General features: G+C 62.7%; 166 protein-coding genes, 3 tRNA genes and 3 pseudogenes (2 of these 172 cut by a window edge). 84 read left to right on the forward strand and 88 right to left on the reverse strand.

All coding sequences use genetic code 11. The features are described from left to right. The 10 genes from OIS53_RS01970 to OIS53_RS02015 all read left to right on the forward strand — a co-directional run. A protein-coding gene (locus OIS53_RS01970) for an RICIN domain-containing protein (protein ID WP_264680713.1) crosses the window boundary here: on the forward strand, positions 1–2,367 show its 3' portion. The gene continues 252 nt to the left of window position 1, outside the view; 2,367 of the gene's 2,619 nt are visible here — the last part of the coding sequence; the start codon falls outside the window, past its left edge; the stop codon is at positions 2,365–2,367. A gap of 87 nt (positions 2,368–2,454) precedes the next feature. Continuing rightward, positions 2,455–4,818 (forward strand): DUF4832 domain-containing protein, encoded by a 2,364-nt coding sequence (locus OIS53_RS01975; RefSeq protein WP_264680714.1) that lies wholly within the window; start codon positions 2,455–2,457, stop codon positions 4,816–4,818. Positions 4,819–4,894: 76 nt separating this feature from the next. Further along, positions 4,895–6,811, forward strand: coding sequence for a T9SS type A sorting domain-containing protein (locus tag OIS53_RS01980; RefSeq protein WP_264680715.1), 1,917 nt, complete (start codon positions 4,895–4,897; stop codon positions 6,809–6,811). Positions 6,812–6,874: 63 nt separating this feature from the next. Further along, on the forward strand, positions 6,875–9,412 hold the full coding sequence (locus tag OIS53_RS01985; RefSeq protein ID WP_264680716.1) for a right-handed parallel beta-helix repeat-containing protein: 2,538 nt from the start codon (positions 6,875–6,877) through the stop codon (positions 9,410–9,412). A gap of 122 nt (positions 9,413–9,534) precedes the next feature. Next, positions 9,535–12,243 (forward strand): RICIN domain-containing protein, encoded by a 2,709-nt coding sequence (locus tag OIS53_RS01990; protein ID WP_264680717.1) that lies wholly within the window; start codon positions 9,535–9,537, stop codon positions 12,241–12,243. A gap of 101 nt (positions 12,244–12,344) precedes the next feature. Next, positions 12,345–14,387 (forward strand): Ig-like domain-containing protein, encoded by a 2,043-nt coding sequence (locus tag OIS53_RS01995; RefSeq protein ID WP_264680718.1) that lies wholly within the window; start codon positions 12,345–12,347, stop codon positions 14,385–14,387. 178 nt (positions 14,388–14,565) lie between these two features. Further along, entirely contained in the window at positions 14,566–16,896 is a 2,331-nt protein-coding gene (locus OIS53_RS02000; RefSeq protein ID WP_264680719.1) for an RICIN domain-containing protein, read from the forward strand. A 95-nt stretch (positions 16,897–16,991) separates the two neighbouring features. After that, positions 16,992–17,804: a polysaccharide lyase family 7 protein gene (locus OIS53_RS02005; RefSeq protein WP_264680720.1), complete on the forward strand. Its 813-nt coding sequence runs from the start codon at positions 16,992–16,994 to the stop codon at positions 17,802–17,804. A 25-nt stretch (positions 17,805–17,829) separates the two neighbouring features. After that, positions 17,830–21,297 (forward strand): PA14 domain-containing protein, encoded by a 3,468-nt coding sequence (locus tag OIS53_RS02010; RefSeq protein WP_264680721.1) that lies wholly within the window; start codon positions 17,830–17,832, stop codon positions 21,295–21,297. A 103-nt stretch (positions 21,298–21,400) separates the two neighbouring features. Beyond that, positions 21,401–23,575 carry a glycoside hydrolase family 55 protein gene (locus OIS53_RS02015; RefSeq protein WP_264680722.1) on the forward strand — a complete coding sequence of 725 codons (2,175 nt, stop codon included), beginning with the start codon at positions 21,401–21,403 and terminating at the stop codon, positions 23,573–23,575. A 29-nt stretch (positions 23,576–23,604) separates the two neighbouring features. Here the strand turns inward: OIS53_RS02015 and OIS53_RS02020 are convergent. Both OIS53_RS02020 and OIS53_RS02025 read right to left on the reverse strand, forming a co-directional pair. After that, positions 23,605–23,994: pseudogene (locus tag OIS53_RS02020) on the reverse strand (IS5 family transposase); the annotation flags it as partial. Further along, positions 23,988–24,365, reverse strand: coding sequence for a transposase (locus OIS53_RS02025; RefSeq protein ID WP_264680723.1), 378 nt, complete (start codon positions 24,363–24,365; stop codon positions 23,988–23,990). The pseudogene OIS53_RS02020 and the gene OIS53_RS02025, both read right to left, overlap by 7 nt. A 573-nt stretch (positions 24,366–24,938) precedes the next feature. Here OIS53_RS02025 and OIS53_RS02030 point away from each other — a divergent pair. The 4 genes from OIS53_RS02030 (at position 24,939) to OIS53_RS02045 (ending at position 35,721) form a co-directional block, all read left to right on the forward strand. After that, complete coding sequence (locus tag OIS53_RS02030; RefSeq protein ID WP_264680724.1) at positions 24,939–26,804, forward strand: T9SS type A sorting domain-containing protein; 1,866 nt, start codon at positions 24,939–24,941, stop codon at positions 26,802–26,804. Between the two features lie 105 nt (positions 26,805–26,909). After that, complete coding sequence (locus OIS53_RS02035; protein WP_264680725.1) at positions 26,910–29,459, forward strand: RICIN domain-containing protein; 2,550 nt, start codon at positions 26,910–26,912, stop codon at positions 29,457–29,459. 754 nt (positions 29,460–30,213) lie between these two features. Next, entirely contained in the window at positions 30,214–31,641 is a 1,428-nt protein-coding gene (locus OIS53_RS02040; RefSeq protein ID WP_264680726.1) for an RICIN domain-containing protein, read from the forward strand. Positions 31,642–32,112: 471 nt separating this feature from the next. Then, positions 32,113–35,721: a sugar-binding protein gene (locus tag OIS53_RS02045; RefSeq protein WP_264680727.1), complete on the forward strand. Its 3,609-nt coding sequence runs from the start codon at positions 32,113–32,115 to the stop codon at positions 35,719–35,721. 239 nt (positions 35,722–35,960) lie between these two features. Here the strand turns inward: OIS53_RS02045 and OIS53_RS02050 are convergent, their stop codons facing one another. The 3 genes from OIS53_RS02050 to OIS53_RS02060 all read right to left on the reverse strand — a co-directional run bounded on the left by OIS53_RS02050 (position 35,961) and on the right by OIS53_RS02060 (position 42,772). After that, the gene (locus OIS53_RS02050; protein WP_264680728.1) at positions 35,961–37,808 is read right to left on the reverse strand and encodes a beta-N-acetylhexosaminidase; all 1,848 of its coding nucleotides are present in this window, start codon (positions 37,806–37,808) and stop codon (positions 35,961–35,963) included. Between the two features lie 282 nt (positions 37,809–38,090). Then, entirely contained in the window at positions 38,091–39,683 is a 1,593-nt protein-coding gene (locus tag OIS53_RS02055; RefSeq protein ID WP_264680729.1) for a SusD/RagB family nutrient-binding outer membrane lipoprotein, read from the reverse strand. Positions 39,684–39,718: 35 nt separating this feature from the next. Further along, complete coding sequence (locus tag OIS53_RS02060) at positions 39,719–42,772, reverse strand: SusC/RagA family TonB-linked outer membrane protein (protein ID WP_264680730.1); 3,054 nt, start codon at positions 42,770–42,772, stop codon at positions 39,719–39,721. A 1,266-nt stretch (positions 42,773–44,038) separates the two neighbouring features. Here OIS53_RS02060 and OIS53_RS02065 point away from each other — a divergent pair. After that, positions 44,039–44,623, forward strand: a complete 585-nt coding sequence (locus OIS53_RS02065) for a BLUF domain-containing protein (RefSeq protein WP_264680731.1) — start codon at positions 44,039–44,041, stop codon at positions 44,621–44,623. 33 nt (positions 44,624–44,656) lie between these two features. Here the strand turns inward: OIS53_RS02065 and OIS53_RS02070 are convergent, their stop codons facing one another. Beyond that, on the reverse strand, positions 44,657–45,739 hold the full coding sequence (locus OIS53_RS02070; protein WP_264680732.1) for a PAS domain-containing sensor histidine kinase: 1,083 nt from the start codon (positions 45,737–45,739) through the stop codon (positions 44,657–44,659). Between the two features lie 249 nt (positions 45,740–45,988). Next, entirely contained in the window at positions 45,989–46,180 is a 192-nt protein-coding gene (locus OIS53_RS02075; RefSeq protein ID WP_264680733.1) for a cold-shock protein, read from the reverse strand. A 659-nt stretch (positions 46,181–46,839) separates the two neighbouring features. On the opposite strand from OIS53_RS02075, the gene OIS53_RS02080 reads away from it, so the two are divergent. From OIS53_RS02080 to OIS53_RS02120, 9 genes are all read left to right on the forward strand, one after another. Then, positions 46,840–47,538 (forward strand): hypothetical protein, encoded by a 699-nt coding sequence (locus OIS53_RS02080; RefSeq protein ID WP_264680734.1) that lies wholly within the window; start codon positions 46,840–46,842, stop codon positions 47,536–47,538. 496 nt (positions 47,539–48,034) lie between these two features. Next, positions 48,035–49,219 (forward strand): glutathionylspermidine synthase family protein, encoded by a 1,185-nt coding sequence (locus tag OIS53_RS02085; RefSeq protein WP_264680735.1) that lies wholly within the window; start codon positions 48,035–48,037, stop codon positions 49,217–49,219. Between the two features lie 425 nt (positions 49,220–49,644). After that, complete coding sequence (locus OIS53_RS02090) at positions 49,645–50,268, forward strand: curli production assembly/transport protein CsgE (RefSeq protein WP_264680736.1); 624 nt, start codon at positions 49,645–49,647, stop codon at positions 50,266–50,268. Positions 50,269–50,550: 282 nt separating this feature from the next. After that, positions 50,551–50,985 (forward strand): curli production assembly/transport component CsgF, encoded by a 435-nt coding sequence (locus OIS53_RS02095; RefSeq protein WP_264680737.1) that lies wholly within the window; start codon positions 50,551–50,553, stop codon positions 50,983–50,985. A 55-nt stretch (positions 50,986–51,040) separates the two neighbouring features. Then, on the forward strand, positions 51,041–52,474 hold the full coding sequence (locus OIS53_RS02100; protein WP_264680738.1) for a CsgG/HfaB family protein: 1,434 nt from the start codon (positions 51,041–51,043) through the stop codon (positions 52,472–52,474). A gap of 222 nt (positions 52,475–52,696) precedes the next feature. Then, positions 52,697–53,653, forward strand: coding sequence for a hypothetical protein (locus tag OIS53_RS02105; RefSeq protein WP_264680739.1), 957 nt, complete (start codon positions 52,697–52,699; stop codon positions 53,651–53,653). 89 nt (positions 53,654–53,742) lie between these two features. Continuing rightward, a complete protein-coding gene (locus OIS53_RS02110) occupies positions 53,743–54,348 on the forward strand; it encodes a hypothetical protein (protein ID WP_264680740.1) in 606 nt (201 codons plus the stop codon). A gap of 223 nt (positions 54,349–54,571) precedes the next feature. Then, complete coding sequence (locus tag OIS53_RS02115; protein ID WP_264680741.1) at positions 54,572–56,101, forward strand: carboxypeptidase-like regulatory domain-containing protein; 1,530 nt, start codon at positions 54,572–54,574, stop codon at positions 56,099–56,101. Between the two features lie 671 nt (positions 56,102–56,772). Continuing rightward, complete coding sequence (locus OIS53_RS02120) at positions 56,773–60,060, forward strand: T9SS type A sorting domain-containing protein (protein WP_264680742.1); 3,288 nt, start codon at positions 56,773–56,775, stop codon at positions 60,058–60,060. Between the two features lie 462 nt (positions 60,061–60,522). On the opposite strand, the gene OIS53_RS02125 is transcribed toward OIS53_RS02120, so the two are convergent. From OIS53_RS02125 to OIS53_RS02140, 4 genes are all read right to left on the reverse strand, one after another. Next, positions 60,523–60,849: a HesB/IscA family protein gene (locus tag OIS53_RS02125; RefSeq protein WP_264680743.1), complete on the reverse strand. Its 327-nt coding sequence runs from the start codon at positions 60,847–60,849 to the stop codon at positions 60,523–60,525. A gap of 94 nt (positions 60,850–60,943) precedes the next feature. Next, entirely contained in the window at positions 60,944–61,354 is a 411-nt protein-coding gene (locus OIS53_RS02130) for a hypothetical protein (RefSeq protein WP_264680744.1), read from the reverse strand. A gap of 85 nt (positions 61,355–61,439) precedes the next feature. Next, the gene (iscU, locus tag OIS53_RS02135) at positions 61,440–61,856 is read right to left on the reverse strand and encodes a Fe-S cluster assembly scaffold IscU (RefSeq protein WP_264680745.1); all 417 of its coding nucleotides are present in this window, start codon (positions 61,854–61,856) and stop codon (positions 61,440–61,442) included. Positions 61,857–61,954: 98 nt separating this feature from the next. Next, complete coding sequence (locus tag OIS53_RS02140) at positions 61,955–63,169, reverse strand: IscS subfamily cysteine desulfurase (RefSeq protein WP_264680746.1); 1,215 nt, start codon at positions 63,167–63,169, stop codon at positions 61,955–61,957. Between the two features lie 140 nt (positions 63,170–63,309). Between OIS53_RS02140 and mce the strand changes: the two genes are divergently transcribed. After that, the gene (gene mce, locus OIS53_RS02145; protein ID WP_264680747.1) at positions 63,310–63,726 is read left to right on the forward strand and encodes a methylmalonyl-CoA epimerase; all 417 of its coding nucleotides are present in this window, start codon (positions 63,310–63,312) and stop codon (positions 63,724–63,726) included. Positions 63,727–63,828: 102 nt separating this feature from the next. Beyond that, positions 63,829–64,407 carry an L-threonylcarbamoyladenylate synthase gene (locus OIS53_RS02150; RefSeq protein WP_264680748.1) on the forward strand — a complete coding sequence of 193 codons (579 nt, stop codon included), beginning with the start codon at positions 63,829–63,831 and terminating at the stop codon, positions 64,405–64,407. A gap of 9 nt (positions 64,408–64,416) precedes the next feature. On the opposite strand, the gene OIS53_RS02155 is transcribed toward OIS53_RS02150, so the two are convergent. After that, the gene (locus OIS53_RS02155) at positions 64,417–65,118 is read right to left on the reverse strand and encodes a DUF2306 domain-containing protein (protein WP_264680749.1); all 702 of its coding nucleotides are present in this window, start codon (positions 65,116–65,118) and stop codon (positions 64,417–64,419) included. Positions 65,119–65,436: 318 nt separating this feature from the next. On the opposite strand from OIS53_RS02155, the gene OIS53_RS02160 reads away from it, so the two are divergent. Continuing rightward, positions 65,437–66,861 carry a CCA tRNA nucleotidyltransferase gene (locus OIS53_RS02160; RefSeq protein ID WP_264680750.1) on the forward strand — a complete coding sequence of 475 codons (1,425 nt, stop codon included), beginning with the start codon at positions 65,437–65,439 and terminating at the stop codon, positions 66,859–66,861. A gap of 578 nt (positions 66,862–67,439) precedes the next feature. Here the strand turns inward: OIS53_RS02160 and OIS53_RS02165 are convergent. Together OIS53_RS02165 and OIS53_RS02170 are read right to left on the reverse strand one after the other, a co-directional pair. Next, on the reverse strand, positions 67,440–70,058 hold the full coding sequence (locus tag OIS53_RS02165) for a PspC domain-containing protein (RefSeq protein ID WP_264680751.1): 2,619 nt from the start codon (positions 70,056–70,058) through the stop codon (positions 67,440–67,442). A 48-nt stretch (positions 70,059–70,106) separates the two neighbouring features. After that, positions 70,107–70,472, reverse strand: coding sequence for a PadR family transcriptional regulator (locus tag OIS53_RS02170; RefSeq protein ID WP_264680752.1), 366 nt, complete (start codon positions 70,470–70,472; stop codon positions 70,107–70,109). A 656-nt stretch (positions 70,473–71,128) separates the two neighbouring features. On the opposite strand from OIS53_RS02170, the gene OIS53_RS02175 reads away from it, so the two are divergent. Next, positions 71,129–72,226: a putative type IX sorting system protein PorV2 gene (locus OIS53_RS02175; protein ID WP_264680753.1), complete on the forward strand. Its 1,098-nt coding sequence runs from the start codon at positions 71,129–71,131 to the stop codon at positions 72,224–72,226. A 72-nt stretch (positions 72,227–72,298) separates the two neighbouring features. Then, positions 72,299–76,873, forward strand: coding sequence for a putative type IX secretion system sortase PorU2 (gene porU2, locus OIS53_RS02180; RefSeq protein ID WP_264680754.1), 4,575 nt, complete (start codon positions 72,299–72,301; stop codon positions 76,871–76,873). 253 nt (positions 76,874–77,126) lie between these two features. Here the strand turns inward: porU2 and OIS53_RS02185 are convergent, their stop codons facing one another. The 3 genes from OIS53_RS02185 to OIS53_RS02195 all read right to left on the reverse strand — a co-directional run bounded on the left by OIS53_RS02185 (position 77,127) and on the right by OIS53_RS02195 (position 79,955). Next, a complete protein-coding gene (locus tag OIS53_RS02185) occupies positions 77,127–77,612 on the reverse strand; it encodes a dihydrofolate reductase (protein WP_264680755.1) in 486 nt (161 codons plus the stop codon). Positions 77,613–77,657: 45 nt separating this feature from the next. After that, positions 77,658–78,602: a methionyl-tRNA formyltransferase gene (fmt, locus tag OIS53_RS02190; protein WP_264680756.1), complete on the reverse strand. Its 945-nt coding sequence runs from the start codon at positions 78,600–78,602 to the stop codon at positions 77,658–77,660. Positions 78,603–78,713: 111 nt separating this feature from the next. After that, positions 78,714–79,955: an exo-beta-N-acetylmuramidase NamZ family protein gene (locus OIS53_RS02195; protein ID WP_264680757.1), complete on the reverse strand. Its 1,242-nt coding sequence runs from the start codon at positions 79,953–79,955 to the stop codon at positions 78,714–78,716. Positions 79,956–80,001: 46 nt separating this feature from the next. Between OIS53_RS02195 and OIS53_RS02200 the strand changes: the two genes are divergently transcribed. Both OIS53_RS02200 and OIS53_RS02205 read left to right on the forward strand, forming a co-directional pair. Next, on the forward strand, positions 80,002–81,216 hold the full coding sequence (locus OIS53_RS02200) for an ABC transporter permease (protein WP_264680758.1): 1,215 nt from the start codon (positions 80,002–80,004) through the stop codon (positions 81,214–81,216). 182 nt (positions 81,217–81,398) lie between these two features. Beyond that, entirely contained in the window at positions 81,399–84,446 is a 3,048-nt protein-coding gene (locus tag OIS53_RS02205; protein ID WP_264680759.1) for a T9SS-dependent choice-of-anchor J family protein, read from the forward strand. A gap of 119 nt (positions 84,447–84,565) precedes the next feature. On the opposite strand, the gene OIS53_RS02210 is transcribed toward OIS53_RS02205, so the two are convergent. Next, positions 84,566–85,243 (reverse strand): peptidoglycan DD-metalloendopeptidase family protein, encoded by a 678-nt coding sequence (locus OIS53_RS02210; protein ID WP_319805471.1) that lies wholly within the window; start codon positions 85,241–85,243, stop codon positions 84,566–84,568. A gap of 188 nt (positions 85,244–85,431) precedes the next feature. Here OIS53_RS02210 and OIS53_RS02215 point away from each other — a divergent pair, with 188 nt between their 5' ends. Continuing rightward, positions 85,432–86,544 carry a ferredoxin--NADP reductase gene (locus tag OIS53_RS02215; protein ID WP_264680761.1) on the forward strand — a complete coding sequence of 371 codons (1,113 nt, stop codon included), beginning with the start codon at positions 85,432–85,434 and terminating at the stop codon, positions 86,542–86,544. A 251-nt stretch (positions 86,545–86,795) separates the two neighbouring features. Further along, complete coding sequence (locus OIS53_RS02220; protein ID WP_264680762.1) at positions 86,796–88,556, forward strand: M3 family oligoendopeptidase; 1,761 nt, start codon at positions 86,796–86,798, stop codon at positions 88,554–88,556. A 132-nt stretch (positions 88,557–88,688) separates the two neighbouring features. Here the strand turns inward: OIS53_RS02220 and OIS53_RS02225 are convergent, their stop codons facing one another. The 8 genes from OIS53_RS02225 to OIS53_RS02260 all read right to left on the reverse strand — a co-directional run bounded on the left by OIS53_RS02225 (position 88,689) and on the right by OIS53_RS02260 (position 95,178). After that, positions 88,689–89,012: a hypothetical protein gene (locus tag OIS53_RS02225; protein WP_264680763.1), complete on the reverse strand. Its 324-nt coding sequence runs from the start codon at positions 89,010–89,012 to the stop codon at positions 88,689–88,691. Positions 89,013–89,690: 678 nt separating this feature from the next. Then, positions 89,691–90,248, reverse strand: coding sequence for a hypothetical protein (locus OIS53_RS02230; RefSeq protein ID WP_264680764.1), 558 nt, complete (start codon positions 90,246–90,248; stop codon positions 89,691–89,693). Positions 90,249–90,389: 141 nt separating this feature from the next. Next, entirely contained in the window at positions 90,390–91,277 is an 888-nt protein-coding gene (locus tag OIS53_RS02235) for an NAD-dependent epimerase/dehydratase family protein (RefSeq protein ID WP_264680765.1), read from the reverse strand. An 84-nt stretch (positions 91,278–91,361) separates the two neighbouring features. Continuing rightward, complete coding sequence (gene paaD, locus OIS53_RS02240; protein WP_264680766.1) at positions 91,362–91,847, reverse strand: 1,2-phenylacetyl-CoA epoxidase subunit PaaD; 486 nt, start codon at positions 91,845–91,847, stop codon at positions 91,362–91,364. Positions 91,848–91,935: 88 nt separating this feature from the next. Further along, positions 91,936–92,700 carry a 1,2-phenylacetyl-CoA epoxidase subunit PaaC gene (paaC, locus tag OIS53_RS02245; RefSeq protein WP_264680767.1) on the reverse strand — a complete coding sequence of 255 codons (765 nt, stop codon included), beginning with the start codon at positions 92,698–92,700 and terminating at the stop codon, positions 91,936–91,938. A gap of 75 nt (positions 92,701–92,775) precedes the next feature. Next, complete coding sequence (locus OIS53_RS02250) at positions 92,776–93,399, reverse strand: phenylacetic acid degradation b (protein WP_264680768.1); 624 nt, start codon at positions 93,397–93,399, stop codon at positions 92,776–92,778. 96 nt (positions 93,400–93,495) lie between these two features. Next, positions 93,496–94,485, reverse strand: a complete 990-nt coding sequence (gene paaA / locus OIS53_RS02255) for a 1,2-phenylacetyl-CoA epoxidase subunit PaaA (RefSeq protein WP_264680769.1) — start codon at positions 94,483–94,485, stop codon at positions 93,496–93,498. Between the two features lie 90 nt (positions 94,486–94,575). Next, a complete protein-coding gene (locus OIS53_RS02260) occupies positions 94,576–95,178 on the reverse strand; it encodes a TetR/AcrR family transcriptional regulator (RefSeq protein ID WP_264680770.1) in 603 nt (200 codons plus the stop codon). Between the two features lie 209 nt (positions 95,179–95,387). On the opposite strand from OIS53_RS02260, the gene thiL reads away from it, so the two are divergent. Continuing rightward, positions 95,388–96,422 carry a thiamine-phosphate kinase gene (gene thiL / locus OIS53_RS02265; protein WP_264680771.1) on the forward strand — a complete coding sequence of 345 codons (1,035 nt, stop codon included), beginning with the start codon at positions 95,388–95,390 and terminating at the stop codon, positions 96,420–96,422. A 177-nt stretch (positions 96,423–96,599) separates the two neighbouring features. Here thiL and OIS53_RS02270 read toward each other — a convergent pair whose 3' ends face one another. The 5 genes from OIS53_RS02270 to OIS53_RS02290 form a co-directional block, all read right to left on the reverse strand. Next, positions 96,600–96,974, reverse strand: coding sequence for a hypothetical protein (locus OIS53_RS02270; RefSeq protein ID WP_264680772.1), 375 nt, complete (start codon positions 96,972–96,974; stop codon positions 96,600–96,602). 173 nt (positions 96,975–97,147) lie between these two features. Then, positions 97,148–97,843, reverse strand: a complete 696-nt coding sequence (locus OIS53_RS02275; protein ID WP_264680773.1) for a zinc-dependent metalloprotease — start codon at positions 97,841–97,843, stop codon at positions 97,148–97,150. A gap of 436 nt (positions 97,844–98,279) precedes the next feature. Next, entirely contained in the window at positions 98,280–99,689 is a 1,410-nt protein-coding gene (gene rlmD / locus OIS53_RS02280; protein WP_413775173.1) for a 23S rRNA (uracil(1939)-C(5))-methyltransferase RlmD, read from the reverse strand. A 160-nt stretch (positions 99,690–99,849) separates the two neighbouring features. Further along, positions 99,850–103,956, reverse strand: a complete 4,107-nt coding sequence (locus OIS53_RS02285) for a T9SS type B sorting domain-containing protein (RefSeq protein ID WP_264680774.1) — start codon at positions 103,954–103,956, stop codon at positions 99,850–99,852. Between the two features lie 74 nt (positions 103,957–104,030). Continuing rightward, positions 104,031–106,289, reverse strand: coding sequence for a GEVED domain-containing protein (locus tag OIS53_RS02290; RefSeq protein WP_264680775.1), 2,259 nt, complete (start codon positions 106,287–106,289; stop codon positions 104,031–104,033). 183 nt (positions 106,290–106,472) lie between these two features. Here OIS53_RS02290 and OIS53_RS02295 point away from each other — a divergent pair, with 183 nt between their 5' ends. Next, positions 106,473–107,294, forward strand: a complete 822-nt coding sequence (locus OIS53_RS02295; RefSeq protein ID WP_264680776.1) for an SDR family oxidoreductase — start codon at positions 106,473–106,475, stop codon at positions 107,292–107,294. Between the two features lie 331 nt (positions 107,295–107,625). On the opposite strand, the gene OIS53_RS02300 is transcribed toward OIS53_RS02295, so the two are convergent. Then, positions 107,626–108,342, reverse strand: a complete 717-nt coding sequence (locus tag OIS53_RS02300; protein ID WP_264680777.1) for an SH3 domain-containing protein — start codon at positions 108,340–108,342, stop codon at positions 107,626–107,628. A gap of 78 nt (positions 108,343–108,420) precedes the next feature. On the opposite strand from OIS53_RS02300, the gene OIS53_RS02305 reads away from it, so the two are divergent. Beyond that, positions 108,421–108,493 (forward strand) — tRNA-Lys (locus OIS53_RS02305). A gap of 106 nt (positions 108,494–108,599) precedes the next feature. Here the strand turns inward: OIS53_RS02305 and OIS53_RS02310 are convergent. Then, complete coding sequence (locus OIS53_RS02310; protein ID WP_264680778.1) at positions 108,600–110,201, reverse strand: Na+/H+ antiporter; 1,602 nt, start codon at positions 110,199–110,201, stop codon at positions 108,600–108,602. A 458-nt stretch (positions 110,202–110,659) separates the two neighbouring features. Between OIS53_RS02310 and OIS53_RS02315 the strand changes: the two genes are divergently transcribed. Then, positions 110,660–110,732, forward strand: a tRNA-Lys gene (locus OIS53_RS02315). 115 nt (positions 110,733–110,847) lie between these two features. Here the strand turns inward: OIS53_RS02315 and OIS53_RS02320 are convergent. Further along, positions 110,848–112,470, reverse strand: a complete 1,623-nt coding sequence (locus tag OIS53_RS02320; protein ID WP_264680779.1) for a family 43 glycosylhydrolase — start codon at positions 112,468–112,470, stop codon at positions 110,848–110,850. Positions 112,471–113,076: 606 nt separating this feature from the next. Here OIS53_RS02320 and OIS53_RS02325 point away from each other — a divergent pair. Then, complete coding sequence (locus tag OIS53_RS02325; RefSeq protein ID WP_264680780.1) at positions 113,077–113,781, forward strand: PD-(D/E)XK nuclease-like domain-containing protein; 705 nt, start codon at positions 113,077–113,079, stop codon at positions 113,779–113,781. A gap of 243 nt (positions 113,782–114,024) precedes the next feature. Here the strand turns inward: OIS53_RS02325 and OIS53_RS02330 are convergent, their stop codons facing one another. Beyond that, on the reverse strand, positions 114,025–114,363 hold the full coding sequence (locus OIS53_RS02330; protein ID WP_264680781.1) for a hypothetical protein: 339 nt from the start codon (positions 114,361–114,363) through the stop codon (positions 114,025–114,027). Between the two features lie 221 nt (positions 114,364–114,584). Here OIS53_RS02330 and OIS53_RS02335 point away from each other — a divergent pair, with 221 nt between their 5' ends. Then, positions 114,585–115,385, forward strand: a complete 801-nt coding sequence (locus OIS53_RS02335) for an SDR family NAD(P)-dependent oxidoreductase (RefSeq protein WP_264680782.1) — start codon at positions 114,585–114,587, stop codon at positions 115,383–115,385. Positions 115,386–115,491: 106 nt separating this feature from the next. Here the strand turns inward: OIS53_RS02335 and OIS53_RS02340 are convergent, their stop codons facing one another. Both OIS53_RS02340 and OIS53_RS02345 read right to left on the reverse strand, forming a co-directional pair. Continuing rightward, a complete protein-coding gene (locus OIS53_RS02340; RefSeq protein WP_264680783.1) occupies positions 115,492–115,755 on the reverse strand; it encodes a hypothetical protein in 264 nt (87 codons plus the stop codon). Between the two features lie 151 nt (positions 115,756–115,906). After that, on the reverse strand, positions 115,907–116,908 hold the full coding sequence (locus OIS53_RS02345; protein ID WP_264680784.1) for an SDR family oxidoreductase: 1,002 nt from the start codon (positions 116,906–116,908) through the stop codon (positions 115,907–115,909). Positions 116,909–117,337: 429 nt separating this feature from the next. Here OIS53_RS02345 and OIS53_RS02350 point away from each other — a divergent pair, with 429 nt between their 5' ends. The 3 genes from OIS53_RS02350 (at position 117,338) to msrB (ending at position 119,979) form a co-directional block, all read left to right on the forward strand. Continuing rightward, positions 117,338–118,939 carry a protein adenylyltransferase SelO gene (locus OIS53_RS02350; protein WP_264680785.1) on the forward strand — a complete coding sequence of 534 codons (1,602 nt, stop codon included), beginning with the start codon at positions 117,338–117,340 and terminating at the stop codon, positions 118,937–118,939. Positions 118,940–119,134: 195 nt separating this feature from the next. Continuing rightward, positions 119,135–119,461, forward strand: coding sequence for a hypothetical protein (locus OIS53_RS02355; protein WP_264680786.1), 327 nt, complete (start codon positions 119,135–119,137; stop codon positions 119,459–119,461). 77 nt (positions 119,462–119,538) lie between these two features. Then, the gene (msrB, locus tag OIS53_RS02360) at positions 119,539–119,979 is read left to right on the forward strand and encodes a peptide-methionine (R)-S-oxide reductase MsrB (protein ID WP_264680787.1); all 441 of its coding nucleotides are present in this window, start codon (positions 119,539–119,541) and stop codon (positions 119,977–119,979) included. Positions 119,980–120,167: 188 nt separating this feature from the next. Here msrB and OIS53_RS02365 read toward each other — a convergent pair whose 3' ends face one another. Next, entirely contained in the window at positions 120,168–121,394 is a 1,227-nt protein-coding gene (locus tag OIS53_RS02365) for an MFS transporter (protein WP_264680788.1), read from the reverse strand. Positions 121,395–121,723: 329 nt separating this feature from the next. Here OIS53_RS02365 and OIS53_RS02370 point away from each other — a divergent pair. The 7 genes and pseudogenes from OIS53_RS02370 to OIS53_RS20430 all read left to right on the forward strand — a co-directional run. Further along, positions 121,724–123,388: pseudogene (locus OIS53_RS02370) on the forward strand (excinuclease ABC subunit UvrA); the annotation flags it as partial. Positions 123,389–123,437: 49 nt separating this feature from the next. Next, positions 123,438–124,115 carry an IS1595 family transposase gene (locus tag OIS53_RS02375; RefSeq protein ID WP_264680789.1) on the forward strand — a complete coding sequence of 226 codons (678 nt, stop codon included), beginning with the start codon at positions 123,438–123,440 and terminating at the stop codon, positions 124,113–124,115. 135 nt (positions 124,116–124,250) lie between these two features. Next, entirely contained in the window at positions 124,251–125,054 is an 804-nt protein-coding gene (locus tag OIS53_RS02380; RefSeq protein WP_319805473.1) for a hypothetical protein, read from the forward strand. 116 nt (positions 125,055–125,170) lie between these two features. Further along, the gene (locus OIS53_RS02385; protein ID WP_264680790.1) at positions 125,171–125,884 is read left to right on the forward strand and encodes a beta propeller repeat protein; all 714 of its coding nucleotides are present in this window, start codon (positions 125,171–125,173) and stop codon (positions 125,882–125,884) included. Positions 125,885–126,059: 175 nt separating this feature from the next. Beyond that, positions 126,060–126,668, forward strand: coding sequence for a class I SAM-dependent methyltransferase (locus OIS53_RS02390; RefSeq protein WP_264680791.1), 609 nt, complete (start codon positions 126,060–126,062; stop codon positions 126,666–126,668). A gap of 110 nt (positions 126,669–126,778) precedes the next feature. Beyond that, positions 126,779–127,240, forward strand: a pseudogene (locus tag OIS53_RS20425) (ATP-binding cassette domain-containing protein); the annotation flags it as partial. Between the two features lie 24 nt (positions 127,241–127,264). Further along, positions 127,265–127,765 (forward strand): TOBE domain-containing protein, encoded by a 501-nt coding sequence (locus OIS53_RS20430; RefSeq protein WP_413775187.1) that lies wholly within the window; start codon positions 127,265–127,267, stop codon positions 127,763–127,765. Between the two features lie 178 nt (positions 127,766–127,943). On the opposite strand, the gene OIS53_RS02400 is transcribed toward OIS53_RS20430, so the two are convergent. Together OIS53_RS02400 and OIS53_RS02405 are read right to left on the reverse strand one after the other, a co-directional pair. After that, positions 127,944–128,900 carry a T9SS type A sorting domain-containing protein gene (locus tag OIS53_RS02400; RefSeq protein WP_264680793.1) on the reverse strand — a complete coding sequence of 319 codons (957 nt, stop codon included), beginning with the start codon at positions 128,898–128,900 and terminating at the stop codon, positions 127,944–127,946. A gap of 334 nt (positions 128,901–129,234) precedes the next feature. Then, on the reverse strand, positions 129,235–130,158 hold the full coding sequence (locus OIS53_RS02405) for a T9SS type A sorting domain-containing protein (protein ID WP_264680794.1): 924 nt from the start codon (positions 130,156–130,158) through the stop codon (positions 129,235–129,237). Positions 130,159–130,806: 648 nt separating this feature from the next. On the opposite strand from OIS53_RS02405, the gene OIS53_RS02410 reads away from it, so the two are divergent. Further along, a complete protein-coding gene (locus OIS53_RS02410; protein ID WP_264680795.1) occupies positions 130,807–130,974 on the forward strand; it encodes a hypothetical protein in 168 nt (55 codons plus the stop codon). A 1,482-nt stretch (positions 130,975–132,456) separates the two neighbouring features. Here the strand turns inward: OIS53_RS02410 and OIS53_RS02415 are convergent. From OIS53_RS02415 to OIS53_RS02430, 4 genes are all read right to left on the reverse strand, one after another. Then, positions 132,457–134,235, reverse strand: a complete 1,779-nt coding sequence (locus tag OIS53_RS02415; protein ID WP_264680796.1) for an alpha-amylase family glycosyl hydrolase — start codon at positions 134,233–134,235, stop codon at positions 132,457–132,459. A 55-nt stretch (positions 134,236–134,290) separates the two neighbouring features. Further along, positions 134,291–135,022 (reverse strand): pullulanase X25 domain-containing protein, encoded by a 732-nt coding sequence (locus OIS53_RS02420; RefSeq protein WP_264680797.1) that lies wholly within the window; start codon positions 135,020–135,022, stop codon positions 134,291–134,293. A gap of 519 nt (positions 135,023–135,541) precedes the next feature. Then, entirely contained in the window at positions 135,542–135,727 is a 186-nt protein-coding gene (locus OIS53_RS02425; protein ID WP_264680798.1) for a hypothetical protein, read from the reverse strand. Between the two features lie 167 nt (positions 135,728–135,894). Next, positions 135,895–136,254: a hypothetical protein gene (locus OIS53_RS02430; protein WP_264680799.1), complete on the reverse strand. Its 360-nt coding sequence runs from the start codon at positions 136,252–136,254 to the stop codon at positions 135,895–135,897. 376 nt (positions 136,255–136,630) lie between these two features. Here OIS53_RS02430 and OIS53_RS02435 point away from each other — a divergent pair, with 376 nt between their 5' ends. Continuing rightward, positions 136,631–137,224: a TetR/AcrR family transcriptional regulator gene (locus OIS53_RS02435; RefSeq protein ID WP_264680800.1), complete on the forward strand. Its 594-nt coding sequence runs from the start codon at positions 136,631–136,633 to the stop codon at positions 137,222–137,224. 122 nt (positions 137,225–137,346) lie between these two features. Further along, a complete protein-coding gene (locus OIS53_RS02440; RefSeq protein WP_264680801.1) occupies positions 137,347–138,291 on the forward strand; it encodes an alpha/beta hydrolase in 945 nt (314 codons plus the stop codon). A 33-nt stretch (positions 138,292–138,324) separates the two neighbouring features. Here the strand turns inward: OIS53_RS02440 and OIS53_RS02445 are convergent, their stop codons facing one another. After that, positions 138,325–139,344, reverse strand: coding sequence for a J domain-containing protein (locus OIS53_RS02445; protein ID WP_264680802.1), 1,020 nt, complete (start codon positions 139,342–139,344; stop codon positions 138,325–138,327). 14 nt (positions 139,345–139,358) lie between these two features. Next, positions 139,359–140,258 carry a histone deacetylase family protein gene (locus OIS53_RS02450; protein ID WP_264680803.1) on the reverse strand — a complete coding sequence of 300 codons (900 nt, stop codon included), beginning with the start codon at positions 140,256–140,258 and terminating at the stop codon, positions 139,359–139,361. Positions 140,259–140,938: 680 nt separating this feature from the next. Between OIS53_RS02450 and OIS53_RS02455 the strand changes: the two genes are divergently transcribed. Further along, on the forward strand, positions 140,939–142,465 hold the full coding sequence (locus OIS53_RS02455; RefSeq protein WP_264680804.1) for a TROVE domain-containing protein: 1,527 nt from the start codon (positions 140,939–140,941) through the stop codon (positions 142,463–142,465). 1,187 nt (positions 142,466–143,652) lie between these two features. Continuing rightward, positions 143,653–145,053: an RtcB family protein gene (locus OIS53_RS02460; protein ID WP_264680805.1), complete on the forward strand. Its 1,401-nt coding sequence runs from the start codon at positions 143,653–143,655 to the stop codon at positions 145,051–145,053. A gap of 153 nt (positions 145,054–145,206) precedes the next feature. Here the strand turns inward: OIS53_RS02460 and OIS53_RS02465 are convergent, their stop codons facing one another. Further along, entirely contained in the window at positions 145,207–145,788 is a 582-nt protein-coding gene (locus OIS53_RS02465) for a DNA-3-methyladenine glycosylase I (RefSeq protein ID WP_264680806.1), read from the reverse strand. A 225-nt stretch (positions 145,789–146,013) separates the two neighbouring features. On the opposite strand from OIS53_RS02465, the gene OIS53_RS02470 reads away from it, so the two are divergent. Continuing rightward, the gene (locus tag OIS53_RS02470; RefSeq protein ID WP_319805474.1) at positions 146,014–147,444 is read left to right on the forward strand and encodes an RtcB family protein; all 1,431 of its coding nucleotides are present in this window, start codon (positions 146,014–146,016) and stop codon (positions 147,442–147,444) included. Between the two features lie 127 nt (positions 147,445–147,571). Here the strand turns inward: OIS53_RS02470 and OIS53_RS02475 are convergent, their stop codons facing one another. The 5 genes from OIS53_RS02475 to OIS53_RS02495 form a co-directional block, all read right to left on the reverse strand. Further along, positions 147,572–147,733 (reverse strand): hypothetical protein, encoded by a 162-nt coding sequence (locus OIS53_RS02475; RefSeq protein ID WP_264680807.1) that lies wholly within the window; start codon positions 147,731–147,733, stop codon positions 147,572–147,574. Between the two features lie 427 nt (positions 147,734–148,160). Further along, complete coding sequence (locus tag OIS53_RS02480) at positions 148,161–148,940, reverse strand: SDR family NAD(P)-dependent oxidoreductase (RefSeq protein WP_264680808.1); 780 nt, start codon at positions 148,938–148,940, stop codon at positions 148,161–148,163. A gap of 228 nt (positions 148,941–149,168) precedes the next feature. Then, the gene (locus OIS53_RS02485; protein WP_264680809.1) at positions 149,169–149,780 is read right to left on the reverse strand and encodes a TetR/AcrR family transcriptional regulator; all 612 of its coding nucleotides are present in this window, start codon (positions 149,778–149,780) and stop codon (positions 149,169–149,171) included. Positions 149,781–149,929: 149 nt separating this feature from the next. After that, complete coding sequence (locus tag OIS53_RS02490; RefSeq protein WP_264680810.1) at positions 149,930–150,460, reverse strand: MOSC domain-containing protein; 531 nt, start codon at positions 150,458–150,460, stop codon at positions 149,930–149,932. A gap of 46 nt (positions 150,461–150,506) precedes the next feature. Next, positions 150,507–150,986: a hypothetical protein gene (locus tag OIS53_RS02495; RefSeq protein WP_264680811.1), complete on the reverse strand. Its 480-nt coding sequence runs from the start codon at positions 150,984–150,986 to the stop codon at positions 150,507–150,509. A 423-nt stretch (positions 150,987–151,409) separates the two neighbouring features. Between OIS53_RS02495 and OIS53_RS02500 the strand changes: the two genes are divergently transcribed. Then, positions 151,410–152,126 carry a Dps family protein gene (locus OIS53_RS02500; RefSeq protein ID WP_264680812.1) on the forward strand — a complete coding sequence of 239 codons (717 nt, stop codon included), beginning with the start codon at positions 151,410–151,412 and terminating at the stop codon, positions 152,124–152,126. A 284-nt stretch (positions 152,127–152,410) separates the two neighbouring features. Continuing rightward, positions 152,411–152,492: transfer RNA gene (locus tag OIS53_RS02505), tRNA-Leu, on the forward strand. 144 nt (positions 152,493–152,636) lie between these two features. On the opposite strand, the gene OIS53_RS02510 is transcribed toward OIS53_RS02505, so the two are convergent. From OIS53_RS02510 to OIS53_RS02525, 4 genes are all read right to left on the reverse strand, one after another. Further along, entirely contained in the window at positions 152,637–154,304 is a 1,668-nt protein-coding gene (locus OIS53_RS02510; protein ID WP_264680813.1) for an NFACT RNA binding domain-containing protein, read from the reverse strand. A gap of 116 nt (positions 154,305–154,420) precedes the next feature. Continuing rightward, a complete protein-coding gene (locus OIS53_RS02515; protein WP_264680814.1) occupies positions 154,421–155,191 on the reverse strand; it encodes an MBL fold metallo-hydrolase in 771 nt (256 codons plus the stop codon). 108 nt (positions 155,192–155,299) lie between these two features. Next, positions 155,300–155,677, reverse strand: a complete 378-nt coding sequence (locus OIS53_RS02520) for a response regulator (protein ID WP_264680815.1) — start codon at positions 155,675–155,677, stop codon at positions 155,300–155,302. Between the two features lie 97 nt (positions 155,678–155,774). Further along, positions 155,775–159,929 carry a PAS domain S-box protein gene (locus OIS53_RS02525; protein WP_264680816.1) on the reverse strand — a complete coding sequence of 1,385 codons (4,155 nt, stop codon included), beginning with the start codon at positions 159,927–159,929 and terminating at the stop codon, positions 155,775–155,777. Between the two features lie 113 nt (positions 159,930–160,042). Between OIS53_RS02525 and OIS53_RS02530 the strand changes: the two genes are divergently transcribed. Together OIS53_RS02530 and miaA are read left to right on the forward strand one after the other, a co-directional pair. After that, positions 160,043–161,164, forward strand: a complete 1,122-nt coding sequence (locus OIS53_RS02530; protein ID WP_264680817.1) for a glycosyltransferase — start codon at positions 160,043–160,045, stop codon at positions 161,162–161,164. Between the two features lie 252 nt (positions 161,165–161,416). Beyond that, entirely contained in the window at positions 161,417–162,316 is a 900-nt protein-coding gene (gene miaA, locus OIS53_RS02535) for a tRNA (adenosine(37)-N6)-dimethylallyltransferase MiaA (protein WP_264680818.1), read from the forward strand. A gap of 225 nt (positions 162,317–162,541) precedes the next feature. Here miaA and OIS53_RS02540 read toward each other — a convergent pair whose 3' ends face one another. Then, entirely contained in the window at positions 162,542–163,144 is a 603-nt protein-coding gene (locus OIS53_RS02540) for a hypothetical protein (protein ID WP_264680819.1), read from the reverse strand. A 167-nt stretch (positions 163,145–163,311) separates the two neighbouring features. On the opposite strand from OIS53_RS02540, the gene OIS53_RS02545 reads away from it, so the two are divergent. Next, positions 163,312–165,441, forward strand: a complete 2,130-nt coding sequence (locus tag OIS53_RS02545) for a tetratricopeptide repeat protein (protein ID WP_264680820.1) — start codon at positions 163,312–163,314, stop codon at positions 165,439–165,441. 42 nt (positions 165,442–165,483) lie between these two features. Beyond that, positions 165,484–166,248, forward strand: a complete 765-nt coding sequence (locus OIS53_RS02550; RefSeq protein WP_264680821.1) for a LytR/AlgR family response regulator transcription factor — start codon at positions 165,484–165,486, stop codon at positions 166,246–166,248. Positions 166,249–166,359: 111 nt separating this feature from the next. Here the strand turns inward: OIS53_RS02550 and OIS53_RS02555 are convergent, their stop codons facing one another. The 3 genes from OIS53_RS02555 to OIS53_RS02565 all read right to left on the reverse strand — a co-directional run bounded on the left by OIS53_RS02555 (position 166,360) and on the right by OIS53_RS02565 (position 175,987). Beyond that, entirely contained in the window at positions 166,360–169,983 is a 3,624-nt protein-coding gene (locus tag OIS53_RS02555) for a malectin domain-containing carbohydrate-binding protein (RefSeq protein WP_264680822.1), read from the reverse strand. A 348-nt stretch (positions 169,984–170,331) separates the two neighbouring features. Beyond that, positions 170,332–172,392, reverse strand: coding sequence for a right-handed parallel beta-helix repeat-containing protein (locus OIS53_RS02560; protein WP_264680823.1), 2,061 nt, complete (start codon positions 172,390–172,392; stop codon positions 170,332–170,334). 241 nt (positions 172,393–172,633) lie between these two features. Beyond that, positions 172,634–175,987: an RICIN domain-containing protein gene (locus OIS53_RS02565; protein WP_264680824.1), complete on the reverse strand. Its 3,354-nt coding sequence runs from the start codon at positions 175,985–175,987 to the stop codon at positions 172,634–172,636. Positions 175,988–176,561: 574 nt separating this feature from the next. Between OIS53_RS02565 and OIS53_RS02570 the strand changes: the two genes are divergently transcribed. Further along, positions 176,562–176,771: a hypothetical protein gene (locus OIS53_RS02570; RefSeq protein WP_264680825.1), complete on the forward strand. Its 210-nt coding sequence runs from the start codon at positions 176,562–176,564 to the stop codon at positions 176,769–176,771. 105 nt (positions 176,772–176,876) lie between these two features. Here the strand turns inward: OIS53_RS02570 and pfkA are convergent, their stop codons facing one another. Next, entirely contained in the window at positions 176,877–177,848 is a 972-nt protein-coding gene (pfkA, locus tag OIS53_RS02575) for a 6-phosphofructokinase (RefSeq protein ID WP_264680826.1), read from the reverse strand. 260 nt (positions 177,849–178,108) lie between these two features. Between pfkA and OIS53_RS02580 the strand changes: the two genes are divergently transcribed. Further along, complete coding sequence (locus tag OIS53_RS02580) at positions 178,109–178,537, forward strand: tellurite resistance TerB family protein (RefSeq protein WP_264680827.1); 429 nt, start codon at positions 178,109–178,111, stop codon at positions 178,535–178,537. Between the two features lie 15 nt (positions 178,538–178,552). Here OIS53_RS02580 and OIS53_RS02585 read toward each other — a convergent pair whose 3' ends face one another. The 6 genes from OIS53_RS02585 to OIS53_RS02610 all read right to left on the reverse strand — a co-directional run bounded on the left by OIS53_RS02585 (position 178,553) and on the right by OIS53_RS02610 (position 182,555). After that, positions 178,553–178,990: an IS1 family transposase gene (locus tag OIS53_RS02585; RefSeq protein WP_264678687.1), complete on the reverse strand. Its 438-nt coding sequence runs from the start codon at positions 178,988–178,990 to the stop codon at positions 178,553–178,555. Further along, positions 178,974–179,285 (reverse strand): IS1/IS1595 family N-terminal zinc-binding domain-containing protein, encoded by a 312-nt coding sequence (locus OIS53_RS02590; RefSeq protein ID WP_264678688.1) that lies wholly within the window; start codon positions 179,283–179,285, stop codon positions 178,974–178,976. The genes OIS53_RS02585 and OIS53_RS02590 overlap by 17 nt, the downstream gene beginning before the upstream one ends. Positions 179,286–179,567: 282 nt before the next feature. Then, complete coding sequence (locus tag OIS53_RS02595) at positions 179,568–180,749, reverse strand: aspartate aminotransferase family protein (RefSeq protein WP_264680828.1); 1,182 nt, start codon at positions 180,747–180,749, stop codon at positions 179,568–179,570. A 172-nt stretch (positions 180,750–180,921) separates the two neighbouring features. Next, positions 180,922–181,419, reverse strand: coding sequence for a Spy/CpxP family protein refolding chaperone (locus OIS53_RS02600; protein WP_264680829.1), 498 nt, complete (start codon positions 181,417–181,419; stop codon positions 180,922–180,924). 33 nt (positions 181,420–181,452) lie between these two features. Then, positions 181,453–181,902 carry a hypothetical protein gene (locus OIS53_RS02605; RefSeq protein ID WP_264680830.1) on the reverse strand — a complete coding sequence of 150 codons (450 nt, stop codon included), beginning with the start codon at positions 181,900–181,902 and terminating at the stop codon, positions 181,453–181,455. 107 nt (positions 181,903–182,009) lie between these two features. After that, positions 182,010–182,555, reverse strand: coding sequence for an RNA polymerase sigma factor (locus OIS53_RS02610; RefSeq protein ID WP_264680831.1), 546 nt, complete (start codon positions 182,553–182,555; stop codon positions 182,010–182,012). A gap of 293 nt (positions 182,556–182,848) precedes the next feature. Here OIS53_RS02610 and OIS53_RS02615 point away from each other — a divergent pair, with 293 nt between their 5' ends. Continuing rightward, a complete protein-coding gene (locus tag OIS53_RS02615) occupies positions 182,849–183,349 on the forward strand; it encodes a DUF2628 domain-containing protein (RefSeq protein ID WP_264680832.1) in 501 nt (166 codons plus the stop codon). A gap of 34 nt (positions 183,350–183,383) precedes the next feature. Here OIS53_RS02615 and OIS53_RS02620 read toward each other — a convergent pair whose 3' ends face one another. Continuing rightward, positions 183,384–184,193 carry a DUF481 domain-containing protein gene (locus OIS53_RS02620; RefSeq protein ID WP_264680833.1) on the reverse strand — a complete coding sequence of 270 codons (810 nt, stop codon included), beginning with the start codon at positions 184,191–184,193 and terminating at the stop codon, positions 183,384–183,386. Between OIS53_RS02620 and OIS53_RS02625 the strand changes: the two genes are divergently transcribed. After that, entirely contained in the window at positions 184,192–184,731 is a 540-nt protein-coding gene (locus OIS53_RS02625; protein ID WP_264680834.1) for a hypothetical protein, read from the forward strand. The genes OIS53_RS02620 and OIS53_RS02625 overlap by 2 nt on opposite strands. 87 nt (positions 184,732–184,818) lie before the next feature. Here OIS53_RS02625 and OIS53_RS02630 read toward each other — a convergent pair whose 3' ends face one another. Beyond that, complete coding sequence (locus tag OIS53_RS02630) at positions 184,819–185,007, reverse strand: hypothetical protein (protein WP_264680835.1); 189 nt, start codon at positions 185,005–185,007, stop codon at positions 184,819–184,821. Positions 185,008–185,298: 291 nt separating this feature from the next. On the opposite strand from OIS53_RS02630, the gene OIS53_RS02635 reads away from it, so the two are divergent. After that, the gene (locus OIS53_RS02635; protein WP_264680836.1) at positions 185,299–185,919 is read left to right on the forward strand and encodes a hypothetical protein; all 621 of its coding nucleotides are present in this window, start codon (positions 185,299–185,301) and stop codon (positions 185,917–185,919) included. 209 nt (positions 185,920–186,128) lie between these two features. Here OIS53_RS02635 and OIS53_RS02640 read toward each other — a convergent pair whose 3' ends face one another. The 5 genes from OIS53_RS02640 to OIS53_RS02660 form a co-directional block, all read right to left on the reverse strand. Further along, the gene (locus tag OIS53_RS02640) at positions 186,129–187,085 is read right to left on the reverse strand and encodes a transketolase family protein (RefSeq protein WP_264680837.1); all 957 of its coding nucleotides are present in this window, start codon (positions 187,083–187,085) and stop codon (positions 186,129–186,131) included. A 162-nt stretch (positions 187,086–187,247) separates the two neighbouring features. Next, positions 187,248–188,666: a vWA domain-containing protein gene (locus OIS53_RS02645; protein ID WP_264680838.1), complete on the reverse strand. Its 1,419-nt coding sequence runs from the start codon at positions 188,664–188,666 to the stop codon at positions 187,248–187,250. 296 nt (positions 188,667–188,962) lie between these two features. Beyond that, positions 188,963–189,865 carry a transketolase gene (locus OIS53_RS02650; protein WP_264682296.1) on the reverse strand — a complete coding sequence of 301 codons (903 nt, stop codon included), beginning with the start codon at positions 189,863–189,865 and terminating at the stop codon, positions 188,963–188,965. Between the two features lie 336 nt (positions 189,866–190,201). Beyond that, complete coding sequence (bcp, locus tag OIS53_RS02655) at positions 190,202–190,651, reverse strand: thioredoxin-dependent thiol peroxidase (protein WP_264680839.1); 450 nt, start codon at positions 190,649–190,651, stop codon at positions 190,202–190,204. Positions 190,652–190,998: 347 nt separating this feature from the next. Then, a complete protein-coding gene (locus tag OIS53_RS02660) occupies positions 190,999–191,568 on the reverse strand; it encodes a lipocalin family protein (RefSeq protein ID WP_264680840.1) in 570 nt (189 codons plus the stop codon). A 320-nt stretch (positions 191,569–191,888) separates the two neighbouring features. On the opposite strand from OIS53_RS02660, the gene OIS53_RS02665 reads away from it, so the two are divergent. The 3 genes from OIS53_RS02665 to OIS53_RS02675 all read left to right on the forward strand — a co-directional run bounded on the left by OIS53_RS02665 (position 191,889) and on the right by OIS53_RS02675 (position 193,539). Then, positions 191,889–192,455, forward strand: coding sequence for an RNA polymerase sigma factor (locus OIS53_RS02665; RefSeq protein WP_264680841.1), 567 nt, complete (start codon positions 191,889–191,891; stop codon positions 192,453–192,455). Between the two features lie 3 nt (positions 192,456–192,458). After that, positions 192,459–192,749 (forward strand): hypothetical protein, encoded by a 291-nt coding sequence (locus OIS53_RS02670; RefSeq protein ID WP_264680842.1) that lies wholly within the window; start codon positions 192,459–192,461, stop codon positions 192,747–192,749. 97 nt (positions 192,750–192,846) lie between these two features. Then, complete coding sequence (locus tag OIS53_RS02675) at positions 192,847–193,539, forward strand: ClpP family protease (protein ID WP_264680843.1); 693 nt, start codon at positions 192,847–192,849, stop codon at positions 193,537–193,539. Between the two features lie 263 nt (positions 193,540–193,802). Here OIS53_RS02675 and OIS53_RS02680 read toward each other — a convergent pair whose 3' ends face one another. Further along, positions 193,803–195,800 carry a M23 family metallopeptidase gene (locus OIS53_RS02680; protein ID WP_264680844.1) on the reverse strand — a complete coding sequence of 666 codons (1,998 nt, stop codon included), beginning with the start codon at positions 195,798–195,800 and terminating at the stop codon, positions 193,803–193,805. Positions 195,801–196,056: 256 nt separating this feature from the next. Beyond that, positions 196,057–196,671 (reverse strand): fumarylacetoacetate hydrolase family protein, encoded by a 615-nt coding sequence (locus tag OIS53_RS02685; protein WP_264680845.1) that lies wholly within the window; start codon positions 196,669–196,671, stop codon positions 196,057–196,059. 416 nt (positions 196,672–197,087) lie between these two features. Between OIS53_RS02685 and OIS53_RS02690 the strand changes: the two genes are divergently transcribed. Further along, positions 197,088–197,885, forward strand: a complete 798-nt coding sequence (locus OIS53_RS02690; protein WP_264680846.1) for a M48 family metallopeptidase — start codon at positions 197,088–197,090, stop codon at positions 197,883–197,885. Positions 197,886–197,909: 24 nt separating this feature from the next. Next, complete coding sequence (locus OIS53_RS02695; protein ID WP_264680847.1) at positions 197,910–198,479, forward strand: hypothetical protein; 570 nt, start codon at positions 197,910–197,912, stop codon at positions 198,477–198,479. Between the two features lie 192 nt (positions 198,480–198,671). Here OIS53_RS02695 and OIS53_RS02700 read toward each other — a convergent pair whose 3' ends face one another. Together OIS53_RS02700 and OIS53_RS02705 are read right to left on the reverse strand one after the other, a co-directional pair. Further along, positions 198,672–199,382: an alpha/beta fold hydrolase gene (locus OIS53_RS02700; protein WP_264680848.1), complete on the reverse strand. Its 711-nt coding sequence runs from the start codon at positions 199,380–199,382 to the stop codon at positions 198,672–198,674. A gap of 142 nt (positions 199,383–199,524) precedes the next feature. Then, positions 199,525–200,910, reverse strand: coding sequence for a UDP-N-acetylmuramate--L-alanine ligase (locus OIS53_RS02705; protein WP_264680849.1), 1,386 nt, complete (start codon positions 200,908–200,910; stop codon positions 199,525–199,527). Between the two features lie 459 nt (positions 200,911–201,369). Here OIS53_RS02705 and dnaB point away from each other — a divergent pair, with 459 nt between their 5' ends. The 6 genes from dnaB to OIS53_RS02735 all read left to right on the forward strand — a co-directional run bounded on the left by dnaB (position 201,370) and on the right by OIS53_RS02735 (position 211,302). Continuing rightward, positions 201,370–203,931: a replicative DNA helicase gene (gene dnaB, locus OIS53_RS02710; RefSeq protein ID WP_264682298.1), complete on the forward strand. Its 2,562-nt coding sequence runs from the start codon at positions 201,370–201,372 to the stop codon at positions 203,929–203,931. 173 nt (positions 203,932–204,104) lie between these two features. Further along, positions 204,105–204,461: a winged helix-turn-helix domain-containing protein gene (locus OIS53_RS02715; protein WP_264680850.1), complete on the forward strand. Its 357-nt coding sequence runs from the start codon at positions 204,105–204,107 to the stop codon at positions 204,459–204,461. Between the two features lie 178 nt (positions 204,462–204,639). Continuing rightward, a complete protein-coding gene (locus tag OIS53_RS02720; RefSeq protein WP_264680851.1) occupies positions 204,640–207,222 on the forward strand; it encodes a TonB-dependent receptor in 2,583 nt (860 codons plus the stop codon). A gap of 198 nt (positions 207,223–207,420) precedes the next feature. Continuing rightward, positions 207,421–207,951, forward strand: a complete 531-nt coding sequence (locus OIS53_RS02725) for a (2Fe-2S)-binding protein (protein ID WP_264680852.1) — start codon at positions 207,421–207,423, stop codon at positions 207,949–207,951. An 88-nt stretch (positions 207,952–208,039) separates the two neighbouring features. Further along, positions 208,040–209,065, forward strand: coding sequence for an FAD binding domain-containing protein (locus tag OIS53_RS02730; protein ID WP_264680853.1), 1,026 nt, complete (start codon positions 208,040–208,042; stop codon positions 209,063–209,065). After that, entirely contained in the window at positions 209,065–211,302 is a 2,238-nt protein-coding gene (locus OIS53_RS02735) for a xanthine dehydrogenase family protein molybdopterin-binding subunit (protein WP_264680854.1), read from the forward strand. Before OIS53_RS02730 ends, OIS53_RS02735 begins: the two co-directional genes overlap by 1 nt. A gap of 99 nt (positions 211,303–211,401) precedes the next feature. On the opposite strand, the gene OIS53_RS02740 is transcribed toward OIS53_RS02735, so the two are convergent. Both OIS53_RS02740 and OIS53_RS02745 read right to left on the reverse strand, forming a co-directional pair. Then, positions 211,402–211,710: a hypothetical protein gene (locus tag OIS53_RS02740; protein WP_264680855.1), complete on the reverse strand. Its 309-nt coding sequence runs from the start codon at positions 211,708–211,710 to the stop codon at positions 211,402–211,404. A 7-nt stretch (positions 211,711–211,717) separates the two neighbouring features. Then, positions 211,718–211,957: a DUF433 domain-containing protein gene (locus OIS53_RS02745; protein WP_264680856.1), complete on the reverse strand. Its 240-nt coding sequence runs from the start codon at positions 211,955–211,957 to the stop codon at positions 211,718–211,720. 109 nt (positions 211,958–212,066) lie between these two features. On the opposite strand from OIS53_RS02745, the gene ygiD reads away from it, so the two are divergent. Both ygiD and OIS53_RS02755 read left to right on the forward strand, forming a co-directional pair. Then, positions 212,067–212,906, forward strand: coding sequence for a 4,5-DOPA-extradiol-dioxygenase (gene ygiD / locus OIS53_RS02750; RefSeq protein ID WP_264680857.1), 840 nt, complete (start codon positions 212,067–212,069; stop codon positions 212,904–212,906). Between the two features lie 24 nt (positions 212,907–212,930). Further along, a complete protein-coding gene (locus OIS53_RS02755; RefSeq protein WP_264680858.1) occupies positions 212,931–213,752 on the forward strand; it encodes an alpha/beta hydrolase in 822 nt (273 codons plus the stop codon). 109 nt (positions 213,753–213,861) lie between these two features. Here the strand turns inward: OIS53_RS02755 and OIS53_RS02760 are convergent, their stop codons facing one another. After that, positions 213,862–214,431: a hypothetical protein gene (locus tag OIS53_RS02760; RefSeq protein WP_264680859.1), complete on the reverse strand. Its 570-nt coding sequence runs from the start codon at positions 214,429–214,431 to the stop codon at positions 213,862–213,864. Positions 214,432–214,731: 300 nt separating this feature from the next. On the opposite strand from OIS53_RS02760, the gene OIS53_RS02765 reads away from it, so the two are divergent. Continuing rightward, a complete protein-coding gene (locus OIS53_RS02765) occupies positions 214,732–217,362 on the forward strand; it encodes an MGH1-like glycoside hydrolase domain-containing protein (protein WP_264680860.1) in 2,631 nt (876 codons plus the stop codon). A gap of 388 nt (positions 217,363–217,750) precedes the next feature. Here OIS53_RS02765 and OIS53_RS02770 read toward each other — a convergent pair whose 3' ends face one another. The 6 genes from OIS53_RS02770 to OIS53_RS02795 all read right to left on the reverse strand — a co-directional run bounded on the left by OIS53_RS02770 (position 217,751) and on the right by OIS53_RS02795 (position 226,721). Then, positions 217,751–218,203, reverse strand: a complete 453-nt coding sequence (locus tag OIS53_RS02770) for an ankyrin repeat domain-containing protein (RefSeq protein WP_264680861.1) — start codon at positions 218,201–218,203, stop codon at positions 217,751–217,753. 351 nt (positions 218,204–218,554) lie between these two features. Continuing rightward, positions 218,555–219,604, reverse strand: a complete 1,050-nt coding sequence (locus OIS53_RS02775) for a bile acid:sodium symporter family protein (protein ID WP_264680862.1) — start codon at positions 219,602–219,604, stop codon at positions 218,555–218,557. 327 nt (positions 219,605–219,931) lie between these two features. After that, on the reverse strand, positions 219,932–221,176 hold the full coding sequence (locus tag OIS53_RS02780; protein ID WP_264680863.1) for a PepSY-associated TM helix domain-containing protein: 1,245 nt from the start codon (positions 221,174–221,176) through the stop codon (positions 219,932–219,934). A 252-nt stretch (positions 221,177–221,428) separates the two neighbouring features. Continuing rightward, positions 221,429–224,005, reverse strand: a complete 2,577-nt coding sequence (locus OIS53_RS02785) for a TonB-dependent receptor (protein ID WP_264680864.1) — start codon at positions 224,003–224,005, stop codon at positions 221,429–221,431. A 694-nt stretch (positions 224,006–224,699) separates the two neighbouring features. Further along, entirely contained in the window at positions 224,700–225,758 is a 1,059-nt protein-coding gene (locus OIS53_RS02790) for an LLM class flavin-dependent oxidoreductase (RefSeq protein WP_264680865.1), read from the reverse strand. A gap of 306 nt (positions 225,759–226,064) precedes the next feature. Further along, positions 226,065–226,721 (reverse strand): CatB-related O-acetyltransferase, encoded by a 657-nt coding sequence (locus OIS53_RS02795; protein WP_264680866.1) that lies wholly within the window; start codon positions 226,719–226,721, stop codon positions 226,065–226,067. 72 nt (positions 226,722–226,793) lie between these two features. Here OIS53_RS02795 and OIS53_RS02800 point away from each other — a divergent pair, with 72 nt between their 5' ends. After that, a complete protein-coding gene (locus OIS53_RS02800) occupies positions 226,794–227,564 on the forward strand; it encodes a sulfite exporter TauE/SafE family protein (protein WP_264680867.1) in 771 nt (256 codons plus the stop codon). Between the two features lie 137 nt (positions 227,565–227,701). On the opposite strand, the gene OIS53_RS02805 is transcribed toward OIS53_RS02800, so the two are convergent. After that, a complete protein-coding gene (locus OIS53_RS02805; protein ID WP_264680868.1) occupies positions 227,702–228,211 on the reverse strand; it encodes a hypothetical protein in 510 nt (169 codons plus the stop codon). A 222-nt stretch (positions 228,212–228,433) separates the two neighbouring features. Between OIS53_RS02805 and OIS53_RS02810 the strand changes: the two genes are divergently transcribed. The 3 genes from OIS53_RS02810 to OIS53_RS02820 all read left to right on the forward strand — a co-directional run. Beyond that, positions 228,434–229,459: an SDR family NAD(P)-dependent oxidoreductase gene (locus OIS53_RS02810; protein ID WP_264680869.1), complete on the forward strand. Its 1,026-nt coding sequence runs from the start codon at positions 228,434–228,436 to the stop codon at positions 229,457–229,459. A gap of 259 nt (positions 229,460–229,718) precedes the next feature. Further along, on the forward strand, positions 229,719–230,480 hold the full coding sequence (locus tag OIS53_RS02815) for a prolipoprotein diacylglyceryl transferase (protein WP_264680870.1): 762 nt from the start codon (positions 229,719–229,721) through the stop codon (positions 230,478–230,480). 39 nt (positions 230,481–230,519) lie between these two features. After that, positions 230,520–230,686, forward strand: the 5' portion of a protein-coding gene (locus tag OIS53_RS02820) for a hypothetical protein (RefSeq protein WP_264680871.1). The gene runs 235 nt beyond the window's last position; the window shows 167 of its 402 coding nt (coding positions 1–167); the start codon lies at positions 230,520–230,522; its stop codon lies beyond the right edge, outside the window.

A 230,686-nucleotide genomic window follows, 5' to 3' on the forward strand; every position in this document is an offset into this window, starting at 1 on the left:
AACGACCCCGGTGCGTACCGCCGCGAATGGCGCGACTATGCCCGCCAAAAGGGCCTGAAGCTGCTGCTCACTTGCGGCGGCGATACTAGACAAGCCCTGACCGACCAGCTCGCCGAGTGGATGGAAGCGCCCGGCGTGGTGTGGGGCGTGGAAGGAGCCAACGAAACGTACGACCTGAATTTCGGCGAATTCCCCAACTCGTTTGAGCTGCAAAAGTTTATCTATGGCCTGGCCCAGCCCAAGGGGCTGAAGGTGCTCACGTGGACTGCTGCCGGCGCGGCGGCCACCTACCTGACCTGGCCTAACCCCGATGCGTACAGCACTCACGCCAATTTTCACGCCTACAGCTGGGACACCAGCTCCGACAACGGCAAGCAGATCATTCCGATCTGGCAGGACTTCTCCCTGAAGCGCGACGGGCACGGCGACGTGGGGGGCCTGTGGGCCATGGATAAGTGGACCGGCAACGCCAGCAAGCCCAAGGCCGTTACGGAGTGGGGCTTTTTCTACGAGCCGCAGGGTGATACGCCTATCGACAGTGAATTGTCGCGGGCTAAATACACGCTGCGCAATAGCTTCGAGCTGCTGAACGCTAAAGTAGATAAGACCTTCATTTACAGTCTGGTTGACGAAAACGACAAGTTTGGTATCGCCAACGGCGACGGCTCACTGAAGCAGTCGGGGCGGGCGCTGGCCAGTCTGTTTGCCTTGCTCCGGGACCCCGGCCACGCCAACGATAACACCGGCTCGCTGAATTATACCTTGACCACGGCCAGCGGCATTGGCACCGTGGACGACCGCCGCCACCAAACCAACGAGATTCACCAAACGCTGCTGCAAAAAAGCAACGGGCACTACATCCTAGCCTTGTGGGCCGACAAGCCCAGCCACATCGGCCAGACCGGCAGTGAGGCGGCCACGCTCAAGCTCAACGGCCTAACGGCCAGCGAGGTGAAAATTTACCTGCCCCTGACTAACGGCACCACCGCCGTGCAAACCCTGGGCGCGGGCACGAGCACCATCAACCTGTCGGGCAGTATTGCCATTCCTGACCACCCCATTCTGATTGACATTACGCCCAGCGGCACGACCAGCACCCCAACGCCCAGTGGCCAGCTACTGGCCAACGGCGTGTATACGCTCACTACCAAGCTGGTGCCCAGCAACGGCGGAGCCAGCCAGCGCCTGGACGTGGCCGGCGGCACCGACCAGAACGGCCAGCAGGTGGGCGTGTGGGACCAGAACAATCTGGCTCCGCAGAACTGGTACTTCGAGCACGCTGGGGGCAACGTGTATACCATCACGGCTCAGGTGGGTGCTAAAAACAAGCAGCTCGACGCCGACAACACCGGCGGCATCCGGAAAGGCTCAAAGGTGCAGCTCTATGGCTCGGGGCAGCGCTGGCTGGTGGAAAGCGCCGGCAATGGCTTCTTCTACCTCACGCCCGAAGCCGTAATGACCCAGAGCCCCAAGCTGCGCCTGGACGTGGTGGACGGCAAAAGCACGCGCGGCACCTATACCAACGTGCAGATCTGGACCCCCAACGACAGCGACGCCCAGAAGTGGAAGATTGAGCCTGCCGGACCGGCCAATGGCATCTACAACCTCACCGCCCGCCACTCGGGTAAGCGCCTGGACGTGGCCAGCTCCTCAACGGCTGATGGGGCAGCGGTGCGGCAGTGGAGACCCAACTCCAGCGACGCCCAGCGCTGGCAGCTCACCCACGTGCGCGACGGCTACTACACGCTGACGGCGCAGTGCTCGGGCAAGAACCTGGCCCTGGACACGAACCCGCAGACCAACGGAGGCTACTCGGACCTGACCACCAACGGCGTGCAGGTGTTTCAGTTCGGCAACAGCACCAGCGACAACCGCCTGTGGAAGGTGGAGGCAACCTCTGACGGCTACTTCAAGCTCACCAACAAAACGAGCGGCAAGGTGCTGGACGTGTACGGCGGGCCCAGTGCCACCGGTGACGGTGCTCCCGTCAAGTCGTGGGCGTACCTGGGCGGCAGCAACCAGCAGTGGAAGCTCGACCTTAGTGCCACCGCTACTGCGGCCAAAACCAGCACGGCCAGCCTGACGGCCGCCAGCCCCCTAGCCGCTGCGAGCCTGACGCCGACGCTCGACGCTTACCCCAACCCCAGCCTCGACGGCAAAGCCACGCTGCGCTTGCAGGCCACAGCAGCCCAGCGCGCCACGGTGCAGGTGTTCAACCAGCAGGGCCAGTTCGTGAGCCTGCTCACCGTGCCGCTGCAAGCCGGCCAGACCGAGTTCCGCTTGCCGGCGTCGCTGTCCAAGGGCACCTACTACCTGAAGACGCGCATCGACGGGCAGGCCCAAAGCTTCACCCTCAAGGTCGAGTAGCACGTTCTGCCTCGAAGCCCGACTGGCTGTGCCGGTCGGGCTTTTTTCCTTTTCCACCGGTTTCCCATCAGTTCAGTCAACTCAGCTATGAAAACACTGTTTCCTCTGCTGCTGCTCGGTAGCTTGGTAGGTACGAGCCTAGGGGCGCCCCCGGCCCAGGCCCAAATCACCACCAAAACCTACACGGCCGACAACACCAACTTCCCTAATCCTGAACGCGGGTTCGCCGTCTCCTATGACGTTGCCTGGCCAGCCAATACCCCTTGGGAATTTTGCTCGGACATCACCGACCCGGCTGCTTACACCTACACGGCTTGGACTCGTCCCTTGGTGGATGCCGACCTCCAGCGGTACCGCCAGCAGAACATGAGTGTGGTAATGGTGCGTTACCATATTGCCGAGTTCCGCTATACATCTATTTCTCCCGCGTTCCTCGACCGGCTGACCCAGGATTTCGCCGCCGCCCGCCGGGCGGGCATCAAGGTGATTCCTCGCTTCGTCTACAACTGGCCCAAAGGCGGCCCCGATGCTCCTGTAGACAAGGTGCTTGACCATTTGGAAGCGTTGCGGGGAGTGTTCAGCCAGAACGCAGACGTCATTGCCTCGCTGGAAGCTGGCTTTATTGGCTGCTGGGGAGAGTGGCACAACTCCAAATTTAACTTGCTGGGCAGTGGAGGCGTCAACAGCAATACCCGGGCGATAATCGAAAAGATAGCTAGCGTTCTGCCCACCTCCAGAATGTTTGCCGTTCGGTATCCAGGTCATAAAGCACAATACTTTGGAGGCAGCTGGAGTGAGCCTGTGGCGCCGGTTACCGCTGCGGAAGCGTTCAATGGCAGCATAAAGTCGAGGATGGGTGCCTACGACGATTGTTTGGTGTGCGGCGAGTTCAACTGGGACACATACTCCAACAACAAAGCGGCGTCGGACAAGATCAAGGCCTTTCTGCAGGAAGACAACAAGTATGTGGCGCAGGGCGGCGAGCCGGGCGGGATGGACAATCCCTCCTCACAAGACTTAGACGGGGACGGCTTTTCGGGCAGTCAGTACGCAGATTGTGCCCGCGTCGTGCCGCTCCTCAACCGCCTGCACTGGAGCACGATGAACTGGAACTACGGCGAGCGGATAGGGGGCAACGCTATTTCGTATACCACCTGGGAAAAGCAAGGCTGCCTTGAGGAAATCCAAAAGTGGCTGGGCTACCGGTTGCGGCTTACCCAGGCCGTGTTGCCAACCACCATGCAGGCCGGCGGTACCCTGGCCCTGAGCTTCGACGTGCACAACGACGGTTTTGCCAGCCCTTACAATCCGCGCGGGTTGGAACTCATTATCCGCAACAAGGCCACACTAGCCCATGCGGCAGTAATTCCGCTGTGCGATGGGCGGAGCAAACCTGCTAACCGGGCGTACGACCCGCGCTTCTGGCAATCGGGCACGACCACCACGGTGGCCATGAGTACGACGCTGCCGGCCTCTTTGCCGGCCGGAGATTACGAGGTACTGGTCCATCTGTTTGACCCCCTTTTATACGGGCGCCCCGAATTCTCCATCCGCCTGGCCAACCAGAACACGTGGGAAGCCGCCACCGGCTACAACAAGCTGGGCCATACGCTCACGGTGACGGCGCCCAGCACAGCCGGGCTAGCCAACGGCATCTACACATTAACGGCTCGTCACTCGGGCCGGCGCCTGGACGTGTCGGGTTCCTCGACAGCGGACGGGGCCAAGGTGCAGCAATACTGGCCCAATCCCAGCGACGCTCAGCGCTGGCAGCTCACGGCCGTGGGCCAGGAGGGCTACTACACGCTCACGGCCCAGTGCTCGGGCAAAAAACTGGCCCTGGACACCAACTCGCAGACCAACGGCGGCTTCTCGGACCTGACCAGCAACGGGGTGCAGGTGTTCCAGTTCGGTACTGATAACGCGGACAACCGGTTGTGGAAAGTGGAAACCACGGCCGAGGGCTTCTACACGCTGACCAATAAGGCAAGTGGCAAGTGCCTGGACGTGGCCGGCGGGCCGGGGGCAACCAGCGACGGCGTACGGGTGCTGTCCTGGGCCTACGTGGGCGGCACCAACCAGCAGTGGAAGCTCGAAGCCAGCCCCAGCCCCGCCGCTGCCAAAATCACCGCGGTCCGCACGAGCAACGTCCCCGGCAGTGTGACGCAGGCTGCTGCCGCGGCTACTCAGTCCCGTGAAGCCACCCCGCTGGACGCCTACCCCAACCCCAGCCTGGACGGCAAAGCCACGCTGCGCCTGGTGGCCCGGCAAGCCCAGCGAGCCACGGTGCAGGTCTACTCCGAGCAAGGCCGGCTGGTGAGCCTGCTCACCGTGCCCCTGCGGGAAGGGCAGACCGAGTTCCGCTTGCCGGCCAGCTTGCCGCCGGGCACTTACTACCTCAAGACTCGCCTCGACGGGCAAGCTCAGAGCTTCACCTTCAAAGTCGAGTAGCAGTAATGTGGTGAAGGCCCGCTTAGCTGGTTGCTCACCTGCCACGCTCCCTTACCAACCCCAAACCGGGATTTTTATGAAAACGACTTCTCGCATGTTGGCTCTCAGCCTGAGTAGCCTGCTCCTGAGCACTGTCGCTTGGGCCCAGGGTTCTACCTCCAGCGTCGGCTCCGATGGGTTCCTGCGCGTCAACGGGCAGAAGTTTTTTCCCGTGGGCTATTATTCCGGACCGTCACTGCAGGCTAAGGACCTGCCTGCCGCCACGCAGGCCATGCACGATGCGGGCTTTACGTGGTTTTATGCTTCAGGCAACGACCTAGCAAGCACTCAGGCCTTTTTGGAACAGGCTCAAACCCTCGGTTTGAAGGTGTCTTTGGCCGGCGCCGGCTACAACAACGAGGCTAACTACTCAGCCATCCTCACTGCGTTCAAAGACTATCCAGCCATATTTTCCTGGGAAGTGGCCGACGACGCAGGCTACATTCCCATCAAGTCGTTTCCGGCCCGCATCCGCCGCTACCACCAACTGGCCAAGGCCGCCGATCCAAATCGCCTCACCTTTATGACGGGCCTCAGCGGGCTGCTGAACAACGCCGATTCTACGCGCATTTACACCGGCATTGCTGATTACGCTGCCTTGCAGTGGTACCCTCTCTTCTACAAACCTGGCCGACGTGGCTATACTTACCAGGACCGCACCAGTTTCGACGCTATACGCCGCTGGTGTACGGCCGCCCAGCAGCAAGGCAAAGCTGGCACCATTATTTTGCAAACCTACTGGAAGTCAGACCAAGCCGATGACCCTAGCTACGAATCGCCGGCTGGCGAACAGTTGCGGGCGCAGTCGTACGCGGCCCTGCTAGCGGGGGCCAAAGGCGTTACTTATTACTCGTACTACGACGAGCGCAGCAATGGTCCCATCGACGTTAAACAGCCAGCCTTGTGGCGGGCCACGGCGGATTTTGCCGCCAAAATGAAAAGCACGCTGGCCGAGGTGGTGCTCAACGGTACACAAACTCTCTTGGCTGAACAAAGCAATACAGCTTACGTGCACGCTGCCTACTGGACTTATAACAACGAGCGGTATTTGGTAGTGGTAAATCTGAACACCAACAACGTACTCGACAACGGTCAGCGTACCGTGAGCTTCGCCACGGGCCTGGCCGGCACGATGACCGCCTTGTTCAATGACTATCCGGCCACGCTCAGCAAAACGGCCGCTGGCACGGTAAGCGGCACCATGCAGCCGCTAGAGGTGCAAGTGTACCGCATCACGCCCGCCCCGACCACCACGACATTTTACCGCCTGAAGAACCGTTGGCAAAACACGTATCTCTACGACAACGGCGACCGGGCCTCGTACTCGGCTACGGCATCGGGCGACACCTACCTGTGGGCTGTAGAGCAAGCAGACGGCTTTTCGCAATTCAGAAACAAGGCGACCGGCGACTACCTGCACGTGCAGACCGGCCAGGACTATGTGGAGTGTACGGCGGCCAACGCAGGCTGGTGGAGCAAGGACTGGGCTGTGGAGGACTACGCCGGGCACAAGATGCTACGCAACCGCTGGCAGGCCAACCAGTACGTGCATGTCGAACAACTCCGCGGCTACGCCCAGCACACTAGCATCAGTAAGGGCACGTGGAGCTCCCAATGGACGCTGGAAGCCGCCAGGACCAGCACCCGCTCAACGGACTTCGTAACCACTACTCCGACTTCAGCCACTGGAATAGCCTACATCTCGGCGACCCTGAGCGCCTACCCTAACCCCAGCCCGGATGGGCGAGCCACCTTGCGCCTGACGGCCCGGCAGGCACAGCGGGCCGTGGTGCAGGTCTACAATCAGCAGGGGCAGTTCGTGAGCCTGCTGACTGTGCCCCTGCGGGAAGGGCAGACCGAGTTCCGCTTGCCGGCCATGTTGCTCCAAGGCACCTACTACCTCACAACCCGCATTGACGGACAACCACGACAGTTTACGCTCAAAGTCGAGTGACCACGCGGATGCTAAGCTGCTGTGCGTGGCGCGGCTGTTCCCTTCACATTTCTCTTTTTGGCTATGAAACCCAACTTTCTCATTGTACCGGCCGTGGTTGGCTTGCTGGGCGCGTGCTTCTCGGCTGCCCCGGCCCAGGTGGCCCCGCGCGACCCGCAGGGCAACGTTATCCAAGTCAAGGACACGGACTATGCTATTCCGGCCGGGGCCGTGTTTGTCTCGACCTCGGGCAATGATGCCAACCCCGGCACCCAGGCTCAGCCCTACCGCACCGTGCGCAAAGCCATTGACAGCGCCCCGGCCGGAGCCACGGTGGTGTTGCGCGCGGGCGTGTACCTGGTACCCAATATCAACCTGGACCGGCGCGTGACCGTGCAGCCCTACCCGCACGAGCAGGTGTGGCTGACCGGCAGCGAGCCGGTGACCGGCTGGACCCAGGATGGCACCGGCTGGCGCCGCGACAACTGGACCGTGGAGCTACCCGCGCAGGGCACCGACTCGCCCGACATCGACCCGGCTTTTCCGCTGGCCGGCCGCCCCGATATGGTGTTCGTCAACGGCCGGGCCTTGCAGCAGGTGGGCAGCCGCGCCGAACTGGGCCCCGGCAAGTTCTTCGTGAGCTACGCCGACGACAAGCTCTACATCGGCGACAACCCCAGCGGCAACGTGGTGGAGGCTGCCACCCAGGAAAAAGCCTTTGGTATGTGGATGCGCAGCGCCACTGACGCGCCCACTGGCGGCAGCGTGTTCCGGGGCCTTGGCTTCGCGCACTTCTGGCGGCACGGCCTGGCCATTGCCGTGCCCCGCGTGCGGGTAGAAAACAGCAGCTTCGTGTGGAACGCCCAGGCCGGGGTGCAGCTCTTCCCCGAGAGCGGCAGCATCGGGCAGGGCAGCCGCGTGGGCGTGGCCCTGAACGCAGTGGTGCGCGGCAACACGTTCAGCTACAACGGTCAGGCCGGGTTATTCGGGGGCAAGGCCCACGGCCTGCGCTTCGAGAACAACCGCGTCACCCACAACAACGTGGAGCGTTTTGCTAAAGGCTGGAGCGCGGCCGGGGTCAAGCTCAGCGTGGCCGACAGCATGTACGTGCGCAACAACGTGTTCGAGGACAACTTTGCCCACGGCCTCTGGTTCGACACCGGGGCCAACAACTCGGTGGTGAGCGGCAACACCATTCGCAACAACCAGGGCGTGGGCATCTGGGTGGAAATTTCCAAAGGCGACCTGCTGGCCGGTAATCTGCTGGTGAACAACACCGACGATGGCATCCGGGTGCTGAACTCGGCCGATGTGCGGGTGTACAACAACACGTCGGTGGGCGACTACTCAGCCCTGCACATCTACGACTCGGGCCGCCAGCCTACCCAGGGTGAGCTAAACGACCAGGCCAACTTCGTCACCAAAGGGGTGGTGGTGAAAAACAACATCCTGGCCAACTCCACCATTACCAACGAAGGCAATGCCCTGCTCGACACGTGGTGGTACAGCTGGGGCGAGGCCGACGGCCGCCAGCCCATGCTCGCGGCCCTGGACTACACTGCCTACCTGCGCAGCACGGCCGCCCAGCCCCGCAACGTGGCCCGCATCGTGCTGCCACCCAACAAGCTCACCTTCTACCAGACCCTGGCCCAGCTCCAGGCCGGCACCAGCTACGAGGTCCACGGCCGGGCCCTGGACAATACGGCCCTGAGCAGCGTGTTTGTAGACCCCGGTGCCGGCAACTACCGCCTGCTGGCCGGCAGCGCCCTGCGAGGGGCCGGCGAGGCCCTGCCCGCCGACGTGGCCCGCGCCCTGGGCGTGGCGGCCGGCGTGCCCGTAGACCTGGGCGCCTACCCGCAGAGCAGTACTCCTCCGCCCGTGGCCTTGCAGGACGGGCAGGTGTATGAGCTGGCCCCGCAGTGCGCCCCTGGCCTGCGCCTGGACGTGCAGTACTCGGGCTCGGCCAACGGCACGCGCGTGTGGCTGCACACGGCCAACGGCTCGGCGGCCCAGCGCTGGCGGGCGGTGGCCGCCGGCAACGGGCAGTTTGAGCTGGAGCCCCTCTGCGCCCCCGGCCAGCGCCTGGACGTAGTGGATGGCGGCACCGGCGAGGGCAGCCTCGTGCAGCTCTGGCAGGACTACAGCAACCCCCAGCAGCAGTGGAGCGTGCAGGACCAGGGCGACGGCACGGTGGAGCTGGTGCCGCGCCACGCCCCCGCCCGGCGCCTGGACGTGCAGCGCTCGGGCACCACCGACGGCACGCTGGTGCAGCTCTACACCGACAACAACTCCGCCGCCCAGCGCTGGCAGCTGCTACCCGTGGCCGCCGCGGCCAGCGCCGATGCGGCAGTCAGCGCCGATGCGGCGGCACCCGCCACGCTGGACGCCTATCCCAACCCCTCGCCTGATGGGCGGGCCACGCTGCGCCTGACGGCTCAGCAGGCGCAGCGCGCGACGGTGCAGGTGTATAACCAGCAGGGGCAGTTGGTGAGCCTGCTCACGGTGCCGCTGCGGGAAGGGCCGACCGAGTTCCGCCTGCCGGCCATGCTGCCGCCGGGCACTTACTACCTCAAGACCCGCCTCGACGGCCAGCCCCGGCAGTTCACACTGAGGGTGGAGTAGCACTTACTGATCTGGTAGTCTCCCTGAGGCTACCAGATCATATGGCCATGCGCAATGAGGTGGGGCAGGACCCTGCGGCGGGCGCACAACTCATACGCGTTTTCTACCCCAAACATTCTGCTATGAAGCTTTTCTTTTTTACCGCCGGGGCCCTGGCTGCCGGGCTGCTAGCGCCGGCGCCTTGGGCGCAAGGCCAAATTGTGTCAGGGGCCTACTACTCGCTCAAGGCGCAACACACGGGCAAGGCCCTGGACGTGGCCCAAAGCTCGCAAGCCGACAGGGCCGATGTGCTCCAGTCGCCCTACCACGGCACAGTAAACCAGCAGTGGCAGTTCGTGGACGTGGGCGGCGGCTATTATAAGGTACTGGCCCGCCACTCCAGTAAAGCGCTGGACGTGAGCGGCGCCAGCTCGGCTGATGGCGCCAAAGTGTGGCAGTACGCCGACAACGGTACGGCTGCCCAGCGCTGGAAGCTAGAAGATGCCGGCAATGGCTACTACCGCCTCCGCGCTCAGTGCAGCGGTAAGGTGCTGGAAGTGGAAGGTGGCCGCACCGACAACGGCGCCCCCGTGCAGCAAGGCCCTGACCAAAGCTGCCCCGCCTCGGCTGCTGCCGCCCGCCGGGCTGCACCCCCAGCCGTTACATTGCCAGGCGTGGTAGCCTACCCCGTGCCGGCCCGCGACAACCTCACTGTAGCCATACCGGCCGGCAGTGAAGCCACCGTAAGCCTGCTCGATGGCGCTGGGCGCACCGTGCTAACGCGGCTAGTGCCGGCTGGAGCCACCTCGACGCGCGTGCCGGTAAGCCAGCTGCCGGCTGGAGCCTACAGCCTGCGCGTGCAGCGCGGCCGGCTGGCGCACCGCCAGCAGGTGCTGGTGGGAGAAGAGGTAGGCGGCTCCGGTCGGGCCGACGCTGGCGCCCCGGCTGCTGCCCCGGCCACTGCCGACGTGGTGGCCCCCAACGGCTGCTCCCAACTCTGGAAGATTGAGCCCGTGGACGGTTCTACCCCGCCTGCGGGCGGCACTCCCAGCGCCTGGACGGAGCGCATCCTGAACGCCAATGGCTCCATCAATTGGTCGGAATACGAAAACATAGCCGCCAACTACAACCGACCCAGCAGCATCGATTACCGCTACGGACCTAAATACAGCGACTTTCACGCTGCTTCCTCGCCTTCTATCCCGACCCTGCCCCAGCCCTACGCTAGCGGTATGTTCGGCGACGTGGCGGCCTACGGCAACAAGCCGGCTACCTGGGAGTGGTTTGCCATGAGCGGGCAATTGCTGTTCGCGCCCGAAGCCACTGCTCCGGCCGAGGCCCAGCGGGGAGCCGCCACCATGCGCAACGGCTCAGTGTACCTGACCCATGGCACACCGGAATACCTGTTTGACCTGCGCGCCCTCTGGACGCCCGATTTTGCCAACGGCTACAACAACATTCCCGAAGATGCCTTTGAGGAGCCGGCCTGGCAGGCGGCGCTGAGTGGAGCCAGCGGGCCGCCCGTGGCCACTGTGCGGGCCCACGGCCCCAACAACGTGACCGGCTACCTGCTATTTCAGAACGGACTGGTGGGCGCCACCGGCACCGGCAACGACGGCTACTTCCAGAGCGGTGGCCCGCTGCACCGCCCCTTTGTGCGGCTGGGGGCCGGCAAAGTGCCCACCGGTGGGGCCGTAACCCAGGGCAACGAGTGGCTGCTGGTCACGGTGTGGGACGCCGCCCAGCGCAAAGGCCAGCTGGCCGTTATTGCCATTAAGGGGCGCGTAGTGGCCCAGGAAACGCAGTACCACTGGGGCTTTCCGAACTGGCCCACGATTACGGGTATGAAGCTGCTCGGCTACGTGGACCTGCCCATGGCCGCGCCCACCTCCGTGTCGGCGGCCGGCGACTACAACAACGCCAGCTCCGGCCGCGGCAACCGCGAAAACGTAGGCTTCGACCTCAGCTCACAGCAGGAGCGCGACTACTGGTACAACTGGAACTACGGCTGCGGTGGCTTCTGCGGGGGCGAGTGGAAAAAGACCCCGCGCGCCGGCTACGCCATCGTGGCGTCGCGCAGTGAAAACAAGGTGGTGTTTGTCGATTTGCAGCCCTTGCTGAGCTACCACCGGCAGATGTATTTCACTTCCGCGGCCAACTACGACCAAACCAAGAACGAAGGCCCGGCCGACAACCAATGGCCCTATACCTTCGCCCAGGTGCCCCGGCAAATGCCCACCGTGGCCCAGACCCTGACCGTGCCCCAGCCCACGGCTGTAGCGGCCGGCACGGGCAGCACCACCGCCTACGAGCGCCGCGATGATGGCGTCATTTACGGCCAGGGCTACACCTTCCACGAAAACGCCTACGTGGCCTCGCTGGATGGCACCGTGCGCATGTATAAAGTCGGGGACCTTATCACGCCCGCTAGCGGCACCAGCAGCGTGGGGGCACCGTTCAAGACGTTCGCGGTAGGCAAGAATCCTACTCACATTGACTATGGCTTCCAGGGCGACGTGGGCAGCGACCTGTTCATCAGCTGCCGCGGCGACCGGGCCGTGTACTGGGCCTTGCACAACGGCACCGTGCGGGCCAGCCTCCAGGATGGCCGCCTGCAAGACCCGGTGCACGTGGCCGTGTCGCACTTCGGGCGCTACCAGTACGGCACGGGCATTCTGACGGTGCTAGACTACACGGGCAGGCAGGTGGTCAACTACCGCTACATGCGCGACCTGCCCGACTCGCCCAAGGTGCCGCTGGCTAACCCGCAAGCCAATCCATTCTTCGAGTTTGGCTACGCCACGCCCGTGCCCGGCTGGCCCTTCATGTACTCGCTCACCGAGGTGATTTAAGCGTGTGCGCCCAGTTTTGGCCCAGCAGCGCAGGCTGCTTTGTACTAGTCATCAGGCATACACCGCATAAAAAGCACAGCATGAAAAACCTGAGAGAACTTATGCTCTGGCTCCGACACTCCCTGAAGCAACTTGCTACAGCACGGGCTACCTACACCCTCAGTACTATCTGCGTAGCGGTTGGGACGCTGCTGGCCTGGCCCGCCGCGGCCCAGACTACGGGCTACAAAGCCCGCGAGAAAAAGCTGATTGAATTTGGCTGGGACATTCCTACGGCCGACTACGTGAAAAATAACATCGGCACGATGGAGAAACAGTCGTTTTTTGATGGACTGTGCTTTAACGTGAGCGAGGACCTGAGCTACTATCGGGCGTTTGAAAACAGGGCGTTGACGCCGGCCGATATGCAGCTGGGCACCCTCTCCCAAATCAACTGGAGCCGGTTCACGCACAACTTTATCACCCTGCTGGTGATGAGCAAAAACAACGCGCCCGCCTGGTACGACGACGCGCTGTGGAAACAAATCGTGGCCAACATGCGGCTGTTTTCCCAAGCTGCCAAAGCCGCCAAGTGCAAGGGGTTCATGCTCGACCCTGAGTTTTATTACTACAAGGAAACGCACAGCCCGTGGGTGTACAACACCACGCTGTATCCTGGCAAAACCTTCGCCGAGGTGGAGGCCAAAGTGTGGCAGCGGGGCCGCGAGTTTGTGGGCGCCTTGCAAGCCGAGCTACCGCAGGCCGACCTGCTGTTCACCATCTCGGTGAGCCTGTCGTGGGCGCAGTGCGAGGGCGACGTTTCCCGGCTTGCCGGCACGCAGTACGCCTTGCTGCCGGCGTTTACGGCCGGCATACTAGAGGCTGCGGGCACGGGAGTAACGCTCATTGATGGCCACGAAGGGGGCTACTACACCGACGAAACCCGCAAGTACACCGGCGCCTACGACTACGTGCGCAACCAGAGCGCCGGCGTGATGCCTGCCGACGTGCAGGCAAAGTACCGCGCCAACTTCCGTATGGGCGAGGCGCTATATGTGGAGCAGGTGTTTGATTCTGCCCGGCCTGCCGACTACAAGAAGAGCTGGTTTGAGCATAACGCATACAACGCCCTGCTGGTAACCGACCAGTACGTGTGGTGCTACAGCGAGCGGGGCGACGGCGGCGACTGGGCGCCCAACTCGATGAACTGGTGGACCATCCCGCCCCGCTACCTGCCCGCGGGCCTGACCGATGCCCTTACCTCGGCCCGGCGCAAGCTTAGCGCGGGGCAGGCGCTGGGCTTCGACATGGTGAAAACCACCGGGTACTGGGACGAAACGGTGGCCGCTACCTTTGAAACAACCCCGCAGATCAGCATCGTCAGCCCCGCCAACGATGCGCAGCTGCCGGCAAACCAGCCCCTGACCGTAACTACCAGCCTTGCTGCCTGTGCCGCCGTGAGCAAGGTCGAGTTCTACGTCAACTCGCGCCTGGCCGCCACCACCACGGCAGCTCCCCGCAGCCCCAGCCTGACTAACCTGGCGCCCGGTACCTACACAATCTTCGCGCGCGTATTCACTCCCGAGGGCAAGCACGTCACCTCCAACCCGGTAACCATCGACGTAGTTGACGCCTCAGCGGGCGTGACGTACTACCGCTTAAAAAACCGCTGGCTGGGCACGTATCTGTTTGACGACGGGGACAAAGCCAGCTACGCGGCCACCGCCAGCGGCGACGCTTACTTGTGGGCCGTGGAGCAGCCCGGCCGCTACACCCAGCTCAGGAACAAGGCCACGGGCGACTACCTGCACGTGGAGCACGGCCAGGACTACGTGGAGTGCACGCCCGTCAGTGCGGCCAATGCCGGCTGGTGGAGCAAAGACTGGACGGTGGAAGGGTACAGCGGCTATACGATGCTGAAGAACCGCTGGCAAGCAGCGCAGTACGTGCACGTGGAGCAGCGCAAGGGCTACGCCCAGCACACGCCCATCAGCAAGGGCACGTGGAGTTCACAGTGGCAGCTGGAGGCAGCCCCAAGCGCCAGCACGGCGGCGGCTCCGGCGCAGGCAGAGGCGGCCGCGGCGTCCCTTGCCCAGCACCTTGTCGCCGGGCACTTACTACCTCAAGACTCGCCTCGACGGCCAGCCCCGGCAATTCACGCTTAAAGTTGAATAACAATGAGCTGAGCCCAGGCTGGCGCATTCGGACGTCTGGGCCTGGCAGCAGCCTGCTGAACAGTACCAGCTTGCCAGCACCCCGGCCGAAATCAGCGGCCGGGTGCTGGCTTCTCGCTCCATTTTTCCACCCCCGACTTTTCCTTTCCTCAACACAACCTTGCATTCTATGACCTCATCAGTTCCGACCCGCGCTCCTGGCTTTGTGCTGCACGCCGGCTGGCTGTGCCTGCTGCTGTGGCTGAGCCTGACATTATTGCCTGCCCGCGCTCAAACCAATGGCACCTACTTTCTGCTCAATGCCAATGCCCAGGCCATCGACGTGCCCGGCTCCTCGGCGGCCGACGTGCAGTTGCAGCAGTACTGGCTTAACCGCAGCCCCGCCCAGCAATGGAGCCTGGGCAATGCCACGGCCACCGGCTACAAAGTGGTGCGCAGCCTTAGCTCCGGCAAGGTGCTGGACCTGAGCGCAACGGCCACCGGCGCCGGTATCATCCAGCGCGCGGCCAACAGCACGTTTGATGGGCAGCAGTGGCGGTTTGTGGACGTGGGCGAGGGGTATTACAAGCTGGAGAATAAGTCGAACGGCCTGGTGGTGAGTGTGCGCGGCGGCACCGACCCGGCCACGCAGAACCAGCTGGTTAGCCGGGCCTACGCCGGCACCAACGACCAAAAGTGGCGGCTTGAGCAGGTTATTAATACCAAGCCGACGGCCAACGGCACCTACTTCCTGACTACTGCCAGCGACATGGCCGTGGACGTGCCCGGCTCCTCGGCAGCCGACGTGCAGCTCCAGCAGTACTGGCTCAACCGCAGCCCCGCCCAGCAGTGGCGCCTGGCCGATGCCGCCAGCAGCGGCTACAAAACCCTGACCAACCAAAGCTCCGGCAAGGCCGCCGACCTGGGCACCAACGCCGCCGTGGTGCAGAAGCCGGCCAGCGCCTCGCGCGCCGGGCAGCAGTGGAAGCTTGTGGACGTGGGCGGCGGCTACTTTAAGCTGGAAAACAAGTCGAGCGGCCTCGTGCTCAGCGTTACCAGGGGCACCAACCCGGCCACCAAAGACAAGCTGATGGTGAAAACCTACACCGGCACCGCCGACCAGAAGTGGAAGCTGACCGCCGCCGGCACCTCTTCTCCACCGCCACCTTCCTCGCCGCCCCCGGCCGCTGGCACCGGCGGCTACACGGCGCGCACCAACTACGGGGCCCGGCTGGAGCCGCAGGACAAGATTCTGCTGGGCATCGGGCAGAGCAGCGACGGGGCGTTTCCGGCCTTTGTGAAGGCCATGAACGACGCGGCCGTGTATCCCAACTTCTACATGGACTACGTCTGGAACCTGTCCAGGGACACCACCGACATCCGCGTCAACCAGATTGGGGCCGCCGTGCGCCGCTCAAGCCAGTACTCCGACGCCAACCGCTACGTGGCCGTGCAGATTGGCCTGGCCCTGAACACCGAAAACCAGGAGCAGAACTACGGGGCCGTGGCCAGCGGGGCCCTGGACCATAAGCTGCAAGTAATGCTAGACTGGATTCGGCGCATGGACCGGCCCGTGCTGCTGCGCATCGGCTACGAGTTCAACGGCCACTGGAACAACTACACCGACCGGGAGCTGTACAAAAAGGCCTTCATCCATGTGGTGCAGATGATTCGGCGCCAGGGCCTGAGCAAGGTGGCTACGGTGTGGTGCGCCGCGGCCTATGAGCACAACACCGACTACATGCCCTACTACCCCGGCGACGAGTACGTGGACTGGTGGGGCCTGGACGTGTTTACCCTGGGCCACATGAGCCTGCCCATGACGGCCTCCTTCCTGGCCGATGCCCGGGCCCGCCGCAAGCCGGTCATCATCGGCGAGTCGGGGCTGAAGGGCGACGCCCTGCCGGCCAACGGCACGGCCGCCGCCGACGGGGCCGCGCTGTGGAAGCAGTGGTACGAGCTGTACTTCAACCTGATCAAGACCAACCCCAACATCAAGGCCATCAGCTACATCAACTACGATATGAAGCAGGTGTTCGGCTCGGACTGGCGCGACTCCCGCGTGGAAAATAATGCCACCATCACGGCCAACTTCCGCCGGGAGCTGAAGACCGGGCCCTTCGCCGGTACTCTCAACAAAAGCAGCTTCTTTGCCCTCTGCGACATTGCCGCTACGGCCCAGAGCGCCGCGGTTGCCGAGCCGGTCGCTGCGGCCGCGGCAACTGCTGCTGAGCCCACCGCCGCCAGTGCCACCGTAGCTCCCGAAGAGGCCGGGCGCCTAAGCGCCTATCCCAATCCCAGCCCGGATGGCCGGTCTACGCTGCGCCTACAGGCCCAGCAGCCCCAGCGGGCCACGGTGTACGTGCACGACAAGCACGGGCGACTGGTGAGCCTGCTCACCGTGCCCGTGCAGGCCGGCCAGACCGAGTTCAAGCTACTCGCAACTCTGCCCCAGGGCACCTACTACCTCAAAACCCGCCTCGACGGCCAGCCCCAGCAGTTCACGCTGAACGTGGAGTAGAGCCCACGCCCCGGCCTACCCACCGGCTAGGGGCGCCGGCCGACGCCGGGCGCCTTCTGCGACCAGCATCCTCCTGCTCATTTCCCTGCTTTTACATGAAACCACCAGCCAAACCCTTGCCCTTTGCGCCGCTGGTCCTGCTCGGCCTGCTCAGCGCCTGCTCCGAGCCGGGCGTAGCGCCCACCGCGCCGGGCCCGGCTGCTCCGGCCCGCAACGCCCCGGCCGCCACGGCGGCGTACCCGGCCCAGGTACTCAACCTGGCCAACTGGAAGCTGACCCTGCCCCTGGACCAGGACGGCAGCGGCGCCGCCGACGAAGTGCAGCAGCCGGCCCTGAACACGTTTGAGGACGCCAACCACTTTTTCAGCCGCCCGGCCGGCGACGCCGTGGTGTTCCGGGCCTATGCCGACGGAGCCACCACCAGCGGCTCGGGCTACCCCCGCTCCGAGCTGCGCGAGATGAAAAGCAACGGCACCCAGAAAGCCAGCTGGTCGTCGACGAGCGGCACGCATACGCTCGTCATCGACCAGGCCGTGACCCACCTGCCCGTAGCCAAGCCGCACATCGTGGTCGGGCAAATTCACGACGGCTCCGACGATGTACTTGTGTTTCGGCTGGAAGGGCAGAAGCTGTTCGTGGACATCAACGGCGACGACGGCCCCACGCTGACCAGCAGCTACCAGCTGGGCACGCGCTTCACGGTGAAGTTTGTGGTGAGCGGGGGCAAAACCAAGTGCTACTACAACAACACGCTGAAGTACACGCTCAGCAAGAAGTACAGCAAGGCCTACTTCAAGGCCGGGGCCTACGTGCAGTCCTCGTGCCGCGGCAGCAAAAAGGTGAGCGGGGAGGCCTGCTCCGCCTACGGCGAAGTGCAGATCTACGACGTGCGCGTGACCCACAACTAGCCCCGGACTTCTCACTGCCTTTCCTATGAAAGCCAACTTGCTCCCGGCAGTAGCGGGGCGCGGGCCGCTGCTGGCGGCCTTGCTGGCCCTGCCGCTGGCCTCCGCCGTCCGGGCCCAAACGCCCATCTCGTTTACCCTCGATAAGGCTTACACCACCAGCGCGGGCGTGTACCGGCCCGATGGCACGCTGGTGCGCACGCTCTGGCGCAAGGTGCCCTACACGGCCGGCGCCCACCAGGCCAGCTGGGACGGCCGCGACGACACCGGCACCGCCGTGGCCGCGGGCACTTACCAGGTAAAGGTGCTCACCCACAACCTGCGCTATGTGCCGGAGGGCCACATCGGCACCACGTCTGACCAGCAGAACAAGGCGGCCATGCACAACGCCTGGTTTCCGCCCTTCAGCCTGGCCCTCGACGGCAACACCGCCTATTATGTAAACGGCTACACCGAGGGCGGCAACAACCTGCACCGCTTTGACGTGCGCAGCCCCCACACCCAAACCGACGTGGGGCGCGTAGACCAGTTTACGGCCTTCGGGGCGGTGGCTACCGACGGCACCTGGCTGTACCTGGCCGACTACGACGGCGGCTACGGCGACGGCGCCAACCACACCTTCGTTATGGCGCTGAAAGCCAGCGACTATACCGAAGCCACCTTCGCCAACGGCCAGGAGCTGCGCCTGAACGGCAACCAGCCCAGCCAGCACTACCGCAGCGTCATCGACCTGGACCAGACCACAGGTGCCACCACGCACCCTACCGGCCTGGCCGTGCAGCGCACCGGCAACGTGCTGGCCGTGGCTCGCGGCGCCCTCAACGTGGTGCGCCTGTTCGATAAGCGGGGCGGCAACCTGCTCGGCACGATTACGGTGCCCAACCCCCGCGGCCTGGCCACGGCGCCCAACGGCGACTTGTGGGTGGCCACGGGTACCTCGGTGGTGCGCTACACCAACCTGGCGGGCGGCTCGCCCACGGTGGCCGCCACCATCGGCGGGCTTACCAACCCGCTGGCCGTAGCCGTGCACCCCACCAACAACGACGTGGTGCTGGTGGCCGACGGCGGCAGCAGCCAGCAGGTAAAGGCCTTTACCAGCACGGGCACCCCGCTCTGGACCTACGGCCAGGCCGGCGGCTACCAGACCAACGGCCCCGAGGTGCGCACCGACAAGTTCTGGTTTGACGTGAGCTGGGGTGCCAAGCCGGGCGCGGCGCTGGCCGTGCAGGCCGATGGCTCGTTTTGGGTGGGCGACGGCGGCAACCGGCGCACCCTGCACTTTTCGGCCAACCGTACCTACCTCGACCAGATTGCCTACGGCGGCGTAGACTACCGCGCCACGGTGGTGGACCTGAACAACCCCACGCGGGTGTTTCTGCGCCTGCTGGAGTACCAGGTCGATTACAGCAAGCCCATCGGGCAGTCGTGGACGCTGGTTAGGAACTGGGGCGCGGGCAACCTGGCGGCCGAGTACTTCGGCGACTTGTTCGGGCCTGAGCTGCGGGCGGTGCGCACCCTGCGCAACGGCCGCACCTACGGCTTTCTGCGCAACAAGGTGGTGGAGTTTACCGGCAGCCAGCTCCGCTTTACCGGCCTGACGGTGGACGGCAACAACGACTGGTTCAGCCCCGAGGGCAACCTCCACACCGCCAGCGCCGACCGGGCCCGCTGGACCACGCGCCGGCTCACCGGCTTCGGCAACAACAACAACCCGCAGTGGGAGGCCGCCACGGCGCTGGCCTCGGCCTCGGAGGGCAGCCGCGACCCATACCCGCGCTGCTGCAGCCTGGTGGGCATTCAGTCGCCGGTTACCAGCTCGGGCGTGCTGGTTTCGTTTGATAACTCCCTGAACAACGGCTGGCACCTGGGCGGGGTGAAAACCGGCGGCACCGACTGGCTCTGGAAGGCCAGCCCCACCGTAACCAGCAGCGTGCCGCTCGACGGGCTGGGCTCCTACAACATCGGCGACGGCGTGGAAACCGGTGGCAATAAGGTGGTGGCCAGTGGGCGCAACATCGTGTTCGGCTACCACGGCGAGTTCTACAACGGGGGCATGGCCAACCAGTTCATGCACTTCTACGACGACGGCCTGTTCGTGGGCCAGTTTGGGGGTGCCGATGGGGTAGGGGGCCTGTTGCCGGAGCTGGTGCAGGTGAACGGCGAAACCTACCTCTGGGTAAACGACCAAACCGGCCGCGGGCCGTTCCGCTGGCACCTGCAAGGCGCCAACGACATCCGGGAGCTAACCGGCAGCGGCCCCCTGGGCAGCCCCATTACGGTGGGTGCCCCCACGGCCTTGCGCACACCCGAAAACCCCACCGGCACCGCGGCCGGACTGGGCTACCAGTACTACCAGGGCCAGTGGACCGGCCTGCCCGACTTCTCCACCCTTACGCCGCTGGCCACCGGCACCACGAGCACCCCCGGCTTGTCGGTGCGCCAGCAGGACACAAACTACGCCCTGCGCTTTACGGGCTACGTGACCGTGCCCCAGGACGGCACCTACACCTTCTACACCGATTCCGACGACGGCTCGAAGCTCTACATCGGCTCGCAGCTGGTGGTGAGCAACGACGGCGCCCACGGCCCGCAGGAGCTGAGCGGCAGCATCGGCCTGCAAGCCGGCACCCACGCCCTGACGGTGACCTACTTCCAGGCCGGCGGCGGACAAACCCTGTCGGTAAGCTACCAGGGCCCCGGCGTGAGCAAGCAGACCATTCCGGCCAGCGCCTTGTCGTGGGGGCCCGGCAGCGGGGGCAGCACGACCGGCACGGGCTTACAGGCCACCTACTACAACAGCCCGGACCTGAGCGGCAGCGCCGTGCTCAGCCGGGTGGACGCGCAGGTGAATACGGACTGGGGCAGCGGCTCGCCCGGCACGGGCGTAACCGCGGACCGCTTCTCCGTGCGCTGGACGGGCCAGGTGCTGGCCCCGGTCAGCGGCACGTACACCTTCTCGACGGTTTCGGATGACGGGGTGCGGCTGTGGGTGAATGGCCAGCAGGTTATCAACAACTGGACAACCCACCCGCCCACCACCGACAACGCCCCCGGCATCAGCCTGACGGCCGGGCAGAAGGCGGATATCAAGCTCGAGTACTTCGAGAATACCGAGGGCGCCGTGTGCCGCTTGCAATGGGCCTATCCGGGCCAGGGCACCCAGGCTATTCCGCAAAGCCAGCTGTTTCCGGCGGCGGCGGGCACCCCCTCCAGCCGGCTGGCCAGCCGGGATGCCGGGGCCGCGCCGGCCTCGCTCACGGCCTACCCCAACCCCAGCCCCGAAGGCGACGCCACGCTCGTGCTGACGGCGGCGAGGGCCCAAACAGCCACCGTGCAGGTGCGTAACGCCCACGGCCGGCTGGTGCGCGTGTTTACCGTGCCCGTTCAGGCGGGCCCGACCGAGTTCCGCCTACCCGGTGCCCTGCCCAGGGGCACCTACTTCGTGCAAACCCGCCTCGACGGCCAGACCCGGCGCTTGGTTCTCCGGGTCGAGTAGGCTGACGCAGAAGCCGGCTGCCGGATGCGCCCTCGTTTCTATGGTCTTGCCCTTATCAACAACCTACAACCTAACCACTTACCAACTAACCTACAACCGCTCTATGCTGACACCTGCCTTTTTTTCTCCCGCGCGGCTAGCACTTGCCGCGGCCCTGCTGCTGGGCCGCGGCGCGGCCCGCGCCCAAGATAGTACGTTTCCGGCCGATGGCGGCGTTATCGACGTAACCAAGGCGCCCTACAATGCCAAGGGCGACGGCGTAACCGACGACACCCAGGCCATTCTGCGCGCCCTGGCCGACGAAAACATTGCCAACCAGCGCCGCATCGTGTACCTGCCCAAGGGCACCTACCTGGTGAGCGGGACGCTGCTGTGGCCCAAGGGCCTGAAAAGCGGCGACGACTACAAGCGCACCACCTTGCAGGGCGTCAACAAGGCCGGCACCATTATCCGGCTCAAAGACGGCGCCGCTGGCTTCGGCGACGCGGCCAGCCCCAAGCCCGTGGTTGATACCCAGCTCAACGCCGCCAACGGCTTTGAAAACACGATTTCGGACCTGACCGTGGACGTGGGCCGGCGCAACCCCGGCGCCACCGGCATCAAGTTCAACTCCAACAACGGCGGCGGGGTGTACAACGTGCGCATCAAGTCCTCGGACCCGGCCAAGGCCGGCGTAGCGGGCCTGAACCTGGGCTACCCCCGCAACGGGCAGCACCTGATTAAGAACGTGGCCGTGGATGGCTTCGACACCGGCATTATCACCGGCTCGGACAAGATTAACAGCGTGGTGCTGGAAAGCATTGACGTGCGCAACCAGCGGGTGTGCGGGGTTTACAACTACTTTCAGGCCGTGACCATCCGCGGCCTGCGCAGCACCAACGCCGTGCCGGCCGTGCGCAGCGGCGGCAACGCCATGAGCCTGCACCTGCTGGATGCCGTCATTACGGGCTCGGGCAATGCCAGCACGCGCACGGCCATCGAAATCTTCAACACCGACCCCGACCAGTACGGCGGCATCCGGGCCACCATGCAAACCTTTCTGCGCAACATTCAGGTGACGGGCTACCAGCACTCGGCCATCAGCTTCAACAAGGTGCGCTTTGGCGTGGATACCCTCGACGGCAACATCACGGAATACGTGTCGCACGGGGTGTACTCGCTGTTTCCCGGCAACGCCACCCGGTCGCTGGGCCTAGCCGTGCGCGAAACGCCCGCCGTGGCCTGGGGCACCCCCACCGATACCGCCGACTGGGTGCGGGTCCGGGGCTTTACCGGGGCCGCTATTCAGGCCGCCATCGACCGGGCCGGGGCCCAGACCGTGTACCTGCCCAACGGCACCTATACCGTTACCCAGCCCATTATCATTCGCGGCTCGGTGCGGCGCATCATCGGCCTGCGCGCCCTGCTGCAAGGAGCGGCCAGCCCCACTTTCCGGTTCGAGAACGGCACGGCTCCTGCCGTGGTGGTGCAGCACCTGAACTTCCCCAGCCTCGAACACGCCGCCAGCCGCACGCTGGTGGTCCGCAACAGCCAGATGGGCCTGTACAGCAACACCGGCCGCGGCGACATCTACGTGGAGGAGGTGATTGGCGGGCACTGGCGCGTGAGCAACCAGCGCCTCTGGGCCCGCATGGTTAACCTCGAAGACCAGTTCAGCGCCCAAACCAAGCTGGTCAACGACGGCGGCACGGTGTGGATTCTGGGGCTGAAAACCGAGCACCCCGGCGTGGCCGTGGAAACCACGGGCGGCGGCCGCACCGAAGTGCTGGGCGGCATGATTTACAACAACGGAGGGGCCAAAGCCACGCCGGCCTTCATCAACCGGGAGTCGACGGTGTCGCTGGCCGTTTCGGCCTACGGCGCCGGCAACGCCGTGTACCAGGACCTGGTGGTGGAAACCCGCAACGGCGTCACGGACACGCTCCGGCGGGCCGACGTGCCCCTGCGCGACTTGGCCGGCACGCTGCCCCTGTACGTGGGCGGGCCGGTGGGCACCACTACGGCCACGCAAAGCGCCGCCCCGGCCGCGGCTACCAGCCTGGCCGCTTACCCCAACCCCAGCGCCGGCCACCCCACCGTGGTGCTGACGGCCCGCCGGGCCCAGACGGCCGTGGTGGAAGTGCACAACGAGCGGGGCAAGCTCCTGGGCCAGCACCGTGTGGGGTTGCGCGCCGGCCGTACGGAGTGCCGCTTGCCCGGCATTCTGCCCCAGGGCATCTACTACCTCAAGGCCCGCATTGATGGGGAAAACCGGAGCTTCACGCTGCAAGTGGAGTAACTCGGCCAACTAGGGCATACGGACAATTGCTAGCACCAGCAGAGGGCGGCAAAGAAGTGGAGGAAGCCCAAGAAGCTGCAGGCGGTCTTGTCGTAGCGCGTGGCTAGGCGGCGAAAATCCTTGAGGCGGTTAAAAAACCGTTCGATCCGGTTGCGTTGGCGGTAGCGGGCCCGGTCAATAAGCCGGCAATACGTGCGGTTTTTCTTGCTGGGAATGACTACTTCGGCCCCCCGCTGCACTACCGCTTCGACAATGACATTGGTATCGTAGCCCTTGTCAGCTAGCACGAAGTGCACCGGCCCGACGGCGTCGAGCAGCTCCAAAGCCCGGCAGCAGTCGGCTTGCTGGCCGGGCCCGAGCAGCAGCGCGTGCGGCCGGCCCCGCTCGTCGACGGCCGCATGCACCTTGGTCGTCAGTCCGCCGCGGCTGCGCCCGAGGGCCTCGTCACCGGCGCGTTTTTTTTCACCTGCCCGCTGGCGCGCTGATGCGCCCGCAGGATGGTCGAGTCAAGTAGCACCGACTCGAGTTCCGGCACGCGCACGGCCGTGAACAAGCGCTGCCAGGTGCCTTTTTGCGCCCAGCGCAACGCCCGCTTGCGGATCGTGTCGTGCTTGCCAAAGTGCTCAGGCAGCACGCGCCACGTGCCGCCGTGGCGCATCACCCATAGCACCGCATTCAAAAACAAGCGGTTATCGGCCGCCGTGCGACCTACGTCGCCAGCCTTACCGGCCAGATGCGGCGCCAGCTTCGCCCACGCCGCTTCACTCAATTCATCTCCGGTCAGGCCCATGCACGCAAAGATAATTGTCCGTATGCCCTAGGGGCCGGGGCCGACCCGTGAATTCTGCCCCGGCTCGGGTGCGCCGCTTCGGCTGCTTCCGTAGGGCTTTACCTCGCGCCAGCCGCTCAGTCGCCGTATCGGTGCGCCGGGCGGCTGGCGTAATTATAGCCAGTAAGCAAGCTCCTGACGCGCTACAGTAGTGGCAGCGCACTATTATACAATCCGGTGGCGGCTGGCCTCCAATTAGTTGGAGGCAGGCTGTGCATAACTACGAAATAAAGTAAGTCAGGGCTCCTGGCGGCTGATTTCGTGGTAGGACCCTGCAACCAAAAAACTTGATTTTTCCTAGTGTTTACACGGCTACGTTGCGCTTTACCAGCAGCATCCGCTACAGCCTGCCCGGTGCGGGCTAGGCCCCGGCCCCCGGCTGCCCGTTCGGCTGGGGCAGCCCAGGGGCGCGTCGCTACTGGGGCCTGACGCGGCAGCAACGAACGCCAACTACTTCCAAGACAACACACTCCCTTTTCCACTACCAATCTTCCTCCCATGAGAAAAGCACTTTTACTTCTTGCTCTTACTGGTTTGGCGGCTTTACCCGCTCAGGCCCAGCGCGACCCGCTGCTATGGCCCTTCGACAAAACCTCTATCTGGAACATGCCCCTGCACAACAATGCGGTGTATGTGCCGGCGGGCTTGAAAGCCCCTACCAGTTGGGTGGTGACGGCCGAGGAAGACATTATCATTATGACCCCCAACGCCCCGGCCACGCCGGTTTACCAGAACTGGGCCGGCTGGGACCGAAGCAAGTCGCCCTGCGCCAGGGAAGGCAGCGTGCTGGCCACGGTTCCGATTCCGGCAAATTTCTTCGTCGACCGGGCAGAATGCTGCACGCCCAACAACTGCGCGGCCATTCTGACGAGCGACGGCAGCACCATCTGGCAGGGGCTGCCCTTTTACCGGTGCAGCGGCTCCAGCTACGCCACGGTCAACTACGCCAGTGGCACCTACAACTGGGACGGCGTGCGCAACACTCTGACCGGCGACGGCCGCAATGGCTCCCACGGGGCGTCGGCTATGTCGGCGCTGGGCGGCGTCATCCGGGTGGGGGAGCTGCGGCCCGGCCGCCGGATTCCGCACGCCCTGAAGCTGGTCATCGGGGCCATGTACCTGTACTACAACGCCCAGGACGCTACCAAAGGCTACCGCTGGCCCGCCTACGCCGCCGACTCATACGCGGCTTCAAACTACAAAGGCACCGTGCCGGCTCTGGAGATGGGGGCATTGCTGGCCCTGCCGCCGTCGGTGTCCATTGCCTCACTGAACCTGGAGTCGGAGCCCGGCCGCATCGTGGCCCAGGCCCTGCAAGAGTACGGGGCCTACGTGGTGGATGAGACCGGCGGCAGCGACGTGTTCCATATTGCTTTCGAAAGCGGGCCCGCCGGCAGTGCGGGCGAGGAGTTCCGGGCCAACTTCGGCTACTACCCCTGGCAGCAGGGCACGGGCACGCCCTGGGCCCGCGACATCATCAAGATTTTCACCAAGCTGAGCGTGGTGAGCAACAACGACGCCGGCACCATCGGCGGCGGCCCCACCACCGACTTCGCCAACCGCCGCGCCCCGATGGCCTGCGACTGTGGCACCCCCGGCACCGGCCTGGCCTGCCCGGCCAGCCTGGTTCTGAACGGCAGCTTCGAGCAGAACTCGCCTACCGCCACCCCGCCGGGCTGGACCAGCTACGGCGCCACGCCGGCCGCGGCCTACACCGAGAGCCACGGGGGCAGCGCCGCCGGCACCTACCACCTGACGCACTACAACGGGCAGTCCGGCACCTGGAGCGTGTTTACCTCGCAGGTAATCCGCAACCTGCCCAACGGCACCTACACCGTGCGGGCCAAGGCGCGCAAGTCGGGCAGCGGGTTTGCCTCGGCCTGGCTGGAGGCCAAGAACTATAGTACGAGCGGCAGCCGGGCCAGCGTGAACATCCCGACGGCAGCGGGCTACCAGACCCTGGAGCTGCCGGGCCTGCTCGTAACGAATGGCCAGCTGGAAGTTGGTTTGTGGACCGACGTGCGCAATGGCAGCAACTGGCCCTTCGTATACCTGGATGCCGTGGAGCTGGTAAGCACTGGCCCTGCCGCTCCCATCGCCGCCCGCTCAGGCGCAGCTACCACCAGCACACCAGGGGCTGGTGAGGCCGCGGCCGCCCTCAACGTCTTCCCCAATCCCAGCCTCGATGGGCGGGCCACCTTGCACCTGACGGCGCAGCAGGCCCAGCGGGCCACGGTGCAGGTGTATAACCAGCAGGGCCAGTTCGTCAGCCTGCTCACGGTGCCCCTGCGGGAAGGCCAGACCGAGTTTCGCCTGCCGGCCATGCTACCGCCGGGTACCTATTATCTGAAGGCCCGCCTCGACGGCCAGCCCCAGCAGTTTACGCTGAGGGTGGAATAAGGCCTCCGAAGGAGGTAGTCACTGGCTTATGTACCTGAGCTTCAGAGGCTGCGTGGTGCGGCGGTCTGTTTTCTTTTTTTTTTTTAACCTTCCAGCAGTTTTCATATGACGCGGTATTTCTGCTTACTCTGCCTGCTTCTGCTATGGCCCCTTGCTTGGGCGGCTCAGGCCCAGCCCGCCCCGCGCGACTTGCAGGGCAACATCCTGACCCTCAAAGACACCAACTACCCCGTGCCTGGCAGCGGAGCTTACTTCGTTTCGCCCCAGGGTTCCGACCAGAACCCCGGCACGCTGGCCCAGCCCTGGCGCAGCTTCACGCACGCTCTTACGGCGGCGCCCAGCGGGGCCACCATCGTGTTTCGGGCCGGCACCTACCGCCCCAGCCCCACACAAACCGACCGCAGCCGCATGGGGGCCGTCAATAAGCGCCTGACCTTGCAGCCCTACCCCCACGAGCAGGTGTGGGTGAAGGGCAGCGAGGAAGTAACGGGCTGGGTGGCCGATGGCACGGCCTGGCGCCACAACAACTGGCCCTACAGCTTCGGCAAAAACGCCGGCGACGAAAACCTGGAGCCCGGCTACCCCCAGGCCTTTCTGCGCGACATGGTGTTTGTGGATGGGCGGGCCCTCGCGCAGGTAACGCGGCGGCAGGACGTAACAGCCGGCACGTTTTACGTGGACCCGGCGGGCCGCGCTATCTACCTGGGCGACAACCCAGCGGGCAAAACCGTGGAGTCGGCCGCCATGGAGCGGGCCCTGTGGATGGGCTGGGGCTACACCGAGGCGGCCGGCACCGTGGTGCGGGGCCTGGGCTTCGCCCACTTCACCGAGCTGGCCATGGAGTTTGCCGCACCCAACATCGTGCTCGAAAACAACACCTTCGTGTGGAATGCCAGCATCGGGGCGCAGCTGCTGGGCAGCGCCCCCGGCAGCAACTCGCGGGCCGGCACCGCCCTCAACTGCATCGTCCGCGGCAATACGTTCAGCTACAACGGCCGCAAAGGGTTTGATGCCTCCATGGCCCACGGCCTGCTGCTGGAAGACAACACCTTCACGTACAACAATATTGAGCGCTTCAATGGGGGCTGGGATGCGGCCGGCCTGAAAATAACCGGCCTCGACGACATGGTGTTCCGGCGCAACCGGGTGGAAAACAACTACTCCATGGGGCTGTGGATGGATATTGGGGTGCGCCGGGCCCAGATTCTGCACAACACGGTACTGCGCAACGGCATCATTGGCATTTTCTTCGAGATTTCCGACGGAGCACTCATTGCCGGCAACCTGTGCGTAGGCAATGGCGAATCGGGCATTCAGATTTCCAACTCGGCCAACGCCCGCATCTACCACAACACCCTCGTCGACAACGGCCGCGCCCTGGTGATAAACGAAACCGAGCGGCCCGGCGCGGGCAAAACGGAGGAATACAGCGGCCAGGGCATTTTGCTGCCCAACTGGGTAACCCAGGGCAACGTGGCCAAAAACAACATTCTGGCCAACGGCGGCACCGTCCGCAACCTCCCTTCCTGGCAGGTACAGGACGTGCTCGACGTATTCAACTGGCCCCTGAACCCGGCCGACCCGCCCATGGTCACGGCCCTCGACTACAACCTCTACTACCGCACCAGCGCCACCCAGCCCACCGCCCTGGCCCGCTGGACCGAGGCCCGCACCGGCGACAATCGGGAGCTGCCTGGGCTGGCCGCGCTACGCCAGCGTGTGGGCGTGGAAGCCAACGGCCGCAGCCTGGACAACCAGCCCCTCACGGCCCTGTTTCTCGACCCGGCTGCTGGCAACTACCAGCTCAGCCCCAGCTCACCGGCGCGGGGCGCCGGCCAGGCCCTGCCGCAGGAGGTAGCCCAGGCCCTGGGCGTGCCGACTGGCGTGGCGGTAGATATAGGGGCCTACCCGCAGGCGGCCGCTCCCGTAGCCGATGGCGTGTACACGCTCACGGCCCGGCACTCGGGCAAGCGCCTGGACGTGTACGGCGCGGGGCGGGGCGACACGGTGCGCGTTATTCAGTGGGAAGCCACGGGCGGGCAAAATCAGCAGTGGCGCGTGCAGCACATGGGCCAGGGCTACTACCAGCTGACGGCGGTGCATTCGGGCAGGGCTCTGGACGTGGCGGGCTCTAACCCCAACGACGGCGCCAAGGTGCAGCAATATACCGCCAACAACACTGACGCCCAGCGCTGGAAGCTGGAAACCACCGCCGACGGCTTCTACCGCCTAATCAACAAGGCCAGCGGCAAGTGCCTGGACGTGGCGGGGGGCGCAAACGCAACGGCCAACGGCGTGCGGGTGCAGCAGTGGACCTACTACGGCAACCTCAACCAGCAGTGGCAGCTTCAGGCGGTGGCGGGCAGCCCCGTAACCAGCGCCGCATCGGCGGCCACTGCTCCGGCAGCTACGCTCAGCGTCTTCCCCAACCCCTCACCTGATGGGCAGGCCACCTTGCGCCTGACGGCCCAGCAGGCGCAGCGGGCCACGGTGCAAGTGTATAACCAACAGGGGCAGTTTGTGAGCCTGCTCACCGTGCCCCTGCGTGAGGGCCAGACCGAGTTCCGCCTGCCGGCCATGCTGCCGCCGGGCACCTACTACCTCAAAACCCGCCTCGACGGCCAAGCCCGGCAGTTTACGCTTAAAGTCGAGTAGCGCGTGCTGCGGGGCAGGAGCCGGTGAGCTTTTCCGACCCTGTTACTGGCGGGGTATAAGTGCGCTTTGCACCATTTCCGCTGGCTGCGCTGGCCTCAGGTGGGCGCCGGGCGTTGGGCAACCGGTGAGGCGCGTGGGTGCAGGTACCAGTCATCCCCTTATCGGTAAGCTGCCTCTCGACCGCAGCCGGCTGCCCGCCGGAGCCTGCCTTCTGCACCAACGTACGCCCCTACCGGCATTAGGCAAGAGCTATGCTTGCAGCATGGGTAGGACGCATCTGGAGTTGGTACACCAAAAAGCATCTTCTATGGCTCAGCCGTAGGGGATGCTTTTTTAATAACCTATGATGACTGAATCATTTTAGGTGATAGTATAATTTCAGGTAAAAATTAAATTTATGCCATGTATGTGTTATGTGCAAAAAACGATATGTAGTAGGTACTGTTTGCCACTGCTCCAATATATTGGAGCAAGCTTTGAAATAGTAGATAAAAGCTGACTTTCCGCAAAGGCACCTTGCCAGATGATAAATGGGTAGGAATAGGTATAGAGCAATAAATAACCATCTGCTGATCAGTTGACTAGAACAGGTGGCAGCCTGATAAGTAGGTGGGTAGGTTGGCCCGGCACAGTGGTTGTATTCCAGCTTATCAGAATCAGGCTCGTCGTTGTAAAATTCAAAAATGAGCTTCGTCCGCCTGATTCGTTAAGTCCCCTTTTCCACAACCTTCTTTTCCAACCTAACCCTTACCACGTGAAAGATTTTCTGCAACGGACTCTCCCGTCCCGAGGCCGCTGGCTGCGCACCTCGTACGCTACTGCGGTAGCCGCTCTGCTGTTTACCAGCTGCTCGAAACCAGAAGCGGAGCCGGCTGCTGTGCCGGACAACAGCACGGGTAGCAGCACGGCCATAGCCGGCGGCTTAGTTACCGATGGTGTGTATACGCTCACCACCAAGCTGGTGCCCAGCAACGGCGGGGCCAGCCAGCGCCTGGACGTGGCCGGCGGCACCGACCAGAACGGCCAGCAGGTGGGCGTGTGGGACCAGAACAACCTGGCCCCGCAGAGCTGGCGCTTTGTGCACCAGGGCGGCAACATCTACACCATCACCAGTCAGGTCGGGCAGAAAAACAAGGTGCTGGACGCCAATAACAGCGACGGCGGCATCAAGCAAGCCTCCCGCGTGTCAATTTACGCCTCCAGCCAGCGCTGGCTGCTGGAGGATGCCGGCAGCGGCTACTTCTTTCTCACGCCCGAAGCCGTGCGCAACCAGAGCCCCAAGCTGCGCCTGGACGTAGCGGGCGGCAAGTCTACGCGCGGTACCTACACCAACGTGCACATCTGGGCCGACAACGGCTGGGACGGGCAGAAGTGGAAGCTGGAAGCCGTAGCCGGCGGTGGCGGCACCACGCCCGGCACGGGTACGCCACCGCCCAGCACCGGCGCCGTGAGCGGCCCCCCGGCCGGCTCGGGCTCCTGGACCAAGACCTTCGAAGATAACTTCGACTTCTTTGACTCTAACAAGTGGACCAAGGCATGGCCCAGTGGCAACGGCAATGCGGCTTCGGCTACGTTCACCGGTAAGCGAATCGATACCTACTACCAGGCCGACGGTGCTCATATCTCAGTAGCCAACGGCAAGCTCTACATCAAGACGGAGCGCAAGGCGCAAGGAGGCCTGCAATTTACCTCCGGCGTAGTTACCACAGCCGGTACTCCCAATCCTTTCCTACAGAAGTTCGGCTACTTCGAAGTGCGCATGAAACCTGCTTCTTCGCCCGGCAATGACCCATGCTTCTGGGCTTTCCCGTTGAGTAAGCCTGCCGACAACACATACAAAGAGCTGGATTTTGCCGAATTTGGTGGCAAACGTGGGGCAGTGGCACTGACGTCGCACATGCCGTTTGTGAAGCCTGCCCCCACATTTTCAAAGCTAGGTACCTACACCGACACCTTCCGCACCTACGGCGTACTGTGGGAATCCGGCAAGGCTACACTGTACATCGACGGCGTACTCCAGGGTAGCATCTCCGGCAACATCGTAGACGAACAAGGGGTACTTATCCTTTCTGACGAGGTACGCAACGTGGGCGACCAAGACGGTTGGTTCGGCAACAGCAATAACTTCCAAGGCCCCATATTCACCGAGGTGGAGTGGGTGCGCGTGTGGCGCCGCAGCTAAACCAGATATCCGGGCCCGGTGTGCCACTCCGGCGGCGCACCGGGCCCTGGCTTGGAGCCAGGCTTGCTCGTTTCTGCCGCACGAGTCACTACGCAAAAATGGGCTTCCTGTAAAAGAGAAACCGGTCTACAAGCAAAAAAGAAGAAGCCGCCTTTCCTGCTTGGAGAGGCGGCTTTTTCTTTTTTCGGAGGCAGCTGATTGGGCGGCGGTATAAAGCGTGGCGGCACAAACCAGCCGAAGCGTAGTCAGAATTTTTTTCCTTACACTATGACAAGAAATAATTTACCAAATAAGATAAAATAAAAAATTATTTATATGTTTGTACATATTTATCCAAGCGCTGTCAATCTACGGGCGACGGGCCCCAGCTATTCGAGGACAGTGCTCTTCTCAGGACGGCGTTTTGCCTGCCTCTGCTGCCGCAAATCGGGGTTTTCCCATTCTATACGTTTCATTTTTAACCCGCTTTTCATGAAAGCACACGTCTACTTGCTTCAAGTTGGCTTCACCCTGTTAGTGCTATTAAGCCCGGCGATGCTGTGGGCCCAGCCCCCGGCCGGTAAGCAATGGCAGCTCACGTTCCGCGACGAGTTCGACGCCAGCACCATTGACGCGGCAAAGTGGAACACCTACTGGGGCCCGAAGGGAGCCGGCTGGCGCGAAACCTGGTCGTTGGAAACCAACGACGACGACAACGTGATTCTGGAGAATGGCATCTGCAAGCTGCGGGGCGGCAAGGAAAACGGCCAGTGGAAGTCGGGCATGCTGTCGTCGTACAACGGCTTCCAGCAGATGTACGGCTACTACGAAGCCCGCGTCAAGACGGCGCCCCGCACCGCGTATTCCAGCAGCTTCTGGATGTCGCCGCAGAGCTTCTGGCCCCCGGAGCTGGACATTATGGAGGCCTTCGCCAGTACCACGTTCATCACTAACCAGCACTGGAACGATGAAGTGACGGGCGCGCACGTCAGCGACGCTAAAAATATTACGGGCACCAACATGACCTCGGCCTTCCACATCGTGGGCATGGAGTGGGAGCCGGACTCGGTGCGGTGGTTTCTGGACGGGGTGAAAATCCGGACCATGAAAAACCACTCCTTCTACCCGATGTACCTGATTTTCAACATCCACATCGGTAACCGCAACGGGGGCTTCCCCGGCGTGCCCACCAACAGCGACTTCGCCGATTTCGAGATTGACTGGGTGCGCTGCTACAGCGGGCCGGTAACGGTGAGCGTGGCGAACCTGCGCGAGGGCAGCCACTACATCACCGGCGACTCACTGCTGCTCAAGGCCGCGGCGGCAACCCTTAACGGCCGCATTACCAAGGTGGAGTTCCTGGACAACAAAACCGTCCTGGGCGAGGCCACCGATACGGTAGCCGCCAGCCTGCTGTGGCGCAACCTGCCCACTGGCAAGCACGAAATCCGGGTGCGGGCCACCGACGACACGGGGGCCAGCAACATTTCGGCGCCGGTTACCATCTACGTGTCGCCGCTGCGGGAGCCGGCCGCGCCGGCTGGTGCGCTCAGCGGGCTGAGCTACCGCTACTACGAAGGCAGCTGGACCGCCCTGCCCAATTTCGCCTCCTTGCTGGCTGCCCAGCGGGGCCAGGTAGCCACTACCACGCTGGCCCCGCGCCAGCGCGACAATCAGTTTGCCTTCAAATACGAAGGCTACGTGGAAGTGCCCCAGGATGGCATGTACACCTTCTACACCCGCTCCGACGACGGCAGCCGCCTGCACATCGGCTCGGAGCTGGTAGTCGATAACGACGGCCTGCACGGCGCCCGGGAGCGGAGCGGGCAGATTCCGCTGAAGGCCGGCAAGCACGCCCTCACGGTGAGCTACTTCCAGGGCACCGGGGGGCGCGACCTGCTGGTGAGCTACGAAGGGCCTGGCATCAGCAAGCAGGCCCTGCCCGAGGCGGCCTTGTCGCACGTGCCGTTTGAAACCGAGCCGCCCACCGTGCCGGGCAGCTTGCAGGCCAGCCGGGTTACCAACCTGAGTTTGAGCATCGGGTGGCAGCCGGCCACCGACAATGTGGGCGTGGCCGGCTACGTGGTGTACCGCAACGACGTGCTGCACCAGTTTACCACGGGCACGTCCGTGGCGTTCAGCAAGCTGCCGGCCGCCACGGAGCAGCGCATCCGGGTGGTGGCCGTAGACGAAGCCGGCAACCTCTCGGAGCCGGCCCTGCTAACCGTGCCGACCCTACCCAACCCCGCGGTAAACTACCTGGCCGGGGCGCCAGCGCCCATGATTGACGGGGTGCCGGACACGGTATGGGCCAGCCAGCCTGCGCGGGAGCTGAACAACGTGACCCTGGGCAGGGTAAGCTCGGCGGCCGACCTGTCGGGCTCCTACAAAGCCCTGTGGGACGAGGAAAACCTGTACGTACTGGTGCAGGTCACCGACGACCTCAGGGACGGCACCCTGGCCGATGCCGTGTGGAAGGACGACGGCGTGGAAGTGTACCTCGACATGCAGAACGACAAGGCCGAGAGCTACGGCCCGAACGACTACCAGTACCAGACCCGCTGGAACGACACGACGCTGTACGAGGCCAAGCGCAACAACAAGCAGAATGTGAAATTTGCCCAGGCTGCCACGGCTGATGGCTACGCAGTGGAGTTTCGGTTTCCGTGGCGGACCCTGGGCCTGACCGAGCCGGCCCTGGCTGGGCTGCCGGGCGTGGTCCGGAATGGCACGCTTCTGGGCCTGGACGTGCACATCAGCGACGATGATGGCGCCACCCGCAAGGCCAAGAAAGCGTGGTTTGCCACCACCGATAACTCCTACCAGCGCCCCGATGCCTTCGGGACTGTGGAGCTGCACAACGGCCCGGCCATTGCGTACCGGGAGCCGGAAAACCCCGCCGATGCCCTGCCAGGCCTTTACTACCGCTACTACGAAACGCCCTACCTCACGGCCCTGCCCCGGTTCGATACGGTGGCGGTGGTCAAGGCCGGGGTTGTGGCCGGCTTCGACCTGTCGCCGAAGCGCCGCTCCGACCTGTTTGCCTTCCAGTACGACGGCTACGTGGACGTGCCGCAGGAGGGCATCTATACCTTCTACCTGGCCTCCGACGACGGCAGCAAGCTCTACATCGGCGATACGCAGGTAGTTGACAATGACAGCAGTCATAATGCCAGCCGGGAAAAGTCGGGCTCGATTGCTCTGAAAGCGGGCCGCCACCGCCTCACGGTGGCTTATTTCGACGGCAACTTCGACGAGACGCTGCATGTGCGCTGGGCCGGGCCCGGTATCACGAAGCAAGCTCTACCGGCCGCGGCCCTGTACCGCTCGCCCAAGCTGGTCAGCGGCCTGAACTACGCCTACTACGAAGGAGTCTGGCAGGTGCTGCCGCCTTTTGAAACGCTGCAACCCGTGAAAACCGGCGTGGCAGACAACCTTGACCTGAGCTTGCGCAACCGCCCCGACTACTTCGGCTTCACCTTTACGGGTTACGTGCGGGTGCCCACCGCCGGCCGGTACCGCTTCTACCTGAACTCCGACGACGGCTCCAAGCTCTTTATCCAGAACCGGGAAGTGGTCAGCTTCGATGGCCTGCACGGCCGCACCTGGGGCCCCGAACCCAGCGACACGATTACGCTGGCCGCCGGCTGGCATCCTCTCACAGTAACGTATTTCGAGCGAACCGGCTTGCAAGACCTGCTCCTGTACTTTGAAGGGCCCGGCCTGCCCAAGCAGCGGATTCCAAATGCCAGCTTGGCCCGCTACCCCCTGACCGAGCCCCTGACTCCGGCTCTGCTGCGGCCGGCGCCGGGCACGCCGGCTCCGCCGCAGCCCCAGCCTGAAGCAACTAGCCTCGTGCTATACCCCAACCCGCTACACCACAGCGAGGTAGTAGTACGCCTCACGACACCAGCCGAAGGACCAGCCGAAGTGCGCATCCTGGATGGCACGGGCCGCCTGGTGCTGAAGGAAACCTTTGCCACCCAAACCGGGCCGAATGACCTGCGCGTGAAAGCTGCCTCGCTGAGCAACGGCTTCTATCACGTGCTGGTGACCAGCGGCGGCAAATCGTTCCGCCAGCAGCTGTCGGTGGAGAAATGAGGTGAAGGGCTGGGGTGACCCAGCCACCCGAAAAGCTACTTCTATAACCCAAAGCCCCGGCACATGCCGGGGCTTTGGGTTGGAGGGGGGCAGCAGAGCCGCCGGTTCCATTGACGACACGAACGAAGGACGGCGCTGGCCTCCGGGAGCCGTTGGTTTAATTGCGCGCCCGCCGGATAAACCGAAAGGGCGGGCCGTGGACTGCACCAGCTGCCCGCTAAGCGCGGCAAGCGGCTTGGCTACTGCAGCAGCAGCTCGGCTGGCGGGCTTTTCCGGCCGTTGGGGGCTACGGTTACCGCGCGCACGAGGATGCGCCGGTTCAGGGGCACGGCAAAGGGCTTGGTGTACAGCTTGGTAGTTTCGTCGGGCAGTTGGCCATCCAGCGTGTACCGCAGCTGGGCGCCCGGCACCACGGAGCGCAGCGTAACCATTGCCGTACCGCCCTGCCTGACCACGCTGGCGCTGTCCAGGCCCAGGGGCTCCGGTACGCGGTAGTTGATGCGCTGCCGGTCGAGCCGGGGGAAGTGCTGGCTCATGCGCGGCACAAACCCCGCGTAGCTCTTGCGGGCCGCCGGCGTCCAGGCCACCTCCGAAACGGCCAGCAGGCGCGGAAACAGCATGTATTCCACCTTCTCGGGCGTCGTGATGTACTCGGTCCACAGGTTGGCCTGGGTACCCAAAATGTGCCGTTGCTGCTCGGGCGTCAGGTCTGGGGGCAGCGGGTTGTAGTTGTAGATTTTGTCGAGCGGCAGGTAGCAGCAGATCATCAGCGGCTCGTAGGGGCTGTGGGGCTGCGGGTTGTGGCCGAAATTGATGTAGAGGTGGGAGCTGGGCGACATCACCACGTCGTGGCCGCGGCGGGCGGCTTCGATGCCCTGCTTCTCGCCGCGCCAGCTCATCACGGCGGCACTCGGGGCAATGCCGCCGTCCATAATTTCGTCCCAGCCAATCAGCTTTTTGCCTTTGCTCTGCAAAAATTTCTCTATCCGGCGGTTAAACCAGCCCTGCACTTTTTCCACGTCGTCGAAGCCTTCGCGCCTCATAATCTCCTGCACGGCGGCGCTTTCCTTCCAGCGGGTTTTGGGGGCTTCGTCGCCGCCGATGTGGATGTACGTCCCCGGAAACAGCTGGCTGACTTCGGTCAGGACATCCTCGAAAAAGCGGAACGTGGGCTCCGTGGGGCACACAATGTCCTCGTTGACGCCCCACATGGTCCAGGTTTCGTAGGTGCCCGGCCGGCACGCCAGCTCCGGGTAGGCGGCCAGCACCGCCACCGAGTGTCCCGGCATCTCAATTTCCGGCACGATGGTCACGTACCGTTTCCGGGCATACGCCACCACGTCCCGGATTTGCTCCTGGGTGTAAAACCCGCCGTGGGGCGTGCCGTCGTACCGGAACTCGGCCGGACTTTTCAGGAGCTGCTGGGCGCCCAGCAGGGTTTCCTTGCGAAACGCACTTACCTGCGTCAGCCGCGGGTACTTCTTGATTTCAATGCGCCAGCCCTGGTCGTCGGTGAGGTGCCAGTGGAAGGTGTTGAGCTTATAAGCGGCCAGAAAGTCGATGTACTTCTTGACGAACTCCACCGGGAAGAAGTGGCGGCTGACGTCGAGCATGGCGCCCCGCCACTGAAACGCCGGCCGGTCGTTGATGCGCACCTGCGGCACGGCGGTGCTGCCGGCCGCGGCCCGCGGCGGCAGCAGCTGCACCAAGGTCTGGGAGCCGTAGAACAACCCCGCCCCGCCCGCCGCCGCAATGCGGATGCCGGTCTGGTCGACCACCAGCTGGTAACCCTCGGGCGGGAGCGTGCCCGCCTGGGTTTCCAGCCGGATGTGCGCGGCGGTCCGGTCCGTGGTCAGGCGGGCGGTTTTGCCCAGCCCCGCCAGCAGGCTTTGCAGCAAACCTGCTACGTTGCGCTCATCCTGGCTTCTAGCGTAGATGCTGACGGTGGCGGGCAGGGCGTAGGTTGCCGCGTAGGCCTTCACTTCCAGGGGCAGCGGCACCAGCCCCAGCGTGCTGGCCGGTATTTCCTTGGTTTGAGCCAAGCTCGGCTGGCTGCCCAGCAGCGCCACTACGAGCAGAGTGAACAAATTAAAAGCACGGTTGCGGGTGCCGGGCATAGGCGCAAGAATTACGAGAAGAAGTTAAACACACGCCCGCCACCGGACTAGCAAGTAAGTTGGGAACGAGGGCTAGAAACCAGTTCCTTTCCTTGTCAACTGTCGCGCATCAAGCGAGTGTGGGCTGGAGGTGGTTGACAATCAATAGAACCTCAGCTAGAGCTATAAGCTAGAACTAGAGCCCCCTCTCCCTTTTCGGAGAGGGGGTGGGGGGTGAGGCAACTAAGGCTAAGAAACCTACACGTCCACGGGCTACTTGTCCCACCATACCCGGCCGGTGAGGTTGTCGCCGCCGGGCACGGCGGCGCTGGCAGCCCGGAAGTTGTCGGGGTTGGTGGTGGTTTCGGAAGTGGGGTAGGGGAAGCGGCGCGGAATCTGGCCGTTGGTGGCATTGTTGGGGTACACCACGGGTGTGAGCTGCGGAAATCCGGTGCGGCGCCAGTTAGACCACGACTCGTAAAAGTCGAGCATGGTATTGGTCAGCACCCAGTACTGCGAGTTGATTTGCCGCAGGCCGTCGGCTGGGCGGTAGGGGTTGGCTGCCAGGTAGGCCGCCGCCGCCGATTCGCTGATGGCCAGCGTGGGGTCGTACTGGCTCAGGTAGGTCATGGCGGCCGTTACGCCGGCGGTGTAGTGCTGGGCCGCGCTGCCGCCCACGCCCCAGCGCTGGGCCGCATCGGCCAGCAGCAGCTCCGACTCGGCGTAGGTGAGCACGAAGGTGGGGCCGTCGCGCTTAATCAGGCCGGGGCTGGGCGACGAATACGCCGGAAACATGGTGAAGCTGGGGTCGTTGCTGATGTCGGTGGCGGGGCGGCCGCTCAGGTCCTTGCCGTTGGGCATGCCCTTCTGCGCGGCCGGGTCCGACACGGCCGCGCCGTTTTGGGTTTTGCTGCTGGGCGTCAGGTAAAGCTGGGTCACGGCCACTTTGCCCAGGCGCGGGTCGTTGGTGGACTTGAGGTAGTCGATAAAGGTTTTCGACCACTTCACGTAGTAGTTTTCCTGGCCCCCGTCGCCGAGCAGGATTTGGCTGTTGCGGTTCTGGGTGGCGCGGGCCCCGGCTACGTCGTGCAGCAAAAACGCGTTGTCGGCATTGCTCTGCATGGTTTTGCCCTGCACCTTGGCTACGTACGTCTTGGCGCGGTCGGGGTCCACTTTGGTCAGGCGCATGGCCAGGCGCAGCAGCAAGGTATTGCCCAGGCGGCGCCACTTCTCCACGTCGCCGCGGTAGAAGGCGTCGCCGGAGGGCTTGTCGGCGGCGGGGTCCAGGGCGTTGGTGGCCTCTTCCACTTCCTTCAGCAAGTCGGCGTAAATGGCTTCCTGCTTGTCGTATTTCGGGGTGATGACGCCCGTGTAGTACCCCCGGCCGGCCTCGGAGTAGGGCACGTCGCCGTACAAGTCGGTGAGGCGCTGCATAATCAGGGCCCGCGTGAGGCGGCCCATCTGGTGCAGGTTTTTGTACTGGTCTTTGCCGCGGGTCAGCTCCACCATGTCCGTAATGGGCTTCACCTGCTCGGCGTAGGCTCCGGCCGTGGTAGTGCCCCAGTAGGCGGCCGTGTAGGCTTCGTTCAGCAGGTATTTGTCGCCGGCCCAGTAGCTTACCACCGTGGCAAAGCCCTGGGTGAGGGTGGAGGAGTAAATCAGGTTGGCCCGCCAGGTATCGTAGGCAAAGTCGGTGCTGCCGGTGTAGGCCAGCTGGGCGGTGGTCAGCAGGTAGTTGGGGTTGAAGTTGCCCTGGCCGTAGGTAGACGGATTGGTGTTGATTTCCTCGAAGTCGTCGGTGCAGCTGCCCGCCAGCAGCAGTGCCAGCAAGCCCAGGGCACGGGTGGAACGGGGTATGTTTTTCATGGAGAGTGCGGGATAAGTACGGGTCAGGAAAACAGCTAGAATTTGGCGTTCAGGTTCACCCCGAAGGTTCTCACCGGCGGCACGCCACCCAGTTCCAGGCCCTGCGCAAAGGCGTTGTAGCTGCCTTCCGGGTCGATGTTGTCGGTCTTCCGATGCAGGAAAAACAGGTTCCGGGACACCAGGCTGATGGTCACCTGCTTGATTTTGTCGTTGAGCAGAGCGGCCGGGAAGGCGTAGCCCAGGGTCAGCTGCCGGAGCTTGATGAAGCTGGCGTCCTGCACAAAGTCCCGGGACACGTTGTTGGCCAGGGTGCTGTAGTAGGTGGCCGCATCCAGGTTATCGGCCCCGAACGTGCCTTCCCGGTTCACCAGCGTGTTTTTATGCAGGCCGAAGATAGTGCCGTAGTAGTCGGTGGCCGAGAAAATCTTGCCCCCAAACTTGCCGTCAATCAGCACGCCCAGGTTAAAGCCTTTGTAGGTGAAGTCGTTGCTCCAGCCGCCAATCCAGGGGTGAAACGCCGTGCCGAAAGTCGTCAGCTCGCCTCGGGCCGGCACGCCGTTGGGCGTCAGGGCCACGGTGCCGTCGGGGTTGTACTTGTAGTCGTAGGCCATAATCTGCCCGAACGGCTTGCCCACCACCTGTCCCACGAAGCCCACGCCCGAGCGGGAAGTAGCGTACACCGACTGGGTTTGGCCCGCCGCCAACGACAGCACCGTGTTCTGGTTGTAGGTGGCGTTAAAGGAAGAAGTCCAGGTGAAGGCGGTGGTTTTCACCGGCAAAAACGTCAGCAGCGTCTCCACGCCCTTGTTTTCCATGGCTCCCGAGTTCAGCACCGCGCCCTGGTAGCCCGAGCTGATGGAAGCCGGAGCGAAGACAATTTCCCGCACCGACTTCTTGCGGTAGTAGGTCAGGTCCAGCCGGATGCGGTTCTGCGCAAAGCCCAGCTCGGTGCCCACCTCCAGCTCCCGGGCCTCCGAGGGCACAAGGGCCGTGTTCGGGATATTGACGTTGTCGGGGCTGATGAGGCCCAGCGGCTGCCCCAGCAGCGTGAAGGGCTGGAGCGTGTAGTTGAGCTGGGTCTGGAACGGGTTGGTGGCCTGGCCCACCTCGGAGTAGCCCGCCCGGATTTTGCCGAAGGTCAGCACCTCCGGCTTCCACAGTTCCGAAAACACAAACGAGCCGCTCACCGAAGGGTAGAACTTGCCCAGCTCGTTGTCTTTGCCGGGTGTAGCCAGCGTCGAAAACCAGTCGCGCCGCCCCGTAACGGTCAGAAACAGAAACTCTTTGTACGAGAAATCAATGGAGCCGTAGGCCGATTGGGTTTCCTGGTCGCTGAAGAAAAACTGCGTGGACTTGTTGCGGGCGTTGGTGATGTTGTTAACGCCAAACACGGCGAAATCGGAGCCCACGTTCTGAAAGGTTTCCGACGTGGTGCGGCGGTAGCTCACCCCCAGGTTCGGCGACACGGTGAAGGCCGTGCCCACCTGAAACATGTGGCCCGCCAGCCCGTCCGCGTTAATGTCGCTGTAGCGGGTGGTTAGCTCGGTTATCCGGCCGTTGGCCAGGTAGGCCGTGCCCGACGGCGTGACGCTGGTGTACCGGTCGGTGTAGGAGTCGCGCCCGGCCCTGGCTTGCAGGAAAAGCCCGTTATCGAGCGTGTAGCGGGCCGTGGCCGAGGACAGTAGCCGCTCCCGGTCGGTGTCGTTGACGAAGCGGGTAGCGGCGAAATACGGGTTGGTGTTGTACGGATTGCCGGTGTTATATTGCAGCTCCGAGCCGTCGGCATTCACCGCTGGCTTCAGCGTGCGCACATCCAGGCTGGTCGGCAAAAACATGACGTTGAAGTTGGCGTTGCCGGCGCCATCGGCCAGAATTGCCCGGTTCTTGGCCTGCTCCAGAATGTAGTTAGCGCGGGCGTCAATGGTCAGCCGCTTGATAGCCGTGAAGGCCCCGGCCAGGTTAAACGTCTGCCGGTTCAGCTTGGAGTTCGGCACCACCGAGTGGTTGCTCAGGTTGCTGGCCGACAAGCGCACCGAGCCGGCGTCAAAGCCTTTGTTGAAGGCCAGGGTGTTGGTCCAGCTGTTACCGGTGCGGTAGAAGTTTTCCAGGTTGTCGCGCTGGGCCACGTAGGGCCGCGCCACGCCGTCGAACTGCACGACGTTGGAGCCGTCGAGCCGGCCGCCCCAGCTGGAGTTGCCCACCTGCGCCGCGCCCTCGGCCGTGGTGGGCTTGGCGTTGTTGGCCCCCTGCCCGTACTGGTCCTGCCAGTCGGTGAGGTCAATGATTCGTTCGGCTACGTAGTTGGAATTGAACTCGATGCCGCTGGCGCCTTTAGCGCTTTTAGTGGTAATAAGAATCACCCCGGCCTTAGCCCGGTAGCCATACAGGGCCGAAGCCGCCGCGCCCTTCAGCACCGAAATGGTTTCGATGTCGTCGGGGTTGATGTTGGAAATGGCGTCGCCCCGGTCGGGGGAGTTGTCGTACTGCCCGCCGGTGTTGGCGTTGCTGGGCTGGCTTTCCACCGGAATGCCGTTGATGACGTACAGGGGCTGGTTGGACTGGTTGAGGCTGGACACGCCCCGAATCAGCACGTTGGCCGAGGAGCCCGGCCCGCCCGATGTCGAGCTTACGTTGAGCCCGGCCACCTTGCCCACTAGCGAGTTGGCCACGTTGTTTTCGCGGGCCTGGGTCAGCGTCTCGCCCCGCACTTCGGCCACGGAGTAGCCCAGGGCTTTCCGCTCCCGCTCCACGCCCAGGGCCGTTACCACCACGTCGCCCAGGGTCTGCGAGGTTTCGCTCAGCGACACATCAACCACGGATTGCGTGCCCAGCTCGACGGTTTTGGGGGCGAAGCCAATCGACGAGAAGACCAGGAAAACGGCCTCGGGCGTTGTAATGGGAAGGGAGTACCGGCCATCGGCGCCGGTACTGGTGCCCTGGGTGCTGCCTTTCACCAGCACCGTCACGCCGGGCAGCGGCGTGTTGTTGGAGTCGGTTACCCGGCCGGTTACGGTGCGGGTTTGGGCCTGGGTCAGGCCCTGGGTACCCAGCAAAAGCGCCAGGGTAGCATACGTACAGGTTGTTTTCATACGCGTTGTGGGTGTAGAGCGTAGCATAGCCGAGGCTGAGCTGCCGGCACCGGCAGGTCCCTGTTCCTGGCTGAAGTTGTGGGCAACGGAACTCGTCGGGCCACCCGCCCGGAATGCGCCGGGCGTAAGCCGGGGCCGGCTTCAGCAGCCAGCCAAAATGGGTTGGTAGCACCAGAGGGCGAAACAAGCCGCCAGGTCAGGGACCCGCAAGCGGATATGCCGGGTTCATGGAAGGAAAATTGGGGTGGGAAAGCAGGCAAAGCCAGCTGCCGGAAAAGCAACGGCAAAAGCAAGGAGCGGAAAAACGACTGCCATTCCGGAAGCCGCGCGCAGCACACTATACAACCAGCAATTCGCTAACCCGGAAACAGCAACAGCCTGGTAAAAACCAGGGTTTTCCAAGAAAGCAGCAGGGGTGGGAGGCAACCAAATATATTGGTCCGGTGCGCTAACATACAAGCTTAGCGGCTGACTTACAGCTCTCAGAAGCGACACTGCCACCTTGCTTATCTTCGGTGCTATACGCTTACCGCACACCAATCCATTGCCTTTTGGCGGGCAGGCGCATCAACAGCCAGCTTAGCTTTAGTAAGGGAATCGGATAACAGACAATCGAAAAAATGATACTGCGCTAAAAATTATTTTCCAGCCGTGCCATGAATTTCAACTGGCAGGATTGCGCCCGGTTTATAGCGTAGTTTCGCCGGAGGGTAACGGCCATCGGGTTTGTGTTTACAGCTAGTATATGACTAGTGTGGAAACGCACTAGTTGGAGCTTTCCCGTTGCACAACGTCGCCTAAACAACCGTACCCAGCAGCGCAGCCGACGAAGCCACAGCTCGTGCAGCTCTGCGCCCGTCTTAAGCCGCTATCTGAACCAAACTACATAAGGGCGTTGCTTCGTCGGCCATATTTCGGACTCGGCAACCCGTAGCCGCCCATGGTGCCACTTCTACAGGAAACGGTTGGCGGTAGCTAACCAGTTGGTAGCACACTGTAGCGACAAGACTCTTGGCTGCGCCTTCCTGCGGAGCATGTTTTTACAATGGCCAGACCAGACACTGCAACAGCCACTGCTAACCGCTTCTGAGGCTATGCGTTACTGCCGCCTGACCAGCGGCAAGGGCAACCAACGTAGCTTAATCGTATAACTCAGGCAGTTCTATAGGATAATAACGGAGCTACGGCTCAGCTACAGGCTGTAAATCAGTATTTAATAGGAAGTTTCTACGTATATCTCCTGGCTGAGGGTGGCGTAGAAGAACCATGCAACAACCCACCTTCACCACGCCTGAGCAGCGCCGCCGCGCCGTAGCGTGGGCCGTAGCCCTGACTACCGGTACCCCATTGGCCCCTCAGCGCTACGAGCGTCACTTGCTGGCGCTTTATCAGGAAGGCACCCTCACGATTGAAGAAGTAGTAGATTTACTAAACCTGAGTGTCTTCCAGGTGCTCTACCATAGCCGCGCCGTCGGCCCGGCTAGCATAGCCCAGCTGGAGGCACTACTCGAATGGTCGCGGGGCTTCAACGCAGAGCATCAGATTACCGGGCTGCTACTCTACAGCGAAGGCCGCTACGTACAGGCGCTGGAAGGGGCAGAGGTCGATGTGCGGGCCCTGTTCGGCCGCATCCAGCGCGACACCCGCCACGAGCAAGTGGTTACAATCTACGAAGGGCCGGGGCCGCAGCGGCGCTTTGCCGACTGGCGTATGGGCTTCGGGCAGGTGGCGGCCCCAGCCGTAGACCAGGTGCTTGGTGCACTTCAGGCATCGGAGCCAGGGCCGGTGCTGGCCGTAGAGGACCCTCACTTGCAGTCCCTGGTCGAGGCCTTTGGCTACCCGCTCTCATAAAGGAGGCTTTCCACCCTGCGGTGCCCGGATTTGCTAGGCGCTGGCCCGCGGCAGCTCAATCATAAAGGTAGTGCCCTGGCCTTCGGTGCTAAACACCGTAATCGTGCCCTGGTGCCAGTCCACAATTGTTTTGCACAGCACCAGGCCTAAGCCGGTGGCTTCTTCGCCCCACAGGCCAACCCGCCGGGCCTTGGTGAAGCGCTCAAACAAGTACGGTTGCAGCTCGGCCGGAATGCCGATGCCCTTATCCATTACCCGGATGCGCACAAAGTCAGGGCCAGGCTCAACCTGCACCGTAATGCGGCCACCGTCGGGCGTGAACTTAATGGCATTGCCCACCAGGTTATTTAGTACCTGCGTAAACTTGTTCACGTCCAGGTAGGCGTACACCGGCTCGGCGGGCAGCTCATACTCAAACCGGTGGCCTAGCAGATCCTGCCGCCGTTGCAGCTCCTCCAGGGCCGGGTCCAGGGCGGCGCCTACCTCCACCCGCTCCCGCTTCAGGTCGATGTTGGCCGACTCCAGAAATTCGATGTTGACCAGCTCCCGGATCATGTGCAGGCTTTGTTGGCTGGTGGTTTCCAGTGCCTGCAACAAGTCGGCGGCGTGGCCCTCCACGGGCACTTCTTCCCGCAGGAAAGAGCTGATTTGCTGCACCATCACGAAGGTGCTGCTCAAGTCGTGGGAAAGGATTTCCAGCGTGGCGTTCTTGCGCGTGTTGAAGGCATCGGCGTGTTGCTGGTAGCGCTTGTCCACGCTGATGTCGCGCAGGGTGCCCGCCAGCAGGGCCGTGCCGGCGCCGGTTTGCTCCCAGTGGGGCGTCAGGCAAAGCCACTGGTCCGGTTGTTTGGGGCGTTGCAGGCGCAGCTCTACCTCGTCGGGCATCTGCCCGCGCCGCCACAGCTTCAGGTAGTGGGCCAAGTACGCTTTATCGTCGGGATGCAGGCGGGCCAGCAGGTCCGGCAGCTCCTCGTTGACGTGCTCCCGGCTGCCGTACAGCACCTGCTCGTAGGCCGGGTTAACGTAGATGACACGGCCGCTGGCCTCGTCGTAAATAAACTGTATGTGGGCGCTGGCTTCTGCCTGATTCGTGAATACGGCGCCGAATTCAGCCATTTGTGAGGTCATAAGTCGATCTACAGGTCCATCCTGCTGCTTGTCTCACCCGATACGGGCCGGGCTTTTCTGTATTTCGGCGCTTGCCAGTCCCCCTGGCTTTCGTACTCCAGAGCTGGTTTCAAACGGACTGCCTGGGTGCTTCATCAGCCAGATGCGCGCCCACTCCCGGCAAACCAGCGGGGCGCTGTAAAAAAAAGAAGCATACTGGCTGGTATGCTTCTTTGAGCGTTTGGGTAGCTAGAGAGGTTAAGCTCGGCGCACGTTAACGGCATTCAAGCCTTTGCGGCCCTGCTCCACGTCAAACTGCACCGCGTCGTTGTCGCGGATTTCGTCGATGAGGCCAGTTACGTGAACGAAAACGTCCTGGCCGGTGGTGGTGTCGTTGATGAAGCCAAAGCCTTTGGTTTCATTGAAAAATTTTACGGTTCCTGTTGACATGATGCTGTCGGAAAAAGGTGAAAATGAAGCAACTAGCAACGGAACGCTACGTTGATTCGGCAAGCGAGCAAAGAGTAGGTAACACGAGGCAATGTGCCCGAAATACGTAACCCAACCATCCTGACTGGCAGCCCCGGTTGCGGGAGCATGTACAGTAGCTGGCGGCAAGGTACGAGTGGCTAACGGGTCGTGTCTGCCTTAAGTTCAACTTTAGCTTATTTAAAGTAAATAAATGCGGAAATAGGCTGCTGGAAGCGAGAATCAGCTTGGTGGCAACCCAGCAGTGGTTTCATGAAAATGAGTGGCTACGTGTCCGGCACTACACGTGTCTGAATGGCCTGCTGGTGCCTGTGGCCGTTTGCGCGAGGGTGAGGCAGTAGAAATGCTCCTGCATGTCACCAGAGAGGACTGTTCACTGCAAGGAGCGCCGGAGCGTGGGCTTTTTCAAGGCCACACACGCAAGCCAACGACGCCCGCAACCTGCCGCGCGGCTCCAAATGCTGCAAACCAGCTACCAGGCACGGTGGTGTTACGTAACAGGCCGCGCAACCTGTTTTAGAAAAGGTTTACTTGCCGCCGGAATGTAGCGAGCCGTCCTGCTGTTCTAGCGTAAATGCCGTTTGTCTGACTTTTTTCGCACCTGTTATTCTCTTCCCGCCATGAACAAACCCTATTATTCGCTGGGCGACTGGCGCCGCAACGTGCTGCTGGTGGCCGCCGCGGCCAGCCTGGGCCTGGGCCTGCCGGCCTGCTCCGGCGGCTCCGACACCACCACCGCCGACGCGCCCGCCCAAGGCGACTGGAGCAACGCCGCCGACTCCTACTCCGAAGGCGTTATCACGGAAATGACCGAGGTACAGCCCGGCCAGTGGAAAATCACGGCCGAGCGCCCGGCCGGCAAAGAGCAGATTGCCGCCGTGCTCCACCACTTCGATGGCAAAGTAGACACGCTGCAAGGCCAGGCCCTGCAACAGCAAATGCAGAACTACTCGCGCCAGTACACCGAAAACCGCGCGGGCGGCACTGGCCTGATGGATATTCTGATGTGGAGCGGCATCGGCTACATGGCCGGGCGCTTCCTGACGCCCAACGTGGGAGCCTACGCCAACCCCGGCATCGTCCAGCAGAACACCGGCTGGCGCGGCCGCGTGGCCCAGGAGCGCGGCCAGGGCCGCGGGTTCTTCGGGCGGGGCTTCACGGGCTCCCGCACGTCGCCGGGCTCCTCGGGCATCCGGCCCAGCTCCACGGTGGAGCGCAGCACCGGCTACGGCCGCAGCAGCATCCGCAGCACTGCTCCCAGCTCCAGCCGCAGCTCCGGCTTCCGCAGCCGCGGCTACGGCGGCGGCTTCGGAGGATAAAGAGTAACTGAGTGAACGAGTGCCATTGCGAGGAGGCACGACGAAGCAATCCGTCCTTTTCAGGGCTAGAAGCGCCCCGCCTCCGAAAGCCCTTGACACCCGCACAGCACTCCAATGGCGTGGGGCTGTGCCCCGCGCTGCCTGTTAGCGGGTCTCTGGCCCGCACGTCAGGTTGTAGAGACGCAAGATGTTGCGTCTCATCGTTGAACGACCCTGCCGACAACCGGGCAGATGGCGCAGACGACGAGATGCAAGATGGTACGTTGCTACAGGCAGGCGTCTCGTCCTGGTGGGTGAGGCGGGTGCCTCTCACCTAGCCGCCACGGAGCACAGCCCCGCGCCATCGGAGCCATTACATCCAGCCCCTGACGCTTAGTGTAGGCGTCAAGAGCTTTCAAGAGTTCGGCCGTTTGACGCTGTGAGAAGGACGGCTTGCTTCGCTTTGCTCGCAAGGACACTCAGTCATTCACCACCTCACTACTCACCCTATAGATACATGATACAAATACAACCGCTAACCGGGGATGTGGCGCCGGCTGTGCGTGGGCTGGGCTGGGACTGGGCCCTGGAAGATGCCTGCCAAAACTACGTAGCCCGCGAAGCCGTGCGCCTGCCTGAAGCCACTGCCGACGAGCTGCTCCAGGCCGCCGACACCCTCTACGACCTGCTGGTGCAGAGCATTCCCGACCCCATTCCCGACGACTTGCTGCGCCTGCTGGCCGTGCCCGAGCTGCTGTGGCCGGCCGTGCGCCACTCCTGGAACGATGACCGCCACTGGCACGTCTACGGCCGCTTCGACCTGGTAACCACGCCTGCCGGCCCCAAGCTGATAGAGTTCAACGCCGACACTGCCACCGGCCTGCCCGAAACGGCGGTGGTGCAGTGGGCCAGTCTGGTAGCTGCCGGCCAGGCTCAGGAGGACCGCCAGGCCAACGGGCTGTTTGAAGGCCTGCAAGACCAGCTGAGCCGCTGGCTGGAGCTGAACGACGACCTGGAGCCCACCCTGCTCCTCGTACACCTGCCCGACAGCGCCGAAGATGCCGCCAACTGCGCCGTGGTGGCCGAAGCCGCCCTGGAGGCCGGCTTCGCGCAGGTCCACGTGTGCCCCGTCGATGCCATGCAGGTAGCGGTGGCGGTGGGGGAGGAGCGCGGGGCCTGGGCCGAGGTGGAGCCGGGACGCTGGCAGCGGTTTGGCTTCGTGTTTAAGCTAGTGCCCTGGGAAATTCTGGCCGAAGAAGAGCCCGCCCTAACCCAGGACCTCACCGAGCTGCTCCGCAGCCGCGACCTGGTTATTGCCAATCCGGCCTACACGCTGCTGTTCCAGAGCAAAGCCATCCTGGCCTGGCTGTGGCAGTGTTTTCCGGGCCATCCGCTTCTGCTCGAAGCCAGCTTGCAGGAGTTGTCCGGCGGCCAGCAGGTTCGTAAGCCGGTGCTGGGCCGCGAGGGGCAGGACGTGGCCGAAATCCGGGCTGGCGTAACCCTGCCCGCTCCCACGCCCGGCGACTACGCCCGGCAGCCGGCCGTGTACCAGCGTTTCGCCGAGCTGCCCCGCGACGCCCAGGGCCGCCAGTACCAGGCCGGGGTGTTCTGGGCCGGCGCCGCCTGCGCCATCGGCTTCCGCCGCGACCAGGGCTTTATCACCAACCTATCGGAGTTTGTACCGCACGTGCTGGAACAGTAGCCAGCCGCATACTTTCCCAAGTAACTGCCCCCACCTGTGTAACGCAGGCAGGGGCAGTTGTTTTTGTGGGGTATGGAGCTTTTATAGCCGTAGTCCGCAAGGTGAGTTTGCAAATTCCAAGCGTGCAGGCGAAGTGGGAAAGATGCTTGGCTTCCTTCGGTTCGGCTGCGCGGACGCCAAACGGAGCAGGATAGGTACTACTCATGCGGCAGCACGTCAGATGCTTCGCTAGGCTCAGCATAACGGTCTTTCGGCTTTCTAGACCTTATAGCGTGCGGACATGGAGAATGTGGCGTTTACTTGTATTATTTTTTTAAATAATTATATTCATGCCGCCCAACTGATGAAGTGTACATGACACGCGCAAACCACTATTCCTCTAGCACTCAGTAAGCTCGGCAGCTGCCGCTTACTTATCTATCTGTATGGCTACGTCAAACAAACCTGTTCCGGCGCCTCCATCACCAGCCCTGGTGCTCTGGTGGCGGCCTTGGATGATGGGGCTCAGCTGCTGGCTCCTGCTCCTACTATTGCATGCCGAGCCAGCCTGGGCGCAGGCGGAACGCAAGCGGCCCGCGCGTTCCGACGAGCAACCCACCACGGCGGCGCCCACGCGCGAATCGGAGGGCGGGGCCGAGTCGGCGCGCAAGCTGGAGGAAAACCTGCGCCTGCTGCTACGGGTCGATTCGTTGCAGTCGGCGCGGCGAAAAGCGGCAAGCCTGGAAATCAGCGGACTGGTAGTCGACCAGACCATCACCAAGCTGGGGCGCGACTTCTACGAACTGTTCTACACGCAGTGGGAAGCGCCGGCCGGCATTGAGGAGTTCACCATCGTTATTTCGGAGCGGCCCGGCCGCACCAATACCACACTGGTGGCAGTGCGCGTCAATGACGAAGACTTGCTCGAAATGCCCTTGCAGCCCAGCTACGACCTCACCCAGGAGGCAGTGCTGGGGGCTTTGGGTTCCGTGCAGGAGTTTTTGCAGCAGCAGCGCAACCTCAGCCGCCAACTGGAGAAAGAAGACCGGGGCGGAGTTGGGCTTTATTAAAACAGGTGCGCAGAAATCCGTTCTGCGACAAACGAAGCGAGTAACTGAGTGGTGGCTACTGGCGCGAGGTTAGCGCAGCGTACCTCGTGCCGGCCATGCCGGGAGGCTGCGCCTCCCCTCGCCAGAACGACCGACGCCTGCTCCTGGTGGCCCGGCCCCGGCTTGCCGCTGGCGCGGCAGTGGAGGCGCAGCCTCCACCTCATGCGCCGGCACGAGGTACGCTGCGCTAACCTCGCGCCAGGGCCACACCATTATTCTCAGTATTTCTAATTCTACTTCTGTATGAAACATTTCTTCTTTCTGATTTCTCTGGTAGCGGGCCTGCTGCTGCACACCGTGGCAGCGTCGGGTCAGGATTTGGTGTACGAGCCTAAAAACCCGGCTTTTGGGGGCGGCAATACCTTTAACTACTCGTGGCTGCTGAGTTCGGCCCAGGCCCAGAACACCATCGAGGACCCCAACGCCCGGCCGGGGGGCCTAGGCTCCCGCGACCCGCTACAGGACTTTCAGGACAACCTCAACCGGCAGATTCTTAACCAGCTCACCCAGCGCTTCGTGACGTCGCAGTTTGGGGGCAGCGGGCCGGTGCAGGAGGGCACCTACGTGGTGGGCGTGTACCAGATTCAGGTGACGCCTTCCGGCTCCGGCGTCACCATTGTCATCACCGACACCTCCACCGGCGGGCAAACCACCGTGACCATTCCCAATACGCCCTGAGCCGGCTAGCTAGGCTTTGCTGGCTGTATCTTCTTTCGCTATTCTATTCCCGCGTATGTGGTTTCGTCAACTAGTGCCCTGGCTTAGTGTGCTGCTGCTGAGCGGGTGCGCCCCGTACTTTCACCAGCCCATGCGCCCGGAGGCGGCCCGCCTGGGCGCCGAGGTGCCGCGCCCCACCGAGCTACAAGCCCTGCCCGCGCCCAAAGAGCCCGTCGTGGCCGCCGTGTACAAGTTCCGGGACCAGACTGGGCAGTACAAGCCCACGCTCAACGGCTCCAGCTTCTCCACGGCCATTTCCCAGGGCACCACCACCATTCTGATGCGGGCCCTGGAGGAGTCGCGCTGGTTTAAGCCCATTGAGCGCGAAAACCTGGGCAACCTGCTCAATGAGCGAAAAATCATCCGCTCCACCCGCGCCGAGTTTACGGAGCAGACCGGCCAGAAACAGCCGCCGCTGCCGCCGCTGCTGTTTGCGGGCATCATCCTCGAAGGCGGCATCATCTCCTACGATGCCAACATGCTCACGGGCGGGGCCGGGGTGCGCTACTTCGGCCTGGGTGCCTCCGGGCAGTACCGCCAGGACCGCGTGACGGTGTATCTGCGGGCCATCAGCACCAGCTCGGGGCAGGTGCTCAAAACGGTGTACACCTCCAAAACCATCCTCTCCCAGCAAGTCGATGCCAGCTTGTTCCGGTTTGTGCGCTTCAAGCGCCTGCTGGAGGCCGAAACCGGCTTCACCTACAATGAGCCCTCGGAAATGGCTGTGAAGGACGCCATTGAAAAAGCCGTGCAGGTGCTGGTGCTGGAAGGCATTCAGCTGGGCCTCTGGGAAACCCGCACCCCCGCCGACCGGGAAGGGCCGGCCATGCGCGCCTACTGGCAAGAGAAAGAGGAAAACCAGGACGTCGACGTAATTGGCCGCACGCTGCGGGAGCGGCGGTCCTCGCTGGGCCTCAGCCTGCTGGCCGGCTCCGAGCGGTACGCCGGCGACTACCGCCGCGCCCTGTGGCGCCCCGGCGCCGACGTGCGCCTGAGCTACGAAAGCGGCCCCGGCAGCCGCTGGGGAGCTTTTGCGGGGGCTGGCACCGCCGAGCTGGCCGCCGAGCGTATTCTGCAGCAGCGCCTGTACTACGCGGAGGCCGGCGGGCAGTGGCGCCTGTTTCCGAAGGAGCGCCTGACGCCCGTGCTCCTGGGCGGGGGCGGCCTCACGGCCCGGGGCCGCACCTTCGACGGCGGCACGCTGTTTCCGCACGTCGTGGGCGGGGCGGGCTTCGAGCTATTGCTAACTGACCGGCTTGGGCTGACTGGCCTCGTGCAGCAGCGCTGGTTTTTCTCGGACCGCCTGGATGGGCTGACGCAAGGCAAGTATAACGACTACTACTGGAGCGGCCGCCTGGGGCTGACCTGGTACCTGGGCAAACGCCCGGCCCGCCTGGTGAACACCGGCGCGGGGGAGCCAACACCCGCTAAGTCCAATTCAGGGCGCTAAAGACTCACTTCAGGGCAGCCGCAAGCCGGCAAAGCAGCTAGCTTCTAAAAGCCGGAAATTATACTTTATTTGTATTATATGAATAAAATTTTATAAAATATTTATTTAAAAAAGCTTGACCTGTAGGTATAGGAACATATATTTGGACTGTTCCTCCGGAGGGAATTCGTCGCCAGTGCTATTCACCCCAATCCCCCTTCACTAACCCAACCTTGTTTCATCATGAAGAAGCTCACTTTTCTAGTAGGTGCCCTGCTCATGGCCGGAGTAGCCAGCGCCCAGATTACGGACCGCGCCGAGGCAGATAATGCTTCGTCGGTTACGCAAACAGGTAACCGCAACAACGCCTCCATTGAGCAGCTCGGCCAAGCCAACGATGCCGACATTGCGCAGAGCGGCGACGACAACCGCGCCACGCAGACCCAGCGCCAGACTACACCTGCTTTCGTGGCCGCCTCCAACCTGTCGTATATCGAGCAGGTTGGCAGCCGCAACACGGCTACCCAGTCCCAGGACGGCGACGCCAACTTTGCCGAGGCCATTCAGACGGGTAACGACAACGTAGCAACCCAGACCCAGAAGAATACCACCCTGCCCCCAGCCTTTTTCAACGAGGCCTACGTGCAGCAGGCCGGCAACCGCAACACCGCCGTGCAGGACCAGGACGGCGACGGCAACGTGGCTTCTACCCTGCAGGAAGGCAACGACAACCGGGCCACGCAAACCCAGCGCTCAGTGGCTTTCTTCGGTAGCACCGCCTTCATCGAGCAGTTCGGCAACCGCAACCAAGCCACGCAGACCCAGGAAGGCAACGTGTCCAACCTGGCCGGCACCTTTCAAACCGGCGACGATAACCGGGCTACCGTTTCTCAGAATGGCTTTGCCAACCTGGGTGTGCAGGAACAGATCGGCAACCGCAACCGAGCAACAATTGACCAGCGCGGCAGCCTGAACACGGCCGGGCAGTTCCAGACCGGCAACGACAACTCCGCCAGTATCAGTCAGAATACCGACGAGAACTACGCCGTTCAGACGCAGCAAGGCAACGGCAACGTGGCCGAAACCATTCAGGGACAAACCAACGCCGTTGGGGTAGGGGCAACTACCGGTCTGCAATGGAATGAAATAACCCAGACGGGCAATAACAACGCCGCCCACGTGCGGCAAGACCGTCCGTAAGCCTGGGGCCCTGCCGCCCGGCAGCCTAGCCGCGGGGCAGGGCGTGTAGCGTACCAGTAGTTTTTCTTTCTGTGAAAAGGCCGCTTCTTATGAATTCGTTGTTTCGTTTGTTGCTGCTGCTCATGGTAGTGGTGGGCGCCGGCCCCCAGCACCTACTGGCGCAGCAGGCCGACCAAGACGAGGCCACCGAGCCAGCGGATGCTCCCGGCCTGGTGCAGCGCCTCAGCAGCCAAGCCGACACGCGGGAACTGCTGCTGCCCACCGGCTCCGGGCTGCGTAACCAGGCCGTGCTGCTTCAGCAAGGCGCCAACAACCGCGCCGAGGCCAGCCAGATTGCCACTGCCGGCAACTTGCAGAACCTGGTGCAGCTGCAGCAGGTGGGGGTGGCCAATGTGCTGGAGTTGGAGCAGCGTGGCAACGGCCTAGTGCAGACCGTGGAGCAGCGCGGCAACCAGAACCAGGTGAGCAGCCGCATGCAAGGCACTGCGGTTGAGTCTGCCATTCGGCAGCACGGCGACCTGAACTCGGTTAGCCAGGACCTGAACGTGGACCAGCGCCAGTATGTAATTGAGCAGCTGGGCAACCGCAATGAGCTGGTCCAGCGCGAAAACGGCGCCGACACGCCCGTTGGCTACGAAGTACGCATGACCGGCAACATGCGGGTGGTTATCGAACATGGTCCGGCCCGGCCCTAGGTAGCCTGGGCTCCGAACTGCACCCTGAAGTAGGGCAGCTACCGACACGGTGGCTGCCCTATTTCGGTAAGGAGGCCAGCTACTACACGTGGCATGTTGTATTTTTTTAGTTTATTCCTGTAGTTTTTAATGCAAAGTTGAGCGGCGTATCTTCGCCTCTCCATGTTATTTCCTGGCCCGCAGAAGGCTTGCTCTCCAATCTTGCTTCTTCATTTCTCTCCTTATGTCCTGTTATGTTACCCGGCTGCGGGTCGCCTGGGTTTTGTGGCTGCTGTGCGCAGGTTTCTGCTCCTCGTGTGAGGAAGACACCGTTGACCCCGTGCGCTTTGGGCGGGTAGAAGGGCAAGTGCTGGATGCCCGCACCAATCAACCCCTCGCCAACACGGCCATTACCACTAACCCGGCCACCAGCTCTTTTGTCACCGACGCTCAGGGCAAGTTCAGCATTGCGCAAGCCCCCGAAGGCCGCGTTGCCATTACGGCCAAGCGCGCCGACTACCGGCAGGAAACGGCTAACGTCACCATCACGGAAGGCCAAACCGCCATGGTTACGGTATTGCTGGAACGCTCTAACGCGGCAACCACGCCTCCCACGCCCATCCGCCCAAACCCGGCCGACAAAGCCACCAACCAGCCTACCGACCTGCGCCTGACCTGGAGTCGGGGCCCCTTACCCAGCCGCACCGACACCGTGCGCTACGACGTGGTGCTCTACGAGAGCAACTCCACCGACCGCCGCCAGCTGCTAACCAATGCCAAAGACACTACCGTGCAGGTGTCGGGCCTGAAGTTCAACACCACGTACTACTGGCAGGTAACGGCCCGGACCGCCTCGGGCGGCACCGCCCGCGCCGACATCTGGAGCTTCCAGACTCGTCCCATGCCCGACAACCGCTTCCTGCTGGTGCGCGAAGAAAACGGCAACACCGACATCTATTCCTCCGACGAAGCCGGCACCAATCTGCGGCGCCTCACCACCTCGCCATTCATCGAAACTGCCCCGCAGCTCAACCCCAACCGCGACCGGATAGCCTACACCTCCAACGCCACCGGCCTGTTCCAGCTATACACCATGAACCGCGACGGCACCGACGCCCGCCAGATTTCGGTGCTGCCCGTGGATGGCTACTTCAACCAGGGCATCGGCTTCCGTTGGTCGCCGGATGGGGCCCACCTGATTTACAGCAGCTACAACAAGCTCTACCGCATCAACCGCGACGGTACCGGCCTCATTACCCTGGCCACCGCCCCCGCCGACCGCCACTTCCGCGAGTGCGACTGGACGGCCCAGGGCAACCGCATCGTGGTGCAGACCATCGGCATCAACCCCTACGATGCCGAGCTGTACCTGCTGAATGCCGATGGCTCCGGAATGACGCAGCTGGTCGGTAACCTGCCCGGCCGGCTGGATTCGCCCTCCTTCAGCATCGACGGCCGCCGGGTGGTGTACACCCGCGACGTGGATGGCTTCAACGACGTCGGCGGGCGCCAGCTGAACGCCCATATCTTCACGCAGAACCTTGACGGCACCGGCCTGGTGGATGTTTCAGCGGGCCCAAGCACCACGGGGGTAGGAGGGAAGCCGCTGGGCTTCAATGACGTGGCGCCCCGCTACTCTCCCGATGGAGCCAAAATCATCTTCGTGCAAGTAAACAACGTGCCCGGCTCCACCCCCGACATCTACACGGCGGAGCTGAACGGCAGTGCCCGCACCCGCTTGTTTCAAAACGGAACTCGGCCGGACTGGCGCTGATACTAACGGCCTCGCTCACAACGTACGCCCTTATCCCCGCAAGGCTTGCGGGTGAGGGCGCACAGCCTTGTAAAGCAGCCGCACAAGCATCGTTTGGTGAACGGCTTGGCACCATAAAGGCAATTAAGCGGCGCGTCGCTACACTGGTCTGGCACCCCGACAAACAACGCAAATAGCCTCTAAGCGGGATTGGAATAGTGGTTATGCAAGGACGGCGCCGTAATATTGCGGCGCCGTAGAGCAGCTATGCGCAACAGCTCAAGGCAGTCAGATCGTTGTTTGGGGAATACTTTTTTGTTTTCATAAAACACTATATAATAAGTTGTTAATAACGGGCTTTGGCATGATATGTGACACTATACTGACCCTTTTGACTCCCTACACATGAGTCTTGTATAAGTATATCAGCATGTAGAAAAAATTATAATCCATTTGTGCTTGTTTTCCGTACCTGTCCCTGGTACACTACGGGTGCAATACCTTGAATAAGAAGCGTAAGTGAAGCCAAGCAGCCTTTCCAGTCATCTTTCTGTAAACCCATTTTTTCCATACTCATGAAAAACTCATACTTGCCGGCCACCAGTCAAGGTTTCCGACCTTGGCTGTTAGCGGTTTTCTTATGGACCTTATTGGGACCTGTAGTTAGCTTCGGCCAAACCTTCAGCGAAGGCATGGGCAATACTGCGCTGTCGCGGGAATCCATCGGCTCCTATTATGGGCGCGGTGGCTTCGACAATGATACGGAGCGGGGCTTTGTATACTCGGGCACAGCTGTGCTGGCGAGCAGCACCACGGCCGTTTCTACCGGCCTTTATCCTGGGGCTTCGGGTGGTAACACTATCTTCTTCGGTCCTGCTTTCCAGAGCGGCAACAGCGGCCCGACGCTGCCGGATAACCCGCCCTACACCTTCCAGATTGCCAACATCAACACGGCAGCGCTGACTTCGCCCGAGCTGACGTTTGGCTTGTATGCTCCGGCTGGCTCTGCCATTGCCACGCTCAACGCCCAGTTTACGGTGGAGTTCAGCGCCGATGGCACCAACTACTCGCCGGCCAGCTACGTGGCAGTAACGTCGAACACGACGCCGGTGCCCAACCCCAACACGGGCAACTTCACGTTCAATCAGTATCGGATTACCTCTACCATTCCGCTGGTAAACAACCTGCGGGTGCGGTTTACGCGTACGGCCGGTAACACCATCCAGTACCGCCTCGACGACGTGGCCCTGACGGCAGCGGCCGCTCCTACTATCAATGTGTCGCCCACGACGCTGATTTTCAACAATACCGGCACGGGTACCCAGAGCGCCCCGCAAACTGTTACGGTAAGCGGCCAGAACCTGACCAGCAGCGTTGTGGTAACAGCGCCGAGCGGCTACCTGATTCGTACGGGCAGCAATGCCTACGGCTCTTCGCTCACCTTGCCCGCTAGCGGCGGCTCTGTGGCCTCTACCGTTATCGAAGTGGTGTTTGCCCCGACGGCCGCTCAGACCTTCAACGGTGCCATTACCTTCACCAGCAATAGTGCCCAAACCCGCACCGTGGCCGTTTCCGGCACGGGCGTGGCCCCGGCTCCCGTACTGACAGTGTCGCCGACGGTGCTACCCGACTTTGGTACCGTACAGGTAAGCCAAAGCTCGGCTCCCCAGTCCTTCACGGTATCGGGCAGCAACCTCTCCAACCCCGTTGTGGTAACTCCGCCCACGGGCTTCCAGATTCGGCAGGGCACCAACAACTTCAGCACGGCTCCTATTACGCTAACGCCCACGAACGGCACGCTGGGCGCTACTTCTATCGACGTGCGCTTCGTGCCCACCCAGCCCGGTACGTATCAGGACCAGGTGCTGGTAACGTCAGGTGGCGCTCAGACGGCTGGTGTGGATGTGAGTGGCACGGCCACGCCTCCGCCCTCGGGTCCGTTCATTGTGGCCTCGCCCACAACGCTGGACTTCGGCACCATTTCGGGTAGTGGCTCTGGCGCTCCTCAAACGCTGTCTTTCCAAATCAATGCTGGTAACCTCACGGCGCCGCTGGTCCTGACCGGTTCGAGCAACAACATCAGGTTCCGGGATGCCACCAGTGGCGGCAGCTTCACGAATGGTCCGCTGGTCATCAACCCCACTGGCGGTACGGTTTCGCAGCGCGTGATTGAGGTGCAGCTGGTTGGGCCGGTGCCGGCCGGTGCCTTCGCGGGTAATATCACGGCTACCAGCTCGGGCGGTACTCAGCAAACCACGGCTAATCCGGTGGTAATCAATATCACGGCCAACAACTCCATCGGCGGCAACTCGGTAATCAACACCACGGGTACGTTGCAGCAGTTCTCCACTGTGCCTGGTGTGCCTTCGGCTGCGCAGTCCTATCAGCTGGGGGCTTCCAATCTGGTGCAAGACGTAACGGTTACGGCGCCGCAGTACTTCCAGGTGTCGCTGGACCCGAACTTTACGGGTCTTACCACTACGGGTAACAGCATTATCGTAGCCCGCAATGCCGGTAACGACATCAACCCGAGCGTGACGGTGTACATCCGCTTTGTGCCGCCGTCGGCCCTGACGTCTTCCTCGCTGATTATCAACTCGAGCAGCCCGGCCGTATCCCAGGGTATTTCGGTGTCGGGTACCAGTGAGCCGCAGATTCAGATTCTGAACGCCTTCCAGCCGACGGAGCTGACGGTTATTAATACGCTGTCGGCTACGCAGACGCTGAACATCAATGCTGAGCGGGTGCGGGTGCCCATTACCATCTCGTATGCTCAGGCCAATAACCCGCTCAACCCCTCGCAAACACCACAGTTCGAGCTGTCGACCGATAACGTCAACTTCTCGACCTCGGTGACGCTGACGCCAAACCAGGGCACGTACTCGATTAACCAGCCAGTCTACGTGCGGTACCGGCCAACCTATCTGGGCAATGCTCAGGCAACCCTGCAATTCCAGAGCAACGACTTCTCTAACCAAGGCATACAAGCCTTCAGCAACAACAACCTGCTGTCGGGCCGATCTTTGGACGTAGAACCCACGCAGCGCAGCACCGCTACGGTTTCGCGCAGTGGCAACACGGCGACGGTACAATTCAGCCTGCCGCCTAACTACGCCGCTGCCGGGTTTGGTGAAGGCCGGGTGATTGTAGTAAGTACTTCTGCTCAGCTGCCTGCCAGCAGCCAGCCTGCCGACGGCCGGACCTACAACACCGGCAACCAGACCTTCGGCCAGGGTGACCAGATTGCGCCGGGTTATTACGTGGTGTACTCGGGCGCTAACATTCAGATTACCATTGATGGCCTGAATCCGGCGACGACGTACTACTTCTACACGTTCGAGTTCAACAACATTGATAACAGCTTCAACATCAGCGTGCCGGATGCTACCAACTATCTGCAGCCACCGGTACCAAACCTGATTCCCGGCATCGAAGCTCCGGGTAATCCTCCGCTGCCGGTGTCGCTGGTGGCTTTCTCGGCCAAGCTGCGCAACAAGCGGGTGGAGCTGAACTGGGAAACTGCTTCGGAGCTGAACAATAAAGGCTTTGAGGTGCAGCGCAGCCGCGACGGCCGCACCTTTGAAACCATTCTGACCCGTGAGGGCAAGGGCACTACCTCGGTGCGCACGTCGTACGAGGCAGTAGACAATGCACCGCTGGCTGGTACTTCTTACTACCGCCTGAAGCAGGTTGACGTGAATGGCAAGTCGGAGTTTTCGGCTCCGGTAAGTATCGCCAACCTGACGGCTGGTGAGCTGAAGCTGTATCCCAACCCGGTGCATGAGCAGCTCACCATTGAAGTTCCGGGCTCGGCTGCCGGTGTGCAGGTGCAGATTACCGACATGACCGGCCGCGTTATCCGCAAGCAAGTGCTGGATGCCACCGGCCGGGTAAGCATGAGTGAGCTGCAAGCCGGCTCCTACCTGATTACGGTAGGTGAGGGAGCCAGCCAAGTAACCCGCCGCGTCATCAAGGACTAATCGGAATTTGGTTCTGTCGTTAAAAGAGCTGCCTCACCTGAGGCAGCTCTTTTTTTGTGCTTTGGTGCTGAGCACCTATGAAAACAGGAATGACGAAGCCACCTGCATAATTGCACAGGGGCTGGCACATAGATCAGATAGTATGGCCCCTGCTTTGTGGCAGTTTTAGAACAATGTAGCGACGCAAACCGCAGGTCAACGTAGCTAAGGGTTACAGCTCTATATCGTCCCCGAGGCCTTATAACACCACATTACTACTGCTCACTCTTTACTTAACATTGATGCCAAAGAGCGTCTTATCTTGATTACCAAGCCTACTATAACCTTCTTGGGACTTAATTTGATTGGTTGACTCTACTATTGACAAATTGGTCACAGGGAGCAGAAGCGCACTGCAAACAAAAAAGGTCTTCCATTCGGAAGACCTTTTTTGGTGAGATGTAATAGCGCCGGTGCTGGTAGCTACACCGAGAAACTCTCGCCGCAGCCGCAGGTACGGGAGGCATTCGGATTGTCGAAATAGAAGCCTTTGCCATTGAGACCATCGGAGAAATCGAGCTGGGTGCCAGCCAGGTAGAGGAAACTCTTCATATCGACTACCACCCGTACACCTTTATCCTCGAATTCTTGGTCCATGGGCTTTACCTCGTTGTCGAAGTCCAGCTTATAGCTCAGGCCCGAGCAGCCGCCGCCGGCCACCGAGGCCCGCAACCGGTAGGTAGGATCCAGCTCGGCGTCCTGCATGAGCTTTTCAATCTTCTCCTTGGCTTTATCCGAAACGGTAATCATACGCGTAAGAACGGCGTACAGCCGCCCGTTAGTTGGTTCATAAGTGAGAGGACGCAAGCTGAGCTACTACCCGCAAGCAGCACGATGAGCCGCTTTAGGAACTTGGATTCAGTACGACGCTGAAAACCGTGATGGTGTTCAGGTCGCGGCCGTAGTACAGCTTGTCGAGAGCTTCGTACACGTTGTGGGCCCGGAAGTAAGAGGTTTGCAACTCCTTTTCGCCGCGGGCTCGCCACTGAATGGTATACGAGCTTTCCTGGTCACGGTACTGCTGCACGTAGGCCAGCATCTTGCGCAGGGCATCCAGCCGGTCGTAACCCAGCTCGTAGCGAAACAGAAAGCTCTGGTGGTGACGCGGATTGACGGTAATCAGATCCAGCCGCACCTGGTTATCGAGCTGCCGGAACTCAAACAGCAGATTGCCCGGACCCATGCCCAGATGATCTTCAATCTGCCGCTGAATCCGGGCACTCTCCACGTGTACGTCGGAGGAGGTGACGTCCATGCTAGAGAAGTGAGATATGAGACATGAGAAGTTAGAAGCCAGACCCAGATAGTCTCGCCTCTCACTTCTCATATCTCACTTCCAATTAATGGTGCGACTTCGCTTCTTCCAGAGCGGGCAGGCCGTTCTTTACGCGGTAGTCGTTGATAGCCGACTTAATGGCGTCTTCCGCCAGCACCGAGCAGTGGATTTTCACGGGCGGCAGGGCCAGCTCCTCCACAATCTCCATGTTGTCGATGGCCAGCGCCTCATCCACGGTCTTGCCCTTCAGCCATTCCGTAGCCAGCGACGACGAAGCAATGGCCGAGCCGCAGCCAAAGGTCTTGAACTTGGCGTCGGTGATGGTGTTGGTGGCTTCGTCCACCTCGATTTGCAGGCGCATTACGTCGCCGCACTCCGGGGCACCTACCAGGCCGGTGCCCACGTTCTTTTTGCTTTTGTCCAGCGTGCCCACGTTGCGGGGGTTGCTGTAATGGTCGATTACTTTATCGGAGTAAGCCATGATGGTAGAGGTGAGAAGTTAGAAGGGAGAGGTGAGACTAAAAACGAATTTGGACAACAAGAGTCTCACTTCTCATGTCTCAGTACTTAGGTCTGAAATCAGTGTTCCGCCCACTCAATGGAGTTGAGGTCGATGCCTTCTTTGAACATCTCCCATAGCGGCGACATCTCGCGGAGCTTGGTTACAGCTTCTTTTACGTGGTTGATGGCGTAGTCGATCTGCTCATCGGTGGTGAAGCGGCTCAGGCCGAAGCGCAGGGAGCTGTGGGCGAGGTCGTCGCTCAGGCCCAGGGCCTTCAGCACGTAGGAGGGCTCCAGCGAAGCCGAGGTGCAGGCCGAACCTGATGATACGGCCAGGTCCTTCACGCCCATCATCAGGCCTTCACCTTCCACGTATTTAAAGGAGATATTGGTAACGTGGGGCAGGCGGTGCTCCCGGGAGCCGTTCACGTAGCTTTCTTCCAGCGTCAGTAGCTCGCGCTCCAGCCGGTCGCGCATGGCCGAGAGGCGCTGCGTATCGGCTTCCATTTCCTGCTTGCACAGCTCACAGGCTTTGCCTAGGCCCACAATGCCGGGCACGTTGAGTGTGCCGGAACGCATACCCCGTTCGTGGCCGCCGCCGTCCATCTGGGCCGTCACTTTCACGCGCGGGTTTTTGCGGCGTACGTACAGGGCACCTACCCCCTTGGGGCCATACATTTTGTGGGCCGTGAAGGCCATCAGGTCGATGCCATCGGCTTGCACATCCACCGGAATCTTGCCCACGGCCTGGGTGCCGTCGGTCATGAACAGGGCACCGTGCTGGTGGGCAATTTTGGCGATTTCGCGGATGGGCTGAATGGTGCCAGTTTCGTTGTTGCCGTACATGATGGTCACCAGAATGGTCTGGGGCGTCATGGCGGCTTCCAGTTCTTCCAGGCTAATCAGGCCTTCGGAGTCGACGGGCAGGTAGGTTACGCGGCCACCTAGCTTTTCAATGTGCTTGCAGGTGTCAAGCACGGCTTTGTGCTCGGTGGTAGCCGTAATAATGTGGTTGCCCTTCTGCGAGTACATCTCAAACACGCCCTTGATGCCCAGGTTGTCGGACTCAGTGGCGCCGGAGGTGAAGATAATTTCCTTGGGGTCGCAATTAATCAGGCTGGCAATCTGCTCCCGGGCGTAGTCTACGGCTTCCTCCGCGGCCCAGCCAAACGGGTGGTTGCGGGAAGCGGCGTTGCCGAATACCTCGGTCAGGTACGGCATCATGGCCTCCAGCACGCGCGGGTCCAGCGGAGTAGTGGCGTTGTTGTCGAGGTAAATAGGTAGCTTGAGCATGGCTCGGAGTCTGAGTTTCAGCGGAGAATTATTCGCAGGTAGAACAGAAAAACCAGCGAACAGGTTTAACATTGCTCCGCAAAAGTAGAACAAATCCAAAGAAGCCGCGCTATGCGGTAGCCCCGCTTTTTTCGTCATTTATGCTAACCAACCTCGAACACCTGGGCCTGGCCGTGCGCAACCTGGAAGCCGCCACGGCGCTGTATACTACGCTGCTGGGGCAGGAGCCGTACAAGCAGGAGCACGTTGCCTCCGAAGCCGTGGATACTGTATTTTTTCGGGTGGGAGGCTCAAAGATTGAGCTGCTGGCCGGCACCTCGCCCGACAGCGCCATAACCCGCTACCTGGACAAGAAGCCCGAAGGCATTCATCACGTGGCGTTTGAGGTGAATGATATCCGGGCGGAGATGAGCCGGCTGCGGTCGGCGGGCTTCACCTTGCTCAACGACGAGCCCAAGCGCGGCGCCGACAACAAGCTGGTGTGCTTCGTGCACCCCAAAAGTGCCAATGGCGTGCTGGTGGAGCTGTGCCAGGATGCCGGCCCTGCGGCCACCTAATTTGCGGCGGCTCTATTCGTGCCTTAGCATCATTCATGTATAGCATCCTAGCCCTGGGCCACCGTGCGTGGCCCGGCGGCCCAGGGCTTTTTTCAACTACCGATGAGCACCAAGTTTTTCCGGGAAGAAGTGGACGCGGCTGTGGATGCGTTGCTGATGCAGCAGGTGCTGCTGTACCCCACCGATACGGTGTGGGGCCTGGGCTGCGACGCCGAGCTGCCCAAGGCCGTGGAGCAGGTGTACACGCTCAAAAACCGGCCTGCTGAGAAAGCGTGCATTGTGCTGGTAGCCGACGAGCAGATGTTTGCCCGCTACGCCGCCGTGGTGCCGCCCAACTTACCCGTGCTGCTGGCCGCCCAGGAGCGCCCCACCACCTACGTGGTGCCCGGCAGCCGCTGGCTGGCGCCCAACCTGCTGGCCCCCGATGGCACGGTGGGCCTGCGCGTGGTGCAAGATGCCTTCTGCCACCAGGTAGTGCGGCGCCTGGGCCATGGACTAGTGTCAACGTCGGCGAACCGCAGCGGGCAGCCCACGCCGGCCCTCTACTCCGAAATAGACCCGGCCATCGTGCGCGGGGCCGATTACGTGGTGAGCTGGCGCCAGGACGACACTACTCGCGCCGCACCCTCGCGGGTGGTGCGCGTGCTGCCCGACGGTGGCCTGGAGGTGCTCCGCGACTAGCGTCGAGGCCTAGCTTACGGGCAGCTGGGCCCGCCGCTGCCGCACGGTGCGCGCTATCAGGTAGCTGCCGATGAAAGTGGGCAGCAACCAGCCCGCCAGCCCCAGCCAGGCGGGAGAATCTGCTGGCAGCCAGCGGCCTAGATTTACAACAATGAAGGCTGTGGTGGCTGAAATATAGGAGCCGCCGAGCCGGGTAAAGTGCCGAAGCATCCAGGGGTGGGGCGGGGCCGCGAACCGGAAGCTGACTGCCTGCCAGGTATCCAGGCCCGCAAACAGGCACAGTATACCTCCGAAGAAGGCAGACAGGATGGCCGGCAGACGCAGGCCCGCGCTTATCATTACCACCCCCACCACCAGCGCGCCGGCAGCCAGGGCTTTGTCCAGGGTGGTTGGTGCGGCACTATGGCGCCGGGCCGCCCGCCACCCTGTGAAGCCTAAGTAAAAACTAAGCACGGCCACCCCCGCCAGGAAAAGGCGCCCCTGGGTAAGTGGCTGCACCGCGCTCAGCGCCACGGCCGTGGCCGCTACCACGCCCATGCACGCCGTGTAGAGGCGGCCCGCTCTCACGTGCCAGCGGCCACCTTTGCGGCCTAGTATGGGCACTAGCCCCGCCAGCAAGGCAATGCTGCCGGCGGCAATGTGTACTCCCAGCAGCAGGCGCACCAGCAGGGCCGAAGCCGGTAAAGCAAAAAAGATGGCAGCAAGCCACATGGCGCGACACATAAGAGGAAGAACACGGAAAGGTAAATGTCGAGGTTAACTGCCGTTGCGCCAACACGTAGCCGCCGAAGACCTGGAAAAAATCGTTGACTTTGGGTAGCCGCTGCTCGAAGCGTAGCCAGTGACACCAGTTGTAGGCGCGGAGCCACGCACACTGGGCATTGATCTGGCCAGGCGTTGCCGGTTACGTTGCTGATGCCAGCGTAGGAAGCGTAGGAAGCGGAAGCGTAGGAAGCAGTTTGAGGGGAGCAAGCATGGGCTGCCGCTCGTGGCTACCTTTGCGCGCGTTACTTGCTTGTTCCGCTACTCATGAAAGTGCCTCAACTGCCCGACTTGCCCTTATTCCACACCATTGCCGAAGCCGCTGGCGAGCTTGGCTACCCTGCCTACGTCATTGGGGGCTATGTGCGCGACCTGGCCCTGAACCGGCCCAGCAAGGACGTGGACGTAGTGTGCGTGGGCGACGGTATCCGGTTGGCGCAGGAGGTGGGCCGCCGCCTGCCCGGCCGGCCCCGCGTCACGGTGTTCAAGAACTTCGGCACGGCCATGCTGCCCACGCCCGACATCGAGCTGGAATTTGTGGGGGCGCGCAAGGAAAGCTACCGGGCCGAAAGCCGCAAGCCCGAGGTGGAAGCCGGCACCCTGGAAGAAGACCTGGCCCGTCGCGACTTTACCATTAACGCCCTGGGCCTGAGCCTGAACCCTGAGAACTTCGGCGCCCTGGTGGACCGCTACGACGGCCTGGGCGACTTGCAGCGCCGCACCATCCGCACCCCGCTGGACCCCGACGTTACGTTTTCCGACGACCCGCTGCGCATGATGCGGGCTATCCGCTTTGCCGCCCAGCTAGACTTCGACATCGAGCCCGACACCTTCGACGCCATCGGCCGCAACAAGGAGCGGATCAAGATTGTGTCGCAGGAGCGGATTACCGTTGAGCTGAACAAGATTATTATGGCGCCCCAGCCCAGCTATGGATTCAAACTGCTGTTTCATAGCGGGCTGCTGCACCTCATCTTTCCCAAGATGGCCCAGCTGCAAGGCGTGGAAAAAGTGGGCCAGCACGCGCACAAAGACAATTTCTACCACACCCTGCAAGTGCTCGACAACGTGGTGGCGGCCGGCGGCGACCTGTGGCTGCGCTGGGCCGCCATTCTGCACGACATCGCCAAGCCCGCCACCAAGCGCTACGACAAGCGCGTGGGCTGGACCTTCCACGGCCACGAGGACAAGGGCGCGCGCTGGGTGCCGGGCATTTTTCAGGAGCTGAAGCTGCCGCTGGGCGAGGAAATGCGCCAAGTACAGAAGCTGGTGCGCCTGCACCTGCGACCCATTGCCCTGGTCAAGGAAATTGTAACCGACTCGGCCGTGCGGCGCCTGCTGTTCGAGGCCGGCGACGACATCGACCGGCTCATGCTGCTCTGCCGGGCCGACATCACCAGCAAGGACCACGACCGGAAAGCCCGCTACCTGCGCAACTTCGAGCGGGTAGAGGAGAAGCTGCGCGAAGTAGAAGAGAAAGACCACCTGCGCAACTTCAAGCCCGTCATCACCGGCGAGGTCATCATGCAGACCTTCGGCCTGAAACCTTCGCGGGAAGTGGGCCAACTCAAAGACGCCGTGCTCGAAGCCATCCTCGACGGCAAGGTCCGCAACGAGTACGAAGACGCCTTCCCGCTGCTGCTGGAGCTAGGCAAGCAAAAAGGCCTGGCGCCGGTGGAAATGAGCGAGTGAGTGAATGAGTGAATGAGTAGATGCGTGAATGAGCAAGTGAGTAGATGAGTGAATGGGCAGCCCCAGCGGGGCGGCATATCGGTAGATATCAGCAGGTACTATATGGTCAAAGCCCCAGTGGGGCGACACCTGACGTCATCAGACGGTTGTGTCACCCCGCTGGGGCTTGCTTGTTCTCACTCGGCTTTACTACCAACATGCCGCCCCGCTGGGGTTGCCCATTCGCTCATCTACTCACTTGCTCATTCACTCATTCACAAAAAAAGAAGGAAGCTCCGGCCTTCCTGTTGCAGCAGGGGGGTAGGCCGGTAGCTTCCTTCGGGTCTCACCTTTTCACTCACTAGTTAGACCCATATTGGTATCAGGTGCCGAAGCCTCTGATGCGAAACAAGCAGTAAGGGTTGCCTGCTAACAGAACACTTGTCTATATATTGCTTTGTGCATGCTAAAAACCCAGGCCAACTCAAATGGTTGCAGCTGAACGGTAGAGGGGCCGGAGCACAACCGGGTTGTCGCACAGCAATCAGCGTACCACTATGCTGCTATGTTGCCATAAGTTGGTAGCAGCGCCGTGGCGGCTACTCAACGGATCGGACGGCAGCAGCTCCCACGGCCTCGCGGCGGACGGTACGGGGGCGGCCACTGTACTCCACCACGCTTGCGCCTACGGCATCAGCTTCCAGCTCCTCGGTCACGTGCACGCGCACTTTGCTGGCTCCCACCACGTCCACGTCGGCGCGGCGGGCGGTGAAGTCGGCACCGGCAACGGCGCAGCCCCCGGCACCCTCGATGCGCAGGTTGTCGGCGCGGCCTTGCAGGGCGGCCCGGCAGCCCCCGGCCAGCTCCAGGCGCAACTCACTCAGCTCGCCCTGAAGCCGAAGCTGGCTGCCGCCGGCCTGTTGAACGCGCAGGTCGCCGGAGTTGAAGCCGCTCACCTGGGCGCGGGACCCGCCAATCAGCTCCAGGTCGTTGAGCTCGGGTGTTTCGATGGTGACGAGCACTGGCTCATCGGAGTCCCGCCGCGAATCGAACAGGTCCCGGTTGCGGGGCCGGATGGTCAGCTCCCGGCCGTCGCGCTCTACCCGAAGGTCGCGCAGGGCCCGGCCGCGGCCGGCGGCCTTCACGCTGTAGCTGCTGCCTTGGCGCACCACCACCCGGTACGGACCCACGACGCTAACCTGGTCGAAATCCGTCTCGTCGAAGCGCTGGCGCTCGGAGCCGTAGGTGCTTTCGTCGGTGCTGAAGGACTCCATGTCGCCGAAGTTCAGGCTAACGTCTGAGTCAGCGCGCCCCTCGTCGTAGTCGTCACGGTCCTCGTTGCTTGCATCATCAGGGCCGCCGCGCAGGTCGGCTTCGGTGCAGTTTACGCATTCTACCTTGTTGCCCTTCATCCGGAACAGTTGGTTTTCGGGGTGGTAGGGGCCCCGACCGTTCACGTAGTCTTCGCCGTTGAGCCAATCGGCAAACTGTTCGGTCATGCGGAAGGTCCGGTCGCGGGGCATGAGCAGGCGCAGCTGCATTTCCTGGTCGCGGAACCGGGCGCTGGGCTGGTAAGTAAAGTGGTCGTCCACGCTCAGGGTAGAGTCGTTGAGCACGCGCAGCGTGTGCAGGGTAGAAGTAGCGGCCGTGCGCCGGGCCAGCGAATCGGTAGAGCCTTTGGCCGAGATGGTGCGCTCCAGCCGCGGCGCCTGGGCACTGTCAATGCCCACAATGTCCAGGTCAACCCACCTGTCATTATCGAGCTGGCGGCGTTCCAGAATAAGCGTGGGCCGGGTGAGGCCACCGAGGGTAGTGGTTTGGGTTACTTCGGCCTCGCGCTGAAACTCGCGACCAATGCGGGTGCCCGCCACCGAGGAACCTACTACACCCAGCAGCCAGAGGCCCAGCAGCGTCAGCGAGGCCGTCCGGTTCAGAATGGTGCGGCGCAGTAGCAGCCCCAGGCCAGAGAGCAACAGGGCCAGGGCCGGAATGGCCGTGAGCAAATAAAAGCTCAGCACTGCCCAGGGCGAAATGTCATTGAAGAGAATAAAGGGTTGCAGCGGACCAAAGTCGAGGTTATCGGAGGCGGAAATCATGCCCACGCCCACGCCCAGCATAATGGTAATGGCTAGCAGCAGCGAAAAACCCGTTAGCACCAGCACGCCCCCGGCTACGACCCGGATGGCCGAGCCCAGAAAGTTGATAAGCGGCCGGATGTTGGTGAAGAAATTCTCCAGAAACGTGCCCACGGGCCGGTTGTTCACCGCCCCATCCTCGGGGCCGCCAGCACTGTTGCGCAGGTTGGAGTCCAGGGCCGACAGCGTAACGGCGTCGCCGCGCATGCGGAGCCGGTCGGAGGCCGTTTTGGCCTCCGGCACCACTATCCACAGCAAGATGTAGAGCAGAAACGCGAAGCCGCCCACAAACAGACCCACCACAAACAGAATCCGGATGAGCACCACGTCCACGTTGAAGTAGGCCGCCAGCCCCGCCGATACCCCGCCCACCTTGCCGCTGTCGGTGTCGCGGTAGAGCTTTTTATAGGACGGGTCATCGTCGGCCGGGGGCGTGTCATAGCGCTTGGGCAGGGCTATCCAGAGGATGATGTAGGTGAGTACGGCCAGGCCGCCCAGGTCTATCCCCTCAAACCGCACCACGTTGTCGTCGAAGTCGATGATGCTGCGCACCAGGGGCTTGATGAACAGCAGCGCCAGAAACCCCAGCCGAATCCAGAGCGGATTGACGGCAAAGTAGCGGGCAATACCGGCAGCCACCCCGGCAATTTTGCGGTTGGTCATGTCGCGGAAGAGGCGCTTGGGCTCCTCGGCGGCACCCGTGGCCGTGGTGGTGGCGCTGGCGGCGAAGCCCGCGGCACCGGCCCCCGTGTAAGTGCCCTGGGCCGAGCCAGTGGCTACGGCGGCGGCCAGGGTTTCTTCGTCGTCCTCGGCTTCGTCGGCGGTCTGGAAGTCGCTCACGCGACCCATTTTGGCGGTCATAGCCTCCACGTCTTCCAGGGTAATCACCTGCTTGACGCTGGACAGGCGGGCGGCGAACAGCTCGGCAATGCGGCTTTCGATGTCGGCCACAATTTCCTCGTGGCCGCGGTAGCCGCTGAAGTGGGCCTTTACTTCCGCCAGGTAGCGGCTGAGCACGTCGTAGCCATCTTCCTCAATGTGAAAGATGATGCCCTGAAGGTTGATGCTGATGTTCTTTTTCATCTCGGTGCTGCAACAATTCGGGAAAAACAAGAGGGAAGCGGCAGCAGGTCAGGGCTGCGGCGCGGTGAGGGCAGTGCCGTTGGCGTGGGGCTTCTGGCGGATGATGCGGATGGAGTCCTGGACTTCCTCCCAGGTCAGGCGCAGCTGGTGCAGAAACTCCTGGCCGGCCGCCGTGAGGGTGTAGTACTTGCGGGGCGGGCCGCTGGTAGATTCCTTCCAGGTGTAGTCCAGCAGGCCGGCGTTCTTGAGGCGCGTGAGCAGCGGGTAGAGCGTGCCCTCGACCACAATCATGCGGGCCTGGGTCAGCTCTTCGAGCATGTCCGACGCGTACACCTCCCCGCGGGCAATGATTTCCAGAATGCAGAACTCCAGGATGCCCTTCCGCATCTGCACTTGGGTGTTCTCGACTTTCATGGGCTGAGGCAGATATCGGTGAAGAATAAGTCAAAGGTAACTAAAGGTACTATGCAACGCAAGGTACTTGATGAAAATATTTTTTGGGTAGTGAGAAAGAAGGCTGGGATGCTGGGGTGAATGGTAATCAGGTAACAGGTGACAAGCAGCCGATTATGCTGAGGATGTGGCACATCAAGCCAGAATGAAGTCGGAGAAGAAGCATCTGGTGCGCTGACGTTGTGGTGGCAACTGTCATCATATGTTTGTAGCGGTTCCGTTGCGGGCCATGCTGGGGAGTGTCATGCTGAGCGCAGCGGAGCGGAGTCGAAGCATCTCTACCGCTTCGTTGTAGTGGTCCTGTCATGCTGAGCGCAGCCGAAGCATCTCTCCCACTTCGTCGCAGATGATTGCTTCGTCCGCACGATTGGAGTTAGCCAGCGGTAGAGATGCTTCGACTTCGCCTCCGGCTCCGCTCAGCATGACGTTCCACTACATCCACTCATCCACCCATTCACTCATTCACTCATTCACTCATTTCCGCACGGCTCCGATAATGGTTGTATTTTTGCGCGCTGCTGACGGCGTGTAGTTTGCTGTGCCAGCGTCGCACTATTACTAAGTATCTTGCGTTGGTGGTGCGGTCTTCAACTATCCCGACTATTTGCCTGACTTCTATGCCTCATTTTCTTCGTTGCGCCGCCGTAGTGCTGGGCGCCGGTTTGAGCCTGGGCTTGCTAGCCCCGGCGCGGGCCCAAACCAAGACGCCTAAGTACAGCAATGAATTTCTGAACATCGGGGTGGGGGGCCGCGCCCTAGGCATGGGCAACGTGCAGGCCAGCCTGGCGCAGGATGCCACTGCCGGCTACTGGAACCCGGCCGGGCTGCTGGACCAGAAAACCAAGTACGATGCCGTGCTCATGCACTCGGAGCTGTTTTCCGGCATCGTCAAAAACGACTACGCGGCCTTTTCTATGCCCCTCGATGAGCAGAGCGCCATCGGGGCCAGCTTCATCCGCCTGGGCGTCGACGACATTGCCGACACCCGCAACCTGGTGAACGAGTACGGCTACATCAACTACGACAACATCACCTACTTCTCGGTGGCGGACTATGCCCTGCTGCTGTCGTACGCCCGTAAGCTGGGCGCAATTGAAGGGCTGCAAGTTGGGGCCAACGCCAAGGTTATCTACCGCAACTACGGCGACTTCGCCAACGCCTGGGGCTTCGGCATCGACGCCGGGGTGCGGTACAACCGCAACAACTGGCGCCTGGGCCTGATGGCCCGCGACATTACCACCACCTTCAACGCCTGGAGCATCAACGCCGACAAGTTTAAAAGCACGGCCCTGCCCGGCGAGGAAATCCCGAAAAACAGCACCGAAATCACCCTGCCCCGCCTGGTGCTGGGGGTGGGCCGCCTGGTGCAGCTGCCGGGCCAGTTTACGGCCCTAGCCGCCCTGGACCTGGAAGCCACTACCGACGGGCAGCGCAACACGCTGCTGTCGAGCAAGGCCCTGAGCGTGGACCCGCGGGCCGGGCTGGAGGTCGGCTACAACAACCTGGTGTTTCTGCGCGGGGGAGTAAGCAATTTTCAGCAGATCAAGACCTTTACGGGCAAAGAAGAATGGAAGGCCCAGCCCAGCCTGGGCGTAGGCGTAGCCCTGAGCGGCCTGCGCCTCGACATGGCATTATCCAGGCTGGCGGTGGAGAAGCTCGGCCAACGCTCCCAGACCAACTCCATCATCGTCTCGCTGGGCTACGGTTTCAAATAGCCCGCGGGCCGGCAAGTCCGGAGGTTGTTTTTAGTTCGTACATATTAAGTTGATTTCAAGCAGTTACTCTCGATGAAACACCACTACCGCATCTTACGCGGGCTGCTACTGGCTCTGCTACTGGGGATGGGCGCGCAGGCGCAGGCGCAGGCGCAATCGGGGCCGCACGGCAACGAGTGGATTGTGCCTGGCCAGCAGTACTATAAGATTAAGGTAGCCCGCGACGGGCTCTACCGCCTCGACTACAACTACCTAACCCAGGCCGGCATCAGCGGCGTGAGCCCGCAGCAGCTGCAGCTGTGGCGGCGGGGCCGGCAGGTAGCCATCCACGTGGCCGGCAATCAAACCGCCCTCGATGCCAGCACGGTCATCGAGTTCTACGGCCAGCGCAACGATGGGGAGCTGGACCGGGACATGTTCCTGGTGCTCGGCGACCAGCCCCAGCCCTACTACAGCCTCTTCACCGATACAGCCTCGTATTTTCTGACCTGGTCGGCGGCCACCCCGGCCCGGCGCATGGCCCAGAGCAACGCCGCCGCTACGGCCCCGCACCCGCACCGCCTGCGCCAGTACCTGCGCGTGTTCAGCGACCAGTACAACGTCATCAACGACGAGTACAACGTGTACCAGCCCTGGGCCGAACGAGGCGAAGGATTTTTGGGAGGCCGCTTTGGCCGCTACTTCGCGGGCAATACTCAGCAGAATGAAACCTACACGCTGACCTTCGACTCGGTGCGGGTAGCGCCGGGCAGCACCCGCCCGGTGCAGGTCGACGTGCAGGTGGTGGGCCGCACCACGGGCCAGCACCGCACCGAAATCTACGCCGTGGAGCCGGGCGGCACTCAGCGCCTGCTCACCACCCTTACTTTCACGGACTTCGACTTTGTGCACCGCCGCCTGGAGCTGCCGCTCACGGACGTGGCCGCGGACGGCAAGGTGTCACTGGTATTTAAGCCGACTGGCACGGGGAGCTTCCGCGTCGACCTGGGCGACCGGGTGAGCCTGGCCTACGCCCGCATTTCGTTTGCCCAGGCCAGCCAGTGGCCGCAGGGGCGCAGCCAGCTCCAGTTTGCCACCGACTCCACGCTGAGCGGTCCGGCCGCCTACCTACTGAACGACATTTCGGCTACGGTGCGCGGCTACGACGTTACCGACCCCTACGACGTACGGCGCGTAGAAGGCCAGCCCGGCCCCGCGGCCACGCAGCGCGGCTTCGCATTTGCCGATGCCGCCGGCCGCACCCGGCAGCTCCTGCTGGCCGACGTTGCCCGGGCGCTGGTGCCCACGCCCGCCCGCCGGGTGCAGTTCCGGCAGATTTCGCCGGCGGCCCATAATTTTCTGATTGTTACCAGCCGGGAGCTGATGAAGCCGGCCAGCGGCGTAGCCAACCCCGTGCGGGCGTACGCCGACTACCGGGCCTCGGTCGCTGGCGGCCGCTACGACACGCTCGTGGTAACCTCGGAACAGCTCTACGACCAGTTCCACTACGGCGAGTACTCGGCCGTTGCCATTCGGCAGTTTGCGGGCTGGATGCTGGCCAACAACTCCCGCGCCCAGTACCTGCTGCTGCTGGGCAAGGGCGTAGCACTACACGAGTCTCCCGTGCGCCGAGACCCAAATGGTTACCGGGACGGCAACGGGGAGGTAGTCCGCAACCTGGTGCCCGCCAGCACCCGTGGCGTTTCGGATATCTTCTTCACCGCCGACTGGAAAAACAACGGGTACGCGCCCCGTATGCCCACCGGCCGCATCTCGGCCAGGTCGCCGCAGCAGGTGCTCAACTACCTCAACAAGCTCCGGGAGCACGAAGCGCTGGGCATGGAGCCGTGGCGGCGCAATGTGCTGCACATGTCGGGGGGGCGAATAGACCCCAACGACCCTGATCAACGACAGACGTTTGCCGCTTACGTTGATCAATACGCTGAATTGGTGCGGAAGCCCCCGTTTGCCGGGAATGTTGTTAAAACGTACCGCCGAGCCGATTATCCGGGAAGTATACCGGGAGATGCCGTGCTGAACCTGGCACCCGACCTGAATGCGGGTGTCTCATTTATTTCCTACTACGGGCACGGTAGCCCCGTGCAGCTGGACTGGAGTATTGCCAGCATCAACAACCCGGCGAATGGCTACGCCAACAAAGGCAAGTATCCGGTGATGTACGTCAGCGGCTGCTCGGCCGGCCACGCGTTCCGGGCTGCCACTTCCTTCGGTGGTGAGGAGTTTCTGCTGGCTCCCGACAAAGGGTTTGTTGGCTTCCTGGCTAGCTCCGAGCTGGCATTTCAGCGGCAGCTCCACGACCTGCACCTGAAAATGATGGAGCTGTTGTTTGCCGACCCGCAGTGGTATGGCAAGCCCTTGGCCGAGGTGCAGCAGGAGGCCAGCCGCCGCCTGCAAGGCAGCATTACCCAGCCCAGCGTGGCCTCGGGTATGCTGATGATTACCGTGTGGCACGGCGACCCGGCCCTGAAGCTGTTTGCCCCGGCCAAGCCCGACTTCCAGACGGCCAATGGCCGCCTGCAACTCTCGCCCTCGGTGGTGCCGGCTACGGCCCGCAGCTTCGAGCTGCGGGTGGGCGTGAGCAACCCCGGCCGCATCACCACGGGCCCCCTGGAAATCCGGGTGACGCGCATGTACGGCTCCGGCCGCCCGGCTGAGGTGCTGCCGCTGTTCATTGCCCCCCAGGCCCGCCGCGACACGGTGTACACGATTACGATTCCTAACACCGGAAATGTACTGGGGCAGAACACGTTTACCGTGGAGCTGGACCCGCGCAACCAGCTGGATGAGCTGGACGAAACCAACAACCGCGCAACCCTCGACTATACCTTCCTCAACGGCGGGGTGCTGGCGCTGAGCCCGCCGGAGTTCGGTATCGTGCCAAATAATACGGTGCGCCTGGTGGGGCAGGCAACAACCCTGGCCGCTCCCAGCCGCGAGTATGAAATGGAGCTGGACACGGTGCAGACCTTCAACAGCCCCTTGCTGCGCCGCACCACGCTCACCGCCACGCTGACGCCCGAGTGGGCGCCTACGCTTCCTGCGGTGGCTGGGCGCGACAGCGTGGTGTGGTACTGGCGTTTGCGCTTCCGCACGCCCCAGCCCGACGAAAATGCCAACTGGGCTACCAGCTCTTTCCGGGTGCTTGCGGGCCGCCGTGGTGGCTGGTCGCAGAGCCACGTGGGGCAGCTGCGCCGCACCGAGCGGAGCAACGTGGAAGTGGCCGTGCCCGGTGGGCAGTGGTCGTTTGCGAATGGGGCCCAGGAAGGCACCATCACCTCGCCGCGCATTGGGCCGGCCCGGCGGTGGGAAACCCTCTACCATACCATCCGGCCTGGTAGCGGCGGCACCTATACGTTGCGCCTGCTGGGCATTGACACGCTCGGCAACGTAACGGTGCTGAACTCCAACGTAACCAGCCGCGCCTTTAGCCTGAGTAGCGTGTCGGCGCGGGAGTACCCGTATGTGCAGCTGCAAGCCGTGGTGAGCAGCACCGGGGCCGTGCCCCCGCAGCTGAAGCAGTGGCTGATTACCTACCAGGGCGTGCCCGAAGGCATAGTGCGCCGCGAGGCCGTAACGGCCACTAACCCCACCGCGTACGACGCCGCCACGCTGGCCAAGCAGGTTGCCGACCGGGGCCAGCTGACGCTGCCAGTCAGCTTCCAAAACGCGGCCGACTTTGACTTCACCGACCCGCTGGTGGCCTACGTGCTGGTGCGCAACGAAGCCGGCCAGCTGCGGGAGCAGTACGTGAAGCTGAGCGGCGGGGCCCTGGCGGCCAATTCTCAGCGCACCTACGAAGTGAAGCTGGACGTGCGCGGCCTGTTCGGCACGCTCACGGGCCACGTGATGCTGAACCCGCGCCGCCAACCCGAGCTGCACTACTTCAACAACGAGCTGGTGCTGCCGCCCTTCCAGGTTATCAACCGCGACACCCCGCCGGTGCTCGACGTAGCCTTCGACGGCCGCCACCTGCTCAACGGCGATATCGTGTCGGCCCAGCCGCTGATTAGTATGCAGCTGCGCGACGCCGACCGGCTGCGGCCCATGAAAGACAAAACTGCCTTCAACGTGTTCCTGACCCAGCCCGGCCAGACCACTCCCGTGGCCGTGGACCTGAATGCGGCCGGCATCCGCTTCGTGGCCGACTCGGCCCAGGGGCTGGCGCGCCTGGAGTTTCAGCCGGGCCACGCCGGGCCCCTGCCCAACGGCGTGTACACGCTGGAAGTGCAGGGCCGCGACGGGTCAGGCAATCTGGCCGGCTCGGAGCCTTACCGTATTACGTTCGAGGTAATTAATGAGTCGAGCATCACCAACGTGCTGCCTTACCCGAACCCGATTACCAGCAAGTCGAAATTCGTCTTTACCCTGACCGGCAACGAGCCGCCCCAGAACCTGAAGATTCAGATTGTAACCCTGACCGGCCGGGTAGTCAAGGAAATACTGCTCGATAGAGCGGCCCTGCGCATCGGCAGCAACATCACAGAGTACGCCTGGGATGGTACCGATGAGTACGGCGACCGGCTGGCCAATGGCACCTACCTCTACCGCGTTGTTCTGGATGACCCCGCCGGCAAGTTCGAGCACCGCGCCACCGCCGCCGACAAAGCCTTCAAAAAGAACTGGGGCAAGCTGGTGCTGCTTCGGTAGCTACTTTGTCATTGCGAGCCGGAGGCGAAGCAATCCGTCCTGGCCAAGGTGACAGGCTTGAACTCACTAAAAAGCCCCTGACGCTCGGTGCAAGCGTCAGGGGCTTTTCTTTGGCCTGGTGGATGGCCCACACCTAGAGAGTTCCGCGCACCGAGCGAAGCGGGACCGGGGATGCACGGGGCTTGCAGAGGTGGGATGCTTATCAACCTGAAAAGGACGGATTGCTTCGCCTCCGGCTCGCAATGACAGCAGGTTACCGCCGCCGCAGCGTTACGAAGCTGAAAGCGTAGGCGTGCTTGCCGTCGGGCTCGTGGCGCTGGCGGGATTCCTCGCGCCACTCGCCGGGGCCAAGGTCCGGGAACGTAACGTCGCCCTCGAAGGCATGATGCACTTCGGTCAGGTAAACCACATCGGTGGCGGGCAGCGCCTGGCGGTAGATTTCGCCGCCCCCAATCACAAATACTTCCTCATCCAGCGCCCGCGCCATTTCCAGGGCCTGCGGCACCGAGTAGGCCACCTGGCAGCCTTCCGCCTGCCACCCCTGTTGCCGCGTCACCACGATGTTGGTGCGCCCCGGCAGCGGCCGGCCGATGCTCTCAAACGTGCGCCGGCCCATAATAATTGGGTGGCCCAGGGTGAGCTGCTTGAAGTGCTTCAGGTCCTGGGGCAGGTGCCAGAGCAGGCGGTTGTCGCCTCCGATTACATTGTTATCGGCAGCGGCTACGACGATGGAAGTCATAAACAGAGGCTTGGAAGTGAAAATACCGCGTAGCCGAGCTTCGCATTACTGGTGTAGAGTCGCCGCGTTGAAGCCACGCAGAAACTCCGGTACGGGCATCCGCTTCTTGCCTTCCAGCTGCACGTCGAGCAGGTCGAGCAGGCCATGGGCGGTTTGGACGCGCAGGTAGGTACGGCCGTTGGTGTGCCAACTCCCCACGCCGCCGGGGCCGTTGGCCGTTTCCTCGTCAGCTGCGGGCCGGGCTTTGAATACTTTTAGGGTGCGGCCATCGGGCAGCTGGGTGAAGGCCGTGGGAATGGGGGAGAGGCCGCGCACCAGGTTGGCCAGGGCCAGGGCCGGCTGCGTGAAGTCGAGGCGGCCGGTTTCCTTGGTGAGCTTGGGGGCCGGCCGCAGCTCCGGCAGCTCCGGCTGCGGAATGCTGGGCGCCGTGCCGGCCGCAATGGCCTGCACCGTGCGCAGGGCCAGGGCCGCGCCAGCAATTTTCAGCTTCTCGTACAGGCTCCCAAAATCATCTTCCGGCGCAATGTCCACGGCGTCCTGGTAAATCAGGTTGCCGGTATCAATTTCGTGGCGCAGGAAAAAGCTGGTGACGCCGGTTTGGGTGTCGCCGTAGATGAGGGCCCAGTTGATGGGGGCCGCCCCGCGATACTGGGGCAGCAACGAGGCGTGAATGTTGATGGAACCCCGTGGCGGCATGTTCCACACCGCTTCCGGCAGCATCCGAAACGCCACAATCACCTGCAAGTCGGCGGCGTAGCTGCGCAGCTCCTCCTGAAACGCGGGGTCCTTCAGGTTGGTGGGCTGGAGCACGGGCAGGCCGTGGACCTCGGCGGCGGTTTTCACAGCCGAGCCTTGCAGCTGCCGGCCCCGGCCGGCGGGCTTGTCGGGCGCCGTTACCACGGCCACCACCTGGCATCCATTCCAGCTCAGCAAAGCTTTCAGCGTGGACACCGCAAACTCGGGCGTGCCCATGAAGATGATTTTTAGCATATGGGATGTCTCGCAGTGTTGCGCAGTGTAAAAACGCAGGGTTTCGCAGTGTTCAGGTGTCGTCAGCACACTGCGAAACCCTGCGCCACCACTGCGTAACACTGCGAGAAATTAACTTTCTGGGTACAGCAGGTACTTCTTCCGCAGCACTTTATATGCCTTTAGTCCTGGCTCCCACGAAGCCCGGATTTCGGCCTCCGACTTCCCGGCCATGACCTGCTCCCGCACCGAGCGGGTGCCGGTGAGCTGCTCGAAGTACTTGCCGAAGAACTTGTCCTTAGCAGTGCTTTGCTGGTAGAAGTCGATGAGATACTTCAGCGTGAAACCTACCTCATTGCCGGAACCCCGCAAATCCAGCCCGTAGCAAAGCTTGCCGTTTTGGGGCGGAGTGGGGGAGCCGGCGTTGGGGCGGGGCGTAAACGAGTAGGGCCGGGTGCTGGGCTGGGTGGGCGCCCCAATCACCTCGAAGGGCGAGTCGGTGCCGCGGCCGACGCTCACGTCGGTGCCCTCAAACAGGCAGACGCTGGGGTACAGGGCCACCGAATGAGCGTTGGGCAGGTTGGGCGACGGGCGCACGGGCAGCTCGTAACGGGTGGCGTGGGTGTAGCCCTGCACGGGTATCACCGTGAGGCGGCACTGCCGGCCTCCGGCCAGCCACTTCTCGCCGTTAATCATCTTGGCCAGCTCGCCCACCGTCAGGCCGTGCACCACCGGAATGGGGTGCATGCCCACGAACGACTTGTGTTGCGGCTCCAGCACGGGTCCATCCACGTACCAGCCGTTGGGGTTGGGCCGGTCCAGGATGATGACTTCTTTGTTATTCTCAGCTGCCGCCTCCATCACGTAGTGCATGGTGCTAATGAAGGTGTAGAAGCGCGTGCCCACGTCCTGAATGTCGAACACCAGCACGTCCACGTCCTTTATCATTTCCGGGGTAGGCTTTTTGGTGGCGCCGTACAGGCTCAGGGCCGGCAGGCCGCTGCGGGCGTCGCGGCCGTCTTTGATGGTGGCGCCGTCGGCGGCTTCGCCCCGGAAGCCGTGCTCCGGCCCGAAAATCACCTTCACGCCCACGCCCTGAGCCAGCAGCGTGTCCACCAGGAAGGCCCGGCCCACCCGCGCCGTCTGGTTGACGACCACGCCCACGCGCTTGCCTTTCAGCAAGGGCAGATAGGCGCCGAACTGCTCGGCGCCCACGCGCAGCGCGGCCGGGGCGGGCAGCACCACCTGGGGCGGCGAAGTGACGGTTTGGGGCTGCACAGTGGCCGCCGCCGGGCCCGACGACTGGGCGGGGCGCTGGCAGTCAGCAAATAAAAGAGCCAGGCCAAATAGGCCCAGGGAAGCAGGAAATGGCATCAGAAACGGGCTGGAAAACTGCGAGGGTTACCGTAGCTTTACGCCGGTGAACGTCTCGCGCTACATATCCAATAAGATTGACGGGGCCGACTCAGGTTCGTTTACCTCGTCGGTGACAAAGATAGCCATCATCAGCATTGCCATGGGGCTGGCGGTGATGGTCGTGTCGTTTGCCATTCTGGAAGGATTTCGCAACGAGATTCAGAACAAGATTTTCTCGTTCGGCGCCCACCTGCAAATCAGCAAGTACGACACCAACAACTCCCTGGAAGCGGCCCCCATTGCCGGGCCGCGCCTGGTGCAGGAACTGCGCCAGAACCCCCAAGTGCACACCATTCAGCCGTTTGCCCGCAAAACGGCCATCATCAAAACCAAGGAGGAAGTGCTGGGCGTGGTGCTCAAGGGCATCACCGAAGAAGCCGGCCGCTCGCCCATGCGCCAGAACCTGGTGGCCGGGCAGTTTCTGACCTTTACCGACTCGGCGGCCAGCAACGACGTGCTGCTCTCGCGCAAGGTGGCCGACAAGCTCCGCCTCCGGCCCGGCGACAAGGCCCTGTTTTATTTCATTCAGAACCCGCCGCGAGTGCGCCAGTTCACGGTGCGCGGCATCTACCAAACCGGCCTCGACGAGTTCGACGAGGCCTACGTCATCGGCGACCTGCGCCAGGTGCGGGAGCTGAACGCCTGGCCCGACTCCCTGGTGGGCGGCATGGAAGTAACCGTGCGCGACTTCAACCGCCTCGACCCCGTAGCCGACAACCTCTACGAAAGCCTGCGCTACGACCTCAAGCTAGACAAGATTACCGACCAGTACGCCCAGCTGTTCGACTGGCTGCAGCTGCTGAACCGCAACGTCATTATCTTTCTCATCCTCATCATCTTCGTGGCCACGTTCAACATGGTGGCCACCATTTTTATCATGATTCTGGAGCGCACCAACATGATTGGGGTGCTCAAGGCCGTGGGGGCCACGGATAACCAGATTCGGAGCATGTTCTTTTTCCGGGGCCTGAGCCTGACGGTGCGGGGCATGCTGTACGGCAACCTTATTGGGCTGGGCTTCTGCGCGGTGCAGTACTTCTTTCACCCCATTCCGCTGGACCCGGAAAACTACTACATGGACCGCGTGCCGATTTACTGGGACCCGTTCATTATCGTGGTGCTGAACGCGGCCACCTTTCTGACCTCCCTGCTGGCCGTGCTGATTCCGACCTACCTGATTGCCCGCATCAAGCCGGTGGTAGCCATCAAGTTCGACTAAGGACGTGGAGCCAGCCCGGAAGGATACCCTGCCACCGCAATGCCCACTGCAGCCTGAGCTGCGGTGGGCATTGCGTTTGGAACCCATTGGTAACACAACGGTAACCTACTGCCCGCCTTGCGGCGGTACTTTTGTATTTTCGAGTCTTAGAATCCCTCCACCTTTCACCTTTGCTTACCTGAATGAAAAACTCTACCCGTTTGTGGCCTACGCTGCCGGCTCTGCTGGCGGCGCTGGGCCTGAGCACCGGAGCTGCCGCGCAGGCCACCCTGCAAAACAGCCCGTACGTCGAAACCTTTGACGCCATTGGGACGGCCCTGCCCACGGGCTTCACGGTGCGCACCGGCGCCTCGGCCACAGCCCTGGGCACGGAAGCTACACTAACCGCAACGGCTACGCCGTGGAGCAATACTGCGGGCCGCTTCAGCAACTATGCTTCGGCCGATGGCCTGACCGATGCTGCCGACGCCACGGCCCAGGCGGCCTCCACCGACCGGGCCTTAGGCGTGCGCCAAACGGGGTCCTTCGGCGACCCCGGCGCTGCTTTCGTGTTCCAGGCAGCCAACACCACCGGCAAAACAGACTTTAAGCTGGAGTTTAAGCTACAGTCCCTGGACAAGGCTTCGGTTCGCACGACGACTTGGCAGGTAGATTACGCCACCGGCGCTGCGCCCACGGCTTTCCAAATCATCGGAAGTGGTACAACCCTGGGTGGTAGCACGTTTGCTAACAATCCCATCACCGTTGACTTCGGCAGCCGCCTGAACAACAGCACGGACCCAGTGTGGATTCGCATCGTGGCCCTGACGGCTTCGTCGGGCTCTGGCAGCCGCCCCACCACGGCCATCGACGATTTCTCGCTGAGTTGGCAGACGCCTGCTCCGGCCGCTCCGGCCCTCACGGTGCCTTCGGCGGCGCTGGCCTTCAACGGCCAGGCCATCAACACTACATCGGCCGCGCAAAGCTACCAACTGAGTGCCGTCAACCTTACGGCCGACGTAACGGTAACGGCGCCGGCCAGCTTCACGGTGTCGAAAGACAATACCACGTTCAGCCAGACTATCACCTTCACGCCGGCTGAGCTGGCTTCGGCCAAAACGGTGTACGTGCGGTTTGCGCCCACCGCGGTAGGGCCGGCCTCCGGCAATATCACGCATGCTACTACCGGGGCTACCACTCAGAACGTGGCCGTATCAGGCTCCGGCTTCGACCCGGCTAACCGCCTGTTCGACTTCGATAACTGCACCACCGGCCTGCCCGATGGCTGGACCCAGTTCAGCGTGCAGGGGGCCCAGGTATGGGGCTGCACGCCGTTTGGGCGCGACGCGGCCGACGCCTCTGGCAAGACCAATAAGCCCAACGGCTTGCAGATGAATGGCTTTGTGAGCGGCACCGGCAACCTTGCCAACGAAGACTGGCTGATTTCGCCGGCTTTCAACACCGCCGCCTTCACCATTCCGCTGCTGTCGTACTACAGCCGCACGGCCTTCAACGGGGCCCAGCTGCAACTGAAAGTATCGACCAACTACTCCGGCACGGGTAGCCCCACGGCCGCCGGTGTTACCTGGACCGACGTGTACGGCGCCTTCCCGGCCCAAGGCAGCGACACCTGGACGCTGACCGACAACGTGAACCTGTCGGCCTTCAAAGGCACGACCATGTACGTGGCCTTCGTGTACTCGTCGTCGGCGACGGAAAGTGCCCGCTGGACCCTGGACGACATCCGCCTGCGCGACGCCAGCGCAGCCCCGGCCCCGACGGTGGCCGCCGCGCCCGGCCTGGTTATTTTCGGCTACCAGGCCGAAAACACCAGCGGCACCCGCATCATCAACGCCTCGCTGCGCAACCTGACCGGCGACGTTACCATTTCAACCAACGGCGGCGCCTTCCAGGTGTCGAAGGACGGTACCACGTTCAGCAACAGCATCACCTACACCCCGGCCGAAGCCAACAACTCGGCTAAGCCCGTGACGGTGCGCTTCCGCCCCACAATTGCAAATTCCACTTTCGCCGGCGTGCTTACCGTAGCCACGGCCGGCGCTACCAGCGCCACGGTAAACCTGAGCGGCAACTCCTACAACGCCTCGGCCACGCTGGAAGTGGTGAACTGGAACATCGAGTGGTTTGGCGGCACGGGCACTAACCAGGGCCCCAACGACGAAGACAAGCAGCAGGCCAACGTAAAAAGCGTGTTGGCAGCGTTGAATGCCGACGTGTTTGCCTTGTCGGAAGTAGTGGACACCGTGCGCCTGGGCCGCGTGGTGCGCGAGCTGGGCGGCTACCGCTACAGCGTGTCGACGGCGGCCTCGGGTGGGGCCAGCAACTTTGGCACGGCCCAAAAGCTGGCCTTCGTGTATCGCCCCAGCGTGGTGCGCAACCCTACGTTCTCGGTGCTGCTGGAATGCCCCGGCCAAGCCACAACCTGTGACGCCTACGAAGCCTGGGCCTCGGGCCGCTTCCCCTACGCCATGGAGGCCGATGTGACCTTAAACGGCAACACCAGCCGCGTGGCCTTTGTGCTTATCCACGGCAAGGCCAACACTGCCCCGCTGCTGGAGTCGTACGACCGCCGCAAGAAGGGCGCTGAACTGCTCAAGGCCAAGCTGGACGCCGACTACGGCAACAAGAACGTCATCATCCTGGGCGACTTCAACGACGACCTCGACCAGACCATCACGGCCGGCATTGCTTCCCGCGAATCGACCTACAAAAACTTCGTGGATGATGCCGCTAACTACCGCGCCCTCACGCTGCCCCTAAGCCAGTCGGGCCAGCGCTCCACGGCTAGCTTCGGCGACATGATTGACCATGTAGTAGTGTCCAACGAGCTGGCGCCGAGCTACATTCCGAACTCGGCCGAGGTGCTAACGGCCGTAGCCGCTACCGTGGCCGACTACGCCAACACGACCTCCGACCACTACCCGATTCAGACCCGCTTCACTCCCGGCACCGTAACCGGCACCAGCAAGGCCGGGCGCCTCGCCCAGCGCCTCGTAGTGCAGCCCAACCCCGTGCACGGCGCCCTACGCCTGGAGCTGCCCACCCAGGCCGGCGAGCTGACCCTGCACGTCACGGCCACCGACGGCCGCGTGGTATTCGTGGGCCAGGGCCGCGCCGAGCAAGTCAACCAGCAGCTCAACCAACGGCTGGGTTCCTTCGGGGCGGGCCTGTACCTGGTGCGCGCCACCAGCGCCACCAGCACCTACACGGGTCGCTTCGTGAAAGACTAAGCGGTCTGTAGAGGTGAGAAAGTAGACCTGAGAAGTCAGGCTCCGGCTTGCTCCCTACGTGAAAAGCCCCGCTGCCGGTTGGCAGCGGGGCTTTTGGCATGTAACGCCGGGCTTCTGTGTCACAGCCAGCGGCTTTGCAAGATGAGGTTGGGGTCGGGGCAGAGGGCGGCCCATTTGTCGCGCTCCTCGGGCAGGGCCACGCCGGGAAAGTCGCCGGTCAGGCCCAGCATGTCGGCAATGACCTGGAAGTGAAGATGGGGCGGCCAGTCGCCGTTTTCGGGAGCGGGGCCGACTTCCGTGAACGTGTCACCTTTTTCGATGCGCATGCCGGGGCGCAGCAGCAGAGTTTCGCGGCGGCTCAGGTGGCCGTAGAGGGTGTAAAAGGGGGTGTCTTCGAGCTGATGTTCCAGAATGACCGTGGGGCCGTAGTCACCAAAAGAGGAGTTGTCCTGCACGCTGTGCACCACGGCGTCGAGTGGGGCCAGCACGGGCGTGCCGGCGCGCAGCCACACGTCTACGCCCAGGTGCAGGGAGCGGGCGGGCGCGCCGGGGTCGGGGCCGAACAGGCCGGGGCTGCGACGGTAGATGACGCGGTTTTCGAGGTAGCCGCCCACGCCGATATGGGCTTGCTGAGCGGCCAGCAGCCGGGCCACCAGCGCCTCGAAGGCGGCCGTGTCGCGCAGGTCGGCATCCTGAAGCAGGGAATTGTTAGCGGTGAAGTCCAGGCGGGCCACGTCGGGCGCGCTCAGGTCCACGGGCAGCACGGGGCCAAACTCGTGCTGGTGGCGTTCAAGCAAGTCTGCAAGCATAGAAAAGGACACGGTGGCCGCGGCGGCCAAACCGGGAAGGTGAGAAGGATGTTACCAGACGCTACCGGCACAACAGTTTGTACGTACAACCGGCGCGGCGCAAGCTACGTCAAGCGCCACATTATCCTGTACTTTTGCACCCCATCCATCAAGCCGAAAGTTCTCCCGTTCTTCTCATGAGCAGCCCCTACCTCACGCTTACCGTTGTTGAGCTTACCCAGGAAACCCCCGACGCCGTTACCATTCATTTCGAGCGACACGACCGCCAGGCGGTTAGCTGCCTGCCAGGGCAGTTCCTGACCTTGATTTTGCCCTGCGGCCCCGGCGGCAAGAAAGAGCGGCGGGCCTACTCCCTGAGCAGCACGCCCAGCGAAGCCCCGCGCCTGGCCGTCACGGTGAAGCGCGTGGCCGGCGGCCTGATGAGCAACTACCTGCTCGATACCGTGCAAGTAGGGCAGCAGCTGGAGGTGATGGCGCCCATCGGCAACTTCACGCTCACGCCCCAGCCCGGCGCGGCCCGCTCGGTGGTGCTGGTGGGGGCCGGCTCGGGCATCACCCCGCTGATGAGCATGCTCAAGGCCGTGCTGCGCGAAGAGCCCCAGAGCCAGGTGCTGCTCGTGTACGGCAACCGCAACGAGGAGTCGGTCATCTTTGCTGAGCAGCTGCGCCGGCTGGAGCAGCAGTACGCCGGCCGCCTGCAAGTAGAGCACGTGTACAGCCAGCCCAAAGGCCCCGTAACCGCCCACCAGCACACCGGCCGCCTCAACCGCACCATGCTGCTGCGCATTCTGGAGCAGCGCCACTCGTTTCCGCCGGCCCAGGCCGAGTACTACCTGTGCGGGCCCGAGGGCATGATGCTGGAAGCCCAGGCTGCCCTGGAACTGCTGGGCGTGCCGGCCAGCCGCATCCGCCGCGAAAGTTTTGTGGCCGCTGCCGAGGCCACCGAAACGGCCGCCGCCCAGCCCCACGGCCACGGCGACGTGTCGGCCGCCACCACCGACGAGGGCGCCAGCCTCACCCGCACCGTTACCATCCACTACGAGGGCGCCGAGTACCAGTTTGCCGTCGAGCCCAACCAGACCATTCTGGAAGCCGCCCTCGACCAGGACATCGACCTGCCGTACTCCTGCCAGGCCGGCCTGTGCACCGCCTGCCGCGGCAAGTGCCTCTCGGGCAAGGTGCACCTGGATGAGCGCGAAGGGCTGTCGGATGCCGAAATGAACCAGGGCTACGTGCTGACCTGCGTGGGCCACCCGCTCACTAGCGACGTGGTAATTGAAATTGGCTAAGTTTAACCTCAACTTCTGAACGCCCGGCCGCTGGCTGCCCAGGGAGCCGGCGGAAAGTCAGCGGCCGGACAGCTAACCACCTGCTGTTCACTACCAAGTACCTATTTCGAGAACAGGGCCTTACGTTTGGCACATCAGCCAACCTTAGCCCACCGGCCGGAGTATTAGGGGGCCGGGTTTTGGCTGAACCGCTTTTGCTTTGGCGAAGCCGGGAAGTCAACGGGCTGCCCGCACATTTTTTTGTTCCGTCCATGACACATTTCCCTTCTGCTGCCACTGCTGCTGTTCCGGCCGCCGACCTGGCCACCGACACCCAGCGTCCGCCCCGGAAGTACCTGCCCGAGTCGTTCCAGGTAACCGATTGGGCCAGCATTGAGCCGTATTTCGTTGAGCTGCGCGACCGGGCCATTGGTTCGGCAGCCGAGCTGGAACGCTGGCTGCTGGACCGCTCGGAGCTGGAGGCCGTGCTGAGCGAGGACCTGGCCTGGCGCTACATCCGCATGACCTGCGACACGCAAAGCCAGGAGCGGTCCGAGGCGTTTCAGTATTTCGTGAGCGAGATTGAGCCCAACGTGGCGCCCTACGACCACGCCCTCAACGAGAAGATGATGCAGTCGGAGTTCTTGCCCGGCCTCGACCCCGAGCGGTACCGCGTCTTCATTCGCTCGGTGCGGCAGGCCCTGGAAATCTACCGGCCCGAGAACATTCCGCTCAAAACCGAAATCAGCACCAAGCAGCAGCAGTACGCCGCCATTGCCGGGGCCATGACCGTGACCCTGGACGGTGAGGAGCTGACCTTGCCCCGCGCCGCCGACCGCCTCAAAAGCCCCGACCGGGCCGTGCGCGAAGAAGCCTGGCGGGCCATTCAGGCCCGGCGGATGCAGGATGCCCAACCCCTCGATAAGCTGTTCACCGAGCTGATTGACCTGCGCCACCAAGTGGCGCTGAACGCCGACTTCGCCAACTTCCGCGACTATATGTTTGCCGCCCTGGGCCGGTTCGACTACACGCCCCAGGACTGCTTTGCCTTCCACCGGGCCATCCGCGAAACCGTGGTGCCGCTCATCGACGACCTCGACCTGGAGCGCCGCCAGGACCTGAGCCTGCCCGAGCTGCGGCCCTGGGACCTGGATGTAGACGTGAGCGGCAAAGCGCCGCTGCGGCCGTTTGAGACGGGGGAGGAGCTGCTGGAAAAAACCGTGACTGTGTTTGAGCGCCTCGACCCCTTCCTGGGTCAGTGCCTGCGCACCATGCGCCAGATGGGCCACCTCGACCTGGAAAGCCGCAAGGGCAAGGCCCCCGGCGGCTACAACTACCCGCTGGACGAAACCGGGGTGCCCTTCATCTTTATGAATGCTACGTCGTCATTGCGCGACGTGGTGACCATGCTGCACGAGGGCGGGCACGCCGTGCATTCCTTCCTCACCCGCCGCCTCCCGCTGTCGGCCGACAAGCACCCGCCATCCGAGGTGGCTGAGCTGGCGTCGATGAGCATGGAGCTGATGAGCATGGACCACTGGGACGTGTTTTTCGAGGACGAAGATGAACTGCGCCGTGCCAAGAAGACCCACCTCGAAAGCGTGCTCGAAACCTTCCCTTGGGTGGCCACCATTGATAAGTTTCAGCACTGGGTGTACGAGCACCCCCGGCACACGGAGGCGGAGCGCCACCAGCGCTGGACGGAGGTTTTCGACGAGTTCAACCAGCGCACGGTGAGCTGGAAGGGCCTCGAACACGTGAAGCCTTACCTGTGGCAGAAGCAGCTGCACCTCTACGAAGTGCCGTTCTACTACATCGAGTACGCTATGGCTCAGCTCGGGGCCATTGCCGTGTGGCGCAACTTCCGCCAGAACCCGCAGGAGGGCCTGGCTGCCTATCAGCGGGCCTTGGCCTTGGGCTACACCGCTCCCATCGGCGACATCTACGAGGCCGCCGGCATCCGCTTCGACTTCAGCACCGAGTACCTGCGCAGCCTCGCCGATTTCGTGCGCGACGAAATGGCGCGGCTGTAATTGGCTAGTTGCCTGGCAGCAAAAAAGGGTCGGCTTAGCCGACCCTTTTTTTGGTTTGAAACCAGATGATACCGCTTGGAAGCTGGTTGCGTTTCTACAGCAGTCAATCAGTTTTTAGCTTCACCCTGCTTCTTATTGATGGCGGGTAGTATCGGGGCGAGGGCCAGGAGGGGGAGTTTGCGGGCCACGGGTAGTGTCGCGGGGCGGCGTAGGAGTGCGCACGGTGTCGCGGGGCGGGGCTGGAACGCGCACGGTGTCGCGCGGAGGGGTGGGAGTACGTGTCGTGTCGCGCGGGGGCACCGGAACGCGCACCGTGTCGCGGCCTGCTCCGCCGCGGCCAGGATAATCGGGCCGCGGCGTTTCGGTGGGAAACAGACCACAGGCCACCAAGGAAAAACCCAGGGTACAGACGGCCAGCAGATTAGTTAGTGGAGTTACGGCTGAGTTCTTTTTCATAGGAAAAGGGTTAACAGGTTCGGCGGCATGACCGGCCAATCCCCAGCGGGGTTGCGTCGGCTGAAAAAATACCAAGCCCCCACGTGCCCTCGCCGCCAACTTGTGCGCCACGTAATGACGCGGCTGTAAACCGTATGCCACGGAATAATGGAATACAAAACGGCCCCGCTACTGGTGGCGGGGCCGTTTTCTTTCGTTGAAAAAGTACTGGTCACTCACTCCGTGTGCTGTTATAGTGACTGAACGCAGGTAATGTGCGCGTCTCTCCACGAGTTAGCCGACTGGTTATTCACTAGCTCGAAGGAGATAGTAACCCGTTCGGGCGTAGTAGACAACGTGTTCCAGTAGTTATCCCACTGGGCGCCGACGGGCCGGAGCTTCTGGCCATCTTCTAAAACGAGCAGCAACGGGCTCTGCTGCGGGTCCGGGCTTTGCACGGTGGCCACCATTGCACACGCTAGTGTAGGTGGCGCGGGTGATAGCTCGCACGTGAAAGCCATTTGTGAAAAGGCTGCAATAAGAAGAACTGTGCTGACACGACGCATAGTTAAACAAGTTTAAAGGTTTGAGATAGTAATAAGAGATAGGGGATAGCAGAAAGGTTGTACACTGCAAAAAAAACTGGTTCCCCAAGAACAGGGTCAGATTCCTCCGCAGGCCAAGGCAAAATGTAGAGGCCTAGTTCTGGAGCGTAAACAAAGGCAGGGGTTGCAGCTTGCTGTACTTGCCGCCCAGCTGTTCCAGCTCGGCGGTGTGCAGTTGCAGGTAGTTGTTGAAGCGGGTGGCCGCTTGGTCGTAGCGCACCCGGAAGCTGACTACTTCGCTGTCGGCCGTCTGAATCTGGTCGGTGAGGAGCTTGACGGGCGCGGCGGGTTCCCGGCCGTTGGGCAGGGCCAAGGCATACACTACGCGCAGCAGCGAGTCCTGGGCGGTGTCGTAGGCGTCGATACGGGCCGACTCGGCCATGCTGGTTTGGGTGTAGCGGCGGCGGGGCAACCGGTCGTTGGCGTACTGGAGCTGGGCCAGCTGGCTGCGGTCGGCGCCGGGCTGGGCGGTCAGCTCCCGCAGCAGCTGGCGGGTCGCGCGCATCTTGGCGTCGTCGGAGGCCACCATCTCGCTCCACCGCGACTCCACCGTGTCGCGCAGGATGTCCAGTTGCACTTTAACAGCCTGGGCCGAGGCCGGGTCAACGGGCTTGGGAGTGCGGTTACAGCTGAACAGAGAAAGGCTAGCCACAACCAGCAGGAGGGAGACAAACTGCTTCGTCATACAGAAATTACAAGTATCGTAGGTGCATCCCAACGAAAGTATACCAAAAAACAATCAATAGCGCGGCGTTTTTCAGAAAACAAACTCAGTATCAACTCACTAATTATCCTATTTCTCGTCCGAGAGTAAGGTGCTCTGCCAAGCCTTCCGAAGCAGGTGCGCGGCCGTGTACTGCGGCCGGTACCCCAGCACCCGCTGCGCCTTCCCGATGCTGTACACCCGGTCGATGGAATGGGGAAGCTGCCAGCTGAGCCGCTCATACACCGGTAGGGCGTCGGGCAGCCGCTGGGCAAGAACAGCGGCCGGATTTTGCTTCAGCAGCTCCACATCTTCACGCTGAAACGGGCTGCCCGCTGAGATATTGAATACCTCGAACCCGGCAAAGTCGTGCTCCAGGGCCAGCAGGTGGCCCACTGCTCCGTCGCGCTCATCCAGGCCGCGGTACAGGCGGTGGTTGGCAGTCAGGTTGGGCGGTTCGGGCAGAAAGCGCGCCACCCGCAGCGCCGCTGTCTGCACGTTATCTTTCTCGAAAAAGTCCCGGCACAGATTCTCGGCAGCCTGCTTGGTGATGTCGTAAATGTCGCGGGGCTGGGGCACCAGCTCCTCATCCACCCACACGGCGCGGTCGGGGGCCACCATGGCCTGCCCGTAGATAGAAGTGGTGCTGGTGTAAAGAAACTTCCTGATGCCGTGCCGCACACAGGCGTTGAGCAGGTGCAGCGTGCCTTCGATGTTGGTGCGGACGAAATCGAGGCGCGGTACGCCCAGCTCGTACTGCCGGCCGTGCAGCGCGGCCGTATGGATAATGGCCTGCGCGCCGGCTGTCGCCAGCAAAACGGCGTCAGCATCCCGGATGTCGAGTAGGCAGTCCGTCGTAGGAGCCGGCACCAGGTCTGCGCCGCGGCAAGCGTAGCCACGGGCGCGCAGCAGCACCACGATTTCGCGGCCCAGCCGGCCAGAGGAGCCCGTAACCAACACGGGCGCAGAAGACGGCATAGCGTAAGTTGCGGGTCTTGGTTACCGTATGGGGCAGATGGATTGCGCCCCGCATCCTCTCCAGGCCGCCCAGACACTGAGCAGCTACACCGGCTTAAATTGCTCGAACAGCTGGCGGCAGTTGTGGCAGTAGTGCACGGCGCGGCACAGCGTGGCGCCGAAGGGTGTGCGTAGCTCGGTGTTGTGCTGGTGGCAGCGCGGGCACTCGGCGTACTCCAGAATGTCGAGGTCGAGCAGGGCGCCGTCGAGCTTGGGCGGCGTGGCCAGGCCGTGCCGGCGCAGGCCTTCCAGCCCCCGCTCCGTCACCATGTCCGAAGTCCAGGGCTCCTGCAAGCTGATTTCGGTGGTGACGTGAGGCACGCCGTGGGCGCGCAAAGTGGTTTCCACGTCGCGGCGCATGTAGTCCATGGCCGGGCAGCCGGCAAAGGTGGGCGTCAGCCGCACGTGCACGCTGCCGTCCGCCTGCACCCGCACCTCCCGAATCACGCCCAAGTCCACAAGCGAAACGGTCGGAATTTCGGGGTCCGTTACGGCTTCCAGCCAGGTCAGGATGTCGGCTTCCGTTGTCATTCCGAACGTAGTGAGAAATCTGGGTAAAGACAGGATGAAACGCTAGCTTGGAAACCCAGATTCCTCACTACGTTCGAAATGACAACTCTTACCAATCTGCGGTCGGGTCGAGGCGGAACACTTCGGCCATTTCGTCGAGCAGGGGCTGGAGGTGCTCGGTGTGCTGGCCCTGGCGGCCGCCCAGCACGGGCGTGAGGGTGCGCAGGTCGGGCAGCTCCAGGGCGGTTTGACGGAGCACCCGCGTAATGCTTTCTTCCCAGCGTGCGCGCAGCTCATCCTCCCCAATAAACAGCCCCTCGGCCACAATAGCTTCTTCCTGAGCGGTTTTCTCGAAGATGCCCAGCGCGTAGGGCAGCGTGAATTCCAAGGCCCCCTGCATACGGCCGATGGCTTCTTCGGTGGCCGTGCCCAGGCGCTTCACCCAGGTGTTGGCGTGCAGCACGTGGTATTTCAACTCGCCTTTCAGCTTGCGGGCCACCTGGGCCAGGGGCTCGTAGGAACTGGCCGCCAGGGCCTCGAAGCGCAGCAGCTCAGCGTGGTCGAACAGGAAGTGGCGGATAAGGCTGAAATCATACTCGCCGATGGGCAGCTCCACCAATTGGCAGCAGTGAAACTGCGGGGCGTTGCGGGTAAAGGCCACCGTGTCGGGTTCGGCCTCGCCTAGCTCATGCAGTAAGGTGTAAAGCTGCAAGGCGTGCCCCAGCTTGTCCTGGGCCATGCTCGAAAAGGCAATGTCCTCCTCCAGAATCGGCCCCAGCCCGTTCCACTCAGAGTTGCGGTGGCCCAGAATGAGCTGGTCGTCGGCGAGGCGGTACAGAAGATCAAGCGTGGGGTCTTGGAGGTTTGGGGGCATCGGGTCGTGGTGATTTTGGGCAGAAGAGTGCTAAGGAAAACAGGTAAGCCAAGAGCAGGAAAGCAGTCCAAGTCCCTAAGCCCCTAAGTCCCCAAGACCCTCCTTTTTAAACCGGTCGATGCGGTCCTGCACTTTGTAGGCAATGGCGTCGCGGTACTTCTTTTCGGGCGTGGTGGTCCACATGTCCCGGTCCGCCTCGTCGGAGCGCAGTACGTCCGCGGAGCGCACCACCCACACGTTCACCACCGGCCGCTGCTCGCCAAATGCTGCTTTGGCCTGCTGCAACGCCTCTTCCGCCGACGCGGCCCGCACCGTACCCGCGTGCACGTGGGCTTTACCGCGCTTTTTCAGATGGAAAATCTCAAATTCTTCCCCCACCGAAGAAGCCGCTGTCGGCACCGTGTCGTACACCGACTCCTGGTCGCCCACGTACGCCGACACCCGAATGGCATCGGTGGGCACCACCCACAGGCCCGTACACGGAAAGCGGCGGCTGTACTGCTCTTTGGCAAAGAGAAACGCCACATCAGCTTCCGGGGCGTGCACCGGCCCCACGTAGGTATACGCTGTACCTTCTTTCTTCTGGTGAAACGCCTCGTAGGTCTGGAACTGGTCCAGCGCCGGCTTATCGGGCGGGGGCGGCGGAGCGTCCGGCAAACCCAGCCGGGCAATGCGCGGGTCGAGAGAGGAGAGGGACATGGGAAGTTGAGAAGATAGAAAGTTGAGAAGTTAAAAAGTTATGAATTAGCCTTTTGCCGACTTTCTACCTTTCTAACTTCTCAACTTATAAACTGCTTATGCCAGCGGCTTTACGTATTGGGCTTTGGGCGTGAGCAGGGCCCGGCGCACCCAGGCGCCGTTTTCCTCGGCGGCGCGGCGCACGGCCAGGCGCTCCTGGTTGCAGGGCCCGTCGCCGTTGATGACGCGCTTGAAGTCGTCCCAGTCGGGCTCGGTGAATTCCCACACGCCGTCCTCATTTTTGCGCAGGTTGGGGTCGGGCAGGGTCAGGCCGATTTCCCAGATTTTGGGCACGTACATATCGAGGAACTGCTGGCGGCAGGCGTCGTTGGAGGCCATTTTTACCTTCCAGCGCATCAGAATCTCGGTGTGCACGCTCATCTTGTCCGACGGCCCGAAAAAGGTCATGATGGCGGGCCACCAGCGGTTCAGGGCCTCCTGCATCATGCGGCGCTGCACGGGCGTGCCCGTGGCCATGTGCACCACGGCGTCGTGCCCGTACTTGAGGTGGAAAGCTTCCTCGGCGCAAATCCGCTCCAGCGCCCGGCAGTAGGGCCCGTACGAGCCCTTGGCGTTGGCCATCTGGTTGACGATGGCGCCGGCGTCAATCAGCCAGGAAATTACGTTGGAGTCGGCCCAGGTGGGCGTGGGGTAGTTGAAGACGTTGGAGTATTTCGACTTGCCGTTGATGAGGTCGGTCAGCATCTGCTCCCGCGTCTTGCCCAGGGTTTCGGCCGCCGAGTACAAGAGCTGAGCGTGGCCTACTTCGTCCTGCACCTTGGCCATCTGGGCCATCTTGCGCCGAAAGCCGGGGGCGCGCGTAATCCAGGTGCCCTCGGGCAGGGAGCCGATGATTTCGGAGTGGGCGTGCTGCTCAATCATGCGGATGAGCTGCTTGCGGTACAGGGCCGGCATCCAGTCGTTGGGCTCGATTTTCTCGCCCCGAGCAATGCGGGCCTCAAACTCGGCCAGCAAAATCGGGTCTTCGTTTTCGAGGCCGGTAGTAGCCTGGGCCGGCAGGTCGTGGGTGGAAGCGGAGCCGTACATGGTGGAAGTTGGGAAGTTGGTAAGTTGGGGAGTTAGAAAGTTGGGAAGTTTTGAAGTAGAAGCATGAAAAGATGGTCGACTGCCAACTTTCTAACTTCCCAACTTCTCAACTTCTAAACCTAAAAGCAGCTGGTCAGTCAGCCGGTGGGCTATGTCTTCGGGGGTAAGCTTGCCGTCGGGGCGGTACCAGGTGGGCAGCCAGTTGAGGCTGGCCAGCAAGGTGAGGGTAGCAAAGGCCGGGTCGGGGGCGCGGAGGGCGCCGGTAGCGGCTCCGCGGCTGATAAGCTGGCGGAAGCCGGCTTCGTACCGCTCCCGCAGTTGCAAAAACTCGGTGCGGGCGGGCTCCGACAGGTGGCGCCACTCGTGCAGAAACACGGCCGAAGCGGCTACGTCCTGGGTCAGCACCTGCACATGGCTCTCGATGGCGCGGCGCAGGCGCTCGGCTACCGGCAGCTCCTCATTCAGCACCGCTTCCTCGAAGCCAGCAAAAAACGCATCGGCCAGCCGGAAGCAGATGCGGTGCAGAATCTCTTCTTTGCTTTTAATGTGGGAATAGATGCTGCCCGCCTCAATGCCCAGGGCCGTAGCCAGCTCCCGCATGCTCGTAGCCGCAAACCCCCGTGCCCGGAACAACACCGTAGCCGTGTAGTCGATTTGCGCCTTGCGCGAAAGGGTGGGAACAGTGGATTCCATGTTGTAGTAAACAGCTCGTCAAAGATATGGTTCCTAACGTTCGTTAGCAAGATAGGGTTGCTCGTAAATTTCCCGCAGGGTTTCGCAGTGTGCTGACGATTGAACACTGCGCAACACTGCGTTTTTACACTGCGAAACCCTGCGAGAAACCACGCCACAAACCATTCTCACTCGTAGCTATACCTTTGCGCCTCATATTTCCGAAACTCATGAGCGACATCACGCCCCTCCACCAAATCGGCGAATTCGGCCTGATTCGCCGCATTCAGGACACGATTCAGCTGCACCAGCCCAGCACCGTGCTTGGCATCGGCGACGACGCGGCCGTGCTGGCGCCTTCGGCCGGTCATCACATTGTCGTCAGCACCGATTTGCTGGTCGAAGGCGTCCATTTTGACCTTACTTTCTGCCCGCTTAAGCATCTGGGTTACAAAGCCGTGGCCGTGAACGTGTCCGATATTGCCGCCATGAACGCCACGCCTACCCAGCTGGTAGTGGCCCTGAGCTTGCCCGGCCGCTTCTCGGTAGAAGCCGTGGAAGAGCTGTACCAGGGCATGCGCCTGGCCTGCGAGGCCTACAACGTCGACATTGTGGGCGGCGACACTACCAACAGCCGCGCTGGCTTGGTCATTAGCATCACGGCTCTGGGCCAGGTGGAGGCCGGCCAGGCCGTGCACCGCTCCGGCGCCGGCCCCAACGACCTGCTCTGCGTAACCGGCGACCTGGGCGGGGCCTTCCTGGGCCTGCAGGTGCTGGAGCGCGAAAAGCAAGCCTGGCAAGCCGACCCCGACACCCAGCCCGAACTAAGCAAGTACCCCTACGTGCTCCAGCGCCAGCTCCGCCCCGAGGCGCGCATGGACATCATTCACGAGTTGCGCGAGCTGGGCGTGCGGCCCACCAGCATGATTGATGTCTCGGATGGGCTGGCCTCAGAGGTGCTGCATCTGTGCCAGGCCAGCGGTACTGGGGCGCGCATCTTCTCCGAGAACCTGCCCATTGCCAACCCCAGCCTGGAAGTAGCCAACGAGTTCAACCTCGACCCCATCATGTGCATGCTCAACGGCGGCGAAGACTACGAACTGCTCTTCACTGTGCCCCTCGCCGACCACGCCCGCATCAAAAACCACCCCGACATCACCATCATCGGCCACATGGTCGACCAGAGCGAAGGCGCCAACCTGATTACCAAAGCCGGCCAGCCCGTGCCATTACGCGCCCAAGGGTTCAGTCATTTTGACCACTGATTGCACGGATGTTGAGCAGATTACACGGATTTTGTAGACGGGTTATATTCTGCTTTTTCCTGAGTGCAAAAAAGGGCTTGCCGCGTAGTAAGCCCTTTTTCATTAAAAGTTTAATAATTGACTTGCGCACCAGCTACAAGATCCGTGAAATCCGTTCAACATCCGTGCAATCAGTGGTCAGTCTTCCGGGTAGGGCACGTACACGAAGTTGGTAAACTCCTCATCCAGCACAAACAGGCAGCAGTACTCGTCGGCGTCTTTGTAAGTGCTCTGAAAATCCTCCACCTTGTCCGGAGCTACAACGCGCTGCTGCACCAGCAGCTCCAGGTAGCTGGCAAACACGTGCCACTCCAGGTGTAGCTCGTCGGCATTCACCAGCAAGCCACCCAGCGGCACTTCCTGGCGGGCAAAAACGAAAATCGGATACTTGGAAATGTCGCGCTTCCGGATTTGGTAGGCGGCTTCCTTGAGCGTGTCAGAAACCGTAGCGAAGTCCTTGGTGATGGTGCCGAGGTATTTACCGTTGAGTTCAGGGTCGTTGGTGTAGTCCATTTGTAGACAGATATTTTGTGCTGTTGTAAACGGTGACTGTTGACTAGTAGTCGCAGGCTGCAGATGCAAAGCTTACACAAAGTCACCAATACAGCCGGTACAAATGGCAAGAGGTGCCCCACCGAACGAGCGGCGGAGCACCTCCTGGGGGGGCAGCGCAAAGCGGGAGGTACCTACTCAGGGTAGATAATCTGCGTGGCCAGGATGTCGCCGGCAGTGAATCCCTGCCAGGCCAGCACCGATGCGTTCATCACCGAGTTGGGGTCCGAAGAGGGCGTGCCGGGAATGAACACACCTTGGGTCTGGTTGGTGTGGAGCAGACCGTGGATGTGGCCCATCTCGTGGGTCATGGCAAACTGCTTGCGGCTGGCATCCAGCGAGTTGTATTTGGTGTTAATGGTGACCGTGTTACCGGGGCGACCGTTGGAGTACGGCAGGTAAGCCTGGGCAATCCAGTTGGCGTCTGCGTAGCTGGTATTCACGATTACGTCGGCCTGGCTGCGGGTGGTGGTTTCCCGCAAGAACAGCCTGGTGCCATTCACGGCGTTCCAGTTGGCAATGCCCTGGCGGGTGGCCGTTCTCCAGGCGCTCGACACACTCGACTCAATGAAGTAGTCGATGTTAGTTACGTACGTGTTGGACACCAGGTAATTCCCGCGCCAGTGCTCACCCTGCGGAGCCTGGCCGGCGGCCATCCGCTCGCGGGCATCGGTTTCCGTAATCAGCACGTCCCCATCCAGAACGAAGGTCTTGTGGGCGGCATCAAATACGATGTTGTCCGCTTTGACGCCGGTTGAGGTAGCCAGGAAATCGGTGAGCTTGGCCAGCTCCTCTTTTTGAATAGCGGCCGGAGCCACTTCTTCTTTCACGTTGGACTCGCAAGAAAACAAAAGCGCCGCGCCGCAGACGAAGCCGAGTGTTTTGGATAATCCAAATGTGTCTGACTTTACAATGTGCTTGAACATGGTGGAAAGGATTTGGTTGTGGATAGGCTAAAATAGCTAATACGCCGTATTTACAAGGAATCCTACGGATATAAAATTATGTGCATCCAAGCAAAATTATAAATATAATATATGAAAAATTGTAGGATTTGTTCGAGTGGCGTATGTTAAGTACAACGGCCGCTTTCTGGAAAAGTAATATCAAAGTGGTGTAAGCTGGTTGGGAGTAGCGTGTAGAAGCGCCTGGTTTCTACACGCTACTCCCAACCAGTTTATAACACTCTATCTAGGTTGAAAAGTTAGCCATTCCTGGTGTGGCTTACTTGGCTGGTCGCCACCAGAGCCGGCGTACGACGCGCCCCTACCGCAGCTCCAGCGCCACTACGTTCTCCACGTGGTGCGTGTGCGGGAACATGTCCACGGGCTGCATGCGAGTTACTTTATACGCTTCGTCGAGCAGCTCCAGGTCGCGGGCCTGGGTGGCGGGGTTACAGCTGACGTACACGATGCGCGGGGCGCGCATGTCGAGCAGGCGGCGCACTACGTCCTCGTGCATGCCGGCGCGGGGCGGGTCGGTGATGACTACGTCGGGGCGGCCGTGCTGCTCGATGAACTCGGCGCTAAGCACGTCCTTCATGTCGCCGGCGAAAAACTCCGTGTTCGTCACGCCGTTGATTTCCGAGTTGATGCGGGCATCGGCTACGGCTTGCTCCACGTACTCCACGCCGATGACGTGCCGAGCCTGGCGGGCCACGAAGTTGGCAATGGTGCCGGCGCCGGTGTAGAGGTCGTACACCAGCTCCTGGCCCGTGAGCTGGGCGAAGTCGCGGGCTACTTTGTAGAGGTTATAAGCCCCTTCGGAGTTGGTTTGGTAGAACGACTTCGGGCCGACGCGGAAGCGCAGCCCTTCCATTTCCTCGTGAATGTAGGGCTCCCCGCGGTAGCACACCACTTCCAGGTCGTGGAAGGTTTCGTTGCCTTTGTCGTTGAGCACGTAGTTGAGCGAGGTAATCTGCGGGAACCGCTCGTGGAGGTAGTCGAGCAGGGGCTCGATGGCTTGGTGCTGGCGGTAGCACTGCAGAATCACCATCAGGTCGCCGGTGTTGGCCGTGCGGATGATGAGGTTGCGCAGCAGGCCGGTTTGCTTGATGATGTTGCCGAAGCGCAGCATGTTTTCCCGCGCGTAGTCGCGGATGGCCAGGCGAATCTGGTTGCTCGGGTCGGGCTGCAGCCAGCAGTGTTCGATGTCGATAATCTTGTCAAACCGCGCGGGCGTGTGGAAGCCCAGCACGCGCCGGTCGTACTGCTGGCTTTCGTCTTTGATCTGGTCTTCCGTCAGCCAGCCCATAAAGCTGAACGTGAATTCCAGCTTGTTGCGGTAGTAGGTCTGCGAAGGCGAACCAAGAATCGGCTGGATTTCGGGCAGCGCCACCTTGCCGATGCGCTGCAACGTGTCCGTGACCTGCTGCTGCTTGTACTGCAGCTGCGTTTCGTAGCCGAGGTGCTGCCACTTGCAGCCCCCGCACACCCCAAAGTGCTGGCAGAACGGCGTCACGCGCAGTTCCGAGTACTTGTGGAAGTGCGTGGGCACGGCTTCCAGAAAGCTTTTCTTGCTCTTGGTGATGCGCAAATCCACCACGTCGCCGGGGGCTACTTGCGTCACGAAAATGACGAGGTTGTCGTGGCGGACAATGCATTTGCCCTCGGCCACCATGTCCTGAATCTCGATGTTGCGGAGCGCCTCCGCCGGAATTTTCTTGGCTTTACTCACGCGGGCAAAGGTAAGCACAGATTTTGCCGATTGGGCTGATTTCAGGTAAGCACAGCGGCCCCGAAGCGCAGCTTCAGTTATTTAGTGCTTACAGCTTTCAAATAAAGAGAGAAGGCCGCTCGGTCATCTCCGAGCGGCCTTCTAAATGAGTTAGGAGTACTTAGCGGGCTATTTCAAACCAGCCTTTGTAGCTGGTACCGTCCTGGAGCTTAAACAGGTAGTAGTACATGCCCGCGCTGCAATTGTCGCCGCCGAAGGTATTGCGGTAGTTGCGGGTTTCGTACACCTGCTTGCCCCAGCGGTTGAACACGGTGAGGGTGTTGCTGGGGTAGAGCTGCACGTTGTCGATGATGAGCACGTCGTTTTTGCCGTCGTTGTTGGGCGTGATGATGTTATAGAACCCGAGGCGGTTGGCAAAGTCCACGCAGGCATCGTTGGAGCGGGCCAGCAGAGGCTGGGCGTCGGTGCTGACGGCCTCCACCCGGAAGCACTGGTTGAAGCCGTCCTTGCTGAGCTGGAACTCGGCGCGCAACGGGCTACCGGCGGCCACGGTGGCTACAAGCTGGGCTGGGCCATTGTCGACCACGCGGCTCACGCGGTACTCCTTCACCGCGAAGCCCTGGTAGGCGGTCCACGTTACCTCAGTTTTGCCGGTGAGGCGGGTGTCGGTGGGCTCGGTGCCGGTGGCTTTGGTGAGAATGGTGGTGTGCTCCCGGCTGGCCAGCACCGTGCCGCAGCCGTTGGTCAGCTCCAGGCGGTACTGGTAGGCGCGGGCGTCGGCGTCCACGCTGGTGTTGTCGGTATACGACGTAGCCGTGTTGGCTGCCGAGCCCACGGTCGTGAAGGCGCCCGTGCTGCCAGCCTCGCGGCGCAAAATGTTCACGCGGCCCGTATTGCCGGCCACGTTGGGCACCGTAAGGGCCAGCGTAATGCTCTTGTCGCCGGCCGCTACCGAGGCCACGCTCAGGCTCACCGTAGCGTTGTCGGGGCGGATGGTGAACGTGGCCGCGCAGGTCTGGCTGGTGGTTTCCGTGACTTGCAACGTGGCGGCGCTGGTGCCGGCCGGCAGGTCAATCCGCACCGAGCTGGTGCCCTGCCCGCTCACGATGGTGCCGCCGGTCAGCGTCCACTGGTACACGCCGCCCGTGAAGGCCGTAGCTGAGTACGTAAGGCCGGTGCGGGCTTCGGGGCAGTAGTTGGCCGGCCCGGTAATGGCCAGCGGCGGCGCTACCACGAAGGTTTTCGAGTACACCGGGCCCGCACAGCCGTTGGCGTTGGTTTCCTGAGCCGTGATGGTGTAGGGCGTGGCACTAACGGCCGGTACGGGCAAGGTGATGGAGCCCGCCGTGCCGCCCGTTAGGGCCGTGCCATTCAGGGTGAAGGCATAGGTGGAAGAAGCCGCGCCGGGCAGGGAGAAGGTAAGCGTGCCGCCGGCCTGGGCGCACACCCGGCTGGGGCCGGCCAGGGCCAGGCCCGCGTCGGGGCCTGGCAGCACCGTCACGTACAGCGTATCACTCTGGCCCCGGCACACGCCGCCGGCCGGGTTGCTCGACTCGGTCACGACCAGCTTGCCCACGCCGGGCCGCGTCCAGCGCACCTGCACGGCGCCCTGGCTGGTGCTCACCTGCGTGCCGCCGAGTATCTGCCAGGCGTATACCGAGCCATTGGTAAACTGAGTTTGGTAGGTGAACGGCCCACCCGACTGGCACACCCGCGCCGGGCCCGTAGGCGTAGCCGTAGCCAGGATGGGGTTGATACGCACGGGCAGGGAAACTGTGTCGGAAGAACAGCCTTGGGCGCTGAGGCGGAAAGCCCGCACGCGGGCCGTGGCACTGGCCGCGCCCCAGTTCACCGTGATGCTGGCGCTGCCCTGTCCGCTCACCAGTGTGCCGCCCTCCACCAGCCACTGGTAGGCCGTGGCCCGCGGGTTGTCGATGGTGTAGGCAACGCCCTGCACCGTGGGGCACACCGAGCGGCTGCCCACAATGTTGTCGGGTTCGGGCTGGGGATTCACCGTGATGCGCACTGTGTCGGTGGCCACGCAGCCGGCGGCAGTGGTGGCTTTCAGCACGTAGGTCAGCAGCTGGGCGCTGCCGGTGGCGCGCGGGGCCGTTAGGGTGGGCTGGGCGGCGGTGGTGCTGCTCAGGCCAGTGGCTGGGCTCCACTCATAGCTATAACCGGCCACGGCGGCCGTGCCGAGCCGCAGGCGCTGCTGGCTGCACACGCTGGCGTCGGGGCCGGCATTGGCCAGGGCCGGTGGGTTCACCGTTACCGTTACGGTGCTGGTGGCCGAGCAGCCCTGGGCCGTCGTCACGCGCAGCGTGTACGTGAAGGTTTGGGGCGAAGCGGTGGTGTTGGGCAGCGTCAGCGTCGGCTGGGCTACAGTGGTGCTGCTCAGGCCGGTAGCCGGGCTCCACTGGTAGGTGTAGCCGGCCACGGCCGCGGCGCCCAGCGTCGTAACTTCCTGGGGGCACACCGCCCGGTTAGCTCCGGCCTGGGCCACGGCCGCCGGAAATACCGTCACCGTCACCTGGCGGCTGGCCGTGCAAGTTCCCTCCTGCGACGTCACCGTGTACGTAGTAGTTTGGGTGGGCGCCACCGTGATGCTGGCCCCGGTGAAATTCTGCCCGCCCCCGGTCCAGGTGTAGTTGGCGCCGCCGCTGGCCGTAAGCGTGGTGTTGGTGCCGGGGCAAATGCTCACCCCGGCGCTAATGGACAGCGTCGAAACCGGGCGCAGGTCCACGGGGCGCGTTACGGAGTCGGTGGGGCAGCCCAGGCTCGATACGCCGCGCAGCACCAGCGTGCCCGTGGTGCCGGAGCCCCACAGCACCCGCACCGAGCTGCCGGTGCTGGAGCCCTGCACCGTGCCGCCGCGTACGGTCCAGCGGTAGCTGGCCGCCGTGGGGCCGCCGGCCGTGTACTGAATGGCCTGGCTTCGGTCGCACACCACCGTGTCGCCCAGGATGCGGTTGGGGCCGGCGGCGCGCGTCACCGTAATGCGAAACACCTCGGCTATAGTTTTGCTGCCGCAGGCATCGTCGGTCACGGTTACTACCACGTCGTAGGGAGTGGCGCGGGCGTTGCCGCAGGCCGCGTTGTAGCGGAAGGCACCCGTTACGGTGCCCGTGCCCGCTATTGAAACCGAGCCGGTGGGGTTGCCGGCCGGCACAGTGCCGGGGTTGCCGCCCAGGGTGGCATCAAAGGGGCCGGGCCCGTCCAGCAGCACGCTGTTCACTTTCATGGTCAGCCGCTGCCCTTCGGGGTCAGTGGCCGTCAGGTTGAAGTTCAGCGTTTGCCCTTCCTCCACGGTGTAGTTCTTGACTTGCACGGTAGGAGCCGAAAACACGGGCGGGCGGTTGGGCTGGCAGGCCCTTGATACCAGCTGAATGTCGCGGCGGGTGGTGCCCACCAGCACGTCGCGGCCGTTGATGGTGCGGTACTCCTTCACATCCACAGCCACCACAAACTTGCCCAGCATGGGCGACAGGTAGCGGCTTACGCCGGTGCTGGCATTGAGGGCCGCGTAGCCCTGGGGCCCAAACGGCTGGGCAAAGCTGTAGCCGGCCGCGTACGTCACGGGTGGGGGAGGGGGCGCGAAGTTGCCGAACGGCGGGTTGCCCTGGTAAGGCGTGCCAAACGAGTAAATCAGCCGGTCGCCGTCGGCGTCGTAGGCGTTGTTGAGCAGGATGCTGGTGTCGCCCTGGCAGATTACGGCCACGGCCGTGTCCGAAAACACCGGGGAGGTGTTCGGCAGCAGGGGCGGGGCCATGTCCGTGTACAGGGTCATGTTGGTGTTGCCCGGGTTGAACAGGTTGGTCACGTCCACGTTGCGGGCAATGTCGGTGTACACGGCGTAGTAGCCGTCAAACGACAGCGGCAGGTTTACCGTGGTGACGTACTTGGCCAGCGTAACCCGCGGCGGGGCGCTGCCCGGCAGCGTGCAGGTGCCCGGTGTGGGCGGCGTAATCTCGGCGAAGCTGGTGCGCGGCACGGTCAGGTTCAGAATCCGGGCCCCGTTCTGCGACTTGTTATAGAAGGCAATGCTGATGTCGGGGCGCCCGTCGGGGGCCGCCGAGCCGAATTCCTTGTTCAGATACACCAGCACCGTTACCTGGTAGCGGAAGGGCGCCGTGGCGGGCCCGTTGGCATCGAGGTACTTATAGTTCATTTCGCCGCCGAGCAGGTGCGTGGCCGCGGCAGGACGGCTCAGCCCCACCAGCAGCACCAGCAGTACCAGCCAGCCGCGCCGCAGTAAACGTGTATGCATAGAAAGCAAGAAGAAAAGAGGTAGTCAGCAGAAAAGCGGCCGGCCCGCGCCGGACCGGCCGCCGATAGGCGGGGTTAGTCGCGCGCCATCCGGCGGATGGCTTCGCGCCCCTGCGCGTCGCGCAGGCGCAGCACGTACACGCCGGCCGGCAGGGCGCTCAGGTCGAGGGCGGCATCGGTGGCCGGGCTCAGGCGCAGGGCCTTGGTCAGCACCTGGGCCCCGTGCAGGGTTTCGACGGTGGCCGTGTACAGGCCGGCCGCCGTGGGGTCGGGTAGGCGCAGGGTCAGGTGGCCGTCGGCGGTGGGGTTCGGAAACACGCTCAGGGCCGGCAGGTGCAGGGCCGCCTGCGTGTTGGTGGTCGTGCCCCCCGTTATCCGCACCGTGTAGTCCTCGGTTTCGGCGTTGAACTGGTTGGTCACGCAGGCGGCCGCCTGGTTGAAGTTGAGGCGGCTGATCAGGCGCAGGCGCGTGAGGGCCGGCCCGCGGTACTGCGCCGGCACCGCAAACGTGAAGCTGGCCGGCTCCCCGCCGCTGGTATTCGCCAGCAGCTCCGTCGTGGCAAAGAACCCATCCCCGTTCAAGTCAATCCAGACCGAAGTGCTGCGCTGAAAAGAGGCGTTGCCCGTTACGGTCATCGTGGGGCTGGTGCCGGCCTGGAGCTGCATCACCCGGTCGAGGTAGTTGCCGTAGCCGTTGGCGTCGGCGCCGGAGTTGCTGGTGAACGTGGTCTGCCCGTTCAACGACAGCCGTACCGTCGTAATCCAGAAGTTGCTGGACGCCTGGCCCGTGGAGGCGCAGTAGGTCAGGCACGGCACCGTCACGACCACCGGCGAGGCCAGCGTGGCCGAGGCCGAGCCGAAGGCGTTGGTAGCCGTCAGCCGCACGGTGTAGGTGCCGGAGGCGGTGTAGGTGTGGCTGGGGTTCTGCTGGGTGCTGGTGTTGCCGTCGCCGAAGTCCCACAGCCAGCTGGTGGGCGCGTTCTGGCTTTGGTCGGTAAACCGAATCGGCGTTTGGCAGGAGCCCGGCACGTAGCTGGAAGTAAAGGCCACGACGGGCGGTGAGGTGTTGGGCTGCACCACCACGGTATAATCTTCGGCCTGCCCGAGCTGCACGCCGGCACAGGCCGTGAAGCCCGAGCCCACAAAGTCCGATACCACCCGCAGGCGCAGGGGCTGGTTGCGCGGGGTGCCGGCCGGAATCAGCACCTGGCCGGTGGGGTTGGTGGTGTTCAGGGCCTGAAACAGCAGCTCAGTGGCCGCAAACGTGCCGTCGTTGTTCAGGTCCAGCCACACGCGGGTGTCCTGGGGGTTGGTGGGGCTGGTGGTCAGGCGCAGGGTCGAGCGGACGCCTTCCGTCACCGAAATCTGGCCCGCGCAGGTGAAGTCCTCGTAGCCCGCCCGCCCGTCGGCGGAGGTGTTGCTGAACGTGCCCAGGGCAAACTGCGTGATGCCGTAGTTGCAGCAGTAGGCTGCGGTGGCCGGCGTGCAGGTGGCGCGCACCGGCGCCTGGGCGCTGTACACCACGTAGTTGGTGCGGGTGCGGGTGTTGCTGCCCTGGCTGTTGGTGGCCGTCAGCGTGACGGTGTAAGTGCCGGCGGTGGTATAGGTGTGGCTGGGGTTTTGCTGGGTGCTGGTGGCACCGTCGCCGAAGTTCCACAGCCAGCTGGTGGGCGCGTTCTGGCTCTGGTCCGTAAACTGCACCGTGCCCGAGCAGGTCTGGGGCTGATTGGCCACGAACTCGGCCACGGGCGCCGCGGTGGGCAGGCTGGCAATGATGGCGTAGTCCTCGATCTGCGAGTATTCGGGCCGGGAGCAGGGCGTGGGCACGGCCGAGTTGGCGTAGTCGGCGGCCACGCGCAGGCGCAGGCGCACCCCCGTAACGGTAGAGCTGGGCAGGCGAATGGTGCCCGTGTGCAGGCGCTTGGCGTCAGAGCTGAACACCAGCTCGGAGGTGGGGCTGAAGGTGCCGTCGTTGTTGAGGTCCAGCCACACGCGCACGTTTTCGTCGGCGCTGGGGTTGGTGCGCACGCTCAGGGCGGCATCAGTCCCCACCGTGAGCTGGGCCGGGGCCAGGGTGCAGGCATAATCCCGGTAGGAGCCGTCAGCGCTGGCCGGCGTGGTGTTGTTGAGGCTGCCCAGCGTCACGTTCACGATGCCCATGCCGAAAGCCGCCGTGGTGGGCACCGCCGTGCTGATGGTGCAGAAGCCCGTAGCTGGCGGGCAGGCGGCCTGCTGGGCATGGGCCGCGCCGGAAGCCAGCAGCCCCAGGCTGAGCAGCAGGGCCGGAATGAGTGGACGATATGGGGAAAACAGCCGGGGTAAAGGTAGCGTCATAGAAACCAGGAACCAGGTACAAGGATAGAAGCCGAAAGTGCCCTAAATGTAGACAGATTACGCCGATATTCCGGCCTGTCCCGTTCAGCGGCGCGGCGCAGCTCCCAGGCAAAAAAGCGTAGTTTTGCGCCCTTTCGGCCTGCGCAACATTCAGGCCGAAAGCGCACTTGCAAGCTGCACCCTATGCAACCTACTTCACTACAGGATAAGGTCGTGCTGATTACGGGCGGCTCGTCGGGTATCGGGCGGGCTACGGCCCTGGCGTTTGGGCAGGCCGGGACCCGCGTGGTGGTAACCGGCCGCGACGAAGCCCGCCTGCGCGACACGGCCCAGGAGCTGGCCGGCCGGGGCATTGCCCACCTCACCGTGCAGGCCGACGTGGGCGTGGAAGCCGACGCCCGCCGCGCCGTGGAAGAAACCGTGCAGCACTTCGGCCGCCTGGATGTGCTCATCAACAACGCCGGCATCAGCATGCGTGCCCTGTTCCGCGACGCCGACCTCGACGTGATTCACCGGCTTATGCAAACCAACTTCTTCGGGACGGTGTACACCACCAAGTTTGCCTTGTCCTACGTCACGCAGGCCCGTGGCTCCATTGTGGGCATCAGCAGCATAGCCGGCTACCGGGGGCTGCCGGCCCGCACGGGCTACTCGGCCTCCAAGTTTGCCATGCACGGGTTTCTGGAGGCTCTGCGCACCGAGCTGCTGCCCCAGGGTGTGCACGTGCTGCTGGCCTGCCCCGGCTTCACCAGCTCCAACATCCGCAATGTGGCCCTGGCCGCCGACGGCACTTCCCAGGGTGAGTCGCCGCGCAACGAGCAGCAGATGATGAGCAGCGAAGAAGTGGCCCGCCACCTGCTGCACGCCGTGCGCCACCGCCGCCGCGACCTGGTGCTCACCCGCCAGGGCAAGCTCACCGTCTTCCTCAACAAGTGGCTGCCCGCCCTCACCGACAAGCTCGTCCTCAACCACTTCCGCAAGGAAGAGCCGGACTTTCGGTTGTGAATGAGTGAATGAGTGAATGAGTGAATGAGTGAATGAGTGAATGAGGAAATGAGGAAATGAGGAAATGAGGAAATGAGGAAATGAGGAAATGAGGAAATGAGGAAATGAGTGACTGGATAGCCCCGGAGGGGCGGCATGTCGGTAGAAATCAGTAAGTCCTAGTTGTTCAAAGCCCCAGCGGGGCGACACCCACCGTCCGCAGACGGTTGTGTCGCCCCGCTGGGGCTCTCGGTTCTTTTCACTCGATCTAAGCTACCGATATGTCGCCCCGTTGGGGTTGCCCGTCGACCTTCATTTACTCATTCACTCATTTACCCATCCACTCATTTCCTCATTCCACCAGCAGCAAATCAGGGCGGCGGATGTAGGCGTCGCGGCCTTGCCAGCGCACTCGGTACCAGATGTCCTGCTGGCCCCGCACCTCGAACCGGTCGCCGGCGGCGGCGGTGGTCAGCCAGGCGGCGCCGGCGCTGGGCCCGGCCATGAGCGGGACCCGCGGCCGGGCCACCAGGCCCACGCGGCCGGGTGCCAGCAGATTCAGAAACAACCCTACTCCCACCAGGTAGGCTGCGTAGGCGCCCCACCAGATGCGGCCCGCCGTGCGGCGGCGCACCAGCAGCAAGGTGCCGCCCACCACTGCCAGCACTAGCAGCCCTTGGAGCAGCCGGTAGTAGTAGCGCTGAAACGTAATTGCCAGGTTTTGCCGCCAGGTGTTGGGGTAGCCCGTGAGGCGGTGCTCCTGCGCCAGGTCGGCCATTTTCTGCCAGGTATCGTGGCGGGGCTGCCAGAGCTGGGCCACGCTCAGGTAGTACAAGGCCGCCGGGTAGTGCCCCAGCTCCTCCTGCACGTAGGCCATGCGCAGCAGCTGCCGCGCCGACTGCACCCCGTCCTGCTCCCGCGCCTGCCGGTACAGCGGATAGGCCTGCGCCACCCGCCCGGCCTCGAACAAAGAATCGGCCTTAATGAGGCTGGGAGTAACTTTTTGGGCCTGAACGCCTTGGCAAAACAGCGCCAGAAACAGAAAAAAAAGCTGGACTTTTTTCAGCAAAACAGTTGCACGATTAACCAGAGCCGTCTACTTTTGTGCCACAATCAGCAAAAATGGCTTGCTGACCGCAAAGAAAACGATTCTGTAGCTCAGCTGGTAGAGCAATACACTTTTAATGTATGGGTCCTGGGTTCGAATCCCAGCGGAATCACTACCGCCCTCTTAGCATCTGGCTAAGAGGGTTTTGCTTTTTATAAGCCTTTTCAAGAGCCGACGAGGCAAGATTTACTGCTTGTATGCATGGTGTACCGTAGCACCTAGCCTTTGTCGAGGGTGAGGCGGGCTTCTTCCAGGTCCAGCTCGTTTTCCAGCTTGCGCAAGGCTTCTTCGCTGGTGTTTTGCTCGCGGCGCAGCTGCTCCAGCACCTCCCGCTCAAAGTGAATGACGGCTTCCTGCAGCTGCTGGAAGGGCGTCAGGGTAGGCGGCGCTTCCGGCTGCTGGCCGGCCGGAGCGTCGGGCAGGTGCTGCTGCAAGCGGTGCAGGCGGTGCTCGTAGCGGGTTTGCATCCGGACCAGCACCTCAGCCGGAGCCTGGGCAGCGGCGGCCGGTCCGGCCAGGTAAGCGGCCGTCTGCTGGGCCAGGTGCAGGCGCAGGGCATGTTCTTCCCGTCCGGCTTGGCCGTCTTCCCGAATGCCCAAAACGCGAATCAGCAGGGGCAGGCTCAGCCCTTGCAGCACCAGCGTCACAAAAATCACCATGAAGGTGAGCAGCAAAATCAGGTTGCGCTGCGGAAAAGGCGCCCCCGAGGGCAGGGTGAGGGGCAGGGCCAGGGCCGCCGCCAACGACACCACCCCGCGCAAGCCCGCCCAGCCTATTACCGTAGCCAGCGCCACCGGCGGCCGCGGCTCCCGCTCCCGGATGCGGTGGCTCAGCCAGCGCGGCAGGTAGGTGCCGGGGTACACCCACAGCAGCCGCCCCACCACCACGGTGAGGCTAATCAGGGCCCCGTAGCCCACCAGGTGGCTCCACGCGGCCGGCCCCACGCCCTCCATAATGGTGGGTAGCTGCAAGCCAATGAGGATGAACACCACACCGTTAAGCAGAAAAACCAGCGCATTCCACACGGCGTAGGCCTGTAGGCGCCCCTCGTGGGAGAAAATGCGGGCCTGGTGCCGGCTCAGCACCAAGCCCGCCGTCACGACGGCCAGCACCCCGGACACGTGCGCTTCTTCGGCCACCACGTAGGCCACGTAGGGCGTGAGCAGGGTCAGGCTGGTATCTACCACGGAGTTGTTATGGGTGTGGAGGTGGGCGAAGTACACCACCCGGCCCAGCAGCCAGCCAATAGCCACGCCGGCGGCGGCCACCCACAGCAGCTGCAAGCTGGCCGGCCCCAGCGCAAACTGCCCGGTGAGTACGGCCGCCACAGCGTAGCGGTAGGCAATCAGCCCGGTGGCGTCATTCACCAGGCTTTCCCCCTCCAGTATGGTCAGCACCCGCTTGGGCACGGGCAGGCCTTTGAGGGCCGCGGCGGCAGCCACGGCATCGGGGGGCGAGACGATGGCGCCTAGCACAAAGGCCGTGGCCCAGTCGAAGCCGGGCAGGGCGTAGTGGGCCACGGCCGCGACCAGCGTAGTGGTGAACAGCACGCAGCCCAGGGCCAGCAGCCCAATGGGGCGGTGGGCGGCTTTGAAGTCGGGCCAAGAGGTTTGCCAGGCCGCCGAGTACAGCAGCGGGGGCAGGAACACGAAAAATACCAGGTCGGGGGGCAGGGCCACGTGCGGCAGGCCCGGTACCAGCCCGATGGCACTGCCGACCAGCACCAGCAGGATAGGATACGGAACCTTGAACCGGTCGGCCACAACGGCCAGCAGGACAATGATAATCAGCAGGGCCGTGATGAGTTCAATTTCGTGCATAGAAGCAGAAAAGCTGAAAAATGCCGTGAAGCGCAGAAGCTACCGGCCGTGGCTACGGAACCAAAAAGGCACGTGCACGGCTCAGGTACCGCCTCGGCCGCAGGAAACCCAAGCAGCTGGGAAATACGAAGGCCGAAAATATACGTGGCAGCTTCGCCAGCAAAGCAAAGAGCGCCACAACGTTCCTGCGCCTACGCCGATTCAGAGCACCACCTGCCAGCGGCTGGCCGTGCAATGCAGGCCAGCCCCATCAAGCAAGGCCGCACCAGCAGCGACGGTGTACTGCGTAGAAAAAGCAGCTGCGCCGCCCCCAGAGCGGCTATTGCCGCATGAGCTGCCGGCAAGAAACACGGGTGGCCGCTTTCCCAACGCCAAAATTGCCGGCCAGCTTGCATTACTCCACGGCTTGCTCTACTTTTGCACTCCCTTCGGCAAAATAGCCGCCCAAAGGGCTTTCTGATTCTGTAGCTCAGCTGGTAGAGCAATACACTTTTAATGTATGGGTCCTGGGTTCGAATCCCAGCGGAATCACTATCCAACGTAACAAAAAGCCCCGTAGCATGATGCTGCGGGGCTTTTTGCTTGAATTAGCCGAGCCAGCAGGCTTAATCCATCTGGTTTTCCTGTAAGCTGGGAAGCCTCTGTGCTAGGGCTGCCCAATGCTCACGCGCTGGGCGGCGTGGTGGCGGCCTTGGTCAACACGTAGCAGGTACACGCCAGGGGCCACGCTGCCCACTTCCAGCGTCAGTTGCTGCGGGCCCTTCCGCACTAGGTGCCTGTGGTGCAGTACGGTACGCCCCAGCGCATCTACCAAGGTCAGGTCTACGGGGCCAGTCTCCGCAAACGGCTGTCTTACCATCAGCTGCCTCACGGCCGGGTTGGGGGCCACGGTCAGCTCGGAGCTGGGAGCCGGGGTGGCAGCGGCCGGAGCCGGCCGTTCGTAGTCGGCCACGGCCTCAAACTTCCACCGTTGGCAGTTGCCCCCCAGCCAGTTCCAGGTGCGCACATCAGTACCGGGCGTCGCATTGCAGCCCGACACATCCAGCACGTTGCCGCTTTGCTTGGACACTAGGCGGTAGTACCCGTCGCCGACGGCCTCAATGCGCCAGCGCTGGCAGTCTAAGCCATTGTCGGAGTAGGCGCGCACGTCGGTGCCGGCCTTATGGTCGCAGCCCGAGAGGTCGAGGGCGCGGTGGGAGGGTAGCTGGGAGGTAATTTTATAGAATCCGTCGCCGGTCTTCTCCACCCGCCACCGCTGGCAGTTGCCGCCTTGCCAGCGCCAGGTGCGCACGTCGGCGTCCTGCTTGTCGCTGCACTCAGATACATCGAGCACAATGGTCTGATTGGAACTGCTCAGCTTCGACACGAGCCGGTACGTGCCCGTGCTGATGTCTTGGTCGGCAATGCAGCCGGCGCTGCCGCTGCGGGCCGCCACGCCGGTCCAGGTCATGTTAATGGGGAGGATGTCGCCGTTGGGCCGGAAGTACATGCGGTCCAGGCACACCTTCCGAGTGCTGTAGTCGCCGTTTTCGTAGCGGTGGTAAGCTACATAGTACTCGTCGTAGCAGCCGGGCCGCCGCAGCACGGCGTGGTGTCCTGGTCCGCTAAAAGGCCCGCTCGACGAAAGAATGGTGCCCTTGTAAGTCCACGGGCCCATAGGGGAGCTAGACGTGGCGTACTGCACGTTGTAGGAGCCGTTGTACCAGGCCCCGTTGGAGTACATTAGGTAGTAGATGCCGTTGCGCTTGAGCAGAAACGGTGCCTCGGTGTAGTTCTGGGGCGTGGCCAGCGTAGGGCTGCCGCTGAACGAGGTCATGTTGGCGTTTAGCTTGCGAATCACCATCCGGCTGCCATTGGACCCCCCGTAGTACAGGTAGGCTTGGCCATCATCGTCCACAAACACCATGGCGTCAATTATGTCGACGGTGTAGGGGTCGGAGCCCACCAGAGCATAGCCCAGGTCGGTAAATGGGCCGGTGGGGCTGTTGCCCACGGCTACACCAATCTTGGCCTCGGCCGTGTAGTAGAAGTAGTACTTGCCGTTGCGCTCCACCATATCGGGGGCCCAGCCGTTGGTGTTAGCCCAACTGCACTGCGGGCCGAGGTCAAAAATTACCCCATCGTCGCGCCAGTTGGTTAGATCAGTTGAGGAGTAGGCTCGAAACTGATTGCCACCAGTAGGATAGATGTAGTAGCGCCCGTTGAAGTAGTCGATGTCGGGGTCGGCTTGGTACTGCCCGATAACGGGATTGCCGCTGGTTTGCGCCAAGGCCGGAGAAAGAGGCGCAATGCTTAGCGTTAGAAAGCCCCAAACACATGCAAAAAGAACGTTGGATTGCGCAAAATTTTGCGCAATCCAACGCAAAGAATTGTGCTGTTGGCAGCACCTAAGCCAAGAAGAGTACGTGGTGAACATAGTAGTAGAGTGTTTGGTGGGAAGTATGAAATGGAACAGATTATCAAAATATTAATTACTTGCGTAAGATAGGTGGCAAAATTTGGTGCTTACTCAGTGTTATTCAGAACACTCACGGCGAGGTGTCTACGGGTCGTGTGGGAGCAAACGTTTGTGTAGTTACCTCATTCATACCCCCACCGCACATGCTGAGAGAAAGGAAAGAGCCATTGGATCTGCCTTAGCTAAGGCTATATGTTTAACCCTACTTTCTAGTAGGTAGGCAGGTGCACGAAGGCAGTCTGGCTGATAACTGCATACAGACTGTTGTGGCAATCCTTCGCAGATGGACGTTAGCGCGCCAGGCTTTCTAACCTAGACGCCCAAGAAGTAGCGCGACTGTTCTGCTAAAAAAGCCGTACATAGGCTACATTCCTGCCTCAGCCGGAGCTATTCTCCGGTGCATCCTGTTTAGCCTGCGTGACTGACTCTACCACTACGCCGCGCCCCGACCTGCTGCGCATCCCTTACGACGACTACCGGGCCCTGCCGGCCATTGCCAACTCCGACCTGTCGCGCCTGCGCGACGCCCTGTACGGGCGCCCTCCGCGTCCCGTAACCACTTCCCACGGCGCGCTGGGCCTGGGCACGGCCTTTCACACAGCTCTGCTGGAGCCCGATTTGTACGAGCCCGGCCTGCCCGGCGTCAACGATACCCTGATTTGGTGGATGGTGGATGGCGTGAAGCTGGACTCGGAGCTGAACCAGCTGCTGGAAACCGGCACGCCCGAGCCCAGCTGCATTTTCACCGAGCCCGTTACGGGCACGCTCTGCAAGCTCCGCGCCGATTTGATTGTACATCAGCCCGGCCAGCCCTACACTATCATCGACTTCAAGACCACGCTGGCCCGCGACCATAACCACTTCGTGGAGCAGTGCACCGGCTACGACTACGACCGCCAGGCCGCTTTCTACGCCGATGCCCTGCACGCCGACCGGTTTTTGCTGGTGGGCGTGCAGAAAGTCGAGCCCTTCAAAATTTTCGTGTACGAAGTGCCGCCCCACATGCGCAACGAAGGCCGCGCCAAGTACCTGCGTCTGCTGCGCCTGCTGCAGCCCGACGCCGCTGTGCCCCGCGCCGTAGCCGGCGCCGTGCGCGAGGTCCGCGACTCGTTGCTGGGCTAGCCAGCTTCTTCAACCGCCGATGTTACCGCGGAGCCTGAGCCCGGAGCTGTTGCGTCGCCGTCTCGTGCACCGCGCAGAGGAGCGGTGGCTGGGGATAACTGAAAACGTGGTTCTGGGCGTAATCCAGAATCTGACGTATTTACCGCTGAACGCCATGCTGCGCAGAGCAGAAGGCTGTCGAAGGCCAGCATCGGGTGGGCTGACACAGGCGCAGCAGGACATGACCTCCCACGCGGCTGCGGCTTAGCGCAGGGAGGTCCAGTTGGGGCTGGCTGGCAGACTGGCCGGAATAGCCTGAACCGGCGTCGATAGCGCGACGATAGTGCCGGCGGCATTGCGGTAGCGCACCTGGTACTCGGGCACGGCGCCCATGGGCAGGGCGGTACGGTCGAGGAAGGGGCTGCAAGCGTTTTGAGCAATGCACTGCCAGGCTTGCTGAGGCAGGCGCCGGTACACGTAGGCGTACTGGCCGGGGGGCGTGGTGAAATCGAGGCGGCGGCCGGCGGGCACCAGGTAGAGTTGCAGCGGCGCCTGGGTGCGCGTGGCGGGGGCAGCGGAAGAAAGAAGCAGGGGTGCGTTCATAGCCAGGGCGGGCTAAAGCCCAAGGACAGGTGTGACAGAGAAGTAACGCAGCACTCAGCCGGAGAGTCTTGAATAAACACTGATTCTGCCGGGTATTACCTCTGATTTTGTTTCCCAATAAATACGTAACGGGGCTAAAAAAGGACATCCAACACCCCATACCTATCAACAAGAAACTGCGGCTTGCCGTACCTCTGGGCTGAGCCAACAACCACACCGCCATGACAGCAAGCCCCACATACGCCCTGATTACGGGCGCTACCAGCGGCATCGGCCGCGAACTGGCCCGGCTATTCGCCCAGGACCGGTACAACCTCATCATCGTGGCCCGCCACCAGCAGGAGCTGGACCACACCGCCGCCGAATTTCGGGAGCAGTACGGCGTGGAGGTGGTGCCGCTGGCCCAGGACCTGTTTCGGCGAGAAGCACCGTTTGAGCTGGTAGCAGAAGTAAAGCGCCGCGGCTTGCAGGTCGAGGCCCTCGTCAACAACGCCGGCCAGGGCCAGTACGGCGAGTTCGTGGACACCGACCTCAACCGGGAGCTGGACATTATTCAGCTGAACATCGGGGCCTACGTGGTGCTTACCAAGCACTTTTTGCAGGAAATGGTGGCTCGTGGCAGCGGCAAGATTCTGCAGGTGTCGAGCATCGGCGGGGAGCTGCCGGGGCCATTGCAGGCGGTGTATCACGGCACCAAGGCCTTCGTTACCTCGTTTACGGCAGCCATTCGGGAGGAAACCAAGGACCGGGGCGTGACCATCACGGCCCTGCTGCCGGGCGTCACGGACACCGACTTCTTCAACAAAGCCGACATGACCGAGGCCAAGATGGTGAAGGAAGGCCACCGCGCCGACCCCGTCGACGTAGCCAAAGACGGCTACGAGGCCTTGATGGCTGGCAAAGACAAAATCGTGTCCGGCTTCCTGAACAAGGTGCAAGTGGCCATCAGCAACGTTGTGCCCGACAACCTGGTAGCCGCCGGCCTGCACCAGATGGTCAAGCCCGCCGACGAGGATAAGTAGTAAACTGGTAAGCTGCAAGCTGTAAGCCACAAGCTGCAAGCTTCGTTCTAGTGGTATCTAGAACAGAGCTTGCAGCTTGTGGCTTACAGCTTGCAGCTTTTTAAGCTCATCCCGGTTGGGCCGTAATGTCTTGTACCGCGAAGCCGGCGGCGTGCAGGGCCTGCCGGATGCCTTCGGGGCCTGGGCCGGGGGCTTGCAGCACGGCTACTTCTGCTTCGCCGGCCTCAATCCGGTCCACGAGCAGGCCCAGGCTCATGAGCACCTGGCGCACCTGTCCGATGCTATTAGTGTCCTGCATAGCGTCGATTTGCACTACGTAGCGGACCAGCTGGCCCGGATTTATATCGGGAGAGGGAAGGGGAGTATCCATAAGAAAGAAGGTGCTGTTGGCGAAATGTGAAAGGAAAAGTGCCCGCGCCTAGTACCCTGGAGCACGGCTTCGGCCTACGAAAACGAACCGATACGCGGCGTGCTTTTGGGCCCGGCCCGGCTGCGGGACACGTGTGGGGTAAACGTGCGGCCTACCCCTGGCTGGCCTGGCTCCGGCCCCAGGCGTAAAGGCCCGCGGCCAGTCCGGCGGCCAGGGCCGCGCCGCCTAGCCACCGGGTGCTGCTGGATTGCTCCGGCTGCCGCCAGCCGCCGGTTACTTCGGCCCCGTGCGGGGCGGGACGGGGCTCGAACAGGCTACCCTCGGTGATGGGAGCGGGCTGGGCCTGGTTGAGGTAGCGCCGGAACAGGCGCATGGCGGTGCGGCGCGTGAAACCCGGCGCCAGCCCGTACAGCACGCGGAAGGCCGGGGCCGTCCAGCCCACCATGGTGTGGGGCCGTGGCCGGTGCACCAGCCGCACAACGGCGTCGGCGACTTGCTGAGGCGGAAACACGGGCGGGGCCGGCTTGATAACGCGGCCCGTGAAATTGGCTCCGTGCTGGAAGCCGGGCGTGTCAATGTAGGCCGGATGCACGTCGCAGACGTGGATGTCGGGCGTTTCGGTCAGCTCCAGCCGGAGCGTGTCCATCAGCCCGCGCACCCCAAACTTGCTGGCACTGTAGGCCACCGTGTAGGGCTCAGGCACCCAGGCCCCTAGCGACACCACGTTGATAAGCGTGCCGCGGCCCTGGCGCCGGAAGTAAGGCAGCACGGCGTAGGCCCCGTACAGGTAGCCCAGCAGGTTGAGGCGAATCACTTGCTCATGCGCGGCCAGCGGCGTGGCATCAAACTGCCCAATGGCTCCGCTGCCGGCGTTGTTTACCCACACGTCAATATGGCCCCGGCCGAAGTCGGCGGCGGCTTGGGCCAGGCGGTGCACGGCGTCGGCGTCAGTGGTATCGGTGGGCACGGGCAGGGCGTCCGGGGCGCCCAGGCGGCGGCACTCTGCCGCTACGTCCCGGAGCACATCGGCGCGGCGGGCAGCCAGCACCAGGCGGGCACCCTGGCGGGCAAACGCCTGGGCCGTGGCCCGGCCAATGCCGCTGGTGGCCCCCGTAATAACTACAGTGGCGTTTTGGAGAAGTTCGTTGTTCATAGCAGGCAGAAAAGGTCTGCTGCTGCTAACGAGACCCTGCCGGCGAAGTTATCATGTAGGGGCGCGTTGCACGCGCCCGCCCAGTCCGCTCAGTTCATGTTCAGTGCGCTCATACTCGCTCAGCTCATACTCGCCTGGCAGGTTAACCTCGGAGGTATAGCTCCGGCCCCGGAACGGTTGCCGCGTTTCCTGTGTCTGATGCCGTAGCTGCCACTACGGGCGGTTACGGCTGAAGCCGGCTGCATTGCCACCGAAAACGTAACCCGAGCCTGAGAAGGGCGGTAGCTAAGGTTTGCCTTGATGCCATTTTTTCGCGCGGTGAAACCGAGGCAATAAGTTTCCTCTGGTTCCCTTTGGTTTCCAGTGGTTCGCGCTACATCCTGCGTATACCGTTCAACGACCGGGCGCGTGCGACGCGCCCCTACAACTATGACAACTTCCATCGACCAAGCCACCTTTCATAACTCTTTTGTGGAGGAGCTGCCCGGCGAAGCTTCCTTCGACAACCGCCCGCGCCAGGTGCCGGGCTACACCTATTCGCGGGTGCGGCCCACGCCCGTGTCCGCGCCGCACCTGCTGGCCTGGTCCGACGACCTGGGCCGGCAGCTGGGCCTGGCCCGGCCCCCGGAGCGCGGGCCCGCCGTGGGCGTGCTGGCCGGCAACCTCGTCACCGACTCCATGAAGCCTTTCGCCGCCCGCTACGGCGGCCACCAGTTCGGCAACTGGGCCGGGCAGCTCGGCGACGGCCGCGCCATGTCTTTGGGCGAAATCACGGCCCCCGACGGCAGCAGCTGGGAAATCCAGCTCAAAGGTGCCGGCCCCACGCCCTACTCGCGCCGCGCCGACGGGCGGGCCGTGCTGCGCTCCTCGCTGCGGGAGTTTCTGTGCTCCGAGGCCATGCACTACCTGGGCGTGCCCACCACCCGCGCCCTGAGCCTGGTAGCCACCGGCGACCTGGTGGTGCGCGACATGTTCTACAACGGCAACCCCCAGCAGGAACCCGGCGCCATTGTGGCGCGGGTGGCGCCCACATTCATCCGCTTCGGCAACTTCCAGATTATGGCCGCCCTCAACGAGCTGGACAACCTGCGCGCCTTGGCCGACTACGTGATTCGGCGGCACTACCCCGAGCTGGGTGAGCCGGGCTCGGCGGAGGTATACCGGCGCTGGTTCGAGGAAATCTGCCGGCGCACGGCCGTGATGGTGGCGCACTGGCAGACGGTGGGCTTCGTGCACGGGGTGATGAACACCGACAACATGAGCATCCTGGGCCTCACCATCGACTACGGCCCCTACGGCTGGCTGGAGCCCTACGAGCCCGGCTGGACGCCCAACACCACCGACTTCAGCTCTTACCGCTACGCCTACGGCCAGCAGCCCCGCATTGCCCTCTGGAACCTGATGGCCCTGGCCCAGGCCCTCACGCCGCTCGTCGGCGACGACCCGCAAGCCCTGCGCCCCAGCCTCGACGTGTACGCCGACACCTTCAACGCCACTTACACCCAGCGCCTCACCCAGAAGCTCGGCCTCACCGCCTTGCGCTCCGAGGCCGACCAGGCCCTGCTCGAAGCTCTACCCGCCGCCCTGGAGGCTGCCGAAATGGACCTGACCCTGTTTTTCCGCCGCCTCTCGCACGCCGCACCCGTGCTAGTAGCGGGCGGCAGCGGGGAGGAAGCCATAGTGGACGACCTGCTGGAAGCCGCCTCCTACGCCGCCCCCGGCGCCGAGGGCCACGAAACCATGCGGCAGTGGCTGGGGCAGTACGCCGGGCGCCTGCGCCAGGAAGCCGGGCCGGCCAGCGCCATCCGCGACGCCATGCTGCAAGTCAACCCCAAGTATGTGCTGCGCAACTACCTGGCCCAGCAAGCCATTGACGCTGCCGAGCAGGAAGACCTGTCGGTGCTGAACCGGCTGATGGAGGTGCTGAAGAAGCCCTACGCCGAGCAGCCCGAGCACGACGACCTGGCCGCCAAGCGCCCCGAGTGGGCCCGCCAGAAGCCCGGCTGCGCTACGCTTTCGTGCAGCTCGTAAACCAGTCCCCAGAGTGCCCCTGCGGCCCGCCAGCACAAGTATTCCGAAGTTCCGCTTCGGCCCCGGTAACCCAAGGGGCGCGCAGCTACTTTCGGCGGGCCGTAGGGAAATTCCGGGGGGCTGATTCGAGCGGGCTCGTTCACGCGGGCCGAAGCGGAGCTTCGGGGTACTTGTTCTTGCTTACCTTTCCGCCTCATGCCCCTCGACCCCGCCACTTTCCTCCAGCACACGGCTCCGGCCGAAAAGACTGTGGTGCACGTGCGCACCGCCACCGGCCAAACGCAGCCGCACGATGCCCTGCTGGTTGCCCAGACGCCCCGGCAGAAGCTGTTCGTAACCCTGGAACCCCGGCGGCGCTACCTCACCCATACCCAACACGCCGGCCCCGATGACGTAGAGCTGGACTTTGTGCAGGACTACGACGAGGTGGAGAGCCTGCTGGCCGCCGCCGGCCGCTTCGGCCCCTACGACGGGCAGCAGGGCATCCTGTACCACCACTTGCTGTACCTGTTGGTGAATTAGCCTAGCGCGGGCTGTAGCCCGCAACTCCCCACCCCACGCTACCGTGAAGAGCTGCGGGCTACAGTCCGCGCTACCCTATGCTCCGCTGGAAAGACGTCCTCATCTTTGCCACATACGGCAACCCGGAGCCGCCGCGGCGGGTGGAGAAAACCGAAGCCGAGTGGGAGGCCCAGCTCACGCCCGCGCAGTTTCGGGTGCTGCGCCAGCAGCACACCGAGCCGCCTTACCGCAACGCCTACTGCCGCTCCTACGAGCCCGGCGTGTACCGGTGCGCCGCCTGCGCCACCCCGCTGTTCGATTCCACCGCGAAGTACCACGCCATTTCCGGCTGGCCCAGCTTCACCCAGCCCAGCAGCAAAGGTGCCATCCGCTACCGCTTCGACAGCTCCCACCGCCTGCACCGCATCGAAGCCAGCTGCAACGTGTGCGGCGGCCACCTGGGGCATGTCTTCAACGACGGGCCCGCGCCGGCGGGGCTGCGGTACTGCATCAACTCGGAGAGCTTGCGGCGGGAATAATACTTGAAACCCCTGTAGCGGCTAATTGCAATGAGAGTAACTATATGATAATACAACTAGGATCAATAGCGCGTCTGCACCGTTAAGAAGCATGGGAATGTACCGCGAAATCTTACTTCGCGCGGCAATAGAACGTATGCGCTTTCTAACACCAGCTACGAAGCGGCAGAGGTAGCCATGAGTCCCGATTAGTGCAGCACCGGCTCGGGCGCAGCCACCGAGGCTGGCGCCTGAACCGGGCGTACCCGGTATACCACCAGCAAGCTCAGGATGCTGGCCGTGGCGGCCAGGTAGCCCACGTATTCGTAATGCAGCAAGGGGCCGGCGGGCGTTTTCACTACGATGAGGCCCGCAATAAACGCTGCCGCTCCGGCCGCTAGTTGCTGCACCGACGAGTTCAGGCTCATGAAACTGCCGCGTTGCTGAGGCTGCACCACCGCCGTGGCCAGGGCGGTGGCGGGCACGAAGCGCCCACCGAGCACGGCAAAAAACACGGCCGTAACCACCAGCACCAGCGGCAGCGGCGCCGGCTCCAGGCGCGTCACCAATAGTAGCATGGGCACGGCCGCCAGCGTGACCAGGCTGAACACGCGGGCTTTGCCGTAACGGTCGGCGAGGCGGCCCACCAGCGGGGAGCTAAACAGCGTGACGGCCCCGCCCACTAAGTACACGTAGCTCAGCTGCTGCGGCTGAAAGCCCACGTTGCTTACCAGCGAAGGGCTGAAAAACGACACCACCGAAAACTGCCCCAGCATAAGCAAAACGGTGAGCAGCAGCGCGTAGCGCACCGAAGGCTGCCGAAACAGCCCCAGCACGGCCGCGGCCCGCTCAGCCAGCGGCAGCTGCGGCCCCAGGTGCCCACGCATACTGGGCATGGCCCGGTACATCAGCGCCCACACGCCCAGGCTCAGCGCCCCCAGTACCAGGAACGGCACGTGCCAGGAAAGGCGCGCCGCCAGAAACAGCCCGAACGGCACGCCCAGCACCGACGCCACCGAAAACGCGCCCATTACCACACCCAGCGCCCGCCCGCGCCGCTCTTCCGGCACCGCGTCGCCGACCACCGCCAGCACCAGCGAGCCAAGCACGCCGCCGAAAGCCCCCGTGAGCACCCGCGCCGCCACCAGCCAGCCATACGTAGGGGCCGCCGCGCAAGCCAGCGTGCCCAGCGCAAAGCCCAGATACAGCGTGAGCAAGGCAGAGCGACGGTCGTAACGGTCGAGGAAGAAGGCGGCGGCCAGGCCCGTGAGGCCCGCGCTGAACGTGTAGGCCGAAATCACCAGCCCAAATTGCTTGGGACCGATGCCCAGGGCCGGCATCAGCTGCGGGCCCAGCGGCATCATTATCACAAAGTCGAGCACGTTGGTGAACTGCACCGTGGCCAGTAGCAACAGCAGGAGGCGTTCTTTTTTCATCAGTATAGCATACACTACCAACCCGGCAGCCGGCCCGATAACGCCCGGATGGCCTGGGTGGTTGTGCCGGCCGGCCAACTTGTGCGGCCGCAATGGTGCCGGCCAGCCCGACTACCGCTGTATTCAGCACTCAACTGCTTGGCAAGGGCCGCTAGCTACCTGAATGGATTGGCAACCAATCAATAGAAATAATACAGCAACAAACTCGGTGAGCAGTATTCGACTTGGCATAGAGAGTAGGTTGAGCCGGCATAAGGTAGAGCTTCCATCGCAGAGAATGAATTTCCGTATGCTCAGCGACCGATACGCCTCTTCTATTTCTGCTACCCATGCCCCAATCCTCTTCTTCTCACCAAGCAGCCACCATCTCTTCCGGCTTCGTGCGCGTGCGCGGGGCGCGGGAGCACAACCTGAAGAACATCGACGTGAACATTCTGCGGGATGCGCTGGTGGTGTTTACGGGGGTGTCGGGGTCGGGCAAGTCCAGCTTGGCGTTTGGAACCTTGTACGCCGAGGCCCAGCGGCGCTACCTGGAGTCGGTGTCGCCGTACGCGCGGCGGCTGTTTCACCAGATGAGCGTGCCGCAGGTGGATGCCATTGACGGGCTGCCCCCGGCCGTGGCCTTGCAGCAGCAGCGCGGCACGCCGACTACCCGCTCCTCGGTGGGCTCGGTCACTACGCTGTCCAACCTGGTGCGCATGCTCTACTCGCGGGCCGGCGACTATCCGGCGGGGCAGGGCATTATCTACGCCGAAGCCTTTTCGCCCAACACCCCGGAGGGCGCCTGCCCCACCTGCCACGGCCTGGGCCGCATCTACGAAGTAACCGAGGAAAGCATGGTGCCCGACCCCTCGCTAACTATCCGCGAAAGGGCCATTGCCGCCTGGCCCCAGGCCTGGGGCGGGCAAAACCAGCGCGACATCCTCGTAACCCTGGGCTACGACGTGGACCGGCCCTGGCGGGAGCTGCCGCCGGAGCAGCGCCAGTGGATACTGTTTACCGACGAGCAGCCGGTGGTGCCCGTGTACCCCGGCTATACGCCCGCGGAAACGCAGCGGGCCCTGAAACGCAAGGAGCCGCCCAACTACATGGGCACCTTCAGCAGCGCCCGGCGCTACGTGCTGCACACCTTCGCCACCACCCAAAGCCCGCTGATGAAAAAGCGGGCCTTGCAGTACATGCTCAGCCAGGAGTGCCCCCTCTGCCACGGCAAGCGCCTGCGCCCCGAGTCCCTGAGCGTCACCTTCGCCGGCCTCGACATTGCCGACTTCTCGGCCCGCCCGCTCAAGCAGGTGGCGGAACTGCTTCGGCCCTTTGCCGAGGGCACTGCCCGCCCCCAGGCCCACGATGCCGAGCATCCCGAACAGGCCGAAGTAGCCCGCCGCATTGCCCAGGACCTGTGTGCCCGCCTGGCGGTGCTGCTGGACCTGGGGCTGGGCTACCTGGCCCTGGAGCGCAGCACGCCCACCCTGTCGCCGGGGGAGTTGCAGCGGCTGCGGCTGGCTACCCAGCTCTATTCCAACCTGTTTGGGGTGGTGTACGTGCTCGACGAACCCTCCGCCGGCCTGCATCCTTCCGACACCGAGGCCCTGCTGGCCGCCCTGCACAGTCTCAAGCAGGCCGGCAACTCCCTGTTCGTGGTGGAGCACAACCTGGACGTGGTGCGCCAGGCCGACTGGCTCGTGGACGTGGGCCCCGCCGCCGGGGAGCAGGGCGGACAAATCCTCTACAGCGGCCCGCCCGCAGGTTTGCGCGAAGTTGAAGCCTCTCAAACCCGCCGCTACCTGTTCGCGGAAAGCAGCGGTGAAGCTGCCCGCACCCCGCGCACCCCGGCCGGCTGGCTGAAGCTGGCCGGCATCAGCCGCAACAACCTGCACAACCTCAGCGTGGAGCTGCCCCTGGGCGTGCTGACCACGGTTACGGGCGTGTCGGGCTCCGGCAAGTCCAGCCTCATTAGCCAGGTTGTAGTGGAACTCGTGGCCACGGAATTAGGAATGGGGCTTAGGAAGCAAAGTTAGTTATGAGGTGGCGTAACTTCCTGTTATGCAGCCCGCTAACCGCTACTACAAGTGCGCAAAAATTTCGGAGGCCAAATTTCGCTACCTGCTGCGCCTGTTTGCCCTGGATTTGACCGCCTCCGACACGGCCCGGCTGACGGGTCTGAGTGTGCGCTCGGTGAACGATTTGTACCTGCGCCTGCGCCGCCGCTTGCACCAGCTCTGTCCGGTGCCGGCTGACCTGCAAGGGGCCGTGGAGCTGGACGAATCCTACTTCGGCCCGCGCCGGGTGCGGGGCAAGCGCGGGCGTGGCGCCGGGGGCAAAACCATTGTCTTCGGCCTGTTCAAGCGCGGCGGGCAGGTGTACACGGAAATCGTTCCGAATTGCCAGAAAAAGACCTTGCAAGCTATTATTCGCGGCAAAATTGACGTATCGGCCATGGTCAACACCGATGGCTGGCGCGGCTACGACGGCCTGGTAGACGTGGGCTTTGACCGGCACTTTCGCGTACGCCACGGCCAGGACGAGTTTGTCCACGGGGCTTCGCACATCAACGGCATCGAGTCGTTCTGGAGCTTTGCCAAGGCCCGCCTGCAGCCCTTTCACGGGGTGTCTAAAGACACGTTTGAACTGCACCTGAAAGAATGTGAATTTCGCTTCAACCATCGTCACCAGGACCTCTACAAACTCCTGCTTAAATTGCTTCGACAACAGCCCCTCTGACTCGTTTTGCTTCCTAAGCCCCTAGGAATTAATAATGAGGAATTAAGAATTGATGCAGAGGAAGCAGAAGAATCAATTCTTAATTCTTCATTACTAATTCCTAATTCACCAACCGGGGGCCGCATCATCAGCGGCTTGGAGCACATCAAGCGGCTGGTGCGCGTCGACCAGAAGCCCATCGGCCGCACGCCGCGCTCCAACATGGCTACCTACACGGGCTTGTTCGACCACGTGCGCCGGCTGTTTGCCGCCACGCCCGCGGCCCGCAAGCGGCGCTACGACGCCGGGCGGTTTTCGTTTAACGTAGCCAAGGGGCGGTGCGAGAACTGCCAGGGCGAGGGGTTTGTAATGGTGGAGCTGCTGTTTCTGCCCAGCGTGTACGCGCCCTGCCCGGTGTGCCGCGGGGCCCGCTATAACGCCCAGACCCTGGAAATCACCTACCAGGACCGGAACATTGCCCAGGTGCTCGACCTGACCGTAGACGCTGCCTACGAGTTCTTTGCCGATGAGCCTACCGTGCAGCGCCCTCTGGCTGTGCTGCGCGAAGTGGGCCTGGGCTACTTGCGCCTGGGCCAGCCGGCCACCGAGCTGAGCGGGGGCGAGGCCCAGCGCATCAAGCTGGCTACCGAGCTGCAACGCACCCAGCGCGGCCAGAGCCTCTACGTGCTCGACGAGCCCACTACCGGCCTGCACCCCGCCGACGTAGAAAAGCTCCTGGCCCAACTCCAGCGCCTGGCCGATGCCGGCAACACCGTCGTGGTAGTAGAGCACGACATGCGCGTGGTAGCCGCCTCCGACTGGGTGCTCGATATGGGCCCCGGCGCCGGCGACGAGGGCGGCCAGGTGGTAGCCGCCGGGCCACCCCAGCAAGTGGCGCAGGCCAAGGGCAGCAAGACATCACCGTATCTGCGGCGGTTCCTAGGTAATATAGATAAGTAGGATAAATAAAGGAAATTACTGTACCTTGCCAGCAACATAGCTTTAGTGCTGCTGAATCGATACTTCCATCCTTGCTTGTTATCCACTACCCTGTGAAATTATTCCCTGTCCTTCTGGTGCTTGCTTTGCTGGCCGCTGGCTGTCAGAAAAAAGAGAACCAGCCCGCCCCCCGCAAAGCCGAGGACCCGGACTGGATTAAGCTGGAACTACCCGACAACGTATGGTCCGAAGATGTTGGGGATAATGCTTACGCTATAACGGGAGACATCGAGCGTACCCTATTGGTGGCCACAACTACGCACGTGTATGCTACCACCGACCAGGGCAAAACCTGGCAGGTGTCGCACGATTTCCAGGGGCCGCTAGCAGGACTGCTTCACCGCAACGACACGGTATTTGCGTTGCCATTTTTTGGCCGCAACAGCCAAGGCGAGAAGATTGCGTTGCATGCCACGAAGTTCACCACCGACTTCGGCAAAACATGGTTCCATACCAGCATTACTTCACGGCTCTACTATGCGTACCGTGACTTGGTTATTCCGATTGGGCGAACAGCGGCGGCAGGTGTGGCCTATCAGATCAAAGAAAACACCGCGCCTGGTTCCTCTTCCCGATTGATTGCCTCCGACCTGCTGCGTAGCACGGGCGGCGGGCAAACGGCCGTGCGTCTGCCCGGACGTCACTACCTCATGAATCTTCACCTAGACGCGCAAAACCGTTTGTACGTAGCCGCGTCGGGCCTGCGCTTCGACCCCAGCACCGGCGAAGCCATTAACCCCACCGTGGGACGGCGGGCGGTGGTGTACGTGTCGCGGCGGCCGCTGCCCTAGGGCTGGCTGCGTGGCAACCAAAACCTTCCAGGCTAGCTGCGCCGGAAGAAGTGTGCAGCGTGGTGGGGCGCGAATCTGAGCATGCAGGCTGACAGGTAGCGTTGACTGCATCCTCGTTTCTGGCTGGTCGTACTAAGGTGCACAACCAACGGGCGCCTGCCACGCGCCCCTACCTATGGCGTTTATCGAAGAGTTTCTGCGCAACCCCGCCACCGTGGGGTCGCTTATTCCCAGCTCCCGGGAGCTGACCGACGCCGTGATGGCGCTCATCGACTTTGGCCGCGCCGAGTGCATTGTGGAGTATGGGCCGGGCACGGGCGTATTTACTGACGTGCTTATGCAGCGCCGCCGCCCCGAAACCGTGCTGGTGCTGGTGGAGGTAAACCGGCGGTTCAGCCAGCTGCTGAAGGAGCGGTACGCAGCCCACGCCAACGTGCACGTAATCCACGGCTCGGCCGATAAAACCGGCGACTACCTGCGGGCCAGAGGCCTGCCCCGGCCCAGCTACGTGGTGTGCGGGCTGCCGTTTACGTCGTTGCCGCGGCGCCTGGGGTGGCGCATTCTGGAGCACACCCGCGAGCTGCTCGCCCCCGCCGCCGGCCAGCTGATTCTGTTCCAGTATACTCTGCGGAACAAGCGGCTGTTTGAGCGGTTTTTTCGCCTGCTCGACCACGTGCACGTGCTGCTGAATCTGCCCCCAGCCTACGTGCTGGTGTACGCGCCCGTAGAGGACACCACGAAGGCAGCACCGCAGCTGGCTGAAGCTGCGGCCCAGCAGCAATAGTTGCTAAGAGGCTGTTTGCTTACCCTACACTGTGCAACCTACCGGGTAGCGTATGGCAAGCAGCGGGCGGCTTCCGGCTGCACTGCCGCCAAAGCCGTTCCTTTGCAGGCATGAGTTTACTAGAGGTATCGGGGGTGAGTGTGGAGGAGCGCGGCAACGCCGTGCTGACGGACATCAGCTTTACGCAGGAAACCGGGCAAAACCTGGCCCTGGCCGGCGAAACCGGAGCCGGTAAAAGCACCTTGTTGCAGCTGGTTGCAGGACTGGTGCAACCCACGGCCGGCACGGTGCACGTGGCCGGGCGCCGGGTGAAGGGACCCGCCGAGCAGCTGGTGCCGGGCCACCCCGGTGTGGCCTACCTGTCGCAGCAGTTTGAGTTGCCTAAGTTTCTGCGGGTGGAGCAAGTGCTGCGCTACGCTAATAAGCTGCCGGCCGACCAGGCGCCCACGCTGTACGAAGTGTGCCGCATCGGCTACCTGCTGGCCCGCCCCACCAATCAGCTTTCGGGTGGGGAGCGGCAGCGCGTGGCCCTGGCCCGCCTGCTGCTGGGGGCGCCCCGGCTGCTGTTGCTGGATGAGCCCTTTTCCAACCTCGACATGGGGCATAAAACCGTGCTGAAGGCGGTTGTCCGGGAGGTGAGTGAGCGGCTGGGCATCACCTGCCTGCTCATCTCCCACGACCCCCTGGACACCCTCTCCTGGGCCGACCACCTGCTGGTGCTGCGCCAGGGCCGCGTGGTGCAGCAGGGTCCGCCCCGGCAGCTCTACCAGCAGCCCACCGACGAGTACGTAGCCGGTCTGCTGGGCAGCTACGTGGTCCTGACCGAAGCCTTGGCGCCGCGCTTGTCCCGACCGGCCAGCCGGGCCAGGCGCGGCGCCAAGCTGCTGGTGCGCCCCGAGAGCTTTAGCCTGGGCCCCGCTGCCGCGGGCCTGCCGGGTACGGTGCAGCAGGTGCGGTTTTTCGGGGCCTACTGCGAGGCGGACGTACAGCTGGCCGGCGGTACCATCACGGCCCGAACCAGCTCTGCCGACGCCCCGGCGCCTGGCGCTGCGGTGGGCGTATCTCTGGCGGCCGGTGCGGGGTGGTACGTGGCCTGAGCAAAGAGCAGCGCAGCGCCAGCTGCCGCTAGGAAATCGGCCGGGACTGGTGCACGTCACCAGAGCGGGCAGCTGGGCTAAGATGCTGAAAACAAAGCCGCCCTTCGCGCCGGGGCCGGGGTACGGTGGGCGGGAAGGGCGGCAACTGCTTCTGGAAAGGCTTCCGGCAACGAAGCGGCTAGTGAATAACGAGCTTGCGCGTAACGGGGCCCTGGGGCGTATCGAGCTGGAGCAGGTAGAGGCCGGGGCCGTGGCCGCGCAGGTCCACAGGGCGGCCCGTGCTCAGGCCGCGGCTGGCCGCACCCTGGCGCAGCACGAGGCGGCCGGCCGCGTCGGTGACGGTGAGCGGGGCCGTGGCCAGGGCTGGGTCGGCTGCCGAGGCCAGCGAGAACTCGCCGCTGCTGCTGGGGTTGGGATACACGCTCAGCGCCGCAGCCAGTGCAGGCTTAGTGGTGGGGGTAGTGGTGTTGAGCAGGGCCAGGTCGTCGAGGAACAGCGTGGAGGTGCTGGTTATCGCCACGCGGCGGCCATAACCAACCGTAACGTACATACGCAAGGTATCGGGCTCCAGAGTAGCGGGCAAGTTAGGGTTATACAGAAAGGGAACTGTAGCCTGGCCGTAGGTGGTCCGGTCGTACCGGTAGTCCAGCACCTGCGCCGAGTACCCGATTACCTGCCGAGTAGAACCACTGCCGCGGGTAAGCTCGGCATATACGATGGAGGAGTCGCCGGCGGCTGTGGCTAGCTTGTACCAGAACTGCATGGCTGCGGGCCGGTTGGTATAGGCCTGGCCGCCTTTAGCAAGAAAGTTGTTGAAATTCAACTTCTCGCCCAGCACCATAAACCCGCGAAACCAGCGGGGGCCTTGGGTGGTGTTGATGCCTTTGGCTTGCAGCCGCACCGCAAAGCTGCCGCCTTGCCGCTCAGTCGATTTATCGACCAAGCCCAGATCGTTGGGGGCGGAGGCGGCCCGCACCCAGTAGTCGTCGGCGCTGAACCAGCCCTGGGGGTTTTCGCCGGGGCCACTTTGCTGCCAGGTTTCAAAGTTGCCATTCGTCGGCACTTGCGCCGAGGCGGTACGCGCCGCGCACAGCAAAGATGCAGCGCAGCAGAGAAGGGGTAATAGGTGTTTCATCCAACAGGCGGGTTAAGAAGGTGAGGGAATGTGTCTAAGTATAGGCATATCGGCCCAAGAAAACAGGAAAGCTGGTTAGCAAGTTGGCTGCGCTCAGCAGGATGGCCTTCCTACGTTTGATGACTTCCTGAACAGCTTTATCATTTGATGATGCGGTAACCACCGGATGCGGAGCAGCTCCACCAGCGTAACGGCCACCCTGGCCCAACGAAGCCGCAACTGTACGCGCTAAGTACAAAAGCAAGGCCGCCCCCGCACCCAGCTGGGATATGGCCGGAGCGAGGGGCGGCCAGTAACTTCGCCAGCGGGGCAGCGCCGGGGCCGGCTGGGCAGGCTAGTGAATAACGAGCTTGCGCGTAACGGGGCCCTGGGGCGTGTCGAGCTGGAGCAGGTAGAGGCCGGGGCCGTGGCCGCGCAGGTCCACAGGGCGGCCCGTGCTCAGGCCGCGGCTGGCCGCACCCTGGCGCAGCACGAGGCGGCCGGCCGCGTCGGTGACGGTGAGCGGGGCCGTGGCCAGGGCTGGGTCGGCTGCCGAGGCCAGCGAGAACTCGCCGCTGCTGCTGGGGTTGGGGTACACGCTCAGCGCCGCAGCCAGCTCCGGGTTAGCCGTGCGGGTGGTGACGCCTTGCAGCGTGATGTTATCCACCGACATAGTAGATGCGCCCGTGGCTCCTCTACCTACACCCACGAGGAAATAAACGCGAATGGTATCGGGTATAACCGTGGACCTGTAGTTGATCGGTACTGTGGTCTGCGTATAGGTGGAGGTATTGACACTAATCCCCACTCGGGAAATGAACCCCCCAATGGGTTGGGCATTCTTGCTCAAAATTACGGCCACCTCCAGCGTGTCATTGGTGCTTAGGTTGAGCTTGTACCAGAACTGTACTCCAGTTGGCCGGCCCGTGTAAGCTGCGCCCCCTGTTCTGGCAACGTTCTTTCGAGCCAGCTCCGTATTGGCGGGGCCGCCCAGGAGTAGTAACCCAGGAAGTCGTCTGGTACCTGCTTGCTGAGTCAGCAGCTGCGCCGCCGTCGTACCTTGCTGCGCATCGGCCGACTTGCTGACCGTGCCAACATCAAAGGTAGCGCCCTGTGTAAGGAAAAGGTCATCGGTTGTGTACCACCCCTGCGGGCTTTCAACAACGCCGCGCCGCTCCCAGGTTTCAAATCCGGTGTTCGAAATGGTTTGGGCGGAGGCGGTAAGCGTCGCCCCAAGGAGAGCCGCTGCGCAGGAGATAATGTGTAGAATGTGTTTCATGAAAAGATCTAGTTTGCCAGCGACAAATATACTTGTGCACACTCGTATAAGTACAATAAAAAACGTGTTTTTAGTCCGGCCTGGCAAGGTAGCCGGCTCCTGCCGCAGTTGAGCCCAGCGAAGCCAACTGCCTTAGTATATTCCGCGCCTTTTCAAGCAGTTCTGCGAATGATGAGGCGCGACCCGTGGCCGCACCAGCCTGCGGTCCGCGCCTCCTTGTTCGGGATTGTAAAAAAAATTGATAACCAGTGATTTGCATTTCATTGCGAGTGTCTGCCGGCCCTGGCCGGCTGCTGCGCACCCCCGCCTGCACGACTAGCAGGCCTTTGTAGCCTTACTGCCCAATGAGTACAATTAGCAGCTCCGCCCAACTACTCCGCCCAACTACTCCGCCCAACTACGCCGCCCAGGCGGTACCGCCTAACCAGCTCACGCGCCCAAGCGGCCCAGACCCAGGCCATCGGGCAGCGCACAGCGGCCACCGCCGGCCAGCTGCCAACCTCGCTCAACCGCTTAGGGGCCCAGACCCGCCCGGCCGAGGTTCTCACGGTGCTGCTGTGGACCCTGAACAGCAAGGAGCTACACCAAGCCTACTCGGCGCCGTGGAAACCCTCGACATAGCTTCAAAGCTGCCGCTGCGCCACCTCCATGGACAATGCCGCGGCCCTGGAAGCCAAGTCCCACACCCCCGCCGACACTGAGCAGCTGCGCACCCTGCACCAGCCACTGATGCAGGACAACACGGCCCAGGACGAAAGCCAGCCCGCCAAGCGTGGTGTTGCTGCCGGTAGCGTAAGCGCAGCGTTACCCCGTTAAAATAAGTCATTACGCCCAAGCGACTGAGCTATTATGAGCACTGTAAAAAAGATTTTCAACCTCCGAAATTCAAGCGGAGTTGCTGAAGCTGGCTGGTTCGACGGCTAACTACCACCGTTTGCTCGACAACCTGCAAGAGCAGGTGCGGTAAATGGCTAAAAAGCGCGGGAAAATCGGTTTGAACCTGAGCATCTTCGCTGCCCCCGCGCCACCCAACCGTACCCGGCGACGCACCGCTTCACCCAGCGCAGTTAGCTCCCGCCGCGGCGGATACTGACCAAGCCGCTGAACAGGCTGCTTGGAAAGACAAAAACGTTGTCGGCCCCCACTGGCCCATGGCAAGTGAGGGGCTGGTTTGTGTAGGTGGTGGTGTTGGTCTGGCTGCGGTGGCTGCGGGAGTTAGCCGCTCAGGTGGTTGTGGAAGCTAGGGCTGAAGGCGCTGGGCAGTGTACTCATTCGTCACTAGCTTCCAACCTGATGCTCTCCTCGTACAGCGGCCAGCAGCTTTCGGTTGCGGGCACCCGCTGCCATTCTTGGCCGCTTGGCCTGCCGAATTGAAACTGCCAGGTGCGGCAGTCGGCGAAGGAGCACGGGGCACGTAGTACGGGGCCTTTAGGAGTGTAATCTTCTCCTAAGAGTATGTAATCCTTAGGTGGGCATGGATGAAGCTTATCATTTTCAGAAACTCCCTCCAAGCCTAAATAAAAACCTTGCGCCGGCACTGGAATATTAAATTCACTTAAGTCGTACGTGATGGAGCGCCGTGGTTTTTCGGGGTTTAGGAACATACACAGCACGACGTTCTCCGTGAGCAAGTCAGCTCCAAAAGAGGTCCGAGTACTGTCCGTTTGATAGATGCGCAGACGAAAGAGAGTGGAGGAATAACCTAACTGATCGGTGACAAACGTAATAGTACGTAGGCGTTTGAAGGGGCGATGATGCGGATTATCGATAAAGAAAGCGTATTGTTGGCCTGGACCTACTTCCATTCCCCTTGGTAAAGAGCATTCGGCATAGGGACGTATGTGCGCAGAGTCAGCGGCCGTAACACAGGGACTAGGCCGAAAACCATTGCGTTTAAGCGGAATAACCACACTATTAGTGGAGTTCGGGGGGATACGAGCCTCACCTTCGTAGTAGAGCGTGGATACCCACAACAGCTTAGGGGAGTAGACAGGGTCTTCGCGAAAGGTCAGTGTAAAATTGCCCCGCGCATCAGTTAGAGCCTGTTCGGTCCAGTAGCGATGCACCCATACCTGAGATATCGGCTTTTGGGTTTGAGCATCTATGACCTGACCCGTGATGGTGCGAGTTGTGATAGTGGGACGTCCGTCAATAGGTGTATGTACTGTAAGCTCGGGACGGTAGTAAGGAATGCGCACTGGCTTAGGCCTCCCAGCACAGGCTCCGAGGCTTAGCAGACTCCCGAGTATGAGGTAATGCAGTAAGTAACGGATAAGCATAGTAACAGATGAAACTCTATCAATGCGCCACTACCAGCCGCTGCACCGACACGGCGGGGCCGGACTGGATGCGGAGCAGGTAGGTGCCGTTGGCCCAGGTGCCCGTGTCGAGGGTGTGGAGGCGGCCGGCGAAACGGGCCGTGCGCAGGAGCCGGCCGTGCAGGTCATAGACCTGGACCTGCTGCTGGGCGGGGGCGGCCGAAGCGGGCAGCTCCAGGCGCACCTGCTGGGCGGCGGGGTTGGGGTAGAGCTTCGGGGCGAAGGCGGCCAGGGCGCCGGTGGTGGCGGTGGGCACGGCGGGCGCCAGGCGCAGCACCCAGGTGTGGTTGGCGGCCAAAGCGGGCAGGGTGGCGGCCCAGTTGCTGAACGCGCCCTGGGCATCGAGCGTGACGGTGCCGGCGGCCTGGCCCGAGAGCAGCTCGGTGACCTGGTAGGTGCCAGCCGGCAGCGTGGACAAAGCCAGCGAGAGGGTGGGGCTAACGGCGGTGCTGCCCAGGTTGGCCACTGTGAGTACGGCCTGCTGCTGATGGATGCGGGCGTAGCCGAGGGCGGCGCTGGCCGAGGCCGCCACGGGCAGCAGGTAGCCTTTGCGCAGGGGCTCGTGGGCGGTGCGCAGACGGATGAGCTGCTTGTAGTGGTTGAGCAGGGAGGCGGGGTCGGCCTGCTGGGTGGCGACGTTGAACTGGGCGTAGTTGGGGTTGAGGGCCCGCCAGGGCGTGCCGGTGGTGAAGCCCGCCTGCGCGCCGGCGGTCCACTGCATGGGCTTGCGCTTGTCTTCATCCACGCCCGCGCCGAGCATCCCCACTTCCTCGCCGTAGTAGAGGAAGGGCACGCCGGGCAGGGTGAGGTAGAGGGCCGCGGCCTGCTTCATGCGGGCCAGGTCGCCGCCGAGCAGGCCCAGCACGCGGTTCTGGTCGTGGTTGGTGAGGAAGGTGGCGTACTGAAGCTGGGGGTAGGAGCGGTCTACGAGGTCGAGCTGGGCGCGCAGGGCGGCGGGGTTGCCGGCGTTGAGGCTGCTGATGATGCTCTGGGCCAGATCGAACTCGAAGCAGGCATCGAGGCGGTTGTTGAGCACGTAAGGCACCACGGCAGCGGTGTTGGACCAGGCCTCGCCCACGGTAAAGGCATTGGGGTTAACGGCCTTCACTGAGTCGTGGTACTCTTCGAGCAGGCTCAGGGTCTCGGGGGTGTTTTCGAGGGTGTTGCCGGTTTCGACGAGGTACTTCACGGCGTCGATGCGGTAGCCATCCACGCCGCGGCGCAACCAGAAGCGGGTGGCATCCCACATGGCGGCTTTGAGCTGGGGGTTGCGCCAGTTGAGGTCGGGCATACCGCCCCAGAACACGCCGTAGTAGTAGCTGCCATTGCGCGGGTGCCACACGGTGCCACCCCCCGGCCCGGTGCCGGGAATGGTGCTCGACCAGCGGTACCAGTCGCGGAAGGAGCTGGTGGGGCTGCTGGCGGCCTGCTGAAACCAAGGGTGCTGGCTGGAGGAGTGGTTGAGCACCAAGTCCACAATGACCTTGATGCCGCGGGCGTGGGCGGCAGCCAAAAACGCTTCAAACTCGGCCAGGATGCCGTAGTCGGGCTCAGTGGCTTTGTAGTTGGTCACGTCGTAACCGTGGTAGCTCGGCGACTCCATCATGGGCATAAGCCAAAGGCCGGTCACGCCCAAGTCGGTGGTGGTGGCTGGGTTGCCGTCGTTGAGGTAGTCGAGCTTCTGGGTGAGGCCGGCGAAGTCGCCCTGCCCGTCGCCATTACTGTCGTAGAAGCTGCGCACGAAGACTTCATAGAACACGGCATCGTTCCACCAGTGCGTGGCATAACCCGTGCGCGAAGGCCCGCAGGCCTGGTCAGGTGCCGAAGCACGCCGCCGGCACCACGTTGACGGCCGCCGTAGCTTCCAGCACGCGGGCCAGCGTGCCGGTGCCGTCGTCGGTGCCGCAGGCGGCGGGCACAGTTTCGGCGGCGCCAGTGGTGTTGCCGTTCACGAAGCGGTACAGGAAGCGGCCGGGCGCGGGCAGGGCAATCTGCACCTCGTAGATACCGTCGCCGTTATCGTCGGCCAGGGGCAGGGCCGTAGCGTCCCAGTTGGCCCCATAGCCGGCCAGGGCCTGGAAGTTGCCCACCACGTGCACGCCAGTTCGTGCTACCGTCTGCCCGCGCATGTTCACCGCAAACCGCACCTGGGTATTGCACCCGCCAAAGGCCACGACGGGCAGACGCACGGCCGCCGCGCCCACCACCACCGGGCGGTTAACGTTGCCGCCCCCATCGGCCACTCCGCAGGTGGCAGTGGGCAGCTCGGCCCCGCCCCAGGCGTTACCGTTCACGAACTTGTAGAGGTAGGTACCCGCCGGCACGTTGACGGTGGTTTCGTAGATGCCGTCGTTATCGGCGTCAGTAAGCCGGGTGGTAGCAGGGTTCCAATCCGCCGGAAAGCCTGCGGCCGCCTGGAAGTTGCCCGCCACGTGCACACCCGCCGCCGCCACGGTTTGCCCGCGCATATCCACGCGGAAGGTAAGTGGGGTAGCCTGCGCGGCGTGGGTGAGTAGGATAAGAACGAGAAGGTAAAGGTGCTTCATTATAAAATAAAGAGGGAAAAGCTGTTGGATTTGCCTGCTCGTGCAGACGTTGGCCTGGGCAATGCCTATAAAGGTAAGGTGAAAGTTGGGAGGTTGAGTGGACGTTTGTGCTGCGCTTGGCGGAGCGTCCGGCGTGCTGACGTGGCGCCTCACCCCCGGCCCCTACCCTTGCCTGATGTGCGACATGGGAAGAGGGGATGCCTGACAAGTATAGTTACCCTCTAGCGGCATGCTATGCTTGCCTGCGGCGGCCTTCAATGCGGCGAGTTGACGCCGGACGAAGCAGGACAGTCTTTTCCGGCCACTTTTCATATTTCGCCCAGGCCGTTGTCAATACCCTTCGGCTTAGCATCTGCTACACTTAAGCAGTGCCAGAGTGGAGCAAATGGGTTGCGGTGGCAACAAAGGCCATATCGACACGGCCTGAGCTTGCCGCGCGGGACAGGGTAGAAGCAGGAAGAAGCCGATAGTAGGTGCCGGGCAGTTTGGGTAGCCGGCAGGGACAAGGCTAGGCCGGGCTCAGGGAAACAGCCACTGGGCCACCCAGTCAAACACGTCCGACAACAGGCCGTCGAACAATACGTTACCCAGCCAGTGCAGGCCGGCTTTCAAATGGTCAAGTAGCTCAAGCATGGTGTATTGCAGGGTTAAGATGTGGTAAAGCAGGTAGGGATTCAGCGTGGTCGGCTGGCGAAATCGACACATGAAAGAACAAGTAAATATTGCACATTATTACAGGAATATTTCAACTGAGCAAATCATAAACTCAACAACCTGAGACTTCAAGGATTTTAGGCTTGCCACCTGCCGTAGCCGAAGTACCGCCTTGGCCTGTAGGAAAGCAGGGCCTCTGAGCTATATACAACAAACGCTCAGGCAGGCTGCATCAAGACGGGGTTGTAATGATGCCACTCCGTTTCTAAAGCAGCCAGCTGCGCGGGTACCTGGCCAACCAGCCAATCCATGGCACCGGCCGCATCGGTGAAAAACTGAATGTCGTAGTGAATAAAGGGCTGGCCGGTTCGCAACACGCTTTCCACTACCATCTGATTGTACATATTGGTCTGAGGCAGCACCAGGGCCACCCGCTGCAAAACCGGCACCGACACCGTGGGCAGCCAACTCGTGGCTACCCAGAACTGCTCCTCCAGCCCCAGGCTGGGCAGCTTGTTCATGTCGAGCAGCACCAGTTCCACCGCCCCTTGTTCCAGCAGCTGCGCTATGGTGAGCATGCTCCGGCGAAACCCTGCTAAGCCGGGCCGAACGGGGTTCCATTGAAAACGCAGAAAGCCAAGCTCAGGAGAAAGCTGAGCCTGAATAGTGGCTAAATCTAAAATCATGCAATAGGTAGTGGCAGGAACAGCCTACGCAGGCAAGCTGCTTTACGGATTGGGGGCTGTACAATATAAATGCCTTTCTGTTGGAATCAGGATGGGAGCGTATAAGTAAATCAGCATTTTCGTTAAAAACTCGTAGCCTCCAGATCAACTTTCCATATGACTCGATGAATATGTTGACGGTCTTGGAATAGCACAAATAGCAGGAGAGGATATAAAAAATTAAGCTCCTATTGCTTACTTAGTAATAAGTAAGTACGTTTAGGCCGTCATGACAACTACACCTGCTGCCACCGCGGCGCCTGATACGCGCACCCGCATCCTCGACCTGGCCGAGCAACTCCTGCTGGCTCGTGGGTTTAATGCCTTCAGCTACCAGCACATTGCCAAAGAGCTGGGCGTGAAGCCTGCGGCCGTCCACTACCACTACCCCGGCAAGGAAGACCTGGGCGCGGCCATCATTCAGCGGCAGCGGGGGCGGCTGCGCAAGTGGCGGGGGCTGCCTCGCCTGACCGAACTACCCCCCGCCGCCCAGCTCGAAAGCCTGTTTGACGTATACCGCACCCACCTGCGGCAGGAGCAGCGGGTGTGCCTGTTCGGGGCGCTGGCGGCCGAGTTTCGCACCCTGCCGGCTGCCATGCAGCGGGAGCTGCGCCTGTTTAACCAGGAGCTGACCGAGTGGCTGGCCGAGGTGCTGGCCGCGGGCCGGGCGGCCGGTACGCTGGTGTTTCGGGGCGAGCCGCTGGCCAAGGCAGCCCAGGTGCTTACTACCCTGGCCGGGGCCCTGCAAGTGGCCCGTGTGCACGACGAGCGGCAGTTTCACGTCGTGTTTGAGCAGTTGCGCAGCGAGCTGCTGCCGGAATAATTGGCTGCCGGTCCCTGCAAGAAAGCTGGCGCAGCTGCCAGCAGCCATTCTAGCTGCACTCGAAACGACAAGCCGCCCGAAGCCACCAGATCAAGTTGCGTCACCACTTATGTTGCCCGGCCATGCTTAATACCTACTCGCCCGCTCTCACCTACTTCCCGTTGGAAAACCTGGACCAGCCCAGCGTGCCCGCGCCGGCCAAGGTGCAGTACCCGGCCGTGCCGCCGGCCCTCAAGCTGCTGCGTCTGCAGCTGCGCCTACAGGCTTTGGTATCGAGCGAGTGGGCGTTTCGGGCGGCGTGGCGGCTGTTTTGCACGCCGCGCCGGCTGCCCCTGAAGGCCTGGGAAGCCCAGGTGCTGGCCGCGGCCCGGCCGCACTTCACCACCTCGGCCGGCAGCGGCCGGGTAGCCTACTACGAGTGGAACCCTGGCGGCCGGCGCACCGTGCTGCTGGTGCACGGCTGGGAGCACCGGGCCAGCTTCTGGGGTGCCCTGGCCCAGGCCCTGGTAGCGGCCGGCTACCGGGTGGTAGCCCTGGACGGCCCGGCTCACGGGGCTTCGGCTGGCAGCCAGGCTACACTGGTGAGCTTTGCGGCGGCCGTGCAAGTCGTAGCCGATGCGGTGGGGGCCGTGCACGGAGTGGTGGCGCACTCGTTTGGGGCGGCCTGCACGGCCGGCGTGCCGGTGCAGTTCAATCAGGCCACGGGCGGGCACTTGCCGCGCCTGGTGCTGCTGAGCGCGCCCAGCAGCACCCGCAAGGTGGCCGAGCGGTTTGCCGAGCTGCTGCACCTGCCGGCCGGAGTGGTAGAGCACATGGCTCGCTTTATCCAGGCCCAATACGGCCGCTCAGCCGAGAGCTTCAGCCTCGTGGAAACCGGCCGCCGCCTACCTGTGCAGCGCGCCCTGCTACTGCACGACCGGCATGACCCCAACGTGCCCTTCGCCGACGCCGAGGAAATAGCCGCCCACTGGCCCGGCCTCGACTTCCGGCCCACTACCGGCCTGGGCCACAACCGCATCATGCGTGACCCGGCCGTGCTGGCGCAGCTAGTCGAGTTCCTGGCCTGATAGGGCAGTACGAGGCGCGGAGTAGCAAGAAGTTTACACCGTATCGTGTCCGGCGGCGGCCAGCTCGCGCAGAAGCTGGCGCAGGCCGGCGGGGTCCTGCACGGCGTGCAGCACCTGGGTCAGGTACTCGGTTTCGGCGCGGAGGTGGCGCTTGAGCTGGCGGATTTCCTGCTCCCGCTTCTTGCCCGAGGTGCCCATAAAACCGTTGTCGCCGAACTTCAGCTCGTTTAGCTGCTGCTTTAGCTTGGTTTGCTGGCGCTCCAGGGCCAGGGTGTAGCGGGCCAGCACGGTGTCGTCGGTGGGGGAGGCGGGGCCTGATTCGGCGAGGAGCTGGAGCAGGGTGTACAGGTCGTCGGTTTCGTAGGCCTCGGTGATGCGCTGCATCAGGGTTGTTTTCTGCTGCTGGGCAGCTGGGTCGCGGGCCAGGTCGGGGTGGTGGAGGCGGGCTAGCTGGCGGTAGAGAGCTTTGGTGTTGGAGAGCAGCAATTCCTGCTCCTGCCGGGCGGCCTGCTCGGCGACTTCCTGGGCGCGTTGGGCTTTGGTTTTGCGCCGGGCCTGAGCATAAGCCGCGGCCTGCTCCTGGGGCGGGAGCGAAGCCGTAGGCTGGTCCGCCGCTGGCGCCGCGTCGGTGTCGGGAGCAGCTTCTGCTTCCGCGGCCGAGCGGCGGCGCGGGGCGTAGCGGCGCAGAATGTCCGTGGCGTCTTCGCCAAACCGCTCCTGCAAGGCGCGGGCGTTGCCGAGTAGTAGCTCAGTAATCTGCCGTTCCTCCAGGCGGCTGAAGTAGCCGAGCAGCAGAGCTTCTTCCAGGGGCGCAAACAGGGCCCGGCGGGCCTGCACCACGGCCTGGGCCGCCGGGCCCACCTGCTGCCAGTAGCGGCGCCGGGCCTCGGCCTGCTCCTGGCGCAGCTCCCGCAGCCGCTGCCGCAAGCCCTCCACCCGCGCCACCGCCTCCCGAAACGCCCGTTGCGCCGGGGTGCCGGGTGCTTCGGAGCCGGCCGGTTTGGGCAGGGAGTTAGCGGCGGGCAGGTCGGCGAGTGGGTTGTGCAGGTTCATGCGGCAAAGGTAGGTCACCCAAACACCTTGTACGCCACCCGGAACGTGTTGCAGTGGGCATCTACGATGTCAGCAATTCGCTCGGAGTAGCCGCCACCCATGCTCACGGCCACCGGCAAGCGGTGCTGCTGGCAGAGGCGCAGCACGTACTCATCCCGCTGGCGGCAGCCGGCCAGGGTGAGGGCCAGCTTGCCCAGTTTGTCGGTGGCCAGTACATCCACGCCAGCCTGAAAGAACACGAAATCGGGCCGCACATTGTCAAAAAGGCCCGGCAGCGTATCGTGCAGGTGGCGCAGGTACGTGGCATCGTCGGTGCCCAGGGGCAGCTCCACGTCCAGGTCCGACTGCTCTTTGCGCAGCGGGTAGTTGGCGCCGGCGTGCATGCTGAAGGTAAACACCCGCGGCTCGTCGCGGAAGATGCTGGCCGTACCGTCGCCCTGGTGCACGTCCAGGTCCACGACCAGCACCTGCCGGGCCAGGCCGTGATGAAGCAGGTGGGCGGCGGCCACGGCTATGTCGTTGAGCACGCAAAACCCCTCGCCCCGGTCCCGAAAAGCGTGGTGGGTGCCCCCGGCCAGGCTCATCCCAATGCCGTCCTGCAAGGCCACCCGCGCCGACTGCACCGTGCCGGCCACACTGCTCAGGGAGCGGCGCACCAGCTCCGGGCTCTGCGGCAGCCCCAGCCGCCGCACTTCGGCCGCGCTCAGGCGCAAGTCGCGCACCCGCTGCCAGTAGTCCGGGGAGTGCACCCGCAGAATGTCGTCTTCGGCGGCCAGCCCAGGGTCGTAGAAATCCTCGGGTGGCGCCACGCCCTGCCACAGCAGCTGTTCCCGAATCAGCTCGTACTTGGCAATCGGAAACCGGTGGCCCGTTGGCAGGGTGATGCTGTACCGTTCGGAAGTAGCCAGGCGCATGAGGGGAAATGTGGTTGAATATGCAAAATGTGGGAAATGTGAAAATGTGTTATCCTTTACAATACTTATTGCCGTCGTTGCTGTGGTGCCGCGTGTTATAGGGTAGATAATTATGCAAAGCAATTCCTATGAATGAAACGCTTATGAAAAAAATTAAAAAATATTTTATCGAATGTTTGGTGGCTTCAAAAACTCCTTTCATATTTGTCGCACCAAACACAACAACGCCATGCAACGCTACTCACACAGCATTCTGAAACAAGACGATATGAAGCCAGGAGCTTCATACGCGGTTCGGTACAGCTAAAGGTACAGCAGGCTTTCCTCTGACACTTCGCAACCCGAACCCTGAAGGTTCGGGTTGTTTGTTTTTCAACCTCTTATATCCTTCGACCATGCAGTTGCCAGCTGATAACATGCTGCTCCGACCCGCAAACAAACGGCACTTTAGCCGGGAGTGGGATACGTATGGCCGGGATTTTTTGTCGGACGATTCGCGTAGGTAATTCTTCGTGATATATCCGTAAAAAAGCCCGGCCGCCCACTAGCAGCCGGGCTTTTTTACTATCTGTATGTCAAATAAATAAAATTATTCGTCGCGGGATTATTATGTCCTTTTTACAGCTAAAAATTAGCCGGTAAGCAATTAAAAATAATTTCACCTAATCTAATTAACTGATATGCGCTTCAACTTACCCTTCCGTAAAAATCAACCCAACGCCGTAAACCACGAAGGTGCGGCGGCCTACACGCTCACGCCCCAGCTGGAGCTGTACGCGGCGGTGGCTACGGCTGCCCTGTCGGACCAGTTCTACGAAAAAGCCAGCACCCGCCTGGCCCGTCTGCGCGAACTGGTAGCCCAGTGCGAGCCGCTGTTTGTGGCCCAGCTGGCGGTGTACGCCCGGGAGCAGATGTACCTGCGTTCCGTGCCCCTGGTGCTGGCCGTGGAGCTGGCCCGCCTGCACCGCGGCGACAACCTGGTGAGCCGCCTGGTGGCCCGCATCGTGCAGCGCCCCGATGAAATCACGGAGCTGCTGGCCTTCTACGCCCAAGCCAACGGGCGCACCGGCGTGAAAACGCTGAACCGTCTGTCGAAGCAGCTGCAAAAAGGCCTGGCCCTCAGCTTCAACCGGTTCGACGGCTACCAGCTGGCCAAGTACGATCGGGCCGGGGCCGTGCGCTTGCGCGACGCGCTATTTCTGGTGCACCCTGCCGCCAAAAACGCCGAGCAGCAAGCCCTGTTCGACCAGTTGGTGGCCGGCACTTTGCCCACGCCCTACACCTGGGAAACCGAGCTGTCGGCCCTGGGTCAAGTGAGTTACGCCACCCCCGATGAGCGCGCGGCGGCTTTCCGCCAGAAGTGGGAGGAGCTGCTAGCCAGCGGCAAGCTGGGCTACATGGCTTTGCTGCGCAACCTGCGCAACATCCTGGAAGCCGACGTGGCGGCCGAAACCATGGTGGAAGTATGCGCTGCCCTGGCCGACCGGCAAGCCGTAGCGCGCAGCAAGCAGCTACCGTTCCGCTTCCTGGCCGCCTACCGCGAAGTAAAAGCCTTGCAAGGCGGCCACGTGGCGGCGGTGCTCACGGCCCTGGAAGACGCCATAGCCCACAGCGTGGCCAACCTACACGGCTTCGGCCCCGAAACCCGCGTGGTGGTGGCCTGCGACGTGTCGGGCTCCATGCAGCAGCCGGTGTCACAGCGCAGCAAAGTGCTGCTCTACGACGTGGGCCTGGTGCTGGGTATGCTCTTGCAAAGCCGCTGCCAGCACGTCACGGCCGGCATGTTCGGCAACACCTGGAAGGTGCTCAGCCTGCCCCGCGGCCCCGTGCTGCGCAACGTGAACGAGTTCTACCGCCGCGAAGGCGAGGTGGGCTACGCCACCAACGGCCACCTGGTGGTGCGCGACCTGCGCCAGCGCCGGGAGGTGGCCGACAAGGTGATGCTGTTCACCGACTGCCAGCTCTGGAACAGCGCCAGTGACGGCAACACGCTAGTCCAGGAATGGGCCGCCTACCGCCGCGAGGTGGCGCCCCAGGCCCGCCTCTACCTGTTCGACCTGGCCGGCCACGGAACCAGCCCGCTCGACGTGCGCGCCGAGCACGGCGTGGCCCTGATTGCCGGCTGGTCCGACAAAGTGTTCGACGTGCTAGCGGCTCTGGAAAGCGGCGGTTCGGCGCTGACGGAGCTGGAGAAAATCGAGCTGTGAGCTTTGCGCGAGCGGCCAGCAGATGTAGCGCGAAGTTGTACTTCGCGAGGCGCCAAAACGATGTAACTGAAATAGCAAGTTGGTGGCTCAGACGCGAGTCGCGAAGTACAACTTCGCGTTACATCTCAATCAATTTTCAACCGTGCGCCAAGCTCCGGCTTGGCGCTATATCAGCCCCAGGAGCGGCATTAAAGCAAAGCAGCGCCGCTCCTGGGTTGCTGCCGGAACTCTACAAAACTCTCACCTCTCATGTCTCATATCTCACTTCTATAAACTGGGAAGGCGGCTGACCACGTACCGGCAGCCGCCGGCCGGAACGGTGCTAGCCGGGGCTAATCGGGCTCCGGCGGGCCGTTCCAACTGGGGCCGATGGTTTCAAGTTCGGGTGCCGTAGGCGGGCGTTACTTCGTCTGGTGAAAGGCAGAAGCTTCGGCTGCTGTTCAGGGTTCGAATCCCCGGTTGCGGCCCCAAGCCGCAACTGACGCGCCGGCCGCTTGTTGCCCCGTTTGAAAACCAGGGCCCATCCTATTACGCTGCTGGGTGCCGTAGAAGAGCGTTACTTCGGGTTATACGTTCGATTCGTATCAGGACCGCACCGCCACATTCTGGTCCTGTAGCTCAATTGGTAGAGCAGAAGCGCTTTCGCTTGTTGCCCCAGCAGTTCTTTTCAATTGATTTCCGGGCGGGTGCCGTAGTCGAGCCATACTTCGCATTTCGGTTGCCCAGGTCGTGGGTTCGAGTCCCACCGGTGGCCGCAAGGTGGCCGTAGCTCAGCGGTAGAGCAGGAAAAAGGGGCTGGCGCTTGTTGCCCCGTTCGGAAAACAATACCAATCTTACTTACCCGGTGCCGTAGCGCAGCCTTACTTCGTTTGGGACGATGGGGTCGTGGGTTCGAGTCCCACCTGCCGCGAGGCAGTAGCTCAGTTGGTTAGAGCACATACGTAGGCTGCGCGCTTGTTGCCCGGCGTAGGTAAGCACATAACCGGAAGGTGTCGTAGGGCAGGCATACTTCGTCCATGAAAGGGCCTGTCCGCCCCATTACCCTTCCTTTCGCGCGGCTGGGTGCCGTAGGGTCGCGCTACTTCGACCTGTCCCGTCCGATGAGGGCCTGGCCCTCACGCCCGCGGCCCGCTCGTTGCCCCAGCTTCCGCGAAAAATCAACTATCAACTACAAAAAACGCCTTGTCATGGCACAACAACTACGCGGCAACGACCTGCGGAAGCTAGGCTTCCCCGAAGGCCGGGCTATTGGGCTTGCGCTGGCCCAGTTGCAGCGCAAACACCTGAAGCGGCTCTCCCTCACCGACCAGCTGCTGCTGTTGCAGCAGGTGTTGGCCGAGCCCCACGACTTTGCCACCCACCTCGACTGGAGCCACGTGGCTGCGGCCCTGCTGCCCCCACCCAGCCGCCATATCGAGCTGGTGGCCCGCAAGCCCTACGCTCTCTTCGGCCCCGAGCACATCGAGGCCGGCGCCCTGCACCAAATGGACACGGCCATGAAGCTGCCCGTAACGGTGGCCGGGGCTCTCATGCCCGACGCCCACCACGGCTACGGCTTGCCCATCGGGGGCGTGCTGGCCACCGATAATGCCGTGATTCCCTACGCCGTAGGCGTAGACATTGGCTGCCGCATGGCCTTGTCGGTGTTTGCCTTGCCGCCCCAGCACCTTACTCAGCGGGTGCCCGAGCTGCAAAAGCTGCTGCTGGAGCACACCTGCTTCGGGAACCGCACGGGCTTCCAGCACGGCCAAAAGCTGGGCCACGAAGTGCTGGAGCGGGCCGAGTTTCAGGATGTGCCCTTCCTGCGCAACAAGCAGGCTACCGCCGCCGAGCAGATTGGCACGTCAGGCTCCGGCAACCACTTTGTGGAGTGGGGCATCGTGGACATCACCGAGCCTGCCAACGAGCTGGGCGTACCGGTGGGGCAGTACGTGGGCCTGCTCTCGCACTCCGGCTCCCGCGGGCTGGGTGCTAGCGTGGCCAACCACTACACCCGCCTGGCTATGGAGAACTGCCAACTGCCCGCCGAAGCCAAACACCTGGCCTGGCTGGGGCTTGACGGGGAGCTAGGCCAGGAATACTGGGCCGCCATGAACCTGGCCGGCGACTACGCCTCGGCCTGCCACGAGCACATCCACCGGCGCCTGGCCAAAGCCCTGGGCGAGAAGCCCCTGGTCAAAGTCGAAAACCACCACAACTTCGCTTGGAAGGAAACCCTGGCCGACGGCCGCGAGGTTATCGTGCACCGCAAGGGCGCCACGCCGGCGGGCAAGGGTGTGCTGGGCATCATTCCGGGCTCGATGACGGCCCCCGGCTTCATTGTGCGGGGCCGGGGCGCGGCGGAGTCGCTTAGCTCGGCCTCCCACGGGGCGGGCCGGCTGTTGTCGCGCACCCGCGCCAAGCAGGAGCTGAGCGAAACCCAGCTGCGCCAGCACCTACAGGCGCACGGCGTGGTGCTGCACGGCGGCGGCCTCGACGAAGCCCCCATGGCCTACAAAGACATCCGGGCCGTGATGCAGAGTCAGCAGGAACTGGTAGACGTGCTCGGCTCCTTCACCCCGAAAATCGTGCGCATGGACGGAGCATGATGCTGGCGAGAATGTAACGCGAAGTTCTACTTCGCGAGGCGTTAGAACGTTGTCGTTGAGGTAGTAACCACACGGCGCGGACGCCTCGCGAAGTGGAACTTCGCGTTACATCTTTATAGACCATTCTGCCATTCGGGCGCGTGCAACGCGCCCCTACAGAGCCCGGCACTCGGCATGGCGGGGGCAGGTGAGCCAGTGGTCGTTGACGAGGCCGGCAGTTTGCAGGATGTTGTAGCAGGTGGCGGGGCCGGTCATGGAAAAGCCGCGGCGCTTGAGTTCTTTGCTAAGCGCCTCGCTGGCGGGCGTGGAGAGCGGCACGGGGTTGGCGGCGCTGCGGCGGCTGTCAACTGGCTGGCCGCCGACAAACTGGTAGAAAAACGGGAGCAGGCCCTCTTCACCGCCCACTTCCTGGCGCAGGCGCCGCCAGGCGCGGGCGTTTTGCACGGTGGCCTCCAGCTTGCGCCGGTTGCGCAGGATGCGCGGGTCCAGCAGCAGGGTTTCAATATCGTCTTCCGTGAAGCGGGCCAGCCGGTCGGCGTCGAAACTGGCTAGTACCTCCCGGAAGGCCTCGCGCCGGCGCAGCACCACCGGAAAGTCGAACCCAATCTGAAACGTGTGCAGCACCAGGTATTCAAACAGAATACCCGCTTCCGCCACCGGCTCGCCCCACTCATGGTCGTGGAAGTCGCGCAGCAAGGGGGTAGCGGTGGTTTGGATGAGGAGGCAAAGGTCCATGGCAGGGGAGAAGCGAACGGGGTGCGAAGGAAACGTACGTAGCCGGAACATCCCGCAGCTACGCTTCAGCCTGCAAGGTCCTTCATTCACCCAGACCGCTTTCAGAAACGAAACCAGCATGGTACGGCCGGCGGGGCCAAGCAGCCAGCCAGCGAGTTTCGGCCGGCCTCGCAACCCGCGGCTACCAAAACCCGCTACAACCAAGCACCACCTACTTTCTCTCCCATGGCTCAGCACAAGCTGCGCGGCAACGACCTGCGCAAAATAGGATACCCCGAGGGGCGCGTCATCGGCCTGGCCCTGGACGTGCTAGAGGACCGCCAGCTCAAAAAGCTTGACAAAGGCAGCGCCCTGGCTTTGCTCCAGAAAATCAAGGAAGACCCCTACGCCTACCTGCGCGACTCGCTGTGGCGCGAGGTGGCCAAGGAGTTCGTGCCCGACCCCAAGCGCGACGTCGGCCTCAACCCCAACATCAAGGACTACCGCCGCTACGGCGACGACTTCATCGAGGACGGGGCCCGGCGGCAGATGGACACGGCCATGAAGCTGCCCGTGACGCTGGACGGCGCCCTCATGCCCGATGCCCACCAGGGCTACGGCCTGCCCATCGGGGGCGTGCTGGCCACCGATAACGCCATCATCCCCTACGGCGTGGGCATGGACATCGGCTGCCGCATGGCCCTGTCGGTGTTCGACGTGCCCCCGCGCTACCTGGAGCAGCGCCGCGACGAACTGAAGAAGCTGCTGCACAACCACACCCGCTTCGGCAACAAGGAAGTGTTCAAGAACCCTGCCGACGACCCCATCCTGCACCGGCCCGAGTTCAAGGAAATTCCGGTGGTGCGTGGCAAGCGCGAAGCTGCCATCAACCAGCTCGGCTCCTCAGGTTCCGGCAACCACTTCGTGGAGTGGGGCATCGTGGACATCACCGCCGAAGACAACGAACTGAACCTGCCCGTGGGCCAGTACCTGGGACTATTGTCGCACAGCGGCTCCCGCGGATTGGGGGCCGCCATTGCCCAGCACTACACCAAGGTAGCCATGCAAAAATGCCCGCTGCCGCCCGAAGCCCGCTACCTGGCCTGGCTCGACCTCGACACCCAGGAAGGCCAGGAGTACTGGCGGGCTATGAACCTGGCCGGCGACTACGCCTCAGCCTGCCACCACGACATCCACCGCCGCCTGAGCCAGGCCCTGGGTGAAAAGCCGCTGGCCAAAGTCGAGAATCACCACAACTTTGCCTGGAAGGAAACCCTGGCCGATGGGCGCGAGGCCATTGTGCACCGCAAAGGCGCCACGCCGGCGGGCAAGGGCGTGCTGGGCGTGATACCGGGCTCGATGACAGCGCCGGGCTTTATCGTGCGGGGCCGCGGCGAGCAGGACTCCATCCAATCGGCCTCGCACGGGGCGGGACGGCGCCTGTCGCGCACCCAGGCCAAGCAGCAGGTCAGTGAAGGCGAATTGCGCCGCCTGCTGCGCGACCAGGGCGTAGAGCTAATCGGCGGCGGCCTCGATGAGGCGCCCATGGCCTACAAAGACATCCACCAGGTAATGGCTCACCAGCGCGACCTGGTGGACGTGCTCGGTTCGTTTGCGCCCCGCATTGTGCGCATGGATGCAGGGGGCGGCGGCAAAAGCAAATACGGCGGCGAGTAATTGGCTGGCTTCTCGGTCAGAAGAAAAGCTAGCGGTAAAAATGCAAAACGCCCTGACTGAAACGTCAGGGCGTTTTTTACTGGTGAAGAGAACCGTAAAAACCAAAAGTAAAGCTGGCTGGTAACAGCTAGGGCCGGTGCCGTCGGTGCCGCCAGAGCGACGATGAAAGCGGGCAGCGCCGTTGCAGGGCCGCACTACCAGTAGCCATGTCGGGCAGCATATCAGCCAGTAGCAGCAGGGCCACGGCAGTAGCTGCCAGGTGCGAAGTGGAAACGCCGGTGGGATTCATGAGCAGCAGAATAACGCATACGTGAAAGGGGACAAGACCTTGCCACCGGTGTGAGGCACAAGGCAATAAAGATAAAAGAGCAAGGAGCCCACTGCTCCCGTGCCGGTTGCAGCGGCACAAGAGAACCTACGAAGCCACAGAGCGCCTCGGATTTGGCGGCGGGGGTATAAAAATACTTGGCTACTCCAAGCTCAGCAAAAACTTTGGATACTTTTCAACAGTTCCGGCCAGCACAGTAATTAATAAAAATCTAAAGCTCAGGTTGATACTGCACGGATATTTTTTACGCAAAGGGTGGTAACGTGCTGACGAGGAAAGCACAACCAGACGAGTTCTGCGCCCGCCGACCCGATGCTGCGTCGATAGATACGGGGCCTGATGCGCCACCGGCCCGGCCGGCTGGCCGCATAACACCACCAGCCACCAGCTACTGGGCCCGCTCCGACATGCGGCGCACCAGCGCCGTGACCAGTTTGCGGGGCGTAAACCGCACCGACTGGGCCATAAGCCAGTTCATGGTGCCGTGCACGGCCACGGTTTGCCCGCGCAGCAGGGCCTGGTAGCCGTACTCGGCCACCTCCGCCGAGCTGGGCAGCTTCTTGCCTTTCACCAGCTTGGAATCGTTGAGAGAAGCCGCGTCCTGAAAGCCCGACGTGGTAGGGCCGGGGCACAGGGCCGTAACCGTAACGCCCGTGCCTTGCAGCTCGTTGGCAATGGCTTCGGAAAAGCTGAGCACGTAGGCCTTCGTGGCATAGTACACCGCCATGAGCGGACCGGGCTGAAAGGCAGCCGTGCTGGCCAGTTGCATAATCCGGCCCGACCGCCGCGCCAGCATGCCTGGCAGAAACAGCTTGGTGAGGTGAGTCAGGGCCCGGATGTTGAGGTCGAGCATCTGGTTTTCCTTGTCCCAGGCGTTTTCCGCAAACAACCCAAACTCCCCAAAACCTGCATTATTCACCAGAAAGTCAACCGTTAGCCCGCGGGCCTGCACAGCCTCAAACACCGCCTGCGGGGCCTCGGTTCGGCTCAGGTCGGCGGGCAGCACCACGGCTTCGGTGCGGTACTGCTGTTCCAGGTCCGTTTTGAGCTTTTCGAGGGCCGCGGCGCTGCGGGCCACCAGTACCACCCGATGTCCCTCGCGGGCGAAGATGCGGGCCAATTCCAGGCCAATGCCACTGCTGGCTCCCGTAATCAAGGCAGTTTTCATGTTGTTAGTGATGAAGTAATGAGGTAACAAGTAACGGGTGATAGGTGACAGGTAACAAGTAACAGGTGATAGGAAGAGCGTCATGCTGAGCGCAGCCGAAGCATGTCTCCCGCCTCGTTGAACAAGCGTCAGAAGTTAGCCAGCGGGAGAGATGCTTCGACTTTGCCTCCGGCTTCGCTCAGCATGACCGTTCACCTGTCACCTGTCACTTGTCACCTCTTTCGTAAATTATTTGCGCAGGCCGTTGAGGAGGAGGGTGATGGTGAAGCTCATTTTCTCCTGCACGGGGGCGTAGTCGACTTCGGAGGCCAGGTGGGTGCGGGCCTGCTGCATGGCTTCGTGCTTCACGGCGTCGGCGACGGTGAGCAGGGCGTCGGCGGTACGGGCGGCATTCAGCTTCAGAAACTCCCGCTCCTGCACGCCTTCCTGGAGCAGCTCGCCCAGAAACTCCAGCTCCCGCTCTCGCACGGCCCGGTACACGTCGTCGAACAGCGGCTCCAGGCGGTGCAGGTTTTCCAGAGTGAGCTGGTGCAGGTTGAGCACCTGCCGGTAGTAGTCGAGGCGGCCGGTGAGGTAGGCCAGAATTTTGGCCGTAGCCCGCTCCAATGGCGCCACCTGCTGCTGTAGCGCCGTGAGGTAGCGCTCCGCCTCGCGCAGCACCACCTGGATGAACAGGTCTTCCTTGTTGCGGTAGTAATAGTAGAGCGAAGCTTTATTCAGCCGGGCCGCCGCGCCAATGTCGTGCAAAGTGGTTTTCTCGTAGCCGTAGCGGCTAAAGCACTGGCTGGCAGCCGCCAGAATGGCCTCACGCTTTTCGTCCCGCTTGGTAGCTGTTTCCATAGCGCAAATGTACCTGATTTTTTATTATTCAAATAAAAATATAAAACGTTTGAAAATTTGAAAGAAGGACTGCTCATAAAAAAGCCCGCTAGCAGAGTAGCAGGCTTTCTAGGCAAAAGAGAAAAGATAAGCGGCTTACACCGCAGCGGTTAGGATGATGAATGCGTAGCCACTACCCGCACCTCGTCGCCCACGCGAATTGTGCCGCCCTGCACGATGCGGGCAGTGAGGCCGCCGTGGCCACGCATGGCATTGTACCCGCCGGGGCCTAGTTCTTCTTCCATACGGGAGCAGGGGTGACACTCGCCGGTAATTTCTAGAACTACCTCCGTCCCAATGCTGATATGACGGTTTTTGAGAGCCAGCAGGTTTAGGCCGCTAACCACCAGGTTACGCCGCAAGCGGCCGGGCTCCATCGGGGCGTCGAGGCCCAGGAAGCCGGCCACCGCCGCCAGGTGCTCGTGTTGAATCAGGGTAACCTGGCGCTTGCCACAGGGCTTCACCCGGGCGTGGTCGCCGCGGAGGTGGCGGTCGGTTTCGGCTTGCACTTCGGGCAAGGATAGCAGGGGCTCCCGGCGCACGGGCCGAACACCAATCCACTCCACGCGGCCGGTTTGGGGAAGGGTGCCGAGCAGGCGGGCCACGGTGGATTTATCGTCGCCAAAAAATGGAAAAGGCACAGTAAAGCAGGGAAGTTACGTGAGCAAAAAAGTAACGCCACCCCGTTCACTCACGTTCCGGGGCCGGCGCAGTGGGCAACGAGCTCTGGGCTTGCAGTTCGGGATGGGTGATTTGCGCGCCCAGGTTGGCCGCCCGCGCCATCAGGCCGAAGCTGGCCACGGCCCCGGCCAGGGCCAAGCCGCTGTATAACGCCGTGCGCGGGTGCTGGCGCGCCTGCTGAAGCAGGGCCAGCAACGCCAAAGCGGCCGTGGCTTCCAGCACCCAAAACGCCACTTCCGCAGCTTCCTCGTGCTCGTGAATCACGGCGTGGGACACGCCGGGCTGCTCCTCCACTAGTTCCTCAGCGCCTTCGCCCGTAAGCTGGGTCGGAATGGCGAGCAGCCCGGCCACGAGCAGGGTAACGAGGCCCACGCGCAGCACCGAAGTGTTGCGGCGCAGCAGCCCAAAGGCCAGTACAACTAGGCCGAACAGGCTGCCCAAGACGGGAACGTGGTTGAGAAGCAGATGTACATGAGCTTGATTCACGCGACAGAAGAAGTTTAGTAACAGAAATACTACCAGGGCCAAGAAGCGAAAAGTGTACCGAGCAAGCTTGGAGCGTACGTTTTGGCTTACGCCGAAAACTGCTGGAAGCTGTTCACCAGCGCAAGCTAAGGCGGTTTATCAAATGCTGTACGTTTTAGTTTGCCCCGTCCGCAGCCTCAGGTTACAGCCCCGGCACCTAGTTCGTAAAACTGCTCCGGCGTGCACGCTACACTCAAATCAGTCAGGCGGCCCTCGAGCTGGAAATAAACGGCTTTCTACAACGGTAAATACAACGCTGGAGCTAACCCGTCCGGCTGCTGTGCGTACTGTGGCTAGGCAGAATAGGGTTTTCTGTTTACTGCCTGCTGCCTGGTTCGGCCGGCGCAAACTCCATCTGTTACTTCACCTTCCTTTCCGATAGTCATGGCTACTAAAACCAGCGAAAAAAAACCGGCCGCAGCCGGCAAAGCATCCTCTGCTAAATCCTCGGCCAGCCGGCCCCGCAAGCCGTCTTCCAACGGGGCAGAGGCGCAATCCAACGGCAACGGCCACGCCACCAACGGCCACGCACCCGTGAGCGTGCAGCCCATTCTCAACCAACAGTATAATGCCCCGGCGCCCCTGCAAAAGTATGGTACGGTGTCGCAGCGCCTGCCCATCGGGCTCGATGAGAGCGTGCGCCGCGAAAGCGTGGAAATGCTCAACCAGCTGCTAGCCGACACCATCACCCTGCGCGACCTGTACAAAAAGCACCACTGGCAGGTGGTGGGCCCCACCTTCTACCAGCTGCACCTGCTCTACGACAAGCACTACGAGGAGCAAAGCACCCTCGTCGACAGCATTGCCGAGCGTATTCAGATTCTGGGTGGCGTGGCCGTAGCCATGGCCCACGACGTAGCCGACCTGACCAGCATTCCGCGCCCGCCCCGCGACCGGGAAGAAACGCCCATTCAGGTGTCGCGCTTGCTGGAGGCGCACCAAATCTTGCTGAAAGAAGCCCACGAGTTTGCCAAGCGCGCTGCCGAGGCCGAAGACGACGGTACCAATGACCTGATTGTAAGTGAGCTGATGCGCCTGAACGAGATGCAGGTGTGGTTTGTGTCGGAGCACGTGGTGGACACGCCGCTGGCTCGCTCGTAAACGCTCCTGCACTGCTGTTTTGCCGCCGGGCCCTTGTCTCTGCCAGGAGCAAGGGCCCGGTTGGGGAGGTAGAGCACAGGAAGGCGCGGCGGCCAAGAAAAATTTCCCGTTGACGCTGAGGAAGAACAGCCGGGGCTGACTCCGTGGCCGCACCGTTTTCCCGAAAAAAGCCCGGCCAGGCTTGCACCCTTGCCCCCAACCTTCTACTTTTGTCCTCGATTCGCCTCCTCAGCGAGTCCGGAAGCCTCGGCTTTCGCCCGGTTACAGAGTGATTGCCGTTATCTGCGCACGTGGTGAAACTGGTAGACACGCCATCTTGAGGGGGTGGTGCCTTCGGGTGTGGGAGTTCGAATCTCCCCGCGCGCACTCTTCCTGAAACCCGCTTCAGCTTGCTGGAGCGGGTTTCTCTTTATCACAGATTATGCAGATTACTAGGATTTCACAGATTGAAAAAGAAGAACTATTGGAATCTGTGAAATCCCAGCCATCTGCACAATCTGTGATTCTGACTTAGCGCTCAAAGGGATTGGCGGGCGTTACCAGCACTACTTTTTCCCGCTCCACGATTACTTGCCCGGCTACAGCGCCTTTAGGCTTGCGCACAAATTTTTTGGGCGTGACGGTGACGGGGCACAGCGAGTCGTTTTTGCGGCGCGAGTACCAGGCGGCTAGCTGGGCGGCGCGTTCCAGCACCGGCTCGGGCACGGGCCGGCCGGGCTGTTGGCGGATAACTACGTGGGAGCCCGTCACGTCTTTGGCGTGCAGCCACAGGTCGTCTTTGTGGGCGTAGCGCTGGGTAAGCAGGTCGTTGTTCTGGGCGTTGCGGCCTACCAGGATGGTAAAGCCGCTGTCCTCGAATACCTTGAAGGGCAGTTCCTGAGCGGCTTTGGTAGTTGCGGCAGCATCGAGGCCGTGCTGCTTGCGCCACTGGCGCAGGGCGCGCAGGTCGCCGGGGGGCAGGGTGGCCAGTTCTTCTAGGCGTTCCAGGCACCACAGGGCTTCGGCGTCGCGGCGCTCGGCGCGGGCGGTCAGCTCCCGGGTTTCGAGCTGCTGGTTTTTGGCTTTGCGGTAGAGGTTCTGGGCCGTGCGCTGGGGCGTTTCGGTGGGTTTGAGCTTGATGAGGCGCGGCTGGTTGTTCTGGTAGAAATCCACGACTTCCACCTGCGCGGCGCCGGCCGGAATCTGGCTGAGGTGGGCCATGATGAGGTCGGCGGTTTGGCGGTGGCCGGCGGTGTGCTCCAGCTGGTGCAGGCGGCGCCGGGCGTGCTGGGCGCTGGTGGCGGCTTCGTCGGCGCGCTTTTCCAGCTGCTGCTGCACCTGCCGGCGCTCGGCCTCGTAGCTGCGCCGCCCCAGCAGCAGCGGCACGAAGCGGCGCAGCGCCCCGATGGGGTCGGTGGCAGGCAGGGTTTCTTCCACCTCACCCACCGGAAGCAGGCTCAGACGAGTACGACCCTCGTGCCGGACGATGTAAAAAGCCATTGGGTTTTCCAGCTCCTGCACCACGCCGCGCACCAGCTCCCACTTCCGTTCCAGGGGCGCCGGGTCGTAGCCCTGAGTGCGCAGATAGCCAAGAGTCAGGTCCCCGAGGCTGGGGTAGACTTTCAGCGGGTTGGCTTCACGTGGGGCCTCACCCCCTAGCCCCCTCTCCGGGGGAGAGGGGGAACTAATCTCTAATTTACTAGAAGCAGAATCTAGTTCTAGAGCTACTTCCCCCTCTCCCCCGGAGAGGGGGCTAGGGGGTGAGGCCCCACGTGAAGCCAACTCCGCATCGGCGGTGTAGCGCTGGTGAAACAGCTGGGCCGGCGCATCGGGGGTAGGGCGGAATATGGCGTTGGGACGGGTGCTGTAGAGCTTGAGCACTAGTGTGGCGCCGCTCTGGAAAGTGAATTGCAGCACCCGGTCCTGGGGCCAGGCCGTTACGTCGGCTACCTGCTGGCCAGGCAACTCGGGCAATAAGTCCACGGAGTTTTGCCGTGCCCGGTGAAACGTCTCCGGCAGGCTCACCAGCGGGCCGGCCGCGGCCAGCAGCACCCGCAACCAAAATTCCTCCTTCCCATTGGTAAGGCCCAGCACCAGCTCATCCTTCTCCTGCGAAAAGCACGCTACCACCGCGTAGCTAGCCAGTTGACGGGTAAGGGCGGGGGCAAGCTGGCGCAGGAAGTAGTAGTTGGTGTGCATCTTTTAGATATGAGACTGTGAGAGGTGAGATATGAGACTATGTGCTGTTGGCCCAATGGTGTTAGAACAACGTGTCACCTCCCATATCTCACTTCTCAGGTCTCACGGTCTCAGGTCTAATTTATTTCCACCCGCAGCCCGTCATACGCCAGCCGGATAAAGCTGGGCAAATCGGCCTCGATGTCGCGGTGGCGGCCGAGCTGGTGGCTGATGTGGGTGAGGTAGGCCTGGCGGGGAGCCAGGTCTTCCAGAATGGCGACGGCCTCGCGCAGGGTAAAGTGAGAAATGTGCTTCTCGTGGCGCAGGGCGTTGAGCACGATAATGTCGGAGCCGCGCATCCGCTCCAGGGCCTCGGGCGAGAGGTGGTTGGCGTCCGTCACGTAGGTGAAGCCGCCCACGCGGAAGCCCAGCACCGGCAGCTTGTAGTGCAGGGCCCGGATGGGCAGAAACTCCACGCCGGCCACGTCGAAGGCGGCCGTGTCGCTCAGGATGGGGTGAAGCTGCACCTGCGGGATGCCGGGGTACTTGTGCTCCGAGAAGATGTAGGCGTACTCGCGCCGCAGCTGGTCGAGCACGCGGGGCTCGGCGTGCACGGGCATGTCCTGCTGCTGCCGGAAGTTGTAGGCCCGGATGTCGTCGAGGCCGGCGGTGTGGTCTTTGTGCTCGTGCGTAAACACCAGCGCGTCGAGGTGGTGCACTTGCTCCCGCAGCACCTGCTGCCGAAAATCGGGACCCGAGTCGATGATGATGCTCCGGTTCTGCACGTGCAGGTGCACCGACACGCGCAGGCGCTTGTCGCGGTAGTCCACGGAGCGGCACACGGCGCAGCCACACCCAATCACGGGCACACCCTGCGACGTACCCGTGCCGAGGAAGGTGATTTGCATGTGTTAGAAGTGAGACTATGAGAGGTGAGAAGTGAGACTACGTTCCAACGGTTTAGTATAAGAAAGAACAGTGTCTCACTTCTCACCTCTCATAGTCTCACTTCTACGCTATCCGACATACTGCTTCACCACGCGCACGAGGGCGTCGAAGTCAAGGGGTTTGGGGAGGTAGTCCGTGACGCCGGCTTCGCGGAACTGCTCCATGGAGTAGTTGTTGGCATTGCCGGTAATGGCAATGACGGGAATCTTGGCGATGCGCGGGTCCTGGTGGGCCCTGATTTCGCGGGTGCACTCCATGCCGTCCTTCACCGGAATATTGATGTCCATCAGCACGCAGTCAACGGGCTGGCTTTCAATCTGCTTGATGACTTCGCCGCCGTTTTTGGCCGACACGATACGGTACTTCTGCAGCTCAAGAATTTTTTTAGTCAGGTTCAGAATAACGGAGCTGTCCTCCGCAATCAGAATCGTCTTGGAATCAGACATGAGGTAAGGAGTTGTGGCGTGATGAGAGGGGAAGGGTTGTGTTGCCTAGCTGCAATAGGGACAAAAGAAAGAAAAAATGCGCTGCTGAAGCAAACACCTACGATGCTTGCACAACCGTGGGATAAGCCGCCTTAAAGTGGGCAAAGTGGCCGAGTAAGTGTTGAAAGTCTTGTTCCGCCGTTTCGGTACGGCCTTGTTTGAGGTCGTGTTCCAGGGCTTTGGCAGTTTCGGCCAGGTTCTGAATACCCAACGTAAAGCCCGTACCCTTTAACTGGTGCAAATGTGGTAAAATCTGCGCGTATTGACCTTCGGCCACCAGCGTTGCCGCTTCGGCCAGCACTTGCCCGGCTTCCTGCTCAAAGTCGGTGTAGAGCTGGGCCGCAAAGTCGCTGCCGCCCAGCTGCCGCAGCTGCTCCAGCACGTCGGTATCAATGCAGGCGGCCTCCGGAGCCGTGGGCGCGGCTTCGGCGGGCGGCGCCTCAGGCGCGGCCGTAGCCGGCGTTTCGGCGGCTGGCGCGGGGGCCGGCATTACTTCCGTAGGCAGCGTGGCGGCTGGTGCTGCGGCAACGGGTGGGGCCGGGTCTTCGGGGCGGGGTATGGCCCAGCGGCGCAGAATCGAGTACAGGTCCTGGCTTTTCACGGGCTTCGACACGTAGTCGTCCATGCCCTGCTGCACAAACCGCTCGGCGTCCTCTTTCATGGAGTAGGCCGTCATGGCTACCACCGGCGGGCAGGCGGCGCCCAGGCGTTGCCGGATTTCCTGCATGGCCGTCACGCCATCCATCTCCGGCATCTGGATGTCCATGAAAATCAAGTCGTAGCGGGCCTGCGGGGCCGTGGCCCGGCTGATGGCCTCGAAGCCGTCGGAGGCCACGTCGATTTCGCAGCCCAGCTTGTCGAGCAGGCGGGTAGCTACTTTCTGGTTGATGGGGTTGTCGTCGACGAGCAGCACCCGCGGGGCCGACTCGAACCGTTCCACTTCCGGGGTCCGCTCCCGGGCCGTGAGACGCTCCTGGATAATCTCTTCCTCGTTGTGGGCAGTGCGGCAGCGGATGGTAAACCAGAACGTCGAGCCGTCGCCTTCGTTCGACAGCACCCCAATCTGCCCGCCCAGCAGCTCGGCCAGCTGCTTGCTGATGGCCAGGCCCAGGCCCGTGCCCCCAAAGGCCTTGGTGGGCGTAGTGTCGAGCTGGGTGAAGTTGGTAAACAGCAGCTTCTCGTTATCGGCCGAGATGCCGATACCGGAGTCCTGCACGGCAAAGCGCAGGGTGTGTTCCTCCCCATCGGTCACCGTCGACGACACAATGATGCTCACCGTGCCCTGCGAGGTAAACTTAATGGCGTTGGAAGTCAGGTTGCTCAGAATCTGGAGCAGGCGCGTTTCGTCGGTGATGATGAAGCGCGGGGTGTGGGGCGTGATGTGGTAAGTGAAGCGCAGGTTTTTCTGGCTGGCCCGGTTGGCAAACAGGGAGTGAATTTTGTCCAGGGTGTAGTGCAGGTCCATGCCCTCCTCGTTGAGCTGGAGCTTGCCGGCCTGGATTTTCGACAGGTCCAGGATGTCGTTGAGAATGGCCAGCAGCGCATCCGACGACTTGCGCAGCGTGTCCACATACTCCTCCTGCTCCTCGGAGGCCACCGTCTGGTGCAGCAAGTCAATCATGCCGATGATGCCGTTCATGGGCGTGCGCAGCTCGTGGCTCATGTTGGCCAAGAACAGCGTTTTGGCTTCCAGAGCCTGTTCGGCGGCCTCTTTGGCCTGGCGCAAGTCGTCCTGAATCTGCTTCAGCTCCGTAATGTCGCGAGCAATGCCCTCGGTGCCCGACAGCTGCCCCGACACGGCGCGGGCGTTGATGAGCACGCTCACGGCGTGGCCGTCTTTGTGGCGCATGGCCATCTCGAAGTTGCGCAGCGCCCCCTGCTGGCGCACCTCCTGCAAGAGCACCGACCGGTCGGCGGGGTCGGCGTAGAAATCAACCATGGGCCGGCCCAGCACATCGTCGGAAGTATAGCCCAGCACATCCTGCACCGAGGGGCTTACAATGGTCAGCAGCCCCTGGTCGTCGGTGCGGTAGTAGATGTCCTGGAACGACTCGAAGATGGCGCGGAACTTCTCTTCCTGGGCCTCCAGCTCCAGCTGGGAGCGTTTCTGGTCGGTGATGTCGTGGGCAATGCCCGAAATCTCCTCGAACGAGCCGTCGTCGAGGTAGATGGGGTTGAGGTAGATTTCGCGCCAGGTGTCCTGGCCGCGGGCGTCGCGCAGGCGCACCTCAAAGCGCTGCGGATGCCCCTGAAACGCCAGGCGGTAGTTTTCCACGAAGGCTTCACGGGCGTCTTCCTCCATCAGGGCCAGGTCGGCCTGCCAGAGGTTCACGTTCAGGGCCGGGTACACGCCGTTGCGCCGCAGGAAGTAGGCCGCGTAGTTGCGGTTGAACGACGACAGGCGCGAGTGCGTGTCCACGCTCCACATCAGGTGGGAGCCGCTCTCGAAGATGGCGTTCAGGCGGGCATTCTGCTTCTGAATCTGCACCTCATTGCGCTTGCGCTCAATGGCCAGGGCCACCTGGTTGGAGATAAAGTGCAGAATCTCGATGTCGGCGGCGGCGTAGGCGTCGGCCTTCTGGTAGTCCTGCACGGCAATCACCCCGATAATCCGCTCGCCGATGCTCAGCGGGGAGCACAGCATCACCTCCGGCATGAGCCCGTAGGCCGTGATGGTGCCGTTCTGAATCAGCTCCTGCAACTCCTGCCGCAGCAGGTACTGGGGCCGCCCCGTCCGGATGATGTACTCCGACACGCCCGAGGAAAAGGGCCGCGCCATCATGCTCTGGTCGCCCTGGGAGTTCTGGTCGACGAAGTAGGCAAACTGGAGCTGGGTGCGGGCCTCGTCGCAGAGGGCGATGTAGAAGTTATTGGTTTCGATGATTTTGCTCAGCTCCCGGTGGATGGCCCCGTACAGGGAGTGCAGGTCTTTGGAGCTGATGGCCAGGTTGGCAATGCTGTAGTAGACCTTCTGCAGGCGCTCAGCCTTGATGCGGTCGGTGATGTCGTGCAGAATGGCGCGGGTGCTCACCGGCTCGTTGTCCTGCCAGGAGCAAGAGATGCTCCCAATCAGGTGCACCGGCTTGCCCGACTTGGTCAGGAACACGGTTTCCAGCTTATTCACCTTCTCGCCCTTGTAGAGGTTGCGCAGCTGGTAGAGCAGCTTGGCCTTGTAGTAGGGGTGCACCACGTCGGAGAGGGTGATGTGGGGCAGGTCGTCGTCGTCGTAGCCCAGCTTTTCCTTCCAGGCCTTGTTCACGAACAAGAAGTGGTTGTCGATGCTCAGGTTCTGAATCAGGTCGTGGGCGTTGTCGAGGAAGTCCTGGAGGCGGTTGCGGTTGTCGGTGAGGGCGCGCACGGCCACCTGCTTGTCGGTGATGTCGCGCCCCACGAACAGGATGCCCACGATGTCGCCGGCGGCGTCGCGCTCAAACTCGGAGTGCCAGAAAAACGCGCGCGACTGGCCCGAGCTGGTCAGCAGCGACCGTTCAAAAAAGTCCTGCAACTGCTCCTGCTCCATGGCCCGCTGGAAGGCGTAGCGCCGGGGCTCCTGCTCGGGCAGGGGCGCAAACAAGCCAAAGTACTCCTGCCCGTAGAGCGTGTGGGCCGGCCGGCCGGTCAGCTCGCAGAAGTAGTCGTTGACGTCCTGGATCTTGCCTTCCCGGTCCAGGAGCAGGTAGCACATGCCGGCCCGGCTCAGCACGTCGCGAAACTGCCGGCGCGAAAAGTCGGCCAGGTTGGCCGGGGAGGGCGCCTGGCTGGCCACGGCCACGTCTACGGTGGGCACAAACTGGTTGATGTCGCGCAGGCTCAGCAATACCAGCGGCACGTCCTCACTGCCCAGGCGGTGCAGGGTCGCCCACGCTTCGAGTCCGAGGCCATCGGGGCGGTGCCCGCTCCAGCGGAACGAGGCCGGCTGCCCGCTCTGCACGCACAGTAGCAGCTGCTCGCGCAGGTGCAGGTCGGTGCTGAGCTGGTGGGGGGCGGCAGGCTCGGGGTGGATGGCGAAGGCCATGGGCCCGGTGCCCAGCAGCATGGGGCGGGTGGTGCCCAGGTACTGCACGGCCCGGTGGTTGCAGTCGAGCAGGGTGCCGGTGGCGTCGTAGAGCAGCAGGGCGTCGTACGACTGCTCAAACAAGGAGCGATACACGTCGGCCGGGAGGCTGGAGCCATGTACTGGCGCTGGGGCCGAAATAGGGGAAGAACTACTCATGGAAACCAAGTACGGAAGCCGCGCAAGACGGGTGCGGCCCCGGATGAAGTTGTTAAATTTGGCAACAATTCCCGAAACTACGCCCGGCCCGGCCCGGCAATTAATTCCGCGCCGTGCCGCCCCGCCTCATTTTCGCCGTTACCACCGACCTCAACTACGACCAGCGCATGCAGCGCATCTGCGGGTCGTTGGCGGCGGCGGGCTACGGGGTGCTGCTGGTGGGGCGGGAGTGGCCGCAGTCGGAAGGCTTGTCGGCACAGCCCTACCAACAACACCGCCTGCGCTGCTGGTTTCGCCGGGGCAAGCTGTTTTACCTGGAGTTTAGCTTGCGCCTGCTGGTGTTCCTGCTGGGCCAGCGGGCGGCGGCCTGGTGCGCCATCGACCTCGACACGGCCCTGCCCGTGTGGCTGCGGGCCCGCCTGGGCGGGCAGCCGTTCGTGTACGACGCCCACGAGCTGTTCACGGAAGTGCCCGAAGTGGTGGCTCGGCCCGCCGTGCAGCGGGTGTGGCGCTGGGTAGAAGCCTTTGTGGTGCCCCGCGCCGCGCGGGCCTACACCGTGGGCCCGGCCCTGGCTCGCGTATTCGAGCAGCGTTACGGCCGCCCCTTTGCCGTGGTGCGCAACATCAGCCGGCTGGCTCCTGATGATGAGCCGGTGGCGGCGGACAGAGAAGGTAAAGACGACTTGCTGATTTTGTACCAGGGCGCTTTGAACGCCGGGCGGGGGCTGGAGGCCTTGCTGGAGGCCATGCCCCAGGTGCGGGGGCGCCTGGTGCTGTGCGGGGAGGGCGACTTATCCTGGGCGCTGCGGGAGCGGGCGGCGGCGCTAGGGCTGCTGGCTTCGGGGCAGGTGGAGTTTCGGGGCTACGTGCTGCCCCCGGACCTGCGCCGGCTCACGCGCCGGGCCAGGGTGGGGGTGATGCTGCTCGAAAACCAAGGCCTGAGCTACTATTACTCCTTGGCCAACAAGTTTTTCGACTACCTGCACGCCGGAGTGCCCCAGGTCACGATTGACTTCCCCGAGTACCGCGCCCTCAACGACCAGTACGACGTAGCCGACCTTGTGCCCGACCTGCGCCCCGCCACCCTGGCCCAGGCCCTGAACCGCCTGCTGCCCGGCGGCGACGAGGCCCGCTACCAGCAGCTCCGCGACAACTGCCGCCACGCCCGCCACCACCTGCACTGGGAGCAGGAGGAGCGGGTGTTGCTGGCGCTGTATGGGGAGGTGGTGAGATAGGGACTTAGGGTCTTAGGGGCTTAGGGACTTAGTTAACGTTCTGTTATCCTGAGCAGGTGGCGCACCAGGCCCGTGTGGAAGGGCACTTTTCACAGGAGAACAACTAGCGAAAGAACAGCTCTGCGCCTTCTGCGCAAACTTCCGCGTCCTCTGCGGGCTACAGCTGTACCAACAACTCTCGCCGGCTGTGCTGCACGGATGCCAGGTAAGGATGCCAGTATCTTTGCACGCCTTCATCCACTCGTTCATCATATGCTCTCCGAACTTGCCGCTGCTACCGAACCTACGCTGCTGGTCATTAGTGGGCCGACGGCCGTGGGCAAAACGGCGCTGTGCGTGCGGCTGGCGCAGGAGCTGGGCACCGAAGTGGTGTCGGCCGACTCGCGGCAGTTTTACCGGGAGCTGAACATCGGCACGGCCAAGCCCACGGTGGAGGAAATGCAGGGCGTGCCGCACCACTTCATCAACTCGCACAGCATCCGGGAGGAGTACAACGCCGGGCGTTTTGAGCAGGACGCCCTGGCCCTGCTGGAAAAGCTGTTTCGGCGCCACCGGGTGGTGATTCTCACGGGTGGGTCGGGGCTGTACTTGCAGGCCGTAACGGAGGGGTTTGATGAGATGCCGGCCGCCCCGCCCCAGTTTCGGGAGCAGCTGCACCAGGAGCTGGTCGCCGCGGGGCTGGAGCCGCTGGTAGCGGAGCTGGCCCGCCTCGACCCCGTGACCCACGCCCGCATCGACCGGCAAAACCCCCAGCGGGTGCTGCGGGCCCTGGAAATCTGCCGGGCCACGGGGCAGCAGTTCAGCTCGTTTCATCAGGCCCGGCCGGCGGCTCCGCGTCCGTTTCGCATCCGCAAGCTGGCCCTCACCCGCGACCGGGACGAGCTGTACCAGCGCATCGACCAGCGCATGGACCTCATGCTGGCCCAGGGTCTCGAAGCCGAAGCCCGCGCCCTGCTGCCCTACCGCCAGCACAACGCCCTCCAGACCGTGGGTTACCAGGAGCTGTTCGACTACTTCGACGGCCACTACGACTACGCCGAAGCCGTGCGCCTGCTCAAGCGCAACTCCCGCCGCTACGCCAAGCGCCAGCTCACCTGGCTCCGCCGCGACCCGCACTACCAGTGGCTGCATCCGGGGGAAATGAGTGAATGAGCGAATGAGTAGATGAGTGAATGCGTAGCCCCGGAGGGGCGGCATATCGGTAGAAATCAGCGGGTACTGTATGTTCAATGCCCTAGCGGGGCGACACAGCCGTCCGCAGACGATGGTGACGCCCCGCTGGGGCTTGGGTGTAGCACGCAGGTTGGTTCTCTACCGATATGCCGCCCCGCTGGGGCTATGCATTCACTCATTCACTCATTCACTCATTCACTCATTTCACCACGCTCGGCTGAGCTGAAACTGGCCGCCGGGCAGGATGTTGGCGCGGGTGTCGTTTTGGAGGGCCAGGCGGCCGCCCAAGCGCCAGGTGCGGTCGGGCGTGAGGGCGAAGTCCAGATTAAGGGAGGCAATGTAGCCCACGTGGAAGCCCCGCTCCCGGTAGGCCTTATAGGTAAACACCCTGTTTGCATCGAGGCTGGCCCACTGGAAGCTCTTCTGGTGAGCGTACCCAACAAACCCACCGCCACCCACGCTGAACTCTACGGTTTTGCCAGTCCGGAAAGGAAGCCAGTACACCTCCTGCTCCAGGTTCAGGGCCCGGTACGATTGGGGAATCGTGTAGCCGTAGCCAAACTCATACGGCTCCGAGCTGCCAATGTAGGCCAGCCGGGAGCCCAGGCGCAGGTGCTGCCCAAACTGCGGGGCGTACTCCGCCGAAACCTTGAGCACGGGATAGTCGCCGGAGCCATTGAGAGAGTTGCCCACACCCAGCCGGAACAGGGCCGGCCGGTGGTGGCCCGCCGGCTTCGGCTCCGTTTGCGCCCGGCACACCGGGGAGACTAGCAAGGTGCCCAAAGTGAGAAGGATAAGTCGGGACATAAGCAGGATAATAAAGAAGGATGGATGAATGCTGTAAAAATGAAAATTTATTTAGAATGACTTGTTCTTCGGAAGGAAATTTCCACCTTATCCCGCCTGCTTCGTGAAGCGGGCCTATACTTATCTAGCCGAGCGGATTCAATTGTATTCCTTGGGTATGTTTGAACATGTTTCGACGCTCCATCTTGTATGTCGCACTTTGGCTAAGCGCCGGACTGCTCTGGCCCAATCCGGCTGGCGCCTCCGCCCAGCCCGCTACGCGGCAGCTGGATAGCCTGCGAATGGTGGTGCGCAAGGCCCCGGCCGGCCGGGCCCGGATACAAGCCCTGCTGCGCCTGAGCGAGGCCTTGGCCGCCGCCGACTCGGCTACGGCTCTGGGGCAGGCGCAGCAAGCCTACGCGCTGGCCCGCCGCTACACCCCCGGTGACACCCTGGAGGCCCAATGCCTGGTAGCAGTGGCCGTGGCCTACCGCAACAGCGGGCAGCAGCCCAAGGCGCTGGACGCCTATTGGCAGGCCCTAGCCGTTTACCAAAAGCTGAAGCAGCCCGCTGAGGAAGCCTTCTGCTACCGCCGCCTCGGCCACACCTATGCCGAAATCAGCTTGTACCAGGAGGCCCTGGCTGCTTACCAGCAGGAGCTGCGCCTGCGTCGCCAAGTCGGCGACCAGCAGAAGCTGGTGGAGTGCTACGCCAATATTGGCTTGTTGTATTACGACCAGTATGATTACCCGGCCGCCCTGCGCTACCAAACCATAAGCCTGCGCCTGGCCGAGAAGCACCACCTGACCAAGACGACGGCCCAGATTCTGTCGAACATGTCGGGCATTTATCAGGAGCAGAAGGACTTGCCCCGCGCCATTGCCTGCGTGCAGCGGGCCCTGCGCCTGCATCAGACCAGCGGCGACGCCGGGGCCCGGGCCGCGGCAATAGGCAACCTGGGCGTGATGTACAGCAACCAGGGCAAGTATGCCTTGGCCGAGCAGCACTTGCTGGAGTGCTTGCGCTTCAATGAAAAGCGGGCCGACTGGTTTGCCGCGGCAGTGATGCGGCTGAACCTGGGGAATGTGTATGCCCGGCAGGGCAACTATGCTCGGGCGCTGCGGCAGCAGTGGCAGGCCAAGGAAACGTTCCGGAAGAAGAACATACCGGACATGCTGGTGTCTACCCTGAGCGACATGGCCGGCAGCTACCAGCGCACCCAGCAGCTGGCCCTGGCCGCACTCTACGCCCGGCAGGCCCAGCGCCTGGCCCAGCAGCACGGCCTGAAGCAGGGACTAACCCGCGCCGTAAGCCAGCTGGCCCAAATCAGCGCCCAGCGCAACGACTTTGCGGCGGCCTACGCCTACCAGCGCCGCTACCAGCAGCTACAGGACAGCCTGCACAGCCAGGAGAAAGCCCAGAAGCTGGCCGAGCTGCAAACCCGCTACGAAACCCAGCAAAACCAGGCCCAGCTCCGGCTGCTGCGCCGCAACGCCGCCCTGCAACGGTCCGAAGCCCGCTTGCAGCGCTGGGTGCGCAACGGCTTGGGCACGGGTCTGGTGCTGGCCGTGCTGGTGAGCATTATTTCCTACCGGCGCTACCGCCTGCTCCAAGTCAAAAAAGCTGAACTGGCCGCCAACAACCTCGAACTCACGCGCACCCAGCAGCAGCTGCGCAAGTCCCTGGGCGAGAAAGAAGTGCTGCTGAAAGAAGTGCACCACCGCGTCAAAAACAACCTCCAGATTATTTCCAGCCTGCTGGCCCTGCAAGCCCAGGAGCAGGAGGGGGAGCCGCCCGTGGTGGCTGCCTTGCAGGAGGGGCAGAGCTGGATTCGGTCTATTGCCCTGATTCACGAAATGCTCTACCAGTCCGACGACCTGAGCAGCGTTGGCTCGCAGGAGCTGCTGGCCCGCCTGACGGCCACTCTGGTGCAACACTGGGCGCCGCGCGGCGCCGTAACCTACGAGGTAGCCGCCGCCGGCGCCGTGCTCAACACCAGCACGGCCGTGCCCCTGGGACTCATCGTGAATGAATTGATTATCAACGCCATTACCCACGCCTTTGCCGATGGCCGCCCCGGCCACCTGCGCCTGGAGCTGGGCACCTTAGCGCCGGGCTACCACCAGCTGACCGTCAGCGACAACGGCCCCGGCCTGCCTCCCGGCTTCTGCCTGGAGCGGGCTTCGTCGCTGGGGCTGCGCCTGGTGAACAGCTTGGCCGAGCAGCTGGAAGGCTCGCTGCACATCCAAAACACGGCGGCCGGGGCGCGGTTTCTTATTCGCTTCCGCGAGCAAGCCGAAACCGAGCTGCCCCGCTGATTTTCGTTCTTCCGTTCTGCCTTTCCCGCCGAAACCCTGGTTATGTCTGCTCGCCGTATTCTCATTGTTGAAGACGAAGTAATTATTGCCCAGCACCTGCGCAGCTTGTTGCAGCGCCTGGGCTACGAGGTGGTAGCCCACGCCACACGCGCCTCCCAGGCCCTGGAGCTGCTCCGCCAGCACCAGCCCGACTTGCTGCTGATTGACGTGATGCTGCGCGGGGAGCTGGACGGCATCGACCTGGCCGGCCGCCTGCGCGCCGAGCACGCCGTGCCCTTCGTATTTGTAACTTCCCTGGCCGATGCGGCTACCGTGGCCCGGGCCAAGCAAACCCGCCCCTACGGCTACCTCATCAAGCCCTTCAACGAGCAGGAGGTGTACGTGACCCTGGAGCTGGCCTTCACCGCCTTCGCCGACGAGCAAGCCGCTCCGGCCCCCGCCAAACCCGCGGACGCCGCCCCCCTTGCCGCAACGGCCGTGCACGACAGCATCTTCGTGCGCGACCGGCGGCAGCTCACCAAGGTTAGCTTCACGGAGCTGCTCTGGCTGCAAGCCGACGGCAACTATACGTCTTTATTCACGGCCGATTCCAAATACACGGTCAGCTCCCCGCTCAAGCTGATTGAGGACCGCCTGCCCGCCACCGACTTCGTGCGCATCCACAAGTCCTACATCGTGGCCCTGAGCCAGATTACGGCCCTCGACGCCCAGGGTGTGCGCATCGGCGACAAGTCCATTCCCGTGGGCCGGGCCTACCAGGCCGATTTGATGAGCCGCCTCAACCTGCTGGGTACCAGCCCGGCGTAGCGCCCTGCCTACGCTACTAGTTTTCGGGCGGCTTCCACTCTCCACAACCAAAAGCCCCCTGCACCACTAGGCGCAGGGGGCTTTTTTAAGAGCCGCTATCGGCCAGGCCGTTTACTGTACTTCGACGGGGAAGCGTAGGAGTTGGCCGTCGATTCGGGTTTGCACGTGGTAAATGGTGCCAGGAGCCAAGCGAGTGGGCAGATGGAAATGGGTAGTGCCGGGCTGCATGCGCACGGTGAACAAGTTCACCAGCCCGCCCTGGCTGTTGTAGATGTACACCTGCGCACTTTGTGCCTTCTCCGCTTTCAGCTCCAGCGTGGCGTCGCCGTGGTTGGGGTTGGGGAACACGCTCAGCGTAGCCGGGGTGGCCGGCGCCGCCGGCTGCGGGGCGGGGGTGGCCTCCGGCTCGGCTGCCCGGAAGCTGGCGGCGCTGGCCGCCGCAGTGCCGGCCGACACGCGCCGCACCACCAGGCCGCAGAGTTGCGGGGAGTTTTTGCCGGCTTCGGAGCGGAATTGCAGGTTCAGCGTGCCGTCGGTGACGGGCAGCGTAAAGGTGCGGGTCAGGGCTTTGTTGGCTCCGCCAGCCTGGGTGAAGATGTCCAGGTTGTCCAGCACCACGCCGCCTTCGAGCAGCACATCGAACAGGCGCTGGTTGGCGCCCGTCGTACCGCTCACCGGGAAGTACAACTCCGCAAATTGCAGCTCCACCTGGTAGGTACCATCTTCCAGAGGGAGGGCGTAGCTGAAGTCGCCGTACCGCTCAGTCTGGTACAGGCGGTTGTCGGAGGTGCCGGTAATGGTGCGCGTGGGCCGGTCCAGCACGGTGCCGCCACTCACGTAGCTGCCTTCCGCTTGGTAGGCAATGCCGCTGGTGGAAGACGTGTAGGCGGCTCCGCCCGCGTTCAGGGCCAGGGCCACGCCGCGCGCCACGAAAGAACGTTCTACCGCCGCCGCGGCTTGGTAGTTGGCAGTGCCGGCCTGGCTGGCCCGCACGGTTACCCGGCCTACGCCCGTGAGGGTAAGCGTGTTGCCGGCTACCGTGGCTGGCCCCGATACAACGGCAAAACTCACCGGAACGCCCGTACCGGCCGAGGTGCTGGCCGTCAGGACGAAGGTAGCGCCGGCGGTGTAGGTTTGGTCGGCCGGAGCGGCAAACGTAATGGTTTGCGCGGCTTTAGCTACCGTAAAGGTCCGGTCCACGGGGGCGGCAGCCACGTAGTTGGCGTTGCCGGGTTGGGCGGCCCGAACCGTCACGGTGCCGGCTCCCGTCAGCGTCAGCACGTTGCCGGCCAGGGTAGCCACTGTGGCCGGGGTGTTTACCAGGCTGTAGGTGATGGGCAGGGCCGGCACGGTGCTGGTGGCTTGCAGGGTCAGGGCGTCGTCGCCGAAGGTTTTGTTGGGCGGGGCCGCCAGCGTCAGCACGGGCGTGCCCTGGCCCACGGCAAAGGTGGCTTCCGTAGTAGCGGCGGCGTACGAAGCGTTGCCGGCTTTGCTGGCCTTCACCGTTACGTTGCCCACACCCTTGAGCGAGAGGATATTACCCGACAGCGTAGCCACCGTGGCGGGCGTGTTCACCAGGCTGTAGGTCACGGCCTGGTCGGCGTTGCCGGTGCTGCTGGTGGCCAGCGTCACGTTCTGGCCCACTACCCGGTTAGTGAAGGTGGTGGTGAACGTCACGGTCTGGGGCTGCACCTGCACGCAGGGCGTTTGGTCGGCGCCCATGCGCAGGGTGGCCCCGGTGGCCAGGCCCAGAGCCGTGCGGTACTCGGTAGGGGTGAAGGTGAAGGCCGGGGCCGAGCCCTGGGCCGCGGCCACCACCACGTTGCTCGTGAGCGGAGCCACGGCGGGCAGGGTCCAGCCGTTGCCGCAGGGCTTGAGCTGGTAGTTTTCGGCGGCCGGGTTTTCAAAGAACCCCGTAGCCGCAGTTTTCACCAGCTCCGTGCTGTTCACCTCGAAGCCCGTGGCGGCGGTGGCGCCGTCGGGGTTCACCACGTTCTTAAATGCCGCCAGGGTGGCGTACTTCAGGTTGGGGCCGTTTTTGGGCACCGAGCCCAGGTTGTTCCAGTGTACCATGTAGTACTTGCCCGCCGAGGTGGAGGTGGGCGCCACCTGGGCCGACCAGCGCAGGTAGAGGTTGTGGTTCAAGTCGCCGGGGTCCACCATCACGCCCTTTTCGGGGCTGCTCAGGCTCTGCGACACCGACAAGTTGGCCTTTTTCCCGTTGGCCAGCACGTTGTTCCTGACCGTTACCTCGTAGGTTTCATACAGAATGCCGCGGGCTATTTCGGCGTCGCGCACGGCCTGGGGTACCTCCGGGTCGTTGTTGAGGCGGTTGTAGTCGGAGATGTCCAGGTTGACGCTGTTCTCCACCAGCGTGTTGTTGAAAATGCCCACGCCCGAGGAGCCGCTGATTTTGATGCCCGCGCCGTTGCCGTACACCACGTTGCCGGCAAACAGCCCCCCGCGCGACACTTCATAAAACAGGCCGATGCTCTTGTTGTAGCGGGCAATGTTGTTTACCACCGTTACGCGCTCCACGTCCAGGTCCAGCCACAGGCCCGTGCCATAGTTGCTGTCGAACAGGTTATTGCGAATCGTTACGTCGTCGTAGTGAATCAGCTTCAGCCCGCCCGCCGACCAGTACTGCGCAAATCCCTCGTGGTTGTTGAAGCTAAAGGTGTTGCCTTCAATCAAGGCGTTGGTTAGCAGTTGGTTGGCCACCGGGCCCAGGGCCATGCTTAGGCCCAGGCGGCCGTTGTAGGCAAACGTGTTGCCTCTCACCACCACATCGGTGATGCTGCCCCCAATGGTAGCACCCTCAGTCGAGCCCCAGGCAAAGGTGCAGTTCTCCACCAGCAGGTTACCCTTGCCTGAGCGCAGGGCCGACGAGGCATAGTTGCGGAAGCCCAGCCCGCGCACCACAATGCGCTGGTTGTCTTCCATGCCCGGCGTATTCACAATCAGGCCGTTGTTGAAAGCCGTAGCCTCCACCCGCTTGCCCACCGGATTCACCCCGATGTAGATGCGCTTGGTAGCATAGTCCACGTAAAACTCGCCGGCACTAACGGCCGCCTGGGTCAGCACCTGCTTGAGGGGCTTGTCGTTGACGAACACCTGGTCGCGGTAGCCAGCCAGGCGGGTTTCGGCCGTGGGCGGGCAAGTGGTATGGTTGCTGCTGGTGCTGCCGTCGGCACACCCCCCGATGATGGTCCTCTTGCCATTGGGGTCGTCCAGCACATTCGGTAGCTTCACCGTCCAGGGAGTAGAGGCTTTGGTGCGCCACACGTTGCTGGTGCCCACCCGTTCCCAGTGGGCATCGGGCAACATGTGGCTGCCCACCAGCCAGGCTTTTTTGCCGGGCCGGGGCTGCAAGGTCAGGGCCTTGTTCACGCGCACACTATCCACGGGGTAGCGGCCTTCTTCAAAGATGAGCGTAGCGCCGGCCGGAATCTTGGTGTTGTTGCTGACCAGCTCCTGCGTGAGCGTGCGCCACGGCTTATCGGCCGCGCCCGTGCCCGTGTCGTTGTTGCCGCTGGGACTGAAGTAGCGCACCACTCCGCTGCCGGGAATGGCGTAGCTGGTGGCTTTGATGGTTACGGTGCTGTCGCCGGCCGGGGCATCGGCAAAGTCGGTCAGGTCGGCGTCGTTGCCGTTGCCCTGGGCCCAGAGCGTGCCCGAGGTCAGGCACAGCGCCCCCAAGGCCGCCATTTTTAAACCGTGGAAAATGTCTGGCATACAAACAAGAGGGTTGGATGGTGAGGAAAAGAAGGAGCCCGAAATAGGCTTTTTCCGCGTCCAATGGCAATCTTGAAAGATGCGTAGCACGCCCAACGACAAGACGAGTTGGATGAACAACCAGAATACTGGTGGCAATAGGTGTTGCCTGACCCGCCGCCGCGGCCGGGTTTTCAGCAAACAGCACCCGCAGCCGCCTTGCCCGCCGGCCCTAGGTCCGGCCGCCAGAACGTGACGTGAAAGGCCGGCCGCCACACCAAAAAAAGCCCCGCGCAACCATCGTTGCACGGGGCTTGTCGCTGACCAAGAAAAGTAAGGTCCTGGCCGTACTTGGTGCCGCCGGGTGCCTTAGTGCGTTACCACGAGGCGCCGGTTGGCAGACTGCTGGCCGTGATGCACCCGCACAAAGTACACGCCGGCGCGCAGCTGGCTGACGTCCACCGAAACGGCGTTTTCGCCGGGGCGCAGGGCAACTGAGCGGCGTACCACCGGGCGGGCCAGCACATCCAGCAGCTCCACGCAGCCAGCCTGCGCGGCAGTAGCCCGCACCCTGACAGTTAAGGTGTTGGTGGCGGGATTGGGGTAGAGCGTCAGCACCTCGTCGGGGTGGCCGGGCTGGGTTGATGCGGTGACAGCGCCGGCCGTGGGGTAAGCGCCCAGGTCCACGGGCACCCCGGCCGGCACGCCCAGCAGCCGGGCTACGTCCTGGGGCAGGGGCTGGCCGCGGCGGTGGGCGGGGTTACTGCTGCCGCCCTTCAGGCGGTAGTCCCCGGCACCATCGGCGGCCGGGTTCACGAAGAAGGGGTTTGGAGCGCCGCTTAGCTCGAAGCCCTTGCCCTCAAAGCCAGTGGCGCCGGCAAAGGCCGGCAGAGCCGCGTGGAAGGTGTGGCAGTTGCGGCTGGTCTGCGGCACGTTCCACTTAACCAGCGTAGCCGGCTGGCTGGCAGCAGCCCGGTAGTAGGCGTTGTAGTCCAGGGCCGTAATCATGGCCTTAGCCGTGTCGGAGCAGGCCCGGTAGGTATCGAACAGGATACCGCTGTTGGCATCGGCCAGAATGTTGTTTTTGACCACCGTGCGGCGGGTGAGGTAGCTGGCCCCGGCCGCCAGCTCGCCGGGCGTGGGCGTGCGGTTGTCTTCCTTGATGAGCAGGGCCTTGTTGTTGCTGACCAGCGTGTTGTTGTACAGGCGGGCGTCGGAGGAGTTGGCTACCCCAATGCCCACGCCATTGCCCACGCACACGTTGCCGGCAATCAGGCAGCCCCGCGAAATTTCGAAGAAGATGCCGAAGGCGGTATTGCGGCGGGCCACGTTGCCGACCACCGTAGCGTTGCGCGTGTCCACGTCCAGCCAGGCGCCGTGGGCGTCGTTGTCTTCGATAATGTTGTTGCGCACCACCTGGCCGTCGGCATTGGTAATCTTAAACCCGGCCGCACTCCAGATGCGGGCAAATAGCTCCACGTTGTTGTGGCTGAACACATTGCCTTCCAGCAGCAGGCGGTGGGCCTTGGCGCCACCCAGGCCCTGCTGGGCATTGTACGTGAAGGTGCTGCCGCGCACCACGTTGTCTTCGGGCAGCACCGAGCCGCCGCCGGGAAAGCCGATACCACCGCCTTCGCCGTTCCAGGCAAAGGTGCAGTTCTCCACGGTCAGGTTATTGACGGCCAGAACCAGGGCCATTTCGGCGAAGTGGGCGAAGCCTAGGCCCCGGAACACGCTGCCGGCGGCCGGAGCATTCCAGGTTTGCAGGGCAGTGGAGGCCACCGTGGCTTCCACCGTCTTGCCCCGCGGGTCGCTGCCCACGTACAGCTTGTCGGCGGCGGCGTCAACGTAAAACGTACCGGCCGCCAGGTCTTGCAGGCGCAGTACCTGCTGCTGCCGCACCCCGTTCACAAACACCATGTCGCGGTAGTCGGCCTCGGGGTGGTCGGCGTCGATGCACTTAGGGCAGGGTGCAAGTCGGCCGCCCTGGCTGACGCGCTGAAACTCAGTGGTCCAGCCGGTTTTCACCCACCGGCCGCCTTCCACGGCCCATTCCGCGTTGGGAATCTGCACGCTGCCTTTGATCCAGACCTGCTCGCCGGCGGCCGGCTGAAAGGTAAGCCGCCGGTTCAGGTTGGGCCCGGTCAGGTCGCGGTAGGTGCCGCCCTTCAGCACGATGGTAGAGCCCACCGGGGCGCTCAGGGCCTTGCTTACCGTGCGCCAGGCTGTAGCCAGGGTGCGGCCGTCCTGGGCGTCGTCGCCGTCGGGCTTCACGTAGCGGGCTGTGCCGTCGGTGGGCACGGGGTAAGAGGTGGTTTTGATGCCGATCTGCTCGGCCGAGGGCGGGGCCTGAGCGGCGGCCGTTGTGCCAGCCGCCGTCCAGAAAACGGCAAGCGCCAGGGAGGCAAAGCGAGACGAGAATAGATGCATACGGAAGGGGTGTTAGGTTGGGAAAGGCGGTGCTGAAGCGGAAAAGGACCTGACAAATGCTTTAAAGCTACACGTTTATGCCGAGCCAGCTACTGAGCAAGCAGGAGAAACGACCTCAGACTTGGACGAAAAAGGTAAACGGTTGCAGCAGCCTTGCCGAAAACCAACCCGGACGGCCTGCAAAAAGCCCCGCACAACCGGGGTCGTACAGGGCTTTTAGCGAACAAACCAGGACAGAAAGCTACTGCTGCTGCACCTCAAGACGGAAAAAGTGATTTTTTCCGTCGACAGTAGCTTCCAGCACATACGTGCCGGCCGGCAACGCGGCGGGTAGCCGGAAGTGGTTTCGGCCCGCCCGCACGGGCACTTGCACCAGGCTCACCAGGTAGCCCTGCTGGTTGCGCACCTGCACCGTGACGCGCTGCGTGGCTGCTGCCGTCAGCTCCAGCGTGGCCAGGCCTGGGCTGGGATTAGGAAACGCCGCGAAGGAGGTACCCGCTGCCACACGGGCGGCTGGGGTAGCGGAAGCCGCCGTTTCCGCGCTGGCTTGCAAGGCCCCGGCCGCACTACTCACGGGTTCCAGCTTCCACTGCTGGTTGAGGCCGCCCACGTAGTCCCACTGGTGCACGGCGGCGCCGTCGGCCTGGCTCACCCCGCTCACGTCCAGCACCTTACCCGAGCACTCAGCCGTGAGTTTGTAGTAGCCGTCCGTAGTAGCCTCAATTTTCCAGCGCTGGGCCGGGCTGCCGTTGTCGGTCCACTGATGAATCTTCGTGCCGTTGGTGGTGCCGCTGTGGTCCACGTCCAGGGCCTTGCCCGAGTGCACGGCCACCAGCTTGTAGAAGCCGTTGCCGACGGCCGTCAGCTGCCAGTGCTGGTTGGTTCCCCCGTGGGCAGACCACTGGATAATACCGGCCCCCTCGGCCTGGCTGGCGCCGTTCACGTCCAGCACCTTGCCCGAGTGGCGCGCTACCAGGCGGTAGGTGCCGTTAGCCGGGCCCGCGGGTGCGGCCGGTAGTTCCGGGTATAGCTGCGTGGTGGGGACAATTACTTTCACGTCGAGGTTGGGCAGGCTCCACATTAGCCGCACATTGGCGTTGCCGCCGTATTCCAGATACTCCAGCTTGATGGGGTAAAGCTTGCCGGCTTCGAGCGTGATTTTGCCCTGGCCGCCATTACCGTCGCCACTTTTCCAGGCGTCCACCAGCAGCTTGTTGTCCATCCACAGGCGGTTGCCGTCGTCGCTGCTGGTGGCAAATGTGTACTCGCCCGACAGCGGCGCCTGCACGTAGCCGGTCCAGCGCACCGTGAAGTCGTTTTCGCGCACCCCGGCGCCCGGCGAGGCCGGCCAGCTTAGCTCAAGTCGTGGGTCTACGCGCGTGAGCACGGGTTGCAGGTTGTTGGCATCCAGGGTGGTGGCGTTGAAGTACTGCCCCTTCAGGCCGGTGCCCGTGCCTGCCACGGCCGTGCCGCCCTTCAGCTTGTCGAAGCCCCACAAGGGCCACATGGCGTGGCCGAAGTCGGCCATTTTATTTAGAAGCTCCCCGTTCACACCCAGCGGCCGCCCGTACACGATGGCGTCGCGCAGGCGTTGCGGATATTCCTCGTAGCCTTTTAGCTTCTCAGGAATGGGGTAGTAGGGGAAGTTGGATGGAGCCCAGTCGTACGCTCCTCCGGGCGTGTCGGCCGAGCCATCGGGCAGGATGTTCCAGCGCTTGTAGTCGGCAATGGGGTGCGAGGCGGTTTTGTCGTACCAGGAGCTGAAGTAGGCCTCGGCCAGGTTCTTACGGAAGTCCGGGCTCAGGTCAGCAAACAGGTTGTCGTAGTCCGGGTGAACCAGATTGTTGAGCTTGATTTCCCGCAGGTTCCAGCCGCGGCCCGGGTCCTGTACGCCGTACTTGTTGTCCCACATCTGCATGTCCTTGATCAGGCTGGCCGCGTAGCGCATGCCCTCACCCGGCGTTTCCTTGAACCAGCCCGAGAGGTTATCGATGTGGTCGAGGTGGTACTTCCAGTCCACGGGAATGTGCACCACGTTGTCGCGGTAGCCGGGGTTGACAATCACCTGCGTGTGGTACCAAATGGTAGAGAAGTACTTGCCTACCAGGTGACTCTGATAGATGAACTGCTCGCCGTTGTGGCTCGACAAGTGGGGCGCCAGTTCAAACACCGAGCGGTGCCTGCCCACCCAGCCTCGCTCCCCGTTGGGGTAAAGCTGGAGCGGCATGTCTTCGAGATAAAAGTCCTGGTTCAGCTCCCAAATTTTGGTGACGGCCCAGCGGCGCAGGCCCACGGCGGCTTGCTCCCAGGTTACGCCGGCGGGCAGCTTGCGCCCGTAGCCGTCATCGTCGAGGGTGCCGTTGATGGCGTCGGCAGTAAACCACTGCATGATGTCCAGCAGCCGCTCCTTCGACACGCTGGTGCGGCCGCTGGGCGCTAGCTCCTGCCGTACGCGCTGGTAGGCTTTCCAGGCGCGGGTGGTGTAGAACTCGGCGCCCCAGATGTCGACCGGGTGCAGAGGCGTGATCCACTCATTCCAGTCCAGCAGTTGCACCGAGAGAGGCAGCTCGCGCATGTTGAGCATGCCTTTCGAAGAAGTTGCTTCCTTCATGGCCGCCACCGACGTGCCTTTCGGGAACAGATGCGGGATGATGTCGCGGTCCTTCTCCAGCACGGCGTTCAGGCCCGCGCCCGCCGACCACAGTTCCACGGGCTTGCTGTCCAGGCCGGGGCCGGGCTGGTAGGGCGGGTCCCAGGGCGTGCCCGGCGCGTCGAAGGGAGAGCCGTCGCGCTTTTTCAGGGTCAGGCTGCGGATGTAGGAGGCAATTTGCTCGCCCTGCGCCTGGCTCAGGCCGTGGAACTTGGTGCGCTCCACGATGGACGTGTTGGAGTAGTTGAAGTACTTCAGGTCCAGGCCCCGCTCGTGGTGGCAGCTGGCGCAGGTGGCCTTAAGCGTGCCCGTAGCCAAGGGCGACTCTTTCAAGGCGGCTTCCTTCCACAGGCGCTGGCCCTCGGCCACATCGGCGGCGCCGGCGCGGGGGGCGGTCCACTTCCTGGGGTCGTCTGCCACAAAGGCCGAGGCCGGCACCAGCTTGGCGCCGCCCGCGTCGAGCAGGTTCAGCTCCAGCACGCGCAGGCCGCTGCTGTGCCCATCGGTTTGGTTGAGGCGGATGCTGAGCGTGTTGCCGCCCGCTCTGAACGGGCCCAGCTTGCTGGCGGCCACGGTGAAGCGCACGGTCTGGAAACCCCCGCCGATGCCGCCGTAGCTGGCTTCCTGTGGGAATACGGTGCAGTTGGCGTTGGTGATGTCGACCCAGCTGCCGCCGTTGACCTGCACGCTGGCGCGGGCAATGGTGGGCTGGGTGCTGGCGGCCCGGAAGCCGGGGCGGTGCACGCGCAGATAGACACTAGCTACTTTGCTCGGGTCAGCTACCGACAACGACACTTGCCTGGTGGTGCCCTGCGGCCCGAGCACTTCCAGGGGCAAGGTGATTTGGGCATGCAAGGGCCCGGCCAGTAGCAGGCTCAGTAGCAGCCACAGGCTCCGGAGCAGTAGCGGATGAAGTTGTCGTAGAGTACGGAAAGGTTGTTTCATCAGCAGATGTGGAAAGAAAGGTGAAGGTGACAGAGCAAGGCCAGGTGTTGAACAAATCCCAGACGTAGGGCAGCGCTGGAACTTGGATTCCCTAGCTTCTAAAGTAGTATCTCACAAATTCCTTCTCAGAAGGAGAGCCCGCTTCAGAAGCCCGATTGGCAGCCAACGACCAGAATAACTAGGTGAACGACAAAAACCTTTGTACCATCAGCTTGGGGTAAAGCAGACCAGGTGTGTAACTTTTCCTATGTATAGTAAGAAGTAAAGAAGACGTGGTTTTAGCACCCGTTTAAGATGCCGCCACGATGTGGCACCTAAGCCGTGCTGGTACTTCTCCCAGACAGCCCCAATGTGCCTTGAGTCCCTGAGCATTCAGACGAAGACGAACAAGATGGGCCCCAGCAGAAAGCAAAAGGGCGCTGCCTAAGCAGCGCCCTTGTAGGCTGACCCGGCAGCCAGTTGGTGCGGGTGAGTAAGAGAAGACATCGGGCTAGGGTACAATCAGCACCGCTTGGGTGGTGCGCTGCTGGCTGCTGCGCAGTTGCAGGGTGGCCCAATAGCTGCCGGGCGCCAGGTGCCCCATCGGCACGCGCAGCTCACCGCCCGCTGCCACGGCCCGCTTATAGGTCCTGGCGACTTACCGTTCTGCAACAAGTACAAAGGCTTCTGGTGGACGGTGCCGGCCCAGTACGCAGGGCGCGCCCTCTACGTCTACGGTATTGACATTGGCGGCGACAGTAGCACCAACGCGCTGCTGGATGGCAGCGGCAAGATCATTCACTAACTCCGCCGCGAGCTGACCAATGCCAACGAGGCGCGGTTGGTGCACCCTTCATGGGTAAGCACCAACTGCGCCTCGTTGGCATTGGTCAGTAGTGTATGCCCCAGACTATACGCTCAGAATCTCCACCATGCGCATAAAGCTCTGGTTGAGCAGCTTTTTCTTGTGAATGGTATCGGTGAAAGGAGTGTACACCAGCTTGCGGTCCACGATGCCGGCCATGACGTTGCGCATGCCGTTAAGCAGGCCTTCCACGGCCGCAATACCAATCTGGGAGCCCAGCATCCGGTCGGCGGCCGAAGGCGCCCCGCCGCGCTGAATGTGGCCGATAATAGTCACGCGGGTGTCCAGCTCCGGAATGGCTTCTTTGACCTTCTGCGCTACGGTGTGAGCGTTGCCTTCTTCGTCGCCCTCGGCCACCACCACCAGAAACGACGTTTTGTGGCGGCGCCAGCCGGCTTGCAGGGTTTCAATTACGGCCTCCGTAGACATCTGCGTTTCCGGCACCATCACAATTTCGGCCCCGCCCCCGATGGCGCAGGGAATGGCAATGTAGCCCGAGTCGCGGCCCATCACCTCCACAAAAAAGCACCGGTCGTGGGAGTCAGCCGTGTCGCGGATTTTGTCGATGGCCTCCAGGGCCGTGTTCACGGCCGTGTCGTAGCCGATGGTGAAGTCTGTGCCGTACAGGTCGTTGTCGATGGTGCCGGGCGCGCCCACGGTCGGGATGCCAAACTCCTGCTCGAAGGTCATGGCCCCGGTAAACGTGCCGTTGCCGCCGATGGCCACCAGCCCGTCGATGCCGTGGTTTACGAGCTGGTCGAAGGCCTGCTGGCGGCCCTCCTTGGTCATAAACTTCTGGCTGCGCGCCGACTTGAGAATAGTGCCGCCTTTTTGGATGGTGTTGGCCACGGAAGCCGAATCGAGCTTCACAAACTCGCCTTTAATCATGCCGCTGTAGCCGCGCATGATGCCGTACACCTCAATGCCATGGTAGACGGCCGTGCGCACCACGGCCCGGATGCAGGCGTTCATGCCGGGCGAGTCGCCGCCACTGGTGAAAACTGCAATGCGTTTCATATAGCTCTCTCAGTACTCAAACAAAAGCCCGACACAGCCGGGCCGGGCAAAGGTGGTAAATCCCAGGTGAAGTTTCGTTGTCTCCTACGGAAAATAGAAAATGGCGCCGCCTGGGTAGCTATTTTTTTTTCGGGTGCGTATGGGAGTTATTGCGCCCTCAGCCCTAGCGGGCTATCTTACTACTGCCTTGAGCGCCCCACCGAGGCAGGCTGTTTGCATTGGTCTGTTCCCACCACCGTTCCCATCTAATGCACGTTCGTATGTTTGGTTTCTTTGAAAACGAGCAAACAAAAAAACTCAAAAGCCACATCGTAAACCTGGCGGCCCTGGCTAAGGCTGATGGGCACATCGACGAACGAGAAATGAACTTCATTGTGGCCGTGGGCCAGAAAAACGGTATGCGCGCCGCCGAAGTCCGCAGCCTGGTGGGCAACACCAGCAGCGTGAAGCTGGTTATCCCCGACAACGACTCCGAGCGGTTCGACCAGATTTTCGACCTCGTGGACATGATGCTGGCCGATGGCGTGGTCGACAACCACGAAATGGAGTTCTGCATCGGCATGGCCGAAAAGCTCGGTTTCCGCCGCGACATCGTGGCCGTACTCGTGCGCAACATCTCCCAGGGCGTCAAAGACGGCCTCCCCCGCGAACAAATTAAAGAGCAAACCCAAACGCTTTTAGGTAACTAAAAATCTGGCGGTGGTCTAAAGCGTGGTTTTGCTGGTCGTTTGCTTCAGGTGGCATTGCCGGTTGTGTTCGTCAATGACGAGTTGAATACGGATGCGGTGCATGGTCCGGCAGCGGCTAAAGGAACAGGATTTACGCACGAGCACGGCGCACTTTTGGCGTAGTGAACAATTGATAGCTTCCACGATACTGGTCTGGCCGCTGCCTTTGGGACTGGGCCGGTGGGCGCCGGCTGGCAATACGCCCTGGTAGGCTTCCCACTCGTCGGTGAAGTACCAGGTGCCCGTACGGTACTCGGCCGGCAAAGCGCGCCACAGGCGCCGAGCCGTCGCGCGGCCCCGGCCGCCCAACACCCAGGCCACGATGCGGCGGCTGGAGCGCTCCACGGCCAGCCAGAGCCATGTTTTGCGCTTTTTGTGGCCGACAAACGTCCACATTTCATCCAGTTCCAGCACCCGTGGCCGGCGCGGCTTGGGCCGTGGGCGCGTTGGCGCCCGCGCTTTTTTTTGCCAGTTTGGCCACCGTCATGCGCGCCACGCCCGTCAGGCGCACGATGGCCCGCTGCGAGACGCGCTCGACTAGCAGTTTTTCCACGTGGGCGTACTGCGCCGCTTTGCGCGGAGCGGCCGGGTGCAAGGCCGCTTGGTGGCGGCAGTTCAGGCACCGATACTTGGCCTTGCCGTGGCTATGGCCGTTCTTACGCAAGGCTGTGCTGCCACATTTGGCGCAGGTGAGCGTTGTTTGAAGCATCGCCTAAGGTAGCAAAACCACGCTTTAGACCACCGCCAAAAATCTTTTGTCATTGCGAGGACGGAGGACGAAGCAATCCGTCCTTTTCAACGCATAAAGCATCCGACTTCTCCAAAGCCTCTAACCTGGCACCTCACCCCCAGTATCTTCTCTGAAGGAGAGAGGAGAAGCCAGACAACACAACAGGCCCCTGACATCTACCAGACGTTAGGGGCTTTTGGATAGGGCAGAGGTTGTCACCCTGAAAAGGACGGATTGCTTCGGCTGCGCCTCGCAATGACATTAGCCAATTGCCTTCAGCAGCGCGGCGCAGGCTTCGTCAATCTGCTCCAGGGTGATGGTGAGGGGCGGGGCGATGCGCAGGGAATTGTCGCAGAACAAGAACCAGTCGGTGAGCAGGCCTTCGTGCCAGAGGGCCCGGTCGATGATAGGCTTGAGCACCTGGAAGCTTTCAAACTCCACGGCCATGAGCAGGCCGCAGCCGCGCACCTCCCGGATGGCCGGGTGCCGCAAGTGCTGCCGGAACCGGGCCGCCTTCTCGGCCACGCCGGCCAGCAGGTTTTCCTCCTGAATGACCTGCAAGGTAGCCAGCGCCGCCGCGCACGACACCGGGTGGCCCCCAAACGTGGTGCAGTGGCCCAGAATAGGGTCGGTTTTGAAGCCGGCCATGATGGACTGCGGGGCAATAAACGCCCCGATGGGCATGCCACCGCCCATGCCCTTGGCCGTGAGCAGGATGTCGGGCTCGATGCCGAACTGCTCGAAGGCCCAGAACGTGCCGGTGCGCCCAAAGCCGCACTGAATTTCGTCCAGGATGAGCAGGGCGCCCACCTCCGAGCAGCGTTGGCGCAGGGCGGGCAGGTAGTCGGGATGGGGCAGGCGTACCCCGGCCTCGCCCTGCACCGTTTCGATGACGACGGCGGCCGTGTGCTCGGTTATCAGGGCCAGGTCGTCGAAGCTGTTGTGGCGGAAGTGGCGCACGTCGGGCAGCAGGGGCCGGAAGGCGTTCTTGAACCCCTCGGAGCCGGTGATGCTCAGGGCACCGTGGGTGGAGCCGTGGTAGGCATTGAGGGAGCTGAGCAGGCCGGTACGGCCGGTGTGGCGTTTGGCCAGCTTGAGGGCGCCCTCCACGGCCTCGGTCCCGGAGTTGGTGAAGTACACGTTATCAAGGCGCGGGGGCAGGGTGGCCGTGAGGGCCTGGGCCAGCCGGGCCGGCGGGGCCTGCACTACCTCGCCGTACACCATCAGGTGCAGGTACTTATCGAGCTGGTCCTGAATGGCCCGGAGCACCCGCGGGTGGCGGTGGCCCACGTTGCTTACGCCAATACCCGAAATCAGGTCCAGATAGGCCTTGCCGGCGGCGTCGTACATGTACACGCCCTCGGCCCGCTCAATTTCGAGCAGCAGCGGGAAGTCGGAGGTTTGGGCCTGGTGGCGCAGGAAAAGCTGGCGGGGGGTAAGCATACGGCAAAGGTCGGAAATGTGGCGCGAGCTTCAGCTTGCGCCGTGTGCCGGATGGTGCTTACGTCAGGTTCCCGCAGAGGGCGCAGAGGGTTTCGCAGGAGGCGCAGAAAAAAGCCCCACCGTGCCGAAGCAGGGCGGGGCCCGAGTCGTTCCGGAAAACTCGAAGCGGCGTTTAGCGGGCACCCGTGGGGCCGCCGGGGCGTTCCAGCCGATAGGTACGGCGCTGGCCTTTCAGCTCCTGTATCATCACGCGGCCAAACTCCCGCTCGGCTTTGTAGAGCTGGGCCACCTGCCGCGCGGATATGGCCTTCTGCAGCTTGCTGAAGTAGTCCTCCGTCAGCTCCAGCTCGTTTTTCGACACGGCTACGATTTGCTTGAGGGTGGCGCGGGCCTGGTCCTCGCTGAGCGTGGCAGAGGCCGCGTTGCGGAGCTGGTCGTGAGTTTGGCGCAACTCCCGGCGCTTGGTGCTGTACTCATTATACAGCGGCCAGAACCGCTGGGCCTGCTCCGAAGTCAGGTTCAGCTCACGGGTGATGTAGGCAATGCGGGCGTTTTCGATGCGCGTGTGCATATCGGGGCGCGGCGGCGCTTGCTGGGCGTGCAGGGCGGTGGCCGCCAGCCACAGCAGGCTCAGCAGGCTCAGGCGGCGAAGAAAAAACGGGAAGTGCATGGGCGAGAAAAAGGAAGAAAAGAAGCTTAGAAATTAGAAATAGGTGTCTTCGAGTGCAGGGCCAACCTCGGCTTCTACCGCCTGGGGCGAAACGTCCAGGAAATAGGCCATGCCGTCGTCCTCGGGCAGGGGCAGGGAAGCCAGGTCGGCTGCTTCCAGCGAATGATTGGCGGCCAGGTAGTCGATGAGGGCCGTTTCGGGCACTTGGCTTAAAGCAGCAGCTACGGGGTCAGCGGCAGGTGGCGCGGCGGGGCTCAGCAGAAACGAGGCCGCAAACCCGCCCAGCACCACCGCCGAAGCCAGGGCCGTACGCATGGGCCTCGGCAAGGCCATGAGCCAGCCCCAGGCCGGGACGGGCCTGGCTGCGGGCTGCACCCGCGCCATCACGCGCCGGGGCAATTGCTCAAAGTAGTGGTCCGGGGGCGGAGCCAGCAGGGGCTGGGGCCGCCGCGGGTGGTCATCCAGCCGAAAAGGGGTGTTCATTATGGAGAAGTGAGCTAGTAGAGGTGAGAAGTGAGAGCACGCGGCTGGTAACTGTCCCACTGGGTAACACGCAGCTAGCAGGTTAGAGGAAGCCGGGGCGCCGAGGTTTAATCGGTGCTGTCGTTGATGTATTGCTCTATCTTTTTAACGGCGTGGTGGTAGGAGGCTTTCAGGGCGCCGACGGAAGTGCCGGTTACTTCGGCCATCTGCTCGTAGGGCATGTCGTCGTAGTAGCGCAGGTTGAAGACGAGGCGCTGCTTGTCGGGCAGGCGCAGGATGGCTTTTTGCAGCTTCAGCTCCACCTCGTCGCCAGCCAAGCTATGGTCGGTTTCCAGCTTGGCCGTCAGCTCGGCGCCTACGTCGTGCAGGGGCAGCAGAAACCGGCGGCGCTTGCTGGCCAGAAAACTCAGGCACTCGTTGGTGGCAATGCGGTACAGCCAGGTGTAGAGCTGGGCGTCCTGGCGGAAGCCCTCCAGGTGGTTCCACACCTTCACAAACACGTCCTGGGTGAGGTCGTCGGCGGCGTCGTGGTCTACCACCATCTTGCGCACGTGCCAGTACACCTTGCTCTGGTACTTGCGCACCAGTTGGTTGAAGGCCACGTTGCGGGTGGCGGGGTCACGAAACTGGGTGAGGATTTCCTGGTCTTCCAAGCAGGAGAAGGTGAGAAGTAGGGCGGGAGTGTGGCGGGTTAGATGGGAGGAGCCAAGCGGGGTTTAATAGGTAAACTAAAAACCTGCGCGTGCACGGGCCAACTTCGGCATTTTCCTATCTTGGACCTCTCATCCCGACTCTAGTTACGCAGTCTGCATGCCAGCCGAAACCCTTCTCCCGACGCCTCCGAGCGCGAAGCCATTACGCCGAGCTGGGGCATGTTCTGGCGCAACACTGACGCGGTGCCTGCCCCGGACTGCATTTGTTTATTCTGCTTTTTAACACCCACTGCATGAGCGAAACATCTACCCGCGTACCAATTGAAGATGAGTATGTCTGGACCTTCTTTGGACCTCAGGCTGAATATTATCTGGAGCGTTGGCGGTTGCGCCAGCAAGGCCGGCGCCTGACATTTAACCTGGCAGCGTTTCTTGCCGGCCTCTTCTGGTTTGCCTACCGCCGCATGTACCTCGTGTTTTTCTGCTTGCTGGGCTTTCTTCTGGTAGAATCAATGGCCGAAGAAGCCGTGTTTGGAGAGCCGAGCACCGCCAGCACAATAGCTGCTAACTTACTATTTGGCTCCTTGTACGGATTTCTGGGCAACAACCTTTACCTGTGGCACGCCGAGCGAAAGATACGCCGACTGCTAGCCCTGGGCTTGCCGAAGGACGAGCTTCTGGTGCGCCTGCGCCGGGCCGGTGGCACCAGCTGGGTTCCGGTGCTCGTGATGCTGGCCCTGCTGGTGCTGTTTATCGGCTTGTACTTCTGGCTCGGCCAAACGACCCAAGGCTAGTCAGTATGCCGGAGAGCCTCGGCTCGCCCGCGCCCTACTTCGTGCTGAATGCCACGCCCACGGTCAGGTTGGTGTTGGCGCGGGGGCGACCCTCCAGCACCCGGTTCTCGTAGGTGAAGGTGTAGGTGGAAGTAAGGGAAAAGCGGGCGGTGAAACGCAGGGCCAGCGTAGCCAGCTCACTGGCGCGGTAGTCGCCAAAGTCGCGCAGGTTGGGCTGGTAGAAGGTGGTCGAGTTCAAGGACAGCACCCCGCGCGTGTACACCACCTTCAGGCGGGCCGAGCTGCGCGTCACTACCCGCTCCGACCCGTCGCGGAAGTAGGTGGCCTCCCGTAGCAGCAGGTTGCTTAAGGCCACTTCCCGGCCCAGCGAGTCGGTGTAGAAGGCCCAGCCGGGGCCCGCGCCCAGCTGGTAGCGCTGGTCGATGCCGCGCAGGTTGCTCCGCTCGTACCCGCCGATGCCGTAGAAGCGGAAGTGGCCTTTCCAGTAGTAGGGCGTGGCGTTGAGCAGCCATTCCCGCTCCCGCAGGCGCCCGTCCTGGCGCCCAAACTGGAAGCTGCCCGTGAGAGGCGCCCCAAAGTGCAGCCCCCGCAGCAGCGTGACGTTGTGGGAGGTGGCAAGCAGCGTGCGGTTGACGCCCCCCGAGGTGTACTGCCCCGTCAGCTGCCCCGAGTAGCGGATGAGGGTGGTGTCGGGTTGCTGGGCACGGGCGGCGGTGGCGGCGAGGAGCAGCGTCCCCAAAAACAGCAGGCCCGCTGCCACCAGCCTGGCGCCGGATGCGTTACAGGAGCGGGCCAGAACAACGAACCAGGGGGGGAGGATGACGCCGGAGCGGAAATCGAGCATGGATCTAGCAGCTGAATTACAGGGCTTGCCCCAGGTAGAAGCAGCCTTCTACGCCCGGCTGGGCCTGCGACTGGAAGTGTGTACCCTGGCCGACGTGAGCGACTGGGTGGATGAGGTAATCCTGCGCGAAGATGTTCCAGAATCTTTTTTCATCCAGCTCTACCGCCTGCTGCGCACCGGCCAGGATGAGGTAGTTGCCTTCCTGACCCGCGCCAGTGGCCCGGCCTCGTTTTCGGTGCGGCCCGGCCTGGGGTGGCTGCGGCAGGCGCAGGCGGCGGGCTGGCCCCTGGGCAAGGTCATCAAGGCCCTGTACCGCCTGCGCACCCTCGTGGAGTCGGACCGGGAAGTGGGCTGGATTTACGGCCTGGCCGCCGACTACGAGCGAGCCGCCGGCGCTTCTGCCGAAGCCCTGCGCGAGGTGCAGCAGGAAACCGAAGCCTTCCTGGCCTGCTACCGCGACTATACCTTCCGTAACCGCCCCCGCTGGCCCCACCTCGACGACGCCCTGGAGCAGCGCCTGGCTGCGCTGGGCAGCTAGGTAGGCGTATTTTGTCCAGAAAAACAAACACCCCGGTCGCTCCAGGTTTCCGAAGCAGCCGGGGTGGCAACATAATCTGTACGGGCGTCAGGCGGCGGTTGTGGGTTCCTGGTCTTCCAGGTTGCGGAGGCGGTTTTCGTGGTTTTCCAGCTGCCGCAGTATGGCCGTGTTGGTTTCGGTTTGCTGCATCAACGCCCACAGCATCACTTCCTGTCGCTCATCAGAGCTTCGTAGCTGCTCCAGGGTATTGTCAATACGCTTTAAAGCTTCGGACATCATTTCTTCCAGCTAACTAAACCGTTCATTTGTAATCATCGAGAATACACCGGTAAGGTGTATGAAGATAGAGGAAGGTGTTCTGGGCTTTTCTGGTCGGCTTTCTGAAGGTTGGGATGGTCGACCGGGCTTTTTGGGGTAACTAGACGCTGATGTAATGGGCTGTCCAGAATTTACTAATAGATGCGCACGACTGTGTGCAATAATGCAGAACGTGTGATAAGCGTCATGAAGACGATACTGTTATACTAAATTTTATAATTTTAACACGGGTTATAGCAAGAAAAAATAATGAAAAACATAATAGGAATCTTCCTTTGTTGTTACATCGTCCTGATTATCGGAGGCTGCAATAGTCGCCACAGATTAAGCGCCGACGAGGATCAACAGTACAAACAGCGAATGCAGCAGACAGAAGCAGCCGTTTCGAAATGGATAAAGACATATGCACTTCATCCGGCAAGCTATACATCTGTCTCGTTTAGCGACTACTCCGAATCAATTCTTTCCATTAATAACAGAGAAATTGATAGTACAAAGATGTATTGTGTTAAACATGTGCATTATTTAAAAAATAGGGATGGCAAAGCAGATGAATTTGAAGGTTTTTTTAAATTAAATAGTGCTTATGAGGTAAATATGATACATATAGCAGAAGACAGTATGGCGGCTGAAGAGGTATTTCCACCTGATATTTCAACATGGACGAAGCAGTTTGGAAGGCCACTTACTAAACAAGAGAAGAGTGAAATTACCTATCAAGTTGCTAAGCACCAGGCTAAATCTGTCCGTGAGCTAAAGGAGTTATTGACAACTGAGGCTATTGAGATAGACGATACAGTTAACGAGCAAAGAATTAATAGACTTATTGATACTGTTATTCTAAGAATTGACAAAGGAAAAATCAAATAATTAAAACGGTTGTGTTGATTATGAATTGCGAAGGTTTTGTAGAAAACCCGAATTTATTAGATGACTTAAGACCGCTACAACCATTCTACGGCGTAGACGACGAGACGCGAAGGGTTGCGTCTTTATATCGTTCCCGAACCTGCCATAATACAAAATCGCCCCGGCCGCTACGTAAGCAGCCGGGGCGGTTGCATATACGAATCAACAGCCTACTTCCGCCGCGCCATTACCTTCTCCACGGCGGCCACGATGGCGTGCTCGTTGAGGCCGTATTTCTCCATGAGCTGGTCGGGGGTGCCCGACTCGCCGAAGGAGTCGTTGACGGCTACCATTTCCAGGGGCAGGGGCTCCTCGCGGGCCAGCAGCTGGGCGATGGAGTCGCCGAGGCCGCCGTTCATCTGGTGCTCCTCGGCCGTTACCACGCAGCGGGTTTTGCGGGCCGAGGCCAGCACCAGCTCGGCATCCAGGGGCTTGATGGTGTGGATATTAATAATGTCGGCGTTGAGGCCGCGCTCGGCCAGAAGCTTGCCGGCCAGGATGGCTTTCCACACGAGGTGGCCGGTGGCGAAGATGCTCACGTCGGCGCCCTCATTGAGCACAATGCCCTTACCGATTTCAAACTGTTGGTCGGCGGGAGTGAAGTTGGGCACCACGGGGCGGCCGAAGCGCAGGTACACCGGGCCCTCATGCTCGGCAATGGCCAGGGTGGCGGCCTTGGTCTGGTTGTAGTCGCAGGGGTTGATGACGGTCATGTGGGGCAGCATCTTCATCAGCCCGATATCCTCCAGAATCTGGTGGGTGGCGCCGTCTTCGCCCAGGGTCAGGCCGGCGTGGGAGGCGCAGATCTTCACGTTTTTGCCCGAGTAGGCAATACTCTGGCGGATTTGGTCGTAGACACGGCCGGTGGAGAAGTTGGCGAAGGTGCCCGTAAACGGAATCTTGCCGCCAATGGTGAGGCCGGCGGCCAGGCCCATCATGTTGGCCTCGGCAATGCCCACCTGGAAAAACCGCTCGGGAAAGTCTTTCACAAAGGCGTCCATCTTGAGGGAGCCAATCAGGTCGGCGCAGAGGGCCACCACGTTGGGGTTGGTTTTGCCCAGCTCGTGCAAGCCGGCGCCAAAGCCGCTGCGGGTGTCTTTCGATTCGGTGTAGGGGAAGTCGTTCATGTGGTAGGGGCTTAGGGACTTGGGGGCTTGGGGACTTAGGTTTTGTGTGAGCCCCACCCCAATCCCTCCCCGGTAGGGAGGGGCTTTAGTTCTAGTTTCTAGCTGCTAAACTAAAAGGCTAAAATTAGAGCCCCTCCCTACCGGGGAGGGGTTGGGGTGGGGCTATCTTCCAAAGATGCTTACCGAGGTGGTTTGGCTGGGGCGGATGGTGAAGGTGCGCACGTCGGTGAACTGGCTGCCGGTGGCGCTGGTGGTGCGGAAGACGAGGCGGTAGGTGCCCGGCTGCAAGGGCTGGTTGATTTTGGAGGAGCCGCCGTGGGGCAGGTTGTACACCCAGGTCTGCGACTCGTCCTGGCCCAGACGGTAGACGCTGCCGTAGCCTTTCAAATCGGTGACGATGTTGAGCACGCCGGGCGGCTCGTAGGTGAGTGCGGTTTCCTGGCCCTGCTTCACGGTGATGCGCCGCAGCTGGCGCGGCAGGGTCAGCAGCTCCACCTCGTAGTTGCCGGCCAGCAGCTTCTGCCGCGCCCCGAAGGGCAGGGCCAGCAGGGTTTTGTCCTGGCCCGTCTGCCGGATGACGGCCTGCACTGTGCCGTAGGGGCTGGCCGTGGCCGTGGGCGGCTTAAGCCAGAGCGTGCCTTGGGGCGTTTTGTAGATCAGCACGTTGGCCTTGCCGGGCCGGATGAGCAGGTTCGGCTGGCGTACGGGCGGCACGGTGTTAATCACCAGGTCGTAGCTCTGCAGGGCGTCGATGTCGAGGGCATCGGGCCGGCCCTGGGCGTCGCGGTAGTGGATGTAGTTGTACTCGGGCTGCTCGGTGAGGTTGTTGATGAAGGTCAGGTTGACGTTGGATTCCACGGGGCGGCCCTGCTCGTCGGTCAGGTTCACGGCCACGGTGGTTTTGGCCAGGGTCTGGGCCACCACGTCGTTGAGGATGGTGCGGAAGGTCTTCACGTCGGCCGCGTTGTAGTACTGCCCCAGGCACTCCAGCTGCTTGCCGAAGTCCTTCTCGGCCCCGATGCCAATGACGAAGGGCTTCAGAAACACCCGCTTGCGCTGCAAGGCCAGAGCCGTGGCGCAGGGGTTGCCCTTGCACGACTCAAGCCCGTCGGTAATCAGAATGAGCACGTTGCGGGAGGTTTTGTCGGCCGTGGGGAAGTCGTCGGCCGACTGGAGCAGGGAGTAGGTGATGGGCGTGTTGCCCTGGGGCTGCATAGCTTTGAGCTTGGCCTTGATGGCGGCGGCATTTTTCGGGGCAAACGGCACTTCCAGCCGCGAATCCTCGCAGTTGTTTTCCTCCTTGGGGTGCAAGTGGCCGTAGGCGCGCAGGCCCAGCTCAAGGCTGGGGTAGGCGTTGAGCGAGTCGGCCATGCGGGCCAGCAGGCCTTTAGCCACTTCCCACCGCGTCTTGCCCTCCCACTGCGCCAGCATCGACCCCGAGGCATCCAGCAGAAACAGGATGCGGGTGGTGCGGGGCTTGGGCGCAGGCGGTGCCGTTTGGGCACGCGCCGGCGCGGCCCCGCCCAGCCAGAAGCTGAGCGTCAGTAGGGAGAGCAGAAGCAGGTAAGAGCATCGTGCCATGCGGGACCTCACCCCCTGGCCCCCTCTCCGGAGAGAGGGGAGCCAGGCGGCGTTGGAAATGTATGATCAGACTGTCATTGCGAGGCGTAGCCGAAGCACCCGAAGGAAGGCGTAGCCAATCCGTCTCTCTATGCGCAAATAATGCAGGTTCCTCTGAAGGCCCCTAGTGGGCGCCTCACCCCCCGGCCCCCTCTCCGAAAAGGGAGAGGGGGTGCCAGATGATTAAGAAGTTTTCAGATCAACAAGGACTACTCATGCAATCAGCGCAATCAACTTAATCTGCACCATCTGTGATTTTAGTAGTCCGACGCCTCTTCCACGCTGAGCTGCTGGAGGGCTTTTTCGAGCTGCTCGTCGTTGGGGGCCACGCCGTGCCACTTGTGGGAACCCATCATGAAGTCGACGCCGTAGCCCATCTGCGTATCCAGAAGCACGACAATGGGCTGGCCCTGACCCAGCAGACCCTGGGCCTGTTCAATGGTGGGCAGCAGGGTCTCGAACTGGTTGCCGTCGGTTTCGAGCACGCGCCAGCCGAAGGCCTCGAACTTGGCGCGCAAGTCGCCCAGGTGCATCACTTTTTCGGTGGGGCCGTCGATCTGCTGGCCGTTGCGGTCCACGAAAGCAATCAGGTTGTCGACTTTGTGGTGGGGGGCGTACATGGCCGCTTCCCAGATCTGGCCCTCCTCCAGCTCCCCGTCGCCCATGAGCACGAACACGGTGCGGGAGTCCTGATTGAGCTTTTTGGCCTGGGCCGCCCCGATGGCTACGCTCAGGCCCTGGCCGAGGGAGCCCGAAGCTATGCGCACGCCGGGCAAGTGCTCGTGGGTGGCGGGGTGGCCTTGCAGGCGGGAGTTGAGCTTGCGGAACGTGGCCAGCTCGCCCACCGGGAAGTAGCCCGAGCGGGCCAGCACCGAGTAAAACACCGGCGAAATGTGGCCGTTCGACAAGATAAACAGGTCCTGCCCGATGCCGTCCATGTCAAATGGCTCCGGGGTGTGCTTCATCACTTTAAAAAAAAGGGCCACCAGCAGATCGGTGCAGCCCAGTGAGCCGCCAGGGTGGCCGGAGTTGACGGCGTGCACCATGCGCACAATGTCGCGGCGTACCTGGGCGGCAATCTGTTTCAGCTCGGCCACCGACTTGGTAGCCTCGGGCGCGTGGGTTTCGGAAGAAGCGGCAAAAGACGTGTCCTGGGCCATTGGGTCTAGATGATTGGAGTGGTAGGGCAAAGGTAGGTTTTTAGGGGCTTGGGGGCTTGGGGGCTTAGGGTCTTGGTTGACGTGCTGCTGTCATCCTGGGGCCCAGCCGAAGATCAGCGTAATTAATTCTTGCGCCAGAGCGAGTCGTGGTAACGAGTTTAGCCCGCAGAGGGCGCGGAAGCTTGCGCAGAAGGCGCAGAGCTGTTCTGCCGCTTGTCGTTCTTCAGTTTGGCTGGGCCTCAGAATAGCAGCAGTACATCAACCAAGCCCCTAAGCCCCCAAGTCCCTAAGACCCTAAAAAAAATACCCCGCCTGAAACGGGCGGGGCTTTGGAAGCTACAGCAGCTGGGCGGCGTGGTTCTTGGTGTCGACTTTGGTAATGACCTTCTCGATACGGCCCTGCTCGTCGATGACGAAGGTGTAGCGCATGGTGCCCATGTAGGTGCGGCCGTACATCGACTTCTCCTGCCACACCCCGTAAGCCTGCACGAGTCGTTTGTCCTCATCAACCAGCAGCGGGAAGGGCAACTCGTACTTCTGAGCAAACTTCTGGTGGGACTTCTGCGGGTCGATGCTCACGCCCAGCACCTGAATGCCGGCCCCGAGCAGGCTCTGGTAGTTGTCGCGCAGGTTGCAGGCCTGGGCCGTGCAGCCGCTGGTGTCGTCTTTGGGGTAGAAGTAGAGGGCCACTTTGCGGCCGGCGTAGTCCTGGAGGCGGTGCAGGGTGCCGTGCTGGTCCTGGGCCTCAAAAGCCGGAGCCGGCTCGCCAACTTGGGGAATTGTCATGACGGAGAGTTTGCGGCAAAAGTAAAGCGCAGATTGGGCAGATTAAACGGATTTCGCAGATTAAAAAAACCGGAACCAGCCTATTGTAGCGTGGTAGCGCGCCGTACGAAGGACCGTCAGGTCATGAAGCTGTTTAGGAAGTCGCCCGAAACATACCAGCCCGTCCTGCTGAGCTTGCCGAAGCACCTCTCCCGCTTCGTTGTAGTCGTCAGAAGTTAGCCAGCGGTAGAGATGCTTCGACTTCGCCTCCGGCTCCGCTCAGCAGGACGGGCTGGTATGTTTCAGACGACTTCCTAAACAGCCTCCATATAATCAGTGAAATCAATCTAATCTGCCCAATCTGTGATTCAGGTGGGCTGGGGCGTGAAGATGAGCCTGTCGACCGGAAAGCCCAGCTCCCGGCCTTTCGCCACCAGCCGGTCGCGGAGGCTGCGCTCCAGGTGGGGCGTGCGGCTGAGAATCCAGAGGTTTTTGCGGCCCGGCTCGCCCACCAGGGCATAGCGGTAGTCGGCCTGGTCGAGGTCCAGAATCCAGTAGTCGCCTTCAAACGGCCAGAAGAAGCTGACCCGGAGCTTGGCGTTGGTCTTGGCATCTACGACGCGGGCGGTGCCGGCGGCGGTTTCCACCGGGCCGTTGAGACTGTGCTTGTGGCAGGTGTTGAGCACCTGCACCTTGCCGTCGGGGCGCAGCTTGTACTCGGCCGTCACGTGCTGGCAGCCTTTCTCGAAGCGGGCGGGCAGGCGGGCCACCTCGTACCACAAACCGCGGTACCGGTGCAGGTCCACGTGTGCCACGGTGGGCAGGGGCGGGTGACTTTTGCGCCGGGCAAAAGCATAGGCCGCCACACCAGTAGCCACGGCAGCCGCGGCGGCCAGCAGTACGGGTTGGCGCGGGTTTTTAGCAGGAGAAGCAGGCATAGTCAGGGGTAACAAGTAAAGGGTGACAGGTGACAAGTAAGAGGTAGACCGTCATGCTGAGCCTGTCGAAGCATCTCTACCTCTGGCTAATTTCTGACATGAGGACGAAGTGGTAGAGCTGCTTCGACAAGCTTAGCAGAACGGGCAAGCAACTTTCTACATAGCTTCGGGATGGAGAAGACCCTCGGTAGTACGCAGCTTACTTGCTCACGGCTAAGGCGGAAGCACCAGGGCGGCTCCGACTTCTGCCAAAAAAATCTGCCGCAACCTGGTGATACTTGGCGTTTCTTTCGATTAAGTACTGAACCCGCGTTGCTGCCATGATTCGCCTCGACCATTTTTCCGACCCCGCTGCCCTGCGCCAGGCCCTGCTGACTGACCGTTCCCGTGTGCTGACCCAGCTGTACCAGCGGGCCTTCCCGGTAGTGCGCCGGCACGTGCAGCGCCACGGCGGCACCGAGGCCGACGCCCAAGACGTGTTTCAGGATGCGCTGGTGGTCTTCTACGAGCAAGCTGTAGGCGAAATGCTGACGCTGACGGCCGCGGCCAGCACCTACCTGGTGGGCGTAAGCCGCAACCTGTGGCGGCGCGAGCTGGTCCGGCGCAGCCGCCTGCCCGCCGAGCCCACCGACGCCCACCCGGAGCTGCCCGCCGAACCCGAACCAGAGCCCGCCCCGGCATTGGCCGTACGCGACTACGTGGAGCAGCTCGGGGCCCGGTGCCGGGATATTCTGCTGGCCTTTTACTACTTCCAGCAGCCCCTGAGCCAGATTGCGGCTACGCATCAGTTTCGCACGGTGCGCTCGGCTACGGTTCAGAAATTCAAGTGCCTGGAGCGCCTGCGCACGGCCGTGCGCAACCTGCGCGAGCAACTTCTTCCCGCCTAAGCCATGCGCCCCGAGCTAGAACGCCTCCGCTACCTTGAGCAGCACCTGCTGGGCCAGCTGCCCGCCAGTGCCCCCACCTGGGCCGTGCAGGTGCTGCTCGACCCTGAACTGGCTGCTGATGCTGCTGCCCAGCGCCAACTGTACCAGGGCCTGCGCCTGGCCGGGCGGCGGCAGCTGCGGCAGGAGCTAAAGGCCATTCACCAGCAGCTGTACGGGCGCCGGCGGCGTGGCTGGGTACACGCCACCTTGGCCCGCCTGCACGCTCTGCTGCCGGGGCGCTGGTCGTCCCACTAACCGGCTTATTTCTTCCTCTTCACCGCAGCCAGTGGCCGCTCTGCCACGCACTACAGCGTGGTCAGGCTTCGCCGTGCCTGCATTTCCCCTTTTCTGTATGCTTGCTTCTGCTGAATTTCGCCGCTTTGCCGTGCGCGGCCAGGGCCTCAATGGCCTGCACTTCGACCAGTACGTGCACCACGTGGAAGGCCTGGCCCGGCCCCACCTTACCGGCATGACCCGCTCGGTTATCGAGGAGCGCCCGACGCGCTTTGCCGAAATCGACGTGTTTTCGCGCCTGATTATGGACCGGATCATCTTTCTGGGTACCGCCGTCGATGACCACATTGCCAACATTCTGACGGCGCAGATGCTGTTTTTGGAGTCAGTTGACAACAGGAAAGACATTCTGCTCTACATCAACTCGCCCGGTGGCTCCGTGTACGCCGGCCTGGGCATCTATGACACCATGCAGTATATCAGCCCCGATGTGGCTACTATCTGCACTGGCATGGCGGCCAGCATGGGTTCGTTTCTGCTGTGCGGAGGCGCTATTGGCAAACGCTCAGCCCTGCCCCACGCCCGCGTCATGATTCACCAGCCCAGCGGCGGGGTGCAGGGCCCGTCAGCCGACATCGAAATCACGGCCCGCGAGGTGGTGAAGCTACGCCAGGAACTCTACAACATTTACGCCGAGCGCACCGGCAAAACCTACGAGCAAATCCACAACGACGCCGACCGGGACCACTGGCTGCGTGCTGATGAGGCCAAAGAATACGGCGTCATTGATGAAGTGCTGAAGAAGGAATGAGTAGATGAGTGAATGAGTAGATGAGTAAATGAGTGGATGAGTGAAGGTGGACGGTCAGCCCCAGCGGGGTGGCATATCGGTAGAACACACCGAGGTAAACAGGATGAAAGCCCCAGCGGGGCGACACCAATCGTTCAACGACTGTGTCACCCCGCTGGGGCTCTGGTGTTTCATAGCTTCAGCCTGTTCTACCAATATGCCGCCCCGCTGGGGCTGACCGTCCACCTTCCCTCATCCACTCATTCACTCATTTACTCATTCACTCACAGCACCACGTGCAGCACCCGTTCGTTGCCGGCCTGGTCGATGAGGCGCAGGGTGGCGGGGCCGCGCAGGGGCGGACCCAGCCGGTCGTCGCGCTCCGAAAACAGGGTGGCGTTTTTGTGCTCGAAGCGCAGCAGGCGAAACTGCCCGTTAACTTCCAGCTTGTAAGACGCCAGCCCCGACAGGTCGTCGCCGACCTTGAACACCACGCCGGCCGGGCCCCGGCTGATGAGGCGGCCCGAGGGCGGAATGGTGTCGGTGAGGATGCGGAACCGGCCGAAGGTTTTGATGGGGGCCGAGATGGTGTTGCCGCTCCAGGTGCCACCCACGTAGGCCTTGCCGCCTTTGGGCGTGATGCTGTAGATGGCCGAGCGGGCTTTATCGGCCACCTCGGTTTCGGGCTTGAGGGTGAGGCGCAACGGCTGGTAGAGCGGGACGCGCGGCAGGTGCACGGTCCAGACGCCCTGCCCGTAGCTGGTTTGCACGTAGAGCGTGTCGAACAGGGTTTTAGGCCCGAAGCCCAGGTGCAGGTGAGCCGTGGCGAAGCCAAACTCCTGGCCCGAGGGCACCATGGCCTGGCGCTCAAACCGCTTTACGAGGCGCCCAAACTGCAGGGAGTCGGGGCGGCCGGCGCGCAGGTCGTAGAGGTACACGTTCTGGCTTTGCTCGGTGTAGCTGGGCTTCAGAGTGAGGCGGCGGCTGCCGCGGTACAGGGTCAGAGGCCCGCCCACGGCGGCCGTGTCGGGGTCCTGGGCCACGGCCACCAGCAGGTTGCGGCTGATGTCGTAGCGCAGGGCCGGCGCTTTGACGGCCGCCGAGCGGGTTTTGAAGTAGGCCGGCTGCTCGCCCCGCAGCACCAGCCGCAGGGGCGTGGTGTTGCCATAGCAGTCCGAAAGCCTGATTTCGACGCTGTAGAGCTGGCCCGGCTCCACGCGCAGCCGGCCCCGGCCGGGGCCGGTGGTGTAGATGCCCAGGTCGTTGCCGTCGTCCACGAACAGCCGTTCCAGCTGCCGCCCCTGCATGGCCCGCCACTCGTAATCCACGTGGCGGTTGATCTGCCGGGAGCCTTCCGGGAAGGGAATGTCGTCGACCACGTGCCGGTACAGGGGCTGGCCGTTCACCTCCACTTCCACCTGCTGAAAGCCGTTTCGGTTCCACACCCCGTCGAACCGGTCGAAGCCCTGCACCAGCAGGCCCACCGTGCCGAAGGCCCGGATGGTGTCGGGCCACACGTAGCCCCCGCCGCCAGGCAGGGGCGGGGCCTTGGGCACGAACACCGACTTGCCAAACCGCCCCTGCACGCGGGCGTCAATGCTCAGCGCTTCTACCGCAAAGGCCTGCATCGTGGGGGCCACGTGGTCCTGCACCTCGGGGAAGCCGCCCCACTGCAAGGGGTTGAGCTGGTGGTCCTGGGCCGTGCGCACCTCCCAGTGCAGGTGCGGGCCCACTGAGCCGCCCGTGTTGCCCGACAAGGCCACCACCTCGCCGCGCTTCACCGGAAACTGGCCGGGCTTGAAAAACAGCTCCAGCTCGTAGGTCTGCCGCTCGTACTGGCGGCGGCGCAGCTCCTCGGCCACCGGCCCCCGAAAGTGGTTGAGGTGGCCGTACACCGTGGTCAGCCCGTTGGGGTGGGTGATATAAAGCACGTTGCCGTAGCCGAAAGAGCTTTGCTTGAGCCGCGACACGTAGCCGTCGGCCGAGGCATAGACGGGCAGGTCCACGCGGCCATCGGTTTTGATGTCGAGGCCGCCGTGGAAGTGATTGGGCCGCAGCTCGCCCATGCTGCCCGCCAGGAAATTCTGCTTGCCCGGCTTGATGGGAAACAGAAAGTAGCCGGGCTCCACGGCCGGCCGGGTGTCGGCGGCCGGGGCGGCAGCTTGGGGTTTGTCGCCGGAGGAATCGGGCTGCTGGCCTCCGCAGGAAGCCGGCCGCAGCCCCAGCAGCACCAGAAACGGCAACGCTACGCTAAGCAGCTGCCGCGGCTGGAGAGAAATCAAATCAAGCATGTACTAGGTAAAGGGGAATAGGGAGGCGGGAAGTGGTGAGTTTGCTGCTTGTTGCTGCTTGGTTATTTTAAGCTTAGCACAAAAGCTCCGCCCGAACGGCGGGCGGACTAGCTCTAGCTGTAGCAACGACTACCGTGCCAACGCCCCATTCCTGCGCGAAAAAGGTCTTTGGCTCCGCTTGCCGGCGGTCTGAAAGCTCCGGATGCCCGCGTGTCAACTCACCACCTCACTACTCACCAGTTCTTTACTATTTCACCGCCAGGTCCAGCATTTTCTCCTCGCCGATGTAGCCCGTGAGCTGGTCGCCGATGCGCACGGGGCCGACGCCGCTGGGAGTGCCGGTAAAAAGTAAGTCGCCCGTTTTCAGGGTGATAAACCGGGAAATGTAGCTGATGATGGCGGCGAAGGGGTGGAGCATCAGCCCAGAATTGCCGCGCTGCCGCACCTCACCATTCACTTCCAGGCGAAAGTCGATGTTGCTCAGGTCGGCGAAGTCGGTGACGGGCTTGAACTCCGGCGAAATCGGGGCCGAGCCGTCGAAACCCTTGGCCAGCTCCCAGGGCAGGCCCTTGGCTTTCAGCTTGCTTTGCAGGTCGCGGGCCGTGAAGTCGATGCCCAGGCCGATGGCGTCGAAGTAGGTATGGGCAAACTTCGGGTCGATGTTCTTGCCGTTTTTGCACACGCGCAGCACCAGCTCAATTTCGTGGTGGATATCCTGGGAAAAATCGGGCAGGAAAAACGGCTGATTGCGCTGAAGCAGGGCCGTATCGGGCTTGGCGAAGATGACGGGCGCGTCGGGCGTTTCGTTCTGAAGCTCGGCAATATGTTCCGCGTAGTTGCGGCCAATGCACAGGATTTTCATTCGGAAGGGGACTTAGGGACTTAGGGACTTAGGGACTTAGGGACTTAGGGACTTAGGGACTTAGGGACTTGAGTATATGGGGCCGCAAAGGTAGCTGTCAGCCGTAGTGCAGCGAAGGGTGGGAGGGCGTAGTCAGCGGCTTTTTTGAGCTGGAAGGAGGGAGTACGGCCTTGCCACATGCTGGCGTGAGGGGGTCTCGGGCGGCACGGATGCCAGACGAGGAGGATAGAACCTTAACTAAGCCCTTAAGACCCTGAGCCCCCAAGTCCCTACCTGAAGCGCCACGCTATACGGAGCTGGCCGCCGGACGTTCGGCAAACATTTTGCTCGCCGGCTCACGTATAGCAGTGCGTTAGTGGCTCCGGGTGCAACGCTTCGCCCTGGTCCCTGCTCTTATCTTCCACAGCCACCTCCGTATGCTCAAGAAAATTGCCCTTGCTAGCTGCCTGTTCGTGGCGGCGGCGTGCTCCACGGTTCCCATCACCGGCCGGCGCCAGCTTAGCCTGGTTTCCGATGCCGAGGTAAACGCCCTGGCCGCCCAGCAATACCAGCAGGTGCTTCAGAAAAGCCAAGTCGTAAGCAGCGGCTCACAGGCGGCTATGGTGCGGCGGGTAGGCCAGCGCGTGCAGCAGGCCGTAGAAACGTATTTCCGCCAGCAAAATGCCCAAAGCCAGCTGGCCGGCTACCAGTGGGAGTTCAATCTGATTCAGGACGATAAGCAGCAGAACGCCTGGTGTATGCCCGGTGGCAAGGTGGCCGTGTACACTGGCATCCTGCCCATCACCCAGGACGAAAACGGCCTGGCCGTGGTCATGGGCCACGAAATTGCCCACGCCGTAGCCAAGCACGGCAACGAGCGGATGAGCCAGGGCCTGGTGCAGCAGCTGGGCGGGCAGGCCCTGGGGGCGGCCCTGTCCACCAACTCGGCCATGACCCAGCAGGTAGCCCTGCAAGCCTTCGGCGTCGGCTCGCAGCTGGGCCTGCTCAAGTACGGCCGCAACCAGGAGTCGGAAGCCGACCGCCTGGGGCTGATTTTCATGGCCATGGCCGGCTACGACCCCAAAGGAGCCGTCAGCTTCTGGGAGCGAATGGCGGCCCGCGAAAATGCCGCCGCGCCCCCGGAGTTCTTGTCGAGCCACCCCTCCAACGAAACCCGCATTGCCGACATCCAACGGTTGCTGCCCGAAGCCAGCCAGTACTACAAGGGCCGCTAACTTCGGCCTGCATTCTTTCTCCTAATGATTTTTCGTTCTTCGATACCTACCGGGGTGGCTGCGGCCATGCTCGGGCTGGCCGGCCTGCTAAGCGCCTGCGAAACCACCAAGCGCGGCTTCCCCGAAGTCAGCTCCCCCGCCAACGACCCCGATGCCCTGCATCGGCGCCAGCTGGAGGCCGTCAGCACGCAGGTGGCCGCAGTGGCTGAGGGCAAGGTGCGCTACGTGGTGCCCCGCGACCAGCTGGCCGCCGCCTTCACCCGCCAGTTCGGCGACGGTACCGTAATCGACAAAACCATCATCCGTAAGGTGCAGGAAACGCCCAAGGACAAGGCCGTGTACTACGTGGTGGGCATGGGCCTGCGCAACGGCATGTTCCGGGCCATGGCCCTGCCCCTGCAAACGTCCTCCGACAACAGCCTGTACCTCACCTCCAACGCCGCGCGCTACATCATCACGGGTGTGGGCTGCACGTTCTGCTTCTTTAACTTCGAGAAAAACGAAATTGTGGGCACTACCTGCGAGGAAAACACCGGCGGCAGCCGCTGCGACCTGCGCGTAGAAGACAACAACGCCTTTTTCCCCCGCCGCTAACTATGCTCAGCCGCAAATGGATCCTGCGCCTCTCCCTCACCGCCCTGGCCCTGCTGGTCACGACGGATAGTCGGAAGAAGTGAAACCGTGAGAAGTGAGACAGTGAGAGGTGAGAAGTGAGACGATGTTCTAGTGGCGCTGGCGTCAGAACATCGTCTCACTTCTTACCTCTCACTGTCTCATGTCTAAAATCTACACCATTCCCTCCTCGGCCAGCTCTATGAACCGCGCGACGCGGTGGGGGAGCAGGTCGGGGTTTACTTTTTCCAGGGGGTGCGGGGTGTTCATGATGATTTCGAACTGGGCCCGGGGCATGTAGTCGGCGAAGCGGCGGGAGGCGTCCACGCCGGCGGTTTGGTCCAGCTCGCCCACCAGCACCTGCACGGGTACTTCCAGCGTGGCCAGGTTATCGGCCGTGAGCAGGGGCGCGTCGCCGAGGCTGCGCATGAGGGCGGCGGTAGCGGCGAGCAGCTCGGGCAGCGGGGTAGGGGCGTGCAGGCGCGTCAGCTGCTCGGCAAAGTGGGGCACTTTCTCGCGCATTCGGTCAGCGTCCAGCCGCCGGGTTTCGGTGGCGGCCGTAACGGGCGTCCAGTCGAACTTGGTGCCGAGCGTGGTGATGCTGCGGAAACGGGCCGGGGCGCTGACTGCGGCCGCCAGCGCCGCGTAGCCGCCCATGCTGTACCCGAATACGTGCGTGGAAGCCACCTGCTGCTCATCCAGCAACTGCAGCACCTCGGCCGCCAGCTGGCGCATCGAAAACGCCCCCACCAGCAGGGGCCGCCCGCCGTGCCCCCCGAAACCCAGGGTGCGCACCTCGTACGCCCCGGCCAGCTCCCTGGCCAACGGTTTCAACTGCACTTCCGTGGCCAGCGCCCCGTGCAGCAGCAGAAGAGGATGTTTCATGTGGTGGGGACGCCTTGCCCGCGTCTAGTCTTTGTTGGGTAGGGGCGCGTCGCACGCGCCCGGTCTTTGAACGGTATCGAATGGATGTTCAACCACTACGTATCGTTACCGTTCATTGCCGGCGGGCGCGTGCAACGCGCCCCTACGGTGCTACCTGCTCGGCCAGCTTGCCCAGGTCCAGCCCGTCGAATGTGCCCGACGACATCATCAGCAGGTTGGTGTTCTGCCAGTTTTGCGCGTGCAGGAAGGCGGCCAGCTCCTGGCTGTTGGTAAACACGCGCAGGTCGGGGCGCCGGAAGGCCTGCTGCACGGCTTCGGGCGGCAGCGGGGGCAGGCGCTTGTGCTCCAGCACGTGCGGGTTGAAGTAGACCACGGCCACATCGGGCGCGTCGAAGCAGTGGGCGTACTGGGGCAGAAAGGCCGGGTTGAGGGAGCTGAACGTGTGCAGCTCCAAGCAGGCCACCAGCTTGCGCTGCGGATACTGCTTTTTGAGGGCCGCGGCCGTAGCCTTGAGCTTGCTGGGCGCGTGGGCGAAGTCCTTGTACACCACCGCCGTAGCGCCTTCCCGCACCAGCTCCAGGCGGCGGGCCGCGCCTTTAAACGTGGCAATGGCCTCGTAGAAGTCTTTGCCCTTAATGCCCAGGTACTTGCACACTTCCTTGGCCGCCGAGATGTTGCGCAGGTTATGCTCCCCAAACACCTGCACGGGTATCTCGTCGTCTTTTTTGGTAATGAGGAAGGTCTTGCCCTGGCGAATCACGTGCTCGTGCGGGCCGTAGCCGATGTACTTCACGTCGGGGTTGCTGGGCACGGTCACCAGCTGCACCTGCTCGTCGTCCTGGTCGTAGATGAGCGTGCCGGCCTTGGGCGTCATCTCCGCAAAAATCTTGAACTGCTCCCGGTAGATTTCCTCGGTCGGAAACACGTTGATATGGTCCCAGCTGATGCCGGAAATCACCCCGATGTGGTGGTGGTAGAGGTGAAACTTGGGCCGCCGGTCGATGGGCGAGGCCAGGTACTCGTCGCCCTCGATGATGATGACGGGCGCGTCGTCGGTGAGCTGCACCATTAGGTCGAAGCCCTCCAGCTGGGCGCCCACGGCGTAGTCGAACTGCCGCTTGTGGTAGCGCAGCACGTGCAGGATGAGGGAGGTAATGCTGGTTTTGCCGTGGGAGCCGCCAATCACCACCCGCTGCTTGTTGCGCGAGGCCTCATAAATAAACTCCGGAAACGAGTACACCCGCAGCCCCAGCTCCTGGGCCCGCAGCAGCTCGGGGTTGTCGGGGCGGGCGTGCATCCCGACGATGACGGCATCGAGGTCCGCGGTAATCTTTTCCGGAAACCAGCCCTCGGCGGCCGGTAGTAGCCCGGCCGCCGCCAGCCGGCCTTTAGCAGGCTCGAAGATTTCGTCGTCGGAGCCCGTGACGTGGGCGCCGCGCCGGTGCAGGGCCAGGGCCAGGTTGTGCATAATGCTGCCCCCGACGGCAATCAGGTGCAGGCGTTGGAGCGAGGAGGGAGTAGAGGTCATTCAGAATAAGAGAGTAACGGGCGGCAAAGGTAGGCATGTAGCACATGCTGTAGCTTGTACCGGCGCTGGCCCTTCGGTGGTGCGTCGGCCGCGCGTTTGGGGCGGGTCGCCCAGCTACCGTTCCGAGAAAAGCAGTTACGCCGGAAAACGGTTGGTGTCCGGCACAACCCAGAGGCAGGTAAGCCAACGCCGGCACAAGCTACAGCATGTGCTACACTCTCCTCATCATACACAAAAGAAACATTTTATGCCAGCCCCGACTTCTTGGCCCCAGCCGTTAGCTTTGTAACCCCCCGGCCCCAAGCGCCGGGGTGGGCGAAAGAAAATTCGCCCAAAACCGGCCCAACCTGCTTACCTTGTAGTACACACCTGCTGATGAACGACCGGATGGATGACCGCCTGAAACAATCGGCCGCGCGGGCCAAAGCTGCCCTGATTAACCGCCCCGCCGTAGTGCCGATGGGCGGGCCGGCGGGTAAGCTGCCGCCCCAGGCCCTGGAGCTGGAAGCCGCCGTGCTCGGCGCCCTCATGCTCGAAAAGGACGCCCTCACCACCGTTATCGACATCCTTAAGCCCCAGAGCTTCTACAAGGACGGCCACCAGCGCATCTTCAAGGCCATCCTGAATTTGTTCGACAAGTCGGAGCCAATTGACATTCTCACCGTCACGCACGAGCTGCGCGAGATGGGCGAGCTGGAATCGGCGGGCGGGGCGCACTACGTGGCCAACCTCACGTTCAAGGTCAACTCGGCGGCCAACATCGAGTACCACGCCCGCATCATCACCGAAAACGCCATCAAGCGGGAGCTGATCAACATTGCCAGCACCATTCAGCGCGACGCCTTCGAGGACACCACCGACGTGTTTAACCTGCTGGACGCCACCGAGCAGGCCCTGTTTGAGGTGTCGGAGTCGAACATCCGCAAGAATTTCGACGACATGCGCAGCCTGATGGGCAAGGCCATCAAGGAGCTGGAAGAAAAGAAAGACCAGAAGGACGGTCTTACCGGCGTACCCTCCGGCTTCTCGGCCCTGGACCGTGTGACGAGCGGCTGGCAAGCCTCCGATTTAGTGATAATTGCCGCGCGACCGGGCATGGGTAAGTGCCTCGGCAAAGGCACGAAAGTGCTGATGTACGACGGCACCCTGCGCAATGTGGAAGACGTACAGGCTGGCGAACTGCTCATGGGCGACGACTCCACCCCGCGCCGGGTGCTCAGCATCGCCCGCGGCCGGGAGCGGATGTACTGGGTGCGCCAGAATAAGGCCGAAGCCTACCGCGTCAACGAAAGCCATATTCTTTCGCTGAAACGCTCGCGCAACGAGGGCCCGCACCGGAACGGCGACGTACTCAACATTACGGTAAAAGACTGGCTCAGCAAGTCCGCCAAGTTCCGCACCAACTACAAAGGCTACAAAGTGCCCGTAGAGTTTGCGGCTCAGGAAGTGCCCGTAGACCCCTACTTCCTCGGGCTGTGGCTGGGCGACGGCAGCACCGACAATTGCCGCATCACGGCCCAGGACCCGGAAATTATCAGCTACCTCAGCGAGTACGCCGACGAGCTGGACCTGCAAGTAACCGTGGGCGTAGTGGCCAACCGCTGCAACTCCTACGGCATCACCCGCGGCCGGCAGGGCGGCAGCCTCGCGCAATTTTCCTTGCAAGACGAACTGCGTCAGCTGGGCGTGCTCGGCGACAAGCACATTCCGCAGCACTACCTCATCAATAGTACCGAAAACCGCCTGCGCCTGCTGGCCGGGCTGATTGATTCGGATGGCCACCTGGACCCGGTTTCCAACGGCTACGAAATCACTCAGAAACACCATCGTCTGGCCCGCCAGATTAAGTTCCTGGCCGATTCGCTGGGCTTTCGTACGTCCCTGAAAAAGAAGCGGGCCGCTATTAGCGCCATCGGCTACGAAAGCGAGGTGTACCGGGTGCGCATCTACGGCGACATTGACCGGGTGCCGGTGCGGGTGGCGCGCAAGCAAGCCCAGCCCTGGAAAAGCCCGGTGGACTGGCGCCTGACCGGCATTTCGGTGGAGTTCGACAAAGAGGACGACTACTACGGCTTCAGCATCGACGGCAACCGGCTGTTTCTGCTCCAGGACATGACCGTGACCCACAACACGGCCTTCGTAGTCTCGGCCATGCGCAACGCGGCGGTGGAGTTCAAGAAGCCGGTGGCCATCTTCTCCCTGGAAATGTCCTCGCTCCAGCTCGTGAACCGTTTGATTTCGGCGGAAGCAGAGCTGGATTCCGAGAAAATCAAGAAGGGCAACCTGGCCGACTACGAGTGGGCCCAGCTCAACCACAAGATTGCGGCCCTGTCGTCGGCCCCGATTTACATTGATGATACGCCGGGCCTGAGCATCCGGGAGCTGCGCACCAAGTGCCGCCGCCTCAAAGCCCACCACGACATCTCGATGATTATTATCGACTACTTACAGTTGATGACCGGCAACACGGATGGCAAAGGCGGAGGCGGCAACCGTGAACAGGAAATTGCCTCGATTTCTAGGGCGCTCAAGGGCATTGCTAAGGAGTTGAACGTGCCTGTGCTGGCTTTGTCCCAGCTGTCGCGCTCCGTGGAAACTCGCGGCGGCGACAAAAAGCCCCAGCTCTCGGACCTGCGCGAATCGGGCTCCATCGAGCAGGACGCCGACATGGTTATCTTCCTGTACCGGCCTGAGTACTACAAGATTACCGAGGACGAAATGGGCAACCCCACCCAGGGCATGGGCGAGGTTATCATTGCCAAGCACCGCAACGGCTCCCTCGAAACCGTGCAGCTCAAGTTCATCGGCCGCTTCACCAAGTTTGCCGACCTCGACGGCGTGGGCTTCGGCGACGCGGGCGCCTTCAACGCCGGTGCTTTCCCCACCAGCACTTTTGACGACGACCAATCGGGCTTCGCGCCCAACACCATCCGCCTGGGCTCCCGCATCAACAACGACGGTCCGCCGCCCGCCCAGCCCTTCCCCCGCAGCACCTTCGACGACGGCCCGCCGCCGTTTTAATACAGTGCTTCTCTGAAGCGTCAGATGGCAACATCTGGCGCTTTTTTTCGGCTGCGCAATTAGGTGTAACGCGAAGTTTCTCTTCGCGACTCGCACGGCGCAACTTGCACGGTCGGTATAGTGCTGTGCTGGTCCAGACGGTCGCGAAGTGAAACTTCGCGTTACATTTCGGCATGAAACCCCTGCTTCGCCCCGACCTGACTTTTCGCCTGAACGGCCGCCTGTGGGTGGAGACGGACGACGACCGGTTTATGGGAATTGGGCGGCTGGAACTGCTGACGCTGATCCGGGAGCAGGGCTCCATCTCGAAGGCGGCTCAGCAGATGGGCATGTCGTACAAGCGGGCCTGGGAACTGGTGGCCTCGCTGAATGCCCAGGCGGCGCGGCCCTTGGTGCTGACCCAGGCTGGCGGCAAGCGCGGGGGCGGGGCCGAAGTGACGCCGGAAGGGGAGGCCCTGATTGCCGAGTTCCGGGAGTTGCAGGCGCGGTTTCAGGAGTTTTTGCGGGCTGAGGCGGTGCGGCTGCTGTAAAGGGTATTTCTCGCAGTGTTGCGCAGTGGAAAGGCGCAGTGGTTCGCAGTGTGCTGACGTCTGAATACTGCGAACCACTGCGTTTTTCCACTACGCAACACTGCGAGGAACTCGTCCGCAAAAACCAGCTAACCAATCCGAACATCCATCGTTATGTTTGAAGAAATATAACGGTCATATGAGAGACTTTACTCGCCCTATTATTCTGCTGCTGCTGCCGGCCCTGGCTGCCGCGCAAACGCCCGCCGATACGGCCCGCCGCACCCAGCAGCTGGGCGAGGTAGTAGTGGCCGCTTCCAGGGTCGAGGAAAGCATTTTACAATCCCCCGTAACGGTGGAGAAGCTCACGGCCCGGCAGCTACGGCTCACGCCGGCGCCTACGTTTTTCGATGCCCTCGAGCACGTGAAGGGCGTGCAGATGATAACCGCCAGCCTGGGGTTTCGGGTGCTGAACGCCCGGGGCTTCGCCAACACCACCAACGTGCGCTTCGCCCAGCTCGTGGACGGCATCGACAACCAGGCGCCCCACATCGGCGCGCCCATCGGTAACGTGCTGGGGCCGAGCGACCTGGACGTGCAGGCCGTGGAAATTGTGCCCGGCACGGCGGCCGCCCTCTACGGCCTCAACTCCATTAATGGGTTGGCCAACATCAGCACCCGCAACCCCTTCCGGAGCGAAGGGCTGAGCGTGCAGCAAAAGGTGGGCGTCAACCACCTGAACAACCCCTACACCCGAGCCCGGCCCTACTCCGAAACGGCGGTGCGCTACGCCAAGGCGTTGAGCGAGAAGTGGGCCTTCAAGGTGAACGGCACCGTGCTGCGCGGCTACGACTGGCTGGCCGTAGACCCCACCGACATCAACCCCCGCGGCAACGCCACCACCGGCCTGCTGGGCGCCGACAACCCCGCCCGCGACCCGGTGAACAGCTACGGCAACGAGTCGTCGAACCGCACCACGCTGCTGCTGGGCGGCAAAAGCTACCAGGTGGCCCGCACCGGCTATGAGGAGCGCGACGTGACCGACTACCACCTGCGCACCTTGCGCTACGACGCGGCCCTGCACTACAAGCTGCCGGGCGCCGCCGAGCTGGCCTACACCTACCGCGGGGCCCACCTCGACAACGTGTACCAGCGCAGCAACCGGTTCCGCCTCGACGACTACCGCCTCCAGCAGCACGCCTTCCAGCTCACCGGCCCCGTGGTGCAGGCGCGCGTGTACCTGACCCAGGAAAACACCGGCCGCAGCTACAACCTCCGCTCGGCGGCCGAAAATCTGGACCGCAGCTTCAAAACGGATGCCCGCTGGAACCAGGACTACACCGCCGCCTGGAACGCGGCCGTGCAGCAGGGCCAGTCCGTAGCCCAGGCCCACGCCACGGCTCGCCAAGCCGCCGACGCCGGGCGCCTGCAACCCGGCACGCCGGCCTTCGAGCAGAAGCTGAAGGAGTTGTCCGACATCAACAACTGGGACCAGGGCGCGGCCCTGCGCGTGCAAGCCAGCCTGCTGCACGCCGAAACCCAACTGAACCTGTCCGAGGCCCTGCGCCGCGCCGGCCGCTCAGCCCTGCCCGCCTGGGTCGACCTGCTGCTGGGCGCCGACCACCGCACCTACTTCATTGAGCCCGACGGCAACTACTTCATCAACCCCGAAGCGGGTGAAGACCCCTTCAGCACGCTCACCTACGGCAAAACCGGGGGCTTCGTGCAGGCTGGGGCGCGGCTGCTGCCGGGCGAGAAGCTGCGGCTCACGGCCACGCTGCGCGCCGACAAAAACGACTACTTCACTGCCCGGTTTACGCCGCGCTTCACGGCGGTGTACTCGCCCACGGGGCGCCACCACCTGCGCACCAGCTTCCAGAGCGGCTACCGGTACCCGAGCTTGTTTGAGGGCTTCTCCAACGTGAACAGCGGGCAGGTGAAGCGAATCGGGGGGCTGCGGGTGATGTCGGCGGGGGTGTTTGAGAACAGCTATTTGCGCAGCTCGATTGATGCCTTTAACGCGGCTGTAACGGCCGCCATCAACGCTAATACCAGCGCGGCCAGCGCGGCCGAGAAGCGGCGACTGGCCATCGAGCAAAACCGCGGGCTGCTGCGCCGCAACCCCTACACCTACCTGCGGCCCGAGCACGTGCGCGCCCTGGAAGTGGGCTACAAAGCCGCCCTGCTGCCCGGCGGCCGCTTGCTGCTGGACGCCGACTTTTATTACAATGCCTACCGCGACTTTATAGCCCAGGTGGAGGCCTACGTGCCCAAAACCAACAACCCCGACTCGGCGGCCATCTACCTCAGCAGCCGCGCCACTCAAAACCGCTACCGCCTCTGGACCAACGCCCAGAGCCGGGTGTATACCTACGGCGGCTCCCTGGGTTTGCGCTACGAAGCGGCCGGCGGCCTACTGGCCGGCGCCAGCGCCACCTACGCCCGCCTGGACCGTACCGAGTCGGGCGACGGACTGGAGGACGGCTTCAACACCCCGCGCTGGATGCTCAACGCCAGCTTGAGCCACGACGACGTGTGGCGCCGCCTGGGCTTCGGGCTGAACTACCACTGGCAGGCCCGCTACTTCTCCCAGACCTTCCTCGTGACCGGTACCGTGCCGGCCTACCACACCCTCGACGCCCAGCTCAGCTACCACCTGCCCACGCCCAACCTGCGCCTGAAGCTGGGCGCCAGCAACGTGCTGAACAATTACTACGTGAGCTACCTGGGCGGCCCCAGCGTGGGTGGCCTCTACTACCTGAGCGTGACCTACGGGCTGTAGCGCATGGAAAAGGTAACGCGAAGTTTCACTTCGCGAGGCGCTTGAACGACCTCCTATGTGCCATCGTGCTGCTGCCTCGCGAAGTGAAACTTTGTGTTACATCTGCTTAGCCGCAACGCCAGGCACTAGCGTGGCGTATGCCGGGTAAGCCAGCTGTGGCAGCTGCCGCGGCTGGGGTATCTTCTACATTCCTGGCTTATGAATCCAAACTCGACACTGCCTGGCCTGGCTGATGTGGCGCCGCCGCCCCCTGCCAGCCCGATTACGCTCCGCATCAACGGGCGCGACGTGCGCCTGCAACTGGCTCCCTGGACTACTTTGCTCGACGCCCTGCGCGAGTACGCCGGCCTCACGGGCACCAAAAAAGGCTGCGACCATGGGCAGTGCGGCTCCTGCACGGTGCTCGTGGACGGCAAGCGCATCAACTCCTGCCTTACGCTGGCCGTCATGCAGGAAGGCCACGACATCACCACCATCGAAGGCCTGGGCACCGAGCACGACCTGCACCCCTTGCAACAGGCCTTCATCAAACACGACGCTTTTCAGTGCGGCTACTGCACGCCGGGCCAGATTTGCTCAGCCCAAGGCCTCATCAACGAAGGCAAGGCCCGCACCGAAGCCGAAATCAAGGAGCTGATGAGCGGCAACCTCTGCCGCTGCGGCGCCTACGTTGGCATTCTGCAAGCGGTGAAGGAAGTAGTGGATAAGGAATTAAAAATTAAAAATTGAGAATTAGAAATGGCTTTTCCGCGCTAGTGGAAGCCCTTGGCCGTGAGCCCAATTCTTAATTTTTAATTCTCAATTTTTAATTGACACCATGCATCCATTCACCTATCACGCGGCCACGGCGGTTGAAGACGCCGTGCGCCAGCATAGCCAGCGGCCGGCGGCCCAGTACATCGGGGGCGGCACCAACCTGCTGGACCTGATGAAAGAAGACGTGGAGCGCCCGGCCCACCTTATCGGCCTGGGCAAGCTCCCGCTGGCGGCCATTGAGGCCGGGCCCGACGGTGGCCTGCGCCTGGGTGCCCTGGCTACTAATGCCGACACGGCCTGGCACCCGGAGGTGCAGCGCCGCTATCCGCTGCTGAGCCAAGCCATTCTGGCCGGGGCCTCGCCCCAGCTGCGCAACATGGCCACCAATGGTGGCAACCTCATGCAGCGCACCCGCTGCTACTACTTTTACGACACGGCCACGCCCTGCAACAAGCGGGAGCCCGGCTCGGGCTGCTCGGCCATCGGGGGCTACAACCGCATCCACGCCATTCTGGGCCATAGCCCGCAGTGCATTGCCACGCACCCGTCCGATATGTGCGTGGGCCTGGCCGCCCTGGGCGCCACGGTGCGCGTGAGCGGCCCCCAAGGGGAGCGGGCCATTCCGTTCCGGGACTTCCACCGCCTGCCCGGCGACGCTCCGCACATCGACAACACCCTGCGGCCAGGGGAGCTGATTACGGCTCTGGACCTGCCCAATGAGGATTTCAGCCAGCACTTCACCTACCTGAAGCTGCGCGACCGAAGCTCCTACGCCTTTGCCCTGGTGTCGGTGGCGGCGGCTTTGCAGCTCGACGGCGACACCATCCGGGCGGCCCGCCTGGCCCTGGGCGGCGTGGCCCACAAGCCCTGGCGCGACGAAGAGGCCGAAGCCATGCTGCAAGGCCAGCCGGCCACGCCCGCCACCTTCCGCCGGGTGGCGGCGGCCGTGGTGCAGGGTGCCCACGGCTTCGAGCACAACACGTTCAAAATTGAGCTGGCCAAGCGGGCTATTGTGCGGGCCCTCCGCCAGGCCACCGCCATGAGCCAGCCCCTGAATCCCAACGTCTTCCTAAACTCGAACCCCTGATGAGCACCACCAACTATATTGGCAAGGCCCCCAGCCGCGTAGATGGCCCGGCCAAAGTGACGGGCGCCGCCCGCTACTCCGCCGACTTCGACGTGCCCGGCCCGCTGCTCTACGGCTTCGTGGTGAGCAGCTCGGTAACCAAGGGCCGTATCGTAAGCGTGTACGCCGACGAAGTGCGGGCCATTCCGGGCGTGGTGGAGGTGTTTTCGCACGAAAACGTGCCCCACCTGGCCTGGTTCGACTACAACTACAAGGACGATACCGCCCCCGGCGGCTCACCGTTCCGGCCCCTGCACAACGCCGACATCAAGTTCAGCCAGCAGCCCGTAGCCCTCATCATCGCCGAAACCTTTGAGGTGGCCCGCTACGCGGCTACCGTTCTGCAGATTGAGTACGAGGTAGACGACCACCTGACCGACCTGGAGCTGCGCCGCGACGACGGGTTTGAGCCGGGCAAAAACAAAATCGGCTTCGTGCCGCCGCCCCCGCCTCGCGGCAACGCCGACAAAGCTTGGCGGCGGGCCACCTACCGCATGGAGGCCGAGTACATTCACGGCACCCAGCACCACAACCCCATGGAGCTGTACGCCACCATTGCCGAGTACCACCCCGACGGCAAGCTTACGGTGTACGACAAAACCCAAGGCGCCATCAACAGCCAGAAGTGGCTGGGCAAGATTTTCAACAAGAGCGGCGATGACCTGCGCGTCGTCAACCTCTACAACGGCGGGGGCTTCGGCTCGGGGCTGCGGCCCCAGTACCAGGCGTTTATGGCCGTGCTGGCCGCCCTGGAGCTGAAGGCGTCGGTGAAGGTGGTGCTCACGCGCCAGCAGATGTTCAGCTTCGGCCACCGCCCCCACACCTTGCAGTACCTGCGCCTGGGCACCCACCCCGATGGCACCCTGGCCGCCCTCCAGCACCACGCCCTGCACGAAACCTCGCAGTTTGAGGAGTACACCGAAAACGTGGTAAACTGGTCGGGTATGCTCTACCAGTGCGACAACGTGACGCTGGGCTACCAACTGTCGCGCCTCGACGTGTACACGCCCCTGGACATGCGCGCCCCCGGCGCCGCCACGGGTTCGTTTGCCCTGGAAGTGGCCATGGACGAAATGGCCTACGCCGCCGCCCTCGACCCGCTGGAGTTCCGCATCCGCAACTACGCCGAGCAGGACCAGAACCTGGACAAGCCGTTTTCGAGCAAGAAGCTGATGGACTGCTACCGGGAAGGCGCGGCCCGCTTCGGCTGGGAAAACCGCCGCCGGGCCGTGCGCTCCATGCGCGACGAAAACGGTCTGCTGGTGGGCTGGGGCGTGGCCGGGGGCGTGTGGGACGCCGCCCAGATGCCCGCCCGCGCCGAGGCCATCCTCTCGGCCGACGGCCAGCTCACGGTGCGCAGCGCCACCGGCGAAAACGGCACCGGCACTTATACCATCATGACCCAGATAGCAGCCGAAACCTTGGGCCTGCCCCTGGGCGCCGTCAAGTTTGAGCTGGGCGACTCCGACCAGCCGTTTGCCCCCGTGCAGGGTGGCTCCTGGACGGCCGCCTCGGTGGGCACGGCCGTAAAATACGTGTGCGAAAACCTGGGCGAGCAGCTCTTCAAGCTGGCGAAGAAAATGAAAAGCTCCCCGCTGAAAGGCGCCAGCTTCGACGAGGTGGAGTTTGTAAACGGCCAGCTGCGCCTGCGCCAGGACCCCGACCGCGCCGTAGTGCTGCGCGAGGTGCTGCAAGCCAGCGGCAAAGAGGAGCTGAAGGCCACCACCACGGCTCTGCCCAACAAGCTCAAGCAGCACAAATACTCCATGCACTCCCACAACGCGGTATTTGCCGAGGTGAAAGTGGACGAGGAGCTGGGCACCGTGCACGTTACGCGCGTGGTCAACGCCGTGGCCGCCGGCCGCATCCTCAACCAGAAAACCGCCCGCTCCCAGGTGCTGGGCTCCATTGTGTGGGGCATCAGCATGGCCCTGATGGAAGAAACCGTTATGGACCACGCCTTCGGGCGCTACATGAACCATAACTACGCCGAGTACCACATTCCCGTCAACGCCGACATCCACGACATCGACGTGGTGTTTGTGGAGGAGCAAGACGACATCGTGAACCCGCTGGGGGTGAAGGGTATCGGCGAAATCGGCCTGCTGGGTGTGGCCGCCGCCATCACCAACGCCGTGTATCACGCCACCGGCAAGCGCGTACGGGAGCTGCCGATTTACCTGGACAAGCTCCTGTAGCGTAAGCTTTAGCTTGCGCCGTCAGCCTCGAAGAAAAGCCCCGGAACCTGCTGGTTCCGGGGCTTTTTGTTAAAAGCAGAAGGTGACTCTCGGGTTGGCTTAGATTTTCTGGATTATGACTGGTCCAGCTGGTATATCACTGCCAGTATTCAGGTGTTCATGAATTTGTGGAGACAGGGCAGTTAGCACCTGGTACTGACTGATTGTTGCCGACAGAACAAAGACTGTGATTGTGTATTTAGTGAAGTTTTGCTGGTGCTGCAAATTCTTGTCGAATGTCAGTAGTGCATCAAATCCTTCATCTAACATTAGCTGCAACAGCTCACCGTTTTTGATGCCATTCCAGCCCTTGTCCCGTACGGTAAACACTTCGTGCTCTGAAAAATCCTGCTTGAGGCGCTTTGGCATGTTTTCGTCAAGCAACAGCCGCACACAGTTGCTCTACGTTGTGGGAAGTCAACAGCTTGTTAGCTAGGTCAAGTAAGGCCACTGCCTGTGCTCGGGCGACGGTAGGAAAGTCATCCAGAAATTCATCGAGTGGCACCCCGGCCTCTAAATGGTCGAATAACGACTCAACCGGTACGCGCGTACCGGCAAAAACGGGTTGCCCACCCATAATGTCGGGGTCACTGGTAATCAGGTCTTTGATGTTCATGTCTAAAGATACACTCTTCAGCTAAGTGCATTGAGGAAGTCTCGTAACTTCTCCACCCAACTCATGTTGTGCATCCATGGCTGCCGTGCCAGAACAAGCACCTCTACGTATGCCCACGCTTCACGACCTCCATACCACCGCCGCCGGCTTCCAGCGCACCGATAAGATGCCGGTGCTGTTCGTCGGGCACGGCTCGCCGATGAACGCCCTGGCCGACAACGCGTTTACCCAAACGCTGCATCAGTTGGGGCTGGACATCCGCAACCGGCAGCCGCCGCGGGCCATTCTGGTGGTGTCGGCACACTGGCTCACGCGGGGCACCTTCGTGGCCCTGAACGAGCTGCCCGAAACCATCCACGACTTCGGCGGCTTCCCGCAGGCTTTGTTCGACATGCAGTACCCCGCGCCCGGCGCCCCCGACGTGGCCCGCGAGGTACTGGCGGCCCTGCCCGATGCCCATGGCACCGACGAGTGGGGCCTCGACCACGGCTCCTGGACCATCCTGCACCACCTCTTCCCCGACGCCGACATTCCGGTGTTTCAGCTCAGCATTGACTACTACCGGCCCCTGAGCTACCACGCCGAGCTGGCCCGGCAGCTGCAGTTTCTCAGGCGGCGCGGGGTGCTCATCATCGGCAGCGGCAACATCGTGCACAACCTGCGCCAGAGCATGCCCAAGCTCATGCAGAACGACCCCACGCCCTACGCCTGGGCTCAGGAGTTCGACGAGTGGGCCAAAATCAAAATAAACCAGCGTGACTTAGCCGCCCTGGCCCACTTCCAGCAGGCCGGCGCCAGCGGCCCCCTGGCCGTGCCCACCCCCGACCATTACATCCCGCTGCTCTACAGCCTAGCCCTGGCCGAGCCCGACGACGATATCCGCCACGCCTACGAGGAAGTAAGCTTCGGCGGGCTTAGCATGCGCACGTTTGTGGTGGGGGAGCGGTAGAAGATAAATAGCCAACTTGCATTCATGCTTCGATACGTCGGCTTTGCGTTGCTGCTGACGGGATGTGCCCGCTACCGTCAACCAATGGGTCTCGCACCTGCTGCACAGACTGGCGGCTATGTCAACGTTTCTGTGCGGGTAGACAGCCTCCGCTTGCTCGACCCAGCCCGAAATCGGCTGATTCCGGTGGCGACGTACGGGCCAGCCGGGGAGGTGCGAGGCAGGAAATTACGGATAGCCCTGCTGAATCATGGCTATGGCGGGCGCAACACGGAGTATTCCTTTCTGGCCCGTGCCCTGGTAGCGCATGGTTATTTTGTAGCGAGCATTCAGCATGAGTTGCCTGGCGACGAGCCCATTGCCAACACGGGGAAGCTGGTCGAAACGCGGCGGCCCAACTGGCAGCGCGGGGTAGAGTCCATGCGGTTTGTCTTACGTGAGCTACACCGAATCCATCCTTCCCTGAGCCACCGCCACACGTTGCTGGTGGGGCATTCCAACGGCGGCGACATGGTGATGCTGTTTGCACAGCAATACGCTGAGTTGGTTGGGGAGGTCATTACGTTGGACAACCGCCGCATGCCCTTTCCACGCTCAGCCCGGCCGCGGTTGCTCTCCCTGCGTTCCGGCGACCAGCAAGCCGATACGGGCGTACTACCTTCGCCAGCCGAGCAGGCCCGGTGGAATATGCAAGTGGTGACAATGCCCGCCACCAGGCACAACGACATGTGGGATGGCGCTACCGAGGAGCGGAAGCAGGAGATGGTAGCGCTGATTAGTCGTTTCCTGGCAAATGGGAAGCCATGGTTCAGGCGCTCAGGCCCGGCACTGCACAACCGGCCTTGAGCAATGTCTTCTGGCGGCGGCTGTAGCAACGCAAAGACGCGCTTTCATAGCCGCCGGTTTTTACAAGCTACTTCGCAACAGGTGTAGCTCTATGCTTTTTGCAGAAGCCTCAGAAATCTTCCTCGCCCTCAACCCAGAAATCCAGCAGACTCTCCTGCCCGATGTGGGGCGCGAACTTGGCAGCCAACGCTTCTAAATCGGGGCTGGTTTCCATTGTTATCCAGCCTTCCAGGCCGGGGTAGTGGCACTGGCGCTGCACCTGGTACTGCGGGCCCGGCAGCAGCGCGAAACGCAGCACCGGCAGCAGGTAGACGAAACGGAGGATTTCTGCGGTGCTCATGCCCATTTCATCGGGGCCGTAGGGGTACTCGTACACCGTCACGGCGTCGGGCTCCACGTCGAAGCGCAGAATCTGGAGCGGGGAATACTGGGTTACAACTTCGCGCACGGTTTCCAGCATGGCGGGCGGCACCTGCGTGGGCACGATTTTGCGCAGGGTAGTTTTGCCGTCTTCCGGGTATTCGTACCACTCGTAGCCTTCCGGCATGGCTTCCAGGATTTCTTCGGGCGGGTAGCGGGTGTAGTCTTTGACGATGTAGTACCGGACGCCGCCCTTCTTGGCGCGCACGGCGCGGGCGTAGTAGGTTTCCTGGCGGCGGTTGGTGTAGGTCAGGGGCATCAGCAGAACGGCTACGGGGCAAATGATGGCGAAGAAAACAGGTTGCTGCGAAAAACAAGGGTACTGATGCAGTATTAACCAATGCCAGTGCTACACCAGCCACTTTGGAAGAGGAAGCGCAGGGCTTGGGTGGTCTTGGACAGCTCTGTAGATAGGTGGGCAGGTGCTTGTTTGACGGGCTTTCCGGCTTTTTTCGGCGCACCCCACCACCAGACCACCCCGCCCCGGCCCCAGGCCCACCCGAACCCCCGCGCGCCAGCTGCCGTACTTTTGCGCTTGACCTACGCTTACCCTATTGCAATGACCCAGGAACAGCACCGCCTCCAGCAGGCGGATACCGGCGCCGCGCCCTGGAAAAAGTTTGGCCCCTACCTCACCGAGCGGCAGTGGGGCACCGTGCGCGAAGACTACAGCCCCCACGGCAACGCCTGGGACTATCTCACCCACAACATGGCCCGCAGCACCGCCTACCGCTGGGGCGAGGACGGCCTAGGCGGCATTTCCGACGACGAGCAGCGCCTGTGCCTGGCCGTGGCCCTCTGGAACGGCCAGGACCCCATGCTCAAAGAGCGTCTGTTTGGCCTCACCAACGGCCAGGGCAACCACGGCGAGGACGTGAAAGAGCAGTACTACTACCTCGACAGCACCCCCACGCACTCCTACCTGAAGATGCTCTACAAGTATCCGCAGCAGGAGTTTCCGTACGGGGAGCTAGTGCGCGAAAACGCCCGCCGCAGCCGCCAGGAGCCCGAATACGAGCTGCTCGACACTGGCATCTTCGACGAAGGCCGCTATTTCGACGTGTTCATCGAGTACGCCAAAGCCGCACCCGACGACCTGCTGCTGCACGTGACGGTGCATAACCGCGGCCCCGCGGCGGCCCCGCTGCACGTGCTGCCCACGCTGTGGTTTCGCAACACCTGGGCCTGGGGCCACGCCGAGCAGCCCGCGCGGCCCGTGCTGCGCGCCACCGGCCCCGGCGCGGCCCTGGCCGAGCACCCCACCCTGGGCCGCTACCATCTGTATTGCGACGACGAGGCGGCCCCGCTGCTGTTCTGTGACAACGACACCAACTACCGCCGCACCGGCGGCCCCGCTACTTCGGCCCGCTTCTTCAAGGACGGCATCAATAACTACCTGGTGAAGGGCGACGCCGCGGCCGTGAACCCGGCCCAGGAGGGCACCAAGCTAGCCGCGCATCACCAGCTGGTAGTACCGGCTGGGGAGGCCCGCACCGTGCGCCTGCGCCTAAGCCACCCGGAGCAGTCCGCTCCTTTTGCCGACTTTGATGCCGTTTTTGCGGCCCGCCGCCAGGAGGCCGACGAGTTCTACGACTGCCTCCAGGAAGACCTGCCGCCCGGCTCCGACGTGCGCAACATTCAGCGCCAGGCGTTTGCGGGCCTGCTCTGGAGCAAGCAGTTTTACTACTATGACGTGACGCAGTGGCTCGACGGCGACCCGGCCGGTGCGCGCCTGCCCGCCAGCCGCCGCCAGGGCCGCAACAGCAACTGGCGCCACCTGCGCAACCACGACATCATCTCCATGCCCGACACGTGGGAGTACCCCTGGTACGCGGCCTGGGATTTGGCTTTCCACTGCCTGCCGCTGGCCATGCTGGACGCCGAGTTTGCCAAGCAGCAGCTGCGCCTGCTCTGCCGCGACTGGTACATGCACCCCAGCGGGCAGCTGCCGGCCTACGAGTGGAACCTCAACGACGTGAACCCCCCGGTACACGCCTGGGCCACGTGGCGGGTGTACCAGATGGACAAAAAGCTGCGCGAGGGTCGCGGCGACACGCAGTTTTTGGAGGCCGTCTTTCATAAGCTCACTCTCAACTTCACGTGGTGGGTGAACCGCAAAGACAAGAGCGAGCGAAACATCTTCGAGGGCGGCTTCCTGGGCCTCGACAACATTGGGGTGTTCGACCGGAGCGCCCCGCTGCCCACGGGCGGCACCATTGAGCAGTCGGACGGCACGAGCTGGATGGCCATGTTTGCCCTGAACCTGATGCGCATGGCCCTGGAGCTGGCCCGCACCAACCCCGTGTACCAGGAAATGGCCGGCAAGTTTTTCGAGCACTTCCTCCACATCGCCGACGCCATGACCCACGGCGGCGACGGGCAGTTCAACCTCTGGGACGAGGACGACCAGTTCTACTACGACGTGCTGCACACCCCCGACGGCGTGCGCACCAAGCTCAAGGTGCGCTCTATTGTGGGGCTGATTCCGCTGTTTGCGGTGGAGGTGATAGAGGAAGAGTTGCTGGAGGCTGCCCCCGAGTTTACGGAGCGGGCCCGCTGGCTGCTCGAAAACCGTCCCCACCTGGCCCGCCTCGTGAGCCGCTGGCAGGAGCAGGGCCGCGGCGACCGGCACAAGCTGTCCTTACTGCGCCAGAGCCGCCTGCGCAGCCTGCTGCACCGCATGTTGGACGAGAACGAGTTCTTGTCGGACTACGGCATCCGGGCCCTGTCGCGCTACCACCTCAACGAGCCCTACGTGTTCAGCACCCCGGAAACTGACTTCGTGGTGCAGTACGTGCCCGGCGAGGCCGAGAGTAGCATGTTCGGCGGCAACAGCAACTGGCGCGGCCCCATCTGGTTTCCCATCAACTACCTCATCATCGAGTCGTTGCAACGCTTCCACGCCTACTACGGCGACGCCTTCACCGTGGAATTTCCCACCGGCTCCGGCCAGCCGCACACGCTGCTGCAAGTCGCCGACGCGTTATCGAAGCGGTTGTCGCGCTTGTTTTTGCAAGACGCCACCGGCCGCCGCCCTGCCCTCGCCGAGGCCGGCCCACTCCAGCAAGACCCCCACTTCCGCGACTACCTGCTCTTCCACGAGTACTTCCACGGCGACACCGGCCAGGGCCTCGGCGCCAGCCACCAAACCGGCTGGACCGCCCTCATCGTGCGGCTGTTGAAGGGGTAAAGTGGGGAGGTGTTATTGCGAGGACGCAGGACGAAGCACCTGGAGCAAGGCAGAGCCAATCCGTCCTCTTCCTATGCAAGCGTCCGAACTCGCAGAGCCCCTGCCGTGCGCCTCACCCCCCGGCCCCCTCTCCGAAAAGGAGAGGGGGTGCCAGGCGTCGGCAGCTAGCGCCGGAGGGGCGGCATGTTGGTAGGAATTGATAAAGAATAAACGTTCAAAGCCCCAGCGGGGCGGCACCCATCGTTTGCGGATGATGGTGTCGCCCCGCTGGGGCTTGGTCGTTTTAGTACCTCACTCTTTGCTACCGATATGCCGCCCTTCCGGGGCTACCTGTTGACAGGCTTCTCACCTCATACCTCTCACTTCTCGCCTCTCTCTTCTAAAAACCTTACTTCATCTTGCTTTGAATCAGCTTTACTACGTCGGCGTTGCCGCTTTCCTTGGCGTTAGACAGGGCGTCTTTGCCGTCTTTGTCTTTGAGCTTGGGGTTGGCGCCGCTGGTCAGTAGAAACTCTACCACCTCGGCGCTGCCCTGGGCGGCGGCGGCCATCAGGGCGGTGGCGTTGAAGGAGTCGGGCTTGTCGATGGCGGCTTTGTTTTTCACCAGGGCTTTCACCACGTCGAGGTGGCCGTTGCCGGCGGCGATGATGAGAAAGGTAGTCGGGAAGCCGGGCATCATCTCCACGGGCGCATTCACGTCGGCACCGGCCGTAAGCAGGGCGTCCACGTCGGCGGGCTTGTTTTTGACCACGGCTGCGTACACTTTCTGGGTAGGCGTCTGAGCCTGAGCAAGGGCCGCAGCGGAGAGGAAAAATGTTATAGCGAGGAGAAGTCTTTTCATACTGAAACGGGTGGGGCTAGGGTAAGAAACATTTACAAACATACGTAACAAACCCGCTCATTCTACTCGTTTAGGCCAGTATTGTGGTTCCGTAGCTAGCCGTTGCCTGGCGCGGGAACTGGCGCGAGTTTAGCGCAGCGTAACTCGTGCCGAGAATGACGGGAGGCTGTGCCTCCCCACGCCAGAACGACTGACGCCCGCACGGCCCGGTACCGGCTTGCCGCTGGCGCGGCAGTGGAGGCCCAGCCTCCACCTCATGCCCAGGCACGAGGTACGCTGCGCTAACCTCGCGCCAGTGCCCGCGCCAGTACCCGCCAGCAACGGCCAGGTCTCAACCGGGTTTTACGCCTGCTACCGGGCAGAATCTGCTAGGTGCTCTTGGCCCATGCGCTGGGCCATGATGCTGGCCAGCACGATTTGCAGGGCGTGGTAGAGCATGAGCGGGAGCAGCAGCACGCCCGTGGCGGCCGAAGCCGGGAACAGCAGCCGTGCCATTACGCTGCCGTGCACCAACGACTTCTTGGACCCGCAGAACAAGGCCACAATCCGGTCCTCGCGCGAGAAGCCCAGCACGCGGCTCAGGCCCCATACTGCCCCGAACACGGCGAAGTACAAGGCCACCATGCCCGCGCCCAGCGCCAGAATGTCGGCTGGCCCGAAGCTGCGAAACACGCCTTCGGCAAACGACTCGCTGAACGAGGTGTACACGATGAGCAGGATAATTACCTGGTCGAAGGTGCGCAGGGCCTGGCGGTGCCGCTCGGCGAAGCCCCCGAAGCGGCCGTGCAGCACCACGCCCGCCACCACGGGCAGCACCACCTGCCACGTCAGGTCCAGGGCCAGGCCCCAGAGGTGGCCCTCCGGCCCGGTACCCGTGCCCAGCACCAGGCTGGCCCAAAGCGGGGTAAGCACAATGCCAAGCAGACTGGAAATGCTGGCGTTGAAGATGGCCGCCGGCAGATTGCCGCCCGCTATACCCACCATCACCACCGACGTAGACACGGTGCTGGGCAGGGTGCACAGAAAGAAGATGCTCTGCCAGAGTAGCTGCGCCTTCCCAGCGTCCATGAACGGGCGCGCGGCTAGGGCCAGCAGCGGAAACGCCACGAACGTAATCAGCTGCACCACTACGTGCAGGCGCCAGTTGCGCAGGCCGGCCCTGAGCTTTTCCAGGCTCAGCCGCAGCCCGTAGAAAAAGAAAATCAGCGCCACGCCGCCCTTGGTTACCAGTTTCCACGGCACGGGGCTGGCGGCGCTGCCCGCCTCCGGTAGCACATAGGCCAGCCCCACCGCCCCGGCCAGTCCCAGCAGAAACCAGTCGAGCAGCCCCGCCCGGCGCAGCCAGGCGGTGAGGCGGTTTTCGGTGGGCGGCGGAGCGGGAGAGGTGGTAGGAGCAGTCATGCAACAGGGGTAGTAGTGCCGGGTTTGGTCCGGGTAGTGTACGTAGGCTCCCGGCCGGGGGCGCCTTACCTGTCCGGTTGCTCTAAACCATTCGTAGGGAAGCTCCGGTAACCTCCCACCGGCTCCAAATCATTTGGTTTGAAGCAGGTGGGAGGATTTGAGATGCATGGTGCATTCGGCCTTCAACATAAAAGCGCCGGACAAGGTAGCCCGGCGCTTTCAAAAACCAGATGTGAATAGCTTGAGAAGTTAGTAGCGTCTTAGCTGCAAGCTCTTCAATAAGAAAAGCTTGCAGCTTGTGGCTTACAGCTTGCAGCTTACAGCTTCCTACACCGCCGCCAGCTTCTGCTGCTTCCGGCGCTGCTTGCGCAGGCGGTTCAGCCACAGAATGGTGCCGGTGATGGGGAAGGTGAAGCCCAGCACGCACACTACCAGCCCGATAACCTTGCCGGGCCAGCCGAAGGCGGCGCTGGTATGAATGGGCTTAAACCAGCCCCGCACCCGCTGGCCCAGGGTACGCTGCTCGTAGGTTTGCTGGCGCAGCACCTGGCCCGAATACTGGTCGAGGTACACTTCGTCGGTGGCGTTGTCGTAGGCGGCACCGGGCCGCAGTGTGGCTACCCGAATGCTGCCGGTGGCTTCCTTTGGAAGCTGGAGCGAATAGTACACGGCCTGGGGCGCCTGCTGGCGGGCGGCAGCCAGCACGGCATCGGGCGAGAGGGCCGCGGCTGTTGCTGCCGGGGCAGCCGACTGCGGGGGCTCGGGGCGCTGCATGGGCGAGTTGGTGACGGCGTAGATGCCCTTGTTGAACCACTCAAACGACCAGGCCAGCCCCGTAAACGCAAATACCAGCAGGAACAACGCCGAGTAGAAGCCCAGCACAATGTGCAGGTCGTGGTTGAGGCGTTTCCAGCCGCCGGTCCATTTCACGGTGAGGCGCTGGCGCAGGGCCTTGCGCGTGGCCGGCCACCACAGCACGATGCCCGTCAGCAGAATAACCAGGAATATAACGGTGCTCACGCCCACAATGAGCTTGCCCACCGCGCCACCCACCATGCCCCGGTGCAGGGCCATCATCGAGAAAAAGAAAGTCTCGCGGTAGTTCAGCTCCCCCGTCACGGCCGCCGTGTAGGGGTTTAGAAACACCTTGGGCCCGCCACCTTCGCCGCCGCCACCTTTGGGGGGCTTAGGGGCTTGGCTTGCACCTTCCTTCGGTTGGGGGCTTAGGCGCTTGGCTTGTTGGGCTTCGGCGGGCTGTGCAGCTTCGGGCCGGCCTTCGCCTTTCCGCTCCGGGCCGGCCAGGCTGAACTCCACAGTGCGGGTGGGGTCGGCGTACACTTTGAGGCCGGTGATTGTGGCGCCGGGCTTGGCCGCCTGCACGGCCTCGGTGAGGCGGGCCAGGGGCAGGGCGGCGGGCGTGGCAGGGGCTTCCACGAAGTACCGCTCGGGGTGCCAGGCTTGTTCCAGCTCTTTTTCAAACACCAGCACCGCGCCCGTCAGGCACACCACAGCAAGTACCAGCCCCGATGCCAGGCCGAGGTAGAGGTGAATGTTGCGGAAGAAGATTTTCATCAGAAGAAAGCAAAAAATAACGGCTACTCAGGTCGGGCAAGGTCGGCAGAAAACTCGGATGAGGCCAGTTGCAGCCAGTTTCCGGGCCGGGCTTACTTTGTTTTATCTTTACTCACTCACTACCTAAGTGGAGTGAGCAAAGACAACTAAAGACGCTTTGTCATTCCGAGCGGAGCGAGGAATCTGAGGTTAAAGCAAGGCGCTGACCCAGATTCAGCGCTCCGCTCAGAATGACTAGGGAACGGCCGGCAATCAGAGTTGGTAGCTGAACGTGGCCGAGACGTTGCGCGGGGCAATGGGGTTCACGCTGTTGTCGTCGTGCACGTTGTAGCTCAGCTCGTTGAGCACGTTGGCCAGCTTCACGCGCAGCGTAGCCCGCTGGTAGGTGTAGCCCAGGGAGGCGTCGAGCTGGGTGTAGTTGGGCAGGGCTATGTACTTAAACGTATCGGTGGCGGGCTGGCCGTTGCTGACCCAGGGCTGACCCGTGGCCGGGTTCACCTGGCGCGGGTTGCGGCCGGCCAGCCGGTCGCCCACGTAGTAGCCCGTCAGGCCGGCCGTGAAGCCGCGCAGCAGGCCGTTGTCGCCGAACACGCTGCCGAAGTTGTAGAACAAACTCAGGTTGGCCGTGTGGGCCGGGTTGTAGCGCAGGCGGCTGCCGCTGTCGTAGAGGTTGCTCTTGGTAAAAGCCGTGTTGTTGTAGCTGTAGCCGGCAATCAGCGAGGCGCCGAACACGGGCTTGCTCTGCACGTCGACCTCCACGCCCTTGCTCGTTACCTCGCCGGCCAGCTCCTGCGCGCCGTTCTTGATGGTGGCCGTGGCGTACCGCGGGTCGTTGGGTAGCACCGTCTGCACCTGGTTGTTGTTGACGATGTGGTAGGCCGTCACGTTGGCCGTCAGCAGCCCTTTGAACAGGTCGTTCTTGAGGCCCACCTCAAACTGGTCGAGCACCGAGGGCGGCAGCGGCTGCCCGTTCAGGTCCAGGGCCGCGGCGCTGGTATTGGGCACGAAGGAGTTGGCATAGGAGGCAAACAGAGCCGTGGTCTTGATGGGCTGATACACCACGCCCACCCGCGGCGAAAAAGCTTGGTCGAAGCGGCGGTTGTTGGCCAGCGTGCCGGCCAGCTTGCTGGTCGTGTTGGCCACGGTGTTGTAGTAGTAGATGTCGCTGGGCGTTTCCTGGTAGCTCCAGCGCAGGCCGGCCAGCAGCTTTACTTTCGGGCTGAGGCTGAGCAGGTCCTGGGCGTAGAAGCCCGCGCGGCGGGTGTTGCCTTGGGTGTAGGTGTTGCGCACCAGGTTCTGGAAGCCGGTCAGCCGCTCTTTTGGCTGGGCAATCTGTTTGGCCGGGTCCAGGATGTTGATGATGTCGAAAGCAGACACAGCCGTGCCTGCCTTGGTGGGCGAGGCGGGGTTGGTGTAAACCAGCGCCCGGGTTTGATACTGGTCGGCATCCACCCCCAGCAGCACGGCATGCTCCAGGGCGCCCGTGCGGAACTTGCCCATCAGGTCGAGCTGGGCCAGGAAGTAGTTTTCGGCGGTTTCGGTGCGTTGCAGGCCGCGGGTCAGGTCGCCGTAGGTGGCCGCCGCGCCGCTGGGCACGGGCCGGGTGGCACTGCGCAGCTCGTTGTCGTAGCGCTGGAAGCCGGCCACAGCCCGCAGCTGCCAAGCATCGGTGAGGCGGGAGGTGAGCGTGGCGGTGGCGCTGGTCTGGTCGGTACTGTTCAGGGCGCCGGGCACGTTCAGAAAGCGGCTGCGCGAGGGCAGAATCTCGTAGTTGATGGCCCCGATACCGAAGTCGGGCGTGCGCCGGTCGCGCAGGTAGTCGCCTTCCACGATGAGGTCGGTTTTCGGTGTCAGCTTAAACAGCAGGGAAGGGTTGAAGTACACGCGGTTAGTTTCTACCTCGTCGCGGAAGCTGTTGCCCTGCTCGTAGGTGCCGTTCAGCCGGAAGGCCACGCGCTGGCTACTGCCCACACCGCCGTACACGTCTACCATGGGCTTCCAGAACCCGAAGCTACCCGCGCGCAGCCCCACCGAGCCGCCCCGCTCGAAGCGGGGCTTTTTGGTGACCAGGTTGAGCACCCCGCCCGCGGCCACGTTGCCGTACAGGATGGCATTGCTGCCCTTCAGCACCTCAAACCGCTCCAGCGACGACGCCTCGGGCATGATGCCGTTGTTGAAGCGCACTCCGTTCTTGAAGGTATTGTTGCTGCCCAGGGCAAAGCCGCGGCTGGCAATTTCCTCCTGGGTGCCGCCCGTGGCGCCCATCACGTACACCCCACTCACGTTGGCCAGCACGTCGCTGAGGCGCAGCACCTGCTGCTGCTCCAGCACCTGTCGCTCAATCGTGACGGTGCTCTGGGGCAGGTCCAGCGGCGCCACCGGCAGCTTGCCAATGGCCACGGGCCGCTCATTCAGGCCCTTGGAGCCGGTCACGGTAACCTCGCGTAGCTGCTGGCTGCTCTGGGCCAGGGCAAATGCGGGCAGCGTGGTCGTTTCGCCGGCCACGATGGTCACGGCCACCTCCTGGGTGGTATAGCCCAGGCTGCTCACCACCAGCTGATACGCCCCGGCAGGAGCCGATAACCGGAAGCCACCATCTGTGGTGGTGGTAGTGCCATGCGAAGTCCCCTTCAGCGCCACCGTGGCTCCCTCCACTGGCTGCTCGCCGGCATCCGTCACCCGCCCCGCCAGGCGTCCCCGCTGCGCGGTTTCGTCGCCGCCAAGCCGCAGTGTGGCCAGGCAGGACGCGTCAGCTGGGGCAGGAATCGGCGCCGCAGCACACATGGCGGGAAGCGCAAATAGGAATAGGCAGGGGAGAGGGCGGAGCATGGCGGCTTATTTAGACTGTTTAAAAACAGTGCAAAGCAACGCCCTATTTAGATAGATTCAAAACAAGCAAACAAAGAAGGTCTATATTTTTTAGCAACAGGTTCATTATCAACAGGAAAGTCTGGTAGCGCTGACCTGTAAAAGTCCCACCAAACCAGGCTGATACGAACTTACTGTGCGAGGCTGCGTCTGAAAAATCATTCGCACCCTCTTTGACCGTCCTGCTCTATCTAACGTCCGCGCAGCCGTAGTCGAAGCATCTCTCCCGCTTCGTTGAGCAAGCGTCAGGAGTTACCCCGGTAGAGATGTTTCGGCTGCGCGGACGCCAGATGGAGCATGACAATAGCACTTCAACGAAACGAAAGAGATGCTTCGCGGGGCGGGCGCTAGATAGAGCAGGACCGTTCCAATGCTTTCAGACACAGCTAGCAGTACGAGGAATCGGTACCAGCTACGTAAGCGTAGTTAGAAACGCAACTGGTGGAGGCCTTGCGTGAACGGGCGGCCTTTGCAATGCAAGTCACGTGCTCCACTTCCCGGCAACTGTCCCCGACCCACACCCCCCGGATGTGAAGGCGCGTAGTACCGGCTGCCCGCTGAACGGCTAGCACTGCGTGTTAAGAAGGCACGGACAACGAGACGCGGGATAGTGCGGCCCTGTACCCCATCGGCTCCTCATGCCTGGCTTCGGCGGCTACCAAGAAGCCGCCTCGCTGACCGCTTCGGCCTGCCCTTGCTCCGGCAGACCACAGGCCTCAGCCAGCAGCTCGTAGGAGCGGAGCCGGTCGGCGAAATCGTGGGTGATGGTTACGGCGCAGATTTCGTCCACGCCGTAGTTAGCGGCCAGCTGCTCCAGCTGCGGCTTCACCTGCTCCGGCGTGCCGAACACCAGGCGCTGGTTGTGGTACGCCAGCCGGGCGCGGTGCTCAGCGGGCAGGGCGGCCAGGTCCACTTCCTCGGCCGGACCAATGGGCGTGAAGTTGCCGGTTTCCAGCTTCAGCAGTTGCAGGGCCAGGTTGTTGGCCAGGCGCCGGGCGTGGGCTTCGGTGTCGGCGCAGAGCACGAAGATGGCCACGTTGGCCAGGGGCTCGGCCAGTTCCGGCGAGGGCCGGAACCGCTGCCGGTACAGCTCCACCATGTTGGGGCCGCCCTGGGGGTTGATGAAGTGAGCAAACGAAAACGCCGCCCCCAGCTGGGCTGCAAACAACCCGCTCTGCCCGCTGGAGCTAAGCAGCCACAGCGCCGGCCGGGTGTCGGTAAACGGCGCGGCCTTCACTTTCATATGAATGGTGTCGGGCACCACTTCGTCGCGCAGAAAAGCGCGCAGGTCCATGAGTTGCTCGGCAAAGTCCTCGTCGCGGAAGGTGTTGTGCGGGTTGAGGGCGTGAGCCGTAATCCGGTCGGTGCCGGGCGCGCGGCCGATGCCCAGGTCGATGCGGCCGGGGTACAGGGTTTCGAGCACCCGGAAGCTCTCGGCTACTTTCAGGGCCGAGTAGTGGGGCAGCATCACCCCGCCCGAGCCCAGCCGGATGCGGGAGGTTTCGGCGCCCAGGCGGGCCAGCAGCACCTCCGGCGCCGAGCCAGCCAGCGTACGGGTGTTGTGGTGCTCACTCACCCAAAACCGGGTGTAGCCGAGCTGGTCGGCCAGGCGGGCCAGCTCCAGGGTGTGCAGCAGGGCCTCGCGCGGGGTGCGTCCCTGCGGCACCGGCGACTGGTCGAGCACACTTAACCGCAAGGCGGAAGGTGTTTTCATAGGAAACGCGAATAGCTCATATAACCGCGGCGGGTGCCCGGAGGTTCGCGGCTCTGGTTCCGCTTACCCACAGCTGGCCGTTGCTAGCGGGAACTGGCGCGAGGTTAGCGCAGCGTACCTCGTGCCTGGGCATGAGGTGGAGGCTGGGCCTCCACTGCCGCACCAGCGGCAGGCCGGAACTGGACCGTTAGGGGCAGGCGTCGGTCGTTCTGGCGTGGGGAGGCACAGCCTCCCGTCATAGTGGGCACGAGGTACGCTGCGCTAACCTCGCGCCAGTAACCGCCAGTACCTACCAGGCACCGCCAGTTACCAGCCATCTGACCCGGCTACCTGCTCCAAGGCATCTACATCGGCGGCGTTGAGCAGATGCAGGTGACGGGTGATTTTCTGGGCCGGCCAGTCCCACCACGCCAGGCGGTTCAGGCGCTCCACGGTGGCTTCGTCGAAGCGGAAGCGGAGTACCTGGGCCGGGTTGCCGGCCACAATGGCGTAGGCGGGTACATGGCGCGTTACCACGGCCTTCGTGGCCACGACGGCGCCGTTGCCGATGTGCACGCCGGGCATGATGGTGGCTTCGTGCCCAATCCAGACGTCGTGGCCCACCACGGTATCACCCTTCGAGGGGTACTTGTCGCGCACGTCCTGCCCGGCCATCAGCGTCTCCCAGCCGCCCCCGAAAATGGCGAATGGATAGGTAGAAATGGGGGCTGTCTCGTGGTTGCCGCCGTTCATGATAAACTTCACCCCCGAAGCCAGAGCGCAAAACTTCCCGATGATGAGCCGGTCGCCAAGGAAATCGAAGTGATACAGCACATTCCGCTCGAAATTGGCGGGGTCGTCCAGGTCGTCGTAGTACGTGTAGTCGCCCACGATGATGTTGGGCCGGGTGATAAGGTTTTTGAGAAACACCAGCCTGCGGTGGTGGGGCAGCGGATGGAGCGTAGCGGGGTCGGGGCCGTGCATAGGGGGAGAGCATAACGAGTGGCCTCGTAAACATAGCGGGTTTGCGGCCCCACGGCTTACCTTCGCGGCCGTATGATTTCAGCCTTTACCATAGCCCTGCTGTGCGGGGCGGCTTTTCTGGCCGGATTGATTGATTCCGTGGTGGGCGGGGGCGGGCTGATTCAGCTGCCGGCCATGCTGCTGCTGCTCAAGGGCACGCCGGTACCCACCATTTTTGGCACCGGCAAGGTATCCTCATTGATGGGCACGGCCGCGGCGCTGCGGCGCTACGCCGGGCAGGTGCCGCTGCGCTGGCGGGCAGTAGGTACGGCGGCAGTTGTGGCGGGGGTGTTTTCGTGGCTGGGGGCGCGGGTGGTGAGCCGCCTGCCCCAGGAGCTGCTGCCGCCGCTGGTGCTGGGGCTGCTGGTCGTCATTGCCGTTTACACCTTCTGGCGCAAAGACTTTGGCTCCATCCACGCCCCGCGTCTGCCCGCCCGGCGCGAGCCGCTGTACGGCGCCGCCGTGGGCCTGGTCATCGGCTTCTACGACGGGTTTTTCGGGCCGGGCACGGGGTCGTTTCTGCTGTTTGCCTTCGTGGGGCTGTTCGGCTACGATTTTATCACTTCGTCGGCCTCGGCCAAGCTGGTCAACGTGGCCACCAACCTGGCGGCCCTGGCCTACTTCGCCTCCACGGGCCAGATTCTCTGGTCCGTCGCCTTACCCATGGCCGCCAGCAACATCGTCGGCTCCACGCTGGGCGCCCACCTGGCCCTGCGCCACGGTACCGGCTTCGTGCGCGGCCTGTTCCTGCTGGTCGTCAGCGTCTTTATTATCAAGCTGGGCTGGCAGGTGGTGAATGAGTAAGTGAGTGAACGTCAGCCCCAGCGGGACGACCTATCGGTGGCACCCACTGGCTGTATTCGTTTGCAAAGCCCCAGCGGGGCGGCACCATTCGTGTGCGGACGATGGGGGCCGCCCCGCTGGGGCTGGCGCCTCACCACCTACTCCTCGTACCGGCTGGGCAGGCCGGGGGCGGGGGTGCCTTGGGGCGCTTGGCTGCTCGGAACGCCCATCTTCTCTTCGCGCTTGCGCTGGTACTTGTCGAACTGCTGGGGCGTGAGGGCCTCTTTCAGCATAGCCAGGCGGGCCTGGCCGATGTCATCCACAACGGCAGCTATCTTGCGCATGTCCTGGCGGTAGGTGTGGCGGGCGGTTTCCACGTTCCGAACGCTGACCAGGTTAATCTGGCGAACCTTCTCTACCTGTGGCGGAGTCAGGGCCAGGGCCTTTTGCATGTTGGCCGTCAGGGCGTTGGCGCGGGCTTCCACCTGAGCCTCGTTGAGGGCGGGGCGGCCAGGGGCTGCGGCAGGACGGCTACTCGCGGCCGGTGCCGGGCCGGGGGCTTTGGCTACGCCCGCTGCGGCTGGTTTTGGTTTCGGAGAAGCCGAGGTTTGGGCGCGCACGGCTGCCGGAGCCAGCAGCAGCACAAAGACAAGCAGGGAAGTTTTCATTAGACAAAACGCCGCTAAAAATCGGGCCAGACGTACTAAAAACCTGGAGCCGAACGCGGCCAACGGATGGTAAAGATGGCGGGTAAAAAGCTATTCTACCCGCCACAACGCCAAACCAAGCGCTTGTATTCCCCGCCACCAACGAAATCTGCGGCGCGCGTAACCTTTGCCGCCGGGTTTCCTTACACCGGGTAGTTGAGCATATCCACCTTACGTCATCGTATGAAACGTGAAACCCGAAACACCTGGCTGGCCGCCGCCGCTGGCCTGGGCGCCTTAGCCGCCACCACCCTTTACCTCAACCGCCGCGGCTCCTACGACCTCGCCGGCCGCGTGGTCCTCATCACGGGCGGCTCGCGCGGCCTGGGGCTGGTGCTGGCCCGGCAGGCCGTGGCCGAAGGTGCCAAAGTCGCCATTTGCGCCCGCGACGCCGACGAGCTGGAGCGCGCCCGCCAGGAGCTAACCCAGGACGGCGCCGAGGTGCTGGCCCTGGTGCGCGACCTGACCAGCGCCGACGAAGTGCGCGGCCTGGTGGAGCAAGTGCAGCGCCAGCTGGGACCCATTGATGTGCTGGTCAACAACGCCGGCATCATCACGGCCGGCCCCCTCGACCACATGGACCTGCCCGAGTACGAGGATTCCATGAACACCCACTTCTGGGCGCCGCTGCACGCCATGCAGGCCGTGCTGCCGGCCATGCGCCGCCGTGGCGAGGGCCGCATCGTGAACATTGCCTCGGTGGGCGGCAAGGTGGCCGTGCCCCACCTGGCTCCCTACTGCGCCAGCAAGTTTGCCCTGGTAGGTCTGAGCGAGGGGTTCCGGGCCGAGCTGCTGCAATACGGCATTCAGGTCACCACTGTGTGCCCCGGCCTGATGCGCACTGGCAGCGCCCGCCACGCCATCGTCAAAGGCCAGCATAAAAAGGAGTACGCCACCTTCATTATTGCCGACTCCCTGCCCGCCCTCACGGTGGATGCCGAGTCGGCGGCGCGGCAGATCTGGAATGCCTGCCGCCGCGGCGACGCCGAGCTAATCATCGGCTTGCCGGCCAAGGTGCTGTCGGCTTTTCACGGCCTGCTGCCGGGCACCACGGCCAACCTGCTCAGCTGGGTGAACCGCGCCCTGCCCGGCCCCGCCGGCGAGGCCGGCGACGAGCGCCGCCGCGGCTACGAAAGCGAGTCGGAAGTGTCGCGCTCCTGGCTCACCAACCTCACCCGCAAGGCCGAAAAGCAGAACAACGAGGTGTAAGTAGTCGGCCGTAGGCTGTAGTGCGAACTGTAGCTGCGCTGACCTTCGGTTATAGTTCGCATATTGGCGCGCCATCAGAACAAGGTCGTAGCCGTGTAGCATGAATCGAAGGTCAGCGCTACACCGCTACATATTCATAACAAAGTGATTTGTGACAAAACGTTTTGTCACAAATCACTTTGTCATGAAAAATTTGCCACACGCTTTGGCGTGTTCCCCTAGTGCTAGCGGAAAGCATTCTATTTGCCATCTTGCGCCCGTGGCCTATCCTGTTCATCTAACCATGGGCTCCCTTACGCTGCCCATCCACTTGCTGCTGGAGGTGCTGGCGTATTCCGGGGGCTTTCGGCTGTACCAGTACTTGCGCACTCGCACCCAGGACCTCATTTCCGACGAGCACCGCCTCCTGATTTTTGTAGGCTGCGCGACGGGGGGCCTGCTTGGGTCGCGGGTGCTGGGCCTGCTGGAGCACCCGGAGCTGCTGGGGCACCCGCCCGGCGGCTGGGTGTACTACCTCACCAACAAAACCATTGTGGGCGGCCTGCTTGGTGGCCTGATAGGAGTGGAGCTAACCAAGCGGCACCTTGGCATCACGGCTTCCAGCGGCGACCTGATGGTATTTCCCATCCTGCTGGGTATGAGCATCGGGCGGCTAGGCTGCCACCTCTCCGGCCTCGAAGACGGCACCTTCGGCACGGCCACAGCCTTGCCCTGGGGCATTGACTTCGGCGACGGCGTAGCGCGCCACCCTACCAACTTGTACGAAATTGGGTGGCTAGTCCTGCTTGGGGCTGGGCTGTGGTTGCTGGAGCGGCGCAGGCCGCTCCCGAATGGCTGGCGGTTCCGGCTGTTTATGGTGGGCTACCTGCTATTCCGCCTGCTGGTGGAGTTCATCAAGCCCACGCCCGCCCCGGCCGGCTGGGGCCTCACGGCTATACAATGGGCTTGTGTAGCCGGGCTGGGGTATTATGTCTGGCTGTTTGGGCGGGATGGAGTAGTAAGTCAACATCAAGTAGTATAATTTAATATTAAAGCTTAAATGGCTTGTATATCAAGATATTTGACGACGGTTTTTATGTTGCTTGTGACACTTGCGGCCAAAGCTCAGCAACTGGATAGTTGTGGTCTGGATGATACACCCACGCTGAACCACCAGGAAGCAACGTATTTGAATTTCTTTTTCAAGGATACACGCGGCAGCTTTAATTTTCTGAATAAGAGTGCTGT

Origin of the sequence: Hymenobacter sp. YIM 151500-1 (genome assembly GCF_025979885.1) — a bacterium.
GTDB lineage: Bacteria > Bacteroidota > Bacteroidia > Cytophagales > Hymenobacteraceae > Hymenobacter.

Excerpts from the sequence above, each read along its gene's own strand:
- OIS53_RS01975 (WP_264680714.1), top strand. The coding sequence starts at position 2,455 with ATGAAAACACTGTTTCCTCTGCTGCTGCTCGGTAGCTTGGTAGGTACG.
- OIS53_RS01980 (WP_264680715.1), top strand. The coding sequence starts at position 4,895 with ATGAAAACGACTTCTCGCATGTTGGCTCTCAGCCTGAGTAGCCTGCTC.
- OIS53_RS01985 (WP_264680716.1), top strand. The coding sequence starts at position 6,875 with ATGAAACCCAACTTTCTCATTGTACCGGCCGTGGTTGGCTTGCTGGGC.
- OIS53_RS01990 (WP_264680717.1), top strand. The coding sequence starts at position 9,535 with ATGAAGCTTTTCTTTTTTACCGCCGGGGCCCTGGCTGCCGGGCTGCTA.
- OIS53_RS01995 (WP_264680718.1), top strand. The coding sequence starts at position 12,345 with ATGCTCTGGCTCCGACACTCCCTGAAGCAACTTGCTACAGCACGGGCT.
- OIS53_RS02000 (WP_264680719.1), top strand. The coding sequence starts at position 14,566 with ATGACCTCATCAGTTCCGACCCGCGCTCCTGGCTTTGTGCTGCACGCC.
- OIS53_RS02005 (WP_264680720.1), top strand. The coding sequence starts at position 16,992 with ATGAAACCACCAGCCAAACCCTTGCCCTTTGCGCCGCTGGTCCTGCTC.
- OIS53_RS02010 (WP_264680721.1), top strand. The coding sequence starts at position 17,830 with ATGAAAGCCAACTTGCTCCCGGCAGTAGCGGGGCGCGGGCCGCTGCTG.
- OIS53_RS02015 (WP_264680722.1), top strand. The coding sequence starts at position 21,401 with ATGCTGACACCTGCCTTTTTTTCTCCCGCGCGGCTAGCACTTGCCGCG.
- OIS53_RS02025 (WP_264680723.1), bottom strand. The coding sequence starts at position 24,365 with ATGGGCCTGACCGGAGATGAATTGAGTGAAGCGGCGTGGGCGAAGCTG.
- OIS53_RS02035 (WP_264680725.1), top strand. The coding sequence starts at position 26,910 with ATGACGCGGTATTTCTGCTTACTCTGCCTGCTTCTGCTATGGCCCCTT.
- OIS53_RS02045 (WP_264680727.1), top strand. The coding sequence starts at position 32,113 with ATGAAAGCACACGTCTACTTGCTTCAAGTTGGCTTCACCCTGTTAGTG.
- OIS53_RS02055 (WP_264680729.1), bottom strand. The coding sequence starts at position 39,683 with ATGAAAAACATACCCCGTTCCACCCGTGCCCTGGGCTTGCTGGCACTG.
- OIS53_RS02060 (WP_264680730.1), bottom strand. The coding sequence starts at position 42,772 with ATGAAAACAACCTGTACGTATGCTACCCTGGCGCTTTTGCTGGGTACC.
- OIS53_RS02065 (WP_264680731.1), top strand. The coding sequence starts at position 44,039 with ATGCAACAACCCACCTTCACCACGCCTGAGCAGCGCCGCCGCGCCGTA.
- OIS53_RS02070 (WP_264680732.1), bottom strand. The coding sequence starts at position 45,739 with ATGGCTGAATTCGGCGCCGTATTCACGAATCAGGCAGAAGCCAGCGCC.
- OIS53_RS02075 (WP_264680733.1), bottom strand. The coding sequence starts at position 46,180 with ATGTCAACAGGAACCGTAAAATTTTTCAATGAAACCAAAGGCTTTGGC.
- OIS53_RS02080 (WP_264680734.1), top strand. The coding sequence starts at position 46,840 with ATGAACAAACCCTATTATTCGCTGGGCGACTGGCGCCGCAACGTGCTG.
- OIS53_RS02085 (WP_264680735.1), top strand. The coding sequence starts at position 48,035 with ATGATACAAATACAACCGCTAACCGGGGATGTGGCGCCGGCTGTGCGT.
- OIS53_RS02090 (WP_264680736.1), top strand. The coding sequence starts at position 49,645 with ATGGCTACGTCAAACAAACCTGTTCCGGCGCCTCCATCACCAGCCCTG.
- OIS53_RS02095 (WP_264680737.1), top strand. The coding sequence starts at position 50,551 with ATGAAACATTTCTTCTTTCTGATTTCTCTGGTAGCGGGCCTGCTGCTG.
- OIS53_RS02100 (WP_264680738.1), top strand. The coding sequence starts at position 51,041 with ATGTGGTTTCGTCAACTAGTGCCCTGGCTTAGTGTGCTGCTGCTGAGC.
- OIS53_RS02105 (WP_264680739.1), top strand. The coding sequence starts at position 52,697 with ATGAAGAAGCTCACTTTTCTAGTAGGTGCCCTGCTCATGGCCGGAGTA.
- OIS53_RS02110 (WP_264680740.1), top strand. The coding sequence starts at position 53,743 with ATGAATTCGTTGTTTCGTTTGTTGCTGCTGCTCATGGTAGTGGTGGGC.
- OIS53_RS02115 (WP_264680741.1), top strand. The coding sequence starts at position 54,572 with ATGTCCTGTTATGTTACCCGGCTGCGGGTCGCCTGGGTTTTGTGGCTG.
- OIS53_RS02120 (WP_264680742.1), top strand. The coding sequence starts at position 56,773 with ATGGGCAATACTGCGCTGTCGCGGGAATCCATCGGCTCCTATTATGGG.
- OIS53_RS02125 (WP_264680743.1), bottom strand. The coding sequence starts at position 60,849 with ATGATTACCGTTTCGGATAAAGCCAAGGAGAAGATTGAAAAGCTCATG.
- OIS53_RS02130 (WP_264680744.1), bottom strand. The coding sequence starts at position 61,354 with ATGGACGTCACCTCCTCCGACGTACACGTGGAGAGTGCCCGGATTCAG.
- iscU (WP_264680745.1), bottom strand. The coding sequence starts at position 61,856 with ATGGCTTACTCCGATAAAGTAATCGACCATTACAGCAACCCCCGCAAC.
- OIS53_RS02140 (WP_264680746.1), bottom strand. The coding sequence starts at position 63,169 with ATGCTCAAGCTACCTATTTACCTCGACAACAACGCCACTACTCCGCTG.
- mce (WP_264680747.1), top strand. The coding sequence starts at position 63,310 with ATGCTAACCAACCTCGAACACCTGGGCCTGGCCGTGCGCAACCTGGAA.
- OIS53_RS02150 (WP_264680748.1), top strand. The coding sequence starts at position 63,829 with ATGAGCACCAAGTTTTTCCGGGAAGAAGTGGACGCGGCTGTGGATGCG.
- OIS53_RS02155 (WP_264680749.1), bottom strand. The coding sequence starts at position 65,118 with ATGTGGCTTGCTGCCATCTTTTTTGCTTTACCGGCTTCGGCCCTGCTG.
- OIS53_RS02160 (WP_264680750.1), top strand. The coding sequence starts at position 65,437 with ATGAAAGTGCCTCAACTGCCCGACTTGCCCTTATTCCACACCATTGCC.
- OIS53_RS02165 (WP_264680751.1), bottom strand. The coding sequence starts at position 70,058 with ATGAAAAAGAACATCAGCATCAACCTTCAGGGCATCATCTTTCACATT.
- OIS53_RS02170 (WP_264680752.1), bottom strand. The coding sequence starts at position 70,472 with ATGAAAGTCGAGAACACCCAAGTGCAGATGCGGAAGGGCATCCTGGAG.
- OIS53_RS02175 (WP_264680753.1), top strand. The coding sequence starts at position 71,129 with ATGCCTCATTTTCTTCGTTGCGCCGCCGTAGTGCTGGGCGCCGGTTTG.
- porU2 (WP_264680754.1), top strand. The coding sequence starts at position 72,299 with ATGAAACACCACTACCGCATCTTACGCGGGCTGCTACTGGCTCTGCTA.
- OIS53_RS02185 (WP_264680755.1), bottom strand. The coding sequence starts at position 77,612 with ATGACTTCCATCGTCGTAGCCGCTGCCGATAACAATGTAATCGGAGGC.
- fmt (WP_264680756.1), bottom strand. The coding sequence starts at position 78,602 with ATGCTAAAAATCATCTTCATGGGCACGCCCGAGTTTGCGGTGTCCACG.
- OIS53_RS02195 (WP_264680757.1), bottom strand. The coding sequence starts at position 79,955 with ATGCCATTTCCTGCTTCCCTGGGCCTATTTGGCCTGGCTCTTTTATTT.
- OIS53_RS02205 (WP_264680759.1), top strand. The coding sequence starts at position 81,399 with ATGAAAAACTCTACCCGTTTGTGGCCTACGCTGCCGGCTCTGCTGGCG.
- OIS53_RS02215 (WP_264680761.1), top strand. The coding sequence starts at position 85,432 with ATGAGCAGCCCCTACCTCACGCTTACCGTTGTTGAGCTTACCCAGGAA.
- OIS53_RS02220 (WP_264680762.1), top strand. The coding sequence starts at position 86,796 with ATGACACATTTCCCTTCTGCTGCCACTGCTGCTGTTCCGGCCGCCGAC.
- OIS53_RS02225 (WP_264680763.1), bottom strand. The coding sequence starts at position 89,012 with ATGAAAAAGAACTCAGCCGTAACTCCACTAACTAATCTGCTGGCCGTC.
- OIS53_RS02235 (WP_264680765.1), bottom strand. The coding sequence starts at position 91,277 with ATGCCGTCTTCTGCGCCCGTGTTGGTTACGGGCTCCTCTGGCCGGCTG.
- paaD (WP_264680766.1), bottom strand. The coding sequence starts at position 91,847 with ATGACAACGGAAGCCGACATCCTGACCTGGCTGGAAGCCGTAACGGAC.
- paaC (WP_264680767.1), bottom strand. The coding sequence starts at position 92,700 with ATGCCCCCAAACCTCCAAGACCCCACGCTTGATCTTCTGTACCGCCTC.
- OIS53_RS02250 (WP_264680768.1), bottom strand. The coding sequence starts at position 93,399 with ATGTCCCTCTCCTCTCTCGACCCGCGCATTGCCCGGCTGGGTTTGCCG.
- paaA (WP_264680769.1), bottom strand. The coding sequence starts at position 94,485 with ATGTACGGCTCCGCTTCCACCCACGACCTGCCGGCCCAGGCTACTACC.
- OIS53_RS02260 (WP_264680770.1), bottom strand. The coding sequence starts at position 95,178 with ATGGAATCCACTGTTCCCACCCTTTCGCGCAAGGCGCAAATCGACTAC.
- thiL (WP_264680771.1), top strand. The coding sequence starts at position 95,388 with ATGAGCGACATCACGCCCCTCCACCAAATCGGCGAATTCGGCCTGATT.
- OIS53_RS02270 (WP_264680772.1), bottom strand. The coding sequence starts at position 96,974 with ATGGACTACACCAACGACCCTGAACTCAACGGTAAATACCTCGGCACC.
- OIS53_RS02285 (WP_264680774.1), bottom strand. The coding sequence starts at position 103,956 with ATGCATACACGTTTACTGCGGCGCGGCTGGCTGGTACTGCTGGTGCTG.
- OIS53_RS02290 (WP_264680775.1), bottom strand. The coding sequence starts at position 106,289 with ATGACGCTACCTTTACCCCGGCTGTTTTCCCCATATCGTCCACTCATT.
- OIS53_RS02295 (WP_264680776.1), top strand. The coding sequence starts at position 106,473 with ATGCAACCTACTTCACTACAGGATAAGGTCGTGCTGATTACGGGCGGC.
- OIS53_RS02310 (WP_264680778.1), bottom strand. The coding sequence starts at position 110,201 with ATGCACGAAATTGAACTCATCACGGCCCTGCTGATTATCATTGTCCTG.
- OIS53_RS02330 (WP_264680781.1), bottom strand. The coding sequence starts at position 114,363 with ATGAACGCACCCCTGCTTCTTTCTTCCGCTGCCCCCGCCACGCGCACC.
- OIS53_RS02335 (WP_264680782.1), top strand. The coding sequence starts at position 114,585 with ATGACAGCAAGCCCCACATACGCCCTGATTACGGGCGCTACCAGCGGC.
- OIS53_RS02340 (WP_264680783.1), bottom strand. The coding sequence starts at position 115,755 with ATGGATACTCCCCTTCCCTCTCCCGATATAAATCCGGGCCAGCTGGTC.
- OIS53_RS02345 (WP_264680784.1), bottom strand. The coding sequence starts at position 116,908 with ATGAACAACGAACTTCTCCAAAACGCCACTGTAGTTATTACGGGGGCC.
- OIS53_RS02350 (WP_264680785.1), top strand. The coding sequence starts at position 117,338 with ATGACAACTTCCATCGACCAAGCCACCTTTCATAACTCTTTTGTGGAG.
- OIS53_RS02355 (WP_264680786.1), top strand. The coding sequence starts at position 119,135 with ATGCCCCTCGACCCCGCCACTTTCCTCCAGCACACGGCTCCGGCCGAA.
- msrB (WP_264680787.1), top strand. The coding sequence starts at position 119,539 with ATGCTCCGCTGGAAAGACGTCCTCATCTTTGCCACATACGGCAACCCG.
- OIS53_RS02365 (WP_264680788.1), bottom strand. The coding sequence starts at position 121,394 with ATGAAAAAAGAACGCCTCCTGCTGTTGCTACTGGCCACGGTGCAGTTC.
- OIS53_RS02375 (WP_264680789.1), top strand. The coding sequence starts at position 123,438 with ATGCAGCCCGCTAACCGCTACTACAAGTGCGCAAAAATTTCGGAGGCC.
- OIS53_RS02390 (WP_264680791.1), top strand. The coding sequence starts at position 126,060 with ATGGCGTTTATCGAAGAGTTTCTGCGCAACCCCGCCACCGTGGGGTCG.
- OIS53_RS20430 (WP_413775187.1), top strand. The coding sequence starts at position 127,265 with ATGGGGCATAAAACCGTGCTGAAGGCGGTTGTCCGGGAGGTGAGTGAG.
- OIS53_RS02400 (WP_264680793.1), bottom strand. The coding sequence starts at position 128,900 with ATGAAACACCTATTACCCCTTCTCTGCTGCGCTGCATCTTTGCTGTGC.
- OIS53_RS02405 (WP_264680794.1), bottom strand. The coding sequence starts at position 130,158 with ATGAAACACATTCTACACATTATCTCCTGCGCAGCGGCTCTCCTTGGG.
- OIS53_RS02410 (WP_264680795.1), top strand. The coding sequence starts at position 130,807 with ATGGACAATGCCGCGGCCCTGGAAGCCAAGTCCCACACCCCCGCCGAC.
- OIS53_RS02420 (WP_264680797.1), bottom strand. The coding sequence starts at position 135,022 with ATGAAGCACCTTTACCTTCTCGTTCTTATCCTACTCACCCACGCCGCG.
- OIS53_RS02425 (WP_264680798.1), bottom strand. The coding sequence starts at position 135,727 with ATGTGTCGATTTCGCCAGCCGACCACGCTGAATCCCTACCTGCTTTAC.
- OIS53_RS02430 (WP_264680799.1), bottom strand. The coding sequence starts at position 136,254 with ATGCTCACCATAGCGCAGCTGCTGGAACAAGGGGCGGTGGAACTGGTG.
- OIS53_RS02435 (WP_264680800.1), top strand. The coding sequence starts at position 136,631 with ATGACAACTACACCTGCTGCCACCGCGGCGCCTGATACGCGCACCCGC.
- OIS53_RS02440 (WP_264680801.1), top strand. The coding sequence starts at position 137,347 with ATGCTTAATACCTACTCGCCCGCTCTCACCTACTTCCCGTTGGAAAAC.
- OIS53_RS02445 (WP_264680802.1), bottom strand. The coding sequence starts at position 139,344 with ATGAACCTGCACAACCCACTCGCCGACCTGCCCGCCGCTAACTCCCTG.
- OIS53_RS02450 (WP_264680803.1), bottom strand. The coding sequence starts at position 140,258 with ATGCGCCTGGCTACTTCCGAACGGTACAGCATCACCCTGCCAACGGGC.
- OIS53_RS02455 (WP_264680804.1), top strand. The coding sequence starts at position 140,939 with ATGCGCTTCAACTTACCCTTCCGTAAAAATCAACCCAACGCCGTAAAC.
- OIS53_RS02460 (WP_264680805.1), top strand. The coding sequence starts at position 143,653 with ATGGCACAACAACTACGCGGCAACGACCTGCGGAAGCTAGGCTTCCCC.
- OIS53_RS02465 (WP_264680806.1), bottom strand. The coding sequence starts at position 145,788 with ATGGACCTTTGCCTCCTCATCCAAACCACCGCTACCCCCTTGCTGCGC.
- OIS53_RS02470 (WP_319805474.1), top strand. The coding sequence starts at position 146,014 with ATGGCTCAGCACAAGCTGCGCGGCAACGACCTGCGCAAAATAGGATAC.
- OIS53_RS02475 (WP_264680807.1), bottom strand. The coding sequence starts at position 147,733 with ATGAATCCCACCGGCGTTTCCACTTCGCACCTGGCAGCTACTGCCGTG.
- OIS53_RS02480 (WP_264680808.1), bottom strand. The coding sequence starts at position 148,940 with ATGAAAACTGCCTTGATTACGGGAGCCAGCAGTGGCATTGGCCTGGAA.
- OIS53_RS02485 (WP_264680809.1), bottom strand. The coding sequence starts at position 149,780 with ATGGAAACAGCTACCAAGCGGGACGAAAAGCGTGAGGCCATTCTGGCG.
- OIS53_RS02500 (WP_264680812.1), top strand. The coding sequence starts at position 151,410 with ATGGCTACTAAAACCAGCGAAAAAAAACCGGCCGCAGCCGGCAAAGCA.
- OIS53_RS02510 (WP_264680813.1), bottom strand. The coding sequence starts at position 154,304 with ATGCACACCAACTACTACTTCCTGCGCCAGCTTGCCCCCGCCCTTACC.
- OIS53_RS02515 (WP_264680814.1), bottom strand. The coding sequence starts at position 155,191 with ATGCAAATCACCTTCCTCGGCACGGGTACGTCGCAGGGTGTGCCCGTG.
- OIS53_RS02520 (WP_264680815.1), bottom strand. The coding sequence starts at position 155,677 with ATGTCTGATTCCAAGACGATTCTGATTGCGGAGGACAGCTCCGTTATT.
- OIS53_RS02525 (WP_264680816.1), bottom strand. The coding sequence starts at position 159,929 with ATGAGTAGTTCTTCCCCTATTTCGGCCCCAGCGCCAGTACATGGCTCC.
- miaA (WP_264680818.1), top strand. The coding sequence starts at position 161,417 with ATGCTCTCCGAACTTGCCGCTGCTACCGAACCTACGCTGCTGGTCATT.
- OIS53_RS02540 (WP_264680819.1), bottom strand. The coding sequence starts at position 163,144 with ATGTCCCGACTTATCCTTCTCACTTTGGGCACCTTGCTAGTCTCCCCG.
- OIS53_RS02545 (WP_264680820.1), top strand. The coding sequence starts at position 163,312 with ATGTTTCGACGCTCCATCTTGTATGTCGCACTTTGGCTAAGCGCCGGA.
- OIS53_RS02550 (WP_264680821.1), top strand. The coding sequence starts at position 165,484 with ATGTCTGCTCGCCGTATTCTCATTGTTGAAGACGAAGTAATTATTGCC.
- OIS53_RS02555 (WP_264680822.1), bottom strand. The coding sequence starts at position 169,983 with ATGCCAGACATTTTCCACGGTTTAAAAATGGCGGCCTTGGGGGCGCTG.
- OIS53_RS02560 (WP_264680823.1), bottom strand. The coding sequence starts at position 172,392 with ATGCATCTATTCTCGTCTCGCTTTGCCTCCCTGGCGCTTGCCGTTTTC.
- OIS53_RS02565 (WP_264680824.1), bottom strand. The coding sequence starts at position 175,987 with ATGAAACAACCTTTCCGTACTCTACGACAACTTCATCCGCTACTGCTC.
- pfkA (WP_264680826.1), bottom strand. The coding sequence starts at position 177,848 with ATGAAACGCATTGCAGTTTTCACCAGTGGCGGCGACTCGCCCGGCATG.
- OIS53_RS02580 (WP_264680827.1), top strand. The coding sequence starts at position 178,109 with ATGTTTGGTTTCTTTGAAAACGAGCAAACAAAAAAACTCAAAAGCCAC.
- OIS53_RS02590 (WP_264678688.1), bottom strand. The coding sequence starts at position 179,285 with ATGCTTCAAACAACGCTCACCTGCGCCAAATGTGGCAGCACAGCCTTG.
- OIS53_RS02595 (WP_264680828.1), bottom strand. The coding sequence starts at position 180,749 with ATGCTTACCCCCCGCCAGCTTTTCCTGCGCCACCAGGCCCAAACCTCC.
- OIS53_RS02600 (WP_264680829.1), bottom strand. The coding sequence starts at position 181,419 with ATGCACTTCCCGTTTTTTCTTCGCCGCCTGAGCCTGCTGAGCCTGCTG.
- OIS53_RS02605 (WP_264680830.1), bottom strand. The coding sequence starts at position 181,902 with ATGAACACCCCTTTTCGGCTGGATGACCACCCGCGGCGGCCCCAGCCC.
- OIS53_RS02615 (WP_264680832.1), top strand. The coding sequence starts at position 182,849 with ATGAGCGAAACATCTACCCGCGTACCAATTGAAGATGAGTATGTCTGG.
- OIS53_RS02625 (WP_264680834.1), top strand. The coding sequence starts at position 184,192 with ATGGATCTAGCAGCTGAATTACAGGGCTTGCCCCAGGTAGAAGCAGCC.
- OIS53_RS02620 (WP_264680833.1), bottom strand. The coding sequence starts at position 184,193 with ATGCTCGATTTCCGCTCCGGCGTCATCCTCCCCCCCTGGTTCGTTGTT.
- OIS53_RS02630 (WP_264680835.1), bottom strand. The coding sequence starts at position 185,007 with ATGTCCGAAGCTTTAAAGCGTATTGACAATACCCTGGAGCAGCTACGA.
- OIS53_RS02635 (WP_264680836.1), top strand. The coding sequence starts at position 185,299 with ATGAAAAACATAATAGGAATCTTCCTTTGTTGTTACATCGTCCTGATT.
- OIS53_RS02640 (WP_264680837.1), bottom strand. The coding sequence starts at position 187,085 with ATGAACGACTTCCCCTACACCGAATCGAAAGACACCCGCAGCGGCTTT.
- OIS53_RS02645 (WP_264680838.1), bottom strand. The coding sequence starts at position 188,666 with ATGGCACGATGCTCTTACCTGCTTCTGCTCTCCCTACTGACGCTCAGC.
- OIS53_RS02650 (WP_264682296.1), bottom strand. The coding sequence starts at position 189,865 with ATGGCCCAGGACACGTCTTTTGCCGCTTCTTCCGAAACCCACGCGCCC.
- bcp (WP_264680839.1), bottom strand. The coding sequence starts at position 190,651 with ATGACAATTCCCCAAGTTGGCGAGCCGGCTCCGGCTTTTGAGGCCCAG.
- OIS53_RS02660 (WP_264680840.1), bottom strand. The coding sequence starts at position 191,568 with ATGCCTGCTTCTCCTGCTAAAAACCCGCGCCAACCCGTACTGCTGGCC.
- OIS53_RS02665 (WP_264680841.1), top strand. The coding sequence starts at position 191,889 with ATGATTCGCCTCGACCATTTTTCCGACCCCGCTGCCCTGCGCCAGGCC.
- OIS53_RS02670 (WP_264680842.1), top strand. The coding sequence starts at position 192,459 with ATGCGCCCCGAGCTAGAACGCCTCCGCTACCTTGAGCAGCACCTGCTG.
- OIS53_RS02675 (WP_264680843.1), top strand. The coding sequence starts at position 192,847 with ATGCTTGCTTCTGCTGAATTTCGCCGCTTTGCCGTGCGCGGCCAGGGC.
- OIS53_RS02685 (WP_264680845.1), bottom strand. The coding sequence starts at position 196,671 with ATGAAAATCCTGTGCATTGGCCGCAACTACGCGGAACATATTGCCGAG.
- OIS53_RS02690 (WP_264680846.1), top strand. The coding sequence starts at position 197,088 with ATGCTCAAGAAAATTGCCCTTGCTAGCTGCCTGTTCGTGGCGGCGGCG.
- OIS53_RS02695 (WP_264680847.1), top strand. The coding sequence starts at position 197,910 with ATGATTTTTCGTTCTTCGATACCTACCGGGGTGGCTGCGGCCATGCTC.
- OIS53_RS02700 (WP_264680848.1), bottom strand. The coding sequence starts at position 199,382 with ATGAAACATCCTCTTCTGCTGCTGCACGGGGCGCTGGCCACGGAAGTG.
- OIS53_RS02705 (WP_264680849.1), bottom strand. The coding sequence starts at position 200,910 with ATGACCTCTACTCCCTCCTCGCTCCAACGCCTGCACCTGATTGCCGTC.
- dnaB (WP_264682298.1), top strand. The coding sequence starts at position 201,370 with ATGGGCGGGCCGGCGGGTAAGCTGCCGCCCCAGGCCCTGGAGCTGGAA.
- OIS53_RS02715 (WP_264680850.1), top strand. The coding sequence starts at position 204,105 with ATGAAACCCCTGCTTCGCCCCGACCTGACTTTTCGCCTGAACGGCCGC.
- OIS53_RS02720 (WP_264680851.1), top strand. The coding sequence starts at position 204,640 with ATGAGAGACTTTACTCGCCCTATTATTCTGCTGCTGCTGCCGGCCCTG.
- OIS53_RS02725 (WP_264680852.1), top strand. The coding sequence starts at position 207,421 with ATGAATCCAAACTCGACACTGCCTGGCCTGGCTGATGTGGCGCCGCCG.
- OIS53_RS02730 (WP_264680853.1), top strand. The coding sequence starts at position 208,040 with ATGCATCCATTCACCTATCACGCGGCCACGGCGGTTGAAGACGCCGTG.
- OIS53_RS02735 (WP_264680854.1), top strand. The coding sequence starts at position 209,065 with ATGAGCACCACCAACTATATTGGCAAGGCCCCCAGCCGCGTAGATGGC.
- OIS53_RS02740 (WP_264680855.1), bottom strand. The coding sequence starts at position 211,710 with ATGCCAAAGCGCCTCAAGCAGGATTTTTCAGAGCACGAAGTGTTTACC.
- OIS53_RS02745 (WP_264680856.1), bottom strand. The coding sequence starts at position 211,957 with ATGAACATCAAAGACCTGATTACCAGTGACCCCGACATTATGGGTGGG.
- ygiD (WP_264680857.1), top strand. The coding sequence starts at position 212,067 with ATGCCCACGCTTCACGACCTCCATACCACCGCCGCCGGCTTCCAGCGC.
- OIS53_RS02755 (WP_264680858.1), top strand. The coding sequence starts at position 212,931 with ATGCTTCGATACGTCGGCTTTGCGTTGCTGCTGACGGGATGTGCCCGC.
- OIS53_RS02760 (WP_264680859.1), bottom strand. The coding sequence starts at position 214,431 with ATGCCCCTGACCTACACCAACCGCCGCCAGGAAACCTACTACGCCCGC.
- OIS53_RS02765 (WP_264680860.1), top strand. The coding sequence starts at position 214,732 with ATGACCCAGGAACAGCACCGCCTCCAGCAGGCGGATACCGGCGCCGCG.
- OIS53_RS02770 (WP_264680861.1), bottom strand. The coding sequence starts at position 218,203 with ATGAAAAGACTTCTCCTCGCTATAACATTTTTCCTCTCCGCTGCGGCC.
- OIS53_RS02775 (WP_264680862.1), bottom strand. The coding sequence starts at position 219,604 with ATGACTGCTCCTACCACCTCTCCCGCTCCGCCGCCCACCGAAAACCGC.
- OIS53_RS02780 (WP_264680863.1), bottom strand. The coding sequence starts at position 221,176 with ATGAAAATCTTCTTCCGCAACATTCACCTCTACCTCGGCCTGGCATCG.
- OIS53_RS02785 (WP_264680864.1), bottom strand. The coding sequence starts at position 224,005 with ATGCTCCGCCCTCTCCCCTGCCTATTCCTATTTGCGCTTCCCGCCATG.
- OIS53_RS02790 (WP_264680865.1), bottom strand. The coding sequence starts at position 225,758 with ATGAAAACACCTTCCGCCTTGCGGTTAAGTGTGCTCGACCAGTCGCCG.
- OIS53_RS02795 (WP_264680866.1), bottom strand. The coding sequence starts at position 226,721 with ATGCACGGCCCCGACCCCGCTACGCTCCATCCGCTGCCCCACCACCGC.
- OIS53_RS02800 (WP_264680867.1), top strand. The coding sequence starts at position 226,794 with ATGATTTCAGCCTTTACCATAGCCCTGCTGTGCGGGGCGGCTTTTCTG.
- OIS53_RS02805 (WP_264680868.1), bottom strand. The coding sequence starts at position 228,211 with ATGAAAACTTCCCTGCTTGTCTTTGTGCTGCTGCTGGCTCCGGCAGCC.
- OIS53_RS02810 (WP_264680869.1), top strand. The coding sequence starts at position 228,434 with ATGAAACGTGAAACCCGAAACACCTGGCTGGCCGCCGCCGCTGGCCTG.